Below are 172,616 nucleotides of genomic sequence, written 5' to 3'. Positions count from 1 at the left end.
CCTCGAACCTGAACTTCACCCGAGGCCTGACGATCCCGAACCTGGTGATCGTCCCGGTCGTGGACGGGAAGGTCAGCTTCTTCAACAACTCGGGCGACGTGGATCTCGTCGCGGACATCACGGGCTATTTCAGCTAGTGGCCTGAGACCGTCTTCGCACATGGGAGAGGCTCCGCACCGCAGGGTGCGGGGCCTCTCGCGCGTCGTGGGGGCGGGCCCCGCCCGAGCGCGTACGCCGGGAGCGGGGCGAGCGCCGGGGGTGCCCCGGACCTGACCGCCCGAGGATCACGCCGGGCCGCGTGCCGGGCGCGCGTGGCCCGGCTTGACCACGCAGCGTGGCGGGGTATTGTCTTCGGCCCGATTGGCGCCATACGTGCCTCGTATGGCAGACTACTCAAGTTGCTCGGTTGAGTGCCGATGCTGCGCGCCTCCCGCCGGGAGGACCGGAAGCGAGTCCCACAGTACTCGTCGTCCTTAATCTGCCCCTCGGGGCAGCAATGGGGGCGGACGTACGGGAATCTTCTGGGAAGTGTCAGCACGGTGCACACCAGGCACTCGGTGGGTGTTTCTCCCCCGAACCGCGGTCCAGGGACCGCACCCCCTTGGAGAGGGAATTTCCGTATGGGAATTTTCTGTAGAGGGAGTGCGACACACCCGACCGCGTGGGTCGGAGGAGAGGCCGCGGGATCCGTCCCGCAGCCAACCGGGGGCCAGAGCGTTTCCACATACAGACAGGACTACGGAGTAGCCATGGCGGGACAGAAGATCCGCATCCGGCTCAAGGCCTACGACCACGAGGTCATCGATTCCTCGGCGAAGAAGATCGTCGAGACGGTGACGCGCACTGGTGCGTCGGTCGCGGGCCCGGTGCCGCTGCCCACTGAGAAGAACGTGTACTGCGTCATCAAGTCGCCGCACAAGTACAAGGACTCGCGCGAGCACTTCGAGATGCGCACGCACAAGCGCCTGATCGACATCCTCGACCCGACCCCCAAGACCGTTGACTCGCTGATGCGCCTGGACCTTCCGGCCGGCGTTGACATCGAGATCAAGCTCTGAGAGGCGTCGAGAAGATGGCAAAGCAGATCAAGGGCGTCCTGGGCGAGAAGCTCGGCATGACCCAGGTCTGGGACGAGAACAACCGTGTCGTCCCGGTGACCGTTGTCAAGGCCGGGCCCTGCGTCGTTACCCAGGTCCGTACGAACGACATCGACGGCTACGAGTCGGTCCAGATCGCCTTCGGCGAGATCGACCCGCGCAAGGTGAACAAGCCCCTCAAGGGCCACTTCGCCAAGGCCGACGTGACCCCCCGCCGCCACCTGGTGGAGCTCCGCACCTCCGACGCCAGCGAGTACACGCTCGGCCAGGAGATCACTGCTGAGGTGTTCGAGTCCGGCGTCAAGGTCGACGTCACGGGCAACAGCAAGGGCAAGGGCTTCGCCGGTGTCATGAAGCGGCACAACTTCCGGGGCCTCGGCGCCGGTCACGGTGTGCAGCGCAAGCACCGCTCCCCCGGTTCGATCGGTGGCTGTGCCACCCCTGGGCGTGTCTTCAAGGGCATGCGCATGGCCGGTCGCATGGGTAACGAGCGTGTCACCACCCAGAACCTGACCATCCACGCGGTTGACGCGGAGAAGGGTCTGCTCCTCATCAAGGGTGCGGTCCCCGGTCCGAACGGCGGCCTCGTCCTGGTCCGTACCGCGGCCAAGGGGGCTTGAGGTAATGAGCACCATTGACATCCTTTCGCCGGCAGGCGACAAGGCCGGTACCGTCGAGCTCCCCGCGGAGATCTTCGACGCGAAGACCAGCGTTCCGCTGATCCACCAGGTCGTTGTCGCTCAGCTGGCTGCTGCCCGTCAGGGCACGCACAAGACCAAGCGTCGCGGCGAAGTCCGTGGTGGTGGCCGCAAGCCGTACCGCCAGAAGGGCACCGGCCGCGCGCGCCAGGGTTCGACCCGTGCGCCGCAGTTCGTCGGCGGTGGCGTTGTCCACGGCCCGCAGCCGCGTGACTACTCCCAGCGGACCCCCAAGAAGATGAAGGCCGCCGCCCTCCGCGGTGCCCTCTCGGACCGTGCGCGTCACTCCCGCATCCACGTCGTCACCGGCGTGGTCGAGGGTTCCGCCTCCACGAAGGCCGCCAAGACGCTGTTCGGCAAGATCTCGGAGCGCAAGAACCTGCTCCTGGTCGTCGAGCGCGCCGACGAGGCCGCGTGGCTGTCCGCCCGCAACCTGCCCCAGGTCCACATCCTGGAGCCGGGCCAGCTGAACACGTACGACGTGATCGTCTCTGACGACGTGGTCTTCACCCAGGCCGCTTTCGAGTCCTTCGTGTCTGGCCCCAAGGCCGATGAGACCGAAGGGAGCGACGCCTGATGTCTGAGGCGACCGTTACCAGCAAGACCTTCACTGACCCGCGCGACCTGCTGATCAAGCCGGTTGTCTCGGAGAAGAGCTACGCGCTGCTGGACGAGAACAAGTACACGTTCATCGTCGCGCCCGGCGCCAACAAGACCCAGATCAAGCAGGCCGTGGAAGCGGTCTTCTCGGTCAAGGTCACCGGGGTCAACACGATCAACCGTCAGGGTAAGCGCAAGCGCACCAAGACCGGTTTCGGCAAGCGTGCCAACACCAAGCGCGCCATCGTGACCCTTGCCGAGGGCAACCGTATCGACATCTTCGGCGGCCAGGCCTCCTAACGGAGGTCTAGTCGTCCGGAATCGGACGAGGACTGAGAAATGGGTATCCGCAAGTACAAGCCGACGACCCCGGGCCGTCGTGGCTCCAGCGTCGCCGACTTTGTCGAGATCACGCGGTCCACGCCGGAGAAGTCGCTGGTTCGCCCTCTGCACAGCAAGGGCGGCCGTAACAACACCGGCCGGATCACCGTTCGCCACCAGGGTGGTGGACACAAGCGCGCCTACCGTGTGATCGACTTCCGTCGTCACGACAAGGACGGCGTGCCGGCCAAGGTCGCGCACATCGAGTACGACCCCAACCGCACCGCGCGCATCGCGCTGCTGCACTACGCCGACGGCGAGAAGCGCTACATCATCGCGCCGAAGGCTCTGAAGCAGGGTGACCGGATTGAGAACGGCCCGACGGCCGACATCAAGCCCGGCAACAACCTGGCGCTCCGCAACATCCCGGTCGGTACCACGATCCACGCGATCGAGCTCCGTCCCGGTGGCGGCGCGAAGTTCGCCCGCTCCGCTGGTGCCTCGGTGCAGCTGCTGGCGAAGGAGGGCACCATGGCCCACCTTCGTATGCCGTCCGGTGAGATCCGTCTCGTCGACGCGCGCTGCCGCGCCACGGTCGGCGAGGTCGGCAACGCCGAGCAGTCGAACATCAACTGGGGCAAGGCCGGCCGCATGCGCTGGAAGGGCGTTCGCCCGTCCGTCCGCGGTGTCGCGATGAACCCGGTTGACCACCCGCACGGTGGTGGTGAGGGCAAGACCAGCGGTGGTCGCCACCCGGTCTCCCCGTGGGGTCAGAAGGAGGGTCGTACTCGCTCGCCGAAGAAGGCTTCGAGCAAGTACATCGTCCGCCGCCGCAAGACGAACAAGAAGCGCTAGGAGCGGGTTTAGATGCCGCGCAGTCTCAAGAAGGGGCCCTTCGTCGACGACCACCTCGTAAAGAAGGTGGACGTCCAGAACGAAGCCGGCACCAAGAACGTCATCAAGACCTGGTCCCGTCGCTCGATGATCATCCCCAGCATGCTGGGTCACACCATCGCGGTGCACAACGGCAAGACCCACGTCCCGGTGTTCGTCACCGAGTCGATGGTCGGCCACAAGCTCGGCGAGTTCTCGCCGACTCGCACCTTCCGCGGCCACGTCAAGGACGACCGGAAGTCGAAGCGCCGCTAAAGGCGGGGTGGTTACGACTATGACTTACACCGAAGGGACAACCATGGAAGCCAGGGCCCAGGCGCGGTACATCCGCGTCACGCCCATGAAGGCCCGCCGAGTGGTGGACCTTATCCGTGGCATGGATGCCACGGAGGCTCAGGCGGTCCTGCGTTTCGCCCCGCAGGCCGCGAGCGTGCCGGTCGGCAAGGTGCTTGACAGCGCCATTGCCAACGCCGCACACAACTACAACCACCCGGACGCCACTTCGCTGTTCATCAGCGAGGCGTTCGTGGACGAGGGCCCGACCCTGAAGCGGTTCCGTCCGCGTGCGCAGGGCCGTGCCTACCGGATCCGCAAGCGGACCAGCCACATCACCGTGGTCGTCAGCAGCAAGGAAGGTTCCCGGTAATGGGCCAGAAGGTAAACCCGCACGGGTTCCGGCTCGGCATCACCACCGACTTCAAGTCGCGTTGGTACGCCGACAAGCTGTACAAGGACTACGTCAAGGAAGACGTCGCCATCCGTCGGATGATGACGTCCGGCATGGAGCGCGCCGGCATCTCGAAGGTTGAGATCGAGCGCACCCGTGACCGCGTGCGTGTGGACATCCACACCGCTCGTCCGGGCATCGTCATCGGCCGTCGTGGCGCCGAGGCCGACCGCATCCGCGGCGACCTCGAGAAGCTCACGGGCAAGCAGGTCCAGCTGAACATCCTCGAGGTCAAGAACCCCGAGGTCGACGCTCAGCTGGTTGCCCAGGCCGTTGCCGAGCAGCTCTCCTCCCGCGTCTCCTTCCGTCGCGCCATGCGTAAGAGCATGCAGGGCACGATGAAGGCCGGCGCCAAGGGCATCAAGATCCAGTGTGGCGGCCGTCTCGGCGGCGCCGAGATGTCCCGCTCCGAGTTCTACCGCGAGGGTCGTGTGCCGCTGCACACGCTGCGCGCGAACGTGGACTACGGCTTCTTCGAGGCCAAGACCACCTTCGGCCGTATCGGTGTGAAGGTCTGGATCTACAAGGGCGACGTCAAGAACATCGCCGAGGTTCGCGCCGAGAACGCCGCGGCCCGTGCGGGCAACCGCCCGGCCCGTGGCGCGCAGGGCGCTGGCGACCGTCCCGCAGGCCGTGGTGGCCGTGGTGGCGAGCGCGGCGGCCGTGGTGGCCGCAAGCCGCAGCAGGCTGCTGGTGCCGAGGCCCCCAAGGCCGACGCTCCCGCCGCCGCTCCGGCCGAGAGCACCGGAACGGAGGCCTGACCGACATGCTGATCCCTCGTAGGGTCAAGCACCGCAAGCAGCACCACCCCAAGCGCAGTGGTATGGCGAAGGGCGGTACTGAGGTCACGTTCGGCGAGTACGGCATCCAGGCGCTGACCCCGGCGTACGTGACGAACCGCCAGATCGAGGCGGCTCGTATTGCGATGACCCGCCACATCAAGCGTGGCGGCAAGGTCTGGATCAACATCTACCCGGACCGCCCGCTGACGAAGAAGCCTGCCGAGACCCGCATGGGTTCCGGTAAGGGTTCTCCCGAGTGGTGGATCGCCAACGTGCACCCGGGTCGGGTCATGTTCGAGCTGTCCTACCCGAACGAGAAGATTGCTCGTGAGGCGCTCACCCGCGCTGCTCACAAGCTTCCGATGAAGTGCCGGATTGTTCGGCGCGAGGCAGGTGAGTCGTGATGGCGACGGGAACCAAGGCGTCCGAGCTGCGTGAGCTCGGCAACGAGGAGCTCGTTGGCAAGCTGAGCGAGGCCAAGGAGGAGCTGTTCAAGCTCCGCTTCCAGGCGGCCACGGGTCAGCTGGAGAACAACGGCCGGCTCAAGTCCGTCCGTAAGGACATCGCTCGCATCTACACCCTGATGCACGAGCGTGAGCTCGGTATCGAGACGGTGGAGAGCGCCTGATGAGCGAGAACAACGTGACTGAGAAGACCGAGCGCGGTTTCCGCAAGACCCGTGAGGGTCTGGTCGTCAGCGACAAGATGGACAAGACCGTCGTCGTCGCCGTCGAGGACCGCGTCAAGCACGCCCTGTACGGCAAGGTCATCCGTCGTACGAACAAGCTCAAGGCGCACGACGAGCAGAACGCTGCCGGCGTCGGCGACCGCGTCCTCATCATGGAGACGCGTCCGCTGTCGGCGAGCAAGCGCTGGCGCATCGTCGAGATCCTCGAGAAGGCCAAGTAATTCGTCCGGGGGGTTTCCCCCGGATTCGTTCCGCCAGGCTCGGTGGGGGCCTCGCTCCTCGGAGTGAAGCCCCCGCCGGGAACCGGCAGACAAACAGGAGATACACGTGATCCAGCAGGAGTCGCGACTGCGTATCGCCGACAACACTGGTGCGAAGGAAATCCTTTGCATCCGTGTTCTCGGTGGTTCCGGTCGCCGCTACGCGGGCATCGGTGACGTCATCGTCGCCACCGTCAAGGATGCGATCCCCGGTGGCAACGTGAAGAAGGGTGACGTCGTCAAGGCGGTCATCGTTCGCACCGTCAAGGAGCGCCGCCGCCAGGACGGCTCGTACATCCGCTTCGACGAGAACGCCGCCGTCATCCTCAAGAACGACGGCGACCCTCGCGGCACCCGTATCTTCGGCCCGGTGGGCCGTGAGCTGCGCGAGAAGAAGTTCATGAAGATCATCTCGCTCGCGCCGGAGGTGCTGTAAGCATGAAGATCAAGAAGGGCGACCTGGTTCAGGTCATCACCGGTAAGGACAAGGGCAAGCAGGGCAAGGTCATCATGGCCATCCCTACTGAGAACCGTGTCCTCGTCGAGGGTGTCAACCGGGTCAAGAAGCACACGAAGGCCGGCCAGACCGCTGGTGGCTCGCAGACCGGCGGCATCGTGATCGTCGAGGCGCCGATCCACGTCAGCAACGTTCAGCTGGTTGTGGAGAAGGACGGCCAGAAGGTCGTTACCCGCGTCGGTTTCCGCTTCGATGACGAGGGCAACAAGATCCGCGTTGCCAAGCGGACGGGTGAGGACATCTGATGGCTACCACTCCGCGTCTCAAGACGAAGTACCGCGAGGACATCGCGGGCAAGCTGCGTGAGGAGTTCTCCTACGAGAACGTCATGCAGATCCCCGGTCTCGTGAAGATCGTGGTCAACATGGGTGTGGGCGACGCCGCCCGCGACTCCAAGCTGATCGACGGCGCCATCAAGGACCTCACGACGATCACCGGTCAGAAGCCGGCCGTCACGAAGGCCCGGAAGTCCATCGCGCAGTTCAAGCTGCGTGAGGGTCAGCCGATCGGCTGCCACGTCACCCTCCGTGGTGACCGCATGTGGGAGTTCCTGGACCGTACGCTGTCGCTCGCGCTGCCGCGTATCCGTGACTTCCGTGGTCTGTCGCCGAAGCAGTTCGACGGCCGTGGCAACTACACCTTCGGTCTCACGGAGCAGGTCATGTTCCACGAGATCGACCAGGACAAGATCGACCGTACCCGGGGTATGGACATCACCGTGGTCACCACGGCGACCAACGACGACGAGGGCCGCGCCCTCCTTCGTCACCTCGGCTTCCCCTTCAAGGAGGCGTAAGCGAGATGGCGAAGAAGGCTCTCATCGCGAAGGCTGCCCGTAAGCCCAAGTTCGGTGTGCGTGCGTACACCCGCTGCCAGCGCTGCGGTCGCCCCCACTCCGTGTACCGCAAGTTCGGCCTGTGCCGCGTCTGCCTTCGTGAGATGGCTCACCGTGGCGAGCTGCCGGGCGTGACCAAGAGCTCCTGGTAACTCCTCCTCGTTCGCAAGGACTTGGGAAGTTCCAGGCACTCTCGGTAAGCATCTGGTCGGTGGGTGCCCAGCTCCGCATGCCGTAGGCTTGTGGGGTTGGGCGTCCGCCGCCCATAACGACTTACTACGCCGTAGGTCCCCGCACCGCACCCGTCCCGCCACTGAGTGGGGAGAGGGATGGCGCATACAGGAAACCCCGGCGAGAGAGGCCGAAGGCCACTTCATGACCATGACTGACCCGATCGCAGACATGCTCACGCGTCTGCGTAACGCTAACTCGGCGTACCACGACACCGTCGTGATGCCGCACAGCAAGATCAAGTCGCACATCGCAGAGATCCTCAAGCAGGAGGGTTTCATCACCGGCTGGAAGGTCGAGGATGCCGAGGTCGGCAAGAACCTCGTCCTCGAGCTGAAGTTCGGGCCGAACCGCGAGCGCTCCATTGCGGGCATCAAGCGGATCTCGAAGCCCGGTCTGCGTGTGTACGCGAAGTCCACCAACCTGCCGAAGGTCCTCGGTGGCCTGGGCGTGGCGATCATCTCCACGTCCCACGGTCTCCTGACCGGCCAGCAGGCAGGCAAGAAGGGCGTAGGTGGGGAAGTCCTCGCCTACGTCTGGTAGTCGGGAACGGAGGAAAAGCAATGTCGCGAATCGGCAAGCTCCCCATCCAGGTTCCCGCCGGTGTGGACGTCACCATCGATGGCAACACGGTCGCCGTGAAGGGCCCCAAGGGCTCCCTCGCTCACACCGTTAAGGCGCCCATCGCAGTCGCCAAGGGCGAGGACGGCGTTCTGAACGTCACCCGCCCGAACGACGAGCGTCAGAACAAGGCCCTGCACGGCCTGTCCCGCACGCTGGTGGCGAACATGATCACCGGTGTGACCACGGGGTACGTCAAGGCTCTCGAGATCAGCGGTGTCGGTTACCGCGTGGCCGCGAAGGGCTCCAACCTGGAGTTCCAGCTCGGCTACAGCCACCCGATCCTGGTGGAGGCGCCCGAGGGCATCTCCTTCAAGGTCGAGTCGCCGACCAAGTTCTCGGTCGAGGGCATCGACAAGCAGAAGGTCGGCGAGGTCGCCGCCAACATCCGCAAGCTGCGGAAGCCCGACCCGTACAAGGCCAAGGGTGTCAAGTACGCCGGCGAAGTCATCCGCCGCAAGGTCGGAAAGGCTGGTAAGTAGCCATGGCATACGGTGTGAAGATCGCCAAGGGCGACGCGTACAAGCGTGCTGCCAAGGCTCGCCGCCACATCCGCATCCGCAAGAACGTCTCGGGTACGGCGGAGCGTCCGCGCCTCGTCGTGACGCGTTCCAACCGCAACATCGTTGCTCAGGTCATCGACGACCTCCAGGGCCACACCCTGGCGTCGGCGTCGACCCTGGACGCTTCGATCCGCGGTGGCGAAGGCGACAAGAGCTCCCAGGCCCAGGCTGTCGGCGCGCTCGTCGCCGAGCGTGCCAAGGCCGCGGGTGTCGAGACCGTCGTGTTCGACCGCGGTGGCAACCGATACGCCGGGCGCATTGCCGCTCTGGCTGACGCCGCCCGCGAAGCCGGGCTGAAGTTCTAAGCCCCGGTTCCGGGACTCACGGACGTAACAGAGAGAGGTAATCCAATGGCTGGACCCCAGCGCCGCGGAAGCGGTGCCGGTGGCGGCGAGCGGCGGGACCGGAAGGGTCGCGACGGTGGCCCTGCCGCCGAGAAGACCGCTTACGTTGAGCGCGTTGTCGCGATCAACCGCGTCGCCAAGGTTGTCAAGGGTGGTCGCCGCTTCAGCTTCACCGCGCTGGTCGTGGTGGGCGACGGTGACGGCACTGTAGGTGTCGGTTACGGCAAGGCCAAGGAAGTTCCCGCGGCCATCGCCAAGGGTGTCGAGGAAGCCAAGAAGAGTTTCTTCAAGGTTCCCCGCATCCAGGGCACGATTCCTCACCCGATCACGGGCGAGCGTGCCGCCGGCGTCGTGCTCCTGAAGCCGGCTTCCCCCGGTACCGGTGTTATCGCCGGTGGCCCGGTGCGCGCCGTTCTGGAGTGCGCCGGCGTTCACGACATCCTGTCGAAGTCGCTCGGTTCGTCGAACGCGATCAACATCGTGCACGCGACCGTGGCTGCGCTCAAGGGTCTGCAGCGTCCCGAGGAGATCGCGGCTCGCCGCGGTCTGCCCCTCGAGGACGTCGCCCCCGCCGCGCTCCTTCGTGCACGTGCTGCGGGAGCGGGTGCGTAATGGCCCGTCTCAAGATCACGCAGACGAAGTCGTACATCGGCAGCAAGCAGAACCACCGCGACACGCTGCGTTCGCTCGGGCTCAAGCGCCTGAACGACGTCGTCGTCAAGGAGGACCGCCCCGAGTTCCGCGGAATGGTGCAGACCGTCCGCCACCTCGTGACGGTTGAGGAGGTTGACTAACATGGCTGAGAACAGCCCGCTGAAGGCCCACAACCTCCGTCCCGCCCCCGGTGCCAAGACCGCGAAGACCCGTGTCGGTCGTGGTGAGGCGTCGAAGGGTAAGACGGCCGGTCGTGGTACGAAGGGCCAGAAGGCCCGTTACCAGATCCCGCAGCGCTTCGAGGGTGGGCAGATGCCCCTCCACATGCGTCTGCCGAAGCTCAAGGGCTTCAAGAACCCCTTCCGCACCGAGTTCCAGGTCGTGAACCTGGACAAGCTCGGCGCTCTCTACCCCGAGGGTGGAGAGGTCACGGTGGCCGACCTGGTCGCCAAGGGCGCGGTTCGCAAGAACAGCCTCGTCAAGGTCCTCGGCCAGGGCGAGATCTCCGTGGCGCTGCAGGTTTCGGTTGACGCCGTCTCCGGCTCCGCCAAGGAGAAGATCGCCGCCGCTGGTGGCACCGTCACCGAGCTCGTTTAAGACGACTCCGGTGGCTGAATAGCTAGAAACCCGACCGGGGATGCCTCACATATGGGGCATCCCCGGTTGGTCGTTCCATGGGGGGCACAGTCGCCGGTAAGGTGGCCTGCACCTTTGCTTGTACGTATTCGTCGATCCCTCAGACCGTCACCTCTGACGCAGTAGCGCGGGGGTCGCAGGAGGCACCGTGCTCACCGCGTTCGCCCGGGCGTTCAAGACGCCCGACCTGCGCAAGAAGCTGCTTTTCACGCTCGCCATCATCGTGCTGTTCCGGCTCGGGTCCCACATCCCGGTTCCCGGCGTGAGCTACAAGAACGTTCAGATCTGTGTGGACCAGGCCGGGAGCAGCAACAGCCTCTTCGGTCTCGTCAACATGTTCAGCGGCGGTGCGCTGCTGCAGATCACGATCTTCGCGCTCGGCATCATGCCGTACATCACGGCGAGCATCATCCTGCAGCTGCTGACCGTGGTCATCCCGAAGCTGGAGACCCTCAAGAAAGAGGGCCAGTCCGGCACGGCGAAGATCACTCAGTACACGCGCTATCTGACGGTCGCACTCGCGATCCTGCAGGGCACCGGCCTCGTCGCCACTGCCCGCACTGGTGCCCTGTTCCAGGGCTGCCAGGTCGCCAGCCAGATCGTCCCCGACCGGTCGATCTTTACCACCGTCGTCATGGTCGTCACCATGACCGCCGGTACCTGCGTCGTCATGTGGCTCGGTGAGCTCATCACCGACCGCGGCATCGGCAACGGCATGTCGATCCTCATGTTCATCTCGATCGCCGCCGGCTTCATCGGTGCCCTCTGGGCCATCAAGGAGCAGGGCAAGATCGCGGACGGCTGGGTCGAGTTCGGCGTGGTCATGCTCGTCGGCCTCGCGATGGTCGGCCTGGTGGTCTTCGTCGAGCAGGCGCAGCGCCGGATTCCGGTCCAGTACGCGAAGCGCATGATCGGCCGCCGTTCGTACGGCGGTACCTCGACGTACATCCCGCTCAAGGTGAACCAGGCGGGCATCATCCCCGTCATCTTCGCCTCGTCGCTGCTCTACATCCCGGCTCTGGTCGTGCAGTTCAGCGGCTCCACCGCGGGCTGGGCCACCTGGATCCAGAAGCACTTCGTCAAGGGCGACCACCCGTACTACATCGCGGTCTACTTCCTCCTGATCGTCTTCTTCGCGTTCTTCTACGTGGCGATCTCGTTCAACCCCGAGGAAGTTGCAGACAACATGAAGAAGTATGGTGGGTTCATCCCGGGCATCCGCGCCGGCCGACCTACCGCCGAGTACCTGAGCTACGTGCTCAACCGGATCACCTGGCCGGGGTCGCTGTACCTGGGTCTCATCGCTCTTGTGCCGACGATGGCGTTGGCCGGCTTCGGAGCGAACCAGAACTTCCCGTTCGGCGGGACGAGCATCCTGATCATCGTGGGTGTGGGTCTGGAAACCGTGAAGCAGATCGAGAGCCAGCTCCAGCAGCGTAATTACGAAGGGTTCCTCCGCTGATGCGAATCGTCCTCGTCGGACCGCCCGGTGCGGGCAAGGGAACGCAGGCCGCGTTCCTTGCCAAGAACCTGTCGATCCCGCACATCTCCACGGGCGACCTGTTCCGCGCCAACATCAGCCAGGGCACCGAGCTCGGCAAGAGCGCGAAGTCGTACATGGACGCCGGCGAGCTCGTGCCGGACTCCGTCACCATCGGTATGGCCAAGGACCGGATGGAGCAGCCCGACGCCGCGAACGGCTTCCTGCTCGACGGCTTCCCGCGCAACCTTTCGCAGGCCGAGGCGCTCGACGAGATCCTCGAAGTGGCCGGGCTGGACCTGGACGCCGTCCTCGACCTGGAGGTCGAGGAGGACGAGGTCGTCAAGCGGATCGCGGGTCGCCGGACCTGCCGCAAGGACTCCGCCCACGTCTTCCACGTCACGTACGCCCCGCCGAAGGCCGAGGGCGTCTGCGACACCTGCGGCGGCGAGCTGTACCAGCGCGGGGACGACTCCGAGGCGACGGTCCGCAACCGGCTGGCGGTCTACCACGCGGAGACCGAGCCGATCATCGACTACTACAAGGCCCAGGGTCTCGTGTCGACGATCCCCGCCCTCGGCGAGGTCGCGGAGATCACGCGCCGCGCGATGGAAGCCCTCAAGAAGTAGTCAGCCCTTTGTCGTGCAGGTACGGCCGCGGTGTCCCTCGGGGCGCCGCGGCCGTCTGCATAACGCGCCTCGGCGCGACATCAGCCAATATTGAGGAACGACAGCGGACGTCGACCAGGTCCGCGCGAGCGGCGGTCGAGCCGCAGAACACGGAAGGCACGTCTCCATGGTGCAGATCAAGACCCCCGAGCAGATCGCGAAGATGCGCGAGGCAGGGTTGGTCGTCGCCGCGATCCACGCGGCGACCCGCGAGGCGGCCGTCCCGGGCGCCACGACGCGGGATCTGGACATGGTGGCCCGCAAGGTGATCGCCGATGCCGGGGCCAAGTCGAACTTCCTCGGTTACGGGGGCTTCCCGGCGACGATCTGCACCTCGGTGAACGAGGTCGTCGTCCACGGCATCCCGGACGACAAGACCGTCCTCAAGGACGGCGACATCATCTCGATCGACGCCGGCGCGATCGTCGACGGCTGGCACGGCGACGCCGCGTACACGGCGTTCGTGGGCACCGGGCACGCCCCTGAGCTCGTGGAGCTCTCCCGGGTGACCGAGGAGTCCATGTGGGCCGGTATCGCCGCCATGAAGCTCGGCAACCGCCTCGTGGACATCTCGAAGGCGATCGAGACGTACATCAAGCGCCAGCCGCGGCCCACCACCGGTGAGCACAGCCTCGGGAAGTTCGGGATCATCGAGGACTACGGCGGCCACGGCATCGGGTCCGAGATGCACATGGACCCCCACCTGCTGAACTACGTCTCGCGCAAGCGGGGCAAGGGGATCAAGCTGGTCCCGGGCCTCTGCCTGGCGATCGAGCCCATGGTCTCCCTGGGCACTGCGCAGACGGAGGTCCTGGCGGACGACTGGACCGTGATCACCACGGACGGCACCTGGTCCTCGCACTGGGAGCACTCCATCGCCCTGACCGAGGCCGGCCCGATCGTCCTGACCAGCCCCGACTGCGGCAAGGCGAAGCTGGCGGAGTACGGAGTCACGACGGCGCCGGACCCGCTCGGTTAGTGATCTAGACTCTGGGGCAAACTTTCCGGATTCGTCTTTCGGGGTGCCCTGACGTAGACTGACTCGTCGGCTCTCGTGCACCTCCATGTCTGCGTGGCGCACGGAGCCGATCAAGGTAGCCGATTCGAAAGGCGAAGCGTGGCCAAGAAGCAAGGTGCCATCGAAATCGAGGGCACCGTGATCGAGTCCCTCCCGAACGCGATGTTCAAGGTGGAACTTCAGAACGGTCACAAAGTCCTCGCGCACATCAGCGGCAAGATGCGCATGCACTACATCCGCATCCTCCCTGATGACCGGGTCGTCGTGGAGCTCTCCCCGTACGACCTGACGCGTGGCCGGATCGTCTACCGATACAAGTAGATCTTGTCTTCACTCCCGCCTGGGCGTCTTGTCCCGGCGCGGGTGGTGGCACTGACCCGGAGAACCTCACCAACATGAAGGTCAAGCCGAGCGTCAAGAAGATCTGCGACAAGTGCAAGGTGATCCGCCGTCACGGTCGGGTCATGGTCATCTGCGACAACCTGCGCCACAAGCAGCGCCAGGGCTGACGCACGCCGACCGACCTGCCTTTCGCAGTTCTTCGCGCGACGTAAGTACACGTACATACGCAGAACCCGCCCAGCCCTGTGAAGGGCCGGCGGTACCTCCGGCGGGGGCCGGGGACCCGGACGTACCACTCACCCACTCAGGGTGGTCGGCGGTCGGGGTCGGTTCTGCGGAAGACCCCCGAACACACAGGAGCCATTGAATGGCACGCGTTTCCGGTGTTGACATCCCGCGCGAAAAGCGCGTGGAGATCGCACTCACCTACGTCTTCGGTATCGGGCGCACCCGGTCCAAGGAGATCCTCGCCTCGACCGGCGTGAACCCCGACACCCGCGTTCGTGACCTGGCCGAAGAGGACCTGGTCAAGATCCGCGAGTACGTGGACGCCAACCTCCGCACCGAGGGTGACCTCCGCCGCGAGATCCAGGCCGACATCCGTCGCAAGGTCGAGATCCAGTGCTACCAGGGTATTCGCCACCGTCGTGGCCTCCCGGTGCACGGTCAGCGCACCAGCACGAACGCGCGTACCCGCAAGGGCCCGCGTCGCGCGATCGCCGGTAAGAAGAAGCCGGGCAAGAAGTAGTCCTGTTCAGCGGTCTTGCGCTGTAGGACCGACCACCTCCCGTAGGAGATTTAGATGCCCCCCAAGGGTCGTCAGGGCGCTGCCAAGAAGGTGCGCCGCAAGGAAAAGAAGAACGTCGCTCACGGGCACGCCCACATCAAGAGCACGTTCAACAACACCATCGTTTCGATCACGGACCCCGCGGGCAACGTGATCTCCTGGGCCTCCGCCGGCCACGTCGGCTTCAAGGGCTCGCGCAAGTCCACCCCCTTCGCCGCGCAGATGGCCGCCGAGTCGGCCGCCCGCCGCGCGCAGGAGCACGGCATGCGCAAGGTTGACGTCTTCGTCAAGGGTCCGGGCTCCGGCCGCGAGACCGCGATCCGCTCCCTCCAGGCCACTGGCCTGGAGGTCGGTTCGATCCAGGACGTCACCCCCACCCCGCACAACGGCTGCCGCCCGCCGAAGCGCCGCCGCGTCTGACGCAGCGGACGCACTTGTGCGTTCTTGAGTGTCCGGGCGGTACGAACCCCTCGCGGGGGACGTACCGCCCGTACCCTTGTAGTCCGCGGCTCCGGCTGCACCCCGTCGGGCGTCAAATAGTGGGCGTCCACGAATGAAGGAACACAGACATGCTTATCGCTCAGCGTCCCTCGCTGACCGAAGAGGTCGTCGACGAGTACCGCTCGCGGTTCGTGATCGAGCCGCTGGAGCCGGGCTTCGGCTACACCCTCGGCAACTCCCTGCGCCGCACGCTCCTGTCCTCGATCCCGGGTGCCGCTGTCACCAGCATCCGCGTGGACGGCGTCCTGCACGAGTTCACCACCGTGCCGGGTGTCAAGGAAGACGTCACCGACATCATCCTGAACATCAAGCAGCTGGTCGTCTCCTCGGAGCACGACGAGCCGGTCGTGATGTACCTGCGCAAGCAGGGCCCCGGCCTGGTCACCGCCGCCGACATCGCGCCCCCGGCCGGTGTCGAGGTGCACAACCCGGACCTGGTCCTCGCCACGCTCAACGGCAAGGGCAAGCTGGAGATGGAGCTGACCGTCGAGCGCGGTCGCGGCTACGTCTCCGCCGTCCAGAACAAGCAGCTGGGCCAGGAGATCGGTCGCATCCCGATCGACTCCATCTACAGCCCGGTCCTCAAGGTCACCTACAAGGTCGAGGCGACCCGTGTCGAGCAGCGCACCGACTTCGACAAGCTGATCGTCGACGTCGAGACCAAGCAGGCCATGCGTCCGCGCGACGCCATGGCGTCCGCCGGTAAGACCCTGGTCGAGCTGTTCGGTCTGGCGCGCGAGCTCAACATCGACGCCGAGGGCATCGACATGGGCCCGTCCCCGACGGACGCCGCCCTGGCCGCCGACCTGGCGCTGCCGATCGAGGAGCTGGAGCTCACGGTCCGCTCGTACAACTGCCTCAAGCGCGAGGGCATCCACTCCGTGGGTGAGCTCGTGGCGCGTTCCGAGGCCGACCTGCTCGACATCCGCAACTTCGGTGCGAAGTCGATCGACGAGGTCAAGGCGAAGCTGGCCGGCATGGGCCTGGCCCTCAAGGACAGCCCGCCCGGATTCGACCCGACCGCCGCCGCCGACGCCTTCGGCGCCGACGACGACGCGGACGCCGGTTTCGTCGAGACCGAGCAGTACTGAGCCCCGGCTCGCACAGCAAGACTTTCCCGCGGCGTCCGCCTCGGGGGAACTGACACCGGTACCTGACACGGCCGGTGCAGATATGAAGGAGTAACACCATGCCGCGTCCCGCAAAGGGTGCCCGTCTGGGCGGCAGCGCCGCGCACGAGAAGCACCTCCTCGCGAACCTCGCGAAGGCGCTCTTCGAGCACGGCCGCATCACCACCACCGAGGCCAAGGCCCGTCGCCTGCGTCCCTACGCCGAGCGTCTGGTCACCAAGGCCAAGAAGGGCGACATCCACAACCGTCGCCTGGTGCTGCAGACGATCACGGACAAGAGCATCGTGCACACGCTGTTCACCGAGATCGCCCCGCGCTACGAGAACCGCCCCGGTGGTTACACGCGCATCACCAAGATCGGCAACCGTCGTGGCGACAACGCCCCGATGGCGGTCATCGAGCTGGTCGAGGCCCTGACGGTCGCCCAGCAGGCCACCGGTGAGGCCGAGGCCGCCACCAAGCGCGCGGTCAAGGAGGCGGAGGCCAAGGCCGAGGCCACCGACGCCCCCGCCGAGCCCGCCGACGAGTCGGCCAAGTAGTTTGGTCGAGGAGGCCTGATCCTCCGGGATCTCGTCTGCTCGAACGGCTCTGAACGGGCCCGCCCCCTCCGGGGCGGGCCCGTTCGGCGTTCGTCGCAACGACACAGCTGAGAGGATCGCTCACGTGAGTGACGAGGTGGAGTCCGGGCACGTCCGGGTGCGGCTGGACCTGAGCTACGACGGCAAGGATTTCTCCGGCTGGGCGAAGCAGCGCGTGCTGCGGACCGTCCAGGGCGAGCTGGAGTCGGCCCTGCAGACCGTGATGCGGCTGCCCGACCCGGTGGAGCTGACCGTGGCCGGCCGGACGGACGCGGGCGTGCACGCCCGCGGCCAGGTCGCGCAGTTCGACGTGGCCGAGGAGGTGTGGGCCGAGCACCACGACAAGCTGCTGCGCCGGCTCGCGGGCAGGCTGCCGCACGACGTACGGGTGTGGAAGGCCGCGGAGGCCCCCCAGGGGTTCAACGCGCGCTTCTCGGCCGTCTGGCGCCGCTACGCCTACCGGGTCGGCGACCACCGGGCCGGCGTGGACCCGCTGCGCCGGGGCCACGTGCTGTGGCACCAGTGGCCCCTGGACGTGGACGCGATGAACGAGGCCGCCGCCCCGCTGGTGGGCGAGCACGACTTCGCCGCGTACTGCAAGAAGCGGGAGGGCGCCACGACCATCCGCACGCTCCAGCAGCTCAGCTGGGAGCGCGGCGAGGACGGGATCGTCACCGCGACCGTCCGTGCCGACGCCTTCTGCCACAACATGGTCCGCTCGCTGGTGGGGGCCCTGCTGCACGTCGGAGACGGCCACCGGCCGACCGACTGGCCCGGCAAGGTGCTCGCCGCGGCCGTACGGGACTCCTCGGTGCACGTGGTCAAGCCGCACGGGCTGACCCTGGAGGAGGTCGGCTACCCGGCGGACGAGCTGCTGGCCGCGCGCAGCAAGGAGGCGCGCAACCTGCGCACGCTGCCGGGCGCCGGCTGCTGCTGACCCTCGCCGCCGCCCGCCGGCCGGAGCGGATCCGTTTGGGCGGAGCGCGGCGGACCTGGAGAATGCCGGGCATGGGACATCTCGAAGCCAGCCACCTGGAGTACTACCTGCCGGACGGGCGGGTACTGCTCCCCGACGTCTCCTTCCGGGTGGGGGAGGGGTCGGTGGTCGCCCTCGTGGGGGCGAACGGGGCCGGCAAGACCACCCTGCTCAAGCTGATCTCCGGTGAGCTCCAGCCGCACGGCGGCGGGGTCACCGTGAGCGGCGGCCTCGGTGTGATGTCGCAGTTCGTGGGCTCCGTACGGGACGAGACGACGGTACGGGACCTGCTGGTGTCGGTGTCCCAGCCGCGGATCCGGGAGGCCGCGCGGGCCGTGGACCGGGCCGAGGAGCGGATCCTCACCGTCGACGACGAGGCCGCGCAGATGGCCTACGCGCAGGCGCTCAGCGACTGGGCGGACGTGCAGGGCTACGAGGCCGAGACCCTGTGGGACGTGTGCACCACGGCCGCGCTGGCGATCCCGTACGACAGCGCGCAGTTCCGCGAGGTGCGCACGCTGTCGGGCGGTGAGCAGAAGCGGCTCGTGCTGGAGGCGCTGCTGCGCGGGCCGGACGAGGTGCTGCTGCTCGACGAGCCGGACAACTACCTGGACGTCCCCGGCAAGCGGTGGCTGGAGGAGCAGCTGAAGGCCACCCGCAAGACCGTGCTGTTCGTGTCGCACGACCGCGAGCTGCTGTCCACGGCCGCCGAGAAGATCATCAGCCTGGAGCCGAGCCCCATGGGCACCGACGTGTGGGTCCACGGCGCGGGCTTCGGGACGTACCACGACGCCCGCAAGGAGCGCTTCGCGCGCTTCGAGGAGCTCAAGCGGCGCTGGGACGAGGAGCACGCCCGGCTGAGGGCCCTGGTGCTGCGGCTGCGCAACCAGGCCGCGAGCAGCCCGGACATGGCGTCGCGCTACCGGGCGATGCAGACCCGCTTCCAGAAGTTCGAGGAGGCAGGTCCGCCGCCCGAGCCGCCGCGCGAGCAGGACATCCGGATGCGGCTCAAGGGCGGCCGTACGGGCGTGCGCGCGCTCACGGTGGAGAACCTGGAGCTCACGGGCCTGATGAAGCCGTTCTCGCTGGAGGTCTTCTACGGCGAGCGGGTCGCGGTGCTCGGCTCCAACGGCTCCGGGAAGTCGCACTTCCTGCGGCTGATGGCGGGCGAGGACGTCAAGCACAGCGGGACGTGGAAGCTGGGCGCCCGGGTGGTTCCCGGCCATTTCGCGCAGACCCACGCCCACCCGGAGCTGTTCGGGCGCACCCTCGTCGACATCCTGTGGACGGAGGCGGCCAAGCCGCTCGGCGCGGCGATGGGCGTGCTGCGCCGGTACGAGCTGGAGCGCCAGGGCGACCAGCCCTTCGAGAAGCTCTCCGGCGGCCAGCAGGCGCGGTTCCAGATCCTGCTGCTGGAACTGGCCGGCACCACGGCGCTGCTGCTGGACGAGCCGACGGACAACCTGGACCTGGAGTCCGCCGAGGCGCTCCAGGACGGCCTGGAGGCGTACGACGGCACTGTGCTGTGCGTCACGCACGACCGGTGGTTCGCGCGCACATTTGACCGCTACCTGGTCTTCGGTTCGGACGGTGTTGTGCGGGAGACTCAGGAGCCCGTCTGGGACGAACGTAGAGTCGAACGCAAGCGTTAGGGGGAACCTCCCCCGCAGCCGGAGTGAGGGGGAGGCGTTGTGGGCCTGCGGCCTAGCATCTGGCTCATGAAGTGGGAGAACCAGACCTTCGGGAAGCCGGCCCCCGGGGCTCCCGGCTCCGGCCCCCCGGCCCCCGGCAACCGCCTCGTCGAGTGGCTGCTGCAGCCGGCGTCGAGGCTGCTGCGGCTCGCCTCCCTCGCGGTGGTCCTCGGGATCGCCGTCTCCACGAGCCTGCACGCGAGCTGGGGCTCCGACAACGCCTTCGTGGTCAAGGCCGCGCAGACGCTGCTGGACGGCGGGTCCCCGTACGAGGACAAGCGCTTCCTCTACCTCCCGAGCGCCGTGATCATGGCGGTTCCGGAGGCGCTGCTGCCACAGGCGGTGCTGCGCTGGGTGCTGCCGGTCGGGATGAGCGGGCTGCTGGGCGTCGGCTGGCTGGCCGCGCTGCGGCTGTTCTCGGTGCCGCTGCGGTCGCGGTTCGCGGTCGGGGGCTTCGCGGTGTTCGCGCTCGCCTACAAGCCGTACGAGAACCTCGTGCTGATCGGCAACTGGACGGCGATCTCGGCGGCCGCGCTGCCGGTGGCGCTGCTGCTGGCGCGGCGCCGGTCGTGGGGGGCCGCCGGCCTGGTGATCGGGCTGGCGATCGCCTGCAAGCCCATGCTCGTGCCGATCGGGCTGCTCTTCCTGCTGGCCCGGCAGTGGCGCGCCCTGGCCGCGGCCGTGCTGGTGCCGCTGGGGCTCTCGCTGGCCGGGGCGCTGGTGATGCCCAGCCCGTCGCTGTTCTTCACCAAGACCCTGCCGTTCCTGCTCCAGGGGCAGGACGCCTACGCGCTGCCCTGGGACGCCTCGCCGATCGCGGTGCTGCCGAGACTGGGGGCGCCGGAGCCGCTGGCTGTGCTGATCGCCTTCGCGGGGGCCGGGGCGGGGCTGTGGGGGGCCCGGGTGCGCTGGCGGCGCGTGGCAGACGACGCGGACGGCGGCGAGCTGCGGCTGGCGGAGACGGCCTGCATGGTGATGCTCGCCGCATTCCTGGTCTCCCGGCCGTCCTTCGACCACTACCTGCTGGTGGTGCTCCCGCTGCTGCTCGCATCGGCCGTGCGGCCCGGCTCGATGCCGCGTTCGCCTTGGTTCTGGGCGGCCCTGGCCCCCCAGACGGCGGGCATCCCGTGGCCGTCGGAGCTGGACGCGAAACGGCGCGCCTTCAAGGACTGCGCCACCCTGTGCGGGCTCGCATGGGTGCTGGCGCGTCGTGCGCTGCGCTCCGTTCGGGTTACTCTGGACCCCGTAACAACTGCGGGGTCCCCACCCAGGACCGAACCGGAGTGCGCCGCGACGCCAGCAGAATCGGCATCGCGGACCGCGTTTTGACCCGTACGGGTCTGCTTGGGTACTCTGCTGGTTTGTTATGCGTATGGGCTTTCTCATTCTCACGTGAAAGGGCCTTGCGCCGGTCCACCGGACCGATGACCAGCGGTTCACACGGGTTGCGTCCCCGATGTGAACGAGGGCTGTCGTGATCGTCCGTGGTGACCCTGTCAGGACCTTCCCTTGGGGCTTGCGCCCTGGGGATACCACCACTGAAGAAGCGAAGGCATACGCGTGCGTACGTTCAGCCCCAAGCCCGGCGACATCTCGCGCCAGTGGCTCGTCATCGACGCCCAGGACGTTGTCCTCGGCCGTCTGGCGACCCAGGCCGCTGCCCTCCTTCGGGGCAAGCACAAGCCGACTTACGCCCCCCACATGGACATGGGCGACTTCGTCATCATCGTCAACGCCGACAAGGTTCACCTGTCCGGCAACAAGGCGTCGCAGAAGATGGCCTACCGCCACTCCGGCTACCCGGGCGGTCTCCGTTCGGTGCGCTACGACGACCTCCTGGCGAACAACCCGGAGAAGGCCGTCGAGAAGGCCGTCAAGGGCATGCTCCCCAAGAACACCCTGGGCCGTCAGATGCTCTCGAAGCTGAAGGTCTACTCGGGCGACCAGCACCCCCACGCTGCCCAGCAGCCGGTGCCGTTCGAGATCACCCAGGTCGCGCAGTAGTTCCGGCCACCCCCTAAGACGTAGAAAATTCTGAGGAGCATCGTGGCCGAGACCACCGCCGAGACGACCCCCGTCGACGAGTTCGAGGGCAACGTCGAGGAGTACACCAGCGAGTCCGAGGCCGTAGTCGAGGGCGACTACACCTCCGAGTCCCTTGCCGGCCGCTTCGGCGACCCCCAGCCGGCCGCCGGCCTGGGCCGTCGCAAGAACGCCATCGCCCGCGTCCGGATCGTTCCGGGCACCGGCAAGTGGAAGATCAACGGTCGCACCCTTGAGGACTACTTCCCCAACAAGGTGCACCAGCAGGAAGTCAACGAGCCGTTCAAGCTCCTTGAGCTGGACAACCGCTACGACATCATCGCCCGCATCGCGGGTGGCGGTGTCTCCGGTCAGGCCGGCGCCCTGCGCCTCGGCGTGGCCCGTGCGCTGAACGAGGCGGACGTGGACAACAACCGCCCGGCGCTCAAGAAGGCCGGCTTCCTCTCCCGCGACGACCGTGCGGTCGAGCGCAAGAAGGCCGGTCTCAAGAAGGCCCGTAAGGCCCCGCAGTACAGCAAGCGTTAATCTGCGCCTGCTGTTCTGCAACGAAACCGCCCCGGCAGCACTCTCTGTGCTGCCGGGGCGGTTCGTTTACCGCCACAAGCGGCACATACCTTTCACAAGCGGTCATACGCGAAGCGGAAACTCGGGAGGACAACAGTGGGACGACTCTTCGGGACGGACGGTGTACGCGGCGTCGCCAACGCGGATCTGACGGCGGAGCTCGCGCTCGGCCTCTCCGTGGCGGCTGCCCACGTACTGGCCGAGGCGGGCACCTTCGCCGGTCATCGGGCCACCGCCGTGGTCGGCCGGGATCCCCGTGCCTCCGGCGAATTCCTGGAGGCCGCCGTCGTGGCCGGCCTGGCGAGCGCGGGCGTGGACGTCCTGCGCGTCGGTGTGCTGCCCACCCCGGCGGTGGCGTATCTCACCGGTGCGCTGGGTGCCGACCTCGGCGTGATGCTCTCCGCCAGCCACAACGCCATGCCCGACAACGGGATCAAGTTCTTCGCGCGCGGCGGCCACAAGCTCGCCGACGAGCTGGAGGACCGGATCGAGTCCGTCTACGAGGAGCACCGCACCGGCGCTCCCTGGGACCGGCCCACCGGCTCGGGCGTCGGCAGGATCTCCGACTACACGGAGGGCTTCGACAAGTACGTCGCGCACCTCATCGGCGTCCTTCCCAACCGCCTCGAAGGCCTGAAGATCGTCCTGGACGAGGCCCACGGCGCCGCCGCGTTCGTCTCGCCCGAGGCCTTCACCCGGGCCGGCGCGGAGGTCGTCACCATCGGCGCCGAGCCGGACGGCCTGAACATCAACGACGGTTGCGGCTCCACCCACCTCGGCCTGCTCAAGGCGGCCGTCGTCGAGCACGGCGCCGACTTCGGCATCGCGCACGACGGCGACGCGGACCGCTGCCTGGCCGTGGACGGCACCGGCGCGGAGATCGACGGCGACCAGATCCTGGCGGTCCTGGCCCTCGCCATGCGCGAGGCCGGCCAGCTGCGCGGCAACACCGTGGTCGGCACCGTGATGTCCAACCTCGGCTTCAAGCTGGCCATGGAGGGCGAGGGCATCCAGGTCGTGCAGACCGGGGTCGGCGACCGGTACGTCCTGGAGTCGATGAAGGAGCACGGCTACGCGCTGGGCGGCGAGCAGTCCGGCCACGTGATCGTCCTCGACCACGCGACGACCGGCGACGGGACGCTGACCGGCCTGCTGCTGGCGGCGCGGGTCGCGGCCACCGGCACGTCCCTGGCCGAACTCGCGGGCGTCATGCGGCGGCTGCCCCAGGTCCTGATCAACGTCCCCGACGTGGACAGGTCCCGGGTCGCCACCTCCGCCGAGCTGGCCACGGCGGTCAACGAGGCCGAGCGCGAGCTGGGCACCACCGGACGCGTGCTGCTGCGTTCCTCCGGTACGGAGCCGCTCGTACGGGTGATGGTCGAGGCCGCCGACATCGAGCAGGCCCGCGCGGTCGCCGGCCGGCTGGCGGACGTCGTGAAGTCGGCGCTGGGCTAGCCCTTCCGGAACACCTGCCCCGGCCCCGCCGCCCCGGACCTCCGGGACGGCGGGGCCGGGGCGTTCCCGGGAGCGGAGCCGCTCAGGACCCCGTCGCCCGGCGCCGGCGGCCGCGCTGGGTGCGCCAGAGGAGCTTCTGGGTGAGCAGGGTCGCCACGCCGGCCAGCATGATCCCCACCAGGTTCAGCAGCAGCTGCACCGCCGAGCCCCACATCTGCGCCACGTCGCCGTAGCCGAGGGCCACCGAGGCGTTGGCGGCGGCCGGGACGGTGGTCACGGAGATGGCGACGCCGACCAGCGCCGCGGACTTCGCGGAGGTCAGCGAGAGCGTCCCGGCCACGCCCGCGAGCACGGCCACGACGAACGAGAACGGATCGGGCTGCCAGATGAAGCTGGTGTTCGGGCGGGGGTTCTCCAGCATGCTCCGGTCGAAGAGCCCGAGCGCGTCCATCACCAGGGTGAAGGCCGTGGTGGCGATTATCGCGGCGGCGAATCCGACGAGCAGCGCCGCCAGTGAGCGCGCGGCCCGCTTCGGGGAGCGCCGCACCGCGGCGGTGCACACCCCGGCGAGCGGCCCGAACTCCGGGCCGACCGCCATCGCGCCCACGATCAGGACGGAGTTGTCCAGGACCACACCGCACGCCGCGATCATCGTCGCCAGGACCATGAACGCGACGTAGGTGACGGTGAGCGTCGAGTCCTCGTGCGTCGCCTCCGTCAGCTGCTCCCACAGCACGGCGTCGGCGGCTTCGCCGGGGGCCTCCTCCGCCGCGGCCTCGGCACGCTTCGACAGCGACAGGTCGATGTTCTCGACGGCGATGGAGCCGTCCCGGTCGATGCCCAGCGTCCGGAGCTCCTGGAGGAGTTCGTCCCCGGCCTCGCGTGCCACGTCGCACAGGACGAGGTCGCCCGGAGGGAGCCGGGCGGCGTCCCTCAGTACGACCACATGGGTGGTGCCGACCGTCTTCTCGACGATCGCCACCACCTCCTCCGTGCGGTCGCTCGGTGTGATCATCCGCAGATGCAGCATGCCCGCACCCTAGTGCCCGTCAGCGCCCGTGGGTGGGCCGGTCAGAGCTTGCGGAGGCTGAGCTTCTGCACCTTGTGGTCCGACCCCTTGCGCACGACGAGGGTGGCCCGGCCCCGGGTGGGCGCCACGTTCTCCAGCAGGTTGGGCTTGTTGATCGTCCGCCACATGGTCTGCGCGTACTCCAGCGCCTCCTCCTCGGAGACCTGCGTGTACTTGCGGAAGTAGGAGAAGGGGTTCTGGAACGCGGTCTCGCGCAGCTTGCGGAAGCGGTTGAGGTACCAACGCTCGATGTCCTCGGGGCGGGCGTCCACGTACACGCTGAAGTCGAAGTAGTCGGCGAGACCGACGCGCGTACGGCCGTCCTTGCCGGGAAGGGCCGGCTGGAGGACGTTGAGGCCCTCGACGATGAGGATGTCCGGGCGGCGTACGACGAGCTCCTCGCCCGGCACGATGTCGTAGATCAGGTGCGAGTAGACCGGCGCCCTGACCTCGTCCTTGCCCGCCTTGATGTCGGCGACGAAGCGGGTGAGCGCCCGGCGGTCGTAGGACTCGGGGAAGCCCTTGCGGGAGGTGAGCCCGCGCCGCTGGAGCTCCTTCATCGGGTACAGGAAGCCGTCGGTGGTGACCAGCTCCACGCGCGGGTGCTCGGGCCAGCGGGCGAGGAGGGCCTGGAGCAGACGGGCCACGGTGGACTTGCCGACCGCGACGGAGCCGGCGACCCCTATGACGAAGGGGGTGCCCTGTTGGGCGCCGTGGCCGTTGCCCGCGTCGCCGAGGAAGGTGTTGAGGGTGCCGCGCAGGTTGCTGGTGGCGCCGACGTACAGGTTGAGCAGGCGGGAGAGGGGGAGGTAGACGTCGCGGACCTCGTCCAGGTCGATGACGTCGCCGAGGCCGCGCAGCCGCTCGACCTCCTCGGCCGTGAGCGGGAGCGGGGTCCGTTCGCGCAGGGCGCTCCACTCGGCCCGGGTCAGGTCGACGTACGGCGAGGCGTCGGGGCCCCGGCGGTGGGCGGGGCGCGGGGACTGCCCGTCCCGGCCGGTGCGCTCCGTCGCGCTGTCCGGCGTGGTGCTTCGTGGCGGCGAAGTGATCACACCGCCATTGTCGGGGCTCGGGGGCCGTTGTGGGTGGTGTGGTCGGTCACGTACCGGGACCGACCCCGCGGATCTCGCCCGATCACGATCGCGGGGCGGCCGGGCCGGTCGAGGAGCTCGGCCGAGTCCGGTCCGGACGAGTGCGGACCCCCGTCCCGGCGCATGCGCCGGGACGGGGGTTTCGTCTTGTTCAGGTACCGGGCAGGAGACCAGGTGAGGCGTACTCTGCCGCCTATGTGTGGAATTGTGGGTTACGTGGGAGCGCAGTCGGCGCTCGATGTGGTCATCGCCGGACTCAAGCGGCTGGAGTACCGGGGCTACGACTCGGCAGGGGTGGCCGTCCTCGCCGACGGCGAGCTGGCCGCCGTCAAGAAGGCCGGGAAGCTCGTCAATCTGGAGAAGGCGCTGGTCGGGCGTCCCCTGCCGGCAGGCTCCACGGGGCTCGGACACACCCGGTGGGCCACCCACGGCGGGCCCACCGACGTCAACGCCCATCCCCATCTGGACAATTCCGGCCGGGTGGCCGTCGTGCACAACGGCATCATCGAGAACTTCGCCGCGCTCCGCGCCGAACTCGCCGGGCGCGGACACCGGCTGGAGTCGGAGACGGACACCGAGGTCGTCGCCCACCTGCTGGCGGAGCGGTTCTCGGCCTCGGGCGGCCTCGCCGAGGCGATGCGGCAGGTGTGCCTGCGGCTGGAGGGCGCGTTCACCCTGGTCGCGGTGCACGCGGACGAGCCGGACGTGGTGGTCGGCGCCCGCCGGAACTCGCCCCTCGTGGTGGGCGTCGGCGAGGGCGAGAACTTCCTCGCCTCGGACGTCGCCGCCTTCATCGCCCACACCCGGTCCGCGATCGAGCTCGGTCAGGACCAGGTCGTCGAGCTCCGCCGCGACGGGGTCACGGTGACCGGCTTCGACGGTTCGGCCGCGGCCGTACGGGCGTACCACGTGGACTGGGACGCCTCGGCGGCGGAGAAGGGGGGGTACGACTACTTCATGCTCAAGGAGATCGCCGAGCAGCCGAAGGCCGTCGCCGACACCCTCCTGGGCCGGATCGACTCGGGCGGCCTGCTGACCCTCGACGAGGTGCGCATCCCCGTCTCGGTGCTCAAGGAGGTCGACAAGGTCGTCATCGTGGCCTGCGGCACGGCCTACCACGCGGGCATGATCGCGAAGCTGGCCATCGAGCACTGGACCCGCATCCCGTGCGAGACGGAGCTGGCGAGCGAGTTCCGCTACCGCGACCCGATCCTGGACCAGCGGACGCTGGTGATCGCGATCTCGCAGTCCGGCGAGACCATGGACACCCTGATGGCGCTCCGGCACGCCCGGGAACAGGGCGCCAAGGTGCTGGCCGTCTGCAACACCAACGGCTCCACGATCCCGCGCGAGTCGGACGCCGTGCTGTACACGCACGCCGGTCCGGAGGTGGCCGTCGCCTCGACCAAGGCCTTCCTGACGCAGCTGGTGGCCTGCTACCTCGTCGCGCTCTACCTCGGGCAGGTGCGCGGCACGAAGTGGGGCGACGAGATCGAAGCGGTGATCCGGGAGCTGTCGGACATCGCCGCAGCCGTGGACACCGTCCTGGAGACCATGGAGCCCGTACGGGAGCTCGCGCGCTCCCTCGCCGACAAGAACACCGTGCTGTTCCTGGGGCGGCACGTCGGGTACCCGGTGGCACTGGAGGGCGCGCTCAAGCTCAAGGAGCTGGCGTACATGCACGCCGAGGGCTTCGCGGCGGGGGAGCTCAAGCACGGGCCGATCGCGCTGATCGAGAAGGACCTGCCGGTGGTGGTGGTCGTACCGTCGCCCCGCGGCCGGTCGGTGCTCCACGACAAGATCGTCTCGAACATCCAGGAGATCCGGGCGCGGGGCGCGCGGACCATCGTGATCGCGGAGGAGGGGGACGAGGCGGTCGTCCCGTACGCCGACCACCTGATCCGCATCCCGGCGACACCGACTCTGCTCCAGCCGCTGGTGGCGACCGTGCCGCTGCAGGTGTTCGCGTGCGAGCTGGCGACCGCGCGGGGCAATGAGGTGGACCAGCCGCGTAACCTCGCCAAGTCGGTGACCGTGGAGTGAGTAGGGCTGGTTCGTTGTGATTATCGGCGTGGGGATCGACGTCGCGGAGATCGACCGCTTCGCCGCGGCACTGGAGCGGACGCCGCATCTGGCGCAGCGGCTCTTCGTGGCGTCGGAGTTGACGCTGCCGAGCGGCGAACGGCGGGGTACCGCCTCGCTCGCCGCCCGGTTCGCGGCCAAGGAGGCACTGGCCAAGGCGCTCGGCGCGCCGGGCGGGATGCTGTGGACCGACGCCGAGGTGTACGTCGAGCCCACCGGGCAGCCGCGGCTGCGGGTGTCCGGGACGGTCGAGGCGCGGGCCCTGGAGCTGGGCGTGAAGTCCTGGCACATCTCGCTGAGCCACGACGCCGGTGTCGCGTCCGCCGTGGTGATCGCCGAGGGGTAGCGGGCGCGGGGCTCCGGCCGGGACGCCTCGGCGCGCGGCCGGTTCGGCCGGTGCCGCGGCGTCCCGGCGGGCAGGGTGGTCCCATGCGTACTGCTTACAGCGTGGAGACCGTACGGGCCGCCGAGCGCGGGCTCATGGCCGAACTGCCGGAAGGCGCCCTGATGCGGCGGGCGGCCGCCGGGCTGGCCGCCGTGTGCGCGGCGCTGCTGACGCGGCGGCGGGGACGGGTGTACGGCTCCCGCGTCGTGCTGCTGGTCGGGCCCGGGGACAACGGCGGGGACGCGCTGTACGCCGGCGCGCGCCTCGCCCGGCGCGGGGCCGCGGTCACGGCGGTGCCGATGGACCCGGCGCGGATGCATCCGGGCGGACTCGCCGCGCTGCGGGGCGCCGGGGGGCGCGTGGCGGCGCGGGTTCCGGGCGCGTCGGACGGGTCCGGGGGCGGCGCGCACCTGGTGCTGGACGGGCTGCTCGGGATCGGCGGGCGGGGCGGGCTGCGGCCGGCCGGCGCCGCGTTGCTGGAACAGCTCCCGCCCGGGGTGCCCGTCGTCGCCGTGGATCTGCCGAGCGGCGTGGACGCGGACACCGGGGAGGTGGCGGGTCCGGCCGTGCGGGCCGAGGTGACGGTGACCTTCGGGGCGTACAAGCCGGGGCTGCTGGTCGACCCGGGGGCGTCGCGGGCGGGCGCGGTGCACCTGGTGGACATCGGGCTGGACCTGCCGTCGCCGCAGGTCGAAGCCTTGCAGCACGCTGATGTGGCGGCGCTCTTGCCGGTGCCGACGGCGTCCAGTGACAAGTACCGGCGGGGCGTGGTCGGGATCGTCGCCGGGTCCGGGCAGTACCCGGGCGCGGCGGTGCTGGCCGTGGCCGGAGCGCTGCGGGGCGGCGCGGGCGCCGTGCGGTACGTGGGGCCGGCGGCGGAGGCCGTCCTCGCGCGGTACCCCGAGACGCTGATCGGCCCGGGGCGGGTGCAGGCGTGGGTGGTCGGTCCGGGGTTGGGGGAGGGGCGGTCCGGGGAGGTCGCGGGCCTGCTGGCCCAGGACGCGGCGGTCCTCGTCGACGCGGACGGGTTGCGCGGGCTGGACCCCGCCGTGCTGCGGGCCCGGTCGGCCCCGACCCTGCTGACCCCGCACGCGGGGGAGGCGGCGGCGCTGCTGGGCGTGCCGCGGCAGGAGGTGGAGGCGGGCCGCCTGGCGGCGGTACGGGAGCTGGCGGGGCGGTACGGGGCGACGGTGCTGCTCAAGGGTTCCACGACGCTGGTCGCCTCCGGCGGGGGCGGCGCGGTGCGGGTGAACCCGACGGGGACGCCGTGGCTGGCGACCGCCGGGAGCGGGGACGTGCTGTCGGGGCTGGCGGGATCACTGCTGGCGGCCGGGCTGTCCGGGGCGGATGCGGGGGCGGTGGCGGCGTACCTGCACGGCCTGGCGGGCCGCCGCGCCGCGGGCGGTGCGCCGACCCTGGCCCACCAGGTGGCGGAGTCCCTGCCGGGGGCCTGGCAGGACATCACCCGGTAGCCCGCCGCCGTACCGGGCGGGGCCCGGGCGGGCGGCGCCCTGCGGGGCGGCCGCCGGGCCGGGCTTGGTGCGGTCGGTCGCGGCGGCGGTCGCGGCCGGGGGTGGCGCGGGGTCTGAGAGACTGGGGCCGATGAACGAGACACCCATGCGCGTGTACGCCGAGATCGACCTCGACGCCGTACGGGAGAACGTGCGCGCACTGCGCCGGCGGGCGCCCCGGGCCGAGTTGATGGCCGTGGTCAAGTCGAACGCCTACGGCCACGGCGCCCTCGCCTGCGCCGGAGCGGCCCAGGAGGCCGGCGCCACCTGGCTCGGGACCGCCACGCCGGAAGAGGCGCTCGCGCTGCGCGCCGCCGGGATCGAGGGGCGCATCCTGTGCTGGCTGTGGACCCCCGGCGGGCCCTGGCGCGAGGCCGTCGAGGCCGACGTGGACGTCTCCGTCAGCGGGATGTGGGCCCTGGACGAGGTACGGGCCGCCGCGCGCGCCGCCGGCCGGACCGCGCGGATCCAGCTCAAGGCCGACACCGGCCTCGGCCGCAACGGCTGCCAGCCCGCCGACTGGGAGGAGCTGGTCGGGGCGGCCGTCGCCGCCCAGGCGGAGGGCACCGTACGGGTCACCGGCATCTGGTCGCACTTCGCCTGCGCCGACGAGCCCGGCCACCCCTCCATCCAACTCCAGCTCGCGGCCTTCCGCGACATGCTCGCGTACGCCGAGAAGGAGGGCGTCGAGCCCGAGGTCCGGCACATCGCCAACTCGCCCGCCACCCTCACACTGCCCGAGTCGCACTTCGACCTGGTGCGCTGCGGGCTGGCCGTCTACGGGGTCTCGCCCGCCCCCGAGCTCGGCACCCCCGCCGAGCTGGGCCTGCGCCCCGCCATGACCCTGCGGGCCTCCCTCGCGCTGGTCAAGACCGTCCCGGCCGGCCACGGGGTCAGCTACGGGCACCACTACGTCACCGACGCCGAGACCACTCTCGCGCTGATCCCGGCCGGCTACGCCGACGGCATTCCGCGCCACGCGTCCGGGCGCGGGCCCGTGCTCGTCGGCGGGAAGATCCGGCACGTCGCGGGCCGGGTGGCCATGGACCAGTTCGTCGTGGACCTCGGCGGCGACCCGGCCCGCGCCGGCGACGAGGCCGTCGTCTTCGGCGACGCCGAGCGCGGCGAGCCCACCGCCGAGGACTGGGCCCGGGCGTCGGACACCATCGCGTATGAGATCGTCACCCGTATCGGAGGGCGCGTGCCCCGGGTGTACCTGGGAGCCTGAGCCCTGACGCGGACCACGGCGGAGTGAGGGCGGCGGCGTGAGCGAGAACTGGCGCAGGGCCGGCTGGGCCGGCGCCGCCATCGGCGTGATGGCGGCGGGCGCCGCGGCCGGTGTCGCGGTGGAGCGGATCACGGTGGGGCGCGGCATGCGGATGAAGGCGCGCCTCGCGCTGGACGCGGCCGGGGACTACGGGTCGCTGCGCGGGACCCAGGGCTCCTGCCGGGCCGAGGACGCCACCGAGCTCTACTACGAGGTCGACGAGCTGCCCGAGGACGACTCCGGGCGGCGGCTGCGGCGCAAGGCCGCGCCGCCCGCGACGGTCGTGTTCTGCCACGGCTACTGCCTGGGCCAGGACTCCTGGCACTTCCAGCGGGCGGCCCTGCGCGGCGTGGTCCGTTCGCTCTACTGGGACCAGCGCAGCCACGGCCGCAGCGCGCGCGGACTGGCGCAGGCGGACGGCGAGCCGGTGACCATCGACCAGCTCGGCCGCGACCTGAAGGCCGTCATCGACGCCGCCGCCCCCGAGGGCCCGCTGATCCTGGTGGGTCACTCGATGGGCGGTATGACCATCATGGGATTGGCGGACCAGTTCCCCGACCTCGTGCGCGACCGCGTCGTCGGCGTGGCCCTGGTCGGCACGTCCAGCGGCCGTCTGGGTGAGGTGACGTACGGGCTGCCGTCCGTCGGCACGGTCGCCGTCCGCCGGCTCCTGCCGGGTGTGCTCAAGGCGCTCGGCTCGCAGGTGGAGCTGGTGGAGAAGGGCCGCCGGGCCACCGCCGACCTCTTCGCGGGCATGATCAAGATGTACTCGTTCGGGTCCCGGGACGTGGATCCGGGCGTGGCGCGGTTCGCGGAGCGGCTCATCGAGGCCACTCCGATCGACGTGGTCGCCGAGTTCTACCCGGCCTTCCAGACCCACGACAAGACGGCCGCGCTCCAGCGGTTCGCCGACATCCCGGTCAGCGTGATCGCCGGGGCCAAGGACATGATCACGCCGGCCGGGCACAGCCAGGCCATCAAGGACATGCTGCCGGGCGCCGAACTGACCGTCCTGGAGTCCGCCGGGCACCTGATGATGCTGGAGCAGCCGGAGACCGTCACGCGGCTGCTGACCGAGCTGCTGGCGCGCACCGGCGCGCTTCCGGCACCGACTAACGTGGGTCGGCATGGAAGAAGTACCGCTGGAAGCACCGCGCGGCCGAGCACCGGCCGCTGAGACCCGGATCACCGTCGACTCCCCGGACGCCATGCGGGAGCTGGGCCGCAGGATCGCCGGCCTGCTGCGCCCCGGGGACCTCGTGCTGCTGACCGGGGAGCTGGGCGCGGGCAAGACCACGCTGACCCGGGGCCTCGGCGAGGGCCTGGGCGTGCGCGGGGCCGTGACCTCGCCGACCTTCGTGATCGCCCGGGTGCACCCCCCGCTGGCCGGCGGGCCGGCGCTGGTGCACGTGGACGCGTACCGCCTGGGCGGCGGGCTGGAGGAGATGGAGGACCTCGACCTCGACGTCTCGCTGCCCGAGTCCGTGGTCGTCGTGGAGTGGGGCGACGGCAAGGTGGAGGAGCTCTCCGACGACCGGCTGCACGTGGTCATCGCGCGGGCCGTCGGTCACGAGCAGGTCCTGGACGACGTACGGGAGGTCTCGGTGCGCGGCGTCGGGGCGCGCTGGGCCGCCGGGGCCTGGTCGGACTCGCTGGCCGGCGCCCTCTCGGAGTGAACGTACCGACAACTCGTCGGCAAGATGTTGCGCTGTCGGCAGGGCTCGTGATGACATGGTACCGAGAGTTTCTTAGGTATGCCTAAGTCTGTGTACCGGGCCCCAGGAGGAGCCATGCCGGCATCCGCAGGAGCGCAGCGCGACCCCCGCCCCTCCGTCGTGTCCATGCGGGCACTGCTCGCCGCGGGCGCGGCGGCCACGGCCGTCTCGACGCCGCCGGTACGCCGCAGCGCGCCGGAAGCGGTCGAGCCGGAAGGGGACGGGGCGCGTGAAGAGGCCGCTCCGGGAGCCGAAGCGGCCTGAGTAGCACGTACGGGTGAATCCGCGGCCCCGGCACCGGGGACCGTCGCGCAGCCCCGGCACCGGGGACCGTCGCGGGGTCAGGGAACGACGACGACCTTCGAGCTGATCGTCGCGAAGGCCCACATCGCGTCGCCGTCCGCGCGCGTCATGCGGATGCCGCCGGTCTTCTTGGCGGGATCGGGTTCCGGGGTGGCGCCGTCGGCGCGGGCGCTGAAACCGATCGCCACGCCCTCCGAGCTCGCGAACCGCACGACGTGCTCGATCGGCACGCCGTCCGAGCCCGTCACCGCGCCGGAGCGCGAGGTGACCAGGTAGCTGCCCGCCTTCGGGTGCACCGTGCTCGGCATCACCGTGAACGACTTCACCGGCTGCGCCGGGTCGCCCGCCAGCCACACCCGCTTCTGACCCACGGAGTACACGACGCGCACACCGGTGCCGGAGCCCTCCGGCACCGGTACCGGCTTCGCCGGGTCCTGCTGGGCGGCGGCCTGACTCGGAGCGGGCGCCGGCTCCTGCGCCGCGGCCTGCGGCGGGCGCTCCGGCGCCGTCGCGGACGCCTGGTAGCCGAGGAAGCCCACGGCGGCGATCGCCGCGGCGGTGAGCCCGGCCACGATTCCCGAGCTGCTGCGTGCCACCTTGCTCCACCTCTCCGCGTGTGCCCCGGTACACCTGTGCGGGCACTCGCCGAGTGCCCCGGTCGAAAGGTAGCAGCCGGGCCCTCCGTTGACGGTCCGCGCGGCCCCGGGGGGTGTCGCCCGGCCCCGCACCCGCCCCGGCGCCGGCCGGACGGCACCTCGGTCCGCCCCGGAGTCGTAGGCTGTTCGCGTGCTCTTGCTCGCTGTAGATACCGCCACGCCCGCCGTCACCGTCGCCCTGCACGACGGCGAGTCCGTCATCGCCGAGTCGAACCAGGTCGACGCCCGCCGTCACGGGGAGCTGCTGCTGCCCTCCGTGGACAAGGTGCTCGCCGAGGCGGGGCTGCGCCTCGAAGCCGTCACCGGCATCGTCGTCGGCGTCGGCCCGGGCCCCTACACCGGGCTCCGCGTCGGCCTCGTCACCGCCTCCACCTTCGCCGCCGTGCTCGGCGTACCGGTGCACGGCCTGTGCACCCTCGACGGGCTCGCGTACGCCGCGGGCCTCGCCGGGATCGAGGGCCCCTTCACCGTCGCCACCGACGCGCGGCGCAAGGAGGTCTACTGGGCGCGGTACGAGGACCCCCGTACGCGTGTCGGCGAGCCCGCCGTGGACCGCCCGGCGGAGATCGCCGAGCGGGTCGCGGGAGTGCCGTCGGTCGGTCAGGGCGCCTTCCTCTACCCCGGGGTGTTCACCGACGCGCGGGCCCCCGAGCACCAGTCGGCCGGCGCCCTGGCGGCCCTGGCGGCCCAGCGGCTCGCGGCGGGGCAGGAGTTCCTGCCCGCGACCCCGCTCTACCTGCGCCGCCCCGACGCGCAGGTGCCCAAGAACTACAAGGTGGTCACCCCGCAGTGACCGCCGCGACCGACGTCGTACTGCGCGAGATGCGCTGGTGGGACATCGAACCCGTGCTGGAACTGGAGCACGAGCTGTTCCCGGAGGACGCCTGGTCCGCCGGCATGTTCTGGTCCGAACTGGCCCATGCCCGCGGCCCGCGGGCCACGCGCAGGTACCTCGTCGCCGAGAGCGCCTCCGGCCGCCTGGTCGGCTATGCCGGACTCGCCGCCGCCGGCGACCTGGCCGACGTACAGACCATCGCGGCCGCCCGCGACCAGTGGGGTACCGGGCTCGGCTCCCGGCTCCTGACCGACCTGCTGCGCGCCGCCACCGCATTCGAGTGCGCCGAAGTCCTGCTGGAGGTGCGGGTGGACAACACCCGCGCGCAGAAGCTCTACGAGCGCTTCGGCTTCGAGCCCATCGGATTCCGCCGGGGCTACTACCAGCCCGGCAACATCGACGCTCTCGTGATGCGACTGACCGACCCCGCACAAGCAAGAAGTGAGAGCAGTGAGAGCAATGGCTGACGAACCGCTCGTCCTCGGCATCGAGACCTCCTGCGACGAGACCGGCGTCGGCGTCGTCCGCGGCACCACCCTGCTCGCGGACGCCATCGCGTCGAGCGTCGACGAGCACGCCCGGTTCGGCGGCGTCGTGCCGGAAGTGGCCTCGCGGGCCCACCTGGAGGCGATGGTCCCGACCATCGAACGCGCCCTGAAGGAAGCCGGCGTCAGCGCCCGCGACCTGGACGGCATCGCGGTCACCGCCGGTCCCGGGCTGGCGGGCGCCCTGCTCGTCGGCGTCTCGGCGGCCAAGGCGTACGCGTACGCCCTCGGCAAGCCGCTGTACGGCGTGAACCACCTGGCCTCGCACATCTGCGTGGACCAGCTGGAACACGGACCGCTGCCCGAGCCGACGATGGCGCTGCTGGTGTCCGGCGGGCACTCCTCACTGCTGCTGGCGCCGGACATCACCTCCGACGTACGGCCGCTCGGCGCGACCATCGACGACGCGGCGGGCGAGGCCTTCGACAAGATCGCGCGGGTGCTCCAGCTCGGCTTCCCCGGCGGCCCGGTCATCGACCGGCTCGCACGGGAGGGCGACCCCGAGGCGATCCATTTCCCGCGCGGGCTGACGGGGCCGCGCGACGCGGCGTACGACTTCTCCTTCTCCGGACTCAAGACCGCCGTCGCCCGCTGGATCGAGGCGAAGCGGAAGGCGGGCGAGGAGGTGCCGGTGCGCGACGTGGCGGCGTCCTTCCAGGAGGCCGTGGTGGACGTGCTGACGCGCAAGGCGATCCGCGCGTGCAAGGACGAGGGCGTCGACCACCTGATGATCGGCGGCGGCGTGGCGGCCAACTCGCGGCTGCGCTCGCTGGCGCAGGAGCGGTGCGACGACGCGGGGATCATCCTGCGGGTGCCGCGGCCGAAGCTGTGCACGGACAACGGTGCGATGGTGGCGGCGCTGGGCGCGGAGATGGTCAAGCGCAACCGTCCCGCCTCGGACTGGGACCTGTCGGCGGACTCCTCCCTGCCGGTCACGGACCCGCACGTGCCGGGTGCGCAGGCCGCACGTCGCGGGCACGAGCACGGGCACGGTCCTGGGCACGGCCACGGGCACGATCACGACCACGTGCACGAGCTGAGCAAGGACAACCTGTACTCATGAGCACCGTCGCGCTGATGTGGGAGGCCCGCGCCGTCGAGGGCCGGGCCAACGAGCTCCTGGAGTGGGCCCGTTCGCAGGTCCTCGCCCGGGAGCCGGTGCGCCGCGAGGTGTTCCGCGCTCCGCAGGACCGGGTGCTCGTGATCACCTGGTGGGAGGCGGTCGAGGGCGTGGCGGCGGAGCTGCCCGAACTGCCGGAGCCCGCCGCCGATCTGATCACCCGGGCCGTGCACCGCTGGCGGTTCGAGTCGGTGGAGACCACGACGGCGCAGGGCTGACCCGCGCCCCGCGTCCCCCGGCGCCGCGGGCGGCGGGGTCCGGGCAGGGGGCCGACATGGACATGCCCATGCCTCGTCGTGACCTGCCGCCGCCAAGGCGGGCGCGCACTGCCGCTGGGCCGTGCGCGCCTTCACCGGCTGGCGCCGGGGTGCGGCGGCGGCGCGACCGGGGCGGCGGCCGCGGCAGCCGGTAGGACGGGGGCGCCGATCAGCATCGACGGGGCCCCCGCCACCCGGGTCAGGAACACCGTCGCCGAGTTCGGCCCCTGCGGCTTCACCTTCCTGCGCAGTTCCTCCGGCTCGATCGCGGAGCCGCGCTTCTTCACGGTCAGGATGCCGACCCCGCGCTCGCGCAGCAGCGCCTTCAACTTCTTCAGCCCGAACGGAAGCACGTCGGTGATCTCGTACGCCGTCGCGTACGGCGTCGCGCGCAGCTCGTCGGCGGTGACGTAGGCGATGGTCGGGTCGATCAGCCGGCCGTCCAACCGCTCGGCGACCTCGGCGACGAGGTGGGCGCGGATGACGGCTCCGTCCGGCTCGTAGAGGTAGCGGCCCACCGGCCCGGCCGGCGGGTCGGGCAGTGGATCGGGGGTGGCCAGCCCGCGCGGGCCGGGCAGCAGGGTGGCGCGTACGGTCCCGGGAGAGGTCCCGAACCACAGCACGGCCTCCTTGACGTCCCCCCGGTCGGAGATCCACTCGGCCTCGGCCTCTTCGGGCACGGCCTCGTGCGGGATGCCCGGGGCGATCTTGACGGCCGCGACCCTCGCCGTACGGGCCGTCGCGACCGCCCACGACAGGGGCGGGGAGTAGGACTCGGGGTCGAAGACGCGGCCGCGCCCCCCGCGCCGGGCCGGGTCGATGAACACGGCGTCGTACGCGGACACGTCCACGTCCGTCACGTCCGCCTCCCGCACCTCGATCAGCTCCGCCAGCCCCAGCGCCTCGGCGTTGGCCCGGGCCACGGCGACGGTCAGCGGGTCCCGGTCGACGGCCAGCACCCGGATGCCGAGCCGCGCGAGCGCGAGGGCGTCGCCGCCGATGCCGCAGCACAGGTCGGCGAGGCTGCGCACACCGAGGGCGGCCAGCCGTCCGGCGCGGTAGGAGGCCACGGACGCGCGGGTGGCCATCTCGCCGCCGCCCGGCGTGAAGTACATCCGGAAGGCGTCCTCGGCGCCGAACTTCGCCACCGCGCGCTGCCGCAGCCGCGCCTGCCCGAGCGCGGCGGAGACCAGTCCGGCCGGGTGCTCCCGGCGCAGCCGGGTGGCGACGGCCAGCTCCTGGGCGGGGTCGTGGTCGCGGAGCGAGTCCAGGAGGGCGCGGCCCTCGGGGGTGAGGAGGGAGGCGAAGTCTTCGGGGGTCACGCGTCCATTGTGGGCGACCGGCGGTTGCCGAAGGCGCCCACGTCAGGCGGTGTGGGCCAGTCGAAGGAAGGTGGGCTCGCGTTCGCGGTGTCCTCCGTGGGGCCCGGGGCGGCGGATGCCAGGATGCACAGTTATGCAGCTAGTCGGACAAACGGAAGATATTGCGCAACAAGGTCACCGGTACGCGGCGGTTCCGCGCGGCCGGTTCGGGGTGGCCCTGGCCGCCCTGCTCGTCGCCGCCCTCGGGACCGCGTGCGGTTCCGGCGGCTCCGGCGCACCGGACAAGGCCGAGAAGGCGAAGGCGGCCAAGGAGGCGGCGGGCGCCGCGGGCGCCCTCAGCCAGGCGGAGAAGGTGAAGGCCGCCCAGCAGGCGCGCATCGCCGCGGCGAAGAAGTGGGGGCTCGTCAAGCTGCCGCTCACCGCTCCGGCGGCGCCGAAGGAGAAGCCCGAGATCACCACCCGCGAGGGCTTCGAGGTGGACGACCAGGAGAACCTCCCGCCGGTCTTCACCACCGTCCCGACGGAGGACAAGGTCGTCTTCCTGACCATCGACGACGGTTCCGAGAAGGACCCCGAGTTCCTGAGGATGATGCAGGAGCTGAAGATCCCGTACACGGCGTTCCTCAGCGACTACGTCGTGCGCGACAACTACCCGTACTTCAAGCGGATGCAGGCGGCGGGCGTCACCCTCAACAACCACACGCTCAACCACCGCTACATGCCGGCCCTGTCGTACGAGAAGCAGCGCCAGGAGATCTGCGGCCAGCAGGACACCATGCAGAAGCAGTTCGGCAAGCGGCCGACGCTCTTCCGGCCGCCGTACGGGAACTACAACGAGGACACCCTGCGCGCGGCGAAGTCCTGCGGGATCAAGGCCGTCCCGCTGTGGAACGCCGAGGCGTTCACGAACCGGATGGACTACCGCGAGTGGGACCGGGACCTGCACCCCGGTGACATCATCCTCACGCACTTCCGCGGCCGCGAGGACTGGAAGGGCACGATGCCTGACATGATCCGTCATGTCATGAAGACCGTCACGGACAAGGGGTACGCCGTGGCCCGCCTGGAGGACTATCTGTGAGGTATGCGCGCCGGTTCGTAGCCGGAACGCTGGCGGCCGGCGCGCTCGCGCTGTCCCTGACGGGGTGCGGGGACAGCGTGGACCCCATCGAACGACTGGGCCGCAAGCCGACGCAGGAGTCGCCGTCGGCCGGCACCCCGTCGCCGACCCCGACCGCGGCGACGGGGGGCGCGGCCCCGCCGGGGACGGCGTCGGACGAGGCGTACAGGAAGTGGGGCCTGACGGCCCCCGTCCAGTACGCGCCCGCACCCGCGCACAGACCGCAGCTCCCGAAGGCCGGGCCGGGCAAGGCCGCGGTGGTGGACCGAATACCCCTGCCGCCCGCGGAGAAGACCGTCTTCCTGACCTTCGACGACGGCGCGGAGAAAGACCCCGAATTCCTGAGGATGGCGGCCGACCTCAAGCTGCCGATCAGCATGTTCCTGACGGACAGTGTGGCGGCCTCGGACTACGGGCACTTCGAGAAGCTCCGCGACAACGGCTCGGCGAGCACGATAAACAACCACACGCTGACCCACCCCAACCTGCGCACGTTGTCCTTCGCGGCGCAGAAGCAGGAGATCTGCGGTCAGCAGGACCGCCTGGAACAGCGCTTCGGCCACCGCCCGACGCTCTTCCGCCCGCCCTTCGGCAACTACAACGACGACACCCTCCGGGCGGCCTCGGAGTGCGGGATCTCGTCCCTGGTGCTGTGGCGGGCGTCGATGCAGATCAACAACTTCCAGTACGCCGAGGGCTCCGCCCTCCGCCCGGGCGACATCGTCCTCGCCCACTTCCGCGGCCCCGCCGAGCTCAAGGGCGCGACGGAGGTCCAGATGACGACGCGCATGCTCCAGCGCATCCAGGAACAGGGTTTCCGGATAGGGCGGCTGGAGGACTACGTGTAGGGCACCGGGTCCGCGCCCCCTGCCGGCAGCCGCCCGTCGGCGCTCCCGGCTCGGGCCGGTGGGGTGATCGTCGTTTCCGCCGGGCCTGTGGCGTCCGCCTCGCGCCGGCGTTCCGCGCTGTCGCTGATGCGCAGGAGCAGCGCGATCATGATCCAGTTCGCCAGGAGCGACGAACCGCCCTTCGCCAGGAAGGGCAGGGCCTTCCCCGTCAGCGGGATCAGGCCCGTGACGCCGCCCGCGACCACGAAGACCTGCAGGGCCAGCGCGGAGGCCAGGCCCACCGCGAGGAGTTTGCCGAACGGGTCGGTGGCGGCGAGCGCCATGCGCAGGCCCCGCTGCACGAGGAGCGCGTAGAGGAGCAGGACGGCCATGACTCCGGCCAGGCCGAGCTCCTCGCCCACCGTCGTGAGGATGAAGTCGCTGCGCCCCGCGAACTTGATCAGCTCCGGGTGCCCCAGGCCGAGGCCCGTACCGGACATGCCGCCGGTGCCGAAGCTGAACAGGGCCTGCGCCGACTGGTCGGAGGTCACGCCGGGCGGCCGGTTCTCCCAGTAGTAGGACAGCGGCTCCAGCCAGGCGGCGACGCGCGCCTTGACGTGGGGCTCCGTCGAGCCCACGACGAAGGCCCCCAGCGAGGCCATCAGCACGCCGGTCACGATCCAGCCGGTGCGCTCCGTGGCGACGTACAGCATCACCACGAACACGCCGAAGAAGATCAGCGAGGTGCCGAGGTCGCGCTCGAAGACCAGCACCAGCATCGAGACGATCCACACCGTCACGAGGGGGCCGAGCTGGCGCATCGGGGGCAGTCGCACGCCCAGGAACCTGCGGCCCGTCAGGGCGAGCGAGTCCCGGTGCGTCACCAGGTACCCGGCGAAGAAGATCGCGATCATGATCTTCACGAACTCGCCGGGCTGGAGCGAGAAGCCGAAGAGCTTGATCCAGCGCTTCGCGCCGTAGGTGTCCGCGCCGAAGAACGCCGGCGCGATCAGCAGCACCAGCGAGGCGGCCATCGTGAGGTAGATGAACCGCTGCAGCAGCCGGTGGTCACGCAGGAGGGCGAGCACCAGCAGGCACGCGGCGACGCCGACGACCGTCCACATCAGCTGCTCGGGGGCGTTGGCCTCCGAGTTGTAGCGCTCGATGTACCCCTGGTCGAGGCGGTGCAGCAGCACCAGCCCCAGCCCGGTCAGCAGCATGGCGAGGGGGAGCACCAGCGGATCGGCGCGGGCGGCGAAGCGGCGCACGCCCAGGTGCCCCACCAGCGACAGCAGGGTCATGCTGATGGCGAAGCCGGTGAGGTCGGGCGGCAGCTCGCCGTTCATGGCGAGGCCCGCGCTCGCGTGGCCGAAAACGGCGATGCCGACGACGAGGGCCAGCAGCAGCGCCTCGGTGCGTCGGCGCGCGCCCGCCGTCGTCAGGGGTTTCAGTCCACGCACGGGACGCCGCCACCGTCCGTGGGGGCGGGTGGGGGCGACGGTGCGGGCGGCGGCGAAGCCGAGGTCGGCGCGGTCGGCGCGCCCGGTGAGGAGGAAGCGGCGCCCGGTGCGCTCGGGTTCGTACCGGCCGCGGGTCCGATCTGCTCGGCAATGAGGCGCTTTATCTTCATATCGTCTACGACGTTGGTCCCCTCCCCGTGGTTCCTTCCGAAGCGCGCACCGGGAAGACCGGCCGCCGCGCGCGGGCTCACCCTCCGGGGCACTCGTGACTGTCGCCCCCGCTGAAGCACTGCCCGTACGTGCCCCGGTAGGGCGGCTCGGGGGCCACCGGGTGGGCGGCCTCGTACGTGGCGTGGGCCAGGGTCAGCGTCAGCCCCACGAGCAGTGCGCACGCCGCGGCGTGGACGGTGGCGGAGAACCGCGCGCGCCGACGGACGAAAAGGGCGACGGCCAGTGCGGAGCCGCAGCACAGCACGCCGAGGAAGGTGAGCACACCCGAACCGAGGGGCAGGCCGTGCCAGTCGGGACCCGGGTCCGGTTCCGGCGCGATGAAGCCGAACTGCTCGACGGAGTGGTACGCGAGGCCCGCGAGCAGGACCGCGGCCAGCAGGGCGGACGTGACGACGGCCAGCACGGCGTCCGCCAACGGGCGCATCGGCTCGCGGGGGCGGCGGGTCCGCGCCGGCGGGCCCGCGCTCCGCGCGCCCCGGTCCTGCGCCTGCGGCGGGTCGTGCGGCTGCGCGCCCTCCGGGGGCGTCCCTGCGGTCATGCTCCGCAGTGTTCGCCCTACCGCGTCGCGCCGCCTGAGTACGGGTACTCAGTGCGCGGCGGGGGCTTCGGCCCCCGGAGTCCCGGCGCGGCACGGGTCTCGCGGGCGGGTCGAGGGGCGGATCCCGGCCATGAGTGGGTCGGCGTCCGGCACCCGGCAGCGCCCGCGGCCGCCCGCGTCCGGCCTCGTCACGCCGGTGGCAGCAAGGATCGCGGACGCGTGTGCGGCCGGATCCGGGGCGGTTCTCGGCCCGCTCCGCGCAACGCCCGGCGGCGAGAATTGGCACTCAGCTTGACCGAGTGCTAATCGCCGGAATAGTCTCGCACCTGGCACTCGCCCCTGGTGAGTGCCAACACAGCGACAGGCAGGTCCGGCACCCGCGACGACGGATCGACCTGGTCGCCACCTCAGACAGTTAACCCCGGATCTCCGAAGGGGGAGGTCGGATCGTGACGACCGCCAGCTCCAAGGTTGCCATCAAGCCGCTCGAGGACCGCATTGTGGTCCAGCCGCTCGACGCCGAGCAGACCACGGCTTCCGGCCTGGTCATCCCGGACACCGCGAAGGAGAAGCCCCAGGAGGGCGTCGTCCTCGCGGTGGGCCCGGGCCGCTTCGAGGACGGCCAGCGTCTCCCGCTGGACGTCAGCGTCGGCGACATCGTGCTCTACAGCAAGTACGGCGGCACCGAAGTGAAGTACAGCGGCGAGGAATACCTCGTCCTCTCGGCTCGCGACGTGCTCGCGATCGTCGAGAAGTAATTCGCTTCCAGATTTGATTTGAGCTGCGCCCCTGGTCACCCTGCTGATGCCGGGCGGCGAGGGGCGTAGTTCGTTCTAGGCGGTGGAGGTCGCGGTGAGCGGCCGAGGATCGCAACGAGAGGACTGAACCGCTCCCATGCCGAAGATCCTGAAGTTCGACGAGGACGCCCGTCGCGCCCTTGAGCGCGGCGTCAACAAGCTCGCCGACACGGTCAAGGTGACGATCGGCCCCAAGGGCCGCAACGTCGTCATCGACAAGAAGTTCGGTGCGCCCACCATCACCAACGACGGTGTCACCATCGCTCGCGAGGTCGAGCTGGACGACCCGTACGAGAACCTGGGCGCGCAGCTCGTGAAGGAGGTGGCGACCAAGACCAACGACATCGCGGGTGACGGCACCACCACCGCCACCGTGCTGGCCCAGGCGCTGGTCCGCGAGGGTCTGCGCAACGTCGCCGCGGGCGCGTCCCCGGCCGCCCTGAAGAAGGGCATCGACGCCGCGGTCAAGGCCGTGTCCGAGGAGCTCCTCGCGACCGCCCGCCCGATCGAGGACAAGTCCGACATCGCCGCCGTGGCCGCGCTCTCCGCGCAGGACCAGCAGGTCGGCGAGCTCATCGCCGAGGCGATGGACAAGGTCGGCAAGGACGGTGTCATCACCGTCGAGGAGTCCAACACCTTCGGCCTGGAGCTGGAGTTCACCGAGGGCATGGCCTTCGACAAGGGCTACCTCTCCCCGTACATGGTGACCGACCAGGAGCGTATGGAGGCCGTCCTCGACGACCCGTACATCCTGATCAACCAGGGCAAGATCTCCTCCATCCAGGACCTCCTGCCGCTGCTCGAGAAGGTCATCCAGGCCGGCGCCTCCAAGCCGCTCCTGATCATCGCCGAGGACGTCGAGGGCGAGGCGCTCTCCACCCTCGTCGTCAACAAGATCCGCGGCACCTTCAACGCGGTCGCCGTGAAGGCCCCCGGCTTCGGTGACCGTCGCAAGGCGATGCTCCAGGACATGGCCACCCTCACCGGTGCCACCGTCATCGCCGAGGAGGTCGGCCTCAAGCTCGACCAGGCCGGTCTGGACGTACTGGGCTCCGCCCGCCGCGTCACGATCTCCAAGGACGACACGACCATCGTCGACGGTGGCGGCAGCCACGAGGAAGTCACCGGTCGCGTCAACCAGATCAAGGCCGAGATCGAGTCCACCGACTCGGACTGGGACCGCGAGAAGCTGCAGGAGCGCCTGGCGAAGCTCGCCGGTGGCGTCTGCGTCATCAAGGTCGGCGCCGCCACCGAGGTGGAGCTCAAGGAGAAGAAGCACCGTCTTGAGGACGCCATCTCGGCGACCCGCGCCGCGGTCGAGGAGGGCATCGTCTCCGGCGGTGGCTCCGCGCTCGTCCACGCCGTGAAGGTCCTTGAGGGCAACCTCGGCCTCTCCGGCGACGAGGCCACCGGTGTCGCGGTCGTGCGCCGCGCCGCCGTCGAGCCGCTGCGCTGGATCGCCGAGAACGCGGGCCTGGAGGGTTACGTCATCACCTCGAAGGTCTCCGAGCTCGACAAGGGCCAGGGCTTCAACGCCGCCACCGGCGAGTACGGCGACCTGGTCAAGGCCGGCGTCATCGACCCGGTGAAGGTCACCCGCTCCGCGCTGGAGAACGCCGCTTCCATCGCCTCCCTGCTGCTCACGACCGAGACCCTGGTCGTCGAGAAGCCGGCCGAGGACGAGGGCGACGCCGGTCACGGCCACGGCCACGGCCACAGCCACTGATCGACGAGAGGGCCCCGGTCACCGCTGCTCGGCGGAGGTGACCGGGGCTTTCCCGTGTGCGGTCCGGTTCGTGCCGTACGGCCGCCGGCCTAGCCGGCCATGTCGGGCATCATGCCCATCTGCCGCATCATCGCGGGGGCGTCGTAGTACCACCAGCCCTCCGCGATCCGGCCGTTCTCCATCCGGAAGGTCGTGCACCCCGACATGGTGACTTCCTTGCCGACGGTCGGCGGGACCCCCATGAACTCGCCCTTCTGGGTGCCCTTCCAGTCCCACATCGTGGTGACGCAGTCGCCCTCGGCGATCTGACGGGTCGTGGTGAACCTGTAGTCGAAGGCGTCCCGCCACATGCCCACGGTGGTGCGCATGCCGTCCCGGCCGTTGCTCCGGCCCGGCGCCTCCATGACGTCGTGGTCGGTGTAACCGTCCGCGAAGCACTCCTCGATCGCGTCGAGCTCGCCGCGCATGAGGATGTCGTCGAAGACCCGGTCCACGACCATCTTGTTGAGGTACTCGTCGCGGACCACGTCGAGGTTCATGAACGTGGGCATTCCCTCGCAGAGGGCCACCATCTCCTGGAACATCCGGTCGGTCTCCGGGAGGTGAGAGTTCTTCATGGCCTCCTCGTACGACGGGAATTCGACCAGGTCGAGGTAGTGCGTCTCGGACTCGCGGTCCTTGCCGATCATGGTGTGGGTGACCGTGCGCCTGCCGCTGGTCTGTTCGGCGTAGCGATCGATGAGGGCGTTCACCTCGTCGAACCGCCTCGTCTCGTAATCGATCACTTGTACGAATGTCATCGCGTCGCCTCCCGTGCTGGATGGGACAGCTCCAGTTTAGGGAGATTTCACCCGATCGGCCGGTTTACTGAGGTCCGTACTTGCGGCCCGTACGCGAGGACATGCCGCCCAGCAGGCCGCGCGGCGTCAGCTTGACCACGCCCATCAGCGCCTTGTACCGAGGGTCCGGGACGGAGACCGACTTCCCCCGGGCCAGGTCGGCCAGCGCGGCGGCCACCAGCTTGTCGGCGTCCAACCACATCCAGCCGGGGATGTTGTCCGTGCCCATGCCGGCCCGCTCGTGGAACTCCGTCCTAACGAAGCCGGGGCACAGTGCCATCAGCCGCACGCCGGATCCCGCCAGGTCCCGCGCGGCTCCCTGGGTGAACTGCACGACCCACGCCTTGCTCGCGCCGTAGGTGCCGCGCGGGACGAAGGCGGCCACCGAGGCCACGTTGATCACGCCGCCCCGCCCGCGCGAGCGCATCGACGCGGTGGCCGCCGAGGTCAGCCGCAGGACCGCCTCGACGTGCACCTTCAGCATGGTCAGCTCGTCGGCCATCGAGACTTCGAGGTAGCGGCCCTTGTTGCCGAAGCCCGCGTTGTTGACCAGCAGGTCGACCGGGTGCGTGCGGTCGCCCAGGCGCTGCTCGACGGAGGCGATCCCCTCCTCGGTGGAGAGGTCGGCGGCCAGTACCTCGGCCTCGATGCCGTGGCGGTCGTGCAGCTCGGTGGCCTGTTCGCCGAGCCGCTTCGTGTCGCGGGCCACCAGCACCAGGTTGTGGCCCTGGGCGGCGAGCCGCCGGGCGAAGGCGGCGCCGATGCCCGCCGTGGATCCCGTAATCAACGCAGTCGTCATAGGCGCAACCTAGCGCCCCGGGTATCAGTGCGACGCGGCCCCGTGCTTGCGCGCGTATTCCAGCGCCGTTTCCCGCACCTCGGGGGCCAGCGCGTCGCCCGCCGCCAGGACCCGCGGCAGCAGGTGGCGCTCGGTGGTCCAGGCCCGGAAGAGGAACGTCGACGTCACCTCGTGCTCCGGGCGGTGGACCATCTCGATCCCGTCGCCGGGCGAGATCCGGCCCTCGCGGACCACGCGCAGGTACGCGCCCGGGCGGGCCTCGCGCGTGAACCGCTTGACCCAGCCCGGCTCGCCCATCGCGCCCTGGAAGGTGCGGCAGGGGATGCGGGTGGAGGCGACCTCAAGCAGCAGTTCGGGGCCTATCCGCCAGCGCTCGCCGAGGACCGCGCCGCTGACGTCCACCCCGCGGGTGGTGAGGTTCTCGCCGAACAGCCCGGCCGGAAGTTCGCGGCCCAGCTCGCGCTCCCACAGGTCCAGGTCCTCGCGGGCGTACGCGTAGACGGCCTGGTGGTCGCCGCCGTGGTGGCGCCGGTCGCACACGGCGTCACCCTCCAGGCCGCTGCCCGGGCCGGTGGCCTTGGGCCCCGGGGCGAAGACGCGGACCGGGCCGGCGACCGGGCGCTTGCCGATGCCGGTCAGGTTGCCCTCGGCGTCGGTGTAGTCGACGACCGCGGCGCGGCCGATGTTCACGGAGATCAGATGCATGGGACCCATGCGGACACGCTAGCCGAGCCGCCCCAAAGTGGCACGAAGATATTTACTCCGCGGTCAAAGCAGGCCTTATACTCGAAGAGTGATCGAAGCACGTCATCTCCGCGTTCTGCGCGCCGTCGCCGGAACGGGCTCCTTCTCCGCCGCCGCTCGTGAACTCGGCTGCACCCAGCCGGCCGTCTCCCAGCAGATGAAGGCGCTGGAACAGTCGGCCGGCACCCCCCTGCTCATCCGCACCGGGCGCGAGATGCGGTTGACCCAGGCCGGCGAGGCCCTGGTCCGGCACGCCGCGGGGATCCTCGCCGGATTGACCGCCGCCGAGGAGGAGGTCGCGGCCATCGCGGGCCTGCGCGCGGGCCGGGTACGGCTCGTGTCCTTCCCGAGCGGCAGCTCCACCCTGGTGCCCACGGCGCTCGCGGCGATGCGCGCCGCGCACCCGGGCACGCGGATCTCCCTCGTCGAGGCGGAGCCGCCGCGGTCGGTGGAGATGCTCCGCGAGGGCGACTGCGACGTGGCCCTCGCCTTCCGCTACGGCGGGTCGGCCGGGGCCGCCGCGGAGTGGGAGGACCTCGTCGTGCGGCCGCTGCTCACCGACCGGCTCGTCGGGCTGGTGCCGGACGGGCACCGGCTGGCCGGTGCGGAGCGGGTGGGCATGGCCGAACTGGCCGACGAGCCCTGGATCGCGGGCTGCCCGCGCTGCCGCCGCCACCTGGTGGAGGTGTGCGAGAGCGCGGGCTTCACCCCGCGCATCGACTTCGCCACCGACGACTATCCGGCGGTGGTGGGCCTGGTGGGCGCGGGGCTGGGCGTGGCCGTCCTGCCCCGGCTCGCGGTGGAGTCCGTACGGGCCAAGGGCGTGAGCGCGGTGGCCGTGGAGCCGGCGGTGGAACGGGAGGTCGTGGCGCTGACCCTGCCCGACCTGGCCCGCGTACCGGCCGTGGCGGCGACCCTGGCGGAACTCGAACGGGCCGCCGGGCGCTGACCCGACCGGGGGCGACCCGGCGGGTGCCGGGCCCGCCCGGCGCCGGGCGCGAGGGCGGCCGGGGCCCGGGCCGCCACCCCGTGACGGCGGCGGCTTCGGCTTCGGGTTCGGGTTCGGGTTCGACGAGGGTGTGCGGGGCGTACGCGGCGTGCGGGAGCCTCCGGTCAGTGCGGCGGTACGGGTCCGATCGCGGACGACGCGGGGATCAGGCGGTGCCGCGCCCGCCCCATCAGTTCTTCGCGTTCGTCCTCGGTGAGGCCGCCCCACACCCCGTAGGGCTCGCGGACGGCGAGTGCGTGCGCAGCGCATTCCGAGCGCACCGGGCATCGCATGCAGACCTCTTTAGCCGAGGCCTCGCGCGCGCTCCTGGCCGCGCCCCGCTCGCCCTCCGGGTGGAAGAAGAGGGAGCTGTCGACCCCGCGGCAGGCAGCCAGCAGCTGCCAGTCCCAGAGGTCGGCGTTCGGTCCGGGGAGGCGGGAGAAATCTGCCATGGGTAGTCCTCTTGGTGCCGGTACTGAGGCGGATACGGTCCGTGCGGTCCACGTCTCCACACCTACTGTCGGAGTAGATGTAAATATGACTCATTGGGAATCTAGCCTCAGACATGTGCCGAACGGAAGGAAAGCCGCCAAATAGGGCATAGCTCCAAATGGAGGACAACCGGCGCGCGCCTCCGGCGCCGTGATCGCTTCCTCACGTAGAGTGCTGAAGGTGTCCGTCCGACCCGTAACTCTTTCGAGTGACCATCGTTGAGAGTGCGATGGCGGTTGAACCAAGAAGTTCTCGGACACGTGTCCGGGGATGTCGACCGCACAGGTGACGATACGTACCAGCCTGGAGGCTCAAGGTGACGCGCATCAGCAGCTGCGGAGGGCGGTCATGACATCCGTCCTCGTCTGCGACGATTCCCCGCTTGCCCGAGAGGCGCTCCGTCGCGCGGTTGCCACCGTGCCCGGCGTCGAGCGTGTGACGACGGCTGCCAACGGCGAGGAAGTCCTCCGCCGCTGGGGTGCCGACCGCTCCGACCTGATTCTGATGGACGTCCGGATGCCCGGGCTCGGCGGTGTGGAGACGGTCCGCCGCCTGCTCTCGGCCGACCCGGGCGCCCGCATCATCATGCTGACGGTCGCCGAGGACCTGGACGGCGTGGCCCTCGCGGTCGCCGCCGGCGCCCGCGGTTACCTGCACAAGGACGCCTCGCGCGCCGAACTGCGGGCCACGGTCACCCAGGCCCTCGCCGACCCGACGTGGCGGCTGGCCCCGCGCCGGCTCCGCTCGGCCGAGATGGGCGCCGCGCCCACGCTCACCGCGCGTGAGATCCAGGTGCTGGAGGGCATGAGCCACGGCCGGTCCAACGCGGAGATCGGGCGCGAGCTCTTCCTCTCCGAGGACACGGTCAAGACGCACGCCCGCAGGCTGTTCAAGAAGCTCGGTGCCTCCGACCGGGCGCACGCCGTGGCCCTCGGGTTCCGCTGGGGCCTCGTCCGCTGACCTCCGGGTCACGGCGGGCCCGCCGTGCGCGGTCCCGTCCGCCCGGGCGGACGGGGCGGCACGCCGTCGTCCGGGCGGCGTCGCCGGACCCCGCCCGGCAGGGCGTGCCCCGTCCGGGCGTACCCCGTGCGCACAGGGGATCGGCGGGGCACAATCCGGGGGACGTGTCGCTTCGCGCGCGATGCCGCATCCTTGGAGATGTGGAGTACTCGGGGACCATTCGGCCGAGCGGGAGGGGAGGGCGCAGACGATGAGTTCCGGCGCACCCGCTCATAACGCTTCGATGCACAACAAGGGCCGCGGTGCCGCAGATCCTCCGGCGCCAAGGCACCATGGATCGATGCGCGACGACGAGGCCCTGGGGTCACCCGCGGCCACAGGCCCCACCGGCGCCGCCAAGGGCGGCAGTGCCGGGGCCGTCAGCGCGCTCGTACGCCGTGCGGTGGAGGGTGACGAGCAGGCCACGCACGATCTGCTCGCCTTCGTACACCCGCTCGCCATCCGCTACTGCCGCACCCGGCTCTCGCGGCTTCCCGGTGACGCTCGCCACTTCGTCGAGGACCTGGCGCAGGAGGTCTGCGTCGCGGTCCTGATGGCCCTGCCCCGCTACCGGGACACCGGGCGCCCCTTCGAGGCCTTCGTCTTCGCCATCGCCGCGCACAAGGTCGCGGACCTCCAGCGGGCCGCGATGCGGCATCCGGGCAGCACGGCCGTGCCCTCCGACGAGATGCCGGAGCGGCCGGACGACTCGCTGGGGCCGGAGGAACGGGCGCTGCTCAGCAGCGACGCCGCCTGGGCCAAGAAGCTGCTCGCCAACCTCCCGGAGAACCAGCGCGAGCTGCTCGTGCTGCGGGTGGCCGTCGGGCTGACCGCCGAGGAGACGGGCCAGATGCTCGGCATGTCCCCCGGGGCCGTTCGGGTCGCCCAGCACCGGGCGCTCAGCAGGCTGCGGGCGCTCGCCGAGCAGTGACGCCCGGCGGTCGCGCCGGGCTCGTAGGAAACGACGAAACTTCCTCCGGGCCTTAGTCGTGGAATGAGACGCTGCGGGATCCCGTTAGCATGGACATCCGCGCAGAGCAAGACCATTTGGGAAGGTGTCATGACTGCCAACGCCGACGGAGTGCCCGACAAATTCGCCACCCTCGGGCTGACGTACGACGACGTCCTGCTGCTGCCGGGCTCGTCGAACATGGCGCCGGACGAGATCGACACCTCCTCCCTCATCTCGCGGAACGTGCGCGTCAACGTCCCGCTGCTGTCCGCCGCCATGGACAAGGTCACCGAGGCCCGCATGGCCATCGCGATGGCCCGCCAGGGCGGTGTCGGCGTGCTGCACCGCAACCTCTCCATCGCCGACCAGGCCAACCAGGTCGACCTGGTCAAGCGCTCCGAGTCCGGCATGGTCACCGACCCGATCACGGTGCACCCGGACGCGACGCTGCGCGAGGCCGACCAGCTGTGCGCCAAGTTCCGCATCTCCGGCGTGCCGGTGACGGACCCGGCCGGCAGGCTCCTGGGCATCGTCACCAACCGCGACATGGCCTTCGAGTCGGACCGCAGCCGCCAGGTGCGCGAGGTCATGACCCCGATGCCGCTGGTCACGGGCAAGGTGGGCATCTCCGGCGTGGACGCCATGGAGCTGCTGCGCCGCCACAAGATCGAGAAGCTTCCGCTGGTGGACGAGGCGGGCATCCTCAAGGGCCTCATCACGGTCAAGGACTTCGTCAAGGCCGAGCAGTACCCGAACGCCGCCAAGGACAAGGAAGGCCGGCTGCTCGTCGGCGCGGCCGTCGGCGTGGCCGGTGACGCGTACGACCGCGCGCAGGCCCTGATCGAGGCGGGCGCCGACTTCATCGTCGTCGACACCGCCCACGGCCACTCCCGGCTGGTCGGCGACATGGTCGCCAAGATCAAGTCGAACTCCGGCGTGGACGTCATCGGCGGCAACGTCGCCACCCGCGACGGTGCCCAGGCGCTGATCGACGCCGGCTGCGACGGCATCAAGGTCGGCGTCGGCCCCGGCTCCATCTGTACCACCCGCGTGGTCGCCGGCATCGGCGTCCCGCAGGTCACCGCGATCTACGAGGCCGCCCTCGCGGCCAAGGCGGCGGGCGTCCCCGTCATCGGCGACGGCGGCCTCCAGTACTCCGGCGACATCGCGAAGGCCCTGGTCGCGGGCGCCGACACGGTGATGCTCGGCTCGCTGCTCGCGGGCTGCGAGGAGTCCCCGGGCGAGCTGCTCTTCATCAACGGCAAGCAGTTCAAGTCCTACCGGGGCATGGGCTCGCTCGGCGCGATGCAGTCCCGCGGCGACCAGCGCTCCTTCTCCAAGGACCGCTACTTCCAGGAGGGCGTGGGCGGCGACGACAAGCTCATCCCCGAGGGCATCGAGGGCCAGGTGCCCTACCGGGGCCCGCTCTCCGCGGTCGTGCACCAGCTCGTCGGCGGCCTGCGCCAGTCGATGTTCTACGTCGGCGGCCGCACGGTCCCCGAGCTGCAGGACCGGGGCCGCTTCGTCCGGATCACCTCGGCGGGCCTCAAGGAGAGCCACCCGCACGACATCCAGATGACCGTCGAGGCGCCGAACTACAGCCGCAAGGGCTGACCGTACGGACGTGAGAGGGGGCGGGCCCGGCCGGGCCCGCCCCCTTCGCCGTGGCCCGGCGCCCCGCGCGTACGCCGCCGCGGGGCGGGTACGTCCGTACAGCGGTCACGGGAACGCGGCCGTCCGGCGTTCGGGGATACTGGTCGGGCAGACCCAGAGGAAAGGCCACCACACGTGACTGAGATCGAGATCGGGCGCGGCAAGCGCGGCCGCAGGGCGTACGCGTTCGACGACATCGCCATCGTCCCGAGCCGGCGTACCCGGGACCCGAAGGAGGTCTCGATCGCCTGGCAGATCGACGCGTACCGCTTCGAGCTCCCCTTCCTGGCCGCCCCCATGGACTCGGTCGTCTCCCCGCAGACGGCGATCCGCATCGGCGAGCTCGGCGGCCTCGGCGTGCTGAACCTCGAAGGCCTGTGGACCCGCCACGAGGACCCGCAGCCGCTGCTCGACGAGATCATCGGCCTGGACGAGGAGAGCGCCACCCGCCGTCTCCAGGAGATCTACTCCGCGCCGATCCAGGCGGACCTGATCCGCCGGCGGATCAAGGAGGTGCGCGACTCGGGCGTCGTCACCGCCGCCGCGCTCTCCCCGCAGCGCACCGTGGAGTTCTCCAAGGCCGTCGTCGAAGCGGGCGTGGACATCTTCGTGATCCGCGGCACCACGGTCTCCGCCGAGCACGTGTCGGGAGCCGCCGAGCCGCTGAACCTCAAGCAGTTCATCTACGAGCTCGACGTCCCGGTCATCGTGGGCGGCTGCGCCACCTACACGGCGGCCCTGCACCTGATGCGCACCGGCGCGGCGGGCGTCCTGGTCGGCTTCGGCGGCGGCGCCGCGCACACCACGCGCAACGTGCTCGGCATCCAGGTCCCGATGGCCACCGCCGTCGCGGACGTGGCCGCGGCCCGCCGCGACTACATGGACGAGTCCGGCGGCCGCTACGTGCACGTCATCGCCGACGGCGGCGTGGGCTGGTCGGGTGACATCCCGAAGGCCGTCGCCTGCGGCGCCGACGCCGTGATGATGGGCTCCCCGCTGGCCCGCGCCACCGACGCGCCCGGCCGGGGCAACCACTGGGGCATGGAGGCCGTCCACGAGGACGTGCCGCGCGGCAAGAAGGTCGACCTCGGCACCGTGGGCACCACGGAGGAGATCCTCACCGGTCCCTCGCACAGCCCCGACGGTTCGATGAACATCTTCGGCGCGCTGCGTCGCTCGATGGCCACCACCGGCTACAGCGAGCTCAAGGAGTTCCAGCGGGTCGAGGTCACGGTCGCGGACTCCCAGCACAGCCGCTGACCCGGCTGCCGTACACGACGCCGGAGGGCCGGCACCCCGCTCGGGGTGCCGGCCCTCCGGCGTAGGTCCCGGGCCGCTCAGGCCGCGGTCTTGCGGGCCGTCCGGAAGGCGGCGACGGCGCCGAGCGCGAAGGACTCCGCCATCCTGCCGGCGGCCGGGCCGGGCCGGTCACGAAGCCGACCCCGACGCCGGCGTGGCCGATCTGGTGCTCGGTGACGCCCACGACACCCGTGAGGGGGATTCCCCGGGCCTCAGAGCCGGTGGGCCGCGCCCACCGGGCTGGCGCCCCGGGTGTCCAGGAGCAGCTGGGCCTTCACCGCGAGGCCCTGCAGGTCGTACGTGCGGTGGTGCTGGAGCAGGACGGTCAGGTCGGCGTTGGCGGCGGCCTCGTACAGGGACTCGGCCCGCGGGACCGGCTGGTCCCGTACGCGCCAGCCCGTGATGTACGGGTCGTGGTAGCTGATGAGCGCGCCCAGGTCGAGGAGCCGGCTGGCGATCTCGCGGGCCGGGGAGCCCTCCTGGTCGGCGAGGTCGGGCTTGTACGTGACGCCGAGCAGCAGGACGCGGGCCCCGCGGGCGGACTTGCCGTGCTCGTTCAGCAGGGTGGCGGACCGCTGGATGACGTACTGCGGCATCCGGTTGTTGATCTCCTGGGCCAGGCCGACCATGCGCAGGGGGTGGCCCGGAGTGCGGGTGGTGTGGGGGAGGTAGTTGGGGTCCAGGGGGACCCCGTGACCGCCGACGCCGGGACCGGGGCGGAAGGCCTGGAACCCGTAGGGCTTGGTCTCGGCGCAGCGGATGACGTCCCACAGGTCGACGCCGAGGTCGTGGCAGAGCACCGCCATCTCGTTCATGAGGGCGATGTTCACGTGCCGGTAGTTGGTCTCCAGGAGCTGGACGGTCTCGGCTTCGCGCAGGCCGCGGGCGCGGACCACCTTCTCGGTGAGGCGGGCGTAGAAGGCGTGCGCGGACTCGGTGCAGGCGGGGGTGAGACCGCCGATCACCTTCGGGGTGTTGGAGATGCCGTGAGTCCGGTTGCCCGGGTCGAGCCGGCTGGGGGAGTAGGCCAAGTGGAAGTCCCGGCCCGCCCGCAGCCCGGAGCCGGCTTCGAGGATCGGGCGGAGGTAGTCCTCGGTGACGCCCGGGTGGACGGCGGATTCGAGGATCACGGTGGTGTGCGCGCGCAGCCGGGCGGCGAGCGCGTGACCCGCCTCGCCGACGGCGGAGAGATCCAGCGCGCGGTCGGCGCCGAGCTGGGTGGGTGCGCAGATGACGGCGGTGCGGACCCGGCCGAGCTCGGCGGGGTTGGTGGTGACCCGGAAGCCGGCCGCCGACATGCGGCGGACCTCGGCGGCGGTGAGGGTGGAGTCCGTGACCGGACCGCTGTCGTAGCCGACCGTCTCGATTCCGGCGGCCACGGCCGCTTGGGCGAGGGGGAGGCCGAGATGGCCGAGTCCGATGACGGCCAGATCTGCGGGCATGGGGGTGCCGTCCCTTCCCTGACGTGAGGGGGCTGCGGTCGCAAGCCCTGTGGACACGTGGAGCCCACACGGGGAGCTGGCGCAATGTCAGACTAGGCGTATATATGACAGATATGTCGCATTCTGAGGCGATCACCGCCGTTGTGTTGTCCACAGGCGGTGGCTGATGCGGGTGCGGCCGGTCAGAATCATGGGGCGGGGATGTGAGCGGGATCACCCGCACGACGCGGGGAGCACCCGCACCAACGGGAGGCAGCCGTGAGGACAGCGACACTGGGACCGGCGCAGCGCGCCGAGGCGCTCGCCCATATGGCCGAGCGGGAACTGGACGTGCTCGTCGTGGGCGCGGGAGTGGTCGGCGCCGGAACCGCGCTCGACGCCGTGACCAGAGGCCTCTCGACGGGCCTGGTGGAGGCGCGGGACTGGGCGTCGGGCACCTCCAGCCGCTCCAGCAAGCTGATCCACGGCGGCCTGCGGTACCTGGAGATGCTCGACTTCGCGCTCGTACGGGAGGCGCTCAAGGAGCGCGGCCTGCTGCTGGAGCGCCTCGCCCCGCACCTGGTGAAGCCGGTGCCCTTCCTGTACCCCCTCCAGCACAAGGGCTGGGAGCGCCTGTACGCGGGATCGGGCGTCGCGCTCTACGACGCGATGTCCGTCTCCAGCGGGCACGGCCGCGGGCTGCCGGTGCACCGGCACCTGTCGCGGGCGCGCGCCCTGCGCGTGGCGCCGGCCCTGCGCAAGGACGCCCTGGTCGGGGCCCTGCAGTACTACGACGCCCAGATGGACGACGCGCGGTACGTCGCCACGCTGGTGCGCACGGCCGCGGCGTACGGGGCGCACTGCGCCAACCGGGCGAGGGTGATCGGCTTCCTGCGCGAGGGCGAACGGGTGGTCGGCGCGCGGGTGCGCGATGTGGACGGGGGACGGGCGGCCGGGGAGTACGAGATCCGCGCGAAGCAGATCGTGAACGCGACGGGGGTGTGGACGGACGACACCCAGGCCCTGATCGGGGAGCGCGGCCAGTTCCACGTGCGGGCGTCGAAGGGCATCCACCTGGTCGTGCCGAAGGACCGGATCCATTCGAGCACCGGGCTGATCCTGCGGACGGAGAAGTCGGTGCTCTTCGTCATCCCGTGGGGCCGGCACTGGATCGTGGGGACCACGGACACCGACTGGGACCTGGACAAGGCGCACCCGGCGGCGTCGAGCGCCGACATCGACTACCTCCTGGAGCACGTGAACTCGGTACTGGCCGTCCCGTTGACGCGCGACGACGTGCAGGGCGTGTACGCGGGCCTGCGGCCGCTGCTGGCCGGGGAGTCGGACGCGACGAGCAAGTTGTCGCGGGAACACACGGTGGCGCACCCGGTGCCGGGGCTGGTGGTGGTCGCCGGCGGCAAGTACACGACGTACCGGGTCATGGCGAAGGACGCGGTCGACGAGGCGGTGCACGGGCTGGACCAGCGGGTGGCGGAGTGCGTGACGGAGGACGTGCCGCTGGTGGGCGCGGAGGGGTACCGGGCCCTGTGGAACGGGCGCGCCGGGATCGCCGCCCGGACGGGTCTTCACGTGGTGCGGGTGGAACACCTGTTGAACCGCTTCGGGTCGCTGACGGAGGAACTGCTCGATCTGATCGCCGCCGATCCCGGGCTGGCCGAGCCGGTGTCCGGGGCGGACGACTACCTGCGCGCGGAGATCGTCTACGCCGCCTCGCACGAGGGCGCCCGGCACCTGGACGACGTCCTGACGCGGCGGACGAGGATCTCGATCGAGACCTTCGACCGGGGGACGCGGTCCGCGCGGGAGTGCGCGGAGTTGATGGCACCGGTGCTGGGGTGGGACGAGCAGCAGATCGAGAAGGAAGTGGAGCACTACGAGAAGCGGGTCGAGGCGGAACGGGAGTCGCAGCGCCAGCCGGACGACCAGACGGCGGACGCGGCGCGGCTGGGGGCTCCGGACATCGCTCCGTTGTAACTCCGGGATGCGAAAGGCGGAACCGCGGACCCCGGGCGCCCGTCCGTTGCGGAGTGAGGAACAATGATGGTTCTGCCGGGGCGGGTTACCGCGGGGCCCGGCCGCTGCCGGGGCTGCGGGAGCAGGCGGCACGATCGCAGAGGGGACGCATGTCGAAGCCGGAGCACACCGAGTCGCCTGCCGGGACGCCTGGCGGCTCGCCTGCCGGGTCGCCTGCGGCGAAGCCCGCGGGGTCCGAGGCCGAGGGCACGAAGGATGCCGGGTCGCCTGCGGCGAAGCCCGGACCTGCGAGGCCGCTGCCGTCCCGGCCCGCGTCCGCGCCCGAACCGGCCGACGCGGAGCGCGGCGCCGCGAAGGCCGCGCCCGCGGAGCCTGCGGACGCGCCCGCCGTTGACGCGCCCCCTGCGGAGGCCACCTCCGCCGGTGCGCCCCCTGCTGACGCGGGCTCCGCTGACGCGGGCTCCGCTGACGCGGGCTCCGCTGACGCTGCGGAGGCCGTGTCTGCTGCCGCGCCCGCTGACGTGAAGTCGGGTGGGGCTGCGAAGCCGGTGGCCGCGAAACGCAAGCCCCTTCGGCGAGCAGCGGTGAAGGCCGCGCCGACGGCCGGACCCGAGGACGCGAAGCCTGCGGCCGGCAAGCCGAAGCTGACCAAGGCCGTTGCCGAGGACGCCGAGAACGAGGACGTGCAGCCGGGTACCCCGGCCGTCGACGCGCAGGCGGGTACGGGCAAGGGTGCTGCCGTGGCGGAGTCGGAGGACGCGAAGCCCGCGCCGGCCAAGGCCGTACCCGCGCCTGCTGGGGCCGTGCCTGACAAGGCTGCGCCTGCTGGGGCCGTGTCCGACAAGGCTGCGCCCGCCGGGGCTGCGCCTGCGACGGTCCTGCCCGACAAGGCGTCGGCCAAGGTTGCGTCCGGCGAGGGTGGGGCCGGCGAGGGGCGTTCGGGTAGGGCGAAGGGGAAGGCGGGGGCCGGCAAGGCCGGGGCTGCGGACGAGGGGCGGTTGCTCGCGGGGCGGTACCGGCTGGGCGAGGTGCTCGGCAAGGGCGGTATGGGTACCGTCTGGCGGGCCCAGGACGAGACCCTGGGTCGGACCGTCGCCGTCAAGGAGCTCCGCTTCGGCAACGGTGTCGACGAGGACGAGAAGCGCCGCCTCATCACCCGCACGCTCCGCGAGGCCAAGGCCATCGCCCGGATCCGCAGCGGCGGAGCGGTCACCGTCTACGACGTCGTCGACGAGGACGGCCGGCCGTGGATCGTCATGGAGCTCATCGAGGGCCCCTCCCTGGCCGAGTTCATCCGGGACAACGGCCCCCTCACCCCCCACCGCGCGGCCGAGGTCGGCCTCGCGGTGCTCGACGTGCTGCGCGCCGCGCACGGCCAGGGCATCCTGCACCGTGACGTGAAGCCCTCCAACGTGCTCATCGCCGGCAACGGCCGCGTCGTCCTCACCGACTTCGGTATCGCGCAGGTAGAGGGCGACCCCTCCGTCACCTCCACCGGCATGCTCGTCGGTGCCCCCTCCTACATCTCCCCCGAGCGCGCCCGCGGCTACAAGCCCGGCCCGCCCGCGGACATGTGGTCGCTCGGTGGTCTGCTGTACGCGTCGGTCGAGGGCGTGCCCCCGTACGACAAGGGTTCCGCGCTCGCCACCCTCACCGCGGTGATGACCGAGCCGGTCGACCCGCCCAAGAACGCCGGCCCGCTGACCGAGGTCATCTACGGCCTGCTCGCCAAGGATCCCGCCCACCGCCTCGACGACGTACGCGCCCGGGCGATGCTCGCGGCCGTCGTCGGAGCCCCCGAGCCCGTCGCGGCCCCCGTACCGGCCCCGGCAGCCGAGGAGACCCGGCAGATCTCGCTGTCGCAGGCCAAGGAGGCGGCCGAGAGGGCGACGGCCGAGAAGGCCGCCGAGAAGGCGGCGAAGAAGGAGCGCGAACGCCGCGAGCGCGAGCAGCGCGAACGGGCCCGAGCCGCGCTGAAGTCGGCCCGCAAGGCGGCCGCCGCGGCGGTGGCGACGGCCGCGGCGGCGACGGCCGCCACCGCCGCGGAGGCCCCGTCGCCCAAGCGCGTGCCGGTGGTGGCGCCGCTCACCGACGTCCTGCCGCGCCGCACCATCGCGCTCGCGATAGCCGCCCTCGTCGTCGTGCTGGCGGCGGTCGGCTCACTGGTCGTCTACGCCTTCAGCGGCGACGGCAAGGACGGCCGCAAGGACGAGGGCAAGGGCGGCGGAGCCACCCCCACCGCCTCCGGCAACCCCTCTCCGGGCGGCTCCCCGCAGAACACCCCCAAGCCCGGAGAGCCGGGAGCCGGCGCCAACGGCAGCGGCGGGGCCAACGGCTCGACCGACGGCGCCGGCAACTCCGCCGGTCAGCAGGACCAGGGACAGCAGACAGCCGGTACCGCCCAGGGCCAGGGGCAGGACCAGGGGCAGGGCCAGGGCCAGGCCCAGGGCCAGGGCGCCGCCCCCGGGACCCCGGGCGGCGCGCTCCCGTCGGGGTACATACAGATAACGGACCTCGGCTTCCGCTTCTCGATGGCGATGCCCGAGGGCTTCCGCCACACGGGCACGGCGGGCACGAACTCCGGCGCCATATACAGCCGTGACGGCGGGTTCCCCAGGATCCAGGTCGACTTCAGCCCGACTCCGGGCGACGACGCCCGCCGCGCGTGGGAGGAGTTGGCCCCCGCGGTGCGGGGCAGCAGCACGGGGTACAAGCTGATCGGGATCAACCCCACCAGCTACAACAACTACCCGACCGTCGCGGACTGGGAGTTCGAGCGGGAGCAGAAGGGCGTCAAGGTCCGCGTGCTCAACCGGGGCTTCAAGGTGGATGCGAACCGCGGCTACGCCATCATGATCAGCTGCGCCGCCGACCAGTGGGACGGCCCCGAGTGCACCCAGATGCGCAACACGGCCTTCCAGACCTTCCAGCCGCTGGGCTGACCTCCGGACGCGGGAGCCCCCGGCGACGTATCGTGGCTGCCGGGGCCGCGGGGGACCCCACCGCACCCCGGGGGAGGCGATGTGGAGGACTACGCGGGCCGGATCCTGGCCCACCGCTACCGTCTGCCGCTGCCGCCGTCGGACGAGCACGAGCTCGTCGAGACCCGGGCCTTCGACACGCGCAGCGGGCAGGAAGTCCTGGTGCGCCAGGTGCCGTTGCCGGAAGTGGTGGACGCCGAGCTGCTGGACGGCCACCGGGCCCCGGCGGCCGGGCGGCGTTCCCCGGCGGACCTGCCGGCCGTGCGGCGCGCGATCGACGCGGCGCAGGCGGCGGCCGCGATCCCGGACCACCCCCGACTGGACCAGGTCTTCGACGTGTTCGCCGAGGGCGGCTCGTTGTGGATCGTGAGCGAGCTGGTGCCGGCCCGACCGCTGGCGGCGCTGATCGCCGACGAGCCGATGAGCCCGTACCGGGCGGCGGAGGTCGCGGCGGACGTCCTGACGGCGCTCAGGGTGCTGCACGCGCACGGCTGGACCCACCGGAACATCACCGTCCGCACGGTGTTGGTCTGCGACGACGGCCGGGTGATGCTGACGGGCCTGGCGGCCGGCGCGGCGGAGGACGCCCTGTGCGGGTACGACCCCGTACCGGGGGCGGCGCTCGGCTCCGGCGGGGGCGGCGGGTGGGGTGACGACGGTCCCGTGCCGGGGGCGGCGCGGCGGCCCGGAACGGAGCTCGCCGTGCGACCGGACGAGGCCGAGTACGGGTACGGGAGCGATTCCGGGTCCCGGTCCCAGCCGCAGCAATGGGCCCAGGGCCGGCCCCGGACCGGACCCCACACCTCACCCGAGGCGGGGCCCCCGGCCGGTGCCGGACCCCGGGGCCAGGAAGTCCGTACCGGGCCCGGACAGGAGCACCCCGAGGCGACGGAGCCGCCCGCATACGCACCGCTGGTGGCTCCCGGGTACGACACCGGGCCCCGCTACCGGGACCACATCACGCCCGACCACCCCCGGGAGAGCCCCGAGGACCGGCCCGACCTCAAGGCCGCGGCGCGGGCCGGAGCCGTCGCCGCGTACCGGGCGGGGACCAGGGCCGCCGCGGCCCGGGTCACCGAGCAGCGCAGGACCGGGAGCGACCCCGGGCCGGAGCCGCGGCCCGAGGGGTCGAACCTCCCGCAGGGGTACTCGTACCCGTACGGCGGCCCGGACAGCGGGGGCGCCGCCCGGCACGGCGCCGCCCCGCGCCCCGACGCGCTCGCACCGGTCCGGCCGCAGCCGGAGTCCGGCTTCCCGGCACACGACGCGGGGGAGCCGCCCGCCGCACCCGCGCAGCCCGAGCCGGCGACCGGACTGCCCGCGCAACTCGCCCTGCCGCAGGGCTACCAGCAGGCCGAACCTCCGGCCGACCGCCCTCGGCCCGCGCCCCCGGACCCGGCGACCCCGTGGCAGGGCGCCCCGGACGCGCCCCGACGTCCGGCCGCGGCGCTCGACCACGCGCGGCCCCGCCCGCACCTACCGCTCGCCGACGCGACGCCCGGCCCCGGCGACGGCCGAGGCCCGTGGGAACCGCGACCCGGCTCCGACCCCGGCGCCCACGCCACCGGTACGGTCCCCGGCGCGGGCCGGGAGCAGTCGTCGTCCCCGGCCGGGCCCGCCGGGGACGGTCGGGGCGGTCCGCGGACCGGGCTCGACGCCGAGCGGGCGCGGCAGACGCGGATGGCGGTGGTCGGGGCGGTCACCGAGCGGTGGGCGCCCGAGCAGGCCGCCGGTCCCGTCCACGGGCACTGGCAGCTGGCGCCCCCCGTCGGGCCCGCCACCGACCTGTGGGCGCTCGGCGCCCTGCTGTACCGGGCCGTCCAGGGGCATGCCCCGTACCCCGAGGACAGCGTCGCCGAGCTCGTCGAGCTGGTCTGCGCCGAGCCCCCCGCCTTCGCGGAGGAGTGCGGAGCGCTCCGTCCGGTCGTGGAGTCGCTGCTGCGCCAGGACCCCACCGAGCGACCCGACTTCGAGGAGCTCCGCGGCTGGCTCCGCTCGCTCGTGCGGTCCGCCCCCGAGCCGGACGCCGGCTTCGCCCTGCTCCCGCCGGTGGAACCCGATCCCGCCCGGCTGCCCGTCGTACGCCGGCGCGGCGACCTGCACGGACGCCACCGCAACCCCTCGCCCTCCCGCAAGCCCCGCGCGCCCCGCGCCCTGGGCCGGATGCTGCTGGTCGCCATCCTGGTCCTGCTGGCGGGGGCGGTGGCGTACGCGATGTTGTTCATGCCGCGCTCCGGCGCGCCCGCGCGGCCCGGCGGCGCTGCCGGCACGCCGACGCGGCAGGCCCCCTCCCAAGAACCCTCCCGGACCCCCGCCGGCACGCCCGAGTCCAAGCCGGCGCCGCAGAGCACCCTCACCACGCCGGCCCCCGGGCCCAGTTCCCCGCCGGCCGCCCCCGCCCCCGAGGGGTACACCACGCAGCAGGACCCGGAGCACTTCGAGATCGCCGTTCCTTACGGCTGGGAGCGCCGCGGCATCAACGAGTCCGGCCAGGTGCGCTACACCGACGGGCAGTTCGTGCTGACCGTCGTTCCCGGGCGGGACAAGGTCGAGGGCAATCCGGACCCGGCGGCCTACCAGAAGGACAAGGAGCCGGAACTCACCCCGTACCGGACATCGACCTGGTCCACCGTCAGCGAGGTCAAGAGCACGAAGGTCGGCCAGCAACTGCGTGCCACCGGCAAGTACACGTGGATCGACGGCACCGGTCGCAACGTCGTCGCCCGCAACTTCGTCGTGGCCCTCGGCGGCAGCTACCACGTCGTGGTCGTGACGGGCCCGCAGGACGACGAGGGCAAGGTCACCGAGGTCTTCGAAAAGGCCACGGCGAGTTACCGTGCGGGGGGCTGAGTGCCCGCTGACGCCATATCAGTACGGCGATTGCGTCACAGTGCTGCCATTCGGTGCCCGTGCGGTTCCGGCAGCGCCCGCAGGATCCGTAATCTGGCCTGAAGTGCGGAGAGCGGCGGGGTGGAGTGGAACAGCAGACAGGTGGGGGTGCCGTCCTGGCGGGCCGGTACCGGCTCGTCGAGCCCATCGGCCGCGGCGGCATGGGCAAGGTGTGGCGCGCGCACGACGAGATCCTCCACAGGACGGTGGCCGTCAAGGAACTGACGGCGGGTCTGTACGTCTCCCAGGCCGATCGGGACGTCATGCACGCCCGGACCCAGAAGGAGGCCCGGGCGGCGGCCCGGATCCAGCACCCCGCGGTCGTCACGGTCCACGACGTGCTGGAGCACGACGACCGGCCGTGGATCGTCATGGAGTACATCGACGGTCCCTCGCTCGCCGAGGCCGCCAAGGCGGCCGGGCGGATCGAGCCGCGCGAGGCGGCCCGGATCGGGTTGCACGTGCTGGGCGCCCTGCGGGCCGCGCACGCGGTCGGCGTGCTGCACCGGGACGTGAAGCCGGGCAACGTCCTGCTCGCCAAGGACGGGCGGGTGCTGCTCACGGACTTCGGCATCGCCGCGATCGAGGGCGACTCCTCCATCACCCGCACAGGTGAGATCGTCGGTTCCATCGACTACCTGGCCCCGGAGCGGGTGACCGGCGGCGTGCCCGACCCGGCTTCGGACCTGTGGTCGCTGGGCGCCACCCTGTACACGGCGGTGGAGGCCCGTTCGCCGTTCCGCCGCACGTCGCCCATCTCCAGCCTGCAGGCCGTGGTGAACGACGAGATGCCGGCGTTGCGCCAGTCCGGCGCCCTGGGGCCGGTCATCACGGCCCTGCTGCGCAAGGCTCCGATGGAGCGCCCCTCGGCCGCGGAGGCCGAGCGGATGCTGCTGGAGGCCATGGAGGGGCGGGAGCCGAAGGCGGCGCAGGCGTACGTACCGACGCGCGCGGTGACCCCGGCGGAACTGGCGACGGCGCAGGACCCGTCCGAGCCGCCCGCCGCCGCTCCCGCCGGCGCGGCGCCGGCCGCGGCCCCCGCCGGGTCCGGCGCCACCGCGGCACCCACCGGGCGCGCGGAACTCGGCGGCACGGCCGCGCTCCCCGAGCAGCCGGGGCCCGCGACCGCGTCCGTACCCGCGCACCCGGCCGCCGGCCGGGTCAAGCGCGCCGCGGCCGTCGCCCTGGTGGCGGCGCTGATCGGCGGCGGCGGTGTGTTCGGGGTGCTCAGGTACATCGGAGAGACGGACAAGGGCGGCAGTTCCGACAAGACGGTGTCCACGCCCGACCGGCAGTCGGACGAGGGCGGGAAGTCCGCGCAGGCCGGGCCTCCGGCCGGCTGGGCCGAGGTCACCGACAAGGAGGGGTTCACCCTCTTCGTGCCCGAGGGCTGGCGCCGGGAGGTGAACGGGGACCAGATCGACTACACCCCGGACCACGGCGATCACTTCATCCGGATCGCCATCGACAAGACCCCGGACTACGAGAATCCGCTTGTGCACCTGCTGGACCTGGAGAAGCAGGTGCGCAAGCGGGCGGAGTACAAGCGGCAGCGGCTGAACCAGAACACCTTCCGGGACAGCACCCGGGCCGCGCTGTGGGACTTCACCTGGACCGAGAAGGGGACGCTCGCCGGGCCCCGGCGGGCCATCGAGCAGATGTACGTCGCCCCGGACGGCACCGAGTACGCGGTGTACATGTCGAGCCCCGCCGCCGATTGGGACAGGACGCGGCAGCAGTTCGACATCGTGCTCAGCGGCTGGCAGCCGGCCGGCGCGGCGGGCTGATCCGGCCGTTCCGGCCGATCCTGCCAGCGATCACTGGCGGAAATGGCAAAATCGGGTTACCGACGGGTACCCAAAGGCTTCCGGGCGCAATACGCTCACCGCCATGACGGACTCGCAGGCCACCGCCGCCCCCCTCCGCACCGCACCGGAGCCCACCAACCCGGTCGCACCGGCCCCGGCCGGTGCGCGCACCGCCGCCGACGTGGTGACCCCCGCCCTGGTCGCCCGGCTGACCCGCGGCGTGATCGGCTCCGGACGCACCGCCAACCACACCCCCTTCACCGGGGACCGGCTGGCGGAGCTGCCGGAGGCCACCCCCGAGGACGTCGCCGAGGCCTTCGACCGGGCCCGCGCCGCACAGCCCGCCTGGGCCGCCGTACCGGTGCGCGGGCGGGCCGCCGTACTGCTCCGCTTCCACGACCTGGTACTCGCCCGGCAGTCCGAGGTCCTCGACCTCATCCAGCTGGAGACCGGCAAGGCCCGCCTGCACGCCCACGAGGAGGTCCAGGCGGTCGCCGTCGCCGCCCGCCACTACGGCCGCAAGGCCCCCTCGTACCTGCGGCCCAAGGGCCACCCGGGCGCCATGCCGACGCTCACCAAGGTGACCGAGCTGCGCCAACCGCGCGGGGTGGTCGGGCAGATAGCCCCCTGGAACTACCCGCTGGAACTGTCCGTCGGTGACGCCCTGCCGGCCTTCGTCGCGGGCAACGCGGTGGTCATGAAGCCCGACACCGAGACCGCGTTGACCGCCCTGTGGGCCCGTGACCTGCTGATCGAGGCCGGTCTGCCCGCCGAGGTCTTCCAGATCGTCCTCGGCGAGGGCCCCGTCGTCGGCCCCGAGGTGGTCCGGCACGCGGACTACGTCTCCTTCACCGGCTCCACCCGCACCGGCCGCGAGGTGGCCCGCGGCGCGGCCGACCGCCTCGTCGGGGTCTCCCTCGAACTCGGCGGCAAGAACGCCATGCTGGTCCTGCACGACGCCGACATCGAGAAGGCCGCGGCGGGAGCCGTCCGCGCCTGCTTCTCCTCCGCCGGGCAGCTGTGCATCTCCATCGAGCGGCTCTACGTCCACGCCTCGATCGCCGACGCCTTCGTGGAGCGGTTCGCCGCCCGCACCAGGGCCATGCGCCTCGGCAACTCCCTCGCCTACGGGGCCGACATGGGCTCGCTGGTCGGCGAGCGCCAACTGGAGACCGTGCAGCGGCACGTCGACGAGGCCGTCGCCAAGGGCGCGACCCTGGTCGCCGGCGGCACCGCCCGCCCCGACATCGGCCCGCTGTTCTACGAGCCCACCATCCTCGACGGCGTCGAGTCCCCGATGGCCGTGTGCGGCGAGGAGACCTTCGGCCCGGTCGTCTCCATCTACCGCTTCACCGACGAGGACCAGGCCGTCGCGGACGCCAACGCGACCGCCTACGGGCTCAACTCCAGCGTCTGGACCAAGGACGCGCGCCGGGGCCACGCCGTCGCCGCCCGCCTGCGCACCGGCACCGTGAACATCAACGAGGGCTACGCCCCCGCCTACGGCAGCGCCCAGGCGCCCATGGGCGGCATGAAGGACTCCGGCCTCGGCCGCCGCCACGGCTCCGAGGGCATCCTCAAGTACACCGAGGCCCAGACCATCGCCCACCAGCGCCTGCTCCCGATGGCGCCCTCGCTGGGCATGGACGACGAGAAGTACGCGGCGTTCATGACCCGGAGCCTCAAGGTCATGAAGGCCCTCCGACTGCGCTAAGGGGTACCTGTGTCGTACGAGCACCACAGCGAGAGCGACAGCGACGACGACGGCACCCCGTACGACTACGACGTCGTCGTCGTCGGCTCCGGCTTCGGGGGGTCGGTCGCGGCGCTGCGCCTCACGGAGAAGGGCTACCGGGTCGGCGTCCTGGAGGCAGGGCGCCGCTTCACCCGTGAGAGCCTGCCCAAGAGCAGCTGGGACCTGCGCAACTACCTGTGGGCCCCGGCCCTCGGCCTGTACGGGCTCCAGCGGATCCACCTGCTGGGCAACGTGATGGTGCTCGCGGGCGCCGGCGTGGGCGGCGGCTCGCTCAACTACGCCAATACCCTGTACGTGCCGCCGGCGGCCTTCTTCGAGGACCGGCAGTGGGCGTCCATCACCGATTGGCGCGGAGAACTGGCCCCCTACTACGAGCAGGCCAAGCGGATGCTCGGGGTGCGCCTCAACCCGACCCTGACCCCCTCCGACGTCCACCTCAAGGCGGCCGCCGCGCGGATGGGCGCGGCGGACTCCTTCCACATGGCCCCGGTCGGCGTCTTCTTCGGCGACGGGGAAGACGCCGAGGGCGGGCGGCGGGTCCGGCCGGGGGACGAGGTCCCCGACCCCTACTTCGGCGGGGCCGGCCCCGCCCGCAGGGCCTGCACCGAGTGCGGCGAGTGCATGACCGGCTGCCGCCACGGAGCGAAGAACACCCTCGGCGAGAACTACCTGTACCTGGCCGAGCGGGCCGGCGCCGTCATCCACCCGATGACCACGGTCACGGCACTGTCCGAGCACCCGGACGGCGGCCACCGCGTCCGTACCGTCCCCACCGACGGCCGCCGCAAGGGCCGGGCCAAGGTGCTGCGCGCCCGGTACGTGGTCGTCGCGGCGGGCACGTACGGCACGCAGACCCTGCTGCACACCATGAAGGACCGGGGCGAGCTGCCGCGGCTCTCGGAGCGGCTCGGCGAGCTGACCCGGACCAACTCCGAGGGCCTGGTCGGCGCGCAGACCGACGACCGCCGCTACCGCGAGCGGCACGGGGGCCAGGGGCGGACCGACTTCACGCGGGGCGTGGCGATCACCTCGTCCGTGCACCCCAACGCCGACACCCACATCGAGCCGGTCCGGTACGGCAAGGGCTCCAACGCCATGGGGTTCCTGACCGTCCTCCAGGTGCCGTACGGCCCGCACCGGGTGCGTGCCTGGCTGGCCAGGACCGTCCGCCACCCGCTCCAGCTGGCCCGCTCGCTGTCCAACCGGCGCTGGTCGGAGCGGACCATCATCGGCCTGGTCATGCAGTCGCTGGACAACTCCCTGACGACCTACCGCAAACCCGGCGGGATCGGGAAGGGCCTGCTCACCGCCCGGCAGGGGCACGGCGCCCCCAACCCGGTGCAGATCGCCGAGGCCACACAGGCGGCGACCCTGCTGGCGGAGGAGATCAACGGCTTCGCGGGCAGCAACATCGGCGAGCTGATGGGCACCCCGCTGACCGCTCACTTCCTCGGCGGCTGCCCGATCGGCGCCTCGCCGCAGGAGGGCGTGGTGGACCCCTACCACCGGCTGTACGGGCACCCGGGCATCTCGGTGGTGGACGGCTCGGCGATCTCCGCCAACCTCGGGGTCAACCCGTCGCTGACGATCACGGCGCAGGCGGAGCGGGCGATGTCGTACTGGCCGAACAAGGGCGAGCGGGACCCGCGCCCGCGACAGGGCGCGGCCTACGTCCGTCTCGCCGCCGTCGAACCGGTCGCCCCGGCGGTCCCGAAGGAGGCCTTCGGCGCCCTGCGGCTGCCGTTCCTCGGTGTCCCGGAGGTCCCGCCGAAGCGGGACCTCTGAGACCTCGCGCCTCGCTGCGGACGGCCGGGCGGGTACCGCGCTCCCCCTCCGAGCGCGGTACCGGCCGCGGTACATGAGTGACAGGCGGTCCGCACGGATGGTTGTACCGGAACGCGCGCCGCCGGGCTGTGGCCTCCGTCACGCAGTGAAGCGCCCGACCGCGTCCCGCGCCCGACGGCCGCGGGCCCGCTCTCAGACGCGGCCCCGGCACAGCTCCAGCAGGGTCATCGCGAGCGTGGTGCCGGGCTTTCCGAGAGCGTCGCTCCAATGCGAGAGCACCTCCATCTCGCGCGAGAGGTGCACCCGGCGGCCGCCGGTGGAGATGCGGACGTCCTGGATGACCGTCGAGACGGCCATCCGCTCCTGGATCAGACCGATGATCCGGTCGTCGAGGGCGTCGATCCGCTCGCGGGAGTCGGCGATCAGCTGCTCGGGGGTGGTGGCGGTCGTGGTCATGGTCGGTCTCCTGTCGGGTGGGGCCCGCAGGTCCGGAAAACGCGGAGCGCCCCGGTCCTGTCGGACCGGGGCGCTCTGGGAAGTCAGCGGCTCAAGCGAGCATCACGATGACCCATGGCGACCGGACCGGCCGGTGCCATAGGTAAAGAGGAAGCTCAGCTGCTTGCGCATGGAACGGATTATTGCCGTCCGTCCCCCTCCCGGCCAACCCGGTTCGGATGGTGAGACGAAACCGGTCCCACGTCCCCCGTTAGAATCGACAAAACAGCCACCTCTTCCGCCGGAAGGCCGTCCCGTGCCAGAAGCACCCTCCGCCGCCCACGACAGCGCCCCGGACACGGTCCTCGTCGTCGACTTCGGCGCCCAGTACGCCCAGCTCATCGCCCGTCGCGTCCGCGAGGCTCGGGTCTACAGCGAGATCGTCCCCAGCACGATGCCGGTGGCCGAGATGCTGGCCAAGGACCCCAAGGCGATCATTCTCTCCGGCGGCCCCTCCTCCGTCTACGAGGAGGGCGCGCCCACCATGGACCGCGCCCTGTTCGAGGCCGGCGTCCCCGTCTTCGGCATGTGCTACGGCTTCCAGCTGATGGCGGTCACCCTCGGCGGCCAGGTCGACAACACCGGCGCGCGCGAGTACGGCCGCACCCCGCTCGCCGTCTCCAAGGCCGGCTCCACCCTCTTCGAGGGCACCCCCGAGAACCAGTCGGTGTGGATGTCCCACGGCGACGCCTGCTCCGCCGCCCCCGAGGGCTTCTCCGTCACCGCGTCGACCAACGTCGTCCCGGTCGCGGCCTTCGAGAACGACGAGAAGAAGCTGTACGGCGTGCAGTACCACCCCGAGGTGATGCACTCCACGCACGGCCAGCAGATCCTGGAGCACTTCCTCTACCGCGGTGCGGGCCTCGCGCCCACCTGGACCACCGGCAACATCGTCGAGGAGCAGGTCGCGGCCATCCGCGAGCAGGTCGGCGACAAGCGCGCCATCTGCGGCCTCTCCGGCGGCGTGGACTCCGCGGTCGCCGCCGCGCTCGTCCAGAAGGCCATCGGTTCGCAGCTGACCTGCGTGTACGTCGATCACGGCCTGATGCGCAAGGGCGAGACCGAGCAGGTCGAGAAGGACTTCGTCGCCGCCACCGGCGTGCAGCTGAAGGTCGTCGACGCCCAGGAGCGCTTCCTGAACGCGCTCGCCGGCGTCTCCGACCCGGAGGCCAAGCGCAAGATCATCGGCCGCGAGTTCATCCGTGTGTTCGAGCAGGCCCAGGCCGAGATCATCGCCGAGGGCGGCGCGGACGTGGCCTTCCTCGTGCAGGGCACCCTGTACCCGGACGTCGTCGAGTCCGGCGGCGGCACCGGCACCGCGAACATCAAGTCCCACCACAACGTGGGCGGTCTCCCCGACGACATCGAGTTCGAACTCATCGAGCCGCTGCGCCAGCTGTTCAAGGACGAGGTCCGGATGGTCGGCCAGGAGCTCGGCCTCCCGGACGAGATCGTCCAGCGCCAGCCCTTCCCCGGCCCCGGCCTCGGCATCCGCATCGTCGGCGAGGTCACCAAGGAGCGCCTGGACCTGCTGCGCGAGGCGGACGCCATCGCCCGCCACGAACTCACCGCGGCCGGCCTGGACCGGGAGATCTGGCAGTGCCCGGTCGTCCTGCTCGCGGACGTCCGCAGCGTCGGCGTCCAGGGTGACGGCCGCACCTACGGCCACCCCGTCGTGCTGCGCCCCGTCTCGTCCGAGGACGCGATGACCGCGGACTGGACGCGCATGCCGTACGAGGTGCTCGCCCGGATCTCGACCCGCATCACCAACGAGGTGGCGGACGTGAACCGCGTGGTCCTCGACTGCACCAGCAAGCCGCCGGGCACCATCGAGTGGGAGTAGTCCCCGCCCGAACGAACCGAAGCCGCCGCCCGCTGTCCGGGGCGGCGGCTTCGTCGTTCCTCTGTTCTCCTCGGCCCGCCGCCGGTACCTTGCGCCGCGAGCCGAGCCGAGCCGAGCCGAGCCGTCGCAGGAGCCGAGCCGTCACAGGAGTCGAAGGAGGGGCCATGCCGGACCAGCCCGCAACCGGGCCCGCAGCCGCGCCCGCACCGGTCCCCGTGGACCGGTTGCGGTTCGAGATGCCGCCGGTCCACTCCGACCCCGCCGACGAGCGCGCGTACCGCAAGGAGCGGCTGGCGGGCGCGCTGCGGCTGTTCGGCGGGCTGGGCTACGAAGAAGGGGTCTGCGGACACGTCACCGCGCGCGACCCGGAGTTCGAGGACTGCTACTGGGTGAACCCCTTCGGGCGGTCCTTCGCGGAACTGGGCGCCGAGGACCTGCTGCTCGTCGACGGGGACGGCCGGGTGGTCCTGGGCGAGCGGCGGGTCAACCAGGCCGCCTTCGCCGTGCACGCCGCCGTGCACCGGGCCCGCCCCGAGGTCGTCGCGGTGGTCCGCACGCAGGCCCCCTACGGCAGGGCGCTCGCCGCGCTCGGCGAACTGCTCGCCCCGATCACCGAGGAGGCCTGCGCCTTCTACGAGGACCACGCGCTGCTGGACCAGTACACGGGCGGCGCCCCCGACCCTCAGGAGTGCCGGCGGATCGGGATCGCGCTCGGCCCGTACAAGGCGCTCGTCCTGCGCCACCACGGGCTGCTGACGGTCGGCGGCTCGGTGGACGCGGCGGCCTGGTGGTTCCTCGCGGCCGAGCGGGCGGCGCAGGTGCAGCTGATCGCGCGGGCGGCCGGGAAGCCGGTGCTCATCGAGCACCGGGCCGCGCTCGCCGCCAGGGAGCGCTTCGGCACCGATCTCGCGGCCTGGGTGAACTACCAGCCGCACGGAGAGCGGGTGGCCCGGCGGGCCGCGCGGGAGGCGCCGCGGCGGCCGCCCCCGGAAGCACCCCCTGAGGTGTCACAGCGGGTGGCGTCAACATCATGAACCGTTAATCACCTGCTCTGACATCGTGCGCAATCCGGAGCACTGCCGCAGTGGTGCACAATTCGCTGGCATCGCACCGTAGTTCAGAGAGGCGGCACGTTCGTGGCTGTCCAAGAGATCTCCCGAAGTACCCACGCGGGCGGCTGTACCTGCGACGACTGCCCGCACGGCGCCCGCGAGGGGCACCGCCGCGCCGTCGCCGCGTTCCTGGAGAAGCGCGACGAGTTCGCCGCCGGGCAAGGAGTGCCCGCCGCCGTGGCCCACTCCCTCGGCGCCTCCCGCCAGTGGGTCTCCGACGAACTGACCCTGTCGGCCCGCACGGTCGCCGACCGGGGCCGGGAGGCCGGCAACTCCTGGCTGTACCTGTTCTCGCGCCGGGTCGTGCTCGCCGTGTGGATCGCCGCCGGGATCCTGCTGCTGGTCCAGGTCGGCACCGCGCTGGGCACCGGCTGGTCCACCGCCCGGACCGCCGCACTGCTGGCCGCCGCACTGCTGGCCGGGCTGCTCACCGTCGCGGCCCGCGCCCAGTCGCTGCGCGGCGGACTGCTGGCCCCGCTGGTCGGCGAGGACAACCGGCTGTCCACCTCGAAGGCCGTGCCGAGCGCCTGGGTGGTGCTGACGGCGTTCGCCGCCCTGCTGCCCGCGGTGCGGCTCGCGGCCTCGGTACCCGGCCCCGAACGGGAAGCCCTGTACGCGGGCCTGGCGCTGGACCGGGCGCTGCCGCTGCTGGCGGTGGTCGCCCTGACGTCGGGGGTGGCGGTCCTGGTCCGCCGGGTGGTGTGCGTACGCATCATGGGCCAGCGGCTCCAGAAGCTCCCCGCGGACCGGCCGCGCGGAGCGGACCTGCTGACCGACGACGCCGGCCGGGGCAGCTTCCCGGACGCGCAGTACGTGCTCGTCTCCACGGTGGTGCTGGCCTACGCGGCGGTGTCGCTGGCCCGCTTCCCCGACCAGCTGCCCCGGCTGCCCTGGTCGCTGGCCCTACTGGTGGCGCTGTCCGCCGCCGTGTACCTGGCGTCGAAGTACGCGGAGGGCACCCGCCCGCTGGTGCTGTCGGTGGTCCGCAGACGCGAGCCCGGGGACCTGGACGCCGCCGTCCGCCCCGGGGACGACATCGAGATCCGGGGGGTGGGCTTCGTACCGCCCGGTGCGCAGACACCGGAGATGCTGGCCCGGCTGGTGGTGCGGATCGGACCGGTGCACGTGCACGTACCGCTGGTCCCCGTGGCCGGCGGGTTCACCAACCCCTCCGACGCCGTGCTGACGGTCCCGGTCCCGGCCGAGGTGGAACCGGGGCGGATCGAGATCCAGGTGGTGACCGCCGCAGGAGTGGAATCCAACCGATGCACCATCGACGTGGCCGAATGATGGGGATACATATGACTCATGACTCGAACCGATGTGCTGCTCGCTGATTCCGCCCGGTCGCACGAAGGTCTGCGCGCCCGCGCCGCCCGGTACGCGCTGTTCCCCCTGCGGATCTTCCTCGGTGTGACCTTCGTGTACGCCGGAGTGGACAAGCTGACCGACTCCGCCTTCCTCTCCGTCTCCGGCGACGGCTCCATCGGCGACCTGATGCGCGGGGTGCGCGACACCTCCGCGATCCCCGCCCTGGTGGACCTGGCGCTCAAGGCCCCCGTCGCCTTCGCCGTGTTCCTCGCCGTCGCGGAGATCCTGGTCGGCCTCGGAGTCCTGGTGGGCCTGCTGACCCGGATCGCCGCCCTCGGCGGAGCGCTGATCTCGCTCAGCCTGTGGCTCACCGTGTCGTGGGCGGTGACCCCGTACTACTACGGCAACGACCTGGCCTACCTGATGGCCTGGACTCCGTTCGTCCTCGCCGGGGCGCCCTACCTGTCGCTCGACGCCCGCGTCTGGTCGCGGCTGCGCTTGTCGCGGCGGACGGCGTAGGTCACCAGCCCCACCAGGGCGGCGAGCGACAGCCCGCCCACGGCGAGGGGGACGACGGCGAACCACGGCAGGTCCACCTCCCCGGAGTTGTCGAGGAGGTACAGCACGCCCGCGAGCAGCAGGGACAGTCCCGCGACCATCCTGCCGGGCTGGAACTCATGACGCCGCACGGGCCACCTCCACCTGTCCCACACCCGCGCCGAGGCGCAGCTCGATCGTCCCGCCGGCTTCCGTGCCGGCCGCCGGGGGCAGGGTCGCCCGCCGGTTCTGTTCGCCCGCGTGCTCGATCCGGTCGGCCCGGTCCCCGGGCAGTTGTACGTCGCCCAGCCGGCGGATGGTGACGTCGACCTCGGCCGTGACCTCGCGCGGCACGACCACCTTCAGCCGGCCCGCGGCGATCGACGCGTCCACGGCCACGGTGGTGCCCCTCGGCACGTCCAGGCGGCTCAGGTCCAAGGTGGCCAGCCCCGTGCCCGCCTCGTAGACGGGCCGGACCTCGGCGACCGCCGCCGGGCGCCATTCGACCCGTCCCCAGTCGGTGGCGATGTCGCGGGGCAGTACCGCCGCGACCGCGAGCAGGGCGGAGGTGAGCACCGCCCACACCACCGTGCCGAAGCCGGTGCGGCCGAACAGCGAGCTGATCACGAGGCCCAGCCCGAAGACGACCAGCGCGGCCGCCAGCCCGGTCTGCAGGGCCTCGCCCAGCGGCCGGCCCTCCCAGTCGGCGGCGGTGCCCGCGCATCCGGCGAGCAGGGCCAGCAGGAAGACCCGGCCGCCGATGCCGCCGCGCGGCCGGGGCCGTGGCGGGCGGGCTCCCGGCGCGGCCGGGACCAGCCTGTCCGCGGCCGGGAGGCGTTCGCCGGCGACGGCGTCGTCCGGACCCCACAGGTATCCCGTGGCACCGACCGGGCCCGTGGTGCCGTCCTTGACCAGGGGGTCGCGCCACCAGGACGGACCGCCGGGGGCCGGCGGCGCCTTCGTCTCCGGCGGCGCGGGGGAGTGCGCGGGCCGCTGCGGGTCGGGAACCGGTGCCTGCGGGTCCGCGGTCTGCCGCCGCCGCTGCGACCAGTACGCGGCCCCGCCGAGCCCGAGGACCACCAGGACGGAGAAGATCGCGAGGTCGCCGTTGTCGATCATCGAGAGGAACAGCGCGCAGCCCACCAGCGCGGCGAACACCGCGGCGAGCGTGGCGCCCTCGACCCGGCCCGTCAGCACCTTCTTCGCCTCGCTGTCCTCCTCGCCCTCCACCGGGAGCAGCAGCCACGCGAAGCCGTAGAAGATCAGGCCGACGCCGCCGGTGACCCCGAGGACACCGAGGACGACCCGGAAGACCACCGGGTCGAGGTCGAAGTACCGGCCCAGGCCCCCGCACACGCCCGCGAGGACCTTGTCGCTCTTGCTGCGGCGCAGCGGCGGCCGGTCCGCCGGCGGCCTGTGCGCGCCGGGGCCGGCCGGCGGCGCCTCGTGTACTTCGGTCATGGGTCCATGGTGACCGGCCGCGACCGGCCGCGGCATCCGGCCCGACCCTGGCGCAACCCTGATATCCCCCCGACGGAACTGGGGGGAGGCCCTGATGCCCGGCCCGGTCCGCGCGTGTGACCATCGGTGACATGCCCGCAGCCACGTCCCGTGTTCCGCACGCACCGGAACCCCCACTGGAGCCCGCACCGCCGCGCAAGCTCTACCGCAGCGCCGACGGCCGGATGCTCGGCGGTGTCGCGCGCGGTCTCGCCGGGCACCTCGGGCTGCCCGTGATCTGGGTCCGGCTGGCCTTCCTCGGCCTGTTCATGTTCGGCGACGGCCTGGGCGTGCTGCTGTATGCCGCGTTCTGGGTGTTCGTACCGCTCGGCGTGGGCGGCCGGGCCGGGCACCGCACCTACTTCGAGACCCTCCCCGACGGCACCCGGCGGCTGCGCAAGCCCGACCGGGGGCAGCTCACGGCACTGATCGCGCTGTTCATCGGCGCCGGGATCTTCATCTCCAAGGTGCAGGTCGGCGGCGAGTCCGGCCGGTACGTGTGGCCGACGCTGCTGGTCGGGGCCGGTGTCGTCCTCGTGTGGCGGCAGGCCGACAACGCCCGCCGCGCCCACTGGAGCGCGGCCGCCGGACGGCACGGGCGGCTGCTCCAGGCCGCCCGGGCGCTGGCCGGAGTCGCCCTGGTCGGCGTGGGGCTGACCGTCTTCATCGTCGTGCGCGGCTCCGCGGCACAGCTCGGCAACGTCCTCACCGCCACCCTCGCCGTCCTCGTCGGCGTCGCCCTGCTCGCCGGCCCCTGGCTGATCCGGATGACCCAGGACCTGTCCGAGGAGCGCCTGATGCGCATCCGCGCCCAGGAGCGCGCCGAGGTCGCCGCCCACGTGCACGACTCCGTCCTGCACACCCTCACCCTGATCCAGCGCAACGCGGAGGACGCCGGCGAGGTCCGCCGCCTCGCGCGGGCCCAGGAGCGGGAGTTGCGGAACTGGCTGTACAAGCCCGAGGGCACGGGCAAGGACGAGGCCGAGGAGCCGGACACCCTCGCCGAGGCCGTCAAGAAGACCGCCGCCGAGGTCGAGGACCACCACGGCGTGCCCATCGAGGTCGTGGTCGTCGGCGACTGCCCCCTGGACGAACGGCTCGCGGCGCAGGTCCAGGCCGCGCGTGAGGCGATGGTCAACGCCGCCAAGTACGGTGGCGAGGGCGGGCCCGTGCAGGTCTTCGCGGAGGTGGAGGGCCGGACGGTGTTCGTGTCCGTACGCGACCGCGGACCCGGCTTCGACATCGACGCGGTACCGGACGACCGCATGGGCGTACGAGAATCGATCATCGGCCGGATGCAGCGCAACGGCGGGACCGCACGGTTGCGGTCCGCGCCCGACGGCGGCACGGAAGTCGAGCTGGAGATGGAGAGGGCGGCGAACGCAGCATGACCGAGGACGTTGGCACGAACGAGAGCGACAGCGGCGGCGGCGCCGAGGAGACCCGGCGCGTGCGGGTGGTGCTCGTCGACGACCACCGGATGTTCCGCGCGGGCGTCCAGGCCGAGATCGGCGAGACCGCGCGGACCGGAGTGGAGGTCGTCGGCGAGGCCGCCGACGTCGACCAGGCCGTCGCCGTCATCACCGCCACCCGCCCCGAGGTGGTCCTGCTCGACGTGCACCTGCCCGGCGGCGGCGGGGTCGAGGTGCTGCGGCGCTGCGCCCCGCTGATGGCGGCCGCCGTGAACCCGGTGCGGTTCCTGGCGCTGTCCGTGTCCGACGCGGCGGAGGACGTCATCGGAGTCATCCGGGGCGGCGCGCGCGGGTACGTCACCAAGACCATCACCGGGACCGACCTGGTGCGCTCGGTCTTCCGGGTGCAGGACGGGGACGCGGTGTTCTCGCCGCGGCTCGCGGGCTTCGTGCTCGACGCCTTCGCCTCGACGGACGCGCCGCCGGTGGACGAGGACATGGACCGCCTCACCCAGCGGGAGCGCGAGGTGCTGCGGCTGATCGCGCGCGGGTACGCGTACAAGGAGATCGCCAAGCAGCTCTTCATCTCGGTCAAGACGGTCGAGTCGCACGTCTCGGCGGTGCTGCGCAAGCTCCAGTTGTCCAACCGGCACGAGCTGACCCGCTGGGCGACCGCCCGCCGCCTGGTCTGAACCCGGCCGCTGCGGCGGCGCTCCGGTCCGGCCCGCCCCCCTACGGTGTGATCCACGCCGCAGGGGGGCGGGGGAACCCGGCCGAGACGCCCCGTACTCTAGGTCTGCGTGATGAGCCTGACCGGGACCCCCCTTTTCGTCACGGCGATCGTGCTGACCGCGCTCGCCGTTCTCCTGCCCCTGCCCCTGTGGAGCAAGGTGCGCGGACCTGCCGTCGCACGCGGCGCGACCCGCGTCCTCATGGTGGTGTTCGCCCAGGTCACCGCCATCGCGCTGGTCTTCGTCGGGCTGAACCGGCAGATGAACTTCTACACCTCCTGGGGTGACCTGCTCGGCACCGGCACCTACGTCACGGCCGCGCCCGACCTCGGCCCGGACGGGCTCGGCGGGAAGAAGGCGGAGGCGCAGCCGAAGGTGCGCCAGGAGTTCCGGCCGGTGGAGGGCGTGCCCGGCGGGGTGCGGAAGACCGAGCTCGACGGCAAGATCTCCGGCGTCAAGGGCGAGGTCATGGTGTGGCTGCCGCCGCAGTACGACGACCCGGCGTACAAGGACAAGAAGTTCCCCGTCGTCGAACTGATCCCGGGCATACCGGGGACCGGGAAGTCCTGGTTCCAGGGCGTCAAGGCGCACGAGGTGCTGGAGCCGCTGATGAAGAGCGGCAAGGTGCAGCCGTTCATCCTGGTCTCCCCCCGCGCCATGCTCGTCGGCAACGGCGACAGCGGCTGCGCCAACCTCCCCGGCAAGGTCAACGCGGACAGCTGGTTCAGCGTCGACGTCCGCAAGATGGTCGTCGACAACTTCCGGGCGTCGGACGACGCCCGCACCTGGGGCGTGGCCGGATACTCGGCGGGCGCGTACTGCGCCGCCAAGCTGGCCATCTCCCACCCCGACCGCTACAGCGCCGCCGTCTCGCTCTCCGGGTACAACGACCCCGGTCAGGAGCCCTCCTCCCTGGTCGCCCAGGACCCGGAGCTGCGCCGGACCCACAATCTGAAGGCCCTGCTCCAGGCCGCGCCGACGCCGCCGGCGGTCGCGCTGTGGATGTCGGGCGCCGAGCAGGACGGCTACCTGTCCGGCATGGACCTCAAGGCGATCGCCCAGAACCCGACCGTGGTCCACGCGGAGAAGGTGACCGGCGGACACAACCTGGACTCGTGGTCGAAGCAGCTGCCGCAGACCTTCGGCTGGCTGAGCCAGAAGGTCAAGGCGCCGTAGCGGCGCTCACGCCGGGCGGGAGGCGCCGGCCCACGGCATCGAGTCGATCGGGGCCACCCGGACCGTCGAGCCGGGCCTGGGGGCGTGGATCATCCGGCCGTCGCCGATGTACAGGCCCACGTGGGTCACTCCGGAGTAGAAGAACACCAGGTCGCCCGGGGCCAGCTGGTCGCGGGCGACGCGGCGGCCCGTGTTGATCTGGGTGTAGGTGGTGCGGGGCAGCGAGACCCCGGCCGCCCGCCAGGCCGCCTGGGTCAGGCCCGAGCAGTCGAAGGACCCGGGACCCGTCGCGCCCCACACGTACGGCTTCCCGATCGCGCCGTGCGCGAAGGCGACGGCGCGGGCGGCGCGCGAGCCGTCGGACGGCGGCGGGGGCGTGGACCCTGGCGCGGCGGCGGGGGCCGCGGCGGCCGCACCCGCGGCGGGCCCGCCGGCCGAGCGGGCTTCGTAGGCGGCCCGCTGCTCGGCGGTCAGCCGGGCCAGCAGGCGCTTGGCGGTGGCGAGCTTCCCCTCGACCGAGGTCTTGTGCTCGGCCAGTTCGTCCTGCCGGGAACGGAGGTCGGCGAGCTTTCCGGCGGCCTGCTCCTTCAGCTTCGCGACCTCGTCGAGCCGGCGCCGTACGGTGGTGATCCCGGCCGCGTTGCGGTCCCCGGCGCGGGAGATGAAGGAGGCCTGGTCGAGGTACTGCTGCGGGTCCTCGGCCAGCGCGAGCCGGACGGCGGTGCCCAGGGAACCGCTGCGGTACTCGGACGCGGCCATCGAACCGAGCGTGCCGCGCGCGGAGTTCAGCTGCTCGGTCTTGCGGGCCGTCTCCGCGCGCAGTCCCGTCAGCGCGCGCTCGGCCTCGTCGGCCTTCTCCTTCGCCCCGTTGTACCGCTCGGTCGCCGCTTCGGCCTCCTCGTAGAGCCGGTCCACCTCCGCGCCGACCTGGGAGGCCGTGAGCTGCGGGTCGGCCTGGGAGATGCCTTCGAAGACGGTCGCGGTGGCAGCGCCCGCGAGGGCGAGGGTGGTGGCGGTCCTGACGGTACCGCCGGAGAGCGGGCGCTGCCTGGGCTTTCGGTGACTGGCCACGAGGGCCTCACGTCCTTCCTCACTCGGTGCTTGGAGGAGGACGCTAGACCCGTGGGTAACGGGCGGATGACGAGATGATCGCAAGTGGCTCGATGCGACCGGAGATGGCCGCTCGGGACCGGTGTGGATCAGCCCCAGAGGACGGCGATGAAGATATTGACCACGGTCAGTCCGCCGACCGCTCCGAACAGTGCTTTCTCCACCCGCTCCTCGTCGCGCTTCACGTAGACGAGGGCGAGGATCACGAAGAGGATCGCGAGCTTCACGCCGATCTTGACGTTGTTGACGCCGGAGCCGTCCATCTCGTTGAAGCCGACGAGGAGCACACCGGTGACGAGCATGGTGAGCGCGCCGTGCAGCATGGCCGGGGTGAACCGCGCGGTGCCCGCGCCCATCGCCTTCATCTGAGTCAGGAACCCGCCGAGGAGCGAGGCGATCCCGATGATGTGCAGGCCCACGAAGACATTGATCAGTACGTCCATGCCGTCGAGCGTACGGGCCGGCCCCGGACAGGTTCGGGGCAGGGGATTCTCCGGGCCGGGACCGGCTGTCCGTCCCGCCCTCTAGACTCGGAGAGCGATGAGCAGCCTCTTTGACGACAGTTTCCTGGCGGACCTCACCCCCTCCGACGAGGTCCCCCCGCCGCCCGAGGACCACGCCGCCCCGGAGGCGAGCGCGGACGACCTCTTCGAGGGCCGGTTCGACGTGCCCATGACCGGGGACGCGTACTACCGGGACGGCGCCCCGCGGCCCGTCATCGACCCGGCGGCGCTCCTGGACGGGCTGAACGAGCAGCAGCGCGCGGCCGTGGTGCACGCGGGTTCCCCGCTGCTCATCGTGGCCGGTGCCGGTTCCGGGAAGACCCGGGTGCTGACCCACCGCATCGGACACCTGCTGTCCGCGCGGAAGGTCCACCCCGGCCAGATCCTGGCGATCACCTTCACCAACAAGGCCGCCGGAGAGATGAAGGAGCGCGTCGAGAGCCTCGTCGGCCCGCGCGCGAACGCCATGTGGGTCTCCACCTTCCACAGCGCGTGCGTGCGCATCCTGCGCCGCGAGTCCAAGCGGCTCGGCTTCACGTCCTCGTTCTCGATCTACGACGCGGCCGACTCGAAGCGCCTGATGGCGCTCGTCTGCCGGGACCTCGACCTGGACCCGAAGAAGTTCCCGCCGAAGTCCTTCAACGCCAAGATCTCGAACCTGAAGAACGAGCTGATCGACGAGGAAGCCTTCGCCGACCAGGCGGCCGACGGCTTCGAGAAGACGCTGGCCCAGGCGTACGCGATGTACCAGGGCCGGCTGCGCGAGGCCAACGCCCTCGACTTCGACGACATCATCATGACCACCGTCCATCTGCTCCAGGCCTTCCCGGACGTGGCCGAACACTACCGGCGCCGCTTCCGCCACGTGCTGGTCGACGAGTACCAGGACACCAACCACGCGCAGTACACGCTGGTGCGCGAGCTGGTGGGCACCGGCTACCCGGACCTGCCCCCCGCCGAGCTGTGCGTGGTGGGTGACGCCGACCAGTCGATCTACGCCTTCCGCGGCGCGACCATCCGCAACATCCTCCAGTTCGAGGAGGACTACACGGACGCCACCACGATCCTGCTGGAGCAGAACTACCGCTCCACGCAGACGATCCTGTCCGCCGCCAACGCGGTCATCGAGCGCAACGAGAACCGCCGCGCCAAGAACCTGTGGACCGAGGCCGGCAGCGGCGCCGTGATCACCGGCTACGTCGCGGACACCGAGCACGACGAGGCGCAGTTCGTCGCCGACGAGATCGACCGGCTGACGGACGCCGGGGACGCGAAAGCCGGCGACGTCGCGATCTTCTACCGGACGAACGCGCAGTCGCGCGTGTTCGAGGAGATCTTCATCCGCGTCGGGCTGCCCTACAAGGTCGTCGGCGGCGTCCGCTTCTACGAGCGCAAGGAGGTCCGGGACGTCCTCGCGTACCTGCGCGTCCTCGCCAACCCCGAGGACAACGTCCCGCTCCGGCGCATCCTCAACGTGCCCAAGCGCGGTATCGGCGAGCGCGCCGAGGCCATGATCGACGCGCTCGCCATGCGCGAGAAGATCACCTTCCCGCAGGCGCTGCGGCGCGTGGACGAGGCCTTCGGCATGGCCGCGCGCTCGACGAACGCGGTGAAGCGCTTCAACGTGCTGATGGAGGAGCTCCGGACCATCGTCGACTCGGGCGCGGGCCCGGCGGTGGTGCTGGAGGCGGTCCTGGAGCGCACCGGGTACCTCGCCGAGCTCCAGGCCTCGACCGACCCGCAGGACGAGACGCGGATCGAGAACCTCCAGGAGCTGGCCGCGGTGGCCCTGGAGTTCGAGCAGGCCAGGGCGGCCGCGGCAGCCGAGGGCACGACGGCCGAGGGCGGTGCGGGCGGTGCGGGCGATGCCCCGGACGCAACCGGCGCCGCTGCCGGTCCCGGCACGCTCGCCGAGTTCCTGGAGCAGGTCGCGCTCGTCGCCGACTCCGACCAGATCCCGGACGAGGAGACGGAGGGCACGGGCGTCATCACGCTCATGACGCTGCACACCGCCAAGGGCCTGGAGTTCCCGGTGGTCTTCCTGACCGGTATGGAGGACGGGGTCTTCCCGCACATGCGGGCGCTGGGCCAGACCAAGGAGCTGGAGGAGGAACGCCGCCTGGCGTACGTGGGCATCACGCGTGCCCGCGAGCGGCTGTACCTGACCCGCTCCTCGATGCGCAGCGCCTGGGGCACCCCCTCGTACAACCCGCCGTCGCGGTTCCTGGAGGAGATCCCGGACCAGTACCTCCAGTGGAAGCGCACCGGGGCGTCGCAGAAGCCGGCCGGTCCGATGCGCAGTGCGGGCTACGGTTCCGGGTCGGGCTACGGATCGGGATCGGGCGGCGGCAGGGCCTCCTTCGGCACCTCGCCCGAGTCCTTCCTGTCCTCCTCGCGCACCAAGGCGGGCCCCTCCGGTTTCGCGACGCGCCGGGCCACCGACAAGCCGGTCGTCGCGCTGGTGGTCGGAGACCGGGTCACGCACGACCAGTTCGGGCTCGGCACCGTCATGGAGGTCCAGGGAGCGGGCGCGGACGCGCAGGCCACCATCGACTTCGGGGACGACAAGCCGAAGCGGCTGCTGCTGCGCTACGCGCCGGTGCAGAAGCTCTAGCGGCGCACCGCCCTCCGTGAGCGGAGAAGGCGCCCGCCCCACGGGGCAGGCGCCTTCCGCACGTACGGGGCGTGTGGTGGAGCGGGGGGAGCCGCGTCGTGCGGGCTCGGATCAGCTCGGGTCCAGGCCGTGATTGCGGAGCCACGGCAGCGGGTCGATCGCGGCCCCGCCGCCCGGCCGTACCTCGAAGTGCAGGTGCGGTCCGGTGGAGTTGCCGGAGTTGCCGGAGTACGCGATGACCTCGCCGGCCTTGACCTTGCCGCCGCGGATCTTGGTGCTGCTGAGGTGGCAGTACCAGGTCTCGGTGCCGTCGGGGGCGGTCACTATCGCCATGTTCCCGTAGGCGCTGTTGTACTGGGTGCGCACGGTGCCGTCGGTGGCGGCCATGACCGGGGTCCCGTATGAGACCGGGAAGTCGATGCCGGTGTGCACGGACATCCACATGCCGCCGGCCTGGCCGTAGCTGGCGCTGAGTCCCTGCTGCTGGACGGGGAGGGCGAACTTGGGGCGGGCGGCCTCCTTCGCCGCGGCCTCCTCCGCCTTCTTCTTCTTCTCCTCCTCCTGGCGCTGGTGCAGGTCGAGGCGCTCCTGCGTGCGGCTCGCGCGGTCCGCGAAGTCGCCCGCGTCGGCGCTGAGCGCGGCCAGTTGGGTGTCGAGTTTGGTGTTCGCCGCGACCGGCTTCACCGAGGCCGGGTCGGGGGCGGCCATCGTGGTGGTCTCCTGCGACGGCTTGTCCGTGCCGGTCAGCCCGCCGACGGAGGCGGCCGCGACACCCGCGACGCCCATCACGCAGGCGGAGGGCACCGCCACGGTCAGCAGGGCGGAACGCTTCGCCGGGGTGCGGCGACGGCTGCTGTTCGCCTTCGCGGCGGCCCGGCCGCCCGGCTGGGGGGCGTTGCGGCGGCTCGCCCGCGGCGCGGGGGTCACCGGGACCATCTGGGTGGGGAGGTCGTGGATCTCGACCGCATCGAGTTCCACGCCCGGCTCGGCCTCCACGCCCGGCTCGGGCCCCGCCTCGGGAACGGCCTCGAAGACGGCCGTCCGGCTGTAGGCGTCGGGCTCGTACGCCGTCGCGTAACCGCCCTCCGGGTCGGAGGCGGGCGCGGGGGCCTCGTACGCGTAGCCGGCGGAGGTGGCGTCGTACGCGAAGTCCTGCCTGTACTCCGACTGCTGGGGCTGCTCCGACTGCTGGGTCTGCTGGGTCTGCTGGGATTCCGCGGGCCGGTACTCGTACCCGTATCCGTACCCGTAGCCGGTGCTCTCGGGCTGGACCGGGGCCTCGGCGACGGTGTTCCAGGCGGTGGCGTCGTAGGCGCCGGTCTCGGTGCCGGTGGTGCCGTATCCCGGGAGCGCCCAGTGGCCGGTCTGCTCGGCGGACGCGTCGTAGTCGAAGGAGGCGGGCTGCTGGTACTCGCTGTAGGCGGAGTGGTCCGTGCCCGTGCCCGCCGTGTTCCATGCGCTCGCGTCCCACTGGCCCGTCGCGTCCTCGAAGGCGCCTTGGGTGGGGATCGTGGGCAGGTAACCGTCCTGCGGGAGCCACGCGGTGGTGTCGTACGCGCCGGTCTCATAGGCGCCGTACGCCGCATAGTTGACCCCCTGACCCTGTGTTTCATAGGAAACATAGGCCGAGTCACCAGCGAAAGTGGTGGTGGTCAGGCCGTCATACCCGGGTTCCGGATACTGGCCCGACGAGGGGCGGTCGTTCACCAACTTCTCTTTCGCCTCGGCAGTGGGGGCCTGGGTGGCCGGGAACTCGAAGTTCACCGGAGGAGAGCAGTGGCGTGACTGTACCCGGCGGTTACTCGCGACGACAATCTTCGCCGGGTTTCCTTATCTGCGGAACCGGGCATTCAGCCGCCTTTCGGTCGCTGAATGACGCGGCCTTGGCCTTGAGTTCGAAATCTGTTCGAGTTCCTGCGCCGCAGGTATGTCGGATCGGGGCGACGGGATCGCCCCGCCGGAGTCGGCGATGCCGCTCCCTCATGCGACGGAGGGGGTCGCCTCGGGGTCCATCGAGACGAGTCCGGGTCCGTCGAGGGCGCGCCGGACGGCCGCGATCACCGTGGGGTGCGCGGGCAGCGCGAGGTGCCCGATGCCCGTGACCTGGATGTTCTCCGCGCGGAGGTCCGGGTGCTCGATCCGGGCCGTGGTGGTCGGGGCCATCAGCGCGTCGAACTCGCTCCAGAACGCGACGCATCGGGTCGCGCAACCGGGGGCCGGCTCGGCGAGCTCGGCCAGCACGTCGGAGTCCGGGCGCATCTGGCGGACCAGCGGGTGCGCGTTCATGAAGGGGGCGACCAGGGTGCCGGAGTGCGGGGTGCCGAGCGTGACGAGCGTCCGCACGCGGGCGTCGCCGCCCAGGCGCTGGACGTAGTACCGGCCGACCAGGCCGCCCAGGCTGTGCCCGATCAGCTCCACCCGGTCCTGACCGGTGCGCTCGCACAGATCCCCGACGCGCCGGGCCAGGTGGCGGGCGGTGACGCGCAGGTCGCGGGTGAACGGCGAGTAGTTGTACGTCTCCACGTGCCGGCGCCCGTCCGCCGCGAGGGCGCGGCGCAGCAGGACGAAGACGGAGCGGTTGTCGGTGAACCCGTGCAGGAGCAGGACGGGTGGCCGCCGGCGCGCGGACGGGGCGTCGACGATCTTCTCCTGGCACACCCCGGTCGGGTAGAGCAGCAGGTGGCCGCCGAGCACGACCGCTTCCAGCGCGCCGGCCCGCAGCGCGGCGCCGGACAAGGGTATGGACAGCGCCATCGACGGCCTCCCCTGAGTCCTGTGGGACCCGAGGTCGGCCGCGCCACCGTGCCGCGCGGCTGTCGGCACGGTGGCGCAGTGCATCCATGGCGGTGAAGCAGGGCCGCGACCGGAGCCCGCGAACCGAGGCCCGTCGACCGAAGCCGGTGAATCAACGCCGTCCCACGTGTGATTTCCCCCTCGTGGTTGACCGCGAAACGGTGGCGTGCGCGATGCTGTACTTAACGTTCGTTCACTCGGGAGGCAGTGCGATGGGTGTGACCGGTCCGATCCGTGTGGTGGTGGCCAAGCCGGGTCTCGACGGCCACGACCGCGGGGCCAAGGTGATCGCACGGGCCCTGCGGGACGCGGGCATGGAGGTCATCTACACCGGCCTCCACCAGACCCCCGAGCAGATCGTGGACACCGCGATCCAGGAGGACGCCGACGCGATCGGCCTGTCGATCCTCTCGGGCGCCCACAACACGCTGTTCGCGCGCGTGCTGGAGCTCCTCAAGGAGCGCGACGCGGAGGACATCAAGGTCTTCGGCGGCGGCATCATCCCCGAGGACGACATCGCCCCGCTCAAGGAGAAGGGCGTGGCCGAGATCTTCACCCCGGGCGCGACCACGACCTCCATCGTGGACTGGGTCCGCGCCCACGTCCGCCCGTAGCCTCCGGCGGGTCCGGTGACGGCCCGCCCCGTGCGCCCCGGCCCGCGCCGGGGCGCCCCGCCCCCGCCCCGGCGCGCGGTGCGGGGAGGAGCGGCGAGGGAGGAGCGCCGAGGCACGGCCCGCGGCGGCCCGGAGGGTCAGGCCGGGGTGAGCTCGGAGTGCATCGTCGCGCGCAGGCGAAGGGTGGCGACCAGGCGTTGGAAGGCCTCCGCCCAGTACGCCGCCGCGCCGGGAGACGCGTCCGGCGGGTCCTGCGACGCCTGTGTCAGGGCCTCCAGCCGATCCCCCTCCGCAGGGTCGAGGCAGCGTTCCGCCAGACCCATCACCCCGCTGAAACTCCACGGGTAGCTACCCGCTTCGCGGGCCGCGTCCAGGGCGTCGACCACCGCCCGCCCCAGCGCCCCCGCCCACGGCACCACGCACACGCCGAGCAGCTGGAACGCGTCCGTCAGCCCGTGGGCCCGTACGAACTCCGCGACCCACTGCGCCCTTTCCGGGTCCGGCAGGGTCTCCAGCAGCTTGGCCCGTTCCGCCAGGGACGCCGTGCCCGGGCCCGCCGCGGGCGGCGCGGACGCGGGGCCCAGCAGCGCCCGCGACCAGGCCGCGTCGCGCTGGCGCACCGCCGCCCGGCACCAGGCCGCGTGCAGCTCCTCGGCCCAGCCCTCGACGGCTGCCACCGGCAGCGCCACCATCTCCGCCGGACCGATCCCCCCGAACCGGTCCGACCAGCAGGACAGCGGCGCCGCCTCCACGATCTGCCCGAGCCACCAGGCCCGTTCCCCCCGGCCGGCCGGCGGGCGCTCGACCACCCCGTCCCGAAGCATCCCGCGGTCGCACTCGGCCGGCGGCGTCACGCCCTCCGGGCCCACGCAGGCCAGCGCGCGTTCCGCCATCCGCCCCGCGAGCGCCGACATCGGCAGCGCCGACAGCAACTCGGCGGCCGTCGCCCGGACATTGCGGCTCCGGTCACCCAGGGCCGATTCCAGGAACGGTTCGTCCTGCGCGGACAGGCCCGCCCGCAGGGAGTCGAGGAACATCAGCCGGTCCTCGGCCCGTTCGGCGGCCCAGGTCGTCGCCAGCAAGCGGCGGGCCGCCGCCGCGTCATGGGACCGGACGGCTCCGAGGAGAGCGACCCGCTCCGCGAACAGGCCCTCCTGCCACAGCTGTTCCACCGCGGCCGTGTCCGCCGCGTCCGGCAGTCCCCCGGCGCTGCCCGTCCCGCCGCGCAGGGCGAACCGCCAGTCCGGATTCAGCCGGGCCAGCCACAGGCCCCGGGTCCCTGCCAGCGCCAGCGCGTGCGGCCGCAGGTCCGTACGCGCCCGCGCCGCGTCCAGCAGGGCCGGTACGAGCGCGTCCGGTGCGCGGTAGCCGTGCCGCCCGGCGGCGGCCAGCCACTGCGGCAGCAGTTCCGTCAGATCCGGGGCGGACCCCCGCCTCCCGCCCCCGCTGTTCGCGCCCGTCCGGCCGGCCAGCAGCTGCGCGAGCCGCCGCCGGGCCGCTTCCGGCGGGCCCGGGCGCGGATCCCGGGGTGCGGGCTCCGGCCGGGGCCCGGCCGCGGCCGGCCGCAGTCCCGCCCGGCGCCGCACGGTGTGCACGGCCGCCGCGTCCAGCAGGGCCTCCGGCGAACCGGTCGGCCCCGCGCCCCGCCGCCGGTCGGTGCCCAGCAGCGCGGCGCCGACCAGCTCCTCCCACTCCCCGTAACCCGCTTCGCCCTCGTTCATCGGGCCCCTCCTCGATCGGTACGGCGCTCCGGTCCCGCCCCCTCCGCGGGACCGGAGCAGTCGAAGTCGCACTCCACTGCGTCGTTCAGCTGGCGTGGTTGTCGTTCACAAAGCCCCCCGGCTTCTCGTTGCCACACACCGGCGCCCCCGCGCCGGCGTGTCCTCCCCGTCCCCCTGGGCGCCCCCGCGCCGTCTCTGCCCCTCAGTTCAGTACGACCGGCTCGGGCGAGCCGGGCTGCCAGGCCGTGAGCGGGGTGAACCCCCGGTGGCCGCATTCGCCGAACACCGTCACCGGGCCCCCGCCCGACAGCGCGGCCAGCTGCCACAGCCCCGAACGGGACCGGCTTCCCGGCCCGGACACGGGGACGGGCAGGGCCGAGTCGCCCTCCGCGTCCGCCAGCTGCCAGCCCAGCTCTCCCGGTATCGGGATCACCGGTCCCAGGATCACCGGCCAGGACTCCAGCCAGGGGTCCTGGCGCAGGGCCTCCCCGTACGCCTCCAGCGCAGAACCCGTGCTGACCCCGACCGGAACCTCCGGCCCCGGCGCGGCCGACCCGAACCGCTCCCCGAGATCCGCCCGCAGTCCCCCCGAACCGGGCCGGAAGCGGGCTTCCGCGTCCAGCACCAGGCCGACGGGCATCGCCAGCCCCGGTGGGCGCCCGGGCGGGCCGAAGTCCAGCACCAGGGCCGGCCTCCCGCCGGTCAGGCCGTACAGCCAGATCCTGCGGGTGGTGAGCCGGCCGTCCGGTGACACCGAGTCGTACTGGGACAGCACCAGCCAGCGGTCCCGTACGGCCTCCCCCTCCCCGGAGGCCGGCAGTCCCACCCGGCTGCGGACGGTCGCCGCCCACGGCTCGGGCAGCCCCGACACCCCCAGCCAGGCCCGGTCCAGCAGGTGCAGCAGCGCCGCCTCCTCCAGCATCCGTGCGGGCCAGCCGGGGCCGCAACTGGGTATCGTCCCCAACTCCCGCACCCGCCCCGCCAGTCCGGGGGCCTGTGCGTCGACCATCCGGGCCGCGGTCTCCTCCCAGGCCGCGTACCCCTTCTGCTCCTGGCCGGCGAGGCCGCCGCGGAGCAGGTCGGCCAGCCGCCGCTCCAGCTCGGTGACGCCGGCGCCTATGCGGGCCGCCCGCCGTTCGGCCCGCTTCCGGGCCCCCTCCTCGTCGGCCGGGCGGGCCGGTCCGGCGGCCGGGCGCACGGCCTTCGCCGCCCGCTCCGCCAGCCATTCCGAGGCCCAGTCCGGGGCCTCGCCCGGCTCGCCCACCCCCTCGGCGGACCAGAGCAGCAGCAGCCCCAGCGCGTGCTTGCACGGGAACTTCCGGCTCGGACAGGAGCACTTGTAGGCCGGTCCCGTCAGGTCGACGACCGTCCGGTACGGCTTGCTGCCGCTGCCCTTGCACAACCCCCATACAGAACCGGAAGCGGAACCTCCGATTTGTGACCACGACCCCGCCCCACCGAGCCTGCCCCCCGCCGTGCGTGAGGCATTGTCAGGAGCCAGAGCCAGTACCTGTTCCGCTGTCCAGCGGACCCCCTGCTCAGTCATGTGAACCACCGTAGAGACCCCCACTGACAATCGCTCTGACCTGCAACAACGTGCTGACGCAGGGGCGTTGTCAGTGGCGTGGTGCACCGTGGACACAGCAGTCGGAAGCGGCTGCCGAGCCTTGGAGGGGGACCATGACCATCACCGAGAACGAGACGCGCACCGAGGCGCTGCGACCGCACGCCGAAGATGCCTTCGCGCACGAACTGAAAGCCCTGGCAGCCGCCGACGACCGGCCCCGCCCCGCGCGCTGGAAGCTCTCTCCCTGGGCCGTGGCCACCTATCTGCTCGGCGGCGAACTGCCCGACGGGACGGTGATCACCCCCAAGTACGTCGGTCCGCGCCGCATCGTCGAAGTCGCCGTCACCACCCTCGCCACCGACCGCGCCCTGCTGCTGCTCGGTGTCCCCGGCACCGCCAAGACCTGGGTGTCCGAACACCTCGCCGCCGCCGTGAGCGGCGATTCGACCCTCCTCGTCCAGGGCACCGCCGGCACCCCCGAGGAAGCCATCCGGTACGGCTGGAACTACGCCAGGCTGCTCGCCCACGGCCCCAGCCGCGAGGCCCTCGTCCCCAGCCCCGTCATGCGCGCGATGGCCGACGGCATGACCGCCCGGGTCGAGGAGCTCACCCGCATCCCCGCCGACGTCCAGGACACCCTCATCACCGTCCTGTCCGAGAAGACGCTCCCGATACCGGAGCTCGGCGACGAGGTCCAGGCGGTACGCGGGTTCAACCTCATCGCCACCGCCAACGACCGCGACCGGGGGGTCAACGAGCTCTCCAGCGCCCTGCGCCGCCGCTTCAACACCGTCGTCCTGCCGCTGCCCGCCAGTGCCGACGCCGAGGTCGACATCGTCGCCCGCCGCGTCGACCAGATGGGCCGCTCGCTGGACCTGCCGGCCGCCCCCGAGGGCCTGGAGGAGATCCGCCGCGTCGTCACCGTCTTCCGGGAGCTGCGCGACGGCGTCACCGGCGACGGTCGTACGAAGGTGAAGTCGCCGAGCGGCACCCTCTCCACCGCCGAGGCCATCTCCGTCGTCACCGGCGGCCTGGCCCTGGCGGCGCACTTCGGGGACGGCGTGCTGCGCCCGTCCGACGTGGCCGCCGGCATCCTCGGCGCAGTCGTCCGCGACCCGGCCGCCGACAAGGTCGTCTGGCAGGAGTACCTGGAGGCCGTGGTCCGCGAGCGGGACGGCTGGAAGGACTTCTACCGCGCCTGCCGGGAGGTGACGGTATGAGCGCGGCCGCGAAAGGGCCGAAGCCGGTGACCGGCACCGGCGAGAAGGGCGCTGCGGCGCGCGGCCCGCTCCTGCTGGGCGTCCGTCACCACGGGCCCGGCTCGGCCCGCGCCGTGCGCGCCGCCCTGGACGAGGCCCGGCCGGCGGCCGTGCTGATCGAGGGACCCCCCGAGGGGGACGCCCTGGTCGCGCTCGCCGCCGATCCCGCGATGCGGCCGCCCGTGGCACTGCTCGCACACGCGGCCGACGACCCGGGCCGCGCCGCCTTCTGGCCCCTGGCCGACTTCTCCCCGGAGTGGGTCGCCATCCGCTGGGCGCAGGAGCAGGACGTCCCGGTCCCGGTGCGCTTCATCGACCTCCCGGCCGCCCACTCGCTGGCCGACGGCCCGGTGCGGGCGGACGGCGGCGAGCCCGACTCCGTCCGGCTCGACCCGCTCGCGGTACTGGCGGAGACCGCCGGGTACGACGATCCCGAGCGCTGGTGGGAGGACGTCGTCGAACACCGGGGCACCGCGCGGGCCGGAAAGGAGGACCCGCTCGGCGCGTTCGAGGCACTCGGCGAGGCCATGGGAGCCCTGCGCGAGGCGTACGGCGACGGCGGCGGCGCCCGCGACCTGGTGCGCGAGGCCCACATGCGGCAGCGGATGCGGGCCGCCCGCCGGGAGTTCGGCGACGCCTACGCCGTGGTCTGCGGGGCCTGGCACGTCCCGGCCCTGCGGGCGAAGACCACGGTGGCCGCCGACCGGGCACTGCTCACCGGGCTGCCGAAGGTCAAGGTGGAGACCACCTGGGTGCCCTGGACCCATCGCCGGCTCGCCCGGGCCGGCGGGTACGGCGCGGGCATCACCTCGCCCGGCTGGTACGCGCACCTCTTCGCCGCCCGCGACCGGCCGGTGGAGCGCTGGCTGACCAAAGTCGCGGGCCTGCTCCGCGAGGAGGACCGGCAGGTCTCGTCCGCGCACGTCATCGAGGCGGTCCGGCTGGCCGAGACCCTGGCGGCGATGCGCGGACGGCCGCTGCCCGGCCTGACGGAGACCCTCGAAGCGGTCCGGGCGGTGATGTGCGACGGCTCCGACGTCCCGCTCGCGCTGATCGAGGACCGCCTGGTCGTCGGCGACGTGCTGGGCGAGGTCCCGGACGCGGCACCGGTCGTACCGCTCCAGCGCGATCTGACGCGGCAGCAGCGTTCGCTGCGACTCAAGGCCGAGGCGCAGGATCGGGAGCTGGAGCTCGACCTGCGCAAGGACAGCGACGCCGCGAAGTCCCTGCTCCTGCACCGGCTGCGGCTGCTCGGCGTCGAATGGGGCACGCCCGCCGCCTCGCGGGGGAGCACCGGCACCTTCCGGGAGACCTGGCGGCTCCGCTGGGAACCGGAACTGTCGGTGCGGGTCGCCGAGGCCGGCATCTGGGGCACCACCGTCCTGGCGGCGGCCACCGCCCGGGCCGAGGCGCAGGCGGCGGCCGCCGGGGAGTTGGGCGAGGTCACGGCGCTGGCCGAGCAGTGCCTGCTGGCCGGGCTGTCCGAGGCGCTGCCCGCCGTGCTTCGGGCCCTGGCGGACCGGGCGGCGCTGGACACGGACGTGGCGCGGCTCGCCAAGGCCCTGCCGGCGCTCGCCCGCGCGCTCCGGTACGGCGATGTGCGGGGCACCGACGCGGCGGCGCTCGGCACGGTGGCGGGAGGACTGGCCGAGCGGATATGCGTGGCGCTGCCGCCGGCCTGCGCCGCGGGGCTGGACGCCGACGCGGCGGCCGAGCTGCGGGGGCACGTGGACGCGGTGCACGGCGCGGTCGGACTCCTCGCGGACGCCCGGGAGGGGCTGCGGGAGCGCTGGGCGGCGGTCCTGCGGACACTGGCGGGCCGGGACACCGTGCCGGGCCGGATCCGGGGCCGCGCGGTCCGGTTGCTGCTGGACGACGGGCGGCTGGAGGCGCGGGAGACGGCGCGGCTGATGGGCCTCGCCCTGTCGCCGGCGGCCTCCCCGGCCGACGCGGCGGGCTGGATCGAGGGCTTCGCGGGCGGCGGTTCGGGCGGGGGCACGCTGCTGGTCCACGACGAGCGGCTGCTGGGCCTCGTCGACGCGTGGCTCGTGGCGGTACCGGAGCGCGCCTTCACCGACGTACTGCCGCTGCTGCGACGGACGTTCGGGGCGTACGAGCCGGGGGTGAAGCGGACCCTGGGCGAGCTGGTCCGGCGCGGCCCCGGCGGCGCCGCCTCGGCGCGGCGTCCCGGCTCGGCGCCCGAGGGCTTCGCCCCGGAGCTGGACCCGGTCCGGGCCGACGCGGTGGTGGCGCTGGTCCGGATGCTGCTCGCGCCGGCCGGCGGGGTCGCGGCTGCCTGAGGGGCGGGGCGGCTGCCCCCGCCGGGTGCGGCGCGGGCACGGGGCCCCGCCCCCGGACGTCCGCGCCCGAACGCCGGCAGGGCCGGAAGCGGGCAGCCGGGCCGAGGGGAGAGACCGGTGGTCGAGGCCGACCGGTGGTCGTTTTGGTGGGACTTGTGGTGGGACTGGTGCAGGGGGACGGACAGATGAACGGAACGGACATGAACGCGGGCGTACAGGAGACGGTCGGCCCCGCTGGCGGCGAGCGGCTGCGGCGGTGGCGGATGGTGCTCGGCGGAGGGGAGGCCGACGGCACCGGGTGCGCGCTGACCGGACGGGACGCGGCCATGGACGCCGCCCTGGCCGCGCTGTACGGCGGGGACGCCGGAAGCGGATCCCGCCGCGCCTCGGGGGAGCGGTCGGCCGGCCTCGGCGGGTCCGCGCCGAATGTGGCCCGCTGGCTCGGGGACATCCGTACGTACTTCCCCGCCCCGGTGGTCCAGGTCATGCAGCGCGACGCGATCGAGCGGCTCGGGCTGTCCGCCCTGCTGCTGGAGCCGGAGATGCTGGAGGCCGTCGAGCCCGACGTCCACCTGGTCGGCACCCTGCTCTCACTGAACAAGGCGATGCCGGAGACGACGAAGGAGACGGCGCGGGCCGTGGTCCGCAAGGTGGTCGAGCAGTTGGAGAAGCGCCTCGCGACCCGCACCCGGGCCACCCTCACCGGCGCCCTCGACCGTTCCGCCCGGATCAGCCGTCCCCGTCACCACGACATCGACTGGAACCGCACCATCCGGGCGAACCTGAAGAACTACCTGCCCGAATACCGCACCGTCGTCCCCGAGAGGCTGATCGGATACGGCCGCGCGGCCCGATCGGTGAAGAAGGAGGTCATCCTCTGCATCGACCAGTCGGGCTCGATGGCCGCCTCCGTCGTCTACGCCTCCGTCTTCGGCGCCGTGCTCGCCTCCATGCGTTCGATCGCCACCCGCCTCGTCGTCTTCGACACCGCCGTCGTCGACCTGACCGATCAGCTCGACGATCCCGTGGACGTGCTCTTCGGCACGCAGTTGGGCGGTGGCACCGACATCAACCGCGCCCTCGCCTACTGCCAGTCGAAGATCACCCGCCCCGCGGACACCGTCGTCGTCCTGATCAGTGATCTTTACGAGGGCGGCATACGCAACGAGATGCTCAAGCGGGTCGCGGCGATGAAGGGGGCGGGAGTGGAGTTCGTGACCCTGCTCGCGCTGTCCGACGAGGGCGCGCCCGCCTACGACCGCGAACACGCCGCCGCCCTCGCGGCGCTGGGCGCGCCCGCCTTCGCCTGCACCCCCGACCTGTTCCCGGAGGTCATGGCCGCGGCACTGGAGAAGCGGCCGCTGCCCGTCCCGTGAGGGGGCGGCGCGGGCGCGGGGAACCGGCAGATCGCACGAAGTTCCAGTTCAATCGTGAGGCGATCTGTGACAGGTATCACCGCGCAGGTGTGATCTGCGATTTAGGGACCTACGGCCCACGGGGATAACCTGCGGGACGGACATGCCGCGTCCACGGTCACCGTGTGCGCCTTCCTTGTGACAGCGCCGTCACGTTGCCCTCCGCGGCACGCCCACGCAGATAGCAGAAAACCGCGAATCACTGCGAATCTTTGAAGACAAGGGACGGACGCGCGTGGACCTGTTCGAGTACCAGGCGAGGGACCTCTTCGCCAAGCACGGTGTACCGGTGCTGGCCGGTGAAGTCATCGACACGCCTGAGGCGGCTCACGCGGCCACGGAGCGGCTGGGCGGCAAGTCTGTCGTCAAGGCGCAGGTGAAGGTGGGCGGTCGCGGCAAGGCCGGCGGCGTCAAGCTCGCCGCCACCCCGGAAGAGGCCGTCGCCCGTGCGACGGACATCCTCGGGATGGACATCAAGGGCCACACGGTCCACAAGGTGATGATCGCCGAGACCGCTCCGGAGATCCTGGAGGAGTACTACGTCTCGTACCTCCTCGACCGCACCAACCGCACCTTCCTGGCCATGGCCTCGGTCGCGGGCGGCATGGACATCGAGCAGGTCGCGGAGGAGACCCCCGAGAAGCTCGCCAAGGTCCCGGTGAACGCCAACGAGGGCGTGACCATCGAGAAGGCCCGCGAGATCGTCGAGCTGGCGCAGTTCCCGGCCGAGGTCGCCGAGAAGGTCGCCGAGGTCCTCGTGACCCTGTGGGACACCTTCATCGCCGAGGACGCGCTCCTCGTCGAGGTCAACCCGCTCGCGAAGGTCGCCTCCGGTGACGTCATCGCGCTCGACGGCAAGGTCTCGCTCGACGAGAACGCCGAGTTCCGCCAGCCGGGCCACGAGGAGTTCGTGGACCACGCGGCCGCGAACCCGCTCGAGGCCGCCGCCAAGGCGAAGAACCTCAACTACGTGAAGCTCGACGGCGAGGTCGGCATCATCGGCAACGGCGCGGGTCTCGTCATGAGCACCCTCGACGTGGTCGCGTACGCCGGTGAGAACCATGGCGGCGTCAAGCCCGCCAACTTCCTGGACATCGGCGGTGGCGCCTCCGCCGCCGTCATGGCCAACGGTCTCGAGATCATCCTCGGCGACCCGGACGTCAAGTCCGTCTTCGTCAACGTCTTCGGCGGCATCACCGCCTGTGACGAGGTCGCCAACGGCATCGTCCAGGCGCTGCAGCTGCTCGCGGACAAGGGCGAAGCGGTCACCAAGCCGCTGGTCGTCCGTCTCGACGGCAACAACGCCGAGCTGGGTCGCAAGATCCTCTCGGACGCCAACCACCCGCTGGTGCAGCGCGTGGACACCATGGACGGCGCGGCCGACAAGGCCGCCGAGCTCGCGGCTGCGAAGTAAGGGCAGAGGTCACAGACTCACATGGCTATCTTCCTCAACAAGGACAGCAAGGTCATCGTCCAGGGCATGACCGGTGCCACGGGCATGAAGCACACCAAGCTGATGCTGGCTGACGGCACCAACATCGTCGGCGGCGTGAACCCGCGCAAGGCCGGCACCAGCGTCGACTTCGACGGCACCGAGGTCCCGGTCTTCGGCTCCGTCGCCGAGGCGATCGAGAAGACGGGCGCCAACGTCTCCGTCCTCTTCGTCCCGCCGGCCTTCGCGAAGGCCGCCGTCGTCGAGGCGATCGACGCCGAGATCCCGCTGGCCGTCGTCATCACCGAGGGCATCGCGGTGCACGACTCCGCCGCGTTCTGGGCGTACGCGACCGCCAAGGGCAACAAGACGCGGATCATCGGCCCGAACTGCCCGGGTCTGATCACCCCCGGTCAGTCCAACGCCGGCATCATCCCGGGCGACATCACCAAGCCCGGCAAGATCGGTCTCGTGTCCAAGTCCGGCACGCTGACCTACCAGATGATGTACGAGCTCCGCGACATCGGTTTCACCTCCGCCGTCGGCATCGGTGGCGACCCGGTCATCGGCACCACGCACATCGACGCCCTGGAGGCCTTCGAGGCCGACCCGGAGACCGAGCTCATCGTCATGATCGGCGAGATCGGCGGCGACGCCGAGGAGCGTGCGGCGGACTTCATCGCGAAGAACGTCACCAAGCCGGTCGTCGGCTACGTCGCGGGCTTCACCGCCCCCGAGGGCAAGACCATGGGCCACGCGGGCGCCATCGTCTCCGGCTCCTCCGGCACCGCGCAGGCCAAGAAGGAGGCCCTGGAGGCCGCCGGCGTGAAGGTCGGCAAGACGCCGACCGAGACCGCGAAGCTGGCGCGCGAGATCCTCAACGCCGCCCAGTAGTTCACCGCCGTCCCCGGCCCGTGCCGGCCGGACGACGTGCGAACGGGCGTGGCCCGCACCCCTTCGGGTGCGGGCCACGCCCGTTTTCCGTGCGCTGCGGCCGCGGCGGTTCACTCACTCAGCGGAGCGAGGCGGCCCGGCCCGGCCGCCGGGTCGGCGCGCAGCTTGTCCTGGAGCTGCCGGCTCTGTTCGGTGAGCCGCTGGGGGCCGCTGAGCGGGGGGACCCCGGACACGCTCGCCCCGGGGGACCGCGGGGGCTCGTAGTGGGTGGGCGCGGTCACCGCCGTGTAGGCGGTGGCGGCCGCGATCACCGCCGTGAGGCCGACGGTGGCGCGGGTCCACAGCCGGGTGCGCCGCTCCGCGCCAGTCCGGACGACCGCGCCGGGGCGCGGTTCGAGCCGCACCGCCGGCCGGAGCGCCGCGAACCGGGCGTGCAGCAGCGCGGACTGCTTCTCCGGCGGTACGTCGGCCAGTTCGGGGATCCGGTCGGCGAGGTCGGCGTGCGCGTGCAGCAGGCGGCTGCCGGCGGTGGGAGTGCTGGCCTCCGTCTCGGCGGCGGTGTCGGGGAGGTCGAGTCCGACACCGTCGTAGAGCAGCACGGTCCGGCGGTGCGCGGGCGGCAGCGCGAGCATGGCGTCGAGCAGGATGCGGTCGTCCGGTTCGACCGGCGGCTTGTCGGGATGCCGGTGGGAGCGGCGGAGCCGGTGCCAGGGGGACAGGGCGTACTCGTACGCGGCCGCGCGCACCCAGCCCACCGGGGCGGGGTCGACGGCCACTTCGGGCCAGCGGGCCCAGGCCTGGCAGAACGCCCGCTCCACGGCTTCCAGGGCGAGGGCCCGGCGGCCCGTGAGCAGGTAGGTCTGCCGGACGAGGGTGTGGGCGGCGTGGGCGTGCAGGGCGTCGAAGGCCTCGGCCGCGCGCCCTTGCCGGGTTCCCTGCGGGACCGCTCCGGGGCCCTCGCCGTCCCCGCCCCCGGTCCCGGCCTCGACGTCCGTGCCGCCCCCGTCCCCGGTCCCGGTTCGGGCCTCGGCTTCGGTGCTGAAGCCGGTCCGGGGTCGGGCCTCGGCTTCGGTGCTGATCCAGGCTCCGGGCCTGGCCTCGGCCCCGGACCCGACCCAGGCTCCGGGCCCGGCCTCGACCTCGGGACCACCGGCCTCCGGCCCGGTCCCGGCCCAGGCCTCGGGACCAGCCCCGGCCCGGGTGTCGGGCCCGGTCCGGGTGTGGGCCCCGGCGGCCTCTGCGGTACCCGCGCCGGTCGCGTCGTCCGTGCAGGGGGTCCCGTCGGCCCGGGGCACCGCCGCGTGCTCCGCGGTTCCGGGGGGCGGCGGTGCGCCGGGCCGGTCGGATCCGCCCGTTCCCGAGGTTCCGTCGGCCGTGCTCCCGTCGGGGCGGAGCCCGGCGTGACCACCGGCACCGGCACCGATTCCGGCCCCGACCCCGGCCCGGGCCGGGGTCTTGACCTCGTGGCGGGGCATCCCGACGGGGGGTTTGGCGGCCCGCTTCGCCGCGGACCTGGGCCGGGTCCGGGGGCTCACCGGCCGCGCCGCACTGCCGGAGGCGAAGGCACGGACGGCCCCGATGGCCCGCAGCGCGGTGCTGCCGCCCGCCGTCGCGTCCGCCTCGGTGCCGGCCGGCTCCGCCTGAGCCGCCGCCCCGGCTCCGTCGGCGGGGACGGCCGTACCGGCCCGGTCGGGGAACGGTGGTCCGGACCGCTCCGCGGCCGCCGCCGCGGAGGGTTCGGCGGCGGCGAGGCGCGCCAGGAACTGCGCGTACGCCGTCCGCTTGCGGCCCCGGGGTACCGTGCGGCCCGATTCCCAGGAGCGGACCGTGCCCCGGGCCACGTCCACGGCAGCCGCCACGTCCTCGTACGTCAGGGCGGCCGCCTCGCGCAGTCTGCGGCACTCCTTCGGGGCGGGCAGTCCCGGCTCGGAGGCAGGAGCGGAGCCCGTTCCGACGCTCTGTGTCATGCCACACTCCCCGCGACCCGGTAGCCCTGGGCGAAAAAGTACATAAGCGTATCTTGAGCGACACCACGGGCATTCGCCTGTTACCCGCCCATAGCGCGTGTCGTTGGCACCATGGCGGGGTGACCCAAGTGACCGAACGCGGGACCTCCTCCTCCGCGGCCCCGCCGGCCCGTGGGCGGCGCCGCTCCCCGGCCGCCGCCGCGTGCGTGGCGGCCGGCGCCGTGGCGGCGGGCCTCGGGCTCGGCTTCCTCGCCGTGCTCGTCATCGTGTTGTGGATCAGCTCCCCGTACCCCGACAGCGGTCCCGGCGGAGCCCTGCACCTCGCCGCCGGACTGTGGCTGCTGGCCCACGGGACGGAGCTCGTGCGCTACGAGACCCTGTCCGGGGTGCCCGCGCCCGTGGGCGTGACGCCGCTGCTCCTCGTCGCACTGCCCGTGCTGCTCGTGCGGCGCGCCGCACGGCTCGGCAGCGTCTGCGACGAGGAGGACGAGGCGACGCTGCCCGCCGCGGCGGTCTTCTCGGCCGTGCTCTGCGGATACCTGGCCGTCGGAGCCCTGGCCACGGTGTACGCGGCGGGCGGCCCCATGCCCGCGGACCCGCTCAGCGCGGCCTGGCACGTGCCGCTGGTCGCCGTGCTCGCCGCCGCCGGCGGGGTGTGGGCGGCCCGGGGCCGTCCGCTCGGGCCCCTCACGGACCGGCTCCCCGCGGGCGTACGGAGGGCAGTCGCACGCCCCCGGTACGCGCTGGCGCTCCGGGCGGGGGCGGGCGGGACCCTCGTACTCCTGGGCGGCGGTGTCCTGCTCGTCGGAGCCTCGCTCGCGTGGCACGGGGCGGAGGTCCAGGAGTCGTTCCTGGAGTTGACCGGAGTGTGGTCGGGCCGGTTCGCGGTCCTGCTTCTCGCCCTGGCGCTGATCCCGAACGCCATGGTGTGGGGCGCGGCTTACGCGCTCGGGCCCGGCTTCGACCTCGGTACGGGCGCGTCCGCCACTCCGTTCGGCTTCGACGGCTCGCCCGCGCTGCCCCGCTTCCCGCTGCTGGCCGCGCTCCCGCCCGAAGGGCCCGGGACCGCGCTGACCTGGGCGACCGCCGGCGTGCCGCTGGTCGCCGGGCTGGTGGTCGGGTGGTTCGCGGTGCGCCGGGCGCGCGAGGTCTCGTACGGGGAGACCGCCTTCACGGCGGCCCTGGGTGCGCTGGTCTGCGGGTTGGCGATGACGGGACTCGCGGCGGCGGCCTCGGGGCCGCTCGGTTCGCGGGAGTTGGCCGACTTCGGGCCGGTGTGGTGGGCCGCGGGCGCGGCGGCCTTCGGCTGGACCCTGGCGCCGGCGGTGTCGGTGGCGGTCGCCGTGCACGCCTGGCGCAACCGCCCCGCGCACGGGCTCGCAGGCCCGGACGCGGACCTTCCGCCGGACGACGGCTGGCACGACAGCGGCGTGCGGGAGATCCGCTGGGAGGCCCTGCGCAAGGCGGCGGGCACCTTGGTTCCGGAGATCCCGAAGGTCATCGACCTCCCGAAGACCCCGGACCCGACGGGCACCCCCGCGGTCCCGGGCACCGCCGCGGTCCCGGGCACCCTCGCGGTCCCGGTCGGCACCCCCGCGGTCGGCGGTCCCCCGGCGCCGCCCGAACCCCGGCCGGCCACGGCGCCTCCGACGGCCCCGTCCGCGGGCGAGGCCCGTACGACGGCCCCGGCCACCGCCCCGCGCCGGCCGCAGCGCCGGACGGTGACCGTCCTGCCCGGGACCGGCCTGGACCTGCCGCCGGTACCGGTCCCCGCGGAGCCCGCGGCCGCGCAGCCCGCGCCGTCGCCCGCCGCGCCGCCGCTCGCGCCGTCGGTGACGGGCGTCCGGGTGCTGGCACGCCGCAAGCCCCCGGCCTGAGGTGCGGGCGGGGGCGGGAGCGGGACAGCGGGACGCGGCGGCAGGGGGGAGCGGGGACTACTGGCGGACCTTCAGGACGTCGCCGACGACGTTGTCCGGGAGCAGGTCATTGCACTGGAACTCCGCCGTCTTCGTGAGGGCGTCGTCCCGGCAGACGTAGAAGTCCTTGTACGCGAGCTGCAGCGCGTACGAGCTCATGGCCAGCAGGATCGCCAGCGAAGCGGTGACCAGCCCGCTCACCGCCGCCGTCCGCTGGGGCCGGGCCGCGTCGCCCAGCGCGGCCAGACCGCCCCGGGCCGGAGCCGCACCCGCGCCGGCCGTGCCCGTACCGGATCCCGTTCCCGCGGCCGTACCCGAACCGCCCGCTGCGCCCGCCTCCGCGGCCGTCGGCTTGCCGCGCAGCGCGCTGATCCCCCAGTACAGGGCGAGCGCGCCCAGCAGCAGTCCCACCGAGGGGATGCCGAAGATCCCGAAGAAGAACCCCCACATGCCGGCCAGCAGCGCGTACCGGGCCCGCCGCTGGATCGGGTCGGTGGGGTCCCAGCGCGCCGGGCCGCCCCGGCCGCCCGGGCCCTGGCCGTCGGGGTCCTTCGGGTTGTCACCGCCACCGCCGTCACCGCCGCGCGGCTGCCACGGCTGGTCGGGCCGGCCTTCCGGGGGCGCCGCGAAGGGGTTGTCGTCGGTGGGGGAGTCGGGCTGGCGGCGGTCCGGCATCGGGTGTGTTTCTTCCCCTGTGTCATGGACGTCGCGGGCGACGTCGTGGCGAGGTGCGGCCTGTTGAGGCGTGTAGGCCAGACGCTACCCCTCGCCCGTCCCCCCGTCCCTCGGGGGCCGTCCGGTGTGCCGGTATCGTTGCAGGCGGTCGGTGGCTTCGTATGGTCCCCCGTATATCGGTACCCCGAAGTTTCGTATGACCACACAAGACGAACGCCGCAAATCCCGCGAGAAAGGGCCTCCCATGGCCGTCTCCCGCCTGGTCGTGCTGGTCTCCGGTTCCGGCACCAACCTCCAGGCCCTGCTCGACGCCATCGCCGCCCACCCCGGCGGAGCCGAGGGCTTCGGCGCCGAAATCGTCGCCGTGGGGGCCGACCGCGAGAACATCGCGGGCCTGGAGCGGGCCGAGAAGGCGGGCATCCCCACCTTCGTGTGCCCGGTCAAGGCCTACGGCAGCCGCGAGGAGTGGGACACCGCCCTCACCGGTGCGACCGAGGCGTACGCACCGGACCTCGTCGTCTCGGCGGGGTTCATGAGGATCGTGGGCAAGGCGTTCCTCGACCGCTTCGGCGGCAGGTTCATCAACACCCACCCCGCCCTCCTCCCCTCCTTCCCGGGCGCCCACGGCGTACGGGACGCCCTCGCCTACGGCGCGAAGGTCACCGGGTGCACCGTCCACTTCGTGGACGGCGGCGTGGACACCGGTCCGATCATCGCCCAGGGTGTGGTCGAGGTCCGGGACGAGGACGGCGAAGCCGCTCTGCACGAGCGCATCAAGGAAGTCGAGCGCCAGCTGCTCGTCGACGTCGTGGGGCGCCTGGCCCGGCACGGCTACCGCATTGAGGGACGAAAGGTAACAATCCAGTGACCGCCGTAGAGAGCAACGACCCGACCACGACCCAGCGGCCGATCCGGCGTGCGCTCGTCAGCGTCTACGACAAGACGGGACTGGAAGAGCTGGCCCGCGGCCTGCACGAAGCGGGCGTCGCGCTCGTCTCCACCGGCTCCACCGCCGGGAAGATCGCCGCGGCGGGCGTGCCCGTCACCAAGGTCGAGGAGCTCACCGGCTTCCCCGAGTGCCTGGACGGCCGGGTCAAGACCCTGCACCCCCGCGTGCACGCCGGCATCCTCGCCGACCTGCGCCTGGAGGACCACCGCCGGCAGCTCGCCGAGCTGGGCGTGGAGCCCTTCGATCTGGTGGTCGTCAACCTCTATCCCTTCCGGGAGACCGTCCGGTCGGGTGCCACCCCGGACGAGTGCGTCGAGCAGATCGACATCGGCGGCCCCTCGATGGTCCGCGCCGCCGCCAAGAACCACCCCTCCGTGGCGGTCGTCACCAGCCCGGCCCGCTACGCCGACGTCCTCGACGCGGTGAAGAACGGCGGCTTCGACCTCACCGCCCGCAAGCGGCTCGCGGCCGAGGCCTTCCAGCACACGGCCGCCTACGACGTGGCCGTCGCCTCGTGGTTCACGAACGCGTACGCGCCGGAGCCGGAGGCCGTGCTGCCCGAGTTTCTGGCGGGCGCCTGGGACCGCAAGTCGACCCTGCGCTACGGCGAGAACCCGCACCAGGCCGCCGCCCTGTACACGGACGGCCGGCCGGACGGGCTCGCCAATGCCGAGCAGCTGCACGGCAAGGAGATGTCCTTCAACAACTACGTGGACACCGAGGCCGCCCGCCGCGCCGCCTACGACCACGACGAGCCCTGCGTCGCGATCATCAAGCACGCCAACCCGTGCGGGATCGCGGTCGGCGACGACGTGGCCGCCGCGCACCGCAAGGCGCACGCCTGCGACCCGCTGTCGGCCTTCGGCGGCGTCATCGCCGTCAACCGCCCGGTGACCGTCGAGCTCGCCGAGCAGGTCGCCGAGATCTTCACCGAGGTCATCGCCGCCCCCGCCTACGAGGACGGCGCGGTCGAGGTCCTGGCCAAGAAGAAGAACATCCGGGTCCTGAAGGTGGACGGCACCCCGCACCAGCCGGGCGACCTCAAGCCGATCAGCGGCGGTGCGCTGCTCCAGCACAGCGACCTCTTCCAGGCCGAGGGCGACGACCCGGCGAACTGGACCCTGGCCACCGGTGACGCGCTGTCCCCGGCCGAACTCGCCGAGCTCGCCTTCGCCTGGAAGGCCTGCCGGGCCGTCAAGTCCAACGCGATCCTGCTGGCCAAGGACGGCGCCTCGGTCGGTGTCGGCATGGGCCAGGTCAACCGCGTCGACTCCGCGAAGCTCGCCGTCGAGCGGGCGGGCGCCGAGCGCGCGCAGGGCTCGTACGCCGCTTCGGACGCGTTCTTCCCCTTCCCGGACGGCCTGGAGATCCTGACCGCCGCGGGCATCAAGGCCGTCGTCCAGCCGGGCGGTTCGGTCCGGGACCAGCAGGTCGTCGAGGCCGCGCAGAAGGCCGGCGTGACGATGTACTTCACCGGGACCCGCCACTTCTTCCACTGACCGCCCCGGTCCCGAGCAAACGGCGAAGGCCGCGTCCCGCACTGCGGGACGCGGCCTTCGCCGTACTGCGGTGGGACCGCGACCTGAGGTCAGTGACGCGCGCGGTTGAACCAGGCGGCGCCGTCGGACTTCGCCACGAAGACGATGACCAGGATGAGCAGCACCAGGTGGATCAGGCTGAGCGGGAAGAACGGGTACAGGCTCAGCAGGATGCCGAACGCGGCGTACACGATGATGCCGATGCGGGCACCACTGCCGCCCTTGCCGATCTGCAGCGCGAACACGACGGACGCGACCATGAAGACCACGGCCAGCGCGATCAGCGCGTACAGCACGCCGGAGCCGAACTGGTTGAAGGTGTCGAAGCCCTCGGTCGCCTGGAGCGACGGGTCGTCCTTGAGCTTGTCGAGGGCCACCACGGCCAGGGCCAGCAGCGCGATGCCGACGATCTGGAGACCGGCGATCACCCACAGCATGACGCGGGCGGCCTTGACGCCACCGGGCATCGTGACCGGGGCGCCCGGGTAGCCGCCGGGGCCGGTCGGTGCGGTCTGCTGCGGGTAGCCGTAGCCGCCCTGGGCGGGGACGCCCTGCGGGGCCTGCTGCGGGTAGCCGTAGCCGGGCTGGCCCTGCGGGGCCTGGGGCTGCTGCTGCTGTCCGTACGGGTTGTTCGGGTCGCCGAAGCTCATCTTGCGGTGTTCCTCCGTAGAAGTGCGGGGACGCACGGCAACACGCGTGGAGGAACTCTGCGACTTGCGGTCCGCCCCCCGGCACTGCCCGCGGCACTCTTTCCTGCATCGTCGTCCGCCCGGGCAGGACTTGTCCAGTTGGTTGGCGCGGGGAGGGTCACTCGTTGTGCAAGTGCAATGAACCGAGCAGTCCGTCGAGGCCCTTGACTGGAACCAGGACCACTCCATCCGGGAGGATGGGTCCATGACCGCCCAGATTCTCGATGGCAAGGCCACCGCCGCCGCGATCAAGTCCGAACTGACCGCCCGTGTGGCGGCCCTGAAGGCCCGGGGCATCACCCCCGGCCTCGGCACCGTCCTGGTCGGTGACGATCCGGGCAGCCGCTGGTACGTCAACGGCAAGCACAAGGACTGCGCCGAGGTCGGCATCGCCTCCATCCAGCGCGAACTGCCCGCGACCGCCTCCCAGGAGGACATCGAGGAGGTCGTGCGCGAACTCAACGCCGACCCCCGGTGCACGGGCTACATCGTCCAACTGCCGCTGCCCAAGGGCATCGACACCAACCGGATCCTGGAGCTGATGGATCCGGCGAAGGACGCCGACGGCCTGCACCCCACCTCGCTCGGCCGGCTGGTGCTGAACGAGCCGGGTCCGCTGCCCTGCACCCCGTACGGGATCGTCGAACTGCTGCGCCACCACGGGGTCGAGATCAACGGCGCGCACGTCGTCGTCCTCGGCCGCGGCATCACCGTCGGACGCTCGATCGGTCTGTTGCTGACCCGCAAATCCGAGAACGCCACCGTGACGCTGTGCCACACCGGTACGCGCGACCTGTCCGGGCTGCTGCGCCGGGCGGACATCGTGGTCGCGGCGGCGGGCGTGCCTCACCTGGTCAAGCCCGAGGACGTGAAGCCGGGCGCGGCCGTCCTCGACGTCGGCGTCAGCCGCGACGAGAGCGGGAAGATCGTGGGCGACGTGCACCCCGGCGTCGCCGAGGTGGCCGGCTGGATCTCCCCCAACCCGGGCGGCGTCGGTCCGATGACCCGGGCGCAGCTGCTCGTGAACGTCGTCGAGGCGGCGGAACGGACCATCGGTGAAGGCTGACCCCGACGCGGGACCGGCGGACCTGCCGGCCGACGGCGCGGCCGGCGCCCCCGCCGGGCCGGGCGACACCGCCCGCCCGGAGGCGCCCGGGGGCGCCGCGCGGTCGCGCCGCTTCCCGTCCGTCACCCGGACCACCGCCCGCCCCGAAGGCAGCGGCCGCGCCATCAGCGGCGCGGTCTCCGCGCCGGCCCGCCAGTGGCCGATGCTCGCCGTGCTGACGGCGACGGCGGCCGGGCTGCTGGCCACGGCCGTGGGGCACCCCCGGATCGGCTGCCTGACGATCGGGATCGCCCTGATCGCGGCCTCCGTGCTGCGGCGGCTGCTCCCCTCGGTGGGGATGCTCGCGGTGCGCTCCCGCTTCACGGACATGGTCACGTACGGGCTGCTGGGGGTCGCGATCACCCTGCTCGCCCTGGTGATCGCCGCGCCCAAGCCGTGGCTGGAGATCCCCTTCCTGGAGAGCGCCGTCCGCTTCACCGTCCGGTAACGGACGGCGCCGTCCGGGCCGGGGCGCGGCCTCCTCCGGGTCGGCCCGCACGATGCGCGGCGCAGCCGGGGTGGCGCAGCGTCAGTTCCTCGCCTTCGCCTGCTTCGACGCCGTGCCGGTCGGCCGCGCGGCGAACGCGTGCGTCAAGTCGATCGAAGGACACCGGGTGGGCCGGATCCACCTGGTGGAGTGGCCCCGGAGGGTGCCGGCGAGCCCTGAAAGCAGGGCCGATCCCGCCCGTGGACCTTCGAACCCGCGGATCGCGTGTGCCGCGCACCACACCGGGCGGGGGGTCGACCCCCGCCCGGGTCGGATAGCCTGACCGCGGATGTCTCTTCACGTCAAGATTCACAGGACAGGGGAGCGGCGTCCTCCCAGCACTTGGGGCCCAGCACATGGGGCAGGGACGCCCCACCGCCAGCTGTCTAACGGAGAAGGCCATGACCCGCACTCCCGTGAATGTCACCGTCACCGGCGCCGCCGGCCAGATCGGCTACGCCCTGCTCTTCCGCATCGCGTCCGGTCACCTCCTCGGCGCGGACGTGCCGGTGAAGCTCCGGCTTCTGGAGATCCCGCAGGGCATGAAGGCCGCTGAGGGCACCGCCATGGAGCTCGACGACTGCGCCTTCCCGCTGCTCAAGGGCATCGACATCTTCGACGACCCGAACCAGGGCTTCGAGGGTGCCAACGTCGCGCTGCTCGTCGGCGCCCGCCCGCGCACCAAGGGCATGGAGCGCGGCGACCTGCTCTCCGCCAACGGCGGCATCTTCAAGCCGCAGGGCAAGGCCATCAACGACCACGCCGCGGACGACATCAAGGTCCTGGTCGTGGGCAACCCGGCCAACACCAACGCGCTCATCGCGCAGGCCGCCGCCCCGGACGTACCGGCCGAGCGCTTCACCGCGATGACCCGCCTGGACCACAACCGCGCGATCTCGCAGCTCGCCAAGAAGACCGGCGCCGATGTCACCGACATCAAGCGCCTGACCATCTGGGGCAACCACTCGGCCACCCAGTACCCGGACGTCTTCCACGCGGAGATCGCCGGCAAGAACGCCGCCGAGGTCGTGAACGACGAGCTGTGGCTCGCCGACACCTTCATCCCGACCGTCGCCAAGCGCGGCGCCGCGATCATCGAGGCCCGTGGCGCGTCCTCGGCCGCCTCGGCCGCCAACGCCGCCATCGACCACGTGCACACCTGGGTGAACGGCACCGCCGCGGGCGACTGGACCTCCATGGGCATCCCGTCGGACGGCTCCTACGGCGTCCCGGAGGGCATCATCTCGTCCTTCCCCGTCACCACCCGCGACGGTGCGTACGAGATCGTCCAGGGCCTGGACATCAACGAGTTCTCCCGTGCGCGCATCGACGCGTCCGTGCGGGAGCTCGTCGAGGAGCGCGACGCGGTCCGCGAGCTCGGCCTGATCTGACCGGCCGAGCGGCACAGCTGAACCCGAAGGCCCCGGCGCACCGCGCCGGGGCCTTTCGGCTTCCGTCCGGGCACCGGGCCGGGGCGGGTCGCCGGCTCCCCGGGCTCCGCGCCTCACAGGCCGTCCGGGCCTGAGGGGTCGGCGGGGTCGGCGGCGGGGGCCACCGCGGGCGGGGGTTCGCCGAAGCGGGCGAGGGCGAGGGCGCCGGCGACGGCGACCGCGAAGCCCAGGACGGCGAGCCAGGCCAGGCCCTCGCGGGTGCGGTCGCCGAGCCAGACCACGCCCACCACCGCCGGGCCGATCGTCTCGCCGAGCACCATGCCGGCCGTCGCCGCCGTCACCGAGCCGCGCTGCAGCGCCGAGGTGAGGAGCAGGAAGCCCGCGCCACCGCCGAGCAGGAGCGCGTACAGGGCCGGGTTGCGCAGCTCCTCCGCGGAGAACCCGTCGATGAGTCGCACCGCGACCTCCACCACGCCGAAGCCCGTCCCGGCCGCCAGACCCAGCGTCAGGGCGCGCGGACCGTCCGGGAGCCGCCCCGCCGCCGCTCCCACCAGCAGCACCAGTACCGCCACCACCAGCAGCCCCAGCTCCAGTGCGGGCGAACCGGTGCCCTCGCCCTCCTCGCCGGCCGCGAGTCCCAGCATCAGCAGGCCCGCGCAGACCACCCCCACGGCGCCCCACTCCGTACGGGACAGCCGGATCCGCAGCAGCCGCGCCGCGACCACCGCCGTGACCGCCAGGCTGGCGGCCAGCGCCGCGCCGACCGCGTAGATCGGGACGTGGCGCAGGGCGACGATCTGGAGGACGAACCCGGCCCCGTCCAGTGCCAGACCGGCCAGGTACCGCCACTGGCGCAGGGCCCGCAGCAGGAGCGCCGGGTCCACCCCGGACCCCGTGCCGGGCTCCGCCGCGCGGGCCGCCATCGCCTGCAGTACGGACGCCGTACCGAAACAGACCGCCGCGCCGAGCGCGCAAACCATCCCAATAAGCACGAAGTGACTGTAGGTCACGGATCTCACGGCGTCCGGATTCCATCGGCCGGGGGCGCCGCTCTAGTCTGTCCGCAGCACGCCACTAGGGGGAGCAGCAGACATGGACAGCACCAGCACCAACCAGCGTCGGATGCGTTCCGGAGCCGTCGCGCTCGGCGGAATGGGACTGCTCGCGGCCACGCTCGTCGCCTGCGGCAGCAGCGACGAGCCGGACAAGCGCTGCGCGTCGCGCACCACGCTGGAGAAGCTCAACAACAAGGAGTGCAAGAGCGGCGGCCGCGGCTCGCACTACTACGGCGGCACGGTCGTCGCCGGCAAGGTCTCCGGCGGCAGCTTCGACAAGTCGGCCGTCACCCGCAACGGCCTCGGCAAGAGCAGCTCCGGCTCCAGCGGCGGCTGAGGCACCCCGGGAGCCCCGCGACCGGACGCTCCAGCACCCCCAGAACCCGAGGGAACTGCACACCGATGAAGCGGCACACCATCGAGCCCCGCCCAGACTGGCAGAAGACGGTCGAGGAACAGGGGCTGATCTACCCCCTCACCCGCTACCCCGACGACACCCTGCGCCCCTACTGGGACGAGAGCGCGTACTACTCCTTCACGCTCCCCGAGGTCGAGGCCCTGGAGAACGTCGTCGAGGAGCTGCACGCCATGTGCCTGGCCGCGGCCGCGCACATCGTCGAGCGGGACCGCTTCGCCGACCTCGGCATCACCGACCCCGTGCTGGCGGCCCGGATCGCCGAGTCCTGGCGGCGGCGCGCCGAACAGCCCTCCCTCTACGGCCGGTTCGACCTGCGCTACGACGGCAGCGGCAGCCCGGCCAAGATGCTGGAGTACAACGCGGACACCCCGACCTCCCTGGTGGAGGCGGCCAGTCCGCAGTGGTTCTGGATGGAGGAGCGCTTCCCCGGCGCCGACCAGTGGAACTCCCTCCACGAGCGGCTCGTCGACGCCTGGCGCCGGCAGGCGGAACTGCTGCCGCCGGGCCCCGTGCACTTCGCGCACTCCGAGAGCGACGAGCTGGGCGAGGACCTGATGACGGTCGCCTACCTCCAGGAGACCGCCGAGCAGGCCGGACTCGACACGCAGGCCCTGTCCGTCGAGCAGATCGGCTGGGACAGCCTGTCCGGCCGGTTCGTCGACGAGAAGCTCCGCTTCATCCGCAGCTGCTTCAAGCTCTATCCGTGGGAGTGGATGGCCACGGACCAGTTCGCCCCGCAGGTCCTCGACACGTACGACCACGGCGGCGGCTCCGGCACCACCTGCTGGATCGAGCCGCTGTGGAAGATGCTGCTGTCCAACAAGGCGCTGCTGGCGATCCTGTGGGAGCTCTTCCCGGAGCACCCCAACCTGCTGCCCGCCTACCTCGACGGTCCGCGCGAGCTGGCCGAGCCGGGGTCCTCGGGCTACGCGGCCAAGCCGCTGCTCGGCCGCGAGGGCGCCGGGGTGACCCTCCACGCGGCGGACGGCGCGGACCCGTTCGTCCCCCAGGAGGGGGAGCGGTACTGCTTCCAGGGCCTCGCCCCGCTGCCCGACTTCGACGGCAACCGGGTGGTGCTCGGCGCGTGGGTCGTCGAGGACGAGGCGGCGGGGCTCGGCATCCGCGAGTCCGCGGGGCCGGTCACGGACGAGTACGCCCGCTTCCTGCCCCACGTCATCCTGTAGCGGCGGCCGCCGCTACACCAGGACGGACCGGAGCTGCTCCAGCCCCCAGTCCAGGTCCTCCTTGCTGATCACCAGCGGAGGGGCCAGCCGGATCGTGGACCCGTGGGTGTCCTTCGCCAGGACGCCCAGCTCCATCAGCTTCTCGGAGATCTCCCGGCCCGTCCCGCGGGCCGGGTCGATGTCCACCCCCGCCCACAGGCCGCGCCCGCGGACGGCGGTCACGCCGCCCCCGCCGACCAGCAGGCCCAGCTCCCGGTGCAGGTGGTCGCCCAGCTCGGCGGCCCGCTGCTGGTACTCGCCGGTCCGGAGCATCGCCACGACCTCCAGGGCGACGGCGCAGGCGAGCGGGTTCCCGCCGAAGGTGGACCCGTGCTCGCCGGGGCGGAACACGCCGAGCACGTCCCGGTCGGCGACGACGGCCGACACGGGCACCACCCCGCCGCCGAGGGCCTTGCCGAGGATGTACACGTCCGGGACGACGCCCTCGTGCTCGCAGGCGAAGGTCCGGCCGGTGCGGCCGAGCCCCGACTGGATCTCGTCCGCCATGAAAAGGACGTTCCGCTCGCGCGTCAGTTCCCGTACGCCGCTCAGGTACCCGGGCGGCGGCACCAGCACCCCGGCCTCGCCCTGGATCGGCTCCAGCAGTACGGCGACGGTGTTCTCGGTGACCGCGCGGGCGAGCGCGGTGAGGTCGCCGTAGGGCACGATCTCGAAGCCCGGGGTGTAGGGCCCGAAGTGGTCGCGCGCTTCGTGGTCGGTGGAGAAGGAGACGATCGTGGTGGTCCGCCCGTGGAAGTTGTCGGCGGCGACCACGATCTTGGCGTGCCCGTCCGGCACCCCCTTGACCTCGTAGCCCCACTTGCGGGCGGTCTTGACGGCCGTCTCCACGGCCTCCGCCCCGGTGTTCATGGGCAGCACCATGTCCTTGCCGCAGAGCGCGGCGAGTTCGGCGCAGAAGTCGGCGAACCGGTCGTGGTGGAAGGCCCGCGACGTCAGTGTCACCCGCTCCAGCTGGGCCCGGGCCGCGTCGATCAGGCGGCGGTTGCCGTGCCCGAAGTTGAGCGCCGAGTACCCGGCGAGCATGTCGAGGTACCTGCGGCCCTCCACGTCGGTCATCCACGCGCCCTCCGCGGAGGCGACGACCACGGGCAGCGGGTGATAAGTGTGCGCGCTGTGCGCCTCGGTGGAACGGATGGCATCAGCAGTTGTCGACACGGGGTCTCCGATCGTCGGTCTTGCCGGGTGAGCCGGTGACGAGAGTGGCGTCACCTTCTTATCGTCGCTCGTATACCGGACGCAGAAACCTCTCCCGTGACGCGCCCGCTAAGGTGGGCGGTACGCACGGCGACTGGCGTACGGAGAACCAACTCCGGGGGAGTCGTGCGCGCTCGACCGCACACAGGGCCGCTCGCCTGGGCCTCGCGGGGTACCGATCACATCGACCCCGGAGGAGCCCGCATGTCCGCGAGCCGCCATCCCGCCCTGTCCGCGACCGACCCCGAACTGGCGTCCTACGTCGCTGCGGAAGAAGTACTCCAGGCGGAGACGCTCCGCCTGATCCCCAGTGAGAACTACGTCTCCGCTGCCGTCCTCGAAGCCTCGGGCACCGTGCTGCAGAACAAGTACAGCGAGGGCTACCCCGGCCGCCGCTACTACGAGGGCCAGCAGAACATCGACCGCGTCGAGGCCCTCGCGGTGGAGCGGGCGAAGGGCCTGTTCGGCGTGGACCACGCCAACGTCCAGCCGTACTCCGGCTCCCCGGCCAACCTGGCGGTGTACCTGGCCTTCGCGAAGCCGGGCGACACGGTGATGGGCATGGCCCTCCCGATGGGCGGGCACCTCACCCACGGCTGGGGCGTCTCGGCGACGGGCTCGTGGTTCCGCGGCGTCCAGTACGGCGTCCGGGCCGACACCGGGCTGATCGACTACGACGCGGTGCGCGAGCTGGCCCTGGCCGAACGCCCGAAGATCATCTTCTGTGGCGGTACCGCCCTGCCGAGGACCATCGACTTCGCGGCCTTCGCGTCCATCGCCGCGGAGGCGGGCTCGATCCTGGTCGCGGACGTGGCCCACATCGCGGGCCTGATCGCGGGCGGCGCGCACCCCTCCCCGGTCGGGCACGTGGACGTCGTCTCCACGACCACGCACAAGACGCTGCGCGGTCCGCGCGGCGCGATGCTGATGTGCCGCGAGGAGCACGCGAAGGCCATCGACAAGGCGGTCTTCCCCGGCCTCCAGGGCGGCCCGCACAACCAGACCACCGCCGGTATCGCGGTGGCCCTGCACGAGGCGGCGCAGCCGGCGTTCACCGCGTACGCGCACGCGGTCGTCGCCAACGCCAAGGCGCTGGCGGCGGCGCTGCTGGAGCGGGGCTTCGACCTCGTCTCGGGCGGTACCGACAACCACCTGATCCTGATCGACCTGACGGGCAAGGACGTCCCGGGCAAGATCGCGGCGAAGGCGTTGGACCGGGCCGGGATCGTGGTGAACTACAACACGGTCCCGTTCGACCCCCGCAAGCCGTTCGACCCCTCGGGGGTGCGGATCGGGACGCCGTCGCTGACGTCGCGGGGCCTGTCCGCCGAGCACATGCCGCAGGTCGCCGACTGGATCTCGCGCTCGGTCGACGCGGCCGCGAAGGGGGACGAGCCGGCCCTGTCCGCGGTCCGCGCGGAGGTCGCGTCCCTGATGGCCGCCTTCCCGGCCCCGGGCCTCCCCCTCTCCTGACCCGGGCCCCCATCGCCGGCGGGGCCCGCGGAACGGGGCCCCGCCCGGCGGACCCCGCGCCCCCGCCGGGCGGTCGACCCTCCTGCGAGGAAAGCGGTCGCTCGGCCGAGGCGGGATCCGGACGCCCCGCTACTGCCCGGTACGTGGGCGGGGCCCGGACGGCGGTGGGGCGGGGGGTGTGATCCCCGCCTCACCCGGTTCCGCGACCCGGAGGGTTCCGGCCGGCGCGGGCCGGAGTCAGCCGCCGCACCTGAGAGAATGGGGCCATGGCTTCTGATCGTCCTCGCGCGCTCTCCGGCATCCAGCCCACCTCCGGTTCGTTCCACCTCGGGAACTACCTCGGAGCCATCCGCCAGTACGTCGCCCTCCAGGAGACGCACGACGCGTTCTACATGGTCGTCGACCTGCACGCGATCACCATGCCGCAGGATCCGAAGGACCTCCGCGCGAACACCCGGCTCTCCGCCGCGCAGCTGCTCGCCGCCGGCCTGGACCCGGACCGCTGCACGCTCTTCATCCAGAGCCACGTGCCCGAGCACGCGCAGCTCGGCTGGGTCATGAACTGCATCACCGGTTTCGGCGAGGCCGGCCGGATGACCCAGTTCAAGGACAAGTCCGCCAAGCAGGGCGCCAACAACGCCACCGTCGGCCTGTTCACGTACCCGATCCTCCAGGTCGCCGACATCCTGCTCTACCAGGCGAACGCCGTCCCCGTGGGCGAGGACCAGCGCCAGCACATCGAGCTGACCCGCGACCTGGCCGAGCGCTTCAACCAGCGCTTCGGTCAGACGTTCACGCTCCCCGCCGCGCACATCGTCAAGGAGGTCGCGAAGATCTACGACCTCCAGGACCCGGCGATCAAGATGTCGAAGTCGGCGTCGTCGCCCAAGGGCCTGATCAACCTCCTCGACGAGCCCAAGGTCACCGCGAAGAAGATCAAGAGCGCGGTCACCGACACCGAGGCGGAGATCCGCTTCGACGCCGAGAAGAAGCCCGGGATCAGCAACCTGCTCACGATCTACTCCACCCTCACGGGTGAGACGGTCGCGGCCCTGGAGGAGAAGTACGAGGGCAAGGGCTACGGCGCGCTGAAGACCGACCTGGCCGGCGTGATGGTCGATTTCGTCACACCCTTCCAGCAGCGCACCCAGGAATACCTGGACGACCCGGAGACGCTGGACTCGATCCTGGCCAAGGGCGCGGAGAAGGCCCGCGCGGTGGCCGCCGAGACCCTCGCGCAGACGTACGACCGGCTCGGTTTCCTGCCCGCCAAGCACTGACGGGCGCAAGCCGGGGCCGACGGCCCTGGCGGGACCGGGGGCACTGCCGCCACACTGGGGCGGCAGCGTTCCAAGCAGACAAGCGGAGGAGAGATACGTGGGGACCGTAACGCTCGGCGTTTCGATCGCGGTCCCGGAGCCGTACGGCAGCCAGCTCCAGCAGCTGCGCGCCGGCTTCGGGGACGCCGCCGCGCACGGCATCCCCACGCACGTCACCCTCGTACCGCCCACCGAGGTGGAGGCGGACCGGCTGCCGCTGATCCGGGCCCACCTCGCGCAGGTCGCGGCGTCCTTCCGGGCCTTCGGGATGCGGCTGGCCGGGACGGGCACCTTCCGCCCCCTGTCGCCGGTGGTCTTCGTCCAGGTGGTCGAGGGCGCCGCCGGGTGCACCCGTCTCCAGGGCGAGCTGCGCGACCCCGGCGGCCCGCTCGACCGCGAGCTGGCCTTCCCGTACCACCCCCACGTCACGGTCGCCCACGGGATCTCCGAGGAGGCGATGGACCTGGCCTCCACGACCCTCTGCGCGTACGCGGCGGAGTGGGTCTGCGAGGGCTTCGCGCTCTACGAGCAGGGCTCGGACGGGGTCTGGCGCAAGCTGCGCGAGTACCCCTTCGGGACCGGCCCGACGGGCGTTCCGGCACAGCCCGGGTCGCCGGCGGACGAGGCGGCCGGGCGGCCGAGCGCGCGGCCCTCCTGACGGAGCGGTCGCAGGGTCTGCCGGGCGCGGTACCTGAGCCCGCGCAGGACGAGGGTGTGGAACGGACGAGCCGTGGGGCGAAAAGTCACAATCGACGACCGTAGTCCCCGAATGCGACAATCCTGGCTATTTCCGGCAGCTCATTTACGGTGACTCCATGGACTGGCTGACGAAACTCCCGGTGATCGGGCCGCTGGCGGCCCGTCTCATGCGCACCCACGGGTGGCGTTCCTACGAGCGCCTCGACCGCGTGCACTGGAGCCGGCTCGCCGCCGCGATCACCTTCATCAGCTTCCTCGCGCTCTTCCCGCTGATCACGGTGGCCGCCGCCGTCGGAGCCGCGCTGCTCAGCCAGGAGCAGCTGGACACGTTGCAGAAGAGCCTCGCCGAGCAGGTCCCGGGCATCTCCGACCAGTTGGACCTCGACGCCCTCGTGGCCAACGCGGGCACCGTCGGCCTGGTCGCGGGCGCCGTCCTGCTGTTCACCGGCATCGGATGGATCGGCGCGATGCGCGACTGCCTGCGCGCGGTGTGGGAGAAGGACGACGAGGACGAGGGGAACCCGTTCGCGCGCAAGGGCAAGGACACCCTCGTGCTGCTCGGCCTCGGCGGCGTGGTCCTGGCCTCGGCCGCCGCCTCGATCTTCGGCGCCAGCGCCGTCGGCAAGTCCGCCGCGTGGCTGGGCATCCCGAGGGAGGGCGCGGGTGGCGCGCTGCTGCGCGGCGGCGCCTTCCTGGTGGGCGTGCTGGCGGCCTTCCTGTTGCTGCTGTACGTCCTGACCCTGCTGCCCGGGGTGGAACCGCCGCGCGGTCGCCTGATCCAGGCGGCCCTCATCGGGGCCGCGGGCTTCGAACTGCTGAAACTGCTGCTCAGCGGCTATATGCGGGAGGTCGCCGCGAAGAGCATGTACGGAGCTTTCGGCGTGCCGATCGCCTTGCTGCTCTGGATCAACTTCACGGCGAAACTGCTGCTCTTCGTCGCGGCCTGGACCGCGACCGGCGACGACGCGACCGGCGATGACGCGACCGGCAACGGCGCGACCGGCGACGACGCGGACGGCGACGGCGCGGAGGACCCGGAGCCGGCGGCGGCCCGGCCGTAGCGCGGGCCGCCGGGGGACCGGGTCAGGTCCCATCGGCTTCGCGCCGGCCCCGGGGCCGGCGGCGGTTGACCACGAAGGCGCCGCCCGCCAGCGCGGCCAGAGCGCCGCCCGCGACGCCCAGCGCCGTACCGAGGCCGCCGCTCGCGCCGGGGCCGCCCGCGAACGGGTTGTTCTCGTGCGACTGGGCGGGGGAGCCGTGGGGGGTGGTGTCCGCGCTCTTCGGCGGCACCAGCTCACCCACCGGCTTGACCTTCCCGGCCGCGGCGAAACCCCAGTCGAAGAGCGCGGCGGTCTCCTCGTAGACGGAGTTTGCGCCGCCCGCGCCCGGGTTCATCACCGTGACCAGCAGCTTCCGGTCGCCCTTCTGGGCGGCGCCGGTGAAGGTGGAGCCGGCCATGGTGGTGTTGCCGTTCTTCACGCCGGCGATGCCCTTGTAGGGGGAGATGCCGCCCGCGCCCGTCATCAGCCGGTTGGTGTTCTGGATCTCGAACGCGTCGCGCGGCTTCCCGGTCTCCTGCCGACCCGGGAACTTCGCCTCGACCGTGCCGCAGTACTCGCGGAAGTCCTGCTTCTGCAACCCGGAGCGGGCGATGAGGGTGAGGTCGTACGCGCTCGACACCTGCTCGGGGGCGTCGTAGCCGTCCGGGGAGATGACGTGGGTGTCCAGGGCCTGGAGCTCCTCGGCGTGCGCCTGCATGTCCTTGACGGTCTTCTCGATGCCGCCGTTCATGGCCGAGAGGACGTGCACGGCGTCATTGCCCGATCGCAGGAACACTCCGAGCCACAGGTCGTGGACGCTGTACTCGTGGTCCTCCTTGACCCCGACCAGACTGCTGCCCGGGCCGACGCCCTCCATGTCCTGGTCGCTGACCTTGTGGACCCGGTCCTTGGGGAGGTTGGGCAGCAGGGTGTCCGCGAAGAGCATCTTCATGGTGGAGGCCGGGGGCAGCCGCCAGTGGGCGTTGTGCGCCGCCAGGACCTCGCCGGTCTCGGCGTCCGCCACGATCCACGACCGGCCCGTCAGGTTCGTGGGCAGGGCGGGGGCCCCGGGCAGCAGGTCGACCTGGGTACCCGGTCGGCCGAGCAGTGAGCCGCCGACCGTGGACATCGACGCCGGGGGCACGACCGCGACCGGGGCCTTCGGGGCCTTCACCGGGCCGCCCTTGCCGTCGGCCGGCGGGGCCGGGGGGGTCGGCGCGCCGTGCGCGGGGGCCACCAGCATGCCGGGGACCAGCAATGCGGCGGACAGGACCGTCAGTGCGGTCTTCTTTACAGACACGCAGGTGAAAGTACATCCCGATGACCACTCCGGCGCCCCGGGGCGGCCATTTCGGCGCAACCACCGCCGGGACAGCCCACCCCGGCGTGTCCGCCCCGGCGAGGAATCCGATACTGAGGGCATGAAACTCAGCCGCACCGCCTCGTGGTTCCTGCTCGCCTTCGGGGTGTGGAGCTGGTTCATCTGGGTGTCTTTCGTCCGGAACCTGTGGAAGAACGGCAGTGGCCTGGCGTTTGACGCGGCGGGCGATCCCACTTCCTACTTCTGGGTGCACCTGGCGCTCGCGGTGACGTCCTTCCTCCTGGGGACGGCCGTGGGTGTGATCGGGTTGCGCGGGGTGCGGGCACTGCGGCGCGCTCCAGGTACCGGGACGGACGCGGGCAAGGGGGCCTCGGCATGAAGGCCGTGCTCTTCGTACTGATCGCGGCGGCGGTGATCGCCCTGCTCGTGCTGGTGCACCGCTGGCTGTGGGTCCGCCTGGTCCGCGACACCACCGCCCCCGGCGGGCTGCCCCGCCGCATCGGCACGGCCTTGGCCATCGTGCTGCCCGTCCTCTCTGCGGCCGCCCTGACCTCGGGCCGCGCCGGCGCGCCGTTCCGGCTCCAGCAGGCGGTGTCCTGGCCCGGGTTCCTGTGGCTCGCGGTGCTCCTGTACCTGACCCTGACGATGCTGGTCGCGGAGCCGATCCGCGCGTTGTCGCTCCGCCGTCTGGCCCACCGGACGCCCGGAGCGGTGAACGGGGCCGCCGCGGCCGCGCAACCGGTCCCGGAGACCGTCCCCGGGGGTCCCGCGATGCGGGACGCGGCCGGGGACCCGGGCGCCGCGGCGACGGCCTCCGTGTCGACGGCGCCGGCCCCGGCGGCCGGGTCGACGGTGTCCACGGCGTCCCTCGCGTCCGTCGGCTCCGAAGGGTCCACCGACTCCGCCGCGCGCGACCTGACCCGCCGCCGGTTCGTGGCGCGCACGGTCGGCGGGGCTGCCGCCGCGGTGGCCCTCGCCACCGTCGGCAACGGCGCCCACACGGTGCTGCGCGGCCCGAGCGTGCGGCGCGTGCGCGTCCCCCTGGCCAAGCTGCCGCGCGCCGCGCACGGCTTCCGGATCGCCGTCGTCAGCGACGTCCACCTCGGCCCGGTCCTCGGCCGCGCCCACGCGCAGCGCATCGTCGAGACCGTCAACCGCACCCAGCCCGACCTCATCGCCATCGTGGGTGACCTCGTGGACGGCGACGTCCACGACCTCGGCCCCGCCGCCGAGCCGCTGCGCCACCTCAGCGCCCGCCACGGCACGTACTTCGTCACGGGGAACCACGAGTACTTCTCCGGTGCCGAGCAGTGGGTCGACCACGTCCGCGAACTCGGGCTGAACCCGCTGGAGAACGCCCGCCGCGCGCTTCCGCACTTCGATCTGGCGGGCGTGAACGACATCGCCGGCGAGGCCGAGGGCAGCGGCCCCGACTTCGGCGCGGCCCTCGGCGACCGCGACCGCTCGCGCGCCGCCGTCCTCCTCGCGCACCAGCCCGTCGTCATCCACGACGCGGTCCGGCACGGCGTCGACCTCCAGCTCTCCGGCCACACCCACGGCGGCCAGCTCTGGCCCGGCAACTACCTGGCCGAGCTGGCCAACCCCACCGTCGCCGGGCTGGAGCGCTACGGCGACACCCAGCTGTACGTGTCCCGCGGGGCCGGCGCCTGGGGGCCCCCGGTCCGGGTCGGGGCGCCGTCGGACATCACCGTCGTCGAGCTCGCCTCGTACCAGGCCTGACCGGGCCCGGCGGCCGCGTTCGGGCGGCTGCCGTCAGACGGGGTCCGGGTCCGGGGCCGAGGCCTTCTTGCGGGAGGTCGTCGCCTGGGCCATGCCCGGCAGGAAGTCCGCGAACAGCTCGTGCACTTCCCGCACCAGCGGCCGCAGCACCCGGAACCGGGCCAGGACGATGCCGCGCGTCGTCAGCTGCGCACCGCGCTCGGCGAGCCGCCGCGTCTTCTCGCTGTTCGGCGACCGGTCGAAGACCCAGTACAGGACCAGGCCCATCTGCGAGAGCCACATCAGCTCGGGCAGTACGTCGGCCAATTCGGCCGGCACCTTGGTCTTCGCGCCCGCCAGCACCTCGCGGTGGATGGCGATGGCGGCCTGGCGCGCCGGTTCCGACTCGGGGGAGAAGGGGCTGAGCGGACTCTCCGGGTCCGCGGCGTTCTTGAAGAACTGCGAGGCGAACTCGTGGTAGGGGGCGGCGATGTCCATCCAGCTCGTGAGCACACCCGCGAGTCGCTTCTGAAGGTCGCTCTCGTGGTCGAGGATGGGCCTGACCGCTGCCTGGTGGGCGGCGCCGATCCGGTCGTAGAACCCCTGGACCAGGTGTTCCTTCGACTCGAAGTAGTAGTAGGCGTTGCCGACCGAGACGCCGGCCTCCTTCGCGATACCCCGCATCGTCGTCTTGTCGAAACCGCGCTCCTGGAAGAGGCGGAGCGCGGTTTCGAGGATGAGCGTGCGGGTCTGCTCGCTCTTGGGAGCCTTCTGATCAGTCACGGTGCACGAGCCTATCCGGGCACGGAGCACTGGTCGTCACAGGCCGGTGCTTGCGGGCCCTGGGGGTGATCCCCGGTCCGCACCGCCTGCCGCCACTTCGCGGCGGTGTGCATCGCGGCCCGGGCGAAGGGCCGTCCGGCGGGCGTGGCGAGCCAGTTGGCCTTCGGCCGGTGCTCGACCAGGGCCCACAGGCACATGATGAAGGCGTCGGTCCCGGTCCACACCTGCCCGGAGTCCCCGATGACGGTGATCTCCTTGAGCGTCGAGGCGGGGTCGAGCCCGGGGAACCGCCGCCGCGCCTCGTACGACGCGGCGGGGACCAGGGTGAGCGGGACCAGCCACGGCTGTCCGATCAGCCAGTGCCGGATGTGCACGCACAGCGGGCAGTGGGCGTCGTAGAGGACGGTCAGTCCTTTGACCGCTGCCGGGGAGGTCATCGCTCAGGCCCCGGCCGGCACGGTCCAGCCCTGGGGAGCGACCGGCGGGGTCTGCCGGCGCTCCATGATGCCCCGGCGGCGCATCCGGTTCAGCACCCAGACGTTGCCGAGGTGCATGACCCCGAGGACCAGCAGGACGACGCCGAGCTTGACCGACAGGGTCTCGAAGAGGTCGCGGGCCTTGACGATGTCCTCGCCCGAGCGGAGGTAGAGCGTCACGAAGCCGATGTTGACGAGGTAGAAGCCGACCACCAGGAGCTGGTTGACGGCGTCGGCGAGCTTCTCGTTCCCCTGGAGGACGTCGCCGATGAAGACCCGGCCGTTGCGGCTGAGGGTGCGGGCCACCCAAGCGGTGAGGCCGATGCTGATGAGCAGGTAGATGACGTACGCGACCACGGTGAGATCCATTGTCCCCAGCCCTCTTGAACGTGTTCAACTGCTGACGTCGTTGACTCTAGGGCCATTTTTGAACAAGTTCAAGCGAAGGGCGCGGGGTGCCGCCGACGGCCGGCGCGGGGGCGACGAGCGCCGCCCGCACGGGCGGCGGAGGGTCAGAGGCTGAGCGAGCGGGCGTAGTTGATCTGCGTCATCACCCAGGCGTACGTGTACGCGTCGACCGCCGGGATCATCGTGGAGTGGTGCCGGCCGCCGCTGGTGACGGTGATCTGGATGTAGCCGGTGGTGACCTTCTCCTTCATCAGCAGGAACAGCAGGCCGATGAGGCAGAACAGCGCGAAGACGATGGCCAGCACGATCGCGTGGGTCGGGATCTTCTCCTCGGTGCGCGAGAAGTCGGTCGCGTTCCACATGGCGCCCTTGAGCGGCATCGTGCCCGACGGGGTGATGATCTGGTCCCCGGCGATGGTGATGTCCCCGAGGGACAGCCCGGGGCCGGCGCCCGGCCCGGGCGCGTAGAAGGGGGCGGGAAGACCGGGGCCGCCGATGGTCGGCTGGTACGCCGGGGCTCCCGGGTAGGCCTGCGGGTACCCGTAACTGGGGTCGCCGGGGCCCCACCTGTAGTCGCCCTGGCCGGGCACGCCGGACTGGCCGCCCTGCCCGGGCTCGCTCGCGTACGGGTTGGGCTGCTGCTCGCTCATACGGCCGATCCTTCCACAGCGCCGCCGCCCGCCGTACGCCGGTCGCGCCGCCGTCCCCTCAACGAGCGTCCGTTCAGGGGCCGGTGGGGGCCGCGGGCGATCGCCGACACCACGGGGGGCGGGTACGCCGAAGGCCCCGCCCCCGCGGTGGTTGCCGGGGGCGGGGCCTTCGAAGGGGGCGGGATCAGAAGCGGCGCGTGATCAGGGCGCGCTTGACTTCCTGGATCGCCTTCGTGACCTCGATGCCGCGCGGGCACGCGTCGGTGCAGTTGAAGGTCGTGCGGCAGCGCCACACGCCGTCCTTGTCGTTCAGGATCTCCAGCCGCTGCTCGCCGGCCTCGTCGCGCGAGTCGAAGATGAAGCGGTGCGCGTTGACGATCGCCGCCGGGCCGAAGTACTGGCCGTCGTTCCAGAACACCGGGCACGAGGACGTGCACGCGGCGCACAGGATGCACTTGGTGGTGTCGTCGAAGCGCTCGCGGTCCTCGGCGGACTGCAGGCGCTCGCGCGTCGGCTCGTTGCCCTTGGTGACCAGGAACGGCATGACGTCCCGGTACGCCTGGAAGAAGGGCTCCATGTCGACGATGAGGTCCTTCATCACCGTGAGGCCCTTGATGGCCTCGACCGTGATGGGCTTCTCCGGGTTGATGTCCTTGATCAGCGTCTTGCAGGCGAGCCTGTTCTTGCCGTTGATCCGCATCGCGTCGGAGCCGCAGATGCCGTGCGCACAGGAGCGCCGGAAGGTCAGCGTGCCGTCGAGCTCCCACTTGATCTTGTGGAGACCGTCGAGCACGCGCTCCTTCGGGTCGATCTCGATCTGGAAGTCCTGCCACTGGGACTCGTCCGAGATCTCGGGGTTGAAGCGGCGGATCCGGAAGGTGACCGTGATGTACGGCGAGGCCGCGGCCGCCGCCTCCATCTTGTCCAGGGTCGGGGTAGCCATCAGTACTTACGCTCCATCGGCTGGTAGCGGGTCGTGACGACCGGCTTGTAGTCGAGCCGGATCGAGTCCGAGCCGTCGGCTCCGACCTCGCGGTACGCCATGGTGTGGCGCATGAAGTTGACGTCGTCGCGGTTCGGGTAGTCCTCGCGGTAGTGACCGCCGCGGGACTCCTTGCGCGCGAGCGCGGACACGGCCATGACCTCGGCCAGGTCGAGCAGGTTGCCCAGCTCGATGGCTTCCAGCAGGTCCGTGTTGAAGCGCTTGCCCTTGTCCTGGACGGACACGTTCTTGTAGCGCTCGCGCAACTCCGCGATCTTCTCGACCGCGGTCTTGATGGTCTGCTCCGTGCGGAACACCATCACGTTCGCGTCCATCGTCTCCTGGAGCTCCAGGCGCAGGTCGGCGACCCGCTCGTTCCCGGTCGAGCTGCGCAGCCGCTCGACCTGCTCCTCGACCAGGGAGGCCGGGTTCTCGGGGAGCTCGACGTAGTCGTTCTCCTGCGAGTACCTGGCCGCCGCGATGCCCGAGCGCTTGCCGAAGACGTTGATGTCCAGCAGCGAGTTGGTGCCCAGGCGGTTCGCGCCGTGCACCGACACGCACGCGACCTCGCCGGCCGCGTACAGGCCCGGGACGACGGTGGTGTTGTCGCGCAGGACTTCACCCTCGACGTTGGTCGGGATGCCGCCCATGGCGTAGTGCGCGGTGGGCTGGATCGGGATCGGGTCCGTGTACGGCTCGATGCCCAGGTAGGTGCGCGCGAACTCGGTGATGTCCGGGAGCTTGGCGTCGAGCTGCTCCGGCGGCAGGTGCGTCAGGTCCAGGTACACGTGGTCACCGGCCGGGCCGCAGCCGCGGCCCTCGCGGATCTCGGTGTAGATGGAGCGCGAGACGACGTCACGGGACGCGAGGTCCTTCATGACCGGCGCGTACTTCTCCATGAAGCGCTCGCCGTCCTTGTTGCGGAGGATGCCGCCCTCACCGCGGGCGCCCTCCGTCAGCAGGATGCCCATGCGCCAGATGCCCGTCGGGTGGAACTGGAAGAACTCCATGTCCTCCAGCGGCAGGCCGCGGCGGTAGCAGGCCGCCTGGCCGTCACCCGTGAGGGTGTGCGCGTTGGAGGTCACCTTGAAGAACTTGCCGGTGCCGCCGGAGGCGTAGATGACGGCCTTGGCCTGGAACACGTGGATCTCGCCGGTGGCGAGCTCGTACGCGACCACGCCGGCCGACTTCTTGACGCCGTCGACCTCGACGATGAGCTGGTCCAGGACGTAGAACTCGTTGAAGAACTCCACGCCCTCCTTGACGCAGTTCTGGTACAGCGTCTGGAGGATCATGTGACCGGTGCGGTCCGCGGCGTAGCAGGACCGGCGGACCGGCGCCTCGCCGTGGTTGCGCGAGTGGCCGCCGAAGCGGCGCTGGTCGATGGTGCCGTCCGGGGTGCGGTTGAACGGCAGGCCCATCTTCTCCAGGTCGAGGACGGCGTCGATGGCCTCCTTCGCCAGGATCTCGGCGGCGTCCTGGTCGACCAGGTAGTCACCGCCCTTGACCGTGTCGAAGGTGTGCCACTCCCAGTTGTCCTCTTCCACGTTGGCCAGCGCGGCGGCCATGCCGCCCTGCGCGGCGCCCGTGTGGGAGCGGGTGGGGTAGAGCTTCGTCAGCACGGCGGTGCGGCTGCGCTTCGTCGCCTCGATGGCGGCGCGCATGCCCGCGCCGCCCGCGCCGACGATGACGGTGTCGTACTTGTGGATCTTCATTGGTTTCGCCTCAGCCCCGTTGCCTAGCGGATGTTCGGGTCGAAGGTGAAGATCACCAGCGTGCCCAGAAGGATGGTGAACACCGTGGCGGTGTAGAGCAGGCCCTTCAGCCACAGCCGCGTGTTGGCACGCTCCGCGTAGTCGTTGATGACGGTGCGCAGGCCGTTGGCGCCGTGCAGCATCGCCAGCCACAGCATCAGCAGGTCCCAGATCTGCCAGAACGGGGACGCCCAGCGGCCGGCCACGAAGGCGAAGCCGATCTTGGAGACGCCGCCGTCGAGCACCAGCTGGATCAGCAGGTGGCCGATGACCAGGACGACGAGCACGATGCCCGACAGGCGCATGAAGAGCCACGCGGCCATCTCGAAGTTGCCGCGCGTCGAGCGCGGGGTCTTCGACGTCCGCTTGCGCGGGGCCTCGATGTACGGCGCCGGGTTGTCGGTGTCGTAGAGGCTCGCGCCTTCCACGTCACCGATGGCCTGGGCGGAAGAAGTGTCAGAAGACATACGTGTCACTTCCCGAACAGTTCGAGGTAGGCGTGGCCCAGGACGGGGTAGAGCGCCCCGACCATCAGCACGATCCAGATGCTCACGACGGTCCAGAGCATCTGCTTCTGGTAGCGCGGGCCCTTGGACCAGAAGTCCACTGCGATGACACGGAGACCGTTGAGCGCGTGGAACAGGATTGCGGCGACGAGGCCGTACTCCAGCAGCGCGACGATCGGAGTCTTGTAGGTAGCCACGACATCGTCGTACGCCTCGGGGGAGACGCGGACGAGTGCGGTGTCGAGGACGTGTACGAACAGGAAGAAGAAAATGAGGACGCCGGTGACTCGATGAGCCACCCAGGACCACATTCCTTCCCGGCCGCGGTACAACGTTCCAGCCGGCACGGAAAACCCTCCGGAAGCGGGGCGGGGGCCAGCCGGCTTCGTTGTCGGTCGGGCCCGGCCGGGTACGGTCCTCCGGCCCCGGACATCGTAGCGACGCTTTGTCGGTTCCTTCGCGCGGGGGCCATCGGTGTGATCAAACAGGCACGGACGGACTATCCCACAGGGGCGAATAGTCCGATTTCCGCCGCTGACGGTCCATCCGCCGAGGTCAGCCAGCGTGTCACATCGGCCAGTCTGGCCTGCGCGACGCGACGGAGCTCATCGGCGGAGATCGCGCGCTCCTCATCCACCTCGTGCCCCATGCGGCGCCGGATGGCGGCCAGCAGCTGGTCCGCCTGCTCCTCCGGCGGGTGTCCGTCCAGGCAGATCACGAAGGCGTGGCCGAATTTCCGTTCGTACTCGGCGTGCGCCGCGTCGAGGGCCAGCAGGGCGGCGTACGGGGCTCCGTGGTCCAGCTCCTCCGAGGACTCGCCGGCCAGCGCCTCCGACAGATCGGCCTGCGACAGGTCGTACGAGGCCTCGTCGGCGGCGGCGAGCAGCGCGCCGGTGTCGGGGTAGGGGCGGTGGACGGCCACCCGGTGCGCCCAGCGGCGGCTTCCGCAGCAGTGCAGCAGGACCGACCGGGCGGCTTCGGGGGACAGGGCGTTGAACCGCGCGAGTCCGGGGCCGTGCGAAGGGTCGGAGCCGCCGCGGGCCTGTGCCGGAAGGGGGCTGGACAGCAGGGGGCTCCTCGGGGCGTGGCGCGGGTGTACCCGCCACGCTATCGACGGGAGGCGGGGCATGTCGTACCCATGCCGGGATTTCACCCGGAAGTGAGCCGAAAGGATGACGCGGTGGCCGCGGACGCCGTGTGCGGCGGCGCAGAGGGGGAACGTACAGCGGGGACGCGGTACCGGCGCGGCGAGGGGCGCGAGGAGGGCGGCGAGAAACGCGCGGCGAGAAGGGCGGAGCGGAAGGCAGGGGAGGGGCCCGGGCGGGTGCCGGAGGCGGGAGGTGCGAGGGTGGGGGGAAGGGGGAGGACGACCGAGGCCGCCACCCCCCACAGGAGAGGCCCCGGTCGCCATCCGTCACGGGCTCGTGCGACAAGCCCGTACCCCTGTCAGCGCCCCGAGTGCGTTTTGTGTCACACCCCGCTCCGCGCAGGATTGGTTGCTCGTTGTACAACTCGTGGACGAGAGGTACTTGAAAGCCGTAACGTGCTGATTTGCGCCACACGTACAGGACAGTGAACGGGTTGGGGACTTTGCTGGGGGACGACGCGGAGCTGACCGCCGCGGTGCTCGCGGCACAGGACGGCGACGAGAACGCGTTCCGGACTGTGTACCGCGCCGTGCACCCACGCCTGCTCGGATACGTGCGCACTCTCGTCGGGGACGGCGACGCCGAGGACGTCACTTCCGAGGCCTGGCTGCAGATCGCCCGCGACCTCGACTCCTTCACCGGCGACGCCGACCGCTTCCGGGGCTGGGCCGCGCGCATCGCCCGCAACCGCGCCCTCGACCACATCCGCATGCGCGGCCGCCGGCCCGCCATCGGCGGCGACGAGACGGAGCTGACCGGGCGGGCCGCCGACTGCGACACCGCCGGCGAGGCCATGGAGGCCCTCTCCACCGGTAGGACCATGGCGCTGATCGCCCAGCTCCCGCAGGACCAGGCCGAGGCCGTCGTGCTGCGGGTCGTGGTCGGACTGGACGCCAAGAGCGCGGCCGAGACCCTCGGCAAGCGCCCCGGCGCCGTCCGGACCGCCGCGCACCGGGGCCTGAAGAGGCTGGCCGAGCTGCTCGGGGCGCAGGACGCGCAGGGCGACTTCGCGCCGGGTGTCGAGACCGACTCGGAAGGAGAAGCTCCGGTCGGCCATAATGCCGGTGGCCGGACTCGGGACGGCGGGGGCGGGAGGGATCTCGACGCCGTACCCGCGCAGCGTGGCCACGGCGGGGGCCTCGTAGAACAAACCGGTGTGACGCATTCACGTTGGCGGACGCAGAAGGACATGTGATGGCCGACGAGCGCGACAGGTGGCTGGACGGAGCCGCGGCGGACAAACTGCTGCGCGGCGAGCCGGTGGAACCTGTGGGCCCGGCCGCCGCTCCCCGCGCCCGGACCGAGGCCGCCCGGCTGCGCGCCGCGCTCGACGCCCTGGCCGGGCCGCCGCCGGCCTCCGGGGAACTGCCCGGGGAGGCCGCGGCCCTGGCCGCCTACCGCGCCTCCAGGCCCGCCGCGGCGCCCGTGCCGGCGGACATGCCCGCCGCGGCCGCACCCGCCGCACCCGCCGCGCCCCTGGTCGAGATCGGCCTCCTCATCCCCGCGCCCCGGCGCCGGCGTGCCGTGCGCTTCGGACTGGCGGCCGCCCTGGCGGGCGTCGCCGTCGGGGGGCTGGCCGCGGCGGCGGGAGCCGGACTGCTGGACGGGCCCCGGTACGACACCGCGGGACCGGGACCCGCGATGTCGGTCAGCGCCGACGGCGACCCGGCCCCGGCCGGCAGCGAGGACCCGGCCCTCGTCCCGCAGCCGAAGCCCGAGCCGCTGGTCGACGGCGCCACCCCGGGGGTCCCCGGTGACAGCCGGACCCCGGCCGCGACCGAGCGTACGTACACGGACCGGGAGGTCGCGGCGGGGGCCTCGGAGGGCGCCGCCGCCGCGGGCGGAACGGGCAAGGACGTCCAGGGCGGCAAGGACCACAAGGAGGGCCGGGACCAGCGGGAGGGCGCCCGCAACGGCCTGACGGACGGCACCGTCCGGGAACGCGAGCGGGACCGGGAGAACCGGCTGCGCGCGAGGATCCTGTGCGAGGACTACCGGGCGGGCCACCTCAACGACGACCGGCGCAAGCGCCTCTCGGACCTGGCCGGCGGCCGGGGGCGGATCGCGCACTTCTGCGAGGCGGTCCTGGACGGGGTGTCCGGCACCCGGGGCGACGTTCCGGGCGCGTCCGGGGGCTCGGGCTGGGAAACCGGAATCCTCCGGGCACCCACGCCCACGCCTTCGCCGGACCGGCAGCCGGACTCCGGGGCCGCGCGCGAGCGCCGCTGACACCCGCGGGGAAACACGGACCGACACACCCGCTGACACGCCTGTAACACTTTTCGAACCGGTGGCGCAGTACGTAGCGAGCCGACTGGTCATCGGCCGCGCATGAGCCGGGGTTCCCCCCGTACCTCTGGGCTCTGCGCAAACGGCGCGGGCGGGACACGTTCCCCCGGTCCCGCCCGCGCCCCTGACGTCCGACCCGTCACCGGGCCGATCGGCCTCACCAGTAGACGACGACCTTGTCGCCGACATTCACCTGGTCGAAGAGCGCCGACAGCTTGCCCTTGTCCCGGACGTTCACACAGCCGTGCGAGGCGCCGTTGTACCCGCGGGCCGCGAAGTCCGCCGAGTAGTGCACCGCCTGGCCGCCGCTGAAGAACATCGCGTACGGCATCGGCGTGTGGTAGATCGTCGACGTCCAGTCCTTGGCCTTCCAGCCCACGTTGAAGACGCCCTCGCGGGTCGGGGTGTTCTCCGACCCGAAGCGCACGTCCATGGTGGAGACGACCTTGCCGTCGATCATCCAGGCGAGGGTGCGGCTCTCCTTGCTGATGCACATGACCCGGCCCTCCATGCAGCGCGGGTCCGGGGCGTCGACCTCGATGACCGCCGGCGGGCGCAGCTCGTCGGCGGTGGGCTTCTTGGTCGCGGTCTGGATCTTCTTCCAGGTCGGTTCGTCGACCGAACCGGTGGCGCCCAGGCCGTTCTTCGACTGGAAGGTCTTCACGGCCGCCGTCGTCTTGGAACCGTAGAAGCCGGTCGGCGCGACCGACATCAGCTTGAGCTGCTTCAGGCGGGCCTGGAGCTCGCGGACCTGCTCGCTGTCGTCGCCGTTGGCCATGACCTGCTTCACCGTCGGCGAGGGCTTGACCGAGGCGGACGGCGAGGTGGAGGCGGAGGCGGACGGCGAAGCCGACGGCGAGGCGTCACCGGGCTTGGCGTCGGTGGACGGGGAGGCGGAAGGCGAGGCGTCCGCCGTGGGCGCGGACGGAGCCGCGGAGGAGGAGCCCGCGGACTCCGCCTTCTGCGGACCGCAGGCGGTCGCGGCGAGCGCGACGGCGGTGGCCACTCCGATCGTGCGGATTATGACTCTCTGGCGGTGCATGGGCAGTCCCCCGATTTCAGCGTCGTGTATGTAGGTGATGCCTGGCGCGCGTGGAGAGTTGCACGCGGCCCCGGGATGTTGCGCCATTGTGACCAGGGGGCGTTCGCACTCTTACGCAGCGGTGACTGGGGGAGGTTGTATCAGCCCCGGGCACCGCTCGCTCCACGGAGGTCACGTATGGCACGTACCGAAAGCGGAATCCCGATCGAACCCGTATACGGACCCGGGGACCTGACGGGGCGGGACCTGGCGGCAGAACTGGGCGAACCGGGAGAATTCCCCTATACCCGGGGCATCTACCCCACCATGTACGCCGGTCGGCCGTGGACCATGCGGCAGTACGCCGGCTTCGGCACCGCCGCCGAGTCCAACGCCCGGTACCGCGGGCTCATCGCGGGCGGTGGCACCGGACTGTCCGTCGCCTTCGACCTTCCGACCCAGATGGGCTACGACTCCGACGCCCCGCTCGCGCACGGGGAGGTGGGCAAGGTCGGGGTGGCGATCGACTCGCTCGACGACATGCGGGTCCTGTTCGACGGGATCCCGCTCGACCGGGTCTCCACCTCGATGACCATCAACGCGCCCGCCGCGCTGCTCCTGCTGCTCTACCAGCTGGTCGCCGAGGAACGGGGCGTCACGGGCGGTCAGCTCACCGGGACCGTCCAGAACGACGTGCTCAAGGAGTACATCGCGCGCGGGACGTACATCTTCCCGCCCGGGCCCTCCCTGCGGCTCACGGCCGACACCTTCCGCTACTGCCGCGCCGAGACGCCCCGGTGGAACACCATCTCCATCTCGGGCTACCACATGGCCGAGGCGGGGGCCTCACCCGTGCAGGAGGTGGCCTTCACCCTCGCCGACGGCATCGCGTACGTCCGTACCGCGCTGGCCGCCGGGATGTCGGTCGACGAGTTCGCCCCCCGGCTCTCCTTCTTCTTCGTCGCCCGCACCACCCTGCTGGAGGAGGTCGCGAAGTTCCGCGCGGCGCGGCGGATCTGGGCCCGCGTCATGCGCGAGGAGTTCGGCGCCCGGGACCCGAAGTCGCTGATGCTGCGCTTCCACACCCAGACCGCGGGGGTCCAGCTGACCGCGCAGCAACCGGAGCTCAATCTCGTACGGGTGGCCGTGCAGGCGCTGGCCGCCGTACTGGGCGGCACGCAGTCGCTGCACACCAACTCCTTCGACGAGGCGATCGCCCTGCCGACGGAGAAGTCGGCCCGGCTCGCCCTGCGCACCCAGCAGGTCCTCGCGCACGAGACGGACGTGCCGCACACCGCGGATCCGTTCGCGGGGTCGTACGCGGTCGAGCGGATGACCGATGACCTGGAGGCGGCCGCCCTCGCGCTGATGCGGCGCGTCGAGGACCGGGGCGGCGCGGTGGCGGCCATCGAGGCCGGGTTCCAGAAGGAGGAGATCGAGCGGAACGCCTACCGCATCGCGCGGGAGACGGAGAGCGGGCAGCGGGTGGTGGTCGGGGTCAACCGCTTCGCGCTGGAGCGGGAGGAACGGTACGAGCCGCTGCGGGTGGACCCGGAGATCGAGGCGCGCCAGTGCGAGGCGCTGGCCCGGCTGCGGGCGGAGCGCGACGGGGCCGCGGTGAACCGGGCACTGGACGCGCTGCGCGGGGCGGCGGCCGGGACGGAGAACGTGCTGTACCCGATGAAGGAGGCGCTGCGGGCGCGGGCCACGATCGGGGAGGTGTGCGACGCGCTGCGGGAGGTCTGGGGGACGTACGTGCCCGCTGATTCCACATGGTGAATATCACTCCCATGACAGGTGCGACGATATGGGACACTCCTGCCCATGCTGGGTGTGACCGATCTTCCGACGTATCTCGCCGGCCTGGTGCTGATCATTCTTCTGCCGGGTCCGAACTCCCTCTACGTGCTGTCCGTCGCCGCCCGCCGCGGGGTGAAGGAGGGCTACAAGGCCGCCTCCGGGGTCTTCACCGGGGACGCGGTCCTGATGGTGCTGACCGCCCTCGGCGCGGGCGCGCTGCTCCAGGCGAGCCCGCTGCTGTTCACCGTGGTCAAGTTCCTCGGCGCCGGGTACCTGGCCTGGCTGGCCGTCGGGATGATGCGGGCCGCGCGGGCCATGTGGCGCGACCGCGCGGCGCGGCGCGAGGAACTGCTGACCGGCGAGGAGCCGGCCGGCGGCGGCCCCGAGCGGCCCTACCGGCGGGCGCTGGTGGTGAGCCTGTGCAACCCGAAGGCGATCCTGTTCCTGCTGTCCTTCTTCGTGCAGTTCGTCGACCCGGGCTACGCGTACCCGGCGCTGTCGTTCCTGCTGCTGGGCGCGCTCACCCAGCTGGCCAGCTTCCTGTACCTGTCGACGCTGATCTTCACCGGCACCCGGCTGTCCGCCGCCTTCCGGCGCCGCAAGCGGCTGTCCGCCGGGGCCACCTCGGCGGCGGGCGTGCTCTTCCTGGGCTTCGCGGCCAAGCTCGCCGTCAGTTGAGGACCCGGCGCAGCCGCCGTGCCACCCGGCGCACCGCGCGGCTGCGGGGCAGGAACGCCAGCGGTGCCGGTACGCCGCCCGGCAGGCCCAGCGCGGTCAGCCGGCGGCGGGTGAAGTACCGCCAGGTGCGGGGGGTGAGACGGCGCGCCAGGTAGGCCTCGGCCACCGCCCGGCGCGCGGCCAGGATCTGCGGCTGCATCGTGAACCCGACCGCCGTGAGGAGCTCGGCCGTCTCCGCGCGGACGGTCCCGGGGTCGGGCGCGGTCCAGGAGCGGACGGCGTCCGCGTCCGCCAGGTCGGGGAGCAGCGCGTCCACCAGCGCCAGCGGGACCCGGTTGCTGTTCGGGTACGGGGCCAGGGCGGCCAGGACCGCGTCCGTACCGGTCCGGGCCACCGGGAGCCCGTACAGGGTGGCGGCGGTCAGCAGGCCCGTGGAGAAGCAGCCGACGACCAGTGCCGGGCGCAGCCGCTGGTAGAGGGTCTCGGCCAGCACCGGGGCGGTCACCACCGTCAGCCGGGCGCCGAGCCGTCCGGCCTCCTCCAGCGCCGGGCGCCAGTACGCGGCCGGGGCGCTGGGGTGCGGCTTGAAGACCAGCTCCCGGTGGCCCAGGGCGTACGCGCCCCGGACCATGGCCACGTGGAGCTCCTCCTCCTGGGCCGGGGTCATGAGGTCGAGCGCCGCGAGGTACTGGCCGAGGAGGAGCGCGGGCGCCTCGTCCGCCGGTGGCGCCGCTGCGGGGAACGTCCGCGCCGCGGGGGCCTGCGCCGGGGGCGCCAGCGTCCCGAGCAGGTCCGCGGGGGCGGCGTCCGTCAGTTCGGCGAGGACCTTGAGGAAGGACGGAGCCGGCACCGGCTGCGCCCGCACCCCGAACTCCGTCAGCAGGAGCGGCTCCAGCCCCGGGACCAGGTCGAGGTGGAGCACGCGACGCACCCGCATGCCGAGTTGCGGGTCGAGGCGGAAGCGGGTGGGCCCGTAGCTCATCAGCCCGTCGGCGTAGACGTCTACGGCCGCACCCGGGAAGAGCCGGCACAGGGTCTGCGCGGGCGGGACCTGGAGGGACTCCACGATCAGCTCGACCCGGTCCGCGCCCAGGCCCCACAGGGCGCGCAGCTGCCGCTCCCACAGTGGGACGTCCTCCGCGCGCGGGGCCCAGGTGCTCGGATGCTGCGGCTCGATGACCCGGTTCCAGTCGAGCACCTCGTCGAAGCGGCCGCGCAGGACGGCGAAGCCCGGCAGCTCCGCGAGCCCCGGCGTGACCTCGGCGGTCACGGCGTGGTTGCTCGTCAGCAGGATCCGGCGGCCGGCGGGCGGGAAGCTGCCCGCGTCGATGCCCGCCGCGAGCGTGGCGGCGCCGTAGAGGGTGGAGGCCAGGAAGATCTGGGTGGGCGCGGCGGTCGGAGCGGGCCGGGCGGGCTGGGACGGCATCAGGCCTTCGCCCCCGACGGGGTGCGGCGGGCGGGGACGGGACCCGGGGCGGTGCGGCGGCCGCCGCGCAGCCGGCGCAGCACCGTGGAGCGTTCGACGTCCATCGAGTCCAGGACCTGGTCCAGTACGGCCTGGGGCATGCGCCCGAGCGCGGCCGCGCTCATCGAACGGAGTTTCTTGGCCACGGCCGGTTCGAACCTTTCGATCGAGCCGAAATGATGCACGATAATCGCGCAGTATGTTCGTACTGCTTTCGGGATCAGAAGATCGAATTCACGGTCGGCGGCCACGTCCGACAGGACCTGGTCGAAGGCCCGGATGAAATCGAGCTGCCGTTCGTCCCCGATTTGCGTCAGTGAGGTGGAAACGCCGCGCCGGTAGAAGATTCCGGGCAATCCGACCGCGGCGAACGAGTGCGCCTCGCGGTGCAGGCGCCAGATCCAGGGCCGGTCCTCCGCCGTCCGCAGCCCGTCGGTGAAGTGCAGCAACCCCCGGTCGAGCAGCCGCCGGTGGTACATGCCGGCCCAGGCGTAGGGGTAGTCCACGGAACTGGCCCGGTCCACGGGCAGGATCGCCCCGCGCGGGTCGGCGACCACCGACTCCGGGCCGTAGGGCACCCGCTGCACGCTGCGCGACCGGCCGGTGCAGCGCACATGGTCGGTCCGGACGAAATCGCAGTTCAGGGCCTCGATGGCGGCCAAGGTCCGGGCCAGGTGGCCGGGTGCCAGCCAATCGTCCCCGTCCAGGAAGGCCAGGTACTCGCCCCGGGCCGCGTCCAGGCCGGTGTTGCGCGCCGTGGCCAGCCCGCCGTTGCGCCCGCGTCTGAGGTGCACCGCCCCGGGGATCTCGCGCGCCGCCCGCTCCAGCAGGTCGGGCGTCCCGTCCGTCGAGCAGTCGTCGACGAGCAGGAACTCGAAATCGTCCCGGGCGTTGAGTTCGAGACTCTTCAGGGCATCCGGTGCGTATGTCTGCACGTTGTAGAACGGCACGACGACAGAGAGCTTGGGCACCCGCGAGACGATAGGCCGCCACTCGTCATTCACCGTGGCCCGGACGCGTATTCCATGTGAACGGCGCGGGGCGGGCCCGTTAACCGGCACGGTTTCGCACGGAGTCGACGGGTTGTTAACCCGCTGTTGTGCGGTCGTTGGGCCGCTCACCGAAATTGCGGAATAGCTTCTGCCGCGTGTCAGAACGCAAACGCGTCGCCGTACTCGCCGATTCCGATACGCGATGGAAATGGGGCGCACTCACCGCCCGCCGTCTCGTGCCCGACCACCGGCTCACCGGACACCTGCTGCGCGGCAGGGCCACGCCCACCGCGCGCCAGCTCGGTGAGGTCGGGGTCCGGGCCGACCGGCTGACCGAGGTGACCTGCGCGGAGTTCCTCGCCGAGATCGAGCGCGAGCGCTACGACGTGGTCGTCCTCGCCCTCGTCGGCGGAGCCGTCCAGGCCGTCCTGCACGGCGCCCGCGCCCTGTGGCCCGCCCCGGCCCGGCGACCCGTGTTCGTCACCGGCTACGTCGGCGTCGTCTACGAGAAGCTCGCCGACGGACTGCTGCTGCGCCACGGGGCCGACCTCGTCCTCGCCAACTCGCGCCACGACGCGCAGCGCTTCCGCGCCGTGTACGAGGGCGTCGGCGCGGACGCCTCGGCCGTCATCGAGACCGCGCTGCCCTTCCTGGGCGGAGCCCGGTACGACGAGGAGGCGGCCGCGGACCGGGCCCGCACGGTGGTCTTCGCCGTGCAGCCCTCGGTCCCCGAGAGTCGCGCGGACCGCGTGTACCTGCTCGAACGGGCCGCGGGGCACGCCCGCAGGCATCCCGACCGCGAGGTGCTGATCAAGCTGCGCAGCCGGCCCGGGGAGCACACCACGCACCTGGAGGAACAGCCGTACCAGCGGCTCGCGCAGCGCCTTCCGGGCGGACTGCCGCCCAACTGCCGCCTGGTCTACGGGAACATGGGCGAGGTGCTGGACGGCACCGACCTGCTGGTCACCGTCTCCTCCACCGCCGCCCTGGAATCGCTGCACCGGGGGATCCCCACGGCCGTCCTCACCGACCTCGGCGTCCGCGAGGCCCTCGGCAACCACCACTTCCTGGGCTCCGGCTGCCTCACCTCCTGGGACCGACTCGACGCCGGGCTGCTGCCGCGGGGCGACCCGGACTGGCTGGCGGAGCAGGGCGTCCTACCGGTCCCGGCCGAGCCCGGCGCCGCGGCCGCCGCTGCCGCGAGTGACGGCCGCACCGCCGGCGCGCGTCCGGCGGGCGCGGACGCCTACGCCGCCGCCCGGGCACGGGTCGCCGGACTCACGGCCGCCGCCCGGCTGCCCGCACCCGCGCCGTACTACACGCTCACCACCGCCCCCGGGTACCTGCCCGGCATCCTGGCCCGCCACCACCTCGCGCCCGACGGCACCCCGCTGCCCGGCGCCGCGCGCACGACCGAAGGCACGTCCCGGCTGCGGCGCCGGCTCCGCGCCCATCTGCGCGACGCCGCCCGGGGCGCGTACCGGCACGGCGTGCAGCGCGTCGCGCCGGTGATCCGCCGGATGGGGGAGCTGTGAGGGTCCTCGCGGTGATCCCCGCGCGCGGCGGATCCAAGGGCGTCCCGGGCAAGAACCTCACCGAGGTCGCCGGCGTCCCGCTGGTGGCCCGTGCCGTACGGGCCGCGCTGGCCGCCCCGACCGTCACCGACGTGGTCGTCTCCACCGACTCCGCGGACATCGCCGCCGCCGCGCGCGCCGCGGGGGCCGACGTCGTCGCCCGCCCCACCGCGATCTCCGGTGACACCGCGAGCAGCGAGGCGGCGCTGCTGCACGCGCTGGGAGCCTTCGAGGAACTGCACTCCCTCACCGTGGACGTGCTCCTCCTCGTCCAGTGCACCAGCCCCTTCCTCACCTCCTCCGACGTGGAGTCCGTCGCCGTCGCCGTCGCCTCCGGAGCTGCCGACTCCGCGCTGACCGCGGCCCCCTTCCACGGCTTCCTCTGGCGGGAGGGGCCCGACGGGGAAGGCACCGGGGTCAACCACGAGACGACGTACCGGCCCCGGAGGCAGGACCGCCCGCGGGACCTGCTGGAGACCGGCGCCGCCTACGCCATGGACGCCGCCGGCTTCCGCGCCGCCCGGCACCGGTTCTTCGGCCGGGTCCTGCCCGTCGCCACCGACCCGGCGCGGGTCCTGGAGATCGACGACCCGCACGACCTGGCCCGCGCCCGGCTGCTGGCCCCCCTCCTCGACCCCGTCCCCGCCCCCGCCGCTCCCGCCGACCGGCCCGGGCCCGTACCCCCCGTACCCGCGAGCCGACCCGAGCCCGCACCCCCCGCGGCACCCGCCCGCCCCGCGGCACCGACCCACCCGACGGCACCGGCACACCCGGCAGTACCCGCACACCCCGCAGCACCCGCACCCGCCCCTGTGGCAGCACCCGCACACCTCGCCGGCGGCGCACACCCCTTCGCCCCCAGCGCCCCGCGACCCCCGCACGACCCGACCCGAACCGAAGGACGCCAGCACCCATGACCACCGCCCCCCACGCCGCCGACCGCCTCCGCGCCTTCGGAACCCGCACCGCCGGCCCCGGCCGCCCCGTCTACGTCGTCGGCGAGATCGGCATCAACCACAACGGCGACCTCGGCAACGCCCTCGCCCTGATCGACGCGGCCGCCGAAGCCGGCTGCGACGCGGTGAAGTTCCAGAAGCGGACCCCCGAGATCTGCACCCCGCGCGACCAGTGGGACATCGAGCGCGACACCCCCTGGGGCCGGATGACCTACATCGACTACCGCCACCGCGTGGAGTTCGGCGAGGAGGAGTACCGCGCCATCGACGCGCACTGCGCCAAGCGCGGCATCGACTGGTTCGCCTCCCCGTGGGACACCGAGGCCGTCGCCTTCCTGGAGAAGTTCGACGTCCCCGCGCACAAGGTGGCCTCCGCCTCCCTGACCGACGACGAGCTGCTGCGCGCCCTGCGCGCCACCGGCCGCACCGTCGTGCTGTCCACCGGCATGTCCACCCCGCGCCAGATCCGGCACGCCGTCGAGGTGCTCGGCAGCGGCAGCATCCTGCTCTGCCACGCCACTTCGACCTACCCGGCCAAGGCCGAGGAGCTCAACCTGCGGGTCATCGGCACCCTCCAGGAGGAGTACCCCAACGTCCCGATCGGCTACTCCGGCCACGAGACGGGCCTGCAGACCACCCTCGCCGCCGTCGCCCTCGGCGCCACCTTCGTCGAGCGGCACATCACCCTCGACCGCGCGATGTGGGGCTCCGACCAGGCCGCATCCGTGGAGCCCGGAGGCCTCGCCCGGCTGGTCCGCGACATCCGCACCATCGAGACCGCCCTCGGTGACGGCGTCAAGCGCGTCTACGACTCCGAGCTCGGCCCCATGAAGAAGCTCCGCCGCTTCCAGGGCGAGCCGGCCGCCGTCTGACCTCCGGTCCGGCACGTACGAGTTCCGCCTTCAGACGAGGAGTACGTCGTGACCCGTTCCGTCCCCGCCCTGGCGTTCGTCGAGAGTCCCGTCCAGCTCCTCAACGTGCTGGAGTGGGCCCACGGCCACGCCGGTCCCGCGGCGCGGCCCGGGCCGGCGGCGGCCCCCGCTCCGCTCCTCGACGGCATCCCGGGCCAGGGCGGCCGCTGCGCCGCCCACGAGCACGGAGCCGCAGCCGCGCCCGCGGCGCCGCCCGGCCTGCGGATCGTGGTGCTGCCACCGACCGATCCCATGTCCCGGGGCCAACTGCGCCGGATGGCGGGACTGGCCCGCGACGAGGGGCACCAGGTCCAGTGGCAGGAGGCGCGCGGCGGCCGTCTCGCACCGCTGAAGGCGCTCGCCGCGCTGGCCCGCGACGTACGCGCGGCGCGCACGGTCGTCGTCGGCGACCCCTTCTCGCGCTACGTCCAGCTGCTGCTCACCCTGGTCCGGGCCGAGGAGCTCGTCGTGGTCGACGACGGGACGGCCACGATGGAGTTCATCGCCCAGAGCGCCCGCGGCGAGCGCCTCGTACGGTGGCACCGGGTCGGCGGCGGCGGACTGCCCGGGCGGGTGCGCGAACTGGCCTACGCGCCCGTGTCCGCCACCGCGCGGCGCCGGTTCCGGCCCGTCGGGGCCACCGGCCGCAGGGCCCGGCGCGTGGAGGTGTTCACCTCGATGCCCGTCACCGCGCACGGCGGGATGACCCTGCGGGTCAACGACTTCTCCTGGACCCGGGCCCGTTTCGGCCCGCCGCGCCTGACCCGGGGCGCCGACTTCGTCGGCACCTCGCTCGTGGAGACCGGAGTGGTCGAGCCGGCCCGCTACCTGGAGGCGGTGCGCGCCCTGGCCCTGGAGCACGGGGCCACCCGCTACTTCGCGCACCGGCGGGAGTCCCCGGAGAAGCTGCGCGCGCTGAGCGAGGCGACCGGGCTGGAGATCGTCCGCCCGGACCTGCCGCTCGAACTGATCGCCCGGCGCGGACCGGTCGGTCGTACGATCATCAGCTTTCCGTCCACGGTCGTCCACACGCTGCCGTACGCGCTGAGCGGCACGGGCGTCACCGTGGCCGTATGCGATGTCGCCCCCGAATGGCTCACCGGGTCGGCCTCTCCGCGCGCCCGGGGCTTCCTCGCCGGGGTCACCGAGACCGCCCGTGATGTGCGCAGACTCCCTGCTCGGGCGGCCTCCTCGGCCGGATGAGCGCGCGAGTTTACCCGCCGACTCGTCCAGTCATGCGTCCAGAGGCCGGGATTCTTTCCCCTAACGGCATGAACTTTTTGTGATCTCCAGCCACTTGGCCGGTGGGTGCGCCTACCCTTCAACGGGTGAACCAGTTGATGTCCCGCGAGTCCCAGACCGCCCAGCCCGCCGCGTCCGACCGGCCCGAGCTGCCCGGCAAGCTTCCGGACCACCTGCGTGCCGAACTGATCGCCTTCCGCCGCGACTTGCACATGCACCCCGAGCTAGGGAACCAGGAATTCCGCACCACGGCGGCGATCAAGGCCCGCCTGGAGAAGGCCGGCCTGCGACCACGGGTGCTCACGTCCGGCACTGGCCTGATCTGTGACGTGGGCACCTGGGACGGCGTGCGGCCGATGCTGGCCCTGCGCGCGGACATCGACGCCCTGCCCATTCCGGACGCCAAGACGCACGTGGCCTACCGCTCCACCTTCCCCGACCGCGCCCACGCCTGCGGCCACGACGTGCACACCGCGATCGTGCTCGGCGCCGGCCTGGTGCTCGCGGACCTGGACCGCCAGGGGCTGCTGCCCCAGCCGGTCCGGCTCCTCTTCCAGCCCGCCGAGGAGGTGCTGCCGGGCGGCGCCACCGAGGCCCTGGAGTCCGGCGCGCTGGACGGTGTGGGGAAGATCGTCGCCGTGCACTGCGACCCCCGCGTCGACGTCGGCCGGATCGGCCTGCGGCCCGGCCCGATCACCTCGGCCTGCGACCGCCTGGAGGTCACCCTCTCCGGCCCCGGCGGGCACACCGCCCGGCCGCACCTGACCACCGACCTGGTCACGGCGGCCGCGCGGGTGGCCATCGACGTGCCGGCCGTCCTCGCCCGCCGGATGGACGCCCGCTCGGGCATGGCCGTCACCTGGGGCCGGATCGAGACCGGGCACGCCTGCAACGTCATCCCGATGCACGCCGAGCTGTCCGGAACCGTGCGCTGCCTGGACCTGAACGCCTGGCACGAGGCCCCGGACATGATCCACGCGGCGATCGACGAGATCGCCACGGTGCACGGGGCCAAGTTCGAGATCAACCACGTGCGCGGAGTGCCGCCGGTCGTCAACGATCCGGGCGTCACCGAGCTGCTGCGCGAGGCGATGGGGGTCCGCTGCGGCGCCGACTCGGTCGAGGACACCGAGCAGAGCCTGGGCGGGGAGGACTTCTCCTGGTACCTGGAGCACGTCCCGGGCGCCATGGCCCGCCTGGGGGTCCGAACCCCCGGCGACTCGGCCAAGCGCGACCTGCACCGGGGCGACTTCGACGTCGACGAGTCCGCGATCGGCGTCGGGGTCGAGTTCTTCACGGCCGCCGCACTGCTCGACGGACGGCGCACCCGGCCCGCCCGCTAGCACGCGGCAGGAATTCGCCGCGACGGCGCGGCGCTCCCGACGAAGGTGTCCGGCCCTTGATACACAAGGGCTGGGCGCCCGAGGAGTTACCGATCGGTCACTGTCCGGTTCGCGACGATCCGATAACGACTCATGAACGGGCCTTTAACTGACATCTACGCGCGTTACGATCGCCGCGAAACCAGCGCCGGTCGTGGCGCTTCGGTCGGTTTTGAAGGAGCCTCCCCTTGCGCCGGATCACCAGGATCGCCACCGTGGGCATCGCGTCCGCGGCGCTGGCCCTCTCGGCCACCGCCTGTGGCGGAAAGCAGTCGTCGGACACCGGTTCCGATTCCAAGGCAGAGTCCGCCGCCATCGCGTACGACATCGGTGGCCGCGGCGACCAGTCGTTCAACGATGCCGCCTACGCGGGCCTCAGCCGGGCCGAGACCGAGCTGAAGATCAAGGGCTCCGAGGCGGAGCCCACCGACGGCGAGGGCGAGGCCGACAAGGTCCAGCGCCTCACCGAGCTCGCCCGCAAGGGCAACAACCCGGTCATCGGCGTCGGCTTCGCCTACGCCCCGGCCATCGCCAAGGTCGCGCCGAAGTTCCCGAACACCACGTTCGGCCTCATCGACGACCTCTCGGTGACCGACAAGAACATCGCCAACCTGGTGTTCAACGAGGAGCAGGTCTCCTACCTGGCCGGCGTCGCCGCCGCCAAGGCGACCAAGTCCGGCACGGTCGGCTTCATCGGCGGCGTCGAGACCCCGCTGATCAAGAAGTTCGAGGCGGGCTTCGCCCAGGGTGTCCAGGACACCAACCCGAGCGCCAAGGTACTCACCCAGTACCTGACCCAGCCGCCGGACTACACCGGTTTCGCCAAGGTCGACCTCGGCAAGGCCGCCGCCCAGGGCCAGCTGGCCAAGGGCGCGGACGTGGTCTACGCCGCTGCCGGCGGTGCCGGTGCCGGCGCCATCGAGGCCGCCGCGACCGCGGGCAAGTGGGCCATCGGTGTCGACTCCGACCAGTACAACCAGGCCGGTCTCGCCAAGTTCAAGGACAAGATCCTGACCTCGGCCACCAAGGACGTCGCCGACTCGGTCTTCAACCTGATCAAGTCGGTCCAGGACGGCAAGCCGCAGACCGGTGAGGTCCGCTACGGCCTGGACACCGACGGCGTCGAGCTGGTCAACACCAACCCGGCGTACAAGAACATGCCGGAGGTCGTCGCCGCGGTGGACAAGGCCAAGGCCGACATCATCGCCAAGAAGATCACCGTCAAGACCGCCCCGTAGGGCAGCGCCTGACGCGTAGTCGTGGTGTCCGGGGTTCGGGAAGCGGTCTCCGCCGCTCCCGGACCCCGAGCCACGTTGTACGACCGATCAGTTCTCGACCCGTCGGCCTGTATGGCCGCAAGATTTCACTTCCGACAGTGCTACGCGCGTAGAGGCGCCGTGGACGCGATAGCGTCCTCCTCCCGCCCACCCGCCCGGCCGATCACTGTTCCCCCTGCCTTCCGCTCCTTCCGCGCCAAGGAGAGTGCGTCATCAACGCGTCCAGCCCGCCCCTCGCCGTAGAACTGCACGGCATCACCAAGCGCTTCCCCGGCGTCGTCGCCAACAAGGACATCGCGATCAGTGTCCGCAAGGGCACCGTCCATGCCCTGATCGGCGAGAACGGCGCCGGCAAGTCGACCCTGATGAAGATCCTCTACGGCATGCAGAAGCCGGACGAGGGCACCATCGCCATCGACGGGGAGCAGGTCGCCTTCCACAGCCCCGGCGACGCCATCGCCCGCGGCATCGGCATGGTGCACCAGCACTTCATGCTCGCCGACAACCTCACCGTCCTGGAGAACGTCGTTCTCGGCGGCGAGAAGATCCACGGCATCGGCGCCAAGGCTCGCAAGAAGATCCGGGAGATCTCGGACGCGTACGGCCTCGGCGTGCGTCCCGACGCCCTGGTCGAGGACCTCGGTGTCGCCGACCGGCAGCGCGTGGAGATCCTCAAGGTCCTCTACCGGGGCGCGAAGATCCTCATCCTCGACGAGCCGACCGCCGTGCTCGTGCCGCAGGAGGTGGACGCGCTCTTCGACAACCTGCGCGAGCTCAAGGCCGAGGGCCTGACCGTCATCTTCATCTCGCACAAGCTGGGCGAGGTACTGAAGGTCGCGGACGACATCACCGTCATCCGCCGGGGCACCACCGTCGGCACCGCGGACCCGAGGACCGCCACCACCAAGCAGCTCGCCGAGCTGATGGTCGGCTCCGAGCTCCCGTCGCCCGAGACCCGCGAGTCCACGGTGACGACCACCCCGATGCTCCAGGTCCGTGACCTGCGCCTGGCCGCCACCGACCCGGACGGTGTCGTCCGCGAGGTGCTGGCCGGCATCGACTTCACCATCCACAAGGGTGAGGTGCTGGGCATCGCCGGCGTCGAGGGCAACGGCCAGACCGAGCTCATCGAGGCCCTCATGGGCATGAGCATCCCGGACGGCGGCACCATCACGCTGGACGGCACGGACATCTCCACCGCGCCCACGCGCAGCCGCCGCGAGGGGGGCATCGGGTACATCCCCGAGGACCGCCACCGCCACGGCCTGCTGCTGGAGTCCCCGCTGTGGGAGAACCGCATCCTCGGCCACGTCACCGAGGCGCCCAACTCCAAGCGCGGCATCCTCGACCCGCGGGCCGCCCGCAAGGACACCGAGCGGATCGTGCGCGAGTACGACGTCCGCACGCCCGGCATCGAGGTCACCGCGGCCTCGCTCTCCGGCGGCAACCAGCAGAAGCTGATCGTCGGCCGCGAGATGAGCCACAACCCGAAGTTCCTCATCGCCGCCCACCCCACGCGCGGTGTGGACGTCGGCGCGCAGTCGCAGATCTGGGACGCGATCCGCGAGGCCCGCCGCGAGGGTCTGGCCGTGCTCCTGATCTCGGCCGACCTGGACGAGCTGATCGGCCTGTCCGACACCCTGCGCGTCATCTACCGCGGCCGCCTGGTGGCGGACGCCGACCCCGCTACCGTCACCCCCGAGGACCTCGGCACCGCCATGACGGGCGCCGCCTCGGGGCACCTGGAAGCATCCGACAACCACTCCGCCGGTACCCACGCGGTCACCGATTCGTCGGAGGACGAGGCCCGATGAAGACATTCGACAAGGACCGGCTGCTCCTCGGCATCGCCGGGCCCGTGCTCGCGCTGGTCAGCGCGTTCGCACTCACCATGATCGTGCTCGCGGCCACGGGTGTGAACCCGTTCGAGCCGATGCGCATCATGGTGGAGAACGCCGGCTACGAGGACGTCCAGGTCCTCATCGTGAACCAGACCGGCACGTACTACCTGGCAGCCCTGGCCGTGGCCATCGGCTTCCGGATGAACCTCTTCAACATCGGCGTCGACGGCCAGTACCGCCTCGCGGCGATGCTCTCCGCGGTGGTCGGCGCGGCCGTCACCCTGCCGGGGCCGCTGCACATCCTGCTGATCGTGCTCGTCGCGATGCTGGTCGGTGCGTTCTGGGCCGGTATCGCCGGTGTGCTGAAGGCCAAGCGCGGTGTCAGCGAGGTCGTCTCCACGATCATGCTGAACGCCATCGCGACCAGCCTGATCGCCTGGATGATCCTGCCGAAGAACCTCGGTGTCCAGCCGGCCGGCTCCAACACCCTGACCACCGGCGACATCGCCGAGTCCGGCTGGTTCCCGGCCCTGGCGCTGGGCGACGGCCTGGAGATCTACGGCTTCACCTTCGTCTCGCTGGCGCTCGGCGTCGTCTACTGGTTCGTCCTGAACCGCACCCGCTTCGGCTTCGACCTGCGCGCCACCGGTGCCAGCGAGTCCGCCGCGCAGGCCTCCGGTGTGGACGCCAAGAAGATGATCATCACCTCGATGCTCATCTCCGGCGCGGTCGCCGGTCTCGCGGGCATGCCCGTGCTGCTGGGCGAGAGCCACACGTACAGCCTGTCCTTCCCGGTCGGCGTCGGCTTCACCGGCATCACCATCGCGCTGCTCGGCCGCAACAGCCCGGTCGGCATCCTCCTCGCCGCGTTCCTCATGGCCTTCATCGACAAGGCCTCCGCCTCGCTCGACACCGAGGGGTACGCGAAGGAGATCGGCACGATCATGAAGGGCCTGATCGTGATCGCGGTCGTCGTCTCGTACGAACTCGTCCGCCGCTACGGGATCCGCCGCCAGCAGCAGAAGGTCGGCGAGGAACTCGCCGCCGGCGGCGCCATCAAGACCGACAAGGAGGTCGCGGCGTGAGCACCAGCACCGTTTCCGCGACGGCCGCCGCACCGAAGAAGTCCGGCGGCCGCAAGAAGCTCACCCTGCCCTGGATCATGCTGATCATCGCGGGCGGCCTCGCGCTGGTCTCGCTGGTCCGTGTGATCAGCGGTGCCGACGACCTGACCTCGGTCGGCCAGGTCTCCGGCGCCCTCTCCCTCGCCGTGCCGATCGGCCTCGCCGGTCTCGGCGGTCTGTGGTCGGAGCGCGCCGGTGTCGTCAACATCGGCCTCGAAGGCATGATGATCCTCGGCACCTGGTTCGGTGCCTGGGCGGGCTACCAGTGGGGTCCGTGGACCGGCGTCCTCGTCGGCATCGCCGGCGCCGCCGTCGGCGGCCTGCTGCACGCGATCATCACGATCACCTTCAACGTCAACCACATCGTCTCCGGTGTGGCCATCAACATCCTCGCCCTGGGCTTCACCCAGTACCTGTCGAACTTCACGTTCGCCGAGGCGCCGGGCGGCTCCTCCAAGCAGTCCCCGCAGGTCGAGCCGATCTACAAGATCACCGTCCCGGGCCTGTCCGACTGGATGACCGAGCTCCAGGGCAAGCACTGGTTCTTCGTCTCCGACCTGGCCGGCGTCATCGGCGGCCTGGTCACCGAGCTGTCCCTGCTGACCGTCGTGGCCCTGCTGCTGATCCCCGGCACCTGGTGGATCCTGTGGCGCACGACCTTCGGCCTGCGGCTGCGCTCCTGCGGTGAGAACCCGGTCGCCGCCGAGTCCCTCGGCGTCAACGTCTACAAGTACAAGTACATCGCCGTGATCGTCTCGGGCGCCCTCGCCGGCCTCGGCGGCGTGTTCCTGTCGATCGTCGCCAGCCCGATCTACCAGGAGGGCCAGACCGGCGGCCGCGGCTACATCGGTCTCGCCGCGATGATCTTCGGTAACTGGATGCCCGGCGGCATGGCGCTCGGCGCCGGCCTGTTCGGCTTCATCGACAGCCTCAAGCTGCGCGGTGGCGCCGAGAACGTCCACGCGATGCTGCTGCTGATCGCGATCCTGCTGGTGCTCGCCGCCGGCTGGCAGATCTACAAGAAGAAGTACGTCCAAGGGGCCGTCGCCGCCTTCTTCGCCGCCGTGCTGTTCGTCTGGTACGCCATGACCGACCAGGTGCCGAGCCAGTTCGTCGACGCGGCCCCGTACGTGACGACCCTGCTGGTGCTCGCGCTGTCGGCGCAGCGCCTGCGGATGCCCAAGGCGGACGGCCTGCCGTACCGCAAGGGCCAGGGCAAGTGACGGCCCCGGCCCCGGCTGTCGACTGGGAGGCCCTGCGGGTGGCGGCCCGGGACGCGATGTCCCGCGCGTACGCGCCGTACTCGGGCTTCCCGGTCGGGGTCGCCGCCCTCGTGGACGACGGCCGTGTCGTGACCGGCTGCAACGTCGAGAACGCGAGCTACGGACTGGGCCTGTGCGCCGAGTGCGGGCTGGTCTCCTCGCTGCAGGCCACCGGCGGCGGGCGCCTCACCCACTTCACGTGTGTGGACGGCAAGGGCGAGAGCCTGGTCCCCTGCGGGCGCTGCCGCCAGTTGCTGTACGAATTCGGTGGGCCGGAGCTGCTGGTGGAGACGCCGGAGGGCATCCTTCCGCTGAGCGCGATGCTGCCGCAGGCCTTCGGGCCCGGCCACCTGAGATAGCCGTGCCGACGGCCCTCCGCCCCCGCCGGGCGGAGGGCCGTCGTCCTTCCCCTCCCTTTCGCACCCCCCTCCCCCACCCCCTCTCTCTATGCGCGTAGAAGGAAGTCACCTCATGGACGTCATCTCCGTCATCCGGACCAAGCGGGACCGCGGTGAGCTGAGCCCCGAGCAGATCGACTGGGTCATCGACGCGTACACGCGCGGTGTCGTCGCCGACGAGCAGATGTCGGCGCTGGCGATGGCCATCCTGCTGAACGGGATGAACCGGACCGAGATCGCCCGCTGGACCGCCGCGATGATCGCCTCCGGCGAGCGCATGAACTTCGACTCCCTCTCCCGTCCGACCGCCGACAAGCACTCCACCGGCGGCGTCGGCGACAAGATCACCCTTCCGCTGGCCCCGCTCGTCGCCGCCTGCGGCGCGGCCGTGCCGCAGCTCTCCGGCCGCGGCCTCGGCCACACCGGCGGCACCCTGGACAAGCTGGAGTCCATCCCGGGCTGGCGGGCGCTGCTCTCCAACGAGGAGATGCTGCACGTCCTGAACACCACCGGCGCGGTCATCTGCGCGGCGGGCGACGGCCTGGCCCCCGCGGACAAGAAGCTCTACGCCCTGCGCGACGTGACCGGCACCGTCGAGGCCATCCCGCTGATCGCCTCCTCGATCATGTCGAAGAAGATCGCCGAGGGTACGGGCTCCCTCGTGCTGGACGTGAAGGTCGGCAGCGGTGCCTTCATGAAGAACATCGAGGACGCGCGCGAGCTGGCGCGCACCATGGTGGGCCTCGGCACCGACTCGGGCGTCAAGACCGTGGCCCTCCTGACGGACATGTCCACGCCGCTGGGCCTGACCGCCGGAAACGCGCTGGAGGTCCGCGAGTCGGTGGAGGTCCTGGCGGGCGGCGGCCCCTCCGACGTGGTGGAGCTGACGATCGCGCTGGCCAGGGAGATGCTGGACGCGGCGGGCATCAAGGACGCCGACCCGGCCAAGGCGCTGGCCGACGGCTCCGCGATGGACCACTGGCGCCGGATGATCGCCGCGCAGGGCGGCGACCCGGACGCCGCGCTCCCCGTGGCCCGTGAGCAGCACGTGGTGACGGCCCCGGCCTCGGGCGTCCTGACCCGCCTCGACGCGTACGCGGTGGGCGTCGGCGCCTGGCGCCTGGGCGCCGGCCGCGCCCGCAAGGAGGACCCGGTGCAGGCCGGCGCGGGCATCGAACTGCACGCCAAGCCGGGCGACACGGTGACCGCGGGACAGGCCCTGCTGACCCTGCACACCGACACTCCGGAGAAGTTCGCCTACGCGCTGGCCGCACTGGAGGGCGCGTACGACATCGCCCCGGCCGGCACCGCGTTCTCCGCCGCGCCGATCGTGCTGGACCGCATCGCGTAACCGCGCGCCGCGCTGACGGAGCCCTTCCCCGGCCGGACCGGGGGAGGGCTCCCCGGCGTCCCGGCCCCGGCGCCTTGGCCCCGGCCCCGGCGCCCCGGCGCGTCGGCCCCGGGGGAGAGCTCGCCGTCACCGGGGCCGGCCCCGCACTCCGCGCCTACTGGGCCTCGTAGGACTCGTCGAGCTCCTCGGGGAGCCCGAAGAGCGGAAACCACCGGGCGGTGTCCAGGAAGGCGTTGAGCCCGACGATCCGGCCGCCCGAGACCTCCAGCACCTGGAGTGCCCACGGGGTGTGACCGGGCCGGCCGTCCTCGCGCGGCCGGTACTGCCCGAAGGCCGGCAGGCCGTTCGCCGTCGTTGGCACCAGCCGGGAGCCCTTGCAGCCGACGCCCTGGTTCAGGTGCCAGGCCGCGATGTCCTCCCGGCCCCGCAGCCACAGGTCGTACGGCGGCATCGAGAGCACCGCGTCCTCGTGCAGCAGCGTCGTGAGCCGCGTGATGTCGTAGGCCTCGAAGGCGGAGAGGTACTGCTCCAGCAGCCGGGCCTGGTCCGCGTCCAGCGGGTCCGCCGGGTCGCTCTCGCGCAGCCGCTGACCGGCCAGCGTGGCCCGCGCCCGCTGCAGCGCGCTGTTGACCGAGGCCACCGTCGTGTCCAGGAGCCGGGCGACCTCGTCGGCCTTCCACGCCAGCACCTCGCGCAGGATCAGCACCGCCCGCTGCTTCGGCGGCAGGTGCTGGAGGGCCGCGACGAAAGCCAGCCGGACGGACTCCTTGGCCAGCGCCGCCTCCGCGGGGTCGGCGGTCCGCGGCAGCACCCGGCCGTCCGGGACCGGCTCCAGCCAGGTCACCTCCGGCCGCTCGCTCAGCACGGCGGAGGCCTGGTGCTGCGGCGCCGTGAGGTCCATCGGGCGGGCCCGCCGGTTCCCGGCCTTCAACAGGTCCAGGCAGACGTTGGTCGCGATCCGGTACAGCCAGGAGCGCAGCGAGGAACGGCCCTCGAACTTCTCGTGACTGCGCCAGGCCCGGATGTAGGTGTCCTGCACCGCGTCCTCGGCGTCGAAGGACGAGCCGAGCATCCGGTAGCAGTAGCCGGTCAGTTCGACGCGGTACCGGTCCATCGCCGCGTCGAGTCCGGTGCCGGTCGCGAGGTCTGTCATGTCGCCGATCCCCCTGGTAGAACCCGATGTCCCGGACGCTACCGGAGGGCACCGACAGTCGCAGCCGCAAGCGTCACGTACCGGATTTGCGCCCGTACCCGCGACGTGCACGAGGGAAGCGTGGATTTCCGTCAGCGTGCGGCAACCGCCGGAGCCATCGTCCGCCGCTCGGCGCGGGCCGCGTGCGACCCGTACAGCGTGATCGACACGACGCCGAGCACGGCCAGCAGCGCGATGCCCACCGTGGCCGCCCACCCGGCATCGTGGTAGGCGAGCGCCCCCAGGGTGCCGCCCGCGCTGGAGCCCAGGTAGTAGGCGGACTGGTAGAGCGCCGACGCCTGCGCGCGGCCGGAGCGCGCCGTCCGGCTCACCGCCGCCGAGGCCACCGCGTGCCCCGCGAAGAAGCCCGCCGTGATCAGTACCAGCCCCGCCACGACCGCGGCCAGGGACTGCGACAGCGACAGCAGCAGCCCCAGCGCGGTGGTGGTCACGGCCAGGTACAGCGCGCCGCGCCGCCCCGTGCGGGCCACCAGTCGGCCGGCGGCCGCCGAGGAGACCGTACCGACCAGGTACACCAGGAACACCGAGCCGACCACGCCCTGCCCGAGGGAGAACTCGTCCACCAGCCGGTAGCCGATGACGGTGTACACCGCCCCGAAGACCGTCATGAACAGCGCGCCGATCCCGTACAGCCGCAGCAGCAGCGGATCGCGCAGATGGCCGGCGACGGTACGGCCCACCGCGCGGGGGTTCAGCGACGCGGGCCGGAAGAACCGGGCCCGGGGGAGCAGCACCAGGAAGGCCACCGCGCAGGCGAGCGCCATCAGGGCGACCGAGGCCAGCCCGACCCGCCAGCCGCCCGCCTGGGCCGCCCAGCCGGTGACGATGCGGCCGCTCATGCCACCGAGGGAGTTCCCCGCCACGAACAGGCCGATCGCGCCGACCAGGGCGTGCGGCCTGACCTCCTCCGCGAGGTACGCCATCGCCGAGGCCGGGACGCCGGCGATCGCCGCGCCCTGGACGGCGCGCAGCGCGATCAGCCACTCCACGTTCGGCGCGAACGGCACCAGCAGGCCCACGCCCACGGCCAGCACCATCGACCACGTCATCATCCGGGTCCGCCCGAAGCGCTCGGACAGCGCGCTCAGCGGCAGGACGAACAGCGCGAGCGCGCCCGTCGCCGCGGACACCGTCCAACTCGCCTGCCCCGCGGTTACTCCGAGCCCCTCGGAGATCGCGGGCAGCAGCGCCTGGGTGGAGTAGAGGAGGGCGAAGGTCGCCAGTCCGGCGGCGAAGAGCGCGAGGCTCATCCGGCGGTAGCCGGGCCGGCCGGGGGAGAGGGCTTCGCCGGCGGACTGCGGCGGCGGGGACGACGGGGTGGAGGCACCCGTAAGGACGGGTGCCCCGGTATGAGCGGGAGGCATACGAAAACCGTAGGCCCGTGTTTTTGATGCGTCCAATGCACAGAATCGCGATAATCGATCCACTCGCGCATCACCACAGCTCAGGGCGGCGTATGTCGATGAACCGTTACGAAGAAGACATGGCCGTGACACGTCTGCTGGCCCCGCGCCTCGCCTATTTCGCGGCGGTCGCCCGGCACGAGCACGTCACCCGCGCCGCCCACGAGCTGGGCGTTCCGCAATCCACCCTGTCCCGGGCCATGGTGCGTCTCGAACACGACCTGGGGGTCACGCTGTTCGCCCGCAAGGGCCGCACCGTCGCCCTCACCACCGCCGGCCGCACCTTCCTCGCCTCCGCCGAACAGGCCCTCGACGGGATCGCCCGCGCCGCAGAATCCGTCCAGCAGGACGCCGACCCCGCCCTCGGCAAGGTCGCCTTCGGATTCCTGCACACCCTCGGCCCCGAGACCGTGCCCGGCCTCATCCGGGCCTTCCGCGCCGACCACCCCCGGGTGCGCTTCTCCCTCGTCCAGAACTACGGCGAGGCCATGCTGGAGCGGCTGCGCGCCGGCGAGCTCGACCTCTGCCTCACCTCACCGCTCCCCGACGCCCCCGACCTCGTCGTCCGCCGCCTCGACGAACAGCGGCTGCGCCTGGTCGTCCCCGACGACCACCGCCTCGCCACCCGCAAGCGCATCCGCCTCGCCGAGGCCGCCGAGGAAACCTTCGTCACCCTCGAATCCGGCTACGGCCTGCGCCGCATCACCGACGACCTGTGCGCGGACGCCGGCTTCACCCCCAGGGTCGCCTTCGAGGGCGAGGAGGCCGAGACCCTGCGCGGCCTGGTCGCCGCCGGTCTCGGCGTCGCCCTCCTGCCACCCCCGGCCGTACCGCGCCCCGGCGTCGTGGAGCTGACCGTCACCGCCCCGCGCGCGGTCCGCGAGATCGGCCTGGCCTGGCTCGACGGCCACCCCGACACCCCGCCGGTGGCGGAGTTCAAGCGCTTCCTGCTCTCCCGCCGCGGCCGCCTCATCCCACCCGGCCCCGACGCCTGAGGACACCGGCCCGCCGGCGTCCGCATACAGCCCCGCCATACGGCTCCGCCGGCGTGACGGTGCGGGGTCGGGTGCGGGCGGCTCAGCCCTCAGGCTCCGGCTCCGGCTCCGGCGCCGGAGCCACGGCAGCAGGCCTGAGCAGGTACCCGGCCTGGAACCGGGACTTGGCGCCGACCGCCCGCATGATCTCCGCGATGTGCCGCTGGCAGGTCCGCTCCGACATCCCCAGCCGCCGCGCGATCACCTTGTCCTCCAGCCCCTCCGACAGCAGCCGGACGATCGTCTGCCGCAACTCGTCCGAGATCGAGCGGGCGGCTTCCGGGCTCACCGTCGTCGGGAAGGGCTCCGCCCCCAGCCAGGACCGCTCGAACGCCGCCGTCATGAAGTGCACGACGTTCGGCTCGCGCACCACCAGCGCCGCGCCGCCGCGGCCGGGCACCGCCATCAGCCCCGTGTGGTCGTCGAAGACCAGCATCCGCATCAGCCCGTCACCGAGCGTCCGGACCTGCGCGCCCATCGCCGTCACCCGCTCGACGTACGCCGCCGTCGGCCGCGAGTACCGCGCCGTGTGCTGGTAGATCGTCCGCATCCGGACCCCGCGCGCCAGCAGCGACTCGTCCCGCCCGATCGACTCCTCCAGCGTCTCCAGCGGCCGGCCCCCGCCCGGTTGCGAGGTCAGCAGCTCCCGCTCGCACGCCGCGACCAGCTCCGCGATCAGCCCCCGTACCGCGCCGAGGTCCGTGACCACCTCCAGGTGCCCCGAACCGCCCGGGTCCCGGCGCGCGGACCCGGCCTCGTACGCCGGTACCAGTGCCTCCAGCCGCCCCCGTAACCGGTCCATCTCGTCGTGCGTCTCCCGCACGAGCAGCGCCAGCGGAGCCAGCGCACGGGCCGCCGCCGCCCGGGGCGCGACCGCGCTCCACCGATCCGGCCCGCCCCCGGGCGCCCGCTGGAGCAGATGCGCGGCGGCCAGCTCGGTGATCGCGGCGGCCGCGCGCACACCCAGGGCGGCGGTGGCCTCCACCGTGTCGAAGGAGTGCCGCTCGACCGCGTACGCGTACAGGCGCCGGGCAGCAGGGCTCAGCTCTCCCGCTTCTTCAGCTGGCATATGCATATTCGTCCCGGCCTGTATCCGTTTGTAAACCCCTCGGGTTCCCGCAAGGCGACAAGACGATGCCTGTCCGGAAGCTTTCGGCATATGCCGACGCGGCACAGTGACAGCACGGCGTGAGGGGGGACGCGGTATGCGGCAGTGGACATCCGTCGCGGGGCGAGGCCCCGTGGCTGTCCTGCTGAGCCCGCGGCCCGCCGTGGTGGCGGCCGCCCGCCGTGCGGGTGCGCAACCCCTGGTGGTCGCGCCGGATCCATCGGTGTCATCCGACCGTGAGGGGGCGGAGCGGCGGATACGGACGGACTGGCGCGACCACCAGCGGCTCGTGCGGACGGTCGGCCGGCTGGCCGCGGTCCGCCAGGGCCGCGCCGCCGTCTTCGGCTTCGACGCCGCGGCGGCCCTGGCCGCCGCCCGCGCCAACGAGGCCCTGGGACTGCCCGGGACCCCCACCGCGGCCCTCACCGCCCTGATGGACAAGGCCGCCCTGCGGGCCCGCTCCAACACCCTGCACCCGCGCCGGCCCGTCTCCTTCGCCCGCTGCGGCCGCGCCGACACGCTCCCCTTCGTCGCCACCCTCATCGGCTACCCCTGCGTGGTCAAACCCCGCGCGGGCGCCGACGGCGAGGGCGTCCGCCTCGTCCACGACGAGGCCGCGGCGCGCTCCGCCGCCCGCCACTACCCCGCGGTCACCGACCTGGTCGTCGAGGAGTACCTCGAAGGCCCCGAACTCGCCGTCGAGGCCCTCTCCCGGGCCGGCCGCCACCGCGTCCTGGGCTGGGCCCGCCGGCTGACCGGAGGGGGAGCCGGCCTCGCCGCCACCGGCCACGAGCTGCCCGCGACCCTCGATCCCGCGACCGCGGAGACCGTACGGGCCCTCGTGCTCGGCGTCCTCGACCTGACCGGCCACCGCGACGGCCCGTCCCACACCGAGGTCATCCTCACCGCGCACGGCCCCCGCCTCGTCGAGGCCCACGCCCGCCCCGGCGGCGAGGAGTTCACCCGGCTGCTGCGGCTCGCCCACGGCACGGACGTCCTGGGCCTCGCCCTCGCCGCCGGGCTGGGCCTGCCCGACCCGCTCCGCATTCCGCGCGCCGCCCACGCGGGGCTGCGCTACGTCGACTTCCCGCCGGGCCTGCGCCCTGACGCGGTCCGGCCGGGTCTGCGCGCCGCGCGCGCCGTACCGGGGGTGGTCCGGGTCCAGCTGCAGATCCCGCCGGACGCCACGGTCCGGCGCGCGCCGACGGGCACGCGGCACCACGCCTACGTACTCGCGACCGCCCCGACGGAGGGGGCCCTGACCCGCGCCCTGGACCGGGCCGCCGCTCTGCTCGGGCAGGGCGCGCCGGAGCGGCGCTCGCGTCAGCCGGAGACCGGCTTCGCGTAGTCCCCGTAGCCGGTCCAGTCCAGTACGACGCAGGGTTCGTCGCTCAGCACCCAGGCGTCGTGCCCGGGCGCCACCTGGATGAAGTCGCCGGGGCCGATGTCCAGGGACTCCCCGTCGTCCATGACGATCTTCATGCGGCCGCTCACGACGTATCCGGTGTGGCCGGAGAGGCAGCTGTCCGTGCCGGCCAGCGGCTTGACGTGCTCCGACCACTTCCAGCCCGGTTCGAAGACGGCCCGGCCGACCTGGCCGCCGTCCGTCGCCACCAGGTCGAGCCTGCCCATGCCGTCCGTGAACGGCCGCGTCTCGTCCGCCTTGTCGAAGTTCCTGGACATCAGGCCGGCCATCGTCATCGCCTCCCGCGCAGAAGCACCCGAGTACCTGATCTCACTGTACGCCGGGACGCCGCGACGGCTCGGGGAGCGGCCCTCACCCGCGCAGCGACCGCCCGAAACCGGAGGCCAGCGGCATCCGCAGGCCCAGCGGGGGCGGCGCCGCGAGGGCGTCCGTCACCGGGCGGGAGTACCGTCCGGAGAACACCGCGCCCAGGACGAAGTCCACGGCCAGCGCCACCACTTCCGCCTGGTGCTCCCACAGCGCGTGGCCGTCGGAATGGACCTCGAAGCGGCACGTGGAGCGATTCGCCTTCTTCGCCCGCGCCGCCAGCAGGAACGAGTCCTCCGGGTCGCTGCGGGCGTCGTTGGTGCCGTGCACGATCAGCACCTGCCGCCCCGCCAGCTGCTTCACCGGTTCAGGGGACCCCGCGCCGTCCGTGCCGCCCAGGCAAGGGGACAGCGCCAGCACCGAGTTGACGGCGTCGTGCCCCGCCGCCCGCAGCGCGGCCCGCCCGCCCGCGTCGTAGCCCGCCAGGCAGACCGGCACGTCGCCGTAGCGCCGCACCGCCTCGTCCGCGGCCCACCGCGCCTGCTCCTCCCGCGCGGCCCCCACGCCGTGCAGCACGGTGTGCGCGACCAGCCCCTGCGCCCCGCCGGACCGACCGAGCGCCCGCGCGAGCGGACGCACCGGACCGGGGGAGAATCTGGATGCCCCGGGAAGCAGGAGCACCACACCACTGACCGTAGAACCCGAGCCGCTCGCGCCGACCGCCCGCCCCAGACGGACACCGCGCGCCGGGGGCGCATGCTGTGCCATGGCGGAACAGTCTCAGACGCCGAGGTGTACGCCATCCGTCCGCGCGGTCACTGTTACATATCGAGTGCCCTCGTCGGCGCGGCGCTCTACGCGCGTAGGAGCTAGAGTGCGCAGATGACGAGCGAGACCCCCAACCTGCCGACCCCGGATCAGATCCGCCGCTCCCCGAAGGTGCTCCTGCACGATCACCTCGACGGTGGACTGCGCCCCGGGACCATCATCGAGCTGGCCCGCGAGGCCGGCTACGAGAACCTCCCCGAGACCGACGCCGACAAGCTCGGCGTCTGGTTCCGGGAAGCCGCCGACTCCGGTTCCCTCCCGCGGTACCTGGAGACCTTCGCGCACACCTGCGCGGTCATGCAGACGAAGGCGGCCCTCTTCCGGGTCGCCGCCGAGTGCGCCGAGGACCTGGCCGAGGACGGCGTCGTGTACGCCGAGATCCGCTACGCCCCCGAGCAGCACCTGGAAGCCGGCCTGACCCTCGAAGAGGTCGTCGAGGCCGTGAACGACGGCTTCCGTGAGGGTGAGCGCCGCGCCAGGGCCAACGGCCACCGCATCCGCGTCGGCGCCCTGCTCACCGCGATGCGCCACGCGGCGCGCGCCCTGGAGATCGCGGAGCTGGCCAACCGCTACCGCGACAACGGCGTGGTCGGCTTCGACATCGCCGGCGCCGAGGCGGGCTTCCCTCCCACCCGCCACCTCGACGCCTTCGAGTACCTCAAGCGCGAGAACAACCACTTCACCATCCACGCGGGCGAGGCCTTCGGCCTGCCGTCGATCTGGCAGGCCCTGCAGTGGTGCGGCGCCGACCGCCTCGGCCACGGTGTGAAGATCATCGACGACATCGAGATCGCCGCCGACGGCTCCGTGACGCTGGGGCGCCTGGCCTCGTACGTCCGGGACAAGCGCATCCCCCTGGAGATGTGCCCCACCTCGAACCTGCAGACGGGCGCGGCCGTCTCGTACGCCGAGCACCCGATCGGCCTGCTGCGGAAACTGCACTTCAGGCTGACGGTCAACACCGACAACCGGCTGATGAGCGGCACCAGCATGAGCCGCGAGTTCGAGCACCTGGTCGACACCTTCGGCTACTCGCTGGACGACATGCAGTGGTTCACCGTCAATGCGATGAAGTCCGCGTTCATTCCTTTCGATGAACGACTGGCGATGATCAACGAGGTCATCAAGCCCGGTTATGCGGAGCTGAAGTCGGAGTGGCTGTTCCAGCAGACCGCCTCGACCAGGGGTTCCGTCTCGGCCTAGGCCACGGCTTGACGTACTGAGAGCGCCCGGGAGGGGCAATTCCCGGGCGCTTTCTCATATTTAAGGATGTTTGCGGGCGAGGGTTTGAAGTGACTAGTTTGCGGAGCCGCTCAATTCCCCGTCGCAAGGACGATTCCTCATGAAGCAGTCAGCTGCCAAGACCCTCGGTGTCGCTGTCATCGGCGCCGCTCTCGCCGCGGGCGCTGCTGGTACCGCCTCCGCCTCGGCGCTCCCGGCCGCCAGCCTGACGGACGCTCTCGGTTCCGTCACCAGCGCCACCAGCTCCCTCACGAACCAGACGCAGACCGCCCAGGAGGGTGCGTCCGACCCCGCCGCCCCGGTCACCGGCCTGCTCGGCGGTCTGCCTCCGCTGCCGGCCCTCGGCGGCTGACGCCGCCACGACGCGTACGCGCGTTCGATGGGCGCACGCCTCTTCGAGGAGGTGTGCGCCCCGCCGCCGCGCGTGCCACGATCACCACCAACTGCCCGCCGACGCACGGGGTATGAGGTCTCGGTCATGCGCATGAAGGCACGAGCGACGCTGGTCGCGCTGGTCCCCGCCTTGCTCCTCGCGGCGGTGGGATGCGGCAGTACGGACAGCCCCGACTCCTCCCCGCCGGGCACGGGACCGGACCCCAAGGACTCCGCCGGCCGGACCGCCGGCGCACCCGGAGCCCCGGCGGCGTCCGCCCCCGGCGCACCGGCCACGCCGAAGAGCGGCGGCAGGCTGGAGCGCTCCGCCCTGGAGCAGGGAGACCTGGCGGACTACCAGATCTCCGCCCAGGGCAAGAACCCCAACGCCCCGGACGGCCAGCCGCAGGCCGACAAGAAGGCCTGCCAGCCGCTGGCCGACGTCATGGGCGACAAGCCGGACCCGGCCGCCCGGCAGACCGTCAACCGCGGCGTCGGGTCCCGTAAGCAGGTCGGACTCGCCGTCTCCGCCTCGGTCAGCTCGTATGCCGAGAGCGACGCGAAGGCGCTGATCGCCCGGCTCAAGGCGGCCGTGGCGGCTTGCGCCACGGGCTTCTCCGCCACCGTCGAGAAGCAGACCGCCGGCTACCGCGAGGTGCGGGCCGCGCAGTACCGCACCTCCGGTGACGAGAGCGTGAGCTGGAACCTGACGGCCGCCGGCCAGGGCGTTTCGGCGCAGGTCCACCTCGTCGTCGCCCGCGAGGGCGACACCGTCGTACGGCTGATGGCCCTCGACGTGGTGTCGGCCGAACGGCAGGTGCGGGTGCCGCAGGAAGTGGCCGACAAGCAGCTGGAGAAGGTCGAGCGGGCGCGCTGACCTACCAGGCGGTGGAGGAAGCGGGCTTCCCGTTCGGCAGGAGCAGCCACAGCGCCAGGTAGATCAGGAACTGCGGGCCGGGCAGCACGCACGAGACGACGAATATGGTCCGCCACACCGCGGCGGACATTCCGAAACGCCGCGACAGGCCGGCGCAGACGCCGCCGATCCATCGACCGTCACGGGGGCGGACAAGGGCGCTCATGGGATTCTCCTTCTTCGGGATCGCTTTTCCGCGATGCCTCAATAATCCCGTTGGACCGCCGACAGGACCTCGGTCCAGGGGCCGAGACCGACCCTGGAAATCTTCGGGGTAGAGCCCTGATAAGCGGCCTGTGAACGCCGCAGTCGCGCACGCAGCGCCGGGACGACGGCCACGTGTGCGAGCAGGACCCCGACGGTGTTCAGCAGCACCGAGTCCACGTCGACCACCCGGCCCGGGACGGACGTCTGGAGCATCTCGATGCTGAGCGAGACCAGCGCGCCCGCGGCGGCGGTCCGGGCCAACGAGGACCAGGCCGACAGCGGCGACGGCGCGAGCCGCCCGCTCACCAACGGCAGCAGCACCCCGAGCGGAGCCAGGAGCGCCAGGCCCTCGCCGATCCTCCGCGCGGCCTCCAGCGGCCCGAGGGCGAGGTCCGCCCTGATGCCCTCCAGCGGGCTCAGATTGGCGGAGGCCGCCCAGGGCACGTCCAGCGGCATCAGGGTCAGCCAGCCGACGACCACGAGATGAGCGGCCAGCAGGGCCCCGGCCAGGAGACGGAGACGGAAGGGGATGGCGGTGTCGGCACTGCGGCCGGCCTCAAGACGCTGCACACCTGCGAGGACGCCCGCCCGGTAGCGCCGGTTCCGCCTGCTCGCGGGTGTGGTCGGGAGCACGTCCGGCGGGACCGGTCAGCCCGTGGCGAGGAGCGCGATCAGCAGCACCGTGCCGACCGCCGCGGGGACGATGATCTCGTACGCCCAGCGCACCCGCACGCCGCCCTGGGCGCCCGGCCGCGAGGCGCCGCGCTCGGCCAGCTCCCGCAACTCGTCCACGACCCGGTCGGCGTTCGCCCGCGGCGGCGCGACGGGCCCGCCGGGCTTCGCCTGCGGGGCGGCCAGGCCCGTGCCGGTGAGCCCGCCGCGGCGGCTGAGCCCCTGGCGGGTCGCCTTCTTCCGCTCCCGCAGGGAGACGGGGACCGACCAGAGCTGGTACTTCGAGCCCTCGGCCAGGACCTCCGCCGAGTAACCGGCGCGCACGGCGTCCACGGCCGCCCAGGGCAGTTCCACGACCCGGAACGGGTTGCGCACCCGCATCCGGTCCGCGCCGGCGAAGACCGCGGGGCGGATGGTGAACGCGACGGTGAGCGGTACGGCGCCCAGGGCGACGGCGAGGGCGATCCACGCGGTGGTGCCCGAACCGCGGACCACGGCGTCACCGCAGAGCCACGCGATCAGCGCGAGCAGCAGGACTCCGGTGACGACGGCCGTGTGGGAGCGGTAGACCCGGTCGTGGTGGACCGGCTCGTCGACGGGTGGCTGCTGGCTGCTCATGCGGTCGATTCTGCCCCACGGCGTCCCGGCCCGCGGGACCGGCGTACACGAGGTCGTCGTCGGCCCGTCCCCGCCGGCGCCCCCGCCCGCCGGAGGTGTCGATTCCGCAGCGGATCCGGGGGAGGGGGTGACAGGCCGCTACGCGCGTAGATATGCTCATGTGGTGACCATGCCCACCACCCTCACCGCATTCGCTGACGTGACGACGTCCGACAGTGCGCTGCGCCGCTTCCTGCACGGGCTGCCCGGCGTCGACGCTGTCGGCCTGGAGGCCCGCGCGGCCTCCCTCGGCACCCGTTCGATCAAGACGACGGCCAAGGCGTACGCCATCGACCTGGCCATCTCGATGATCGACCTGACGACGCTGGAAGGCGCGGACACCCCGGGCAAGGTCCGGGCGCTCTCCGCCAAGGCCGTCCACCCCGATCCGACCGACCGCACGGCCCCGATGACGGCCGCCGTCTGCGTCTACCCCGACATGGTGGCCACCGCGAAGGCGGCCCTGAACGGAGCCGACGTCAAGGTCGCCTCCGTCGCCACCGCCTTCCCGGCCGGCCGTGCGGCCCTGCCCGTCAAGCTCGCGGACACGGCCGACGCCGTCGCCGCCGGCGCCGACGAGATCGACATGGTCATCGACCGTGGCGCCTTCCTCGCCGGCCGCTACCTGGACACGTACGAGCTGATCAAGGCCGTGAAGGAGGCCTGCGTCCGCCCCGACGGCACCGCGGCCCGCCTCAAGGTCATCTTCGAGACCGGCGAGCTGTCGACGTACGACAACATCCGCCGCGCCTCCTGGATCGGCATGCTCGCGGGCGCCGACTTCATCAAGACGTCGACCGGCAAGGTGGGGGTCAACGCCACCCCGGCCAACACGCTGCTCATGCTCGAAGCCGTACGCGACTTCCGCGCGCAGACCGGGATCCAGATCGGCGTGAAGCCGGCCGGCGGCATCCGCACCACCAAGGACGCGATCAAGTTCCTGGTCCTGGTCAACGAGACCGCGGGCGAGGACTGGCTGAGCAACCACTGGTTCCGCTTCGGCGCCTCCAGCCTGCTCAACGACCTGCTGATGCAGCGCCAGAAGCTGAGTACCGGCCGTTACTCCGGTCCCGACTACGTGACGGTGGACTGAGACCCCATGAACATGGACAACAAGACTTCCCTCTTCGAGTACGCGCCGGCCCCCGAGTCCCGCTCGGTCGTCGACATCGCCCCCTCCTACGGGCTCTTCATCGACGGCGAGTTCACCGACGCCGCCGACGGCAAGGTCTTCAAGACCGTCTCGCCGAGCAGCGAGGAGGTCCTCTCCGAGGTCGCCCAGGCGGGCGCCGCCGACGTGGACCGCGCCGTGCGGGCCGCCCGCAAGGCCTTCGAGAAGTGGTCCGCGCTGCCCGGCCGCGAGCGCGCCAAGTACCTCTTCCGCATCGCCCGGATCATCCAGGAGCGCAGCCGCGAGCTGGCCGTCCTGGAGACCCTGGACAACGGCAAGCCGATCAAGGAGACCCGCGACGCGGACCTCCCGCTGGTCGCCGCGCACTTCTTCTACTACGCGGGCTGGGCCGACAAGCTCGACCACGCGGGCTACGGCCCGAACCCGCGCCCCCTCGGCGTGGCCGGCCAGGTCATTCCGTGGAACTTCCCGCTCCTGATGCTCGCGTGGAAGATCGCCCCGGCGCTCGCCACCGGCAACACGGTCGTCCTCAAGCCCGCCGAGACCACCCCGCTCTCCGCACTGTTCTTCGCGGACATCTGCCGCCAGGCCGGTCTGCCCAAGGGTGTCGTCAACATCCTGACGGGTTACGGCGACGCGGGCGCGGCCCTCGTGGAGCACCCGGACGTCAACAAGGTCGCCTTCACCGGCTCGACCGCCGTGGGCAAGAAGATCGCCCGCCACGTCGCCGGCACCGACAAGAAGGTCACCCTGGAGCTGGGCGGCAAGGGCGCGAACATCGTCTTCGACGACGCACCCGTCGACCAGGCCGTCGAGGGCATCGTCAACGGCATCTTCTTCAATCAGGGCCAGGTCTGCTGCGCGGGCTCGCGCCTGCTGGTCCAGGAGTCGATCCACGACGAGCTGCTGGACTCCCTCAAGCGCCGCCTCTCCACGCTGCGCCTGGGCGACCCGCTCGACAAGAACACCGACATCGGCGCGATCAACTCGGCCGAGCAGCTCGCCCGGATCACCGCGCTCGCCGAGACCGGCGAGGCCGAGGGCGCCGAGCGTTGGTCCCCGGCGTGCGAGCTGCCGTCCGCCGGCTACTGGTTCGCCCCGACGCTCTTCACGAACGTCACCCAGGCGCACACCGTCGCCCGCGACGAGATCTTCGGCCCGGTGCTGTCCGTGCTGACCTTCCGCACGCCCGACGAGGCCGTGGCGAAGGCCAACAACAGCCAGTACGGGCTCTCCGCCGGCATCTGGACGGAGAAGGGCTCGCGGATCCTCGCGGTCGCGGACCGGCTCCGCGCGGGTGTGGTGTGGGCCAACACGTTCAACAAGTTCGACCCGACCTCGCCCTTCGGCGGCTACAAGGAGTCGGGCTTCGGCCGCGAGGGCGGCCGCCACGGCCTGGAGGGCTACCTCGATGTCTGATCTGTCGGCGGCGCCGGCGCGCCTGAACGTCTTCAAGACCTACAAGCTGTACGTCGGGGGCAAGTTCCCCCGCTCCGAGAGCGGCCGGGTGTACGAGGTGAGCGCCAGAACATCGGCGGGGAGCAAGGGCAAGTGGTTGGCCAACGCCCCCCTGTCCTCCCGCAAGGACGCGCGTGACGCGGTGGTCGCGGCCCGCAAGGCCTTCGGCGGCTGGTCGGGCGCGACCGCCTACAACCGCGGGCAGGTCCTCTACCGCGTCGCCGAGATGCTGGAGGGCCGCCGGGAGCAGTTCGTCCGCGAGGTCGCCGACGCCGAGGGGCTGTCGAAGTCCAAGGCCGCGGCGGTCGTCGACGCGGCGATCGACCGGTGGGTCTGGTACGCGGGCTGGACCGACAAGATCGGCCAGATCGTGGGCGGGGCCAACCCGGTCGCGGGTCCGTTCCTCAACCTCTCCACTCCCGAGCCGACCGGTGTGGTCGCGGTCGTCGCCCCGCAGGCCTCGTCCTTCCTGGGCCTGGTCTCGGTGATCGCCCCGGTGATCGCGACGGGCAACACGGCCGTCGTCATCGCCAGCGAGGAGTCCCCGCTCCCGGCCCTGTCCCTGGGCGAGGTACTGGCCACCTCCGACCTGCCCGGCGGCGTGGTCAACATCCTGTCCGGCAGGGCCGCCGAGATGGGCCCGCACCTGGCGTCGCACCAGGACGTCAACGCGATCGACCTGGCCGGCGCCGACGCGGCGCTCGCCAAGGAGCTGGAGATCGCGGCGGCCGACAACCTCAAGCGCGTCCTGCGTCCACAGCCTGTGGACGACTGGAGCGCCGACCCCGGCACCTCGCGCATGACGGCGTTCCTGGAGACCAAGACCGTCTGGCACCCGACGGGGTCGCTGGGCGCGGGCGGCTCGTCCTACTAGGACCGCCCTGCGAGACCGGCCCCGGCAGCGTCCCCCGCGCTGCCGGGGCCTTTCGCGTGCCTACGGCCGCGGGAGCACCGGCCCCAGCAGCGAGGTGACGGTGGCGGTGGGCAGCTCCCCGACGGAGGGCCCCCGGGTCAGGACGCCGGTGACCATGCCGGTGCCGACGGAGGGGAAGTCCGCGACCTTGGTGGCGACGCCGTTGTCCAGCGGGTCCACCCCGGTGTGCGCGAGCGGGTTCACCTTGAGGTTCGCGACCGGGTCGGCCACCCCGGACAGGGCCGCCGGTACGGAGAGTTCGCCGGCCTGGGCGCCGCCCGCGGCCATCGCCAGAGCCGCGCCGGCCATGGAGACGGTCAGGCCTGCGGTGCGGAGCCGGTTCGGCCCGGAGGGGGCTGCGTGACGTGCCATGGTGATCCCGCCTGTGGTCGTAGTCGCGTGCGCACGAAGCGTAGTCGAGGTGTGTTCCTCGACACCAACCGGCCACCGGGAGGATCCCCTACCCGGGGGAATGGTTCAGACTGGTGTCCCGTGAGCTCTTCCTCTCCTTCGCCGACCCGAGTCGTCCTGCTGACCGGTCCGTCGGGCTCCGGGAAATCGTCGCTGGCCGCCCGGTCGGGTCTGCCCGTGCTGCGCCTCGACGACTTCTACAAGGAGGGTGACGACCCCACCCTCCCGCAGGTCGACGGCAGTGCCGACATCGACTGGGACGCGCCGGCGTCCTGGGACGCGGACGCGGCGGTCGCCGCGATCGCCGAACTGTGCGCGGGCGGGCGGACGCAGGTACCGGTGTACGACATCGCCACGTCGTCGAGGACCGGTACCGAAACCCTGGACATCTCGCGGTCGCCTCGGACCCCGCTGTTCATCGCCGAGGGCATCTTCGCCGCCGACATCGCGGAGCGGTGCCAGGAGCTGGGACTGCTGGCCGACGCGATCTGCCTGCGGGGGCGGCCGTCGACCACCTTCCGCCGCCGGCTGGCCCGTGACCTGCGCGAGGGGCGCAAGTCGGTGCCGTTCCTGCTGCGCAGGGGCTGGCGGCTGATGCGCGCCGAACGGGGCATCGTGTCCCGGCACGTCGCGCTGGGCGCGCACGCCTGTGCCCGTGACGAGGCCCTGGGCCGGCTGGCCGCCGCCGCGGCCGGCCGCCACCGCACCCCCGCCGCCCACCCCGCCGGCTGACCCCCCGGACCCCCGCGGCGCCGGGTGGCGCGAGCTCGCGGTCACCGGGACCCGCGGACGCGAAAAGGCGGGATCACGCGGACCCCCGGCCGCTTGATCCCGCCTCTTCCCCCCGCGGCCCCCGCCCCACCCCCGTAGGACGGGCCCCCTGGCCCGATGGTCCCTCTGCGCCGCGCGGCGCAGACGCCCTACGCGACGAGCTCCTCGAACGACTCCGCCTCGTCGTGGCCGAAGCTCAGCGCCTGGTCCTCCCGCATGCGCCGCAGCGAGCGCCAGATGCTCGACTTCACCGTGCCGACGCTGATGCCGAGGATCTCCGCGATCTCCGGGTCCGTACGACCCTCGTAGTACCGCAGCACCAGCATCGTGCGCTGCGGCTCCGGGATGCGGGACAGCGCCTGCCAGAGCACCGCACGCAGCTCCGTACCGCGCATCGCGTCCGTGTCCGAGGCCGTCTCCGGCAGTTCCTCGGTCGGATACTCGTTCAGCTTCCGCCGGCGCCACGCGCTGATGTGCAGGTTCGTCATGGTGCGCCGCAGGTAGCCGCCGACGGCCGCCTTGTCGCTGATCCGGTCCCAGGCCCGGTACGTGGAGAACAGCGCGCTCTGCAGCAGGTCCTCCGCCTCGTGGCGGTCGCCGGTGAGGTGGAAGGCGGTCGCGTACAGGGACGCCCGGCGCTCCTGGACGTACGCCGTGAACTCCGCCTCCGCGGCACTGGAGGGGGCGGGGCGCTGCGCCGGTACGGCGGCGGGCCCGTAGGTGTTCGCGTCGATGGCCACCACGTGTGCCGGCCGGGGGCGGGCGACCGCCGACGTGCGGACACCCGCCCGGCGGTTCACATCGTGCAGCCGCGTGACGACCGCGCTGGTCGTGGTGCTGTGCAGCGTGTTCATCTCGCGCCCCCCGTCGTGGAGTCTGCTCTGGGTCCGTGCTTCGTTCGTTGGTAGAAGCCTGCCCGGCCGACATAACCGGGGTGTCCGTCGACTGTCACAGGCCTGTCACAGCCACCGGCACGGGATCGCGTGCGCCGGACGGTCGAACTCCCGTGGCCCGATGGGACAGAATGAGCGCGTGCCTTTCCTGTTGCTGATCGAGGACGACGACGCCATCCGCACGGCCCTCGAACTCTCCCTGTCACGCCAGGGCCACCGAGTGGCCACCGCGGCGACGGGCGAGGACGGCCTGAAGCTGCTGCGCGAGCAGCGGCCCGACCTGATCGTGCTCGACGTCATGCTGCCCGGCATCGACGGCTTCGAGGTGTGCCGGCGGATCCGCCGCACCGACCAGCTGCCGATCATCCTGCTCACCGCGCGCAGCGACGACATCGATGTCGTCGTCGGACTGGAGTCCGGCGCCGACGACTACGTGGTCAAGCCCGTCCAGGGCCGGGTCCTCGACGCCCGCATCCGGGCCGTGCTGCGCCGGGGCGAGCGCGAGTCCAGCGATTCCGCGAGCTTCGGCTCCCTCGTCATCGACCGGTCCGCGATGACCGTGACGAAGAACGGCGAGGACCTCCAGCTCACCCCGACCGAGCTGCGGCTGCTGCTCGAACTCAGTCGCCGTCCCGGGCAGGCGCTCTCCCGCCAGCAACTGCTGCGGCTGGTGTGGGAGCACGACTACCTCGGTGACTCGCGGCTCGTCGACGCCTGCGTGCAGCGGCTGCGGGCCAAGGTCGAGGACATCCCGTCCTCGCCCACCCTGATCCGTACCGTCCGCGGCGTCGGGTACCGCCTGGACTCCCCGCAGTGATCCGGGCGCTGCTCGCGGGCCGGCGGTGGACCAGCCTGCGGCTGCGGCTCCTCGTGGTGTTCGCACTGGTCGCGCTGACGGCGGCGGTCTCCGCCTCCGGAATCGCGTACTGGCTCAACCGGGAGGCCGTCCTGACCCGGGTGCAGGAGGCCGCCCTCGGCGACTTCCGGCAGGAGATGCGCGACCGGGCCGCGGCGCTGCCCGCCGACCCGACGCCGGAGGAGCTGCAGCGCACCGCCGAACTGATGGCGGGCAGCAGCCCCGGCTACAGCGTGCTGCTGGTGCACCAGGACAAGAACGACCGTCAGGTGTTCGGTTCGGCCGGGCCCGACTCCTTCGGGCTGCGCGACGTACCCAAGTCGCTCCAGGAGGCGGTGAACGACCGGCAGAAGACGACCGCGGCGAACGACTCCGAGTACCACATGTACTGGCAGCGGACGAAGCCGGACGGCAACCCCTACCTCGTCGGCGGCACGCGGATCGTGGGCGGCGGACCGACCGGCTACATGTACAAGTCGCTGGCGCAGGAGCGGGACGACCTCAACGCGCTGGCCTGGTCGCTGACCATCGCGACGGGTCTCGCCCTGCTCGGCTCCGCCCTGCTCGCGCAGGCAGCGGCCCGTACCGTGCTCAAGCCCGTGCAGCGGCTGGGCGAGGCGGCACGCCGGCTCGGCGAGGGCGAGCTGGACCACCGGCTGGACGTGTCGGGGACGGACGAACTCGCCGATCTGTCGCACACCTTCAACAAGACGGCGGAGGCGCTGGAGAAGAAGGTCGCCGACATGAGCGCGCGGGAGGAGTCGAGCCGTCGGTTCGTCGCGGACATGTCCCACGAACTGCGCACCCCGCTGACGGCGTTGACGGCGGTGGCCGAGGTGCTGGAGGAGGAGGTCGACGACCTCGATCCGATGATCGCACCGGCGGTCGCGCTCGTCGTGAGCGAGACCCGGCGCCTCAACGACCTGGTGGAGAACCTGATGGAGGTCACCCGCTTCGACGCGGGCACGGCCCGGCTGGTGCTCGACGACGTGGACGTCGCCGACCAGGTCACGGCCTGCATCGACGCGCGGGCCTGGCTGGACGCGGTGGAACTCGACGCGGAGCGGGGCATCGTGGCGCGGCTCGACCCGCGCCGCCTGGACGTCATCCTGGCCAACCTGATCGGGAACGCCCTCAAGCACGGCGGCTCGCCGGTGCGGGTCTCGGTGGTCGTCGAGGGCGAGTGGCTGGTGATCGCCGTGCAGGACAACGGTCCGGGGATCCCAGAAGCCGTACTGCCGCACGTCTTCGACCGGTTCTACAAGGCCAGCGCGTCGCGGCCGAAGTCGGACGGCAGCGGACTGGGCCTGTCGATCGCGGTGGAGAACGCGCACATCCACGGCGGGGAGATCACGGCCGCCAACGCGGCGGAGGGCGGTGCGCTGTTCACGCTGCGGCTGCCGGTGGACGTGGGGAAGGTGATCGCGGGTGGTGAGGGTGCGTAGGGTCCTGCCGGCGGTACTGGCGCTGCCGGTGCTGCTCGCCCTGCCGGGCTGCGGTATCCGCGCGACGGCCGTGCCGGTCGACGTGGGCGCGGCGCCCTCGCGGGTGTCGTGCGACACCCCGGCGCAGCCGGGCGGGGTGCAGGGCTTCCGGGCGACGGTGGAACTGATCTGCGGATCGGAGCTGGTCGGCGTGGAGCGCGTGGTCCCGGTGCCCGAGAAGAAGCCCGTACGCGACCCCGTGGCGCTGGTGGTCCAGGCGCTGCTGGAGGCGCTGGAGCGGACGCCGTCCACGGAGGAGCGGGACGCCGGCTTCACCACCGGGGTCCCGGCGGGGCTGACGGCCGGCCCGCCGCGGGAGGGCGACCCGGCGGGCACGGTGCGGTTGAGCCGCAAGCCGGAGGACCTGCCGCCGGTGGCGCTGTCGCAGCTGGTGTGCACGCTCGCGGGCAGCGAGGCGGTGTCGGCGGGCCCGGGACCGGTGGTCCTGGGCGGGCCGGACGCGGACCCGCCGCGGGCTTGGGAGTGCACGGAGGCGGTCCGTACCCGCCCGGAGTCGGTGCCCACGCTGGGTGAGATCGTCCGGCCCGCGCAGTCGCCGGGCGCGAGTGCGAGCCCGAGCCCGAAACCCTCCTGACCCCGCCGGAGCCGCGGGCGCGGACGCCGTCGGGCCCCGGACCGGTGGTCCGGGGCCCGACGGGCCGGGCGGCGCGGGCAGGACCCGCACAGGCTTAAAGCCCCATCGCCGCCGCGAGGTCCTTCTTGATCGCGTCCAGGACTTCCTGGCCGCGGACGCGGGCGCCCGCGAGGTCGGAGGCCTCCGCCACCGGGACCACGACCTCCAGGTAGCACTTCAGCTTGGGCTCCGTGCCGGACGGGCGGGCGATCACCCGGGCCTTGTAGGCGCCGTCCAGGTAGTAGCGCAGGCCGTCCGTGGGCGGGAGGGTCTCCGTGCCCTTGCTCAGGTCCTCGGCCGACGCCACCCGCAGGCCGGCCAGCGAGACCGGCGGCCGCGCGCGCAGCGCGGCCATCGCGTCGGCGATGACCGACAGGTCCGAGACGCGGACCGACAGCTGGTCGGTGGCGTGCAGGCCGTGGGCGATCGCCAGGTCGTCCAGCAGGTCGGTCAGGGTGCGGCCCTGCTCCTTGAGCACCGAGGCCAGCTCGGCGACGAGCAGGGCGGCGGTGACGCCGTCCTTGTCGCGCACGCCCTCGGGGTCGACGCAGTAGCCGAGCGCCTCCTCGTAGCCGTACCGCAGGCCCTCGACGCGGGCGATCCACTTGAAGCCCGTCAGGGTCTCCTCGTAGCCCACGCCCGCCGCCTCCGCGATCCGGCCCAGCAGCGAGGACGAGACGATCGACTCGGCGAAGACGCAGTTCCCGTCGCCGCCCGAGACCCCGTTGTGGACCAGGTGCGCCGCCAGCAGCGCGCCGACCTCGTCGCCGCGCAGCATCCGCCAGCCGTCCCCGGTGGGCACGGCCACGGCGCAGCGGTCCGCGTCGGGGTCGTTGGCGATCACGATGTCCGGCTCGACCTCGGCGGCCTTCGCGAAGGCCAGGTCCATCGCACCCGGCTCCTCCGGGTTGGGGAAGGCGACCGTCGGGAAGGCCGGGTCCGGTTCGGCCTGCTCGGCGACCAGGACCGGCTCCGGGAAGCCGTGCCGGGCGAAGGCCGCCATGACGACGTCCTTGCCGACGCCGTGCATGGCCGTGTAGACGGTCCGCACCGTCCGCGGGGACCCGGGGGTCAGGACCGCGTCGGTACGGGCCAAGTAGGCCTCCAGGACCTCGTCGCCGAGCTCCTCCCAGCCGGAGGCGGGGCGCGGTACGGAGTCCAGCGTGGTGACACGTCCGATCTCCGCCGCGATCCCGGCGTCCGCCGGCGAGACGATCTGGGAGCCGTCGCCGAGGTAGACCTTGTAGCCGTTGTCCCGGGGAGGGTTGTGGCTCGCGGTCACCTCGACGCCGGCGACGGCGCCCAGGTGCCTTATGGCGTACGCGAGGACGGGCGTCGGCAGCGGACGGGGCAGGACGGCCGCGCGCAGCCCGGCGCCGGTCATCACGGCGGCGGTGTCGCGCGCGAAGTCGGCCGACTTGTAGCGCGCGTCGTAGCCCACGACGACCAGGCCGCCGGCGTGGCCCTGGGCCACCAGGTAGGCCGCGAGGCCGGCCGCGGCCCGGATGACCACGGAGCGGTTCATCCGCATCGGGCCCGCGCCCAGCTCGCCGCGCAGCCCGGCGGTGCCGAACTGGAGGGTGCCGCGGAAGCGGTCCGTCAGCTCCGCCGTGTCGCCCGCCCGGATCAGCGCGGCGAGTTCCTCCGCGGTCTGGGAGTCGGGGTCCTCCGCCAGCCAGGCCCGGGCCCGGGTGATCAGGTCGTCCTGTTCCTGCACTACTTCCGCCTTACCTCTCGTACGGTCTCTCAGATGCGGGCGAGGACCTGGGTCAGCAGCGTGCCCATGCGCGCGGCCGAGTCGCGGCCGGCCTGGAGCACCTCTTCGTGGTTCAGCGGCTCGCCGGAGATGCCCGCGGCCAGGTTGGTGACCAGCGAGATGCCGAGCACCTCGGCGCCGGCCTCGCGGGCGGCGATGGCCTCCAGCACGGTGGACATGCCGACCAGGTCGGCGCCCATGACGCGGATCATGTTGATCTCGGCCGGGGTCTCGTAGTGCGGGCCGGGGAACTGCACGTAGACGCCCTCTTCGAGGGTCTCGTCGATGTCCTTGCACATCGCGCGCAGGCGCGGCGAGTACAGGTCGGTGAGGTCCACGAAGTTCGCGCCGACGATCGGCGAGGTGGCCGTGAGGTTCAGGTGGTCGCTGATCAGCACCGGCTGGCCGGGCTTCATGCCCTCGCGCAGACCGCCGCAGCCGTTGGTGAGGACGACGGTCTTGCAGCCCGCGGCGACGGCCGTGCGGACACCGTGGGCGACGGCGGCGACGCCGCGGCCCTCGTAGTAATGGGTCCGGCCGAGGAAGAGCAGCGCGCGCTTGTCGCCGATCTTGTACGAGCGGATCTTGCCGCCGTGGCCCTCGACGGCGGGCGGCGGGAAGCCGGGCAGCTCGGTGACCGGGAACTCGGCCTCGGGGGCGCCGAGCGCCTCGGCGGCGGGGGCCCAGCCGGAGCCCATGACGAGGGCGACATCGTGGGTTTCCGCGCCGGTCAGCTCGCGCAGGCGGGCGGCTGCGGCGTCGGCGGCGGCGAAGGGGTCGGTAACAGATGCGTTCACGCGGACGAGCGTAACCGCTCAATCCCTACGCGCGTAGATGGCACAGCTCACGGTGTTCGGATCGTTGCCTTGTCGTTTCCGACCAATTGTCCCCGGCGGGCCTCAGCAGGGGCGCTTGCGGAGCTCCATCACGTAGTCGTGCGGGGCGCCGGCCGACTCGGCCGCGTCGGCGAGCTCGCCCAGGTAGCGCGCGGAGGGCAGGCCGCCCTCGTAGCCGTTCAGCACGTACACCCAGGCGGCCTCCTCGCCCTCCAGGGTGTGTACGCGGATCCGCATGCGGCGGTAGATGTCGAGCCCGACGCCCTCCCAGCGGTCCATCGAGTCCTCGTCGAGCGGCGCGATGTCGTACAGCGCGACGAAGACCTGGTGGCGCGGTGCTTCCACGATCGTGGCGAGCGCGCCCTCCCAGCCCATCTGCTCGCCGCCGAAGGTGAGCCGCCAGTCGTTGATCCAGCCCGTGCCGCGCAGCGGCGAATGGGGAGCGCGGCGCGTCATCAGCCGCGGGTCGAGGTTGCCGGCGTACGCGGCGTAGAGCGACATGAGGTCGAGAGTACGGGAGGGGCGGCCGTGGCCGCGTGCCCGGCGGGCGTAACCCGTACGGAGTCCCGCGCAGGGACCGGGCGCGAAGCACCTTGATGCGTGCGGGACAATGGAGCACGGAATGCATCCCCCGGGGAGACCCCCCGGAACACCGGCCGGGGCGGCAGCCGGCCGGGAAGACGTGAGGCGGACTTTTCGTGACCCGGATCGTGATCATCGGCGGCGGACCCGGCGGGTATGAGGCGGCCCTGGTGGGGGCCCAGCTCGGCGCGGAGGTGACCGTCGTGGACTGCGACGGCCTGGGCGGGGCCTCGGTCCTGACCGACTGCGTACCATCCAAGACCCTCATCGCGACCGCCGAGGTGATGACGACCTTCGACTCCTCGTACGAGGAGCTCGGCATCGTCGTCGCGGACGACACCCCGCACATCGAGCAGGCCGCGCGTGTCGTGGGCGTGGACCTCGGCAAGGTGAACCGGCGCGTCAAGCGCCTCGCGCTCGCCCAGTCGCACGACATCACGGCCTCCGTCACCCGGGCCGGTGCCCGGGTCGTGCGCGGCCGCGGCAAGCTCGGCGGGCCGCAGGGCATCGACGGTACCCGTGACGTCATCGTCACGACCGCCGACGGCTCCGAGACGATCCTGACGGCCGACGCCGTGCTGATCGCGACCGGTGGGCACCCCCGGGAGATCCCGGACGCCATGCCCGACGGGGAGCGCATCCTGAACTGGACCCAGGTCTACGACCTGGAGGAGCTCCCCGAGGAGCTGATCGTGGTCGGCTCCGGTGTGACCGGCGCCGAGTTCGCCGGCGCGTACCAGGCCCTCGGGTCGCGGGTGACGCTGGTGTCCTCGCGGGACCGGGTGCTGCCGGGCGAGGACCCGGACGCGGCCGCCGTACTGGAGGACGTCTTCCGCCGGCGCGGCATGAACGTCGTCGGCCGCTCGCGCGCCGAGTCCGCCAAGCGCGTCGGCGACCGGGTCGAGGTGACGCTGTCCGACGGCCGGGTGCTGTCCGGGACGCACTGCCTGATGGCGGTCGGCGCGGTGCCCAACACCAAGGGCATGAATCTGGAGGAGTCCGGGGTCCGGCTCAAGGAGTCCGGGCACATCTGGACCGACAAGGTCTCCCGCACCTCCTCGCCGGGCGTGTACGCGGCCGGCGACGTGACGGGCGTCTTCGCGCTGGCCTCCGTGGCGGCCATGCAGGGCCGGATCGCGATGTACCACTTCCTCGGTGACGCGGTGGCCCCGCTGAACCTGAAGACCGTGTCCTCGAACGTCTTCACCGACCCCGAGATCGCCACCGTCGGCTACACGCAGGCCGATGTGGACTCCGGCAAGATCGACGCCCGTGTGGTGAAGCTGCCGCTGCTGCGCAACCCGCGCGCCAAGATGCAGGGCATCCGGGACGGCTTCGTGAAGATGTTCTGCCGCCCGGGCACGGGCATCGTGGTCGGCGGCGTGGTCGTCTCGCCGCGCGCGAGCGAGCTCATCCACCCGATCTCGATCGCGGTCGACAACAACCTGACGGTCGAGCAGATCGCAAACGCGTTCACCGTGTACCCCTCTCTGTCGGGTTCGATCGCCGAGGTGGCCCGACAGCTGCACACGCGCAAGGCATCCGGCGAGGCCTGAGCCCGGCCAACCGCCCCACACCGCAAGGGGTTTGGGGCGGGGTGACGGCTCGTGGCGCGGAGCCCGCGCAGGACTCCGACCGCGTATACCACTAGCCGCCCCGCCGTATGGACAAGTTCGGTATTCCGGCGCAAAGAGCTGAAAGCAGACGGTCGTTGGCGTTACTGTCAGTTTCGTGTTCGCTGCAGAACGTCGCCAATTGATCCTCGAAATGGTGCGGGCCAACGGAGCGGTATCGCTCCGGGAGCTCGCACGCGTCGTCCAGACCTCCGAAGTGACCGTACGGCGGGACGTGCGGGCGCTGGAGGCAGAAGGACTCCTCGACCGCCGACACGGCGGTGCGGTCTTGCCGGGCGGTTTCACGCGGGAGTCCGGCTTTCCGCAAAAGTCCCATCTCGCGACGGCGGAGAAGACCGCCATCGCCGATGTCGCGGCCGGCCTCGTGGAAGAGGGCGAGGCCATCGTCGTCGGCGCGGGCACCACGACCCAGGAGCTGGCCCGCCGGCTCGCCCGGGTGCCCGGACTGACCGTCGTCACCAACTCGCTGCTGGTCGCCCAGGCCCTGGCGCACGCCAACCGGGTGGAAGTGGTGATGACCGGCGGCACCCTGCGCGGGTCCAACTACGCCCTCGTGGGCAGTGGTGCCGAGCAGTCCCTCCAGGGGCTGCGGGTGTCCCGGGCCTTCCTGTCGGGCAGCGGGCTGACCGCCGAGCGCGGGCTGTCCACGTCCAACATGCTGTCCGCGAGCGTGGACCGGGCCCTGGTGCAGGCGGCCGCGGAGGTGGTGGTGCTGGCCGATCACACGAAGCTGGGCACCGACACGATGTTCCAGACCGTGCCGACCGACGTCATGACGCGGCTGGTGACGGACGAGCCGCCGCCGCACGACGACCGGGCCGCCACGGAACTCCAGGCGCTGGCCGACCAGGGCGTGCAGATCACGGTGGCCGGCGGCGCGTCGTCCTCCGGCGGCGACGGCATGGCCGGGCGTCGGCCGCGCCGGGAGTCCCCCCTCCCGGTCCAGCGCCGCGGCGGTCCCACGGCCCAGCTCCGCAGCGCCCCGGCCGGCCTGCTGGAACAGCAGGCGGAACGGGCCCGCGTCGCGGACATGCGGCGCCGCTAGAGCGCGCGCGTACGCGACACCTCGCACGGGGAAGGCCGGCGGGGCTGGAACATCCAGCCCC

The 172,616-nt window shown here is 72.0% G+C and carries 169 protein-coding genes, 1 pseudogene and 1 riboswitch; of the genes and pseudogenes, 119 read left to right on the top strand and 51 right to left on the bottom strand.

The features are described 5' to 3' along the window. The first annotated feature begins 749 nt into the window (after window positions 1–749). From rpsJ to glmM, 36 genes are all read left to right on the top strand, one after another. The gene (gene rpsJ, locus ACWFQ8_RS03030) at window positions 750–1,058 is read left to right on the top strand and encodes a 30S ribosomal protein S10 (RefSeq protein ID WP_003948644.1); all 309 of its coding nucleotides are present in this window, start codon (window positions 750–752) and stop codon (window positions 1,056–1,058) included. A gap of 14 nt (window positions 1,059–1,072) precedes the next feature. After that, on the top strand, window positions 1,073–1,717 hold the full coding sequence (gene rplC / locus ACWFQ8_RS03025) for a 50S ribosomal protein L3 (RefSeq protein WP_007265899.1): 645 nt from the start codon (window positions 1,073–1,075) through the stop codon (window positions 1,715–1,717). Window positions 1,718–1,721: 4 nt separating this feature from the next. After that, entirely contained in the window at window positions 1,722–2,372 is a 651-nt protein-coding gene (gene rplD, locus ACWFQ8_RS03020) for a 50S ribosomal protein L4 (protein ID WP_030710344.1), read from the top strand. After that, window positions 2,372–2,695: a 50S ribosomal protein L23 gene (gene rplW, locus ACWFQ8_RS03015; protein WP_007265901.1), complete on the top strand. Its 324-nt coding sequence runs from the start codon at window positions 2,372–2,374 to the stop codon at window positions 2,693–2,695. The genes rplD and rplW overlap by 1 nt, the downstream gene beginning before the upstream one ends. A gap of 39 nt (window positions 2,696–2,734) precedes the next feature. Beyond that, entirely contained in the window at window positions 2,735–3,571 is an 837-nt protein-coding gene (gene rplB / locus ACWFQ8_RS03010; protein WP_008739715.1) for a 50S ribosomal protein L2, read from the top strand. Between the two features lie 12 nt (window positions 3,572–3,583). After that, entirely contained in the window at window positions 3,584–3,865 is a 282-nt protein-coding gene (rpsS, locus tag ACWFQ8_RS03005) for a 30S ribosomal protein S19 (RefSeq protein WP_008739713.1), read from the top strand. A gap of 43 nt (window positions 3,866–3,908) precedes the next feature. Then, the gene (gene rplV, locus ACWFQ8_RS03000; protein WP_266938741.1) at window positions 3,909–4,256 is read left to right on the top strand and encodes a 50S ribosomal protein L22; all 348 of its coding nucleotides are present in this window, start codon (window positions 3,909–3,911) and stop codon (window positions 4,254–4,256) included. Continuing rightward, window positions 4,256–5,098 (top strand): 30S ribosomal protein S3, encoded by an 843-nt coding sequence (gene rpsC, locus ACWFQ8_RS02995; protein ID WP_069921523.1) that lies wholly within the window; start codon window positions 4,256–4,258, stop codon window positions 5,096–5,098. The genes rplV and rpsC overlap by 1 nt, the downstream gene beginning before the upstream one ends. Window positions 5,099–5,103: 5 nt before the next feature. Then, complete coding sequence (rplP, locus tag ACWFQ8_RS02990) at window positions 5,104–5,523, top strand: 50S ribosomal protein L16 (RefSeq protein ID WP_008739704.1); 420 nt, start codon at window positions 5,104–5,106, stop codon at window positions 5,521–5,523. Beyond that, complete coding sequence (gene rpmC, locus ACWFQ8_RS02985) at window positions 5,523–5,747, top strand: 50S ribosomal protein L29 (protein WP_453784419.1); 225 nt, start codon at window positions 5,523–5,525, stop codon at window positions 5,745–5,747. The genes rplP and rpmC overlap by 1 nt, the downstream gene beginning before the upstream one ends. Next, window positions 5,747–6,028: a 30S ribosomal protein S17 gene (rpsQ, locus tag ACWFQ8_RS02980; protein ID WP_030008467.1), complete on the top strand. Its 282-nt coding sequence runs from the start codon at window positions 5,747–5,749 to the stop codon at window positions 6,026–6,028. Before rpmC ends, rpsQ begins: the two co-directional genes overlap by 1 nt. A gap of 106 nt (window positions 6,029–6,134) precedes the next feature. Further along, entirely contained in the window at window positions 6,135–6,503 is a 369-nt protein-coding gene (rplN, locus tag ACWFQ8_RS02975) for a 50S ribosomal protein L14 (protein ID WP_008739701.1), read from the top strand. A 2-nt stretch (window positions 6,504–6,505) separates the two neighbouring features. Then, a complete protein-coding gene (gene rplX, locus ACWFQ8_RS02970; RefSeq protein ID WP_214946845.1) occupies window positions 6,506–6,829 on the top strand; it encodes a 50S ribosomal protein L24 in 324 nt (107 codons plus the stop codon). Beyond that, window positions 6,829–7,380: a 50S ribosomal protein L5 gene (gene rplE, locus ACWFQ8_RS02965; protein ID WP_030388859.1), complete on the top strand. Its 552-nt coding sequence runs from the start codon at window positions 6,829–6,831 to the stop codon at window positions 7,378–7,380. Before rplX ends, rplE begins: the two co-directional genes overlap by 1 nt. A gap of 5 nt (window positions 7,381–7,385) precedes the next feature. Further along, window positions 7,386–7,571 carry a type Z 30S ribosomal protein S14 gene (locus ACWFQ8_RS02960; protein ID WP_003956452.1) on the top strand — a complete coding sequence of 62 codons (186 nt, stop codon included), beginning with the start codon at window positions 7,386–7,388 and terminating at the stop codon, window positions 7,569–7,571. Window positions 7,572–7,794: 223 nt separating this feature from the next. After that, a complete protein-coding gene (rpsH, locus tag ACWFQ8_RS02955; RefSeq protein WP_007265911.1) occupies window positions 7,795–8,193 on the top strand; it encodes a 30S ribosomal protein S8 in 399 nt (132 codons plus the stop codon). A gap of 20 nt (window positions 8,194–8,213) precedes the next feature. Then, window positions 8,214–8,753 carry a 50S ribosomal protein L6 gene (rplF, locus tag ACWFQ8_RS02950; RefSeq protein WP_453784418.1) on the top strand — a complete coding sequence of 180 codons (540 nt, stop codon included), beginning with the start codon at window positions 8,214–8,216 and terminating at the stop codon, window positions 8,751–8,753. 2 nt (window positions 8,754–8,755) lie between these two features. Beyond that, window positions 8,756–9,139 carry a 50S ribosomal protein L18 gene (rplR, locus tag ACWFQ8_RS02945; RefSeq protein WP_030008471.1) on the top strand — a complete coding sequence of 128 codons (384 nt, stop codon included), beginning with the start codon at window positions 8,756–8,758 and terminating at the stop codon, window positions 9,137–9,139. A gap of 45 nt (window positions 9,140–9,184) precedes the next feature. Continuing rightward, entirely contained in the window at window positions 9,185–9,790 is a 606-nt protein-coding gene (gene rpsE / locus ACWFQ8_RS02940) for a 30S ribosomal protein S5 (RefSeq protein WP_214946843.1), read from the top strand. After that, the gene (gene rpmD, locus ACWFQ8_RS02935) at window positions 9,790–9,972 is read left to right on the top strand and encodes a 50S ribosomal protein L30 (RefSeq protein WP_053682614.1); all 183 of its coding nucleotides are present in this window, start codon (window positions 9,790–9,792) and stop codon (window positions 9,970–9,972) included. Before rpsE ends, rpmD begins: the two co-directional genes overlap by 1 nt. A 1-nt stretch (window position 9,973) precedes the next feature. Further along, a complete protein-coding gene (rplO, locus tag ACWFQ8_RS02930; protein WP_053682613.1) occupies window positions 9,974–10,429 on the top strand; it encodes a 50S ribosomal protein L15 in 456 nt (151 codons plus the stop codon). Between the two features lie 187 nt (window positions 10,430–10,616). Continuing rightward, window positions 10,617–11,930, top strand: a complete 1,314-nt coding sequence (gene secY, locus ACWFQ8_RS02925; protein WP_384537093.1) for a preprotein translocase subunit SecY — start codon at window positions 10,617–10,619, stop codon at window positions 11,928–11,930. Then, entirely contained in the window at window positions 11,930–12,577 is a 648-nt protein-coding gene (locus tag ACWFQ8_RS02920; protein ID WP_453784417.1) for an adenylate kinase, read from the top strand. Before secY ends, ACWFQ8_RS02920 begins: the two co-directional genes overlap by 1 nt. Before the next feature lie 166 nt (window positions 12,578–12,743). Beyond that, window positions 12,744–13,595, top strand: coding sequence for a type I methionyl aminopeptidase (map, locus tag ACWFQ8_RS02915; RefSeq protein ID WP_374775397.1), 852 nt, complete (start codon window positions 12,744–12,746; stop codon window positions 13,593–13,595). 138 nt (window positions 13,596–13,733) lie between these two features. Next, window positions 13,734–13,955: a translation initiation factor IF-1 gene (gene infA, locus ACWFQ8_RS02910; protein WP_003956442.1), complete on the top strand. Its 222-nt coding sequence runs from the start codon at window positions 13,734–13,736 to the stop codon at window positions 13,953–13,955. Between the two features lie 74 nt (window positions 13,956–14,029). After that, on the top strand, window positions 14,030–14,143 hold the full coding sequence (gene rpmJ / locus ACWFQ8_RS02905) for a 50S ribosomal protein L36 (protein WP_003956441.1): 114 nt from the start codon (window positions 14,030–14,032) through the stop codon (window positions 14,141–14,143). 200 nt (window positions 14,144–14,343) lie between these two features. Next, window positions 14,344–14,724 carry a 30S ribosomal protein S13 gene (gene rpsM / locus ACWFQ8_RS02900; RefSeq protein ID WP_031146594.1) on the top strand — a complete coding sequence of 127 codons (381 nt, stop codon included), beginning with the start codon at window positions 14,344–14,346 and terminating at the stop codon, window positions 14,722–14,724. Window positions 14,725–14,778: 54 nt separating this feature from the next. Then, complete coding sequence (gene rpsK, locus ACWFQ8_RS02895) at window positions 14,779–15,183, top strand: 30S ribosomal protein S11 (protein ID WP_006376016.1); 405 nt, start codon at window positions 14,779–14,781, stop codon at window positions 15,181–15,183. A gap of 149 nt (window positions 15,184–15,332) precedes the next feature. Further along, entirely contained in the window at window positions 15,333–16,355 is a 1,023-nt protein-coding gene (locus tag ACWFQ8_RS02890) for a DNA-directed RNA polymerase subunit alpha (RefSeq protein WP_008739666.1), read from the top strand. 98 nt (window positions 16,356–16,453) lie between these two features. After that, complete coding sequence (gene rplQ, locus ACWFQ8_RS02885) at window positions 16,454–16,933, top strand: 50S ribosomal protein L17 (RefSeq protein WP_453784416.1); 480 nt, start codon at window positions 16,454–16,456, stop codon at window positions 16,931–16,933. Between the two features lie 124 nt (window positions 16,934–17,057). Further along, window positions 17,058–17,909 (top strand): tRNA pseudouridine(38-40) synthase TruA, encoded by an 852-nt coding sequence (gene truA, locus ACWFQ8_RS02880; protein WP_453784415.1) that lies wholly within the window; start codon window positions 17,058–17,060, stop codon window positions 17,907–17,909. A 71-nt stretch (window positions 17,910–17,980) separates the two neighbouring features. Further along, window positions 17,981–19,600 carry an ATP-binding cassette domain-containing protein gene (locus ACWFQ8_RS02875; RefSeq protein WP_453784414.1) on the top strand — a complete coding sequence of 540 codons (1,620 nt, stop codon included), beginning with the start codon at window positions 17,981–17,983 and terminating at the stop codon, window positions 19,598–19,600. Between the two features lie 66 nt (window positions 19,601–19,666). Next, window positions 19,667–20,968, top strand: coding sequence for a glycosyltransferase family 87 protein (locus tag ACWFQ8_RS02870; protein ID WP_453784413.1), 1,302 nt, complete (start codon window positions 19,667–19,669; stop codon window positions 20,966–20,968). A gap of 231 nt (window positions 20,969–21,199) precedes the next feature. Then, window positions 21,200–21,643 (top strand): 50S ribosomal protein L13, encoded by a 444-nt coding sequence (gene rplM / locus ACWFQ8_RS02865; protein ID WP_393746931.1) that lies wholly within the window; start codon window positions 21,200–21,202, stop codon window positions 21,641–21,643. A 42-nt stretch (window positions 21,644–21,685) separates the two neighbouring features. Next, a complete protein-coding gene (rpsI, locus tag ACWFQ8_RS02860; protein ID WP_361753958.1) occupies window positions 21,686–22,207 on the top strand; it encodes a 30S ribosomal protein S9 in 522 nt (173 codons plus the stop codon). Between the two features lie 135 nt (window positions 22,208–22,342). Beyond that, complete coding sequence (glmM, locus tag ACWFQ8_RS02855; RefSeq protein ID WP_453784412.1) at window positions 22,343–23,701, top strand: phosphoglucosamine mutase; 1,359 nt, start codon at window positions 22,343–22,345, stop codon at window positions 23,699–23,701. An 82-nt stretch (window positions 23,702–23,783) separates the two neighbouring features. Here glmM and ACWFQ8_RS02850 read toward each other — a convergent pair whose 3' ends face one another. Both ACWFQ8_RS02850 and coaA read right to left on the bottom strand, forming a co-directional pair. Continuing rightward, window positions 23,784–24,731: a DUF389 domain-containing protein gene (locus ACWFQ8_RS02850; RefSeq protein WP_453784411.1), complete on the bottom strand. Its 948-nt coding sequence runs from the start codon at window positions 24,729–24,731 to the stop codon at window positions 23,784–23,786. A 41-nt stretch (window positions 24,732–24,772) separates the two neighbouring features. Next, a complete protein-coding gene (gene coaA, locus ACWFQ8_RS02845; protein WP_453784410.1) occupies window positions 24,773–25,822 on the bottom strand; it encodes a type I pantothenate kinase in 1,050 nt (349 codons plus the stop codon). A gap of 234 nt (window positions 25,823–26,056) precedes the next feature. Between coaA and glmS the strand changes: the two genes are divergently transcribed. The 7 genes from glmS to ACWFQ8_RS02810 all read left to right on the top strand — a co-directional run bounded on the left by glmS (window position 26,057) and on the right by ACWFQ8_RS02810 (window position 33,085). Next, window positions 26,057–27,904: a glutamine--fructose-6-phosphate transaminase (isomerizing) gene (glmS, locus tag ACWFQ8_RS02840; protein ID WP_453784409.1), complete on the top strand. Its 1,848-nt coding sequence runs from the start codon at window positions 26,057–26,059 to the stop codon at window positions 27,902–27,904. A gap of 16 nt (window positions 27,905–27,920) precedes the next feature. Further along, a complete protein-coding gene (locus tag ACWFQ8_RS02835; RefSeq protein ID WP_453784408.1) occupies window positions 27,921–28,289 on the top strand; it encodes a holo-ACP synthase in 369 nt (122 codons plus the stop codon). A gap of 83 nt (window positions 28,290–28,372) precedes the next feature. Further along, window positions 28,373–29,800, top strand: a complete 1,428-nt coding sequence (locus ACWFQ8_RS02830) for an NAD(P)H-hydrate dehydratase (protein ID WP_453784407.1) — start codon at window positions 28,373–28,375, stop codon at window positions 29,798–29,800. A 130-nt stretch (window positions 29,801–29,930) separates the two neighbouring features. Then, a complete protein-coding gene (alr, locus tag ACWFQ8_RS02825) occupies window positions 29,931–31,067 on the top strand; it encodes an alanine racemase (RefSeq protein WP_453784406.1) in 1,137 nt (378 codons plus the stop codon). A gap of 88 nt (window positions 31,068–31,155) precedes the next feature. After that, on the top strand, window positions 31,156–32,283 hold the full coding sequence (locus tag ACWFQ8_RS02820) for an alpha/beta fold hydrolase (protein WP_453784618.1): 1,128 nt from the start codon (window positions 31,156–31,158) through the stop codon (window positions 32,281–32,283). Continuing rightward, the gene (tsaE, locus tag ACWFQ8_RS02815; RefSeq protein ID WP_453784405.1) at window positions 32,234–32,782 is read left to right on the top strand and encodes a tRNA (adenosine(37)-N6)-threonylcarbamoyltransferase complex ATPase subunit type 1 TsaE; all 549 of its coding nucleotides are present in this window, start codon (window positions 32,234–32,236) and stop codon (window positions 32,780–32,782) included. Before ACWFQ8_RS02820 ends, tsaE begins: the two co-directional genes overlap by 50 nt. A 114-nt stretch (window positions 32,783–32,896) precedes the next feature. Continuing rightward, window positions 32,897–33,085 carry a hypothetical protein gene (locus ACWFQ8_RS02810; RefSeq protein WP_453784404.1) on the top strand — a complete coding sequence of 63 codons (189 nt, stop codon included), beginning with the start codon at window positions 32,897–32,899 and terminating at the stop codon, window positions 33,083–33,085. Between the two features lie 77 nt (window positions 33,086–33,162). Here the strand turns inward: ACWFQ8_RS02810 and ACWFQ8_RS02805 are convergent, their stop codons facing one another. Beyond that, window positions 33,163–33,720 carry a hypothetical protein gene (locus ACWFQ8_RS02805; protein ID WP_453784403.1) on the bottom strand — a complete coding sequence of 186 codons (558 nt, stop codon included), beginning with the start codon at window positions 33,718–33,720 and terminating at the stop codon, window positions 33,163–33,165. A 190-nt stretch (window positions 33,721–33,910) separates the two neighbouring features. Here ACWFQ8_RS02805 and tsaB point away from each other — a divergent pair, with 190 nt between their 5' ends. Genes tsaB through ACWFQ8_RS02785 form a run of 4 tightly spaced genes read left to right on the top strand, consistent with a single transcriptional unit; the run spans window position 33,911 to window position 36,498 of the window. Continuing rightward, complete coding sequence (tsaB, locus tag ACWFQ8_RS02800; protein WP_453784402.1) at window positions 33,911–34,573, top strand: tRNA (adenosine(37)-N6)-threonylcarbamoyltransferase complex dimerization subunit type 1 TsaB; 663 nt, start codon at window positions 33,911–33,913, stop codon at window positions 34,571–34,573. A gap of 29 nt (window positions 34,574–34,602) precedes the next feature. Beyond that, on the top strand, window positions 34,603–35,082 hold the full coding sequence (gene rimI, locus ACWFQ8_RS02795) for a ribosomal protein S18-alanine N-acetyltransferase (RefSeq protein ID WP_453784617.1): 480 nt from the start codon (window positions 34,603–34,605) through the stop codon (window positions 35,080–35,082). After that, window positions 35,075–36,223 (top strand): tRNA (adenosine(37)-N6)-threonylcarbamoyltransferase complex transferase subunit TsaD, encoded by a 1,149-nt coding sequence (gene tsaD, locus ACWFQ8_RS02790; protein ID WP_453784401.1) that lies wholly within the window; start codon window positions 35,075–35,077, stop codon window positions 36,221–36,223. Before rimI ends, tsaD begins: the two co-directional genes overlap by 8 nt. Beyond that, window positions 36,220–36,498, top strand: coding sequence for a hypothetical protein (locus ACWFQ8_RS02785; RefSeq protein ID WP_453784400.1), 279 nt, complete (start codon window positions 36,220–36,222; stop codon window positions 36,496–36,498). Before tsaD ends, ACWFQ8_RS02785 begins: the two co-directional genes overlap by 4 nt. A 131-nt stretch (window positions 36,499–36,629) precedes the next feature. Here the strand turns inward: ACWFQ8_RS02785 and ACWFQ8_RS02780 are convergent, their stop codons facing one another. Then, window positions 36,630–37,859, bottom strand: a complete 1,230-nt coding sequence (locus ACWFQ8_RS02780) for a class I SAM-dependent methyltransferase (RefSeq protein ID WP_453784399.1) — start codon at window positions 37,857–37,859, stop codon at window positions 36,630–36,632. A 133-nt stretch (window positions 37,860–37,992) separates the two neighbouring features. On the opposite strand from ACWFQ8_RS02780, the gene ACWFQ8_RS02775 reads away from it, so the two are divergent. Both ACWFQ8_RS02775 and ACWFQ8_RS02770 read left to right on the top strand, forming a co-directional pair. Then, window positions 37,993–38,940, top strand: coding sequence for a polysaccharide deacetylase family protein (locus tag ACWFQ8_RS02775; RefSeq protein WP_453784398.1), 948 nt, complete (start codon window positions 37,993–37,995; stop codon window positions 38,938–38,940). Beyond that, entirely contained in the window at window positions 38,937–39,827 is an 891-nt protein-coding gene (locus tag ACWFQ8_RS02770) for a polysaccharide deacetylase family protein (protein ID WP_453784397.1), read from the top strand. The genes ACWFQ8_RS02775 and ACWFQ8_RS02770 overlap by 4 nt, the downstream gene beginning before the upstream one ends. Here ACWFQ8_RS02770 and ACWFQ8_RS02765 read toward each other — a convergent pair. After that, on the bottom strand, window positions 39,818–41,266 hold the full coding sequence (locus ACWFQ8_RS02765) for an FtsW/RodA/SpoVE family cell cycle protein (RefSeq protein ID WP_453784396.1): 1,449 nt from the start codon (window positions 41,264–41,266) through the stop codon (window positions 39,818–39,820). The two genes, ACWFQ8_RS02770 and ACWFQ8_RS02765, sit on opposite strands and share 10 nt — an antisense overlap. Before the next feature lie 247 nt (window positions 41,267–41,513). Beyond that, entirely contained in the window at window positions 41,514–42,035 is a 522-nt protein-coding gene (locus ACWFQ8_RS02760) for a DUF6234 family protein (protein ID WP_453784395.1), read from the bottom strand. Window positions 42,036–42,484: 449 nt separating this feature from the next. Between ACWFQ8_RS02760 and groES the strand changes: the two genes are divergently transcribed. Together groES and groL are read left to right on the top strand one after the other, a co-directional pair. Further along, window positions 42,485–42,793 carry a co-chaperone GroES gene (gene groES / locus ACWFQ8_RS02755; RefSeq protein WP_030230757.1) on the top strand — a complete coding sequence of 103 codons (309 nt, stop codon included), beginning with the start codon at window positions 42,485–42,487 and terminating at the stop codon, window positions 42,791–42,793. A 136-nt stretch (window positions 42,794–42,929) separates the two neighbouring features. Then, the gene (gene groL / locus ACWFQ8_RS02750; protein WP_453784394.1) at window positions 42,930–44,558 is read left to right on the top strand and encodes a chaperonin GroEL; all 1,629 of its coding nucleotides are present in this window, start codon (window positions 42,930–42,932) and stop codon (window positions 44,556–44,558) included. Window positions 44,559–44,647: 89 nt separating this feature from the next. On the opposite strand, the gene ACWFQ8_RS02745 is transcribed toward groL, so the two are convergent. From ACWFQ8_RS02745 to ACWFQ8_RS02735, 3 genes are all read right to left on the bottom strand, one after another. Continuing rightward, window positions 44,648–45,358: an ester cyclase gene (locus ACWFQ8_RS02745; RefSeq protein ID WP_453784393.1), complete on the bottom strand. Its 711-nt coding sequence runs from the start codon at window positions 45,356–45,358 to the stop codon at window positions 44,648–44,650. Between the two features lie 64 nt (window positions 45,359–45,422). After that, window positions 45,423–46,196, bottom strand: a complete 774-nt coding sequence (locus tag ACWFQ8_RS02740) for an SDR family NAD(P)-dependent oxidoreductase (RefSeq protein ID WP_453784392.1) — start codon at window positions 46,194–46,196, stop codon at window positions 45,423–45,425. A gap of 24 nt (window positions 46,197–46,220) precedes the next feature. Continuing rightward, window positions 46,221–46,901: an MOSC domain-containing protein gene (locus ACWFQ8_RS02735; RefSeq protein WP_453784616.1), complete on the bottom strand. Its 681-nt coding sequence runs from the start codon at window positions 46,899–46,901 to the stop codon at window positions 46,221–46,223. A gap of 88 nt (window positions 46,902–46,989) precedes the next feature. Between ACWFQ8_RS02735 and ACWFQ8_RS02730 the strand changes: the two genes are divergently transcribed. Beyond that, on the top strand, window positions 46,990–47,889 hold the full coding sequence (locus ACWFQ8_RS02730; protein WP_453784391.1) for a LysR family transcriptional regulator: 900 nt from the start codon (window positions 46,990–46,992) through the stop codon (window positions 47,887–47,889). A gap of 164 nt (window positions 47,890–48,053) precedes the next feature. Here ACWFQ8_RS02730 and ACWFQ8_RS02725 read toward each other — a convergent pair whose 3' ends face one another. Further along, on the bottom strand, window positions 48,054–48,380 hold the full coding sequence (locus ACWFQ8_RS02725; protein WP_362460698.1) for a WhiB family transcriptional regulator: 327 nt from the start codon (window positions 48,378–48,380) through the stop codon (window positions 48,054–48,056). 388 nt (window positions 48,381–48,768) lie between these two features. On the opposite strand from ACWFQ8_RS02725, the gene ACWFQ8_RS02720 reads away from it, so the two are divergent. From ACWFQ8_RS02720 to ACWFQ8_RS02705, 4 genes are all read left to right on the top strand, one after another. Next, on the top strand, window positions 48,769–49,380 hold the full coding sequence (locus ACWFQ8_RS02720) for a response regulator transcription factor (RefSeq protein WP_003948568.1): 612 nt from the start codon (window positions 48,769–48,771) through the stop codon (window positions 49,378–49,380). Between the two features lie 340 nt (window positions 49,381–49,720). Further along, a complete protein-coding gene (locus tag ACWFQ8_RS02715) occupies window positions 49,721–50,350 on the top strand; it encodes a sigma-70 family RNA polymerase sigma factor (protein WP_266574431.1) in 630 nt (209 codons plus the stop codon). Window positions 50,351–50,479: 129 nt separating this feature from the next. After that, a complete protein-coding gene (gene guaB / locus ACWFQ8_RS02710; protein WP_453784390.1) occupies window positions 50,480–51,985 on the top strand; it encodes an IMP dehydrogenase in 1,506 nt (501 codons plus the stop codon). A gap of 174 nt (window positions 51,986–52,159) precedes the next feature. Next, entirely contained in the window at window positions 52,160–53,284 is a 1,125-nt protein-coding gene (locus tag ACWFQ8_RS02705) for a GuaB3 family IMP dehydrogenase-related protein (RefSeq protein ID WP_453784389.1), read from the top strand. Window positions 53,285–53,535: 251 nt separating this feature from the next. Here ACWFQ8_RS02705 and ACWFQ8_RS02700 read toward each other — a convergent pair whose 3' ends face one another. After that, a complete protein-coding gene (locus ACWFQ8_RS02700; protein ID WP_453784388.1) occupies window positions 53,536–54,765 on the bottom strand; it encodes a nucleotide sugar dehydrogenase in 1,230 nt (409 codons plus the stop codon). A gap of 258 nt (window positions 54,766–55,023) precedes the next feature. On the opposite strand from ACWFQ8_RS02700, the gene ACWFQ8_RS02695 reads away from it, so the two are divergent. The 6 genes from ACWFQ8_RS02695 (at window position 55,024) to ACWFQ8_RS02670 (ending at window position 67,958) form a co-directional block, all read left to right on the top strand. After that, on the top strand, window positions 55,024–56,739 hold the full coding sequence (locus ACWFQ8_RS02695; protein WP_453784387.1) for a glycerol-3-phosphate dehydrogenase/oxidase: 1,716 nt from the start codon (window positions 55,024–55,026) through the stop codon (window positions 56,737–56,739). Window positions 56,740–57,323: 584 nt separating this feature from the next. Then, a complete protein-coding gene (locus ACWFQ8_RS02690) occupies window positions 57,324–59,681 on the top strand; it encodes a serine/threonine-protein kinase (protein WP_453784386.1) in 2,358 nt (785 codons plus the stop codon). An 81-nt stretch (window positions 59,682–59,762) separates the two neighbouring features. Continuing rightward, window positions 59,763–62,570, top strand: coding sequence for a hypothetical protein (locus ACWFQ8_RS02685; RefSeq protein ID WP_453784385.1), 2,808 nt, complete (start codon window positions 59,763–59,765; stop codon window positions 62,568–62,570). A gap of 125 nt (window positions 62,571–62,695) precedes the next feature. Further along, window positions 62,696–64,396, top strand: coding sequence for a serine/threonine-protein kinase (locus ACWFQ8_RS02680; protein WP_453784384.1), 1,701 nt, complete (start codon window positions 62,696–62,698; stop codon window positions 64,394–64,396). A 103-nt stretch (window positions 64,397–64,499) separates the two neighbouring features. Continuing rightward, window positions 64,500–66,131 (top strand): succinic semialdehyde dehydrogenase, encoded by a 1,632-nt coding sequence (locus ACWFQ8_RS02675; protein ID WP_453784383.1) that lies wholly within the window; start codon window positions 64,500–64,502, stop codon window positions 66,129–66,131. 9 nt (window positions 66,132–66,140) lie between these two features. Then, a complete protein-coding gene (locus ACWFQ8_RS02670) occupies window positions 66,141–67,958 on the top strand; it encodes a GMC oxidoreductase (RefSeq protein WP_453784382.1) in 1,818 nt (605 codons plus the stop codon). A 192-nt stretch (window positions 67,959–68,150) separates the two neighbouring features. On the opposite strand, the gene ACWFQ8_RS02665 is transcribed toward ACWFQ8_RS02670, so the two are convergent. Next, window positions 68,151–68,414: a chorismate mutase gene (locus tag ACWFQ8_RS02665; protein ID WP_453784381.1), complete on the bottom strand. Its 264-nt coding sequence runs from the start codon at window positions 68,412–68,414 to the stop codon at window positions 68,151–68,153. A gap of 295 nt (window positions 68,415–68,709) precedes the next feature. Between ACWFQ8_RS02665 and guaA the strand changes: the two genes are divergently transcribed. From guaA to ACWFQ8_RS02645, 4 genes are all read left to right on the top strand, one after another. Further along, the gene (gene guaA, locus ACWFQ8_RS02660) at window positions 68,710–70,296 is read left to right on the top strand and encodes a glutamine-hydrolyzing GMP synthase (protein ID WP_453784380.1); all 1,587 of its coding nucleotides are present in this window, start codon (window positions 68,710–68,712) and stop codon (window positions 70,294–70,296) included. A 164-nt stretch (window positions 70,297–70,460) separates the two neighbouring features. Beyond that, window positions 70,461–71,330 carry a class II aldolase/adducin family protein gene (locus tag ACWFQ8_RS02655; protein ID WP_453784379.1) on the top strand — a complete coding sequence of 290 codons (870 nt, stop codon included), beginning with the start codon at window positions 70,461–70,463 and terminating at the stop codon, window positions 71,328–71,330. 102 nt (window positions 71,331–71,432) lie between these two features. Beyond that, on the top strand, window positions 71,433–72,698 hold the full coding sequence (locus tag ACWFQ8_RS02650) for a hypothetical protein (RefSeq protein ID WP_453784378.1): 1,266 nt from the start codon (window positions 71,433–71,435) through the stop codon (window positions 72,696–72,698). Between the two features lie 18 nt (window positions 72,699–72,716). Beyond that, on the top strand, window positions 72,717–73,238 hold the full coding sequence (locus tag ACWFQ8_RS02645) for a DoxX family membrane protein (protein WP_453784377.1): 522 nt from the start codon (window positions 72,717–72,719) through the stop codon (window positions 73,236–73,238). Here ACWFQ8_RS02645 and ACWFQ8_RS02640 read toward each other — a convergent pair. Continuing rightward, a complete protein-coding gene (locus ACWFQ8_RS02640; RefSeq protein ID WP_453784376.1) occupies window positions 73,178–73,408 on the bottom strand; it encodes a hypothetical protein in 231 nt (76 codons plus the stop codon). The two genes, ACWFQ8_RS02645 and ACWFQ8_RS02640, sit on opposite strands and share 61 nt — an antisense overlap. Next, window positions 73,395–74,717: a PspC domain-containing protein gene (locus tag ACWFQ8_RS02635; protein ID WP_453784375.1), complete on the bottom strand. Its 1,323-nt coding sequence runs from the start codon at window positions 74,715–74,717 to the stop codon at window positions 73,395–73,397. The genes ACWFQ8_RS02640 and ACWFQ8_RS02635 overlap by 14 nt, the downstream gene beginning before the upstream one ends. A 131-nt stretch (window positions 74,718–74,848) precedes the next feature. Here ACWFQ8_RS02635 and ACWFQ8_RS02630 point away from each other — a divergent pair, with 131 nt between their 5' ends. The 3 genes from ACWFQ8_RS02630 to ACWFQ8_RS02620 all read left to right on the top strand — a co-directional run bounded on the left by ACWFQ8_RS02630 (window position 74,849) and on the right by ACWFQ8_RS02620 (window position 78,075). Next, window positions 74,849–76,147, top strand: a complete 1,299-nt coding sequence (locus ACWFQ8_RS02630) for an ATP-binding protein (protein ID WP_453784374.1) — start codon at window positions 74,849–74,851, stop codon at window positions 76,145–76,147. After that, window positions 76,144–76,860, top strand: coding sequence for a LuxR C-terminal-related transcriptional regulator (locus tag ACWFQ8_RS02625; RefSeq protein WP_453784373.1), 717 nt, complete (start codon window positions 76,144–76,146; stop codon window positions 76,858–76,860). The genes ACWFQ8_RS02630 and ACWFQ8_RS02625 overlap by 4 nt, the downstream gene beginning before the upstream one ends. 111 nt (window positions 76,861–76,971) lie before the next feature. Continuing rightward, complete coding sequence (locus tag ACWFQ8_RS02620) at window positions 76,972–78,075, top strand: alpha/beta hydrolase (RefSeq protein WP_453784615.1); 1,104 nt, start codon at window positions 76,972–76,974, stop codon at window positions 78,073–78,075. Window positions 78,076–78,081: 6 nt separating this feature from the next. On the opposite strand, the gene ACWFQ8_RS02615 is transcribed toward ACWFQ8_RS02620, so the two are convergent. Together ACWFQ8_RS02615 and ACWFQ8_RS02610 are read right to left on the bottom strand one after the other, a co-directional pair. Then, on the bottom strand, window positions 78,082–79,146 hold the full coding sequence (locus ACWFQ8_RS02615; RefSeq protein WP_453784372.1) for an NlpC/P60 family protein: 1,065 nt from the start codon (window positions 79,144–79,146) through the stop codon (window positions 78,082–78,084). A 128-nt stretch (window positions 79,147–79,274) separates the two neighbouring features. Continuing rightward, window positions 79,275–79,628 (bottom strand): hypothetical protein, encoded by a 354-nt coding sequence (locus ACWFQ8_RS02610; RefSeq protein WP_384543369.1) that lies wholly within the window; start codon window positions 79,626–79,628, stop codon window positions 79,275–79,277. Window positions 79,629–79,725: 97 nt separating this feature from the next. Between ACWFQ8_RS02610 and pcrA the strand changes: the two genes are divergently transcribed. Beyond that, window positions 79,726–82,302, top strand: a complete 2,577-nt coding sequence (gene pcrA / locus ACWFQ8_RS02605; protein WP_453784371.1) for a DNA helicase PcrA — start codon at window positions 79,726–79,728, stop codon at window positions 82,300–82,302. 111 nt (window positions 82,303–82,413) lie between these two features. Here the strand turns inward: pcrA and ACWFQ8_RS02600 are convergent, their stop codons facing one another. Next, complete coding sequence (locus ACWFQ8_RS02600; RefSeq protein WP_453784370.1) at window positions 82,414–84,066, bottom strand: M23 family metallopeptidase; 1,653 nt, start codon at window positions 84,064–84,066, stop codon at window positions 82,414–82,416. A gap of 216 nt (window positions 84,067–84,282) precedes the next feature. Beyond that, complete coding sequence (locus ACWFQ8_RS02595) at window positions 84,283–85,056, bottom strand: esterase/lipase family protein (RefSeq protein ID WP_453784369.1); 774 nt, start codon at window positions 85,054–85,056, stop codon at window positions 84,283–84,285. A 251-nt stretch (window positions 85,057–85,307) separates the two neighbouring features. On the opposite strand from ACWFQ8_RS02595, the gene ACWFQ8_RS02590 reads away from it, so the two are divergent. Further along, window positions 85,308–85,709 (top strand): cobalamin B12-binding domain-containing protein, encoded by a 402-nt coding sequence (locus ACWFQ8_RS02590; RefSeq protein ID WP_453784368.1) that lies wholly within the window; start codon window positions 85,308–85,310, stop codon window positions 85,707–85,709. A gap of 137 nt (window positions 85,710–85,846) precedes the next feature. Here the strand turns inward: ACWFQ8_RS02590 and ACWFQ8_RS02585 are convergent, their stop codons facing one another. Next, window positions 85,847–87,430: a DUF5691 domain-containing protein gene (locus ACWFQ8_RS02585; RefSeq protein ID WP_453784367.1), complete on the bottom strand. Its 1,584-nt coding sequence runs from the start codon at window positions 87,428–87,430 to the stop codon at window positions 85,847–85,849. 202 nt (window positions 87,431–87,632) lie between these two features. Continuing rightward, entirely contained in the window at window positions 87,633–88,976 is a 1,344-nt protein-coding gene (locus tag ACWFQ8_RS02580) for an SWIM zinc finger family protein (protein WP_453784366.1), read from the bottom strand. A gap of 134 nt (window positions 88,977–89,110) precedes the next feature. On the opposite strand from ACWFQ8_RS02580, the gene ACWFQ8_RS02575 reads away from it, so the two are divergent. The 5 genes from ACWFQ8_RS02575 (at window position 89,111) to sucD (ending at window position 96,297) form a co-directional block, all read left to right on the top strand. Further along, on the top strand, window positions 89,111–90,217 hold the full coding sequence (locus ACWFQ8_RS02575; RefSeq protein ID WP_453784365.1) for an ATP-binding protein: 1,107 nt from the start codon (window positions 89,111–89,113) through the stop codon (window positions 90,215–90,217). After that, window positions 90,214–92,556, top strand: a complete 2,343-nt coding sequence (locus ACWFQ8_RS02570) for a DUF5682 family protein (protein WP_453784364.1) — start codon at window positions 90,214–90,216, stop codon at window positions 92,554–92,556. The genes ACWFQ8_RS02575 and ACWFQ8_RS02570 overlap by 4 nt, the downstream gene beginning before the upstream one ends. A gap of 185 nt (window positions 92,557–92,741) precedes the next feature. Then, the gene (locus ACWFQ8_RS02565) at window positions 92,742–93,932 is read left to right on the top strand and encodes a VWA domain-containing protein (protein WP_453784363.1); all 1,191 of its coding nucleotides are present in this window, start codon (window positions 92,742–92,744) and stop codon (window positions 93,930–93,932) included. A 274-nt stretch (window positions 93,933–94,206) separates the two neighbouring features. After that, complete coding sequence (gene sucC, locus ACWFQ8_RS02560; protein WP_453784362.1) at window positions 94,207–95,385, top strand: ADP-forming succinate--CoA ligase subunit beta; 1,179 nt, start codon at window positions 94,207–94,209, stop codon at window positions 95,383–95,385. Between the two features lie 21 nt (window positions 95,386–95,406). Beyond that, a complete protein-coding gene (gene sucD, locus ACWFQ8_RS02555; protein ID WP_453784361.1) occupies window positions 95,407–96,297 on the top strand; it encodes a succinate--CoA ligase subunit alpha in 891 nt (296 codons plus the stop codon). Window positions 96,298–96,407: 110 nt separating this feature from the next. Here the strand turns inward: sucD and ACWFQ8_RS02550 are convergent, their stop codons facing one another. Beyond that, a complete protein-coding gene (locus ACWFQ8_RS02550) occupies window positions 96,408–98,264 on the bottom strand; it encodes a helix-turn-helix domain-containing protein (protein WP_453784360.1) in 1,857 nt (618 codons plus the stop codon). 119 nt (window positions 98,265–98,383) lie between these two features. Here ACWFQ8_RS02550 and ACWFQ8_RS02545 point away from each other — a divergent pair, with 119 nt between their 5' ends. Continuing rightward, window positions 98,384–100,141 (top strand): cell division protein PerM, encoded by a 1,758-nt coding sequence (locus ACWFQ8_RS02545; RefSeq protein ID WP_453784359.1) that lies wholly within the window; start codon window positions 98,384–98,386, stop codon window positions 100,139–100,141. Between the two features lie 57 nt (window positions 100,142–100,198). Here the strand turns inward: ACWFQ8_RS02545 and ACWFQ8_RS02540 are convergent, their stop codons facing one another. Continuing rightward, window positions 100,199–100,855: a hypothetical protein gene (locus ACWFQ8_RS02540; RefSeq protein WP_453784358.1), complete on the bottom strand. Its 657-nt coding sequence runs from the start codon at window positions 100,853–100,855 to the stop codon at window positions 100,199–100,201. A 244-nt stretch (window positions 100,856–101,099) separates the two neighbouring features. On the opposite strand from ACWFQ8_RS02540, the gene purN reads away from it, so the two are divergent. Together purN and purH are read left to right on the top strand one after the other, a co-directional pair. Then, window positions 101,100–101,723: a phosphoribosylglycinamide formyltransferase gene (gene purN / locus ACWFQ8_RS02535; RefSeq protein ID WP_453784357.1), complete on the top strand. Its 624-nt coding sequence runs from the start codon at window positions 101,100–101,102 to the stop codon at window positions 101,721–101,723. Continuing rightward, window positions 101,720–103,303, top strand: coding sequence for a bifunctional phosphoribosylaminoimidazolecarboxamide formyltransferase/IMP cyclohydrolase (purH, locus tag ACWFQ8_RS02530; protein WP_453784356.1), 1,584 nt, complete (start codon window positions 101,720–101,722; stop codon window positions 103,301–103,303). Before purN ends, purH begins: the two co-directional genes overlap by 4 nt. 89 nt (window positions 103,304–103,392) lie before the next feature. On the opposite strand, the gene ACWFQ8_RS02525 is transcribed toward purH, so the two are convergent. After that, the gene (locus ACWFQ8_RS02525) at window positions 103,393–103,992 is read right to left on the bottom strand and encodes a hypothetical protein (protein ID WP_453784355.1); all 600 of its coding nucleotides are present in this window, start codon (window positions 103,990–103,992) and stop codon (window positions 103,393–103,395) included. Between the two features lie 244 nt (window positions 103,993–104,236). On the opposite strand from ACWFQ8_RS02525, the gene ACWFQ8_RS02520 reads away from it, so the two are divergent. The 3 genes from ACWFQ8_RS02520 (at window position 104,237) to ACWFQ8_RS02510 (ending at window position 107,014) form a co-directional block, all read left to right on the top strand. Continuing rightward, window positions 104,237–105,097 carry a bifunctional methylenetetrahydrofolate dehydrogenase/methenyltetrahydrofolate cyclohydrolase gene (locus ACWFQ8_RS02520; RefSeq protein ID WP_453784354.1) on the top strand — a complete coding sequence of 287 codons (861 nt, stop codon included), beginning with the start codon at window positions 104,237–104,239 and terminating at the stop codon, window positions 105,095–105,097. Beyond that, window positions 105,087–105,584, top strand: coding sequence for a DUF3017 domain-containing protein (locus ACWFQ8_RS02515; protein WP_453784353.1), 498 nt, complete (start codon window positions 105,087–105,089; stop codon window positions 105,582–105,584). The genes ACWFQ8_RS02520 and ACWFQ8_RS02515 overlap by 11 nt, the downstream gene beginning before the upstream one ends. Window positions 105,585–106,024: 440 nt before the next feature. Continuing rightward, window positions 106,025–107,014, top strand: coding sequence for a malate dehydrogenase (locus ACWFQ8_RS02510; RefSeq protein WP_453784352.1), 990 nt, complete (start codon window positions 106,025–106,027; stop codon window positions 107,012–107,014). A 113-nt stretch (window positions 107,015–107,127) separates the two neighbouring features. Here ACWFQ8_RS02510 and ACWFQ8_RS02505 read toward each other — a convergent pair whose 3' ends face one another. Then, on the bottom strand, window positions 107,128–107,994 hold the full coding sequence (locus ACWFQ8_RS02505) for a DMT family transporter (RefSeq protein ID WP_453784614.1): 867 nt from the start codon (window positions 107,992–107,994) through the stop codon (window positions 107,128–107,130). Window positions 107,995–108,106: 112 nt separating this feature from the next. On the opposite strand from ACWFQ8_RS02505, the gene ACWFQ8_RS02500 reads away from it, so the two are divergent. Both ACWFQ8_RS02500 and ACWFQ8_RS02495 read left to right on the top strand, forming a co-directional pair. Next, window positions 108,107–108,406 (top strand): hypothetical protein, encoded by a 300-nt coding sequence (locus tag ACWFQ8_RS02500; RefSeq protein WP_453784351.1) that lies wholly within the window; start codon window positions 108,107–108,109, stop codon window positions 108,404–108,406. 65 nt (window positions 108,407–108,471) lie between these two features. After that, window positions 108,472–109,671, top strand: coding sequence for a glutathionylspermidine synthase family protein (locus ACWFQ8_RS02495; RefSeq protein WP_453784350.1), 1,200 nt, complete (start codon window positions 108,472–108,474; stop codon window positions 109,669–109,671). 12 nt (window positions 109,672–109,683) lie between these two features. On the opposite strand, the gene rocD is transcribed toward ACWFQ8_RS02495, so the two are convergent. Then, window positions 109,684–110,886: an ornithine--oxo-acid transaminase gene (gene rocD / locus ACWFQ8_RS02490; protein WP_453784349.1), complete on the bottom strand. Its 1,203-nt coding sequence runs from the start codon at window positions 110,884–110,886 to the stop codon at window positions 109,684–109,686. 119 nt (window positions 110,887–111,005) lie between these two features. Beyond that, window positions 111,006–111,096, top strand: a riboswitch (ZMP/ZTP riboswitch). Between the two features lie 33 nt (window positions 111,097–111,129). On the opposite strand from rocD, the gene ACWFQ8_RS02485 reads away from it, so the two are divergent. The 4 genes from ACWFQ8_RS02485 to ACWFQ8_RS02470 all read left to right on the top strand — a co-directional run bounded on the left by ACWFQ8_RS02485 (window position 111,130) and on the right by ACWFQ8_RS02470 (window position 115,477). Next, complete coding sequence (locus tag ACWFQ8_RS02485) at window positions 111,130–112,398, top strand: serine hydroxymethyltransferase (RefSeq protein ID WP_453784348.1); 1,269 nt, start codon at window positions 111,130–111,132, stop codon at window positions 112,396–112,398. Between the two features lie 266 nt (window positions 112,399–112,664). Next, window positions 112,665–113,678, top strand: coding sequence for a tryptophan--tRNA ligase (gene trpS / locus ACWFQ8_RS02480; protein WP_453784347.1), 1,014 nt, complete (start codon window positions 112,665–112,667; stop codon window positions 113,676–113,678). A 97-nt stretch (window positions 113,679–113,775) separates the two neighbouring features. Then, complete coding sequence (locus ACWFQ8_RS02475) at window positions 113,776–114,375, top strand: 2'-5' RNA ligase family protein (protein ID WP_453784346.1); 600 nt, start codon at window positions 113,776–113,778, stop codon at window positions 114,373–114,375. 157 nt (window positions 114,376–114,532) lie between these two features. After that, on the top strand, window positions 114,533–115,477 hold the full coding sequence (locus ACWFQ8_RS02470; RefSeq protein WP_453784345.1) for a YihY/virulence factor BrkB family protein: 945 nt from the start codon (window positions 114,533–114,535) through the stop codon (window positions 115,475–115,477). A gap of 22 nt (window positions 115,478–115,499) precedes the next feature. Here ACWFQ8_RS02470 and ACWFQ8_RS02465 read toward each other — a convergent pair whose 3' ends face one another. Next, on the bottom strand, window positions 115,500–116,756 hold the full coding sequence (locus ACWFQ8_RS02465; RefSeq protein WP_453784344.1) for a D-alanyl-D-alanine carboxypeptidase family protein: 1,257 nt from the start codon (window positions 116,754–116,756) through the stop codon (window positions 115,500–115,502). A 121-nt stretch (window positions 116,757–116,877) separates the two neighbouring features. On the opposite strand from ACWFQ8_RS02465, the gene ACWFQ8_RS02460 reads away from it, so the two are divergent. After that, complete coding sequence (locus tag ACWFQ8_RS02460; protein WP_453784343.1) at window positions 116,878–117,156, top strand: SCO4848 family membrane protein; 279 nt, start codon at window positions 116,878–116,880, stop codon at window positions 117,154–117,156. Further along, window positions 117,153–118,517 (top strand): metallophosphoesterase, encoded by a 1,365-nt coding sequence (locus ACWFQ8_RS02455; protein ID WP_453784342.1) that lies wholly within the window; start codon window positions 117,153–117,155, stop codon window positions 118,515–118,517. Before ACWFQ8_RS02460 ends, ACWFQ8_RS02455 begins: the two co-directional genes overlap by 4 nt. 33 nt (window positions 118,518–118,550) lie before the next feature. Here ACWFQ8_RS02455 and ACWFQ8_RS02450 read toward each other — a convergent pair whose 3' ends face one another. From ACWFQ8_RS02450 to ACWFQ8_RS02410, 9 genes are all read right to left on the bottom strand, one after another. Beyond that, on the bottom strand, window positions 118,551–119,279 hold the full coding sequence (locus ACWFQ8_RS02450) for a TetR family transcriptional regulator (protein ID WP_453784341.1): 729 nt from the start codon (window positions 119,277–119,279) through the stop codon (window positions 118,551–118,553). A gap of 11 nt (window positions 119,280–119,290) precedes the next feature. Continuing rightward, a complete protein-coding gene (locus ACWFQ8_RS02445) occupies window positions 119,291–119,716 on the bottom strand; it encodes a thiol-disulfide oxidoreductase DCC family protein (protein ID WP_453784340.1) in 426 nt (141 codons plus the stop codon). A gap of 3 nt (window positions 119,717–119,719) precedes the next feature. Further along, the gene (locus ACWFQ8_RS02440; protein ID WP_453784339.1) at window positions 119,720–120,124 is read right to left on the bottom strand and encodes a hypothetical protein; all 405 of its coding nucleotides are present in this window, start codon (window positions 120,122–120,124) and stop codon (window positions 119,720–119,722) included. A 143-nt stretch (window positions 120,125–120,267) separates the two neighbouring features. Then, on the bottom strand, window positions 120,268–120,813 hold the full coding sequence (locus ACWFQ8_RS02435) for a hypothetical protein (RefSeq protein ID WP_453784338.1): 546 nt from the start codon (window positions 120,811–120,813) through the stop codon (window positions 120,268–120,270). Between the two features lie 184 nt (window positions 120,814–120,997). Next, a complete protein-coding gene (locus tag ACWFQ8_RS02430; protein ID WP_453784337.1) occupies window positions 120,998–121,756 on the bottom strand; it encodes a succinate dehydrogenase iron-sulfur subunit in 759 nt (252 codons plus the stop codon). Continuing rightward, complete coding sequence (sdhA, locus tag ACWFQ8_RS02425) at window positions 121,756–123,510, bottom strand: succinate dehydrogenase flavoprotein subunit (RefSeq protein ID WP_453784336.1); 1,755 nt, start codon at window positions 123,508–123,510, stop codon at window positions 121,756–121,758. Before sdhA ends, ACWFQ8_RS02430 begins: the two co-directional genes overlap by 1 nt. Window positions 123,511–123,533: 23 nt before the next feature. Further along, on the bottom strand, window positions 123,534–124,016 hold the full coding sequence (locus ACWFQ8_RS02420; RefSeq protein ID WP_384534633.1) for a succinate dehydrogenase hydrophobic membrane anchor subunit: 483 nt from the start codon (window positions 124,014–124,016) through the stop codon (window positions 123,534–123,536). 5 nt (window positions 124,017–124,021) lie between these two features. Continuing rightward, window positions 124,022–124,402 carry a succinate dehydrogenase, cytochrome b556 subunit gene (gene sdhC / locus ACWFQ8_RS02415; RefSeq protein WP_384534635.1) on the bottom strand — a complete coding sequence of 127 codons (381 nt, stop codon included), beginning with the start codon at window positions 124,400–124,402 and terminating at the stop codon, window positions 124,022–124,024. Window positions 124,403–124,554: 152 nt separating this feature from the next. Further along, window positions 124,555–125,184: a 2-oxo-4-hydroxy-4-carboxy-5-ureidoimidazoline decarboxylase gene (locus tag ACWFQ8_RS02410; RefSeq protein WP_453784335.1), complete on the bottom strand. Its 630-nt coding sequence runs from the start codon at window positions 125,182–125,184 to the stop codon at window positions 124,555–124,557. Between the two features lie 461 nt (window positions 125,185–125,645). On the opposite strand from ACWFQ8_RS02410, the gene ACWFQ8_RS02405 reads away from it, so the two are divergent. After that, window positions 125,646–126,398: an RNA polymerase sigma factor gene (locus tag ACWFQ8_RS02405; protein ID WP_453784613.1), complete on the top strand. Its 753-nt coding sequence runs from the start codon at window positions 125,646–125,648 to the stop codon at window positions 126,396–126,398. Further along, window positions 126,398–127,432, top strand: coding sequence for a hypothetical protein (locus ACWFQ8_RS02400; protein WP_453784334.1), 1,035 nt, complete (start codon window positions 126,398–126,400; stop codon window positions 127,430–127,432). The genes ACWFQ8_RS02405 and ACWFQ8_RS02400 overlap by 1 nt, the downstream gene beginning before the upstream one ends. 217 nt (window positions 127,433–127,649) lie before the next feature. Here the strand turns inward: ACWFQ8_RS02400 and ACWFQ8_RS02395 are convergent, their stop codons facing one another. Next, window positions 127,650–128,534: a L,D-transpeptidase family protein gene (locus tag ACWFQ8_RS02395; protein WP_453784333.1), complete on the bottom strand. Its 885-nt coding sequence runs from the start codon at window positions 128,532–128,534 to the stop codon at window positions 127,650–127,652. Window positions 128,535–128,711: 177 nt separating this feature from the next. Here ACWFQ8_RS02395 and ACWFQ8_RS02390 point away from each other — a divergent pair, with 177 nt between their 5' ends. Next, entirely contained in the window at window positions 128,712–130,292 is a 1,581-nt protein-coding gene (locus ACWFQ8_RS02390) for an acyl-CoA mutase large subunit family protein (RefSeq protein ID WP_453784332.1), read from the top strand. A 45-nt stretch (window positions 130,293–130,337) separates the two neighbouring features. Beyond that, entirely contained in the window at window positions 130,338–130,991 is a 654-nt protein-coding gene (gene leuE, locus ACWFQ8_RS02385; protein WP_453784331.1) for a leucine efflux protein LeuE, read from the top strand. Here the strand turns inward: leuE and ACWFQ8_RS02380 are convergent. Then, window positions 130,984–132,417 (bottom strand): polysialyltransferase family glycosyltransferase, encoded by a 1,434-nt coding sequence (locus ACWFQ8_RS02380; protein WP_453784330.1) that lies wholly within the window; start codon window positions 132,415–132,417, stop codon window positions 130,984–130,986. The genes leuE and ACWFQ8_RS02380 overlap by 8 nt on opposite strands. Then, complete coding sequence (locus ACWFQ8_RS02375) at window positions 132,417–133,427, bottom strand: glycosyltransferase family 2 protein (protein ID WP_453784329.1); 1,011 nt, start codon at window positions 133,425–133,427, stop codon at window positions 132,417–132,419. The genes ACWFQ8_RS02380 and ACWFQ8_RS02375 overlap by 1 nt, the downstream gene beginning before the upstream one ends. Window positions 133,428–133,603: 176 nt before the next feature. Here ACWFQ8_RS02375 and ACWFQ8_RS02370 point away from each other — a divergent pair, with 176 nt between their 5' ends. The 11 genes and pseudogenes from ACWFQ8_RS02370 to ACWFQ8_RS02320 all read left to right on the top strand — a co-directional run bounded on the left by ACWFQ8_RS02370 (window position 133,604) and on the right by ACWFQ8_RS02320 (window position 146,766). Next, window positions 133,604–134,983 carry a DUF6716 putative glycosyltransferase gene (locus ACWFQ8_RS02370; protein ID WP_453784328.1) on the top strand — a complete coding sequence of 460 codons (1,380 nt, stop codon included), beginning with the start codon at window positions 133,604–133,606 and terminating at the stop codon, window positions 134,981–134,983. Beyond that, window positions 134,980–135,705, top strand: a pseudogene (locus tag ACWFQ8_RS02365) (acylneuraminate cytidylyltransferase family protein); the annotation flags it as partial. The gene ACWFQ8_RS02370 and the pseudogene ACWFQ8_RS02365, both read left to right, overlap by 4 nt. A gap of 230 nt (window positions 135,706–135,935) precedes the next feature. Further along, a complete protein-coding gene (locus tag ACWFQ8_RS02360; RefSeq protein ID WP_453784327.1) occupies window positions 135,936–136,850 on the top strand; it encodes an N-acetylneuraminate synthase family protein in 915 nt (304 codons plus the stop codon). A 48-nt stretch (window positions 136,851–136,898) separates the two neighbouring features. Beyond that, window positions 136,899–138,092 carry a hypothetical protein gene (locus tag ACWFQ8_RS02355; protein ID WP_453784326.1) on the top strand — a complete coding sequence of 398 codons (1,194 nt, stop codon included), beginning with the start codon at window positions 136,899–136,901 and terminating at the stop codon, window positions 138,090–138,092. Window positions 138,093–138,229: 137 nt separating this feature from the next. Then, the gene (locus ACWFQ8_RS02350) at window positions 138,230–139,474 is read left to right on the top strand and encodes an amidohydrolase (RefSeq protein WP_453784612.1); all 1,245 of its coding nucleotides are present in this window, start codon (window positions 138,230–138,232) and stop codon (window positions 139,472–139,474) included. A 227-nt stretch (window positions 139,475–139,701) separates the two neighbouring features. Next, on the top strand, window positions 139,702–140,751 hold the full coding sequence (locus tag ACWFQ8_RS02345) for a BMP family lipoprotein (protein WP_453784325.1): 1,050 nt from the start codon (window positions 139,702–139,704) through the stop codon (window positions 140,749–140,751). A 284-nt stretch (window positions 140,752–141,035) separates the two neighbouring features. Then, window positions 141,036–142,604 carry an ABC transporter ATP-binding protein gene (locus ACWFQ8_RS02340; protein ID WP_453784611.1) on the top strand — a complete coding sequence of 523 codons (1,569 nt, stop codon included), beginning with the start codon at window positions 141,036–141,038 and terminating at the stop codon, window positions 142,602–142,604. After that, on the top strand, window positions 142,601–143,716 hold the full coding sequence (locus tag ACWFQ8_RS02335; RefSeq protein WP_453784324.1) for an ABC transporter permease: 1,116 nt from the start codon (window positions 142,601–142,603) through the stop codon (window positions 143,714–143,716). Before ACWFQ8_RS02340 ends, ACWFQ8_RS02335 begins: the two co-directional genes overlap by 4 nt. Continuing rightward, window positions 143,713–144,978: an ABC transporter permease gene (locus ACWFQ8_RS02330; RefSeq protein ID WP_453784323.1), complete on the top strand. Its 1,266-nt coding sequence runs from the start codon at window positions 143,713–143,715 to the stop codon at window positions 144,976–144,978. The genes ACWFQ8_RS02335 and ACWFQ8_RS02330 overlap by 4 nt, the downstream gene beginning before the upstream one ends. Further along, complete coding sequence (locus ACWFQ8_RS02325) at window positions 144,975–145,376, top strand: cytidine deaminase (RefSeq protein WP_453784322.1); 402 nt, start codon at window positions 144,975–144,977, stop codon at window positions 145,374–145,376. The genes ACWFQ8_RS02330 and ACWFQ8_RS02325 overlap by 4 nt, the downstream gene beginning before the upstream one ends. A 112-nt stretch (window positions 145,377–145,488) precedes the next feature. Continuing rightward, window positions 145,489–146,766, top strand: coding sequence for a thymidine phosphorylase (locus ACWFQ8_RS02320; RefSeq protein WP_453784321.1), 1,278 nt, complete (start codon window positions 145,489–145,491; stop codon window positions 146,764–146,766). Between the two features lie 154 nt (window positions 146,767–146,920). Here ACWFQ8_RS02320 and ACWFQ8_RS02315 read toward each other — a convergent pair whose 3' ends face one another. Together ACWFQ8_RS02315 and ACWFQ8_RS02310 are read right to left on the bottom strand one after the other, a co-directional pair. Further along, window positions 146,921–147,919: a sigma-70 family RNA polymerase sigma factor gene (locus ACWFQ8_RS02315; protein ID WP_453784320.1), complete on the bottom strand. Its 999-nt coding sequence runs from the start codon at window positions 147,917–147,919 to the stop codon at window positions 146,921–146,923. Between the two features lie 131 nt (window positions 147,920–148,050). After that, window positions 148,051–149,343 carry an MFS transporter gene (locus ACWFQ8_RS02310; RefSeq protein WP_453784319.1) on the bottom strand — a complete coding sequence of 431 codons (1,293 nt, stop codon included), beginning with the start codon at window positions 149,341–149,343 and terminating at the stop codon, window positions 148,051–148,053. Between the two features lie 98 nt (window positions 149,344–149,441). Between ACWFQ8_RS02310 and ACWFQ8_RS02305 the strand changes: the two genes are divergently transcribed. Then, the gene (locus tag ACWFQ8_RS02305) at window positions 149,442–150,377 is read left to right on the top strand and encodes a LysR family transcriptional regulator (protein WP_453784318.1); all 936 of its coding nucleotides are present in this window, start codon (window positions 149,442–149,444) and stop codon (window positions 150,375–150,377) included. A gap of 82 nt (window positions 150,378–150,459) precedes the next feature. On the opposite strand, the gene ACWFQ8_RS02300 is transcribed toward ACWFQ8_RS02305, so the two are convergent. Next, window positions 150,460–151,485, bottom strand: a complete 1,026-nt coding sequence (locus ACWFQ8_RS02300) for a LuxR C-terminal-related transcriptional regulator (protein ID WP_453784317.1) — start codon at window positions 151,483–151,485, stop codon at window positions 150,460–150,462. A 262-nt stretch (window positions 151,486–151,747) separates the two neighbouring features. Here ACWFQ8_RS02300 and ACWFQ8_RS02295 point away from each other — a divergent pair, with 262 nt between their 5' ends. After that, entirely contained in the window at window positions 151,748–152,872 is a 1,125-nt protein-coding gene (locus ACWFQ8_RS02295) for an ATP-grasp domain-containing protein (protein ID WP_453784316.1), read from the top strand. Here the strand turns inward: ACWFQ8_RS02295 and ACWFQ8_RS02290 are convergent. Then, entirely contained in the window at window positions 152,848–153,219 is a 372-nt protein-coding gene (locus ACWFQ8_RS02290; RefSeq protein WP_453784610.1) for a cupin domain-containing protein, read from the bottom strand. The genes ACWFQ8_RS02295 and ACWFQ8_RS02290 overlap by 25 nt on opposite strands. An 82-nt stretch (window positions 153,220–153,301) precedes the next feature. Next, on the bottom strand, window positions 153,302–154,024 hold the full coding sequence (locus ACWFQ8_RS02285; protein ID WP_453784315.1) for an alpha/beta hydrolase: 723 nt from the start codon (window positions 154,022–154,024) through the stop codon (window positions 153,302–153,304). Between the two features lie 114 nt (window positions 154,025–154,138). On the opposite strand from ACWFQ8_RS02285, the gene ACWFQ8_RS02280 reads away from it, so the two are divergent. The 3 genes from ACWFQ8_RS02280 (at window position 154,139) to ACWFQ8_RS02270 (ending at window position 156,575) form a co-directional block, all read left to right on the top strand. Beyond that, the gene (locus ACWFQ8_RS02280) at window positions 154,139–155,287 is read left to right on the top strand and encodes an adenosine deaminase (protein WP_453784314.1); all 1,149 of its coding nucleotides are present in this window, start codon (window positions 154,139–154,141) and stop codon (window positions 155,285–155,287) included. 139 nt (window positions 155,288–155,426) lie between these two features. Beyond that, complete coding sequence (locus ACWFQ8_RS02275) at window positions 155,427–155,678, top strand: hypothetical protein (RefSeq protein WP_453784313.1); 252 nt, start codon at window positions 155,427–155,429, stop codon at window positions 155,676–155,678. Window positions 155,679–155,810: 132 nt separating this feature from the next. After that, window positions 155,811–156,575 (top strand): hypothetical protein, encoded by a 765-nt coding sequence (locus ACWFQ8_RS02270; RefSeq protein WP_453784312.1) that lies wholly within the window; start codon window positions 155,811–155,813, stop codon window positions 156,573–156,575. Between the two features lies 1 nt (window position 156,576). Here ACWFQ8_RS02270 and ACWFQ8_RS02265 read toward each other — a convergent pair whose 3' ends face one another. From ACWFQ8_RS02265 to ACWFQ8_RS02255, 3 genes are all read right to left on the bottom strand, one after another. Further along, window positions 156,577–156,780: a PspC domain-containing protein gene (locus tag ACWFQ8_RS02265; protein WP_453784311.1), complete on the bottom strand. Its 204-nt coding sequence runs from the start codon at window positions 156,778–156,780 to the stop codon at window positions 156,577–156,579. Between the two features lie 38 nt (window positions 156,781–156,818). Next, on the bottom strand, window positions 156,819–157,391 hold the full coding sequence (locus tag ACWFQ8_RS02260) for a VanZ family protein (protein WP_453784310.1): 573 nt from the start codon (window positions 157,389–157,391) through the stop codon (window positions 156,819–156,821). Between the two features lie 78 nt (window positions 157,392–157,469). Next, complete coding sequence (locus ACWFQ8_RS02255; protein ID WP_453784309.1) at window positions 157,470–158,111, bottom strand: PH domain-containing protein; 642 nt, start codon at window positions 158,109–158,111, stop codon at window positions 157,470–157,472. A 169-nt stretch (window positions 158,112–158,280) separates the two neighbouring features. Here ACWFQ8_RS02255 and deoC point away from each other — a divergent pair, with 169 nt between their 5' ends. The 3 genes from deoC to ACWFQ8_RS02240 are packed head-to-tail and all read left to right on the top strand — an operon-like array spanning window position 158,281 to window position 161,614. Next, window positions 158,281–159,243, top strand: a complete 963-nt coding sequence (gene deoC, locus ACWFQ8_RS02250; RefSeq protein WP_453784609.1) for a deoxyribose-phosphate aldolase — start codon at window positions 158,281–158,283, stop codon at window positions 159,241–159,243. 6 nt (window positions 159,244–159,249) lie between these two features. Continuing rightward, window positions 159,250–160,701, top strand: coding sequence for an aldehyde dehydrogenase family protein (locus ACWFQ8_RS02245; protein WP_453784308.1), 1,452 nt, complete (start codon window positions 159,250–159,252; stop codon window positions 160,699–160,701). Beyond that, on the top strand, window positions 160,694–161,614 hold the full coding sequence (locus ACWFQ8_RS02240; RefSeq protein ID WP_453784307.1) for an aldehyde dehydrogenase family protein: 921 nt from the start codon (window positions 160,694–160,696) through the stop codon (window positions 161,612–161,614). Before ACWFQ8_RS02245 ends, ACWFQ8_RS02240 begins: the two co-directional genes overlap by 8 nt. 60 nt (window positions 161,615–161,674) lie before the next feature. Here ACWFQ8_RS02240 and ACWFQ8_RS02235 read toward each other — a convergent pair whose 3' ends face one another. After that, window positions 161,675–162,025: a hypothetical protein gene (locus tag ACWFQ8_RS02235; RefSeq protein WP_453784306.1), complete on the bottom strand. Its 351-nt coding sequence runs from the start codon at window positions 162,023–162,025 to the stop codon at window positions 161,675–161,677. 51 nt (window positions 162,026–162,076) lie between these two features. On the opposite strand from ACWFQ8_RS02235, the gene ACWFQ8_RS02230 reads away from it, so the two are divergent. Next, a complete protein-coding gene (locus tag ACWFQ8_RS02230) occupies window positions 162,077–162,796 on the top strand; it encodes a uridine kinase family protein (RefSeq protein ID WP_453784305.1) in 720 nt (239 codons plus the stop codon). Window positions 162,797–162,984: 188 nt separating this feature from the next. On the opposite strand, the gene ACWFQ8_RS02225 is transcribed toward ACWFQ8_RS02230, so the two are convergent. Further along, complete coding sequence (locus ACWFQ8_RS02225) at window positions 162,985–163,689, bottom strand: SigE family RNA polymerase sigma factor (RefSeq protein ID WP_453784304.1); 705 nt, start codon at window positions 163,687–163,689, stop codon at window positions 162,985–162,987. A gap of 178 nt (window positions 163,690–163,867) precedes the next feature. Between ACWFQ8_RS02225 and afsQ1 the strand changes: the two genes are divergently transcribed. From afsQ1 to ACWFQ8_RS02210, 3 genes are read left to right on the top strand one after another with little or no spacing between them, the layout of a single operon-like run. Next, window positions 163,868–164,545 (top strand): two-component system response regulator AfsQ1, encoded by a 678-nt coding sequence (gene afsQ1 / locus ACWFQ8_RS02220; protein WP_453784303.1) that lies wholly within the window; start codon window positions 163,868–163,870, stop codon window positions 164,543–164,545. Continuing rightward, entirely contained in the window at window positions 164,542–166,029 is a 1,488-nt protein-coding gene (locus ACWFQ8_RS02215) for an ATP-binding protein (protein WP_453784302.1), read from the top strand. The genes afsQ1 and ACWFQ8_RS02215 overlap by 4 nt, the downstream gene beginning before the upstream one ends. Further along, window positions 166,016–166,663: a hypothetical protein gene (locus ACWFQ8_RS02210; RefSeq protein ID WP_453784301.1), complete on the top strand. Its 648-nt coding sequence runs from the start codon at window positions 166,016–166,018 to the stop codon at window positions 166,661–166,663. Before ACWFQ8_RS02215 ends, ACWFQ8_RS02210 begins: the two co-directional genes overlap by 14 nt. Window positions 166,664–166,757: 94 nt before the next feature. On the opposite strand, the gene ACWFQ8_RS02205 is transcribed toward ACWFQ8_RS02210, so the two are convergent. The 3 genes from ACWFQ8_RS02205 to ACWFQ8_RS02195 form a co-directional block, all read right to left on the bottom strand. Continuing rightward, on the bottom strand, window positions 166,758–168,419 hold the full coding sequence (locus ACWFQ8_RS02205) for a phospho-sugar mutase (RefSeq protein WP_453784300.1): 1,662 nt from the start codon (window positions 168,417–168,419) through the stop codon (window positions 166,758–166,760). A gap of 29 nt (window positions 168,420–168,448) precedes the next feature. Further along, window positions 168,449–169,255: a purine-nucleoside phosphorylase gene (locus ACWFQ8_RS02200; protein ID WP_453784299.1), complete on the bottom strand. Its 807-nt coding sequence runs from the start codon at window positions 169,253–169,255 to the stop codon at window positions 168,449–168,451. Between the two features lie 102 nt (window positions 169,256–169,357). After that, a complete protein-coding gene (locus tag ACWFQ8_RS02195; RefSeq protein ID WP_453784298.1) occupies window positions 169,358–169,795 on the bottom strand; it encodes a gamma-glutamylcyclotransferase in 438 nt (145 codons plus the stop codon). 197 nt (window positions 169,796–169,992) lie between these two features. Here ACWFQ8_RS02195 and ACWFQ8_RS02190 point away from each other — a divergent pair, with 197 nt between their 5' ends. Both ACWFQ8_RS02190 and ACWFQ8_RS02185 read left to right on the top strand, forming a co-directional pair. Then, a complete protein-coding gene (locus tag ACWFQ8_RS02190; RefSeq protein ID WP_453784297.1) occupies window positions 169,993–171,432 on the top strand; it encodes an NAD(P)H-quinone dehydrogenase in 1,440 nt (479 codons plus the stop codon). A 175-nt stretch (window positions 171,433–171,607) separates the two neighbouring features. Beyond that, complete coding sequence (locus ACWFQ8_RS02185) at window positions 171,608–172,555, top strand: DeoR/GlpR family DNA-binding transcription regulator (RefSeq protein ID WP_453784296.1); 948 nt, start codon at window positions 171,608–171,610, stop codon at window positions 172,553–172,555. Window positions 172,556–172,616 lie beyond the last annotated feature (61 nt).

This window comes from Streptomyces sp. NPDC055254, assembly GCF_053606025.1.
The sequence above is the reverse complement of the archived record's forward strand: the minus strand, read 5'-3'. Positions and strand labels throughout refer to the sequence as shown.

Excerpts from the sequence above, each read along its gene's own strand:
- rpsJ (WP_003948644.1), top strand. The coding sequence starts at position 750 with ATGGCGGGACAGAAGATCCGCATCCGGCTCAAGGCCTACGACCACGAG.
- rplC (WP_007265899.1), top strand. The coding sequence starts at position 1,073 with ATGGCAAAGCAGATCAAGGGCGTCCTGGGCGAGAAGCTCGGCATGACC.
- rplD (WP_030710344.1), top strand. The coding sequence starts at position 1,722 with ATGAGCACCATTGACATCCTTTCGCCGGCAGGCGACAAGGCCGGTACC.
- rplW (WP_007265901.1), top strand. The coding sequence starts at position 2,372 with ATGTCTGAGGCGACCGTTACCAGCAAGACCTTCACTGACCCGCGCGAC.
- rplB (WP_008739715.1), top strand. The coding sequence starts at position 2,735 with ATGGGTATCCGCAAGTACAAGCCGACGACCCCGGGCCGTCGTGGCTCC.
- rpsS (WP_008739713.1), top strand. The coding sequence starts at position 3,584 with ATGCCGCGCAGTCTCAAGAAGGGGCCCTTCGTCGACGACCACCTCGTA.
- rplV (WP_266938741.1), top strand. The coding sequence starts at position 3,909 with ATGGAAGCCAGGGCCCAGGCGCGGTACATCCGCGTCACGCCCATGAAG.
- rpsC (WP_069921523.1), top strand. The coding sequence starts at position 4,256 with ATGGGCCAGAAGGTAAACCCGCACGGGTTCCGGCTCGGCATCACCACC.
- rplP (WP_008739704.1), top strand. The coding sequence starts at position 5,104 with ATGCTGATCCCTCGTAGGGTCAAGCACCGCAAGCAGCACCACCCCAAG.
- rpmC (WP_453784419.1), top strand. The coding sequence starts at position 5,523 with ATGGCGACGGGAACCAAGGCGTCCGAGCTGCGTGAGCTCGGCAACGAG.
- rpsQ (WP_030008467.1), top strand. The coding sequence starts at position 5,747 with ATGAGCGAGAACAACGTGACTGAGAAGACCGAGCGCGGTTTCCGCAAG.
- rplX (WP_214946845.1), top strand. The coding sequence starts at position 6,506 with ATGAAGATCAAGAAGGGCGACCTGGTTCAGGTCATCACCGGTAAGGAC.
- rplE (WP_030388859.1), top strand. The coding sequence starts at position 6,829 with ATGGCTACCACTCCGCGTCTCAAGACGAAGTACCGCGAGGACATCGCG.
- ACWFQ8_RS02960 (WP_003956452.1), top strand. The coding sequence starts at position 7,386 with ATGGCGAAGAAGGCTCTCATCGCGAAGGCTGCCCGTAAGCCCAAGTTC.
- rpsH (WP_007265911.1), top strand. The coding sequence starts at position 7,795 with ATGACCATGACTGACCCGATCGCAGACATGCTCACGCGTCTGCGTAAC.
- rplF (WP_453784418.1), top strand. The coding sequence starts at position 8,214 with ATGTCGCGAATCGGCAAGCTCCCCATCCAGGTTCCCGCCGGTGTGGAC.
- rplR (WP_030008471.1), top strand. The coding sequence starts at position 8,756 with ATGGCATACGGTGTGAAGATCGCCAAGGGCGACGCGTACAAGCGTGCT.
- rpsE (WP_214946843.1), top strand. The coding sequence starts at position 9,185 with ATGGCTGGACCCCAGCGCCGCGGAAGCGGTGCCGGTGGCGGCGAGCGG.
- rpmD (WP_053682614.1), top strand. The coding sequence starts at position 9,790 with ATGGCCCGTCTCAAGATCACGCAGACGAAGTCGTACATCGGCAGCAAG.
- rplO (WP_053682613.1), top strand. The coding sequence starts at position 9,974 with ATGGCTGAGAACAGCCCGCTGAAGGCCCACAACCTCCGTCCCGCCCCC.
- ACWFQ8_RS02920 (WP_453784417.1), top strand. The coding sequence starts at position 11,930 with ATGCGAATCGTCCTCGTCGGACCGCCCGGTGCGGGCAAGGGAACGCAG.
- map (WP_374775397.1), top strand. The coding sequence starts at position 12,744 with ATGGTGCAGATCAAGACCCCCGAGCAGATCGCGAAGATGCGCGAGGCA.
- rpmJ (WP_003956441.1), top strand. The coding sequence starts at position 14,030 with ATGAAGGTCAAGCCGAGCGTCAAGAAGATCTGCGACAAGTGCAAGGTG.
- rpsM (WP_031146594.1), top strand. The coding sequence starts at position 14,344 with ATGGCACGCGTTTCCGGTGTTGACATCCCGCGCGAAAAGCGCGTGGAG.
- rpsK (WP_006376016.1), top strand. The coding sequence starts at position 14,779 with ATGCCCCCCAAGGGTCGTCAGGGCGCTGCCAAGAAGGTGCGCCGCAAG.
- ACWFQ8_RS02890 (WP_008739666.1), top strand. The coding sequence starts at position 15,333 with ATGCTTATCGCTCAGCGTCCCTCGCTGACCGAAGAGGTCGTCGACGAG.
- rplQ (WP_453784416.1), top strand. The coding sequence starts at position 16,454 with ATGCCGCGTCCCGCAAAGGGTGCCCGTCTGGGCGGCAGCGCCGCGCAC.
- ACWFQ8_RS02875 (WP_453784414.1), top strand. The coding sequence starts at position 17,981 with ATGGGACATCTCGAAGCCAGCCACCTGGAGTACTACCTGCCGGACGGG.
- ACWFQ8_RS02870 (WP_453784413.1), top strand. The coding sequence starts at position 19,667 with ATGAAGTGGGAGAACCAGACCTTCGGGAAGCCGGCCCCCGGGGCTCCC.
- ACWFQ8_RS02850 (WP_453784411.1), bottom strand. The coding sequence starts at position 24,731 with ATGCTGCATCTGCGGATGATCACACCGAGCGACCGCACGGAGGAGGTG.
- glmS (WP_453784409.1), top strand. The coding sequence starts at position 26,057 with ATGTGTGGAATTGTGGGTTACGTGGGAGCGCAGTCGGCGCTCGATGTG.
- ACWFQ8_RS02830 (WP_453784407.1), top strand. The coding sequence starts at position 28,373 with ATGCGTACTGCTTACAGCGTGGAGACCGTACGGGCCGCCGAGCGCGGG.
- alr (WP_453784406.1), top strand. The coding sequence starts at position 29,931 with ATGAACGAGACACCCATGCGCGTGTACGCCGAGATCGACCTCGACGCC.
- ACWFQ8_RS02820 (WP_453784618.1), top strand. The coding sequence starts at position 31,156 with ATGGCGGCGGGCGCCGCGGCCGGTGTCGCGGTGGAGCGGATCACGGTG.
- tsaE (WP_453784405.1), top strand. The coding sequence starts at position 32,234 with ATGGAAGAAGTACCGCTGGAAGCACCGCGCGGCCGAGCACCGGCCGCT.
- ACWFQ8_RS02810 (WP_453784404.1), top strand. The coding sequence starts at position 32,897 with ATGCCGGCATCCGCAGGAGCGCAGCGCGACCCCCGCCCCTCCGTCGTG.
- rimI (WP_453784617.1), top strand. The coding sequence starts at position 34,603 with ATGCGCTGGTGGGACATCGAACCCGTGCTGGAACTGGAGCACGAGCTG.
- tsaD (WP_453784401.1), top strand. The coding sequence starts at position 35,075 with ATGGCTGACGAACCGCTCGTCCTCGGCATCGAGACCTCCTGCGACGAG.
- ACWFQ8_RS02785 (WP_453784400.1), top strand. The coding sequence starts at position 36,220 with ATGAGCACCGTCGCGCTGATGTGGGAGGCCCGCGCCGTCGAGGGCCGG.
- ACWFQ8_RS02775 (WP_453784398.1), top strand. The coding sequence starts at position 37,993 with ATGCAGCTAGTCGGACAAACGGAAGATATTGCGCAACAAGGTCACCGG.
- ACWFQ8_RS02760 (WP_453784395.1), bottom strand. The coding sequence starts at position 42,035 with ATGACCGCAGGGACGCCCCCGGAGGGCGCGCAGCCGCACGACCCGCCG.
- groL (WP_453784394.1), top strand. The coding sequence starts at position 42,930 with ATGCCGAAGATCCTGAAGTTCGACGAGGACGCCCGTCGCGCCCTTGAG.
- ACWFQ8_RS02745 (WP_453784393.1), bottom strand. The coding sequence starts at position 45,358 with ATGACATTCGTACAAGTGATCGATTACGAGACGAGGCGGTTCGACGAG.
- ACWFQ8_RS02740 (WP_453784392.1), bottom strand. The coding sequence starts at position 46,196 with ATGACGACTGCGTTGATTACGGGATCCACGGCGGGCATCGGCGCCGCC.
- ACWFQ8_RS02735 (WP_453784616.1), bottom strand. The coding sequence starts at position 46,901 with ATGCATCTGATCTCCGTGAACATCGGCCGCGCCGCGGTCGTCGACTAC.
- ACWFQ8_RS02725 (WP_362460698.1), bottom strand. The coding sequence starts at position 48,380 with ATGGCAGATTTCTCCCGCCTCCCCGGACCGAACGCCGACCTCTGGGAC.
- ACWFQ8_RS02720 (WP_003948568.1), top strand. The coding sequence starts at position 48,769 with ATGACATCCGTCCTCGTCTGCGACGATTCCCCGCTTGCCCGAGAGGCG.
- ACWFQ8_RS02715 (WP_266574431.1), top strand. The coding sequence starts at position 49,721 with ATGCGCGACGACGAGGCCCTGGGGTCACCCGCGGCCACAGGCCCCACC.
- guaB (WP_453784390.1), top strand. The coding sequence starts at position 50,480 with ATGACTGCCAACGCCGACGGAGTGCCCGACAAATTCGCCACCCTCGGG.
- ACWFQ8_RS02700 (WP_453784388.1), bottom strand. The coding sequence starts at position 54,765 with ATGCCCGCAGATCTGGCCGTCATCGGACTCGGCCATCTCGGCCTCCCC.
- ACWFQ8_RS02675 (WP_453784383.1), top strand. The coding sequence starts at position 64,500 with ATGACGGACTCGCAGGCCACCGCCGCCCCCCTCCGCACCGCACCGGAG.
- ACWFQ8_RS02665 (WP_453784381.1), bottom strand. The coding sequence starts at position 68,414 with ATGACCACGACCGCCACCACCCCCGAGCAGCTGATCGCCGACTCCCGC.
- ACWFQ8_RS02655 (WP_453784379.1), top strand. The coding sequence starts at position 70,461 with ATGCCGGACCAGCCCGCAACCGGGCCCGCAGCCGCGCCCGCACCGGTC.
- ACWFQ8_RS02645 (WP_453784377.1), top strand. The coding sequence starts at position 72,717 with ATGACTCGAACCGATGTGCTGCTCGCTGATTCCGCCCGGTCGCACGAA.
- ACWFQ8_RS02635 (WP_453784375.1), bottom strand. The coding sequence starts at position 74,717 with ATGACCGAAGTACACGAGGCGCCGCCGGCCGGCCCCGGCGCGCACAGG.
- ACWFQ8_RS02630 (WP_453784374.1), top strand. The coding sequence starts at position 74,849 with ATGCCCGCAGCCACGTCCCGTGTTCCGCACGCACCGGAACCCCCACTG.
- ACWFQ8_RS02625 (WP_453784373.1), top strand. The coding sequence starts at position 76,144 with ATGACCGAGGACGTTGGCACGAACGAGAGCGACAGCGGCGGCGGCGCC.
- ACWFQ8_RS02620 (WP_453784615.1), top strand. The coding sequence starts at position 76,972 with ATGAGCCTGACCGGGACCCCCCTTTTCGTCACGGCGATCGTGCTGACC.
- ACWFQ8_RS02610 (WP_384543369.1), bottom strand. The coding sequence starts at position 79,628 with ATGGACGTACTGATCAATGTCTTCGTGGGCCTGCACATCATCGGGATC.
- pcrA (WP_453784371.1), top strand. The coding sequence starts at position 79,726 with ATGAGCAGCCTCTTTGACGACAGTTTCCTGGCGGACCTCACCCCCTCC.
- ACWFQ8_RS02595 (WP_453784369.1), bottom strand. The coding sequence starts at position 85,056 with ATGGCGCTGTCCATACCCTTGTCCGGCGCCGCGCTGCGGGCCGGCGCG.
- ACWFQ8_RS02590 (WP_453784368.1), top strand. The coding sequence starts at position 85,308 with ATGGGTGTGACCGGTCCGATCCGTGTGGTGGTGGCCAAGCCGGGTCTC.
- ACWFQ8_RS02585 (WP_453784367.1), bottom strand. The coding sequence starts at position 87,430 with ATGAACGAGGGCGAAGCGGGTTACGGGGAGTGGGAGGAGCTGGTCGGC.
- ACWFQ8_RS02580 (WP_453784366.1), bottom strand. The coding sequence starts at position 88,976 with ATGACTGAGCAGGGGGTCCGCTGGACAGCGGAACAGGTACTGGCTCTG.
- ACWFQ8_RS02575 (WP_453784365.1), top strand. The coding sequence starts at position 89,111 with ATGACCATCACCGAGAACGAGACGCGCACCGAGGCGCTGCGACCGCAC.
- ACWFQ8_RS02570 (WP_453784364.1), top strand. The coding sequence starts at position 90,214 with ATGAGCGCGGCCGCGAAAGGGCCGAAGCCGGTGACCGGCACCGGCGAG.
- ACWFQ8_RS02565 (WP_453784363.1), top strand. The coding sequence starts at position 92,742 with ATGAACGGAACGGACATGAACGCGGGCGTACAGGAGACGGTCGGCCCC.
- sucD (WP_453784361.1), top strand. The coding sequence starts at position 95,407 with ATGGCTATCTTCCTCAACAAGGACAGCAAGGTCATCGTCCAGGGCATG.
- ACWFQ8_RS02550 (WP_453784360.1), bottom strand. The coding sequence starts at position 98,264 with ATGACACAGAGCGTCGGAACGGGCTCCGCTCCTGCCTCCGAGCCGGGA.
- ACWFQ8_RS02540 (WP_453784358.1), bottom strand. The coding sequence starts at position 100,855 with ATGCCGGACCGCCGCCAGCCCGACTCCCCCACCGACGACAACCCCTTC.
- purN (WP_453784357.1), top strand. The coding sequence starts at position 101,100 with ATGGCCGTCTCCCGCCTGGTCGTGCTGGTCTCCGGTTCCGGCACCAAC.
- ACWFQ8_RS02525 (WP_453784355.1), bottom strand. The coding sequence starts at position 103,992 with ATGAGCTTCGGCGACCCGAACAACCCGTACGGACAGCAGCAGCAGCCC.
- ACWFQ8_RS02520 (WP_453784354.1), top strand. The coding sequence starts at position 104,237 with ATGACCGCCCAGATTCTCGATGGCAAGGCCACCGCCGCCGCGATCAAG.
- ACWFQ8_RS02510 (WP_453784352.1), top strand. The coding sequence starts at position 106,025 with ATGACCCGCACTCCCGTGAATGTCACCGTCACCGGCGCCGCCGGCCAG.
- ACWFQ8_RS02505 (WP_453784614.1), bottom strand. The coding sequence starts at position 107,994 with ATGGTTTGCGCGCTCGGCGCGGCGGTCTGTTTCGGTACGGCGTCCGTA.
- ACWFQ8_RS02500 (WP_453784351.1), top strand. The coding sequence starts at position 108,107 with ATGGACAGCACCAGCACCAACCAGCGTCGGATGCGTTCCGGAGCCGTC.
- ACWFQ8_RS02495 (WP_453784350.1), top strand. The coding sequence starts at position 108,472 with ATGAAGCGGCACACCATCGAGCCCCGCCCAGACTGGCAGAAGACGGTC.
- ACWFQ8_RS02485 (WP_453784348.1), top strand. The coding sequence starts at position 111,130 with ATGTCCGCGAGCCGCCATCCCGCCCTGTCCGCGACCGACCCCGAACTG.
- trpS (WP_453784347.1), top strand. The coding sequence starts at position 112,665 with ATGGCTTCTGATCGTCCTCGCGCGCTCTCCGGCATCCAGCCCACCTCC.
- ACWFQ8_RS02470 (WP_453784345.1), top strand. The coding sequence starts at position 114,533 with ATGGACTGGCTGACGAAACTCCCGGTGATCGGGCCGCTGGCGGCCCGT.
- ACWFQ8_RS02460 (WP_453784343.1), top strand. The coding sequence starts at position 116,878 with ATGAAACTCAGCCGCACCGCCTCGTGGTTCCTGCTCGCCTTCGGGGTG.
- ACWFQ8_RS02455 (WP_453784342.1), top strand. The coding sequence starts at position 117,153 with ATGAAGGCCGTGCTCTTCGTACTGATCGCGGCGGCGGTGATCGCCCTG.
- ACWFQ8_RS02445 (WP_453784340.1), bottom strand. The coding sequence starts at position 119,716 with ATGACCTCCCCGGCAGCGGTCAAAGGACTGACCGTCCTCTACGACGCC.
- ACWFQ8_RS02440 (WP_453784339.1), bottom strand. The coding sequence starts at position 120,124 with ATGGATCTCACCGTGGTCGCGTACGTCATCTACCTGCTCATCAGCATC.
- ACWFQ8_RS02435 (WP_453784338.1), bottom strand. The coding sequence starts at position 120,813 with ATGAGCGAGCAGCAGCCCAACCCGTACGCGAGCGAGCCCGGGCAGGGC.
- ACWFQ8_RS02430 (WP_453784337.1), bottom strand. The coding sequence starts at position 121,756 with ATGGCTACCCCGACCCTGGACAAGATGGAGGCGGCGGCCGCGGCCTCG.
- sdhA (WP_453784336.1), bottom strand. The coding sequence starts at position 123,510 with ATGAAGATCCACAAGTACGACACCGTCATCGTCGGCGCGGGCGGCGCG.
- ACWFQ8_RS02420 (WP_384534633.1), bottom strand. The coding sequence starts at position 124,016 with ATGTCTTCTGACACTTCTTCCGCCCAGGCCATCGGTGACGTGGAAGGC.
- ACWFQ8_RS02410 (WP_453784335.1), bottom strand. The coding sequence starts at position 125,184 with ATGCCCCGCCTCCCGTCGATAGCGTGGCGGGTACACCCGCGCCACGCC.
- ACWFQ8_RS02400 (WP_453784334.1), top strand. The coding sequence starts at position 126,398 with ATGGCCGACGAGCGCGACAGGTGGCTGGACGGAGCCGCGGCGGACAAA.
- ACWFQ8_RS02395 (WP_453784333.1), bottom strand. The coding sequence starts at position 128,534 with ATGCACCGCCAGAGAGTCATAATCCGCACGATCGGAGTGGCCACCGCC.
- ACWFQ8_RS02390 (WP_453784332.1), top strand. The coding sequence starts at position 128,712 with ATGGCACGTACCGAAAGCGGAATCCCGATCGAACCCGTATACGGACCC.
- leuE (WP_453784331.1), top strand. The coding sequence starts at position 130,338 with ATGCTGGGTGTGACCGATCTTCCGACGTATCTCGCCGGCCTGGTGCTG.
- ACWFQ8_RS02380 (WP_453784330.1), bottom strand. The coding sequence starts at position 132,417 with ATGCCGTCCCAGCCCGCCCGGCCCGCTCCGACCGCCGCGCCCACCCAG.
- ACWFQ8_RS02360 (WP_453784327.1), top strand. The coding sequence starts at position 135,936 with ATGACCACCGCCCCCCACGCCGCCGACCGCCTCCGCGCCTTCGGAACC.
- ACWFQ8_RS02350 (WP_453784612.1), top strand. The coding sequence starts at position 138,230 with ATGTCCCGCGAGTCCCAGACCGCCCAGCCCGCCGCGTCCGACCGGCCC.
- ACWFQ8_RS02335 (WP_453784324.1), top strand. The coding sequence starts at position 142,601 with ATGAAGACATTCGACAAGGACCGGCTGCTCCTCGGCATCGCCGGGCCC.
- ACWFQ8_RS02320 (WP_453784321.1), top strand. The coding sequence starts at position 145,489 with ATGGACGTCATCTCCGTCATCCGGACCAAGCGGGACCGCGGTGAGCTG.
- ACWFQ8_RS02315 (WP_453784320.1), bottom strand. The coding sequence starts at position 147,919 with ATGACAGACCTCGCGACCGGCACCGGACTCGACGCGGCGATGGACCGG.
- ACWFQ8_RS02310 (WP_453784319.1), bottom strand. The coding sequence starts at position 149,343 with ATGCCTCCCGCTCATACCGGGGCACCCGTCCTTACGGGTGCCTCCACC.
- ACWFQ8_RS02305 (WP_453784318.1), top strand. The coding sequence starts at position 149,442 with ATGAACCGTTACGAAGAAGACATGGCCGTGACACGTCTGCTGGCCCCG.
- ACWFQ8_RS02300 (WP_453784317.1), bottom strand. The coding sequence starts at position 151,485 with ATGCCAGCTGAAGAAGCGGGAGAGCTGAGCCCTGCTGCCCGGCGCCTG.
- ACWFQ8_RS02290 (WP_453784610.1), bottom strand. The coding sequence starts at position 153,219 with ATGGCCGGCCTGATGTCCAGGAACTTCGACAAGGCGGACGAGACGCGG.
- ACWFQ8_RS02285 (WP_453784315.1), bottom strand. The coding sequence starts at position 154,024 with ATGGCACAGCATGCGCCCCCGGCGCGCGGTGTCCGTCTGGGGCGGGCG.
- ACWFQ8_RS02280 (WP_453784314.1), top strand. The coding sequence starts at position 154,139 with ATGACGAGCGAGACCCCCAACCTGCCGACCCCGGATCAGATCCGCCGC.
- ACWFQ8_RS02275 (WP_453784313.1), top strand. The coding sequence starts at position 155,427 with ATGAAGCAGTCAGCTGCCAAGACCCTCGGTGTCGCTGTCATCGGCGCC.
- ACWFQ8_RS02270 (WP_453784312.1), top strand. The coding sequence starts at position 155,811 with ATGAAGGCACGAGCGACGCTGGTCGCGCTGGTCCCCGCCTTGCTCCTC.
- ACWFQ8_RS02265 (WP_453784311.1), bottom strand. The coding sequence starts at position 156,780 with ATGAGCGCCCTTGTCCGCCCCCGTGACGGTCGATGGATCGGCGGCGTC.
- ACWFQ8_RS02255 (WP_453784309.1), bottom strand. The coding sequence starts at position 158,111 with ATGAGCAGCCAGCAGCCACCCGTCGACGAGCCGGTCCACCACGACCGG.
- deoC (WP_453784609.1), top strand. The coding sequence starts at position 158,281 with ATGCCCACCACCCTCACCGCATTCGCTGACGTGACGACGTCCGACAGT.
- ACWFQ8_RS02245 (WP_453784308.1), top strand. The coding sequence starts at position 159,250 with ATGAACATGGACAACAAGACTTCCCTCTTCGAGTACGCGCCGGCCCCC.
- ACWFQ8_RS02240 (WP_453784307.1), top strand. The coding sequence starts at position 160,694 with ATGTCTGATCTGTCGGCGGCGCCGGCGCGCCTGAACGTCTTCAAGACC.
- ACWFQ8_RS02235 (WP_453784306.1), bottom strand. The coding sequence starts at position 162,025 with ATGGCACGTCACGCAGCCCCCTCCGGGCCGAACCGGCTCCGCACCGCA.
- ACWFQ8_RS02225 (WP_453784304.1), bottom strand. The coding sequence starts at position 163,689 with ATGAACACGCTGCACAGCACCACGACCAGCGCGGTCGTCACGCGGCTG.
- ACWFQ8_RS02195 (WP_453784298.1), bottom strand. The coding sequence starts at position 169,795 with ATGTCGCTCTACGCCGCGTACGCCGGCAACCTCGACCCGCGGCTGATG.